Origin of the sequence: Gelidibacter sediminis, assembly GCF_004364975.1 — a bacterium.
Lineage (GTDB): Bacteria > Bacteroidota > Bacteroidia > Flavobacteriales > Flavobacteriaceae > Gelidibacter > Gelidibacter sediminis.
The window spans coordinates 57,672-288,357 of record NZ_SOBW01000008.1; the positions used below are offsets into that span (position 1 = coordinate 57,672).

General features: G+C 37.2%; 204 protein-coding genes, 1 tRNA gene, 1 other RNA gene and 1 pseudogene (2 of these 207 only partly in view). 120 read left to right on the plus strand and 87 right to left on the minus strand.

Annotation, left to right across the window (positions count from 1 at the left end):
- Positions 1-498, minus strand: partial view of an alpha/beta hydrolase family protein gene (locus BXY82_RS06895; protein WP_133757476.1) — the start only. 1,953 nt of this gene lie to the left of the window's left edge; the window shows 498 of its 2,451 coding nt (coding positions 1-498); its start codon is at positions 496-498; its stop codon lies beyond the left edge, outside the window.
- 173 nt (positions 499-671) lie between these two features.
- On the opposite strand from BXY82_RS06895, the gene BXY82_RS06900 reads away from it, so the two are divergent.
- A complete protein-coding gene (locus BXY82_RS06900) occupies positions 672-1,682 on the plus strand; it encodes a 3-oxoacyl-ACP synthase III family protein (protein ID WP_133757477.1) in 1,011 nt (336 codons plus the stop codon).
- Positions 1,683-2,009: 327 nt separating this feature from the next.
- Here BXY82_RS06900 and BXY82_RS06905 read toward each other — a convergent pair whose 3' ends face one another.
- Positions 2,010-4,469: an outer membrane beta-barrel family protein gene (locus tag BXY82_RS06905; RefSeq protein ID WP_133757478.1), complete on the minus strand. Its 2,460-nt coding sequence runs from the start codon at positions 4,467-4,469 to the stop codon at positions 2,010-2,012.
- A gap of 121 nt (positions 4,470-4,590) precedes the next feature.
- Between BXY82_RS06905 and BXY82_RS06910 the strand changes: the two genes are divergently transcribed.
- On the plus strand, positions 4,591-4,959 hold the full coding sequence (locus BXY82_RS06910; RefSeq protein WP_133757479.1) for a CoA-binding protein: 369 nt from the start codon (positions 4,591-4,593) through the stop codon (positions 4,957-4,959).
- Here the strand turns inward: BXY82_RS06910 and BXY82_RS06915 are convergent.
- Entirely contained in the window at positions 4,930-6,372 is a 1,443-nt protein-coding gene (locus BXY82_RS06915) for a sodium:solute symporter (protein ID WP_133757480.1), read from the minus strand. The genes BXY82_RS06910 and BXY82_RS06915 overlap by 30 nt on opposite strands.
- Positions 6,373-6,494: 122 nt before the next feature.
- Here BXY82_RS06915 and recR point away from each other — a divergent pair, with 122 nt between their 5' ends.
- The 13 genes from recR (at position 6,495) to rimO (ending at position 18,090) form a co-directional block, all read left to right on the plus strand.
- Positions 6,495-7,112, plus strand: coding sequence for a recombination mediator RecR (recR, locus tag BXY82_RS06920; RefSeq protein WP_133757481.1), 618 nt, complete (start codon positions 6,495-6,497; stop codon positions 7,110-7,112).
- 7 nt (positions 7,113-7,119) lie between these two features.
- On the plus strand, positions 7,120-8,214 hold the full coding sequence (locus BXY82_RS06925) for a glycosyltransferase family 2 protein (protein ID WP_133757482.1): 1,095 nt from the start codon (positions 7,120-7,122) through the stop codon (positions 8,212-8,214).
- 116 nt (positions 8,215-8,330) lie between these two features.
- Positions 8,331-9,722, plus strand: a complete 1,392-nt coding sequence (locus BXY82_RS06930; RefSeq protein WP_133757483.1) for a dihydrolipoamide acetyltransferase family protein — start codon at positions 8,331-8,333, stop codon at positions 9,720-9,722.
- Positions 9,723-9,873: 151 nt separating this feature from the next.
- The gene (locus tag BXY82_RS06935) at positions 9,874-10,650 is read left to right on the plus strand and encodes a 3'-5' exonuclease (RefSeq protein WP_133757484.1); all 777 of its coding nucleotides are present in this window, start codon (positions 9,874-9,876) and stop codon (positions 10,648-10,650) included.
- Positions 10,651-10,800: 150 nt separating this feature from the next.
- A complete protein-coding gene (locus BXY82_RS06940) occupies positions 10,801-11,412 on the plus strand; it encodes a fumarylacetoacetate hydrolase family protein (protein WP_133757485.1) in 612 nt (203 codons plus the stop codon).
- 2 nt (positions 11,413-11,414) lie between these two features.
- Entirely contained in the window at positions 11,415-11,756 is a 342-nt protein-coding gene (locus tag BXY82_RS06945) for an Hpt domain-containing protein (protein ID WP_133757486.1), read from the plus strand.
- Positions 11,756-13,003, plus strand: a complete 1,248-nt coding sequence (locus BXY82_RS06950) for a CinA family nicotinamide mononucleotide deamidase-related protein (RefSeq protein ID WP_133757487.1) — start codon at positions 11,756-11,758, stop codon at positions 13,001-13,003. The genes BXY82_RS06945 and BXY82_RS06950 overlap by 1 nt, the downstream gene beginning before the upstream one ends.
- Positions 13,004-13,081: 78 nt before the next feature.
- Positions 13,082-13,318, plus strand: coding sequence for a 50S ribosomal protein L28 (gene rpmB / locus BXY82_RS06955; protein ID WP_053977453.1), 237 nt, complete (start codon positions 13,082-13,084; stop codon positions 13,316-13,318).
- Between the two features lie 26 nt (positions 13,319-13,344).
- Positions 13,345-13,527, plus strand: coding sequence for a 50S ribosomal protein L33 (gene rpmG / locus BXY82_RS06960; RefSeq protein ID WP_007648529.1), 183 nt, complete (start codon positions 13,345-13,347; stop codon positions 13,525-13,527).
- A gap of 7 nt (positions 13,528-13,534) precedes the next feature.
- A complete protein-coding gene (locus BXY82_RS06965; RefSeq protein ID WP_133757488.1) occupies positions 13,535-13,687 on the plus strand; it encodes a DUF4295 domain-containing protein in 153 nt (50 codons plus the stop codon).
- A gap of 213 nt (positions 13,688-13,900) precedes the next feature.
- Positions 13,901-14,854, plus strand: a complete 954-nt coding sequence (gene ftsY / locus BXY82_RS06970) for a signal recognition particle-docking protein FtsY (RefSeq protein WP_133757489.1) — start codon at positions 13,901-13,903, stop codon at positions 14,852-14,854.
- 182 nt (positions 14,855-15,036) lie between these two features.
- Positions 15,037-16,677, plus strand: coding sequence for an amidase family protein (locus BXY82_RS06975; RefSeq protein WP_133757490.1), 1,641 nt, complete (start codon positions 15,037-15,039; stop codon positions 16,675-16,677).
- A 105-nt stretch (positions 16,678-16,782) separates the two neighbouring features.
- Entirely contained in the window at positions 16,783-18,090 is a 1,308-nt protein-coding gene (rimO, locus tag BXY82_RS06980; RefSeq protein ID WP_133757491.1) for a 30S ribosomal protein S12 methylthiotransferase RimO, read from the plus strand.
- Positions 18,091-18,183: 93 nt separating this feature from the next.
- Here rimO and BXY82_RS06985 read toward each other — a convergent pair whose 3' ends face one another.
- Both BXY82_RS06985 and BXY82_RS06990 read right to left on the minus strand, forming a co-directional pair.
- A complete protein-coding gene (locus BXY82_RS06985; RefSeq protein WP_243835733.1) occupies positions 18,184-19,494 on the minus strand; it encodes a carboxypeptidase-like regulatory domain-containing protein in 1,311 nt (436 codons plus the stop codon).
- 80 nt (positions 19,495-19,574) lie between these two features.
- Positions 19,575-22,061, minus strand: coding sequence for a M14 family metallopeptidase (locus BXY82_RS06990; RefSeq protein WP_133757492.1), 2,487 nt, complete (start codon positions 22,059-22,061; stop codon positions 19,575-19,577).
- Positions 22,062-22,182: 121 nt separating this feature from the next.
- Here BXY82_RS06990 and bshC point away from each other — a divergent pair, with 121 nt between their 5' ends.
- The 8 genes from bshC (at position 22,183) to era (ending at position 31,551) form a co-directional block, all read left to right on the plus strand.
- Positions 22,183-23,784: a bacillithiol biosynthesis cysteine-adding enzyme BshC gene (gene bshC / locus BXY82_RS06995; protein ID WP_133757493.1), complete on the plus strand. Its 1,602-nt coding sequence runs from the start codon at positions 22,183-22,185 to the stop codon at positions 23,782-23,784.
- 32 nt (positions 23,785-23,816) lie between these two features.
- On the plus strand, positions 23,817-25,187 hold the full coding sequence (locus BXY82_RS07000) for a pyridoxal phosphate-dependent decarboxylase family protein (RefSeq protein WP_133757494.1): 1,371 nt from the start codon (positions 23,817-23,819) through the stop codon (positions 25,185-25,187).
- A 212-nt stretch (positions 25,188-25,399) separates the two neighbouring features.
- On the plus strand, positions 25,400-26,935 hold the full coding sequence (gene guaA, locus BXY82_RS07005; protein ID WP_133757495.1) for a glutamine-hydrolyzing GMP synthase: 1,536 nt from the start codon (positions 25,400-25,402) through the stop codon (positions 26,933-26,935).
- A gap of 60 nt (positions 26,936-26,995) precedes the next feature.
- Entirely contained in the window at positions 26,996-28,903 is a 1,908-nt protein-coding gene (locus BXY82_RS07010) for a PBP1 and LysM peptidoglycan-binding domain-containing protein (protein ID WP_133757496.1), read from the plus strand.
- A complete protein-coding gene (locus BXY82_RS07015) occupies positions 28,900-29,301 on the plus strand; it encodes an OsmC family protein (RefSeq protein ID WP_133757497.1) in 402 nt (133 codons plus the stop codon). The genes BXY82_RS07010 and BXY82_RS07015 overlap by 4 nt, the downstream gene beginning before the upstream one ends.
- Positions 29,302-29,429: 128 nt before the next feature.
- Positions 29,430-29,660: a DUF3820 family protein gene (locus BXY82_RS07020; protein WP_133757498.1), complete on the plus strand. Its 231-nt coding sequence runs from the start codon at positions 29,430-29,432 to the stop codon at positions 29,658-29,660.
- Positions 29,661-29,691: 31 nt separating this feature from the next.
- Positions 29,692-30,627, plus strand: a complete 936-nt coding sequence (locus BXY82_RS07025; RefSeq protein WP_133757499.1) for a YihY/virulence factor BrkB family protein — start codon at positions 29,692-29,694, stop codon at positions 30,625-30,627.
- A 42-nt stretch (positions 30,628-30,669) separates the two neighbouring features.
- Positions 30,670-31,551, plus strand: coding sequence for a GTPase Era (gene era / locus BXY82_RS07030; protein WP_133757500.1), 882 nt, complete (start codon positions 30,670-30,672; stop codon positions 31,549-31,551).
- Between the two features lie 311 nt (positions 31,552-31,862).
- On the opposite strand, the gene BXY82_RS07035 is transcribed toward era, so the two are convergent.
- Positions 31,863-32,369, minus strand: coding sequence for a GTP-binding protein (locus BXY82_RS07035; RefSeq protein WP_133757501.1), 507 nt, complete (start codon positions 32,367-32,369; stop codon positions 31,863-31,865).
- Positions 32,370-32,446: 77 nt separating this feature from the next.
- Between BXY82_RS07035 and der the strand changes: the two genes are divergently transcribed.
- Together der and BXY82_RS07045 are read left to right on the plus strand one after the other, a co-directional pair.
- On the plus strand, positions 32,447-33,751 hold the full coding sequence (gene der, locus BXY82_RS07040) for a ribosome biogenesis GTPase Der (RefSeq protein WP_133757502.1): 1,305 nt from the start codon (positions 32,447-32,449) through the stop codon (positions 33,749-33,751).
- A 96-nt stretch (positions 33,752-33,847) separates the two neighbouring features.
- Complete coding sequence (locus tag BXY82_RS07045) at positions 33,848-36,625, plus strand: TonB-dependent receptor (protein WP_133757503.1); 2,778 nt, start codon at positions 33,848-33,850, stop codon at positions 36,623-36,625.
- A 273-nt stretch (positions 36,626-36,898) separates the two neighbouring features.
- Here BXY82_RS07045 and BXY82_RS07050 read toward each other — a convergent pair whose 3' ends face one another.
- The 5 genes from BXY82_RS07050 to BXY82_RS07070 all read right to left on the minus strand — a co-directional run bounded on the left by BXY82_RS07050 (position 36,899) and on the right by BXY82_RS07070 (position 40,267).
- The gene (locus tag BXY82_RS07050; RefSeq protein WP_208293698.1) at positions 36,899-37,690 is read right to left on the minus strand and encodes a TPM domain-containing protein; all 792 of its coding nucleotides are present in this window, start codon (positions 37,688-37,690) and stop codon (positions 36,899-36,901) included.
- Positions 37,691-37,856: 166 nt separating this feature from the next.
- Positions 37,857-38,294, minus strand: a complete 438-nt coding sequence (locus tag BXY82_RS07055; RefSeq protein WP_133757504.1) for a TPM domain-containing protein — start codon at positions 38,292-38,294, stop codon at positions 37,857-37,859.
- Between the two features lie 57 nt (positions 38,295-38,351).
- The gene (locus tag BXY82_RS07060; protein WP_133757505.1) at positions 38,352-38,951 is read right to left on the minus strand and encodes a LemA family protein; all 600 of its coding nucleotides are present in this window, start codon (positions 38,949-38,951) and stop codon (positions 38,352-38,354) included.
- 13 nt (positions 38,952-38,964) lie between these two features.
- On the minus strand, positions 38,965-39,294 hold the full coding sequence (locus BXY82_RS07065) for a MerR family transcriptional regulator (RefSeq protein WP_133757506.1): 330 nt from the start codon (positions 39,292-39,294) through the stop codon (positions 38,965-38,967).
- A gap of 1 nt (position 39,295) precedes the next feature.
- Positions 39,296-40,267, minus strand: coding sequence for a M23 family metallopeptidase (locus tag BXY82_RS07070; protein WP_133757507.1), 972 nt, complete (start codon positions 40,265-40,267; stop codon positions 39,296-39,298).
- Between the two features lie 217 nt (positions 40,268-40,484).
- Here BXY82_RS07070 and alaS point away from each other — a divergent pair, with 217 nt between their 5' ends.
- Both alaS and BXY82_RS07080 read left to right on the plus strand, forming a co-directional pair.
- Complete coding sequence (alaS, locus tag BXY82_RS07075) at positions 40,485-43,097, plus strand: alanine--tRNA ligase (protein ID WP_133757508.1); 2,613 nt, start codon at positions 40,485-40,487, stop codon at positions 43,095-43,097.
- Between the two features lie 359 nt (positions 43,098-43,456).
- Positions 43,457-44,407 (plus strand): GSCFA domain-containing protein, encoded by a 951-nt coding sequence (locus BXY82_RS07080; RefSeq protein ID WP_133757509.1) that lies wholly within the window; start codon positions 43,457-43,459, stop codon positions 44,405-44,407.
- 201 nt (positions 44,408-44,608) lie between these two features.
- Here BXY82_RS07080 and coaD read toward each other — a convergent pair whose 3' ends face one another.
- The gene (gene coaD / locus BXY82_RS07085; RefSeq protein WP_133757510.1) at positions 44,609-45,070 is read right to left on the minus strand and encodes a pantetheine-phosphate adenylyltransferase; all 462 of its coding nucleotides are present in this window, start codon (positions 45,068-45,070) and stop codon (positions 44,609-44,611) included.
- Between the two features lie 94 nt (positions 45,071-45,164).
- On the minus strand, positions 45,165-46,148 hold the full coding sequence (locus BXY82_RS07090; protein ID WP_133757511.1) for a D-alanine--D-alanine ligase: 984 nt from the start codon (positions 46,146-46,148) through the stop codon (positions 45,165-45,167).
- Positions 46,149-46,401: 253 nt separating this feature from the next.
- On the opposite strand from BXY82_RS07090, the gene BXY82_RS07095 reads away from it, so the two are divergent.
- The 3 genes from BXY82_RS07095 to yaaA all read left to right on the plus strand — a co-directional run bounded on the left by BXY82_RS07095 (position 46,402) and on the right by yaaA (position 48,895).
- Positions 46,402-46,926, plus strand: a complete 525-nt coding sequence (locus tag BXY82_RS07095) for a PASTA domain-containing protein (protein WP_317128574.1) — start codon at positions 46,402-46,404, stop codon at positions 46,924-46,926.
- On the plus strand, positions 46,926-47,978 hold the full coding sequence (locus BXY82_RS07100; RefSeq protein ID WP_133757513.1) for an RluA family pseudouridine synthase: 1,053 nt from the start codon (positions 46,926-46,928) through the stop codon (positions 47,976-47,978). The genes BXY82_RS07095 and BXY82_RS07100 overlap by 1 nt, the downstream gene beginning before the upstream one ends.
- Positions 47,979-48,136: 158 nt before the next feature.
- Positions 48,137-48,895, plus strand: coding sequence for a peroxide stress protein YaaA (gene yaaA / locus BXY82_RS07105; RefSeq protein WP_133757514.1), 759 nt, complete (start codon positions 48,137-48,139; stop codon positions 48,893-48,895).
- 90 nt (positions 48,896-48,985) lie between these two features.
- On the opposite strand, the gene BXY82_RS07110 is transcribed toward yaaA, so the two are convergent.
- Positions 48,986-49,117 (minus strand): 30S ribosomal protein THX, encoded by a 132-nt coding sequence (locus BXY82_RS07110; RefSeq protein ID WP_133757515.1) that lies wholly within the window; start codon positions 49,115-49,117, stop codon positions 48,986-48,988.
- Positions 49,118-49,331: 214 nt separating this feature from the next.
- Between BXY82_RS07110 and BXY82_RS07115 the strand changes: the two genes are divergently transcribed.
- The 3 genes from BXY82_RS07115 (at position 49,332) to BXY82_RS07125 (ending at position 51,527) form a co-directional block, all read left to right on the plus strand.
- Positions 49,332-49,937, plus strand: a complete 606-nt coding sequence (locus BXY82_RS07115; RefSeq protein WP_166643267.1) for a hypothetical protein — start codon at positions 49,332-49,334, stop codon at positions 49,935-49,937.
- The gene (locus tag BXY82_RS07120; RefSeq protein WP_133757517.1) at positions 49,938-50,627 is read left to right on the plus strand and encodes a uracil-DNA glycosylase family protein; all 690 of its coding nucleotides are present in this window, start codon (positions 49,938-49,940) and stop codon (positions 50,625-50,627) included.
- 105 nt (positions 50,628-50,732) lie between these two features.
- Positions 50,733-51,527, plus strand: coding sequence for a tryptophan-rich sensory protein (locus BXY82_RS07125; protein WP_133757518.1), 795 nt, complete (start codon positions 50,733-50,735; stop codon positions 51,525-51,527).
- 179 nt (positions 51,528-51,706) lie between these two features.
- Here the strand turns inward: BXY82_RS07125 and ggt are convergent, their stop codons facing one another.
- Positions 51,707-53,395, minus strand: coding sequence for a gamma-glutamyltransferase (gene ggt, locus BXY82_RS07130; protein ID WP_133757519.1), 1,689 nt, complete (start codon positions 53,393-53,395; stop codon positions 51,707-51,709).
- Positions 53,396-53,816: 421 nt separating this feature from the next.
- Here ggt and BXY82_RS07135 point away from each other — a divergent pair, with 421 nt between their 5' ends.
- Together BXY82_RS07135 and BXY82_RS07140 are read left to right on the plus strand one after the other, a co-directional pair.
- Positions 53,817-55,094 (plus strand): DEAD/DEAH box helicase, encoded by a 1,278-nt coding sequence (locus BXY82_RS07135; protein ID WP_133757520.1) that lies wholly within the window; start codon positions 53,817-53,819, stop codon positions 55,092-55,094.
- Between the two features lie 292 nt (positions 55,095-55,386).
- Positions 55,387-55,608 (plus strand): VF530 family protein, encoded by a 222-nt coding sequence (locus tag BXY82_RS07140; RefSeq protein WP_208293686.1) that lies wholly within the window; start codon positions 55,387-55,389, stop codon positions 55,606-55,608.
- Here BXY82_RS07140 and BXY82_RS07145 read toward each other — a convergent pair.
- The 17 genes from BXY82_RS07145 to BXY82_RS07220 all read right to left on the minus strand — a co-directional run bounded on the left by BXY82_RS07145 (position 55,605) and on the right by BXY82_RS07220 (position 69,706).
- On the minus strand, positions 55,605-56,015 hold the full coding sequence (locus BXY82_RS07145; protein WP_133757522.1) for a DUF805 domain-containing protein: 411 nt from the start codon (positions 56,013-56,015) through the stop codon (positions 55,605-55,607). The two genes, BXY82_RS07140 and BXY82_RS07145, sit on opposite strands and share 4 nt — an antisense overlap.
- Before the next feature lie 83 nt (positions 56,016-56,098).
- Positions 56,099-56,938: an alpha/beta hydrolase gene (locus BXY82_RS07150; RefSeq protein ID WP_133757523.1), complete on the minus strand. Its 840-nt coding sequence runs from the start codon at positions 56,936-56,938 to the stop codon at positions 56,099-56,101.
- Between the two features lie 324 nt (positions 56,939-57,262).
- Positions 57,263-57,922 carry a hypothetical protein gene (locus tag BXY82_RS07155; protein WP_133757524.1) on the minus strand — a complete coding sequence of 220 codons (660 nt, stop codon included), beginning with the start codon at positions 57,920-57,922 and terminating at the stop codon, positions 57,263-57,265.
- Between the two features lie 2 nt (positions 57,923-57,924).
- The gene (locus BXY82_RS07160) at positions 57,925-59,445 is read right to left on the minus strand and encodes a bifunctional GNAT family N-acetyltransferase/carbon-nitrogen hydrolase family protein (protein WP_133757525.1); all 1,521 of its coding nucleotides are present in this window, start codon (positions 59,443-59,445) and stop codon (positions 57,925-57,927) included.
- A gap of 69 nt (positions 59,446-59,514) precedes the next feature.
- The gene (locus BXY82_RS07165) at positions 59,515-59,967 is read right to left on the minus strand and encodes a tRNA (cytidine(34)-2'-O)-methyltransferase (protein ID WP_133757526.1); all 453 of its coding nucleotides are present in this window, start codon (positions 59,965-59,967) and stop codon (positions 59,515-59,517) included.
- Position 59,968: 1 nt separating this feature from the next.
- Complete coding sequence (locus BXY82_RS07170) at positions 59,969-60,415, minus strand: hypothetical protein (protein ID WP_133757527.1); 447 nt, start codon at positions 60,413-60,415, stop codon at positions 59,969-59,971.
- Between the two features lie 137 nt (positions 60,416-60,552).
- On the minus strand, positions 60,553-60,696 hold the full coding sequence (locus BXY82_RS15425; RefSeq protein WP_166643268.1) for a hypothetical protein: 144 nt from the start codon (positions 60,694-60,696) through the stop codon (positions 60,553-60,555).
- Positions 60,697-60,795: 99 nt separating this feature from the next.
- Positions 60,796-61,563, minus strand: a complete 768-nt coding sequence (trpA, locus tag BXY82_RS07175) for a tryptophan synthase subunit alpha (protein WP_133757528.1) — start codon at positions 61,561-61,563, stop codon at positions 60,796-60,798.
- Positions 61,564-61,710: 147 nt separating this feature from the next.
- Positions 61,711-62,892 carry a tryptophan synthase subunit beta gene (gene trpB, locus BXY82_RS07180; RefSeq protein WP_133757529.1) on the minus strand — a complete coding sequence of 394 codons (1,182 nt, stop codon included), beginning with the start codon at positions 62,890-62,892 and terminating at the stop codon, positions 61,711-61,713.
- A gap of 118 nt (positions 62,893-63,010) precedes the next feature.
- Positions 63,011-63,676: a phosphoribosylanthranilate isomerase gene (locus BXY82_RS07185; protein ID WP_133757530.1), complete on the minus strand. Its 666-nt coding sequence runs from the start codon at positions 63,674-63,676 to the stop codon at positions 63,011-63,013.
- Position 63,677: 1 nt separating this feature from the next.
- Positions 63,678-64,463: an indole-3-glycerol phosphate synthase TrpC gene (gene trpC / locus BXY82_RS07190; protein ID WP_133757531.1), complete on the minus strand. Its 786-nt coding sequence runs from the start codon at positions 64,461-64,463 to the stop codon at positions 63,678-63,680.
- Positions 64,464-64,614: 151 nt separating this feature from the next.
- Positions 64,615-65,610 carry an anthranilate phosphoribosyltransferase gene (gene trpD / locus BXY82_RS07195; RefSeq protein WP_133757532.1) on the minus strand — a complete coding sequence of 332 codons (996 nt, stop codon included), beginning with the start codon at positions 65,608-65,610 and terminating at the stop codon, positions 64,615-64,617.
- 160 nt (positions 65,611-65,770) lie between these two features.
- A complete protein-coding gene (locus BXY82_RS07200) occupies positions 65,771-66,337 on the minus strand; it encodes an anthranilate synthase component II (RefSeq protein WP_133757533.1) in 567 nt (188 codons plus the stop codon).
- 2 nt (positions 66,338-66,339) lie between these two features.
- Positions 66,340-67,743 carry an anthranilate synthase component I family protein gene (locus BXY82_RS07205; protein ID WP_133757534.1) on the minus strand — a complete coding sequence of 468 codons (1,404 nt, stop codon included), beginning with the start codon at positions 67,741-67,743 and terminating at the stop codon, positions 66,340-66,342.
- A 271-nt stretch (positions 67,744-68,014) separates the two neighbouring features.
- Positions 68,015-68,569, minus strand: a complete 555-nt coding sequence (locus BXY82_RS07210; protein ID WP_133757535.1) for a YceI family protein — start codon at positions 68,567-68,569, stop codon at positions 68,015-68,017.
- A gap of 32 nt (positions 68,570-68,601) precedes the next feature.
- Entirely contained in the window at positions 68,602-69,234 is a 633-nt protein-coding gene (locus tag BXY82_RS07215) for an NAD(P)H-dependent oxidoreductase (RefSeq protein ID WP_133757536.1), read from the minus strand.
- 16 nt (positions 69,235-69,250) lie between these two features.
- On the minus strand, positions 69,251-69,706 hold the full coding sequence (locus BXY82_RS07220; RefSeq protein ID WP_133757537.1) for a MarR family winged helix-turn-helix transcriptional regulator: 456 nt from the start codon (positions 69,704-69,706) through the stop codon (positions 69,251-69,253).
- A 114-nt stretch (positions 69,707-69,820) separates the two neighbouring features.
- Here BXY82_RS07220 and BXY82_RS07225 point away from each other — a divergent pair, with 114 nt between their 5' ends.
- From BXY82_RS07225 to BXY82_RS07245, 5 genes are all read left to right on the plus strand, one after another.
- Positions 69,821-70,348: a TlpA disulfide reductase family protein gene (locus BXY82_RS07225; RefSeq protein WP_133757538.1), complete on the plus strand. Its 528-nt coding sequence runs from the start codon at positions 69,821-69,823 to the stop codon at positions 70,346-70,348.
- Positions 70,349-70,407: 59 nt separating this feature from the next.
- Positions 70,408-71,013: a thioredoxin family protein gene (locus BXY82_RS07230; RefSeq protein ID WP_133757539.1), complete on the plus strand. Its 606-nt coding sequence runs from the start codon at positions 70,408-70,410 to the stop codon at positions 71,011-71,013.
- 162 nt (positions 71,014-71,175) lie between these two features.
- Positions 71,176-71,487, plus strand: coding sequence for a rhodanese-like domain-containing protein (locus BXY82_RS07235; RefSeq protein ID WP_133757540.1), 312 nt, complete (start codon positions 71,176-71,178; stop codon positions 71,485-71,487).
- Positions 71,488-71,528: 41 nt separating this feature from the next.
- Positions 71,529-71,927: a rhodanese-like domain-containing protein gene (locus BXY82_RS07240; protein WP_133757541.1), complete on the plus strand. Its 399-nt coding sequence runs from the start codon at positions 71,529-71,531 to the stop codon at positions 71,925-71,927.
- Between the two features lie 186 nt (positions 71,928-72,113).
- A complete protein-coding gene (locus BXY82_RS07245; RefSeq protein ID WP_133757542.1) occupies positions 72,114-72,950 on the plus strand; it encodes a universal stress protein in 837 nt (278 codons plus the stop codon).
- 54 nt (positions 72,951-73,004) lie between these two features.
- On the opposite strand, the gene BXY82_RS07250 is transcribed toward BXY82_RS07245, so the two are convergent.
- From BXY82_RS07250 to BXY82_RS07295, 10 genes are all read right to left on the minus strand, one after another.
- Positions 73,005-73,418 carry a hypothetical protein gene (locus tag BXY82_RS07250; RefSeq protein WP_133757543.1) on the minus strand — a complete coding sequence of 138 codons (414 nt, stop codon included), beginning with the start codon at positions 73,416-73,418 and terminating at the stop codon, positions 73,005-73,007.
- 12 nt (positions 73,419-73,430) lie between these two features.
- Positions 73,431-74,804, minus strand: coding sequence for an MBL fold metallo-hydrolase RNA specificity domain-containing protein (locus tag BXY82_RS07255; RefSeq protein WP_133757544.1), 1,374 nt, complete (start codon positions 74,802-74,804; stop codon positions 73,431-73,433).
- A gap of 6 nt (positions 74,805-74,810) precedes the next feature.
- Entirely contained in the window at positions 74,811-75,659 is an 849-nt protein-coding gene (locus BXY82_RS07260; protein WP_243835735.1) for a PDDEXK family nuclease, read from the minus strand.
- Positions 75,660-75,732: 73 nt separating this feature from the next.
- On the minus strand, positions 75,733-76,587 hold the full coding sequence (locus BXY82_RS07265; RefSeq protein ID WP_133757545.1) for a universal stress protein: 855 nt from the start codon (positions 76,585-76,587) through the stop codon (positions 75,733-75,735).
- A 54-nt stretch (positions 76,588-76,641) separates the two neighbouring features.
- Positions 76,642-77,481: a universal stress protein gene (locus tag BXY82_RS07270; protein WP_133757546.1), complete on the minus strand. Its 840-nt coding sequence runs from the start codon at positions 77,479-77,481 to the stop codon at positions 76,642-76,644.
- Entirely contained in the window at positions 77,478-78,341 is an 864-nt protein-coding gene (locus BXY82_RS07275) for a universal stress protein (protein WP_133757547.1), read from the minus strand. Before BXY82_RS07275 ends, BXY82_RS07270 begins: the two co-directional genes overlap by 4 nt.
- Before the next feature lie 18 nt (positions 78,342-78,359).
- The gene (locus tag BXY82_RS07280) at positions 78,360-79,211 is read right to left on the minus strand and encodes a universal stress protein (protein WP_133757548.1); all 852 of its coding nucleotides are present in this window, start codon (positions 79,209-79,211) and stop codon (positions 78,360-78,362) included.
- Between the two features lie 102 nt (positions 79,212-79,313).
- Positions 79,314-80,153 (minus strand): universal stress protein, encoded by an 840-nt coding sequence (locus BXY82_RS07285; RefSeq protein ID WP_133757549.1) that lies wholly within the window; start codon positions 80,151-80,153, stop codon positions 79,314-79,316.
- Positions 80,154-80,234: 81 nt separating this feature from the next.
- The gene (locus BXY82_RS07290; RefSeq protein ID WP_133757550.1) at positions 80,235-81,284 is read right to left on the minus strand and encodes a response regulator; all 1,050 of its coding nucleotides are present in this window, start codon (positions 81,282-81,284) and stop codon (positions 80,235-80,237) included.
- Positions 81,284-82,528, minus strand: coding sequence for a PAS domain-containing sensor histidine kinase (locus tag BXY82_RS07295; protein WP_133757551.1), 1,245 nt, complete (start codon positions 82,526-82,528; stop codon positions 81,284-81,286). The genes BXY82_RS07290 and BXY82_RS07295 overlap by 1 nt, the downstream gene beginning before the upstream one ends.
- 307 nt (positions 82,529-82,835) lie before the next feature.
- On the opposite strand from BXY82_RS07295, the gene BXY82_RS07300 reads away from it, so the two are divergent.
- The 3 genes from BXY82_RS07300 (at position 82,836) to BXY82_RS07310 (ending at position 85,428) form a co-directional block, all read left to right on the plus strand.
- Positions 82,836-83,729: a DUF3298 domain-containing protein gene (locus BXY82_RS07300; RefSeq protein ID WP_166643269.1), complete on the plus strand. Its 894-nt coding sequence runs from the start codon at positions 82,836-82,838 to the stop codon at positions 83,727-83,729.
- Positions 83,730-83,795: 66 nt separating this feature from the next.
- Positions 83,796-84,599, plus strand: coding sequence for a patatin-like phospholipase family protein (locus tag BXY82_RS07305; RefSeq protein ID WP_133757553.1), 804 nt, complete (start codon positions 83,796-83,798; stop codon positions 84,597-84,599).
- 184 nt (positions 84,600-84,783) lie between these two features.
- Entirely contained in the window at positions 84,784-85,428 is a 645-nt protein-coding gene (locus BXY82_RS07310) for a sugar-binding protein (RefSeq protein ID WP_133757554.1), read from the plus strand.
- Here BXY82_RS07310 and BXY82_RS07315 read toward each other — a convergent pair.
- Complete coding sequence (locus BXY82_RS07315; protein ID WP_243835737.1) at positions 85,425-86,462, minus strand: LacI family DNA-binding transcriptional regulator; 1,038 nt, start codon at positions 86,460-86,462, stop codon at positions 85,425-85,427. The genes BXY82_RS07310 and BXY82_RS07315 overlap by 4 nt on opposite strands.
- Before the next feature lie 195 nt (positions 86,463-86,657).
- Between BXY82_RS07315 and BXY82_RS07320 the strand changes: the two genes are divergently transcribed.
- From BXY82_RS07320 to BXY82_RS07350, 7 genes are all read left to right on the plus strand, one after another.
- A complete protein-coding gene (locus BXY82_RS07320) occupies positions 86,658-87,569 on the plus strand; it encodes a nucleotidyltransferase family protein (RefSeq protein WP_133757555.1) in 912 nt (303 codons plus the stop codon).
- A gap of 1 nt (position 87,570) precedes the next feature.
- Positions 87,571-88,635, plus strand: a complete 1,065-nt coding sequence (locus BXY82_RS07325; protein ID WP_133757556.1) for a phosphotransferase enzyme family protein — start codon at positions 87,571-87,573, stop codon at positions 88,633-88,635.
- 69 nt (positions 88,636-88,704) lie between these two features.
- Positions 88,705-90,015, plus strand: coding sequence for a sugar MFS transporter (locus BXY82_RS07330; protein ID WP_133757557.1), 1,311 nt, complete (start codon positions 88,705-88,707; stop codon positions 90,013-90,015).
- A 22-nt stretch (positions 90,016-90,037) separates the two neighbouring features.
- Positions 90,038-91,036 carry a Gfo/Idh/MocA family protein gene (locus tag BXY82_RS07335; RefSeq protein ID WP_133757558.1) on the plus strand — a complete coding sequence of 333 codons (999 nt, stop codon included), beginning with the start codon at positions 90,038-90,040 and terminating at the stop codon, positions 91,034-91,036.
- Between the two features lie 10 nt (positions 91,037-91,046).
- Positions 91,047-92,975, plus strand: coding sequence for a glucosamine-6-phosphate deaminase (gene nagB / locus BXY82_RS07340; RefSeq protein ID WP_133757559.1), 1,929 nt, complete (start codon positions 91,047-91,049; stop codon positions 92,973-92,975).
- Positions 92,976-92,994: 19 nt separating this feature from the next.
- Complete coding sequence (locus BXY82_RS07345; protein ID WP_133757560.1) at positions 92,995-93,555, plus strand: LacI family DNA-binding transcriptional regulator; 561 nt, start codon at positions 92,995-92,997, stop codon at positions 93,553-93,555.
- A 48-nt stretch (positions 93,556-93,603) separates the two neighbouring features.
- Complete coding sequence (locus BXY82_RS07350; RefSeq protein WP_133757561.1) at positions 93,604-93,945, plus strand: hypothetical protein; 342 nt, start codon at positions 93,604-93,606, stop codon at positions 93,943-93,945.
- Positions 93,946-94,062: 117 nt separating this feature from the next.
- Here BXY82_RS07350 and BXY82_RS07355 read toward each other — a convergent pair whose 3' ends face one another.
- Together BXY82_RS07355 and BXY82_RS07360 are read right to left on the minus strand one after the other, a co-directional pair.
- Complete coding sequence (locus tag BXY82_RS07355) at positions 94,063-95,394, minus strand: D-serine ammonia-lyase (protein WP_133757562.1); 1,332 nt, start codon at positions 95,392-95,394, stop codon at positions 94,063-94,065.
- Between the two features lie 118 nt (positions 95,395-95,512).
- Entirely contained in the window at positions 95,513-97,081 is a 1,569-nt protein-coding gene (locus BXY82_RS07360; RefSeq protein WP_133757563.1) for a serine hydrolase, read from the minus strand.
- 172 nt (positions 97,082-97,253) lie between these two features.
- Between BXY82_RS07360 and BXY82_RS07365 the strand changes: the two genes are divergently transcribed.
- From BXY82_RS07365 to BXY82_RS15690, 11 genes and pseudogenes are all read left to right on the plus strand, one after another.
- Positions 97,254-98,132 carry an AraC family transcriptional regulator gene (locus tag BXY82_RS07365; protein WP_133757564.1) on the plus strand — a complete coding sequence of 293 codons (879 nt, stop codon included), beginning with the start codon at positions 97,254-97,256 and terminating at the stop codon, positions 98,130-98,132.
- A 148-nt stretch (positions 98,133-98,280) separates the two neighbouring features.
- Positions 98,281-99,600 carry an L-fuconate dehydratase gene (locus BXY82_RS07370; protein WP_133757565.1) on the plus strand — a complete coding sequence of 440 codons (1,320 nt, stop codon included), beginning with the start codon at positions 98,281-98,283 and terminating at the stop codon, positions 99,598-99,600.
- A gap of 2 nt (positions 99,601-99,602) precedes the next feature.
- Entirely contained in the window at positions 99,603-100,379 is a 777-nt protein-coding gene (locus BXY82_RS07375) for an SDR family NAD(P)-dependent oxidoreductase (RefSeq protein ID WP_133757566.1), read from the plus strand.
- A 258-nt stretch (positions 100,380-100,637) separates the two neighbouring features.
- Positions 100,638-101,489 carry a fumarylacetoacetate hydrolase family protein gene (locus BXY82_RS07380; protein WP_133757567.1) on the plus strand — a complete coding sequence of 284 codons (852 nt, stop codon included), beginning with the start codon at positions 100,638-100,640 and terminating at the stop codon, positions 101,487-101,489.
- A gap of 88 nt (positions 101,490-101,577) precedes the next feature.
- A complete protein-coding gene (locus BXY82_RS07385; protein WP_133757568.1) occupies positions 101,578-102,408 on the plus strand; it encodes an amidohydrolase family protein in 831 nt (276 codons plus the stop codon).
- Between the two features lie 4 nt (positions 102,409-102,412).
- Positions 102,413-103,192, plus strand: a complete 780-nt coding sequence (locus BXY82_RS07390; protein WP_133757569.1) for an SDR family oxidoreductase — start codon at positions 102,413-102,415, stop codon at positions 103,190-103,192.
- Between the two features lie 2 nt (positions 103,193-103,194).
- Positions 103,195-104,523 carry an L-fucose:H+ symporter permease gene (gene fucP, locus BXY82_RS07395; RefSeq protein ID WP_133758612.1) on the plus strand — a complete coding sequence of 443 codons (1,329 nt, stop codon included), beginning with the start codon at positions 103,195-103,197 and terminating at the stop codon, positions 104,521-104,523.
- Positions 104,510-104,851 (plus strand): L-rhamnose mutarotase, encoded by a 342-nt coding sequence (locus tag BXY82_RS07400; protein WP_133757570.1) that lies wholly within the window; start codon positions 104,510-104,512, stop codon positions 104,849-104,851. The genes fucP and BXY82_RS07400 overlap by 14 nt, the downstream gene beginning before the upstream one ends.
- Before the next feature lie 6 nt (positions 104,852-104,857).
- Positions 104,858-106,006 carry an alpha-hydroxy acid oxidase gene (locus BXY82_RS07405; RefSeq protein WP_133757571.1) on the plus strand — a complete coding sequence of 383 codons (1,149 nt, stop codon included), beginning with the start codon at positions 104,858-104,860 and terminating at the stop codon, positions 106,004-106,006.
- Between the two features lie 411 nt (positions 106,007-106,417).
- The gene (locus tag BXY82_RS07410) at positions 106,418-108,769 is read left to right on the plus strand and encodes a glycoside hydrolase family 95 protein (protein ID WP_208293687.1); all 2,352 of its coding nucleotides are present in this window, start codon (positions 106,418-106,420) and stop codon (positions 108,767-108,769) included.
- A gap of 92 nt (positions 108,770-108,861) precedes the next feature.
- Positions 108,862-110,994: pseudogene (locus BXY82_RS15690) on the plus strand (alpha-N-acetylglucosaminidase).
- A gap of 82 nt (positions 110,995-111,076) precedes the next feature.
- Here BXY82_RS15690 and BXY82_RS07425 read toward each other — a convergent pair.
- The gene (locus tag BXY82_RS07425) at positions 111,077-111,703 is read right to left on the minus strand and encodes a DUF4403 family protein (protein ID WP_133757575.1); all 627 of its coding nucleotides are present in this window, start codon (positions 111,701-111,703) and stop codon (positions 111,077-111,079) included.
- 244 nt (positions 111,704-111,947) lie between these two features.
- On the opposite strand from BXY82_RS07425, the gene BXY82_RS07430 reads away from it, so the two are divergent.
- The 3 genes from BXY82_RS07430 (at position 111,948) to BXY82_RS07440 (ending at position 116,345) form a co-directional block, all read left to right on the plus strand.
- Positions 111,948-112,151 carry a hypothetical protein gene (locus BXY82_RS07430; protein WP_133757576.1) on the plus strand — a complete coding sequence of 68 codons (204 nt, stop codon included), beginning with the start codon at positions 111,948-111,950 and terminating at the stop codon, positions 112,149-112,151.
- Positions 112,152-112,807: 656 nt separating this feature from the next.
- Positions 112,808-115,192 carry a TonB-dependent receptor gene (locus BXY82_RS07435; protein WP_133757577.1) on the plus strand — a complete coding sequence of 795 codons (2,385 nt, stop codon included), beginning with the start codon at positions 112,808-112,810 and terminating at the stop codon, positions 115,190-115,192.
- Between the two features lie 67 nt (positions 115,193-115,259).
- A complete protein-coding gene (locus BXY82_RS07440) occupies positions 115,260-116,345 on the plus strand; it encodes a PepSY-associated TM helix domain-containing protein (protein ID WP_133757578.1) in 1,086 nt (361 codons plus the stop codon).
- A 430-nt stretch (positions 116,346-116,775) separates the two neighbouring features.
- Here BXY82_RS07440 and ssrA read toward each other — a convergent pair.
- Positions 116,776-117,170: a transfer-messenger RNA gene (gene ssrA, locus BXY82_RS07445) on the minus strand.
- Positions 117,171-117,518: 348 nt separating this feature from the next.
- On the opposite strand from ssrA, the gene BXY82_RS07450 reads away from it, so the two are divergent.
- A complete protein-coding gene (locus BXY82_RS07450; protein ID WP_133757579.1) occupies positions 117,519-118,385 on the plus strand; it encodes a DMT family transporter in 867 nt (288 codons plus the stop codon).
- Positions 118,386-118,579: 194 nt separating this feature from the next.
- On the plus strand, positions 118,580-119,782 hold the full coding sequence (locus tag BXY82_RS07455; protein WP_133757580.1) for an NAD(P)-dependent oxidoreductase: 1,203 nt from the start codon (positions 118,580-118,582) through the stop codon (positions 119,780-119,782).
- Positions 119,783-119,989: 207 nt separating this feature from the next.
- Here the strand turns inward: BXY82_RS07455 and BXY82_RS07460 are convergent, their stop codons facing one another.
- From BXY82_RS07460 to kdsA, 4 genes are all read right to left on the minus strand, one after another.
- Positions 119,990-120,625, minus strand: coding sequence for a SanA/YdcF family protein (locus BXY82_RS07460; RefSeq protein ID WP_133757581.1), 636 nt, complete (start codon positions 120,623-120,625; stop codon positions 119,990-119,992).
- Positions 120,626-120,708: 83 nt separating this feature from the next.
- Positions 120,709-121,173: a GNAT family N-acetyltransferase gene (locus tag BXY82_RS07465; protein ID WP_133757582.1), complete on the minus strand. Its 465-nt coding sequence runs from the start codon at positions 121,171-121,173 to the stop codon at positions 120,709-120,711.
- Positions 121,174-121,175: 2 nt separating this feature from the next.
- A complete protein-coding gene (locus tag BXY82_RS07470) occupies positions 121,176-122,027 on the minus strand; it encodes a hypothetical protein (protein WP_133757583.1) in 852 nt (283 codons plus the stop codon).
- Between the two features lie 26 nt (positions 122,028-122,053).
- Positions 122,054-122,872: a 3-deoxy-8-phosphooctulonate synthase gene (gene kdsA, locus BXY82_RS07475; RefSeq protein WP_133757584.1), complete on the minus strand. Its 819-nt coding sequence runs from the start codon at positions 122,870-122,872 to the stop codon at positions 122,054-122,056.
- 426 nt (positions 122,873-123,298) lie between these two features.
- Here kdsA and typA point away from each other — a divergent pair, with 426 nt between their 5' ends.
- The 6 genes from typA to BXY82_RS15645 all read left to right on the plus strand — a co-directional run bounded on the left by typA (position 123,299) and on the right by BXY82_RS15645 (position 130,567).
- Complete coding sequence (gene typA, locus BXY82_RS07480; RefSeq protein ID WP_133757585.1) at positions 123,299-125,098, plus strand: translational GTPase TypA; 1,800 nt, start codon at positions 123,299-123,301, stop codon at positions 125,096-125,098.
- A gap of 183 nt (positions 125,099-125,281) precedes the next feature.
- Positions 125,282-126,268, plus strand: coding sequence for a GNAT family N-acetyltransferase (locus BXY82_RS07485; RefSeq protein ID WP_243835739.1), 987 nt, complete (start codon positions 125,282-125,284; stop codon positions 126,266-126,268).
- Positions 126,265-127,371, plus strand: coding sequence for a DegT/DnrJ/EryC1/StrS family aminotransferase (locus BXY82_RS07490; protein ID WP_133757586.1), 1,107 nt, complete (start codon positions 126,265-126,267; stop codon positions 127,369-127,371). Before BXY82_RS07485 ends, BXY82_RS07490 begins: the two co-directional genes overlap by 4 nt.
- Positions 127,368-128,672 carry an O-antigen translocase gene (locus BXY82_RS07495; RefSeq protein WP_133757587.1) on the plus strand — a complete coding sequence of 435 codons (1,305 nt, stop codon included), beginning with the start codon at positions 127,368-127,370 and terminating at the stop codon, positions 128,670-128,672. The genes BXY82_RS07490 and BXY82_RS07495 overlap by 4 nt, the downstream gene beginning before the upstream one ends.
- Positions 128,673-128,696: 24 nt before the next feature.
- Entirely contained in the window at positions 128,697-129,995 is a 1,299-nt protein-coding gene (locus tag BXY82_RS07500; protein WP_133757588.1) for an O-antigen translocase, read from the plus strand.
- The gene (locus tag BXY82_RS15645; protein ID WP_133757589.1) at positions 129,992-130,567 is read left to right on the plus strand and encodes an acyltransferase; all 576 of its coding nucleotides are present in this window, start codon (positions 129,992-129,994) and stop codon (positions 130,565-130,567) included. The genes BXY82_RS07500 and BXY82_RS15645 overlap by 4 nt, the downstream gene beginning before the upstream one ends.
- Here BXY82_RS15645 and BXY82_RS07510 read toward each other — a convergent pair.
- Complete coding sequence (locus BXY82_RS07510; RefSeq protein WP_133757590.1) at positions 130,564-131,703, minus strand: glycosyltransferase; 1,140 nt, start codon at positions 131,701-131,703, stop codon at positions 130,564-130,566. The two genes, BXY82_RS15645 and BXY82_RS07510, sit on opposite strands and share 4 nt — an antisense overlap.
- Positions 131,704-131,758: 55 nt before the next feature.
- Here BXY82_RS07510 and BXY82_RS07515 point away from each other — a divergent pair, with 55 nt between their 5' ends.
- On the plus strand, positions 131,759-132,601 hold the full coding sequence (locus tag BXY82_RS07515; protein WP_133757591.1) for a glycosyltransferase family A protein: 843 nt from the start codon (positions 131,759-131,761) through the stop codon (positions 132,599-132,601).
- On the plus strand, positions 132,594-132,986 hold the full coding sequence (locus BXY82_RS07520; protein WP_133757592.1) for a sugar 3,4-ketoisomerase: 393 nt from the start codon (positions 132,594-132,596) through the stop codon (positions 132,984-132,986). The genes BXY82_RS07515 and BXY82_RS07520 overlap by 8 nt, the downstream gene beginning before the upstream one ends.
- Here the strand turns inward: BXY82_RS07520 and BXY82_RS07525 are convergent.
- Both BXY82_RS07525 and BXY82_RS07530 read right to left on the minus strand, forming a co-directional pair.
- Entirely contained in the window at positions 132,969-133,904 is a 936-nt protein-coding gene (locus tag BXY82_RS07525) for a glycosyltransferase family 2 protein (RefSeq protein ID WP_133757593.1), read from the minus strand. The two genes, BXY82_RS07520 and BXY82_RS07525, sit on opposite strands and share 18 nt — an antisense overlap.
- Entirely contained in the window at positions 133,901-134,791 is an 891-nt protein-coding gene (locus tag BXY82_RS07530; protein ID WP_133757594.1) for a glycosyltransferase family 2 protein, read from the minus strand. The genes BXY82_RS07525 and BXY82_RS07530 overlap by 4 nt, the downstream gene beginning before the upstream one ends.
- 166 nt (positions 134,792-134,957) lie before the next feature.
- Here BXY82_RS07530 and BXY82_RS07535 point away from each other — a divergent pair, with 166 nt between their 5' ends.
- Positions 134,958-136,550 carry a right-handed parallel beta-helix repeat-containing protein gene (locus tag BXY82_RS07535; RefSeq protein ID WP_133757595.1) on the plus strand — a complete coding sequence of 531 codons (1,593 nt, stop codon included), beginning with the start codon at positions 134,958-134,960 and terminating at the stop codon, positions 136,548-136,550.
- Here BXY82_RS07535 and BXY82_RS07540 read toward each other — a convergent pair.
- Positions 136,547-137,230: a cell division ATP-binding protein FtsE gene (locus BXY82_RS07540; protein ID WP_133757596.1), complete on the minus strand. Its 684-nt coding sequence runs from the start codon at positions 137,228-137,230 to the stop codon at positions 136,547-136,549. The genes BXY82_RS07535 and BXY82_RS07540 overlap by 4 nt on opposite strands.
- A gap of 216 nt (positions 137,231-137,446) precedes the next feature.
- On the opposite strand from BXY82_RS07540, the gene BXY82_RS07545 reads away from it, so the two are divergent.
- The 5 genes from BXY82_RS07545 to BXY82_RS07565 all read left to right on the plus strand — a co-directional run bounded on the left by BXY82_RS07545 (position 137,447) and on the right by BXY82_RS07565 (position 146,351).
- Positions 137,447-138,256, plus strand: coding sequence for an alpha/beta fold hydrolase (locus BXY82_RS07545; RefSeq protein WP_133757597.1), 810 nt, complete (start codon positions 137,447-137,449; stop codon positions 138,254-138,256).
- A gap of 34 nt (positions 138,257-138,290) precedes the next feature.
- Positions 138,291-139,472 carry an ATP-binding protein gene (locus BXY82_RS07550; RefSeq protein ID WP_262711375.1) on the plus strand — a complete coding sequence of 394 codons (1,182 nt, stop codon included), beginning with the start codon at positions 138,291-138,293 and terminating at the stop codon, positions 139,470-139,472.
- Between the two features lie 273 nt (positions 139,473-139,745).
- Positions 139,746-142,766, plus strand: a complete 3,021-nt coding sequence (locus BXY82_RS07555) for a tetratricopeptide repeat protein (protein ID WP_133757599.1) — start codon at positions 139,746-139,748, stop codon at positions 142,764-142,766.
- Positions 142,767-142,867: 101 nt separating this feature from the next.
- A complete protein-coding gene (locus BXY82_RS07560; RefSeq protein WP_133757600.1) occupies positions 142,868-144,592 on the plus strand; it encodes a TonB-dependent receptor in 1,725 nt (574 codons plus the stop codon).
- A gap of 142 nt (positions 144,593-144,734) precedes the next feature.
- Entirely contained in the window at positions 144,735-146,351 is a 1,617-nt protein-coding gene (locus tag BXY82_RS07565; RefSeq protein WP_133757601.1) for an amidohydrolase, read from the plus strand.
- 4 nt (positions 146,352-146,355) lie between these two features.
- On the opposite strand, the gene BXY82_RS07570 is transcribed toward BXY82_RS07565, so the two are convergent.
- Together BXY82_RS07570 and BXY82_RS07575 are read right to left on the minus strand one after the other, a co-directional pair.
- A complete protein-coding gene (locus BXY82_RS07570) occupies positions 146,356-146,730 on the minus strand; it encodes a GxxExxY protein (protein ID WP_317128575.1) in 375 nt (124 codons plus the stop codon).
- Positions 146,731-146,872: 142 nt separating this feature from the next.
- Positions 146,873-147,568 carry a class I SAM-dependent methyltransferase gene (locus BXY82_RS07575; RefSeq protein ID WP_133757602.1) on the minus strand — a complete coding sequence of 232 codons (696 nt, stop codon included), beginning with the start codon at positions 147,566-147,568 and terminating at the stop codon, positions 146,873-146,875.
- Positions 147,569-147,633: 65 nt separating this feature from the next.
- On the opposite strand from BXY82_RS07575, the gene BXY82_RS07580 reads away from it, so the two are divergent.
- From BXY82_RS07580 to BXY82_RS07590, 3 genes are read left to right on the plus strand one after another with little or no spacing between them, the layout of a single operon-like run.
- Complete coding sequence (locus tag BXY82_RS07580; protein ID WP_133757603.1) at positions 147,634-148,128, plus strand: YkgJ family cysteine cluster protein; 495 nt, start codon at positions 147,634-147,636, stop codon at positions 148,126-148,128.
- Between the two features lie 9 nt (positions 148,129-148,137).
- Positions 148,138-149,037: a hypothetical protein gene (locus tag BXY82_RS07585; RefSeq protein WP_133757604.1), complete on the plus strand. Its 900-nt coding sequence runs from the start codon at positions 148,138-148,140 to the stop codon at positions 149,035-149,037.
- Positions 149,038-149,041: 4 nt separating this feature from the next.
- On the plus strand, positions 149,042-149,875 hold the full coding sequence (locus BXY82_RS07590) for a sterol desaturase family protein (RefSeq protein WP_133757605.1): 834 nt from the start codon (positions 149,042-149,044) through the stop codon (positions 149,873-149,875).
- 28 nt (positions 149,876-149,903) lie between these two features.
- On the opposite strand, the gene BXY82_RS07595 is transcribed toward BXY82_RS07590, so the two are convergent.
- On the minus strand, positions 149,904-151,208 hold the full coding sequence (locus BXY82_RS07595; RefSeq protein WP_133757606.1) for an exo-beta-N-acetylmuramidase NamZ family protein: 1,305 nt from the start codon (positions 151,206-151,208) through the stop codon (positions 149,904-149,906).
- Positions 151,209-151,216: 8 nt separating this feature from the next.
- On the opposite strand from BXY82_RS07595, the gene BXY82_RS07600 reads away from it, so the two are divergent.
- Positions 151,217-152,452, plus strand: a complete 1,236-nt coding sequence (locus tag BXY82_RS07600) for an ABC transporter permease (RefSeq protein WP_133757607.1) — start codon at positions 151,217-151,219, stop codon at positions 152,450-152,452.
- Between the two features lie 276 nt (positions 152,453-152,728).
- On the plus strand, positions 152,729-153,709 hold the full coding sequence (locus tag BXY82_RS07605) for a PLP-dependent cysteine synthase family protein (protein WP_133757608.1): 981 nt from the start codon (positions 152,729-152,731) through the stop codon (positions 153,707-153,709).
- Between the two features lie 173 nt (positions 153,710-153,882).
- Here the strand turns inward: BXY82_RS07605 and BXY82_RS07610 are convergent, their stop codons facing one another.
- Positions 153,883-159,945, minus strand: a complete 6,063-nt coding sequence (locus tag BXY82_RS07610) for an alpha-2-macroglobulin family protein (RefSeq protein ID WP_133758615.1) — start codon at positions 159,943-159,945, stop codon at positions 153,883-153,885.
- A gap of 182 nt (positions 159,946-160,127) precedes the next feature.
- Between BXY82_RS07610 and BXY82_RS07615 the strand changes: the two genes are divergently transcribed.
- Positions 160,128-161,081 (plus strand): tetratricopeptide repeat protein, encoded by a 954-nt coding sequence (locus tag BXY82_RS07615; RefSeq protein ID WP_133757609.1) that lies wholly within the window; start codon positions 160,128-160,130, stop codon positions 161,079-161,081.
- Positions 161,082-161,202: 121 nt separating this feature from the next.
- The gene (locus BXY82_RS07620; protein ID WP_133757610.1) at positions 161,203-162,558 is read left to right on the plus strand and encodes a UDP-N-acetylmuramate--L-alanine ligase; all 1,356 of its coding nucleotides are present in this window, start codon (positions 161,203-161,205) and stop codon (positions 162,556-162,558) included.
- A 108-nt stretch (positions 162,559-162,666) separates the two neighbouring features.
- On the opposite strand, the gene BXY82_RS07625 is transcribed toward BXY82_RS07620, so the two are convergent.
- The 3 genes from BXY82_RS07625 to BXY82_RS07635 form a co-directional block, all read right to left on the minus strand.
- Entirely contained in the window at positions 162,667-163,095 is a 429-nt protein-coding gene (locus tag BXY82_RS07625; RefSeq protein ID WP_133757611.1) for an FKBP-type peptidyl-prolyl cis-trans isomerase, read from the minus strand.
- A 203-nt stretch (positions 163,096-163,298) separates the two neighbouring features.
- A complete protein-coding gene (locus BXY82_RS07630; protein WP_133757612.1) occupies positions 163,299-164,645 on the minus strand; it encodes a RagB/SusD family nutrient uptake outer membrane protein in 1,347 nt (448 codons plus the stop codon).
- Positions 164,646-164,669: 24 nt separating this feature from the next.
- Positions 164,670-167,672, minus strand: coding sequence for a SusC/RagA family TonB-linked outer membrane protein (locus BXY82_RS07635; RefSeq protein WP_166643270.1), 3,003 nt, complete (start codon positions 167,670-167,672; stop codon positions 164,670-164,672).
- Between the two features lie 217 nt (positions 167,673-167,889).
- On the opposite strand from BXY82_RS07635, the gene BXY82_RS07640 reads away from it, so the two are divergent.
- Positions 167,890-169,143 (plus strand): serine hydrolase domain-containing protein, encoded by a 1,254-nt coding sequence (locus BXY82_RS07640; RefSeq protein WP_133757614.1) that lies wholly within the window; start codon positions 167,890-167,892, stop codon positions 169,141-169,143.
- Between the two features lie 142 nt (positions 169,144-169,285).
- Here BXY82_RS07640 and BXY82_RS07645 read toward each other — a convergent pair whose 3' ends face one another.
- The 4 genes from BXY82_RS07645 to BXY82_RS07660 form a co-directional block, all read right to left on the minus strand.
- On the minus strand, positions 169,286-171,373 hold the full coding sequence (locus BXY82_RS07645) for a S9 family peptidase (protein ID WP_133757615.1): 2,088 nt from the start codon (positions 171,371-171,373) through the stop codon (positions 169,286-169,288).
- An 89-nt stretch (positions 171,374-171,462) separates the two neighbouring features.
- On the minus strand, positions 171,463-173,370 hold the full coding sequence (locus tag BXY82_RS07650) for a S9 family peptidase (RefSeq protein WP_133757616.1): 1,908 nt from the start codon (positions 173,368-173,370) through the stop codon (positions 171,463-171,465).
- A gap of 227 nt (positions 173,371-173,597) precedes the next feature.
- Positions 173,598-174,110 carry a DUF3124 domain-containing protein gene (locus tag BXY82_RS07655; RefSeq protein WP_166643271.1) on the minus strand — a complete coding sequence of 171 codons (513 nt, stop codon included), beginning with the start codon at positions 174,108-174,110 and terminating at the stop codon, positions 173,598-173,600.
- 169 nt (positions 174,111-174,279) lie between these two features.
- Positions 174,280-174,357: transfer RNA gene (locus BXY82_RS07660), tRNA-Pro, on the minus strand.
- Positions 174,358-174,464: 107 nt separating this feature from the next.
- Between BXY82_RS07660 and BXY82_RS07665 the strand changes: the two genes are divergently transcribed.
- The 7 genes from BXY82_RS07665 to BXY82_RS07695 all read left to right on the plus strand — a co-directional run bounded on the left by BXY82_RS07665 (position 174,465) and on the right by BXY82_RS07695 (position 182,189).
- Positions 174,465-175,583 carry a PQQ-dependent sugar dehydrogenase gene (locus tag BXY82_RS07665; RefSeq protein ID WP_133757618.1) on the plus strand — a complete coding sequence of 373 codons (1,119 nt, stop codon included), beginning with the start codon at positions 174,465-174,467 and terminating at the stop codon, positions 175,581-175,583.
- Entirely contained in the window at positions 175,580-175,978 is a 399-nt protein-coding gene (locus tag BXY82_RS07670) for a c-type cytochrome (RefSeq protein WP_133757619.1), read from the plus strand. Before BXY82_RS07665 ends, BXY82_RS07670 begins: the two co-directional genes overlap by 4 nt.
- 49 nt (positions 175,979-176,027) lie before the next feature.
- Entirely contained in the window at positions 176,028-176,636 is a 609-nt protein-coding gene (gene udk, locus BXY82_RS07675) for a uridine kinase (protein WP_133757620.1), read from the plus strand.
- 40 nt (positions 176,637-176,676) lie between these two features.
- Positions 176,677-176,961, plus strand: a complete 285-nt coding sequence (locus BXY82_RS07680; protein ID WP_133757621.1) for an FtsB family cell division protein — start codon at positions 176,677-176,679, stop codon at positions 176,959-176,961.
- Positions 176,954-178,324: a methylmalonyl-CoA mutase subunit beta gene (locus tag BXY82_RS07685; protein ID WP_133757622.1), complete on the plus strand. Its 1,371-nt coding sequence runs from the start codon at positions 176,954-176,956 to the stop codon at positions 178,322-178,324. The genes BXY82_RS07680 and BXY82_RS07685 overlap by 8 nt, the downstream gene beginning before the upstream one ends.
- A complete protein-coding gene (gene scpA / locus BXY82_RS07690) occupies positions 178,317-180,440 on the plus strand; it encodes a methylmalonyl-CoA mutase (protein ID WP_133758616.1) in 2,124 nt (707 codons plus the stop codon). The genes BXY82_RS07685 and scpA overlap by 8 nt, the downstream gene beginning before the upstream one ends.
- A gap of 276 nt (positions 180,441-180,716) precedes the next feature.
- Positions 180,717-182,189: a sulfatase family protein gene (locus BXY82_RS07695; protein WP_133757623.1), complete on the plus strand. Its 1,473-nt coding sequence runs from the start codon at positions 180,717-180,719 to the stop codon at positions 182,187-182,189.
- Positions 182,190-182,212: 23 nt separating this feature from the next.
- Here the strand turns inward: BXY82_RS07695 and BXY82_RS07700 are convergent, their stop codons facing one another.
- Positions 182,213-182,965: a DeoR/GlpR family DNA-binding transcription regulator gene (locus BXY82_RS07700; protein WP_133757624.1), complete on the minus strand. Its 753-nt coding sequence runs from the start codon at positions 182,963-182,965 to the stop codon at positions 182,213-182,215.
- Positions 182,966-183,145: 180 nt separating this feature from the next.
- Between BXY82_RS07700 and BXY82_RS07705 the strand changes: the two genes are divergently transcribed.
- The 9 genes from BXY82_RS07705 to bglX all read left to right on the plus strand — a co-directional run bounded on the left by BXY82_RS07705 (position 183,146) and on the right by bglX (position 199,765).
- The gene (locus tag BXY82_RS07705) at positions 183,146-184,687 is read left to right on the plus strand and encodes a glycerol-3-phosphate dehydrogenase/oxidase (protein ID WP_133757625.1); all 1,542 of its coding nucleotides are present in this window, start codon (positions 183,146-183,148) and stop codon (positions 184,685-184,687) included.
- Between the two features lie 65 nt (positions 184,688-184,752).
- The gene (gene glpK / locus BXY82_RS07710) at positions 184,753-186,249 is read left to right on the plus strand and encodes a glycerol kinase GlpK (RefSeq protein WP_133757626.1); all 1,497 of its coding nucleotides are present in this window, start codon (positions 184,753-184,755) and stop codon (positions 186,247-186,249) included.
- 24 nt (positions 186,250-186,273) lie between these two features.
- Complete coding sequence (locus tag BXY82_RS07715; RefSeq protein ID WP_133757627.1) at positions 186,274-187,002, plus strand: MIP/aquaporin family protein; 729 nt, start codon at positions 186,274-186,276, stop codon at positions 187,000-187,002.
- Positions 187,003-187,115: 113 nt separating this feature from the next.
- Positions 187,116-189,887, plus strand: a complete 2,772-nt coding sequence (locus BXY82_RS07720; protein WP_133757628.1) for a helix-turn-helix and ligand-binding sensor domain-containing protein — start codon at positions 187,116-187,118, stop codon at positions 189,885-189,887.
- Between the two features lie 307 nt (positions 189,888-190,194).
- The gene (locus BXY82_RS07725) at positions 190,195-193,269 is read left to right on the plus strand and encodes a SusC/RagA family TonB-linked outer membrane protein (protein ID WP_133757629.1); all 3,075 of its coding nucleotides are present in this window, start codon (positions 190,195-190,197) and stop codon (positions 193,267-193,269) included.
- A 17-nt stretch (positions 193,270-193,286) separates the two neighbouring features.
- Entirely contained in the window at positions 193,287-194,891 is a 1,605-nt protein-coding gene (locus tag BXY82_RS07730) for a RagB/SusD family nutrient uptake outer membrane protein (RefSeq protein WP_133757630.1), read from the plus strand.
- 90 nt (positions 194,892-194,981) lie between these two features.
- The gene (locus tag BXY82_RS07735) at positions 194,982-196,571 is read left to right on the plus strand and encodes a family 16 glycosylhydrolase (RefSeq protein ID WP_133757631.1); all 1,590 of its coding nucleotides are present in this window, start codon (positions 194,982-194,984) and stop codon (positions 196,569-196,571) included.
- On the plus strand, positions 196,572-197,426 hold the full coding sequence (locus tag BXY82_RS07740; RefSeq protein WP_133757632.1) for an endonuclease/exonuclease/phosphatase family protein: 855 nt from the start codon (positions 196,572-196,574) through the stop codon (positions 197,424-197,426). It abuts the gene before it with no gap.
- A gap of 11 nt (positions 197,427-197,437) precedes the next feature.
- Positions 197,438-199,765 (plus strand): beta-glucosidase BglX, encoded by a 2,328-nt coding sequence (bglX, locus tag BXY82_RS07745; protein ID WP_133757633.1) that lies wholly within the window; start codon positions 197,438-197,440, stop codon positions 199,763-199,765.
- 21 nt (positions 199,766-199,786) lie between these two features.
- Here the strand turns inward: bglX and BXY82_RS07750 are convergent, their stop codons facing one another.
- Positions 199,787-200,251 carry a hypothetical protein gene (locus BXY82_RS07750; protein ID WP_133757634.1) on the minus strand — a complete coding sequence of 155 codons (465 nt, stop codon included), beginning with the start codon at positions 200,249-200,251 and terminating at the stop codon, positions 199,787-199,789.
- Positions 200,252-200,624: 373 nt separating this feature from the next.
- Positions 200,625-201,989, minus strand: a complete 1,365-nt coding sequence (locus BXY82_RS07755) for an NAD-dependent succinate-semialdehyde dehydrogenase (protein WP_133757635.1) — start codon at positions 201,987-201,989, stop codon at positions 200,625-200,627.
- A 239-nt stretch (positions 201,990-202,228) separates the two neighbouring features.
- Between BXY82_RS07755 and BXY82_RS07760 the strand changes: the two genes are divergently transcribed.
- From BXY82_RS07760 to BXY82_RS07770, 3 genes are read left to right on the plus strand one after another with little or no spacing between them, the layout of a single operon-like run.
- Positions 202,229-202,597 (plus strand): YtxH domain-containing protein, encoded by a 369-nt coding sequence (locus BXY82_RS07760; RefSeq protein ID WP_133757636.1) that lies wholly within the window; start codon positions 202,229-202,231, stop codon positions 202,595-202,597.
- Positions 202,598-202,606: 9 nt separating this feature from the next.
- Complete coding sequence (locus tag BXY82_RS07765) at positions 202,607-202,954, plus strand: hypothetical protein (RefSeq protein WP_133757637.1); 348 nt, start codon at positions 202,607-202,609, stop codon at positions 202,952-202,954.
- A 3-nt stretch (positions 202,955-202,957) separates the two neighbouring features.
- Positions 202,958-203,161, plus strand: coding sequence for a DUF6327 family protein (locus BXY82_RS07770; protein WP_133757638.1), 204 nt, complete (start codon positions 202,958-202,960; stop codon positions 203,159-203,161).
- A gap of 5 nt (positions 203,162-203,166) precedes the next feature.
- Here BXY82_RS07770 and BXY82_RS07775 read toward each other — a convergent pair whose 3' ends face one another.
- Positions 203,167-204,210, minus strand: coding sequence for a helix-turn-helix domain-containing protein (locus BXY82_RS07775; RefSeq protein WP_133757639.1), 1,044 nt, complete (start codon positions 204,208-204,210; stop codon positions 203,167-203,169).
- A gap of 557 nt (positions 204,211-204,767) precedes the next feature.
- Between BXY82_RS07775 and BXY82_RS07780 the strand changes: the two genes are divergently transcribed.
- The 4 genes from BXY82_RS07780 to BXY82_RS15430 all read left to right on the plus strand — a co-directional run bounded on the left by BXY82_RS07780 (position 204,768) and on the right by BXY82_RS15430 (position 206,520).
- On the plus strand, positions 204,768-205,217 hold the full coding sequence (locus tag BXY82_RS07780) for a ferritin-like domain-containing protein (RefSeq protein ID WP_133757640.1): 450 nt from the start codon (positions 204,768-204,770) through the stop codon (positions 205,215-205,217).
- A 168-nt stretch (positions 205,218-205,385) separates the two neighbouring features.
- Positions 205,386-206,024, plus strand: a complete 639-nt coding sequence (locus BXY82_RS07785; protein WP_133757641.1) for an SOS response-associated peptidase family protein — start codon at positions 205,386-205,388, stop codon at positions 206,022-206,024.
- 132 nt (positions 206,025-206,156) lie between these two features.
- Positions 206,157-206,318: a DUF1328 family protein gene (locus tag BXY82_RS07790; RefSeq protein WP_133757642.1), complete on the plus strand. Its 162-nt coding sequence runs from the start codon at positions 206,157-206,159 to the stop codon at positions 206,316-206,318.
- Between the two features lie 34 nt (positions 206,319-206,352).
- Positions 206,353-206,520: a hypothetical protein gene (locus BXY82_RS15430; protein WP_166643272.1), complete on the plus strand. Its 168-nt coding sequence runs from the start codon at positions 206,353-206,355 to the stop codon at positions 206,518-206,520.
- A 68-nt stretch (positions 206,521-206,588) separates the two neighbouring features.
- Here BXY82_RS15430 and BXY82_RS07795 read toward each other — a convergent pair whose 3' ends face one another.
- Entirely contained in the window at positions 206,589-206,984 is a 396-nt protein-coding gene (locus BXY82_RS07795; protein ID WP_133757643.1) for an arsenate reductase family protein, read from the minus strand.
- A gap of 231 nt (positions 206,985-207,215) precedes the next feature.
- On the opposite strand from BXY82_RS07795, the gene trxB reads away from it, so the two are divergent.
- Positions 207,216-208,196: a thioredoxin-disulfide reductase gene (gene trxB / locus BXY82_RS07800; protein WP_133757644.1), complete on the plus strand. Its 981-nt coding sequence runs from the start codon at positions 207,216-207,218 to the stop codon at positions 208,194-208,196.
- Positions 208,197-208,368: 172 nt separating this feature from the next.
- Here trxB and BXY82_RS07805 read toward each other — a convergent pair whose 3' ends face one another.
- The 6 genes from BXY82_RS07805 to BXY82_RS07830 form a co-directional block, all read right to left on the minus strand.
- On the minus strand, positions 208,369-210,108 hold the full coding sequence (locus tag BXY82_RS07805; protein ID WP_133757645.1) for a thiamine pyrophosphate-dependent enzyme: 1,740 nt from the start codon (positions 210,106-210,108) through the stop codon (positions 208,369-208,371).
- A gap of 208 nt (positions 210,109-210,316) precedes the next feature.
- Positions 210,317-211,150: a GIN domain-containing protein gene (locus tag BXY82_RS07810; RefSeq protein ID WP_243835743.1), complete on the minus strand. Its 834-nt coding sequence runs from the start codon at positions 211,148-211,150 to the stop codon at positions 210,317-210,319.
- 118 nt (positions 211,151-211,268) lie between these two features.
- A complete protein-coding gene (locus tag BXY82_RS07815; protein ID WP_133757646.1) occupies positions 211,269-211,979 on the minus strand; it encodes a head GIN domain-containing protein in 711 nt (236 codons plus the stop codon).
- Positions 211,980-212,022: 43 nt separating this feature from the next.
- Positions 212,023-213,783 carry a PspC domain-containing protein gene (locus BXY82_RS07820; RefSeq protein ID WP_133757647.1) on the minus strand — a complete coding sequence of 587 codons (1,761 nt, stop codon included), beginning with the start codon at positions 213,781-213,783 and terminating at the stop codon, positions 212,023-212,025.
- Positions 213,776-214,120, minus strand: a complete 345-nt coding sequence (locus BXY82_RS07825; RefSeq protein ID WP_133757648.1) for a PadR family transcriptional regulator — start codon at positions 214,118-214,120, stop codon at positions 213,776-213,778. Before BXY82_RS07825 ends, BXY82_RS07820 begins: the two co-directional genes overlap by 8 nt.
- Positions 214,121-214,317: 197 nt before the next feature.
- Entirely contained in the window at positions 214,318-214,764 is a 447-nt protein-coding gene (locus BXY82_RS07830) for a DUF4870 domain-containing protein (RefSeq protein ID WP_133757649.1), read from the minus strand.
- Between the two features lie 144 nt (positions 214,765-214,908).
- On the opposite strand from BXY82_RS07830, the gene BXY82_RS07835 reads away from it, so the two are divergent.
- The 3 genes from BXY82_RS07835 to BXY82_RS07845 all read left to right on the plus strand — a co-directional run bounded on the left by BXY82_RS07835 (position 214,909) and on the right by BXY82_RS07845 (position 216,609).
- Entirely contained in the window at positions 214,909-215,373 is a 465-nt protein-coding gene (locus BXY82_RS07835; RefSeq protein ID WP_133757650.1) for a DUF4442 domain-containing protein, read from the plus strand.
- Between the two features lie 97 nt (positions 215,374-215,470).
- The gene (locus tag BXY82_RS07840; protein WP_133757651.1) at positions 215,471-216,271 is read left to right on the plus strand and encodes a TIGR00266 family protein; all 801 of its coding nucleotides are present in this window, start codon (positions 215,471-215,473) and stop codon (positions 216,269-216,271) included.
- Between the two features lie 137 nt (positions 216,272-216,408).
- Positions 216,409-216,609 (plus strand): hypothetical protein, encoded by a 201-nt coding sequence (locus tag BXY82_RS07845; protein ID WP_133757652.1) that lies wholly within the window; start codon positions 216,409-216,411, stop codon positions 216,607-216,609.
- 27 nt (positions 216,610-216,636) lie between these two features.
- Here BXY82_RS07845 and BXY82_RS07850 read toward each other — a convergent pair whose 3' ends face one another.
- Positions 216,637-217,575 (minus strand): LysR substrate-binding domain-containing protein, encoded by a 939-nt coding sequence (locus tag BXY82_RS07850; protein WP_133757653.1) that lies wholly within the window; start codon positions 217,573-217,575, stop codon positions 216,637-216,639.
- Between the two features lie 104 nt (positions 217,576-217,679).
- On the opposite strand from BXY82_RS07850, the gene BXY82_RS07855 reads away from it, so the two are divergent.
- Positions 217,680-218,159: a Dps family protein gene (locus BXY82_RS07855; RefSeq protein ID WP_133757654.1), complete on the plus strand. Its 480-nt coding sequence runs from the start codon at positions 217,680-217,682 to the stop codon at positions 218,157-218,159.
- A gap of 112 nt (positions 218,160-218,271) precedes the next feature.
- On the opposite strand, the gene BXY82_RS07860 is transcribed toward BXY82_RS07855, so the two are convergent.
- The 5 genes from BXY82_RS07860 to BXY82_RS07880 are packed head-to-tail and all read right to left on the minus strand — an operon-like array spanning position 218,272 to position 223,614.
- On the minus strand, positions 218,272-219,603 hold the full coding sequence (locus tag BXY82_RS07860) for a DUF58 domain-containing protein (protein ID WP_166643273.1): 1,332 nt from the start codon (positions 219,601-219,603) through the stop codon (positions 218,272-218,274).
- A gap of 45 nt (positions 219,604-219,648) precedes the next feature.
- Positions 219,649-220,701, minus strand: coding sequence for an AAA family ATPase (locus BXY82_RS07865; RefSeq protein WP_133757655.1), 1,053 nt, complete (start codon positions 220,699-220,701; stop codon positions 219,649-219,651).
- A gap of 4 nt (positions 220,702-220,705) precedes the next feature.
- Positions 220,706-221,911 (minus strand): DUF4350 domain-containing protein, encoded by a 1,206-nt coding sequence (locus BXY82_RS07870; protein ID WP_166643274.1) that lies wholly within the window; start codon positions 221,909-221,911, stop codon positions 220,706-220,708.
- Positions 221,908-222,633 (minus strand): hypothetical protein, encoded by a 726-nt coding sequence (locus BXY82_RS07875; RefSeq protein ID WP_133757657.1) that lies wholly within the window; start codon positions 222,631-222,633, stop codon positions 221,908-221,910. Before BXY82_RS07875 ends, BXY82_RS07870 begins: the two co-directional genes overlap by 4 nt.
- Positions 222,634-223,614: a stage II sporulation protein M gene (locus BXY82_RS07880; RefSeq protein ID WP_133757658.1), complete on the minus strand. Its 981-nt coding sequence runs from the start codon at positions 223,612-223,614 to the stop codon at positions 222,634-222,636.
- Positions 223,615-223,638: 24 nt separating this feature from the next.
- Between BXY82_RS07880 and BXY82_RS07885 the strand changes: the two genes are divergently transcribed.
- Positions 223,639-224,355, plus strand: coding sequence for an RDD family protein (locus BXY82_RS07885; RefSeq protein WP_133757659.1), 717 nt, complete (start codon positions 223,639-223,641; stop codon positions 224,353-224,355).
- A gap of 529 nt (positions 224,356-224,884) precedes the next feature.
- On the plus strand, positions 224,885-225,484 hold the full coding sequence (locus BXY82_RS07890; RefSeq protein ID WP_133757660.1) for a trimeric intracellular cation channel family protein: 600 nt from the start codon (positions 224,885-224,887) through the stop codon (positions 225,482-225,484).
- A 57-nt stretch (positions 225,485-225,541) separates the two neighbouring features.
- Here BXY82_RS07890 and BXY82_RS07895 read toward each other — a convergent pair whose 3' ends face one another.
- Complete coding sequence (locus tag BXY82_RS07895) at positions 225,542-227,704, minus strand: M3 family metallopeptidase (RefSeq protein WP_133757661.1); 2,163 nt, start codon at positions 227,702-227,704, stop codon at positions 225,542-225,544.
- 62 nt (positions 227,705-227,766) lie between these two features.
- On the minus strand, positions 227,767-228,474 hold the full coding sequence (locus BXY82_RS07900) for a peptidylprolyl isomerase (protein WP_133757662.1): 708 nt from the start codon (positions 228,472-228,474) through the stop codon (positions 227,767-227,769).
- A gap of 6 nt (positions 228,475-228,480) precedes the next feature.
- Here BXY82_RS07900 and BXY82_RS07905 point away from each other — a divergent pair, with 6 nt between their 5' ends.
- Together BXY82_RS07905 and BXY82_RS07910 are read left to right on the plus strand one after the other, a co-directional pair.
- Complete coding sequence (locus BXY82_RS07905) at positions 228,481-229,122, plus strand: NUDIX hydrolase (protein WP_133757663.1); 642 nt, start codon at positions 228,481-228,483, stop codon at positions 229,120-229,122.
- An 87-nt stretch (positions 229,123-229,209) separates the two neighbouring features.
- Complete coding sequence (locus tag BXY82_RS07910) at positions 229,210-230,022, plus strand: lysophospholipid acyltransferase family protein (protein WP_133757664.1); 813 nt, start codon at positions 229,210-229,212, stop codon at positions 230,020-230,022.
- A gap of 3 nt (positions 230,023-230,025) precedes the next feature.
- Here the strand turns inward: BXY82_RS07910 and BXY82_RS07915 are convergent, their stop codons facing one another.
- Positions 230,026-230,673 (minus strand): hypothetical protein, encoded by a 648-nt coding sequence (locus BXY82_RS07915; RefSeq protein ID WP_133757665.1) that lies wholly within the window; start codon positions 230,671-230,673, stop codon positions 230,026-230,028.
- A gap of 5 nt (positions 230,674-230,678) precedes the next feature.
- Positions 230,679-230,686, minus strand: partial view of an RNA polymerase sigma factor gene (locus tag BXY82_RS07920; protein WP_133757666.1) — the end only. It continues 487 nt past the right edge of the window; the window shows 8 of its 495 coding nt (coding positions 488-495); its start codon lies beyond the right edge, outside the window; the stop codon is at positions 230,679-230,681.

The window sequence follows — 230,686 nt, forward strand, 5'->3', positions numbered from 1 at the left end:
GTATGGTCTACCCATATTGGCATTAAGGTTGTCTGATGTCAATTTTTTAGCCTCGACAGTACTGACGTCTACCAACCATAATTCAACACCTTTTGAAGTAGTATTGGTAAAAGTTACATATTTTTGGTTGGGCGACCATGTCACGTATGCGAAACGGCCATTTTCAGGCATTCCTTTAATCGTTTGTGGGTTCCCGTCTCTGCCTTTTCTCATTTTAATATCAGTATAAAAGGTCGTTCTACTGCCAATATTGGTTACGGGGTTAATCCTTAATCCACCAAGACGCATTTCAGTTTCAGAAAGTTCCTCAATAGTTTTGTAATTACTTCTATATAGAAATAAAATATTTTCACCATTAGTGTCCATACTGATGCGTGGTGCTAATGGTGCCTCGGCCAAATTTAGGATATTCTGATCTGGTTTTTGATAAGATAAATTGACCTGCCCAATGCTAATCATGGACCATGTCAATAGAAAACTTAGTAATAATGCTTTCATTGTAGTTAGTTTTGGTTAAAACTCTAAAAATACTCAAAAGCATCGTGCATGCTCACTAACTAAATGTTAAAATGATGTGCTGGCATTGTAATTATTGTATAAAAAACAGGTAATTTTATGAAAACTATGAATATTGTTTAAATTGCAAGACTATTAAAACTAAAAAATGACTTATGTATAACTCCAAAATAATTGGATTGGGCCATTATGTGCCTGATAATGTGGTGACCAATGATGATCTTTCTAAAATGATGGATACAAGTGACGAATGGATACAAGAACGTACGGGCATCAAAGAACGGAGATGGGCCATTGAGAATTCAGGGGACACCACTTCAGCAATGGGGGTGAAAGCCGCTAAAGTAGCTATTGAACGTGCAGGAATAGATAAAGATGATATAGATTTTATCATATTCGCCACCTTAAGTCCGGATATGTATTTTCCAGGTCCTGGAGTTCAGGTTCAGCATGCCTTAGGTATCAAAACGGTAGGAGCATTAGATGTGAGGAACCAATGTTCAGGTTTTATCTATGCCATGTCTGTGGCCGACCAGTTTATTAAGACAGGAATGTATAAAAATATTTTGGTTATTGGAAGTGAATTGCATTCGCATGGATTGGATAAAACCACACGTGGTCGTGGGGTGACCGTTATTTTTGGTGATGGTGCAGGCGCAGCAATTTTGACTAGAGAAGAAGATAGCTCAAAAGGAATATTATCAACTCATTTACATTCAGAAGGAGAACATGCAGAAGAATTGGTGCTGGTGGCGCCAGGAATGGGCAAACGTTGGGTGAATGACATTTTAAAAGATAATGACCCTAATGATGAAAGTTACTTCCCGCATATGAACGGTCAGTTTGTATTTAAAAACGCTGTGGTCAGATTTAGTGAAGTGATTATGGAGGGCCTATTGAAGAATAATTTGCAAAAGGAGTCCATAGATATGCTGATTCCTCATCAAGCCAATTTAAGAATTGCACAGTTTATTCAAAAGAAATTTGGATTGACTGATGATCAGGTGTTTAATAATATTCAAAAATACGGCAATACCACCGCAGCTTCTATACCAATTGCGCTTACTGAAGCTTGGGAAGAAGGTAAAATTAAAGAAGGTGATGTGGTTGTATTGGCAGCTTTTGGAAGTGGATTTACTTGGGGAAGCGTGGTTATTAAGTGGTAATGGATTAAGACGCTTCAAAGCTCAAATACGCTAACATTTGCACACTAATGATAAAAACCCGAAACACTTAAGTTTCGGGTTTTCTGCTATTAATCAACATCAACTAACACTTAATTAAATTAACTGATTAACTTAAAAACTTATCACATTAACTAAGACGTAAAAACTTGTGTTTTATTTCGTTAGAGGGCAATTTTAACTAACAATTTAACACACCTATAAGTTTTTGAAAGTTTAATCTTTCAAAATTAACATTCGTGTTGTGACTACTTATATGAGCCGTATGTTTTTGAAAGCTAATTAATCCAACAGCTTATTGGTTCTTATTTACATGAAGCCACCGCCACCTGATTTTTCATTTGTATCTCTATTCTTGCGTTGTAAAGCTCTGTATTTTCCTCCGCCAAATCGGTATGATAATCCAACATTCCAGGTATTGCTTTCCCAATTGAATTCACCAACTTGTTTATAAGGTCTATTACCTTCAAATCCTCCGCGCATCGTATTAAGGATATCATTATAATTAAAACTAAATGTGGCGGCATCATCCAAAAATGTATAGCGTAATCCCGTATTGACAAAATACATTGATTTACCTGTAAATTGAATCCCCTCACGTGCTGACCTGTACAAGCCAAATAATGAAAGTGTTAGATTTTTAGTTGTTTTAAAAGTATTGTTCATTCTAAAACTATAGGCAATATTATCTACTTCAATTTTGGTAAGCGCAATATCAGCAACATTCGGGTCTTGGCCAATTGGCGTGTTCAAAACTTCAGAAATACCTGTTTGAGTCTGTGCAAAAAGATCAAAACTACTATTAAAACTCCACCATTTTGCAGGCTTGTAACTACTGGAAAGTTCTATGCCATAAGCTGAGGTGTTGTCAAAGTTATCGTAAGTTAAGATCACCTTATTCAAATCTAACCGATCTATAAAGACAGCACGGTTAATTTCATCCTCAACAATTCTATAAAAAACACCTCCGGTAATTGTGCCCTTATTTAGTTTTCTCGTGTAGTTTAATTCAATTGAATTGGTAAACTGCGGTTGTAATTCTGAATTTCCAAAAGATGATACTAATGGTGTGCTCCATTCTCTGATAGGATTTATTTGTTGCAATCCTGGTCTATCTACACGTCGGCTTATGCTGGCTTGGTATGAATTTTTTTCACTTGGTGTATAGGTTAAAAATGCCGATGGATACACCTGTAGGTAGTCATTCTTAAAGGGTGTAGTGCTTATGGAGTTGTCAGCATAACTTTTAGCTTCGGCTTCATCTGTAACCGCTTCAGCACGGGCGCCTACTTGATAACTCCATTTTTCAATTGTCTTTCCAAAAGTAATATAGGCTGAATATATAGTTCTATCATAATTGAAATCGGTACGCGGTGTATTAATGATTGATCCTGATTCATCATAAGATTGCCCGGTCGAATTATAATGGACATCCGTAGTAAATAATCGCGCTTCAAGACCTGCTTCTAATTTGGTCTTATCATTCAGCGGATTCACATAATCTATATTAATTGTAGTTTGATCACGTTCAGTGTTTACAATATCCATGTAATTAGGCGGAAATGAGATATTGTAATAACTGAAATTCGAATGTTCATGGGCTTCAAAAACATTATAATCGGCTTCCAATTCTATTTTTTCGCCTTCTTTAGCAAATAAATGCTTGTATACTAAATTGTATTGAGAAGAAAGGTTGTCTGAAATATTGTTGAACTCTTGTCTTTGTTCTTCAGTATTAACTGAGCGAATTCTGGTGAGGCCTTTTCCTTTTCCATCATAACTGTTCTGATTTGTAAATATAGAAATGGTATTATTGTCATCAGCGTAAAAATCGACTCCAAATTTGTAAAGGTGAGACTTGTTGTTATTGTCAAAATTAAATAATTGTTGAGAATTGTCATCCGTTCGTTCTATGATACCGTAATTGATACTATTGCCAATGTTGTTTCCGTAATTACCATACAGGTTGAATTTTCCGTTACGATAATTCAAATCGATGGAACTGTTGAAACGGGCATTCACTTCCTTGGTCAATCCGATGTTAAGGTTGCCATTAAAGCCAATATTTGTGTTTTTATGAAGGATGATATTGATAATCCCGCTCATGCCTTCAGGATTATATTTTGCCGAAGGATTGGTGATCAATTCTATTTGTTTGATGGAGGTTGACGGAATCTGTTTTAACAATTGGTCTACAGGAACGTTTGATAATTTACCATCTACCATGACTCTAACATTTTCATTGCCGCGTAAACTTAAGTTTCCGGTTTGCTGGTCAACGCTTACTGAAGGAATATTGTTCATGATGTCAGATGCGGTGGCTCCTGATGTTGTGAGATCTTTGCCTACGGTAATAACCTTGCGGTCAACTTTTTGTTGAATGGTAGACACTTCTGCCACCACTGTCACTTCGTCTAATGCCGCGACATCTTCTTCTAAAAAAATGTTGCCTAAATCGACCTCATAATTATCTTTTCCAATATAAAAAGGCCGTGTAATGGTTTTGTATCCCATATATTGAATCAATACAGAAAATTGGCCTTCAGGTATTTTTGAAATGGTAAAACTGCCGTCCTCTAGAGTAATGGCGCCAGTGACATTCTCGTTGCCCTTATTTTTGATGATTATGGTAACATAGGGTAACGGTTGATTTTGACTAGCATCCAAAACCTTTCCTGAAATTGTACCGTCTTTTAGAGGGGTTGTCGCTGAGGGTTGGGCATATAATGTGGTACACATTACCATGCATAATAAAACTAATGATTTCATTTGTGAGTGATTTTTTGATTTGATTGATGAATTTTGATTTGATTGTTATATAGGAGACGAGTATTTTTGCGTATTGTTACGCTCTAATAATATTATTTTTATAAAAATTAGTCTTGAAATTATGGATGTAAATAAAAAAACCTTGGTGTTTGGTGCTTCACTCAACCCTGGACGGTATTCCAATTTGGCAATTAATAGACTGCAGTCTCACGGACATGATATCGTGGCTTTCGGATTGCGGGAGGGGGAGGTTGCAGGCGTTCAAATTGATACAGAATTGAAACCTTACCCTAATATTGATACGGTTACTCTATACATGAATGCTACAAGGCAGGCGCCATTTTATGATTATCTAATCGGTTTAAAGCCCAAGCGTGTGCTGTTCAATCCTGGTACCGAAAATCCGGAGTTTTTTAAACTGCTAAAAGAGGCAGGTATCGATTTTGAAACCGCGTGTACTTTAGTGCTGCTTGGTTCTAATCAGTATTAATCCTGTAAAGGTTAAAAGACCGTTAAGGATGAGAATAAAATAGCCGAATTCGAATCCTAGCCATTTTAAACTGTTCAAACTGACTAAATAGGACAGAATTGGTGAGAGAATAGCGATAATAGGTACCCATTTATCTTTGATTTGCCATGTGGTAAATAAGCCAAAACTATAAAGCCCTAATAAGGGGCCGTAGGTGTAGCCTGCAAAAAGTAAGAGTTTTGCAATAACGCTCTCATCTTTTATAGCGTATTTAAAAGCGATGATCACCACGATTAACACAAGTGAAATTAAGATGTGAATGCGTTTTCTGATTGCAATTTGCTTGGCCGCATCATATTTTTTTTCAATGTCTAAAATGTCAATGCTAAAGGAGGTTGTCAATGCGGTTAATGTGCTGTCTGCGCTGCTATAAGCTGCAGCAATCAATCCTAATAAAAAGAAAACAAACACGCCAATGCCTAAATGATTTTTTGCCAATATAGGGAAAAGCTCATCTTTGTGTGCGTCAATGCCATTCTTTTGCGCGTAAACCGTTAGTAATAGTCCTAAACTTAAAATCACAAAGTTGACCAGAGTTAAAATAATGGTAAACCAGAACATATTTTTCTGCGCGTCCTTTAGGGTTTTACAGGTCAGGTTTTTTTGCATCATATCCTGGTCCAATCCTGTCATCACAATGGCAATAAACGCTCCGGAAATAAACTGGTTCCAGAAATAATCGCCCGATTTAAAATCCTCAAAAAAGAAGATTTTGGTGAGGTCACTTTCCAAAACAAAACCTAAAAAATTCCCGTCACTGATGCCTAAATCATCGCTTACATAATATATCGCGACCCCAACTGCTATCAACATAAATAAGGTTTGTAGCGTATCCGTCCAAATAATAGTCTTGATACCCGACTTAAAGGTGTAGAGCCATATTAAAAACACAGTAATGGTTACCGTTTGCCAAAAACTTACACCTAAATCATCAAAAAGTAGCACTTGCAGCACATTAGCTACCAAATACAACCTGAAACTGGATCCTACCAATCTAGAAATCAGAAAAAATGATGCCCCCGTCTTATAGGAAGCGTTACCAAAACGCTGCTCTAAATAGGTGTAAATGGAGGTCAAATTAAGTTTATAATAGACGGGCAGGAGCACGGTACCAATTACAAGATATCCAACAATATACCCCAACACCATTTGCATATAGCTAAATTGTGAAGACTCCACCCAACCAGGAACCGAAATAAAAGTGACCCCAGAAAGTGATGCGCCAATCATTCCAAACGCTACCACATACCAAGGTGCCTGTTGGTTTGCTTTAAAAAAGGTGCTATTGTCCGATTTTTGTCCTGTGAGCAAAGAAATTAAAACCAAAACTCCAAAATAAGAGAGGATAAGCAGGATAATGGCTGTAGAATTCATGCATTATAATTAAGGCGCAAATAACTTATTAAAAAATTCAAAATCCAAAATTATGAGAATCAATGTAAAATAAGTCTGAAGTAATGCGCTTAAAATGTGGACTAAAATTGTAATTTTGTAACATGGAATTTTCTTCAAAACTACTCGAAAAAGCAGTCTATGAAATGTCGCAACTCCCAGGTATTGGTAAACGTACCGCATTGCGATTAGTCTTGCATTTACTAAGGCAACCCAAAGAGCAAACCTTGCATTTGGCTTCAGCTTTGCAACTGATGCGAAATGACATTAAGTTTTGTAAAAGTTGCCACAATATAAGTGATACAGAGCTTTGTGAAATTTGCGCAAATCCGCGACGTGCCGAAGAAATTATTTGTGTAGTTGAAGATATCAGAGATGTAATGGCCATTGAAAATACCAGTTCATTTAAAGGTTTATACCATGTATTGGGAGGTAAAATATCGCCTATGGATGGCATTGGGCCTAATGACCTAAATATTGCTAGCTTGGTAACTAAAGTGAAAGAAGGCCGTGTAAAAGAATTAATCTTTGCCCTGAGCTCCACAATGGAGGGCGATACCACTAATTTTTACATTTTTAAGCAAATTCAGGAGTGTGAGATTGTTACTTCAACCATAGCAAGGGGAATCTCAGTAGGTAACGAGTTGGAATATACAGATGAAGTCACTCTTGGAAGAAGTATTTTAAACAGAATACCTTTTGAAGCTTCCTTAAAATCTTGAGAGGCTCGTGAAACTGTCCGTTGTCATACTAAACTATAACGTGCGCTATTTTTTGGAATTATGTCTCAAAAGTGTAGAGGTAGCAATTACTGACTTGGATGCTGAAATTATTGTAGTTGATAATAATTCATCAGATAATAGTTGTGTAATGGTGCAACAGTTATTTCCTCGAGTTAAACTTATTCAGAACAGTCAAAATCTTGGGTTTTCTAAAGCAAATAATCTGGGGGTCGCGCAGGCGAAGGGCCAATATATCTGCATCCTTAATCCGGATACGGTTGTGGCTGAGGATACGTTTATAAACTGTTTGAATTACGCTAAGAATCAATCTTATTTAGGAATTATAGGTTGTCAGCTAATTGATGGTCGCGGCAAATTCTTACCAGAGAGCAAGAGACATGTTCCCACCCCATTAGTGGCGTTGAAAAAAATTATAGGCTTTTCAAATAGTTATTATGCCAATCATTTGTCGGCTTCTGAAATTGGAAAGGTAGATGTATTGGTAGGAGCATTTATGCTTTTAAAAAAAGAGGTTTATGACGCTGTAGGCGGTTTTGATGAAGCTTATTTTATGTACGGAGAAGATATAGATTTGTCTTATAAAGTTTTAAAAGCGGGCTATTGCAACTACTATTATGGAGAATCCTCCATCATTCATTTCAAAGGGGAAAGCACTCTAAAAAATCGATTGTATGCGAAACGTTTTTATGGGGCGATGCAAATTTTTTATAATAAACATTTTAAGTCACATGCGCTCCTCAATGCCATAGTTTGGTTGGGAATAAAATTGTCTATACGTAACAGGAAGTCGCCTAAAGCAGTGCGCTTTCAAGTTGGTGAGCATATAATAGTGTCTAAAAACGCTGTTTTTAATATGCCCATGCCCTTTAAGTATACCGTTGTCAATCAGCTTAATGATGCAGCCACGCATTCCCAAATTATATTTGATGAAAGTACGCTCTCCTATAAGGATATAATATCTGCAATGTCTACATCAGATCAAAAGAAATCGTTCACGTTTAGAATTTTATCTTCAAGTGCACAATTTATAATTGGAAGTGATAGCTCACAGCAACGAGGCGACGTGCTTCAACTAAATTAATGCCAATGAATATATGCATAATGATTTCGGAAATTATAGAGGATTATGTAATGAAGTATGGCAATTTTAACTAATTTTGCAAGAGCAAATAAAAATTTTAGCATTAGAATAATAATATGGCAAAGTTTGAATTGAAACTTCCTAAGATGGGAGAAAGTGTAGCAGAAGCAACGATTACCTCATGGTTGAAGAATGTTGGCGAAACTATAGAAGCTGATGAAGCAGTGTTAGAAATCGCTACTGATAAAGTAGATAGTGAAGTGCCTAGCGAAGTGGATGGGGTCTTGACTGAGATTCTTTTTAATGTGGATGATGTTGTTAAAGTAGGTCAAACCATAGCTATTATTGAAACCGAGGCTGATGCGGCTGCAATATCTACGCCCGTACAAGAGGAGCCTGCTAAGGCGCCTGTTGCTGAATCGCCTCAGGTGGCACAAGTTGCAAAGACAGTTGAAGCGGCTAGAAACGCTGTTGCAGCTCCTGTATCTTCTACTGAAGATCGCTTTTATTCGCCTTTGGTTAAAAATATTGCAAGACAGGAAGGGATTTCCCAATCTGAATTGGATCAAATTGAAGGCACCGGAAAAGAAGGTCGTGTGACTAAATCTGATATTTTGGATTATATTGAGAATAAGGGAACAGCGACTCCTGCGTCAGCGCAAGCGTCTACCGCAGCAACGGCGCAAGACCAAACATCAGCACCTAAAGCGGCGCCTCAAGAAGAAAAGCTAGAAGCTAGTGCTGCCAAAACAGAAAAAGTAGCTGAGAAACCTAAAGCTACCCCTAGCGTCTCAGATAATGGCGATGAGATTATTGAAATGACCAGGATGGGCAAATTGATTGCACATCATATGGTAGAATCGGTTCAAAAATCGGCGCACGTTCAAAGTTTTATAGAAGCTGACGTGACTAATATTTGGAATTGGCGCAATAAAGTTAAGAACGATTTTGCGAAACGTGAAGGCGAAAGTTTGACATTTACGCCAATCTTTATGGAAGCCGTAGCAAAAGCGCTTCGCGACTTCCCAATGATGAATATTTCGCTTCAAGATGATAAAATTATCAAGAAAAAACACATTAATTTAGGAATGGCTGCGGCACTTCCTGATGGAAATTTAATTGTACCAGTAATTAAGGATGCTGATCAGTTGAATTTACTTGGGATGACCAAGCGCGTTAATGATTTGGCAAACAGAGCACGTGTTAATCAATTAAAACCTGATGATATACAAGGTGGTACCTATACAGTTACAAATGTGGGAACATTTGGAAGTATCATGGGTACACCAATTATCAATCAACCCCAGGTTGGTATTTTAGCATTAGGTGCTATTAGAAAAGTCCCGGCGGTTGTTGAGACGCCTCAAGGCGATTACATAGGCATCCGTTACCGCATGTTTTTATCGCATTCTTATGATCATCGTGTTGTAAATGGTGCGCTTGGCGGACAGTTTGTAAAAGCCGTTAAAGATTATTTGGAGGCTTGGGACATGAATAGAGAAATTTAATTTCGGAAATTGTTTCAGATATTAGTAGACTAAAATAATTTTAAGAGTTCAAAACCTAAACAAATCATAAACCCAACCATAAACTGGCTGGGTTTTTTTACTTTTGCGCCAATTATAAGGCTACTAATAAACATATAATACCAATATCGTTATGACGCTCAACCTTAACAAACCCATCTGCTTTTTCGACCTTGAAACCACAGGTGTTAACATTACTTCAGATAGGATTGTGGAAATTGCTGTTTTAAAAGTTTTTCCTGATGGTAAAGAGGAGCGTAAGAGTTGGTTGGTAAATCCGGGGGTGCCAATTCCGGCAGAGGTTACGGCAATTCACGGTATTTCTGATGCTGATGTAGCAGATAAACCAAGCTTTAGGGAGGTGGCTAAAGATATCCATGCCATGGTAAAAGATTCAGATTTGGCTGGGTTTAATTCCAATCGATTTGATATTCCACTGTTGGCTGAAGAAATGCTGCGTGCAGATGTCGATTTTGATATGAAAGGACGCGTAGCTGTGGATGTGCAAACTATTTTTCATAAAATGGAACAGCGCACACTCTCTGCCGCATATAAGTTTTATTGCGATAAGAATTTAGACGATGCCCATAGTGCCGCCGCAGATACTGAAGCCACTTACGAAGTTCTAAAGGCGCAGTTGGCAAGGTATGAGGAGTTGGAGAACGACACCAAGTTTTTGGCCGAATTCAGCTCCCGTAAAAAGTTTGCTGATTTTGCTGGGTTTATCGTCTTTAACAAATATAATGAGGAGTGTTTTTCTTTCGGAAAACACAAGTCGAAACGCGTGGAAGACGTGTTGAATGAAGAACCTGGATATTTTGGGTGGTTGCTTAATGCTGACTTTCCATTGTACACTAAAAAAGTGTTGACAGCTATTAAGTTGCGGGCGTTTAATAATAAATTGGCTTAATAGCAATACTGATGAGTTCTTTGTGAACTGTTAATGGAATGTATTGTTACACGACCGTTCCATATTAAAGGTCACGAAGGTGCTTTATTTTAATTATTTCAACATAACAAAGGATTTAATTATAATAATAAATACAAATAGAGGTAATAAGTGAAAATCATTTGCATAGGTCGTAATTACACAGAACATATTGAGGAGTTGGCCAATGAAAAGCCAACAGATCCTGTCGTGTTTTTAAAGCCAGACACGGCTGTTTTATTAAAAAATCAACCTTTCTTTATTCCAGATTTTTCTAGTGATGTGCATCATGAAGTGGAAATCTTAGTGAAAATTAATAAGGTTGGAAAATACATTGATAAAAAATTCGCCCATAAATATTATGATGAAATTGGTCTCGGAATTGATTTCACGGCGCGCGATTTACAACACCAATTAAAGGAAAAAGGATTGCCTTGGGAAAAAGCAAAAGCTTTTGACGGGGCTGCTGTGGTGGGCAAGTGGCTTCCAAAATCGAGATTTGATTCTGTAGATGCCATTAATTTCTCATTAGAGAAAAACGGATCAGTTGTGCAACATGGCAATACAAGTCACATGCTCTGGAAAATTGATGAACTTATAGAATATGTCTCAAAATATTTCACTTTGAAGATAGGAGATATTATCTTTACCGGAACTCCAGCGGGTGTTGCTAAAGTTGAGGCCAATGACGAGCTAAGGGGTATGATTGAAAGCGATGAACTATTTAAAATAACAGTGAAGTAGAAATGGAAAATAATTATAAACTTTACCGTGTTCGCGAACTTGCTGATGGCGATGAGGATTTTGTGATGGCGCTTGCTGCTGCATTTGTGGAGGAAGTGCCAGAGGATGCTGCCCGACTTAAAGAAGCAGTTGCAGAGGCTGATTATTACACCACTTATCAGGCTGCACATAAAATGAAACCGACCGTTGATTTGTTTGAGCTTGGAGTCTTAGAAGACTTGATAATTGTTCAGGATTGGGGTAAATTCGAGAAAAAAGGAGAAGACATAGCACTGCAGCTTAAAACGGTTTTGGAAGCTATTGAAAAGACAGTGGACGAAATTAAGAGCGATTTCAACCTCTAATGTTAGCAGAAATCATAACCATTGGCGATGAGATTCTAATTGGTCAAGTAGTTGATACCAATTCAGCATTTATCGCTAAACAACTCAATAAAATAGGCGTTTCCGTTTATCAGATTACCTCTGTTCAGGATGATAAGGATCATATCATTAAATCCTTACAAGAAGCAGAGGCAAACGCCAATATTATCATTATTACAGGCGGATTAGGCCCCACAAAAGACGATATTACCAAAAACACCCTTGCTGCATATTTTGATGATATTTTAGTTCGCAATGAAGATGTTACCCAAAATATTTACCGCATTTGGAAAGATCATCTCAATAATACGCCTACTCAAATTAATTTGGATCAGGCTTTAGTGCCTTCAAAAGCACAGGTATTGATGAATTATCATGGCAGTGCTCCTGGTATGTGGCTAGAAAAGGGTGGAAAAGTTTTTATTTCTTTACCAGGGGTGCCGTATGAGATGAAAGGATTGCTTGATGATGCTGTAATTCCAAAGTTGAGAGCACAATTTAAGTTTCCATATATACAACATGAAACCATCTTGACCTATGGTTTGGGCGAGAGTGCATTAGCCGAACGTATTGAAGCCTGGGAAAACCAATTACCACCATATATCAAACTTGCTTATTTACCCAGTTTAGGACGGGTGAGATTACGGCTTTCTGGGAAGTCTATGGACAAGGATTTAATTAAGAATGAAATAAAACGTCAGATTGCGCTTGTATTGCCACAAATTGAAGATATTTTTGTGGGCTTTGAACGCGATGATTCAATTGAAGCTGTTATAGGGCAACAATTGGCAGAGTCAAAAAAATCAGTAGCGACTGCTGAAAGTTGTACAGGTGGTAAGATAGCCGAATTGTTTACAGCAAATGCAGGAGCCTCACGCTATTTTAAAGGGAGTGTAGTCAGTTATGCTACCCAGTCTAAAATAGAGGTTTTAAAAGTTGATCCCCAATTGATTAAGGAGTTTTCAGTAGTTAGCGCCCAAGTGGCGGAAGCCATGGCAACATCTGCAATTAAATTGTTTGATTCAGACTATGCCATTGCCACAACCGGTAATGCAGGACCTAGTAAAGGAGATGCAGATGCTGACATAGGAAAAGTATATATTGCCATTGCAACAAGAGAAAAGGTGTTTTCTGAAGTGTTTACCTTTGGAAATCACCGACTTAAAGTTATTAATAGGGCAGCGACAAAAGCGTTAGAAATGCTTCAAAAAGAAATTTCAAAAAAGTAACAATTTTAGTTTGTTGATATTGTAAAGTTTTACTAAATTTGCAAACTGTTTTAAATAACATCATTAAAGTTAGAAAGAATGTCAAGAGTTTGTGAACTTACTGGAAAAAAAGCGATGGTTGGAAACAACGTATCTCATGCGATGAATAAAACGAAGCGTAAATTTGATGCAAATTTGATCAAAAAGCGTTTCTATATTCCTGAGGAGGATAAATGGGTAACTTTAAAGGTTTCTACATCAGCGTTAAAAACCATCAATAAAATTGGAATTTCTGCTGCAATCAAAGAAGCAAAATCTAAAGGATTTTTAAAATAATAGCCACAAGCTAAAACGTTAAGATAATGGCAAAAAAAGGTAATAGAATTCAAGTTATATTAGAGTGTACTGAGCACAAAGAGTCTGGGCAACCAGGAACTTCTCGTTACATTACTACAAAAAATAAAAAGAATACGCCAGACAGAATGGAGATTAAAAAATTTAATCCTATCCTTAAGCGTATGACAGTTCATAAAGAGATAAAATAAGTAAGTCATGGCAAAGAAATCAGTAGCATCGTTACAAACAGGATCTAAACGATTAACCAAAGCTATAAAAATGGTTAAATCACCTAAAACAGGAGCTTACCAGTTCGTTGAATCAGTTATGGCACCTGAGTTTGTGGACGAATTTTTAAACAAAAAATAAATATATTCACTATATTTTTAAAAACTGCTTTCATTTGAAAGCAGTTTTTTTATGTCTATATTTGAGCTGAATATGACAAATTAGCAGTTTGAATTTAAGGGCAAGAAATTTGTTATTAGTTTTTTGTGCGACCACTTGTAAACACACAGGTTACCGCAATCCTAGCATCAATAGTAATGAGCGCAACAACCAATTACAAATAACTTAAGGATCATGAGCTTTTTTAAAAAAATATTCTCTTCAGAAAAAAAAGAAACCCTTGATAAAGGTTTAGAAAAATCTAAAACTACATTCTTTACAAAGCTCAACAAGGCGGTTGCCGGAAAATCTAAAGTAGATGATGATGTGCTTGATAATCTAGAAGAGATTCTAGTAGCTAGCGACGTTGGTGTTAATACGACTCTTAAAATTATAGATAGAATTGAAGAGCGTGTGGCGCGCGATAAGTATTTAGGGACTGCTGAACTAAATCAAATTCTACGAGAGGAGATTGCAGGTTTATTGTCGGAGGTAGACAGTGGTAACGCAACAGAATTTACTGTTCCAAAAGACAAGAAGCCCTATGTGGTTATGGTTGTTGGTGTAAATGGGGTTGGTAAAACAACAACTATTGGTAAGCTAGCTTCCCAATTTAAAAAACAGGGGTTAAGCGTAGTTCTTGGTGCAGCTGACACTTTTAGGGCCGCAGCTATTGACCAACTTCAAATTTGGGCTGATCGTGTAGATGTGCCTATGGTGCGGCAGGAATTTGGTAGCGATCCAGCTTCTGTGGCTTTTGATACACTAAAAAGTGGCGTTAATCAAAATGCGGATGTCATCATTATTGATACTGCAGGACGTTTGCATAATAAAGTAAACTTGATGAACGAATTGACCAAAATTAAACGGGTAATGCAAAAAGTTGTTCACGACGCACCTCACGATGTACTTTTGGTTTTAGATGGCTCAACAGGTCAGAACGCTTTTGAGCAAGCAAAACAATTTACAAACGCTACAGAAGTAACTTCTTTAGCCGTTACAAAATTAGACGGGACCGCAAAAGGTGGTGTAGTCATTGGGATTTCCGATCAATTTAAAATTCCTGTCAAGTATATTGGGGTGGGTGAAGGTATAGACGATTTACAAGTGTTCAATAAGTTTGAATTTGTAGACTCTTTCTTCAAATAGTGAATTTTCTATAAGCCTATATTTTTATTGCGGCACACGCGCTAATCGTGTGCTCTTAGTGATGGGTTGTTTCCTATATTATGGCTTATAAGCGTTGCATCTGTAACTTCTAAAACCTATTAATCCTATTTTAAATTTATTGTAAGTGGTGGTTTTTGATTATTTTTAGTAAAAATAAATTCATGAAACACTTTCTTATTCTCACGTGCATACTATCAGTAATCTCCTGTAAATCTGTTGATACCACTACCACCGTTCCTAATGAGAAAACCTCTGATGTAAGTGCTATTTCGTCAAAGTCCTTTACTGATTTTAAAGTATTAGATTCAAAATACATTGACAACAATGAACTTTGGAAGCCTTTTTACAAGGAATTGGAAACATTTACAGAAGATAATTATGCGGCTTTAAAAGCCTTAATCTTAAATCAAGACATTCCAACATTACAAGACCATATCCAAGAAGGTCGTTTGTCTTATGAAAGTTTGACAAAATTTTACCTCTACCGCATTAGAAAATTTGATCGTGAGAATGCTTTTTCACTTAATTCTGTTATTTCTTTAAACCCAAATGTTATTTCTGAGGCTAAAGCAAAGGATAGGGCGTTAAACAACAAAATGATTAAACACCCTGTTTTTGGAATGCCAATACTTTTAAAAGACAATATAAATACAGCTTCTATGCCTACTACGGCAGGGGCGGTGGCCTTTAAGGACAATGCAACTTCAGATGCATTTATTGTAGAACGGTTAAAGGAAAACGGCGCTTTAATTTTAGGGAAGGCCAACTTGAGCGAATGGGCGTATTTCTTTTGTGGCGATTGTCCAAGCGGGTATAGTGCAATTGGCGGCCAGACATTAAATCCGTATGGGCGTAAAGTGATGGATACTGGCGGATCGAGCTCGGGTAGTGGAGTGGCTGTTGCCGCTAATTTTTGTGTGGCCGCTATAGGAAGTGAAACCTCGGGTTCTATACTTTCTCCATCAAGCCAAAATTCCGTTGTAGGATTAAAACCTACCATTGGTGTGTTGAGTCGTAGTGGTATTATTCCAATTTCCTCAACCTTAGATACTCCAGGTCCCATGACAAAAAATGTTACGGACAATGCAATTGTATTAGACGCCATGTTAGGTCATGATGCCAAGGATTTTAAATCTATGCAGACAAATCTTTATGCAAATGCGCTATATAAGGATTTGGAAAAGCATTCTTTGAAAGGGAAGCGGTTTGGAGCCTTCAAAGAATTTATGGAAGACTCGCTGTATAGGCGCGCTTTAAATGATTTGAAAAATTTAGGTGCTATCATCGTTCAACTTGAAGAAGAACGCATTAAACTGCCTGGGTTTATGAGGCTTTTAAATTTGGATATGCAAAAAGATTTACCTCATTATATAGCTACTGCAGGAGATCCAACTATCAATTTGAAAACTGTAGATGATATAATTGCGTTCAATAAAAAGGATTCGTTGGCTGTCATGCCCTATGGACAGAAGTTATTTGAAGGGGTCGTAGCCGATCGCGCAACAGTAGCTGAGTTTGACGAGATTAAATTGAACCTGAAAACCAACGGTCGCACTTACTTTGATGCGCCTGTCAAAACACACAATCTGGACGGGTTCTTGTCTGTAAATAATTATCATGCAGGTGCTGCTGCCGTTGCTGAATACCCAGCCATTACGGTGCCAATGGGGTATGATGACAATGGTGAGCCCAAAGGCTTAACCTTTATTACCAAACCTTTAGGCGAGAAATTACTTTTGTCATGGGCGTATGCTTATGAGTTTGCCTCTAAAAGGCGTATTGCACCAAGGAATTATAATTAAGGTATAAGTCATTTCAGTTTTTATATCAAGATGTGTAGAAATAATATTCCTATCCAATAAATCGTAAATCATTACGTATCTTTGCACACTTAATTTTTTTTGGATATGAGAACGAAATCGCTTAAAAAGAATCGCATCAATGTGGTCACACTTGGTTGTAGCAAAAATGTGTACGATAGTGAGGTCCTAATGGGCCAGCTTAAAGCGAGCGGTAAAGATGTGGTGCATGAAGAAGAAGGTAATATCGTGGTGATTAATACCTGTGGTTTCATCAATAACGCCAAAGAAGAAAGCATCAATACCATTCTCGATTTTATGCAAAAGAAGGAAGATGGTCAAGTTGATAAGGTTTTTGTGACCGGTTGTTTAAGTGAGCGTTATAAGCCTGACCTACAAAAGGAAATTCCTAATGTGGACCAGTATTTTGGAACTACTGAACTGCCAGGTTTGTTGAAGGCTTTAGGTGCTGATTATAGACATGAACTGATTGGTGAGCGTTTAACGACCACTCCTAAAAATTATGCGTATCTCAAAATTGCAGAAGGGTGTGATAGACCTTGTAGCTTTTGTGCCATCCCTTTAATGCGAGGCAAGCATAAGAGCACACCCATTGAAAACTTAGTGGTAGAAGCTGAAAAACTCGCCGTTAACGGGGTTAAGGAGCTGATTTTGATTGCTCAGGATTTGACGTATTACGGACTGGATCTTTACAAAAAACGTAATCTGGCCGAATTATTGGAAGCCTTAGTAAAAGTTGAGGGTATAGAATGGATCCGATTGCATTATGCCTTTCCAACGGGTTTTCCTATGGATGTGCTGGATGTAATGAATAGAGAGTCCAAAATTTGTAACTATTTAGATATTCCACTTCAACATATTTCTGATGCTATTTTAAAAAGCATGAGGCGCGGTACTACCAAAGAAAAGACCACTAAACTTTTGCAGGAATTCAGAAAGACGGTTCCCGGAATGACCATCAGAACAACTTTAATCGTGGGCTATCCTGGAGAAACGGAAGAGAATTTCCAAGAATTAAAACAATGGGTCTCAGACATGCGATTTGAACGTTTGGGTTGTTTCACTTATTCACATGAAGAAAACACCCATGCTTTTAATTTGGTGGATGATGTTCCTGAGGAGGTTAAGATGCAACGCGCCAACGAGATTATGGAAATTCAGTCGCAAATTTCTTGGGAATTGAATCAAGCTAAAATAGGGCAGGAATTTAAAGTGGTCATTGATCGAAAAGAGGGTAACTATTTTGTAGGTCGTACAGAGTTTGATTCGCCAGATGTAGACAATGAAGTGCTGATTGATGCTTCTAAATGTTATTTAAAAACGGGTGAGTTTACCACAGTGAAAGTGACTGAGGCGGAAGATTTTGATTTATATGCTGAAGTAGTTATTGCCTAAATTAGACGATTTTTGGTGCTCATATTACTGTTTTGGATATTACACTGGTCCATTCCACAAATTATAAAACATAGCAGTTTACAAAAAGTTGTGCTAACTGTTGTTTTGTCGTTTTTCTAAATGCTTGTTGATTTTTTCAATAGCCGATTCAATGGATTTTTCAGGCTCAATGATGTTGTATTCTCCCCAAAATCTCGGATCGGAAAACCCCGATGCTTCTTCACTTAAAATTACAGTAGGGCGCAATGTTTCTCTACGGGAAGGATCATCATTCATAACCTTTGACCAATCTGTTACTGCCATTTCACTGCTTAATGTGTAGATACTATTAAATAGGCGTCCCTTCCAATTAACTTTAAAAGTCAACTGAATATTGCTATAACCATAATGCCACTTGTTATCTTTTAACCTGTAGTCTACTCGATACGCTGCTTCAGTAGGGTATACAGTTACTCTATTAGGTTTCTTTTTTACAAAAAGTTCTGCAGCCTTTTCTTTATTTTCAACATTTAAATTATAGATGGCGCTAATAAGTGAGAATGTTTCGGCATCGATATAAAGTTTTCCGAAGTGCATGGGGTCCATAATCTCAGGCCGTTGCTTAAACTTTACAACATAAACAGATCTGTTGTTGATTTCAGTAGGCTTATCAAATGAAAATTCATAATCTTCTAAAGTGTGTTCATTAAAGATAAATTGAGGATATTTAATAATATCCGCATAAATCGCGCTATAAGGCCCACCCTGAAGTTTTACTGCCAGGGTGTCCAATCTGCTATAATCTGTGCTTTTACGTGCTTTGATCAACTTAATCTTATCGCCTTTAGATGAGGTGGAAGGCTGTCTGTAGATTTCTACTACAGCCTCAGATAACGACGCGTCTCGTCGTCTTTTTTTAATAGTTTCCCTGTAAAAGGCCGTCAACATAGTTTCTTCTGTAAAATTGTGTTCACCTTTTTTGTCGAGGGCTGCTTTGACTAAGGATTTTGCGTCCTTAGGGGCATTAATTTTGATTTCAGAAAGTTGCATGGCCGATTCTTCCAACAAAATATGAATATCCTCACCATTTAAACTTGATAAGGGTATAATTTTAGACTGATATCCTAAAAACGAAATGTGCATATCGTTATCAACAAATGCATTTGGCACTTTTAAAAGAAATTCGCCGTCTGAGTTGGTAATTGTACTGATATTAGTGTCCAAAACATTAATGGTAGCAAAAGCCAAAGTTTCTTTCGTTTTACTATCAATAACTATACCTGTAAACTCTTTGAAATTTTGATTCATTTCAGGGTTTTGAAACATGTTTTTTGCTGATAAAGAAATATCAGAACACAACATAAAAAACATAAAAAGCCAAATGGTTAGAACTTTTTGATGACTTATTTTGATGAAATTATTCATAACGCCTTATTTAATAAACATTAAATTACTAAAAATAAACATGTAAATGAGTGTTTTGGATGTTAATGTTAAAGGTTTAATTACTTATAGGCATTGTTGTTTACAAAGAAAATGGCATTAACGAAAAATAGCTTACCATTTTCCCAAAAATTGCGGAATAGGATATTATCTGTCATATAAATAATACTGCCATTCCCCAATCGTTCTTCTCCAAAAATCAGGGAGTTTTGAAGATTTTTTAATGTGTTCTTTCCAGCAAATCCCGCAACGTTCTTTGGTTGATCGTCCAAATATGCCACATTAAAACCTTCATCCAAAAGGCTGTACGTACTGGCACCTGATTTTAAGGTATAGTACTGTTTATCATACCCAAAAGCTAATGGATGTGTGGGATCTACCACTGATTTAAAAATGGCGCCAGTAATCATCTCATTAGTGCTTTCTCGTTCGCGTTCTGCGTAAGGCGTAAGGTTTGGTTTGGTTGTGGTTGAGTCTTTAGAAAATTGACGTTTCAGACCAAAATCTTTATGATCGGCAAAAATGTTGAGGGCACCATCAATTGCAATAACTTTTCCACCTTTTTTGATCCAGCTTTGTAGTTTTTCTAGATTTGATTCATTAAAAAATTGGCTATAAAAGCCATTTGGAATTACCAAAACTGAATAGTCATCAAGATTGGTTCGTGAAAAATGATCAGTATTTAAAGACGTTGCAGAGTACTTCAATTCTTGTTCGAAGAAATACCACACTTCACCATAACTTAACGATGATGTATAGTTTCCTGATAGAATTGCAATCTTCTGCCTATTAATTAATTTAACGTCTGGCGATCCGAAATCAGGACCTGATTTTGAAAATCCGCTAGATGCCGCCACTATTTTCCTTTTAAATTTATTTGCTGCAGCAATCACAACATCATCAAAGTGTTCTATTTTCTTATTATCACCCCTAACAATAATTAACGCGCCACGCTCAAAAGTATGTTCGGGACTTTTAGTGGTAAGTGGTTTTTCAGAAAAACGGACTTTTAAATTCTGCTTTAGTAATTCAGCTAAAAACTCAGCATCCTTCAGGTGGTTCCATTTGCTGATATATCCAATGGCTTTTGTATTTGCTAAATTAGGTTGAAATGGTGTCGATACAGGTGTTGTAGAGACTAAGTTAGTAGACGCAACGGCGTTTAATCCGTAAGCATAAGGTAAGCTCCAAGCTGTAATATCATAAGTTATTGAATCCGCTAAGATCGTGTTAGGTTCAAACAACACCTGTGCCATTTTCCCTTTGGGCTGATTGGTGCTCACCACTAAATCTTCAGATGTGCCATTAATAGACCCATTTTTACCATCTTGAAAGTTATAACCTGAAATCTTTCCAGCCGCTGCCGTCCCGTATGCGATATGATGTTTATCCAATAACGCTTTTAAGTCTTCAATTTTATCAAAACTGCCGCGCAAAACATAACTTTTATATTTTAAATTAGTAGTCGCGAAATACTTTTTAAATTCTGTATTTAATTTTTCAGCATTTTTAGATGCCATCTCTACTGTAGACAAGCCTGTGATGTGATGATGTTCTACACGGTCTACAAGGGTTAAAACTTCACCTTCATCATTAAGGATACCTAATCCTGACTGTCCCCCTTGCTCATAAGTCATCCCAATGGCGCCGAGATATGTTGGGTAGGTATCCCCATAACTTGGGTACAGTAAATCAAATCGTTCACGTGTAAAATATAACCACCCATTAGCGTCAAAATAGCGCGCGTGGTTTTCTCCAATTTGCGTTTGGAAATCGCGCTGCCAATCCGTAATGATCTCGTGAAAAGGTTCCGCTGCGGGTGCAAAATAATAGGGTTCATTAATGCCTTGTTCATGAAAATCGACATGAATTTGTGGTAGCCATTTGTTATAAATTTTTAGGCGTGCTTGTGTTTCTATTTGACTGGCCCAAACCCAATCTCTATTTAAGTCAAATAAATAATGATTGGCCCTTCCTCTTGGCCACGGTTCATTCTGTTCACTTGCTTGTTGATTAATATCGTATGGTGAACTTTTAGTTTGGTTGTACCAATTGACGTACCGGTCACGTCCATCAGGATTAAGACATGGATCAATAATCACCACCGTGTTTTTTAACCAATCTTGTTTTTCTGTCAACAAACTGTGAATCGTTTTCATTGAAGCTTCCGTGCTAGAGGCCTCGTTGCCGTGCACATTATAGCTTAACCAGACGATGGCAATATCATTTGAGGTAGAATTACCATCGCCAATGCCAGCATTTTTTAAATGATTTTGTCTAATATTTTCGAGGTTTCTGATGTTTTCTTCAGAAGAAATAATGGCTGTGTATAATGGACGTCTCTCGTAGGTGTTGCCATAATGTTCAAGTTTAACCTGATTGGGAAGTTGTGTCGCAACCATTTTAAAGTAATCAACCACTTGATGATGTCTTGTAAATTCTGTTCCTAAAGTATAACCTAGAAATTCTGAAGGTGATTGTATGCTTTGTGCTTTAGAGACAGAGATGCTAGTCAATAGCACAAAAATGATCACTGATAGTTTTTGCATAATAAGGTAATGTAGCGTAATTAGTAAGGTAAAGATAGCTAGTCAAAGTGAATTAACTAAAATTTAGTACTCAAAAAAAGTTAAGAGCGCTATCTTTACAATTCATTTTTTAAATTCACATATGCCAACCGATTGTATTCCGTTTAAAGAGACAAATTATTTTTCATCATTGATCACCGATTACTTAGATGAAAAAACGGATTTGAAACCCTTTTATAATCGTTTTCCATCGTTAGATAATTTTGAGGCTCAAATAGAAGAAAAGCAACAGTCTTATAACAAAAACCATCGCTCAGATTTGGTCAAAGCCTTAATGCTGCAATATGAAGGTTTAAGTATCTCATCAATGACGCTTACCAACATTGATCTCTTGAAACACGGCACTACTTTTACGGTTACAACAGGTCATCAGCTTAATTTATTTACAGGCCCGCTGTATTTTTTCTATAAGATTATTTCAACAATTAATTTGTGCAGAACATTGAAAGAGCGCTATCCGCATTACAATTTTGTACCTATTTATTGGATGGCAACGGAGGACCATGATTTTGAGGAAATCAACTTTTTTAATTTTAAAGGTAAAAAAGTGCAATGGAACAGAGAGGCTTCGGGGGTTGTAGGCGACTTTGATTTAAACGGTTTAGACCAAGTGTATGAGGTGTTTGCCTCTCAGTTGAATTCGAGCGTAAATGCAAAAGCCTTAAAACAACTTTTCCATCAGGCCTATATAGAACATGATACTTTAACATCAGCCACACGGTTTTTAGTCAATAAGTTATTCTCTATTTATGGTTTGGTTATTTTAGACGGTCATGACCCTATCTTAAAAAAGCTTTTTAGACCCTATATTGAGGAAGAATTAGTCAATCAATCATCTTTCAAAAAAGTATCAAATACGAATGAGGATATCAATGCCTTACCCTCAAATTATAAAATACAGGTCAATCCTAGAGAGATTAATTTGTTTTACATTCACAATGCTATTCGAGAGCGCATTCTTGAGACCGATGGTGTGTTTGGGGTTTTAGATACTGATATACGTTGGAATAAAGAGGAATTATTGGCTGAAGTAAATGAGCATCCTGAACGGTTCAGTCCGAATGTTATTTTACGCCCTCTTTATCAAGAAGTTATATTGCCTAACCTCTGTTATATTGGAGGTGGTGGAGAATTGGCCTATTGGTTACAGCTCAAATCTAATTTTGAAGCTCAAAAGGTGACCTTTCCTATGCTGCTGTTGCGAAATTCTGTATTGCTCATAACTAATAAACAAAAAGAAAAGCTTGAAAAGCTACATGTGTCTGTGGCTGATTTGTTTTTGAAACAGGACGCATTGATGACTAAGGTTACAAAAACGATCTCTGACATAACTATTGATTTCAGTCCTCAAAAAAAAATGCTTCAAAAACAATTTGAAGAGCTCTATAAGTTAGCAGCACTTACTGATAAATCCTTCAAAGGTGCCGTCGCTGCTCAAGAAGTGAAACAAGTAAAAGGACTCGAAAATCTTGAAAAACGATTATTGAAAGCCCAAAAAAGGAAGCTGGAGGATGAGTTGGAGCGTGTAAAAGTGTTACAGGATGAATTGTTCCCACGGCAAAGTTTACAAGAGCGCCATTTGAATATTTCAGAATTTTACTTAGAATACGGCGAGGGCATTATTCAAACACTAGTTCAAAATCTTGATCCATTACATTCTGAATTTCTAATATTAGAAGTTTAAATCCTATAAATTATAGTGAATCCATGACGAGTATGCATAAAATTGATATGGACCTCATCGAGATGACTTTAGATGTCATGAAATATGCTATTGGGCGTATTTCGGCAACTGAGCATCCTATCGGGAAGCCCAAAAAAGAAGAAGAACTCAAAGCTTTGGTAGGAGAAACCATCACACCAAAAGGAGTGGGTGGTGAATATGCGTTTAACTTATGGAAAGAGCATTTGGCAAAGGCTAATGTTCCGGTTGATCATCCGCGGAATTTAGCATTTGTGCCAGCATCGCCAACTAAGGCGGCCATTATGTTTGATCTCGTAACTTCGGCTTCGAGCATTCACGGCGCGTATTGGATGGAAGGTGCTGGCGGTATTTTTTGTGAAAATGAAGCCATGAAATGGATGGTATCCTTAACGGGGCTTCCTAAAGGTGCCTTTGGGGTTTTTACTAGTGGCGGAACTGCAGCAAATCTATCGGCTATTGTAACAGCAAGAGAACATTGGCGCGAAAATCCTGAATTTAAACGCGAGAAGGGATTAATCATAACGTCAATTGGGGCGCATTCCTCCATAAAAGCTATGGCAAAAGTAGCCGATGTTGATATTCTATTGGTCGATTCTGAAGAACGCCTAACGGGTGTAGATTTAATTGAGACCATTCAGAATTTACCTGAACAGCAACGCAAACGGCTTTTTGCGGTGGTTGCCACAGGAGGTACGACGAATGCCGGAATCATTGACGATTTGGAAAGTGTCGCTCAGGTTTGCGAACAAGAACATTTATGGTTTCATGTTGATGCTGCTTACGGTGGTGGGGCGCTGGTTGCTGATTCCGTACGGCATTTGTTTAATGGTATTGAAAAAGCTGATAGTATTACCATTGATCCACACAAATGGATGTTTTCGCCCTATGATTGTGGCGCAGTGATTTATAAAGATCCAGAATTGGCAAAAAATGCACATTCGCAACAAGGGTCGTATTTAGATATTTTTAAAGATGAAGGGGCACACGGTTTTAATCCTACAGATTATCAAATACAATTAACACGACGTGTGCGTGGCCTGCCACTATGGTTTTCATTGGCCACACATGGTACGGATCGGTATAAGGAAGCGGTAGAACGGGGTATTGAACTGGCTCAAATTGCTGGTAAAATGATACAAGCGCACCCTGATTTAGAGTTGGTGCGAGAACCCAGTTTATCTTGTGTACTCTATAGACGAAAAGGTTGGGAACCTGATGACTATACCCATTGGACCTATGAAAATCATAAGAAAGGGTTTGCGCTAGTAACACCAACTAAATGGAAAAATGGCGATAGTTTTGAAACGGTATCACGTTTTTGTTTTATAAATCCTGATACTACTGAAAAAGACATAGAAATGATTTTGAATACAATGGTATAATCTAGGCAATGGTTATTGATGATCAGATTGTAATCGTAAAATGAGATGATGTCCGTTTGTATCCATTAAATTTTTACAAGGTTCAATCGGGTTATGTTTGAGTAATTTTTTTTGCGCAACACAATTGCTTGGGACGACGTAAAACTGATTCATTTTTGTAATTTTCATTGGCCCTAAATGGTAAATCTAAAAATCTATCCTTATTTTTGCGCATGCAACACAACAAAGTCCTTATTTTAGATTTCGGATCGCAATACACACAGCTTATTGCGAGACGCGTTAGAGAACTCAATATTTACTGTGAGATCCATCCCTTCAACAAAATTCCAACTGATATAGACAGTTTTAAAGCTGTTATTTTATCGGGTAGTCCTTCTTCTGTAAGAGCGGAGAATGCGCCACATCCGGAGTTGTCAAATATCAGAGGCCATATGCCGTTGCTTGCCGTTTGTTATGGTGCGCAGTATTTGTCCCACTTCTCGGGTGGACTGGTAGAACCTTCAAATACACGTGAATATGGTAGAGCCAATTTAACGTATGTTAAAGTAAAAGAACCTCTGTTTAACCATATTGATGCTGGGAGTCAGGTATGGATGAGCCATAGCGATACCATTAAAAAATTACCAACAAACGGTACACTCATCGCAAGTACAAAAGATGTTGAAAATGCAGCTTATGTTATTGAAGGGGAGCAGACTTATGGTATTCAGTTTCATCCTGAAGTGTACCACTCTACAGATGGGAAACAATTATTGGAGAACTTTTTGGTTCATATTGCAAGAGTAGAGCAAGACTGGACCCCACAATCGTTTGTGGAAGAAACAGTCGAGGCCCTTCAAGAACAGATAGGTAATGATAAAGTTGTATTAGGTCTTTCAGGAGGTGTTGATTCTTCCGTTGCAGCTATTTTATTACACAAGGCTATCGGTAAAAACCTGTTCTGCATTTTCGTTAATAATGGCTTGCTTCGTAAAAATGAATTTGAAAGCGTCTTGTCTCAATATGAAGGAATGGGACTAAATGTGAAAGGTGTAGATGCTTCGGCACGTTTTTTGGATGCCCTTGCAGGATTGAGTGATCCAGAAATGAAGCGTAAAGCTATTGGTCGTGTATTCATTGAGGTTTTTGATGATGAAGCGCATCAAATTAAAGATGTTAAATGGTTAGCACAAGGTACAATTTATCCAGATGTGATTGAGAGTGTTTCTGCCACAGGTGGTCCAAGTGCCACTATAAAGAGTCATCACAATGTAGGAGGTCTACCAGATTTCATGAAATTAAAAGTTGTAGAACCCTTAAAAGCATTATTTAAAGATGAGGTAAGGCGCGTAGGTGCTTCTATGGGTATGGATGTTTCTATTTTAGGCCGTCACCCTTTTCCTGGTCCTGGATTGGCTATTCGTATTTTGGGTGATATCACCGCTGAAAAAGTGCGTATCCTACAAGAAGTTGATGCGGTATTTATTGACAATTTAAAATCATGGAACCTCTATGATAAAGTGTGGCAGGCAGGCGCCATTCTTTTACCTGTTAATAGTGTAGGTGTCATGGGAGATGAGCGTACTTACGAAAAATGTGTCGCCTTAAGAGCGGTAGAAAGTACTGATGGAATGACTGCAGATTGGGTGAATTTACCCTATGAATTTTTGCAAAAAACTTCAAATGAAATAATAAATAAGGTAAAAGGCGTTAATAGAGTAGTATATGACATTAGTTCAAAACCACCTGCAACAATTGAATGGGAATAGAAACTATGATATGTTCAGTTATCAGTCATTAGTTAACGATCAATTACATCAAGATAAAACATGAAAAAACTTATATTAATTTGTATCATCACCCTGTCGTGTAGTTTGTTTGTACATGCTCAAAAATTCAAGGCACATACTGTCCAGGCAGGAGATACTGTAGAATCTATTGCAAAGAAATATAAAGTTTCTGTGTCAGATATTTATGCTTTAAATCCGGATGCCAAAAGAAAGTTGAGCCCAAATGCAGTGTTAATCATACCCAATGATTCGGGTTTATCTTCTGTTGCGCAAGAAGTGACTAAAGAGTTAATTGGTTATAAAGACCATAAAGTAAAACGTAAGGAAACACTATATAGCATCTCTAAGGAGTATAATGTAGAGATTGAGGATATAAAAAAACACAACAAAAGCCTTTATTCTGAAAATTTAAGAAAAGGAGATGATATTCGCATCCCACGATATAAAACGATAGTTTCTAAAGTGACCCCTGGGGCTTCACTTAAAAAATACACAGTGCAACCTAAGGAAGGAAAATGGCGTGTGGCTTATAAATTCGGCATTACCGTAGATGAATTGGAAACTTTAAACCCAGGGATGAATGCTGTTTTGCAACCTGGAGATATTATAAATGTTCCAGGTAGTTCTGATGAAAAGGTTATTGATGATAACTACAACTATTATACCGTTCAGAAGAGTGAAGGGTATTACCGATTAAAGGTGAAATTGGGTCTCACCCAAGAACAATTGGAAAAACTTAATCCTGAATTGAAAATTGATGGTTTAAAGGAAGGGATGGTATTAAAGGTGCCGCAATCGACAAGCGTTGGAGAAGTGGTTGGAAGCGTGGAAAAAACCAATCTTAGCAGAAGTTTAAAGAATTTAAAAACAAAAAAGATTGCCGTGATGTTGCCTTTCCGTTTAAATAGAGTTGATACTGATTCTGTACAGGAGGCCAAGGCATTAATGAGAAATGATCGTCGTTTGTCTGTGTCTTTAGATTTTCATTCTGGGGTTTTAATGGCTGTAGATTCAGCAAAACAATTGGGAATATCAACAAAATTGAAAGTGTTTGATACTCAAGATCAGTTATCTGAGGTGTCAAAAATATTAAATAGCAATGATTTGTCGAGTTACGATGCTATTATTGGGCCATTAATGCCTAATAATTTAGATCGTGTGGCAAGAGCTGTACAAAAGGATGGAGTGCCAGTAATATCACCTATTACCAAGCCAGATCAGCTGTTTGAAAATGTGTTTCAAACTGTGGCTGATACTGATGTTTTAGAACGGGCGATCATCAATTTTATAAAATCAGATTCATTAAATCAAAATGTGATTATAATTGCTGACAATGCTAATACAGCGGTAAGCAACCGGTTAAAATCTGAATTTCGAAACGCCAGACAAGTATTCTCAAGAAAAAATAAAAACGGAAACGACGCCTACTATATTATGGCATCTGATTTAAGTGGTGCTTTTACTTCTGGAAAAAATTATGTGTTTTTAGAGACGGCTAATGAAGCCTTAGTGTCTACTGTAACCAGCATGCTTAACGGAATGAGTAATAGAAATCAGGAAATTATTATTGTGACAACCAAAATTAATGATGCTTTTGAAGGGCCAAATGTTTCTAATTTTCATTTGGCGAACCTGAAATTTCACTACCCATCTATTAACAGAAGTATACATCCAGACCAACCCGACAGTTTTGTAAGAGCTTACAAACAAAAGTATGGGATTGAACCTAATAAATTTGCCGTCAGAGGTTTTGATTTGACCTTAGATGTATTATTGCGTTTGGCTTCTGATGATAATTTGTACAAAGCTTCCTCCAATGGTGTTGAAACACAGTACACTGAAAATAAGTTCAGATATTCTAAAAAGATTTCAGGCGGTTACTACAATGAAGCGGTATATGTTGTGAAATATACTAGTGACCTTTCTATACAAGAAGCAAAATTATGACCTCAAAAGTAGTATACCTTGGCGATTTAAGAACTGAATGCACCCATGAGCAATCTGGAAATGCTTTTATTACGGATGCGCCATTGGATAATAATGGCAAAGGGCTGGCCTTTTCTCCAACCGATACCGTTGCTACCGGATTGGCAAGTTGTATGATAACAGTCATGGGTATTAAGGCGCGAGATATGGATGTTGATATGACTGGTACTACAGCCGATGTCATCAAAACGATGGCTAGTAATCCGCGTAGAATTTCAAAAATTGAAGTGGTAATGCGCTTGCCTTTTGAGGCCGATAAAAAGACGAAAACAATTTTAGAGCATACTGCCAATACCTGTCCTGTACTGAACAGCCTTCATCCTGATATTGATAAAGTCATAACATTTAATTGGGGTTAATGCATATAGCGCAATTGGCATTTTCGATAATTTTAAAGTCACCAATTACAAAGCACATCTTAGAACAACATTTATTTTCATTGACAGCGCCATGCGTTGTTTGATAACATCAAATCTACACCTCTACTGTGCTTCAACCCGATAAAAACTTTCTCATCAAATTGGCCCATACTAAAATGCCGTTTGGCAAATATGAAGGGAAGTTTCTCATTGATCTGCCGGAGTACTATGTGGTATGGTATCATAATAAAGGATTCCCTAGAGGCCAATTAGGTTTAATGTTAGAAACCGTTTATGAGTTAAAATTAAATGGTTTAGAGGAATTAATCAGGAACATAAAATTGAGGTATCCAAAGTAATTTTTTAATTTTAAATTAAATTGCTATCCTCATGGCTGAAACGCATATTGAAAAAAAATTCGAGCTCCAACATTTGCCGTCTTTATTTATAAAGGCGTTTAAAGCGTGGAATGATGATGATCCATGGCGATTAAGTGCCGTAGTGGCCTATTATGCTGTTCTATCGTTACCAGGACTTATCGTAATTTTAATAAATGTGGTGGGGAGTATATGGGGAACAGAGATTGTTCAAGGGCATCTCACCAATGAAATTACTGTAGTCTTGGGCCAAGATGCTGCCGAGACGATAAAAGTTATGATTAGCGAAACGCTAAATACGGAGAAAAATGTAATTTCTACCCTGATTGGTATTGCCAGCATTATTTTTGGGGCGACAGGTGTGTTTTATCAACTTCAAATATCCCTTAATAAAATTTGGAAGATTGAAGATTCAGGTAAATTTAGTTTTAAGAGATTATTGACGGATCGCGCACGAAGTTTTGCATTCATCTTAGTCATCGGGTTTTTGCTGCTGATCAGTTTTATTGTCACCGCAGTACTTGGTGCCTTAAATGATTATATTAAACAAATGTTTCCTGATATTGTATTGTATGTAGCCTATATATTGGACTTAGTAGTTTCTCTTAGCGTGGTAACGACGTTATTTGCATTGATGTTTAAATACATGCCTGATACTAAAATCAGATGGAAAACCGTATGGATAGGCGCGCTTGTAACCGCCGTTCTTTTTACGCTTGGTAAATATTTGTTGAGCTTATATTTTGGAACTGCCAATCCTGGATCCACGTATGGTGCAGCTGGGACAATAGTGCTAATTTTACTATGGGTGTCCTATTCGTGTCTTATATTTTTTTATGGGGCAGCTTTTACCCGCGCGTTTTCCTTGCGTTATGGTCATGATTCGCATACCTTATCTGAAGTACTGACAGACATCCATAATGAAAAAGGGCTTCCGAATAATCAATAAGTTTAAAATTTTAAAACTTATCTTTGTAGAAATTATTAGAATATGCATAAAGCTGGTTTTGTAAATATCATAGGAAATCCTAATGTTGGTAAATCGACATTGATGAATGCTTTTGTGGGCGAAAAATTATCAATTATTACCTCAAAAGCACAGACTACTAGACATCGAATTTTGGGGATTGTTAATGGTGAAGATTTTCAAATGATTTTATCGGACACTCCAGGAATTATCAAGCCCGCTTATGAACTTCAGGAATCCATGATGGATTTCGTAAAATCTGCTTTTGATGATGCTGATGTACTTCTTTATATGGTTGAAATTGGAGAGCAAGAGCTAAAAGATGAGGCCTTCTTTAGGAAAATCACCAATTCAAAAATACCAGTTTTGTTGTTGTTGAATAAGATTGATAAATCTGATCAGCAGCAATTGGAAGCGCAAGTGCAATTATGGACAGAAAAAGTGCCAAACGCTGAAATCTATCCGGTATCTGCTTTAGAAGGTTTTAATGTTAGGGAAATATTCAACCGGATTATAGAATTATTACCAGAATCGCCCGCTTTTTATCCAAAAGATCAATTAACTGACAAACCTGAACGCTTTTTTGTAAACGAAACCATTCGCGAGAAAATCTTGATGCACTATAAGAAGGAAATACCTTATGCTGTTGAGATTGATACGGAAGAATTTTTTGAAGAAGAACATATTATCAGAATGCGTGCGGTTATTATGGTAGAACGTGAAACCCAAAAAGGGATTATTATTGGACATAAAGGCGCTGCTTTAAAACGTGTAGGTGTAGAGGCTCGTAAGGATTTAGAGCTGTTTTTTGGTAAACAAGTCCATTTAGAGCTCTATGTAAAAGTCAACAAAAACTGGCGAAGCGACCAGAAACAGTTGAAGCGTTTTGGATATAACCAAAAGTAGAGCAGGTCAGGGCTTAGTAGGCAATCTTCAGTAAGCAGTTTTCAGTAGGCAGTTCTCATTAAGCAGTTCTCAGTAGGCAGTCTTCTGTTGACAGACTCCAGCATTCAGCATCCAGCATTCAGCATCCAATATTCAGCATTCAGCATTCCGTATTCTGGAAGTAGTTTCCTATATGCAATAGTGCTATATGCCCAGTTTATTTATGGACAAGATATACATACAGCACACTGTGGAATTTTGGCATCACTTCGAGACGCTGTGTCATAACCTGAAACCTCATACCTCAAGCCCAACCTTAAACCTCCATCACATTAAATCAAACCATTGTCAGTGAGTGTTGCATTCATGAAATTATACAGTTTATGCATTTCATCTTTACCTTTTGATCTTCCATGGCGTCCTGCAAAATAGAGCACAAACCAAGCAATTATCATCAGTAATGTTACCCCAAGTTGAATGCCATATGGGGTGTTTAACGCCCAATTGCTGTAGGTCCATATACCAAAAACGATAAAAAGTCCCGCAACAATAAAATGAAGAAACATAAACATGGTCCAAACTGTTGGGTTCGGCCCAAATAAACCATGAAGCATAGCCGTGTGCTCATCTACTTCATTAATTTCTAAATGCAATTGCGGCGACCAGAATTGCTGCTCATGGTTGGGTAACCGTATAAATACATGATCATCTACCCGAACAATTTTATAGGTGGAATTTGTAATCTTCAGATTCTCAAAAGCTTTGAGGGCTATCTCATGATTACAACTTAAAGACTTTTTAAAGCGTGGACTTAACACAATCTCATTTGTAATAGGCATAGTTTTAATTTAATGCGCTGAAAAATACCCTTTTTTTTTAATAAGGAAACACTACCTTTGCAAACAATTTAATAGACATGAGTAATATAGTAGCCATAGTAGGGCGTCCTAACGTAGGGAAGTCAACTTTATTTAATCGTTTAATTCAGCGCAGGGAAGCCATTGTTGACGCCGTAAGCGGTGTGACAAGAGATAGACACTACGGAAAATCAGAATGGAACGGACGTGAATTTTCTGTAATTGATACAGGGGGCTATGTTGTGGGCAGTGATGATGTATTTGAAGCAGAAATTGATAAACAAGTGGAGCTTGCTATTGAGGAGGCCGATGTAATTGTCTTTTTGGTTGATGTAGAAACCGGTGTTACGGGTATGGATGAGGATGTAGCTGCATTATTGAGAAAGGTAGACAAACCTGTGTTTTTGGCTGTAAACAAAGTGGATAATAACAAGCGTGCTGAAGATGCCGTAGAATTTTATGCATTAGGTTTGGGCGAATATTTTACAATTGCTAGTATTAATGGTAGCGGAACAGGAGATTTGTTGGATGCTGTTGTTAAGGCTTTGCCAGAACATGTTGAAGTTGAAGAAAGTGATTTGCCAAGGTTTGCTGTTGTTGGGAGACCAAATGCCGGAAAATCGTCATTTATAAATGCGCTTATTGGTAAGGACCGTTATATAGTTACTGATATTGCAGGCACCACAAGAGACGCTATCGATACAAAATATAATCAATTCGGATTTGAATTTAACTTAGTTGATACTGCGGGAATCCGCCGTAAATCTAAAGTAAAGGAAGATCTTGAGTTCTACTCAGTAATGCGTAGTGTGAGAGCCATAGAACATTGTGATGTGTGTATCTTAATACATGATGCCACTCGTGGATTTGACGGGCAAGTACAAAACATTTTTTGGTTGGCAGAGCGCAATAGGAAAGGAATTGTTGTGTTGGTTAACAAGTGGGATTTAGTTGATAAAGAGACCAATTCAGCGAGAGACTATGAAAAACAAATCCGTAAGGAAATGGAACCTTTTACTGATGTTCCAATTGTCTTTATTTCTGTGCTTAACAAACAACGTATTTTTAAGGCTATTGAAACTGCCGTTGAGGTATATAACAATCGTACCAAGAAAATTAAAACAAGCAAGCTTAATGAGATTATGTTGCCTATTATAGAAAACTACCCTCCACCAGCTCTAAAGGGTAAGTTTGTTAAGATAAAATATATCATGCAATTACCAACACCGCAGCCCCAGTTTGCGTTTTTCTGTAATTTACCACAGTATGTTAAGGAGCCTTACAAACGTTTCTTAGAGAATAAACTACGTGAAGAATTTGATTTTCATGGGGTTCCTATTAGCATTTACATGCGAAAAAAATAGAGTATTGATCTAAACGAGTGCATTTGTGCTAAAAATGTGAGGGTTTTCTTCAGATTTTGTGTTTCTTTGGCGGTCATTTAAGCGTCAATCAAAATCATGAATAAATATCTTTGCATTCTAGCGTGCTTATGCGCGTGCATCTCATTTTCTCAAGGCACTACCTTCAAAATTTCTGGAAAAATAATTATTGAAGACGATCAAACACCATTAGAATCGGCAACCATTTATTTGGAGACACTTAAAGATTCTACACTAATTACCTATACAATTTCTGATAAAAACGGCGAATTTGTTTTAGATAATTCAACCTATGAAGATTCACTGAACCTCACTATTTCTTATGTAGGATTCGAATCTTATTCGCGGGTTGTAAACATCTCCAAAGATCCAATTACACTAAATACCATTCAACTTAAAACAGCCAATCTTTTAGAAGAAGTGGTCATTAGGTCACGCGCTCCCATTACCATTAAAAAGGATACTCTAGAATTTAATGTGGCCTCCTTTAAAACGAAAAAGGATGCCAATGTGGAGGATTTGCTAAAGGAACTACCAGGAGTAGAAGTAGATGAGGATGGGAGTATTAAAGTTAATGGCAAGTCTGTTAGTCAGATCTATGTAAACAGCAAACCTTTTTTTGGTAACGATCCTACCATTACTACTCGGAACCTCACCAAAGAATTAATAGAGAAAGTTCAAATTACGGACACAAAATCTAAGGCAGAAGCTTTTAGTGGCGAGAAAGGAGATGGAGATACTAAAACGATAAACCTCACCATTAAGGAAGAAAATAACAAAGGTGTTTTTGGTCGTGTTTCGGCAGGGAGCGGTACAGGTAAGCGTTATGAATATGCCGGATTGGTTAATATTTTTGATAACGAAAAACGCTTTAGTGTGTTGGCTGGCGGTAACAATATCAATTCTTCGGGTTTTAGTTTTGGCGAAATTCGTAAAATGTTTGGTGGTGTCAGAAGCATGTCTATGAGTGGAAATAATTCTTTTGTTATTGACGGCCGTTCATTTGGTGGCGGACAAGGCATTACGACTTCAAAAACTGCTGGTGCCAATTATGCCGATGAATTGGGTAAAGACAACGATTTTTCAGGCGATTATTTTTATTCCGGAAGTCAATCCTCAAACGCTACAAAATCACAACGAGAGAATATTTTACCTACCTCTAGATACTTTACAAATTCGGCTTCTAATTCAGATAATTCTACAGATAGCCATAGTGCTAACATGTCATTTGATATTAAAGTTGATTCCACTTTTATGGTTAATGTTAGGCCTTCCTTCCGATTGTCAAATTCAAATACCACTTATGAAAGGCAAGAGTCGTCTAGAGATGAAAACGATGTACTTACCAATCAGTCTGAAACCGCATCTTTTGTTGAAAATGTGGGGAAAAATTTTAGCAATAATTTAAGTCTTACCAAACGTTTTGGAAGTAAAGGTGCATTTGTAAGAATGTATGCTAACGTAGATGTGAACGATGCAACTTCTGAGGATTTTTTAAATTCTGAGACTAATATCTATGGCGATAATCCCGAAGATATTATAAGAAAACAATTTACGGATGGTGATACCAAATCAAATAATCTTAATACTGGAGTGACCTATCGTTTGCCTTTAGAAGCCAAAAAATGGTTCCTTGATTTTAGATATCGATTTGGTTCTAACAACCGCAAGAATGTTAGAAGTACATTCAATTTTGATACGGACACACAGGCATATGAAGATTTCAATACGGAGTTAAGTACAGATTTTACGAATAAAAATCAAAGCCATAGTCCAAATATCCGACTTGTTTACAACGATGATAAAATGTCCTTTAGAATAGGTTCTGGCTATACCAACAGGTCCATTGAGAATTCAGATAGATTGAGACCAGAATTGAGTTTGAAACAATCATTTGATTTTTTAGACTTGGATGCGAATATGAACTACCGTTTCAATCCTAAATCATCTGTGAGGTTTAATTACGATTTTGATAATGACGCTCCGTCCATCTCTCAATTACAGCCGTTTCAAGATGTTTCTGATCCATTGAACACGGTGACGGGAAATCCAGATTTGAGACCATCCAAAGAACACAGACTCAATTTTGGATATAATAATTTTGATTTTCAAAAACGTACTGGTTTTTATATGTATGGCAATATTAACTTCGTGAATGATAAGGTAGTGTCAAAAACTACCGTAGATGAAAATTTTGTCAGAAATACCACGTATACAAATGTTGATGGAAATTATTATATGTCTCTAGGGTCTAGCATGAGCAAGGATTTTAAAATTGATTCATTGCAAACCGTGAAAGTGCGCTTTGGGCTTTCTGGTAATATGGGTGAGCAAGTTAATTTTAATAATGGCATTGAATATGCTACCAAAAGCACGAGAGTATATCCTAATTTAGACATTACATATGCTTGGAAGAAACTCTTCGAAATCAGACCAAATTACCGCTTATCCTTTACTAAAACGCGTTATGAACTAGACGATTTGGACGATCGGAATTTTGTAAGCCATAATTTAGGAATTCAAACAGCTACATTTTTTCCTGATAAATTAGAATGGCGAAATGACATCAATTATATGTATAATCCCAATGTGGCCAGAGGATTTCAAAATAGTGCATGGTTTTGGAATGCAACCTTAGCATATTCTGTGCTTAAAGACAATGGCACCATTACATTAAAAGTGTACGACTTGTTAAATCAGAATACCAATGCGCAACGTACCACTACCGAAAATTTTATTCAGGATTCTGAGAGCACCGTTTTAGAGCAGTATTTTATGCTGAGTTTTAGTTGGAAATTCAACAGTTTAGGCCCTAAAGGTGAAAGTAGAGGTGGGGATATGCATTTTATGATGTAAATTACTAAAGCTGATATTACTTTGTAATAAGCTGAGTATTGCATGCGAATCTTTGCTGTAGACTGAAGGCTGCCAACTGAAGACTGCCAACTGAACAAGTTATTAAACAGAGCTTCACAGAGGAGCACAAAGTTACACAGAGAGACGACTAAAAGTTAAATTTATTATTTTGTATAGAAAAATTTTAAACTAGATAGGTCAACAAGAAGATTTTAGGTGGCTTACTGAGAACTGCTTACTGCTTACTGCAGACTGCAAACTGAGTACTGAAACCTACCATCCTCCAGAAGCACCGCCACCGCCAAATCCACCGCCGCCAAAGCCGCCACCGAATCCGCCGCCGCCAAAGCTGCCACCACCACCAAATCCACCGCCAGAAGAACCGCCGCCGAGGCCACCCCGACCAAGACTACTTAAGATAATGGCGTCCCATATGCTGAAATCGTTTCCTCGGTTATTTCCTGGGCCATTACCGCCACCGCCTCTCTTGTTTTTCGAAATGGATATCATGATAATCATAAACACCACAAAAAGCATAAACATAAACCCGACAGGAATCCCTTCAGAAGTAGTGTTAACTTGACGTGTGCCTTGATATTCGCCGGTCATCACTTCAAAAATTGCATCGGCACCACGATGGAGTCCACCGTTGTAATCATTCCGTTTAAAATATGGAATGATGTCCTGTTCAATAATGCGTTTAGACATGGCGTCTGTAAGGAGATGCTCCAGACCATAACCAGTGTTGATAGCAATTTTACGGTCGTCCTTAGCCAATAATATTAAAATACCATTGTCTTCTTTGGCTTGTCCAATACCCCATTCATGCCCCCATTGTGCACCGAGATAGTTGATGTTTTCACCATTGGTAGAACTAATTATTGCCACTACGATTTGAGTGGATGTAGTGTCTGAATATCTAATTAATTTTTGCTCTAGGCTGTTCTTTTCACTCTCAGACAAGAGCGGTGTATATTGATAAACACTGGTTTGCTCTGTTATTTTAGAGGGTTTCTCAGGAATGGTAAATTGAGTAAAACCAGTCTGTATGCCACACATCGTCATCAATACACTAAAAAGAAAGCGTTTAATAACGCTATTCTTAATGTATAATAGTTCTTGACTTTTGAGTGCTGATTGCATACTTGTTTATGTCTTTTTAATTGCAAGTTCTTAAATTTCTGAGCTCACAGAGAAGTTTTCAGATTAGCTGAGTGGCATTAAATAGCTGTTAACCAATGGAAATATCATCAGAAATTTCATTCTGATCGTCCATTTCCCAAGGGAAATGAGTTTCCAATTGTTTTCCGGCTTTTAATATGCCATCTACTAAGCCTTGTTTAAAATGGCCTCTTTTAAAGTGCCCTTGCATGATGTTTTTGGTGCTTTCCCAAAAATCATCTTCAACCACATTGTTAATACCTTCGTCACCAAATATAACAAAGGTCTTGTCTTCTACAGCAACATAGATTAAAACGCCATTTTGAAGTTTAGTAGTGTCCATTTTTAGCATATGGAACACTTCTAAAGCACGCTCGTAGACGTCAATTTTAGAGGTTTTTTCAAGGTGTACACGAATTTCTCCTGAGGTGTTTTTCTCAGCCGTTCGGATAGCGTCAACTACTTGGCGTTCTTCTTCGGCTGTTAGAAAATCTTCTATTTTAGACATGCATTTTATTTATTGTAACCCCTCTCCAGTAAAGCAATGAGAGAGGAGGTGTTATTTTTATTTGAAATCGAAATCTACATCTGGTGCTTTTTCTGCGCCAGCATCAGCTTTATAATAGCTCATATCGTCAAAATCGAAGAGTCCTGCCAAAATACTATTTGGGAACGTTTTGATATGCTTGTTGTAAGGTTCTACAGCTTCGTTAAAACGATCTCTAGCGACGTTGATTCTATTTTCAGTGCCTTCTAGTTGCGATTGCAATTCTAAGAAATTCTGATTGGCTTTTAACTCAGGATAACGTTCTACAGAGACTAATAATCGAGATAAGGCACCACTCAATCCGTTTTGAGCTTCTTGAAATTGTGCCATGTTTGCTTCATTTAAGTTGCTGGCGTCAATAGTTGTAGACGTTGCTTTAGCTCTCGCTTCAATAACGTCAGTTAAAGTGCCACGTTCAAAATCTGCCGCCCCTTGTACTGTCTTAACCAGATTGCCAATAAGGTCATTACGGCGTTGGTAGCTGCTTTCTACATCACCCCAGCTTCTCGTAGCAGTTTCTCTCAGTTCAACGGCAGTGTTGTTGAAGTTTTTACCCCAAGAGTATAGTGCTACTATAATTAAGCCGATGATTATTACAGGAATAAGCCATTTTTTCATAATAAGTTGGTTTTTAAAGTTGAGATTTAATTTTTAAAAGTTGAGATTTTATACCTTCTAATTTACTGATAATTTCGAAAGTATTGAGTGCCTGTTTTTTATCTTCCTTTAAATGGGTTTTGGCACCTTCTAATGTAAAGCCACGCTCTTTTACCAAATGGTAAATAAATTTAAGATTTTGAATATCTTCTGGAGTAAATTTCCGATTACCTTTAGCGTTTTTTTTAGGCTTTAGAATGTCAAATTCCTTCTCCCAAAAACGGATTAATGACGTGTTGACCTTAAAGGCCTTCGCCACCTCACCTATGCCATAATATCTTTTTTCGGGTAGGTCAATGTGCATATTAGTCTAAAGATTGATTTTCCAAAGAAGCGCGTTCTAATAAATTGCTGTATTCTTCCGCAGATAAATTGCCATAATAGAAATTGATAGGATTGATGCGCTCATTGTCTTTCCACACTTCATAATGCAAATGCGGGGCTTCTGAACGACCAGTACTACCTACAAATCCAATTAAATCGCCACGCTTTACTTTTTGATTGGCGCGTACATTGTATTTGTAAAGATGTGCATATAATGACTCATATCCATAACCATGGTCAATTCTAATGTGGTTGCCATAACCTGTTGCAGTATTATCTGCTCTTGTCACCACTCCATCTCCAGCGGCATAAATAGGGCTGCCCCGCGGCGCGGTAAAATCCATACCATAGTGGAATTTTCTAACTTTCGTAAAGGGGTCCGTTCTATAGCCATAACCTGAAGCCATTCTAGTGAGATCTTCATTACTCACCGGTTGGATGGCAGGAATGGAGGATAAGAATTTTTCTTTATCTGCAGCCAATACTGCAATTTCATCTAAAGATTTGGATTGTACAACAATCTGCTTTTGCAAAATGTCCATACGTTTGTTGGTTTCAATAATGATTTTTGAATTGTCAAAGCCTTCCAAACTTTTATAGCGATTGATTCCTCCAAAACCAGCTTTTCGTTGTTCTTCTGGGATTGGATTCGCTTCAAAATATAAGCGATAAATAGCATTGTCCCTTTCTTCTACATTCGCAAGTACAGCCTGGGCTTCATCCATTTTTCTATTCAACAATCGATATTGGAGTTCCATATGCTGTAGTTCTCTAACCAAAGCACGTTCTTTGGGCGATTTTACAAACTGACTTGCAATTGAAACAAAAAGAAAAGCAAAGAGTGCTGAAGCCAAAATAAAGACAGACGCGTACTTGAGCGTATTTCTCTTTTTACGCTCAATTTTCTTATAAGAGAGGGTTTCGGAATCGTAATAATATTTTACCTTACTCATTACCTAATTTATACTATTTTTGCACAGTTAATTGACACTAAAAAGTCTTTAAACATTAACCAAACGAACAAAACTACAAAATATTTTAATTGTAAATTTAGTAAAACTAAAACGATAATTGACGAATGTGGTCGCGTGATCTACAAACTTTAAAACAAATTTGTGATTAATTGCAGGCTCTAACCATTTTGAAGATTATCAAGACACCAATATTAGCATGAAATCTCAAGACATACGTTCCAAATATTTGACCTTTTTTAAGAATAAACAACATGATATTGTCCCTTCTGCGCCTATGGTGCTAAAGGACGATCCAACTTTGATGTTTGTCAATTCAGGAATGGCACCGTTTAAAGAGTATTTCTTGGGAAATGCACAACCCAAAAACACAAGAATTGCGGACAGTCAAAAATGCCTACGGGTTTCAGGGAAGCATAATGATTTGGAAGAAGTAGGTTATGATACTTACCACCATACTTTATTTGAAATGTTGGGCAATTGGAGTTTTGGCGATTATTTTAAGAAAGAAGCAATTGCTTGGGCTTGGGAATTATTGACTGAAGAATATGGTATTGATAAAGATATTCTTTATGTCACTGTCTTTGAAGGTAGTGAAGAAGATAATCTGCCAATGGATCAGGAAGCCTATGATCTGTGGAAATCGTTTATTTCTGAAGATCGTATTTTGATGGGCAATAAAAAGGATAACTTTTGGGAAATGGGCGATCAAGGTCCGTGCGGTCCATGTAGCGAAATTCACGTCGATATCCGATCGGCTGAGGAAAAGGCGAAAGTAGATGGTAAAATCTTGGTGAATATGGACCATCCCCAAGTGGTGGAGATATGGAATCTCGTATTTATGCAATACAATAGAAAGGCGAATGGTTCTTTAGAAAATTTGCCACAAAATCATATTGATACAGGGATGGGCTTTGAACGTTTGTGTATGGTGTTGCAGGGCGTACAGTCAAATTATGATACCGACGTATTCACCCCAATCATTCGCGAGATAGAGACTATTGCAAATAAAACCTACGGAAAAGATGTAGAGGTAGATGTTGCCATTCGTGTAATTTCAGATCACGTGCGTGCCGTTGCCTTCTCTATTGCCGATGGGCAATTACCAAGCAATACAGGCGCCGGTTACGTTATTCGCCGAATTTTAAGGCGAGCTATTCGTTATAGTTTTACCTTTTTAGATCAGAAGGAACCATTTATCTACAGATTGGTAGATGTGTTGAGCAAAAAAATGGGCGATGCTTTCCCAGAATTGAAATCACAAAAACAGTTGATTGAAAATGTGATCAAGGAAGAAGAGCAATCGTTTTTAAGAACATTAGATCAAGGATTGGTCTTGTTAAATAGAATAGTTGAAGAATCGACTTCCAAAACTATTTCAGGTGAAAAAGCTTTCGAACTTTATGATACCTTCGGTTTTCCAATCGATTTGACAGCCTTGATTTTGCGCGAAAAGGGCTTGGAATTGGATGAAACTGGTTTTAAAGCCGAAATGAAAAAACAGAAAGACCGTTCTCGTGCTGCTGGCGAAATGTCTACGGAAGACTGGATTATTTTGTTGGAAGATAATGACCAGGAATTTATTGGTTATGACGTCCTTGAAGCGACTGTAAAAATCACTAAATACAGAAAAGTCATTTCTAAAAAAGACGGCGAATTGTACCAATTGGTCTTCAACTTAACGCCGTTTTATGCGGAAGGAGGCGGACAGGTAGGCGATAAGGGCTACTTGGAAGACAGTCATGGTGACGTGGTGTATATTTTGGATACCAAAAAAGAAAATAACGTCAGCATTCATGTGACAAAGACATTACCAAAAGATCTCAATGCTACTTTTAAAGCGTCTGTTGATGAAAAACAACGCAGACGGACTGAAGCAAATCATACGGCCACACACTTATTGCATCAAGCTTTGCGTGAAGTTTTAGGAGAACATGTAGAACAAAAAGGAAGTGCAGTACATTCAAAATATTTACGTTTTGACTTCTCACATTTTTCAAAAATGACTGCAGAAGAGTTGAGTGATGTTGAAGATTTTGTCAACGCACGAATTGAGGGCAAACTGCAACTGCAAGAGCAGCGCAACATCCCAATGCAAAAGGCAATTGATGAAGGGGCAATAGCGCTCTTTGGAGAAAAATACGGTGATACGGTCAGAACAGTGCGTTATGGAAAATCGTTCGAGTTGTGTGGTGGCACACACGTCAAGAATACAGCCGATATTTGGTATTTTAAAATTCTTTCAGAAGGCGCGGTAGCTTCAGGAATTCGTAGGATTGAAGCCATCACCAATGATGCGGTTAAGGATTACTACCAAGATCATAATCGGGCTTATTTTGAAATTAAAGGCCTGTTGAACAACGCCCAAGAGCCTTTAAAAGCCATTCAAAATTTACAATCTGAGAATGCAGATTTAAAGAAACAGATAGAAGTCTTGTTAAAAGATAAGACCAAAAATTTAAAGGGCGATCTTAAAACTGAATTGACAGACGTGAACGGTATTCAATTTCTAGCAAAAAAAATCGACTTGGATGCATCTGGAATCAAGGACTTAGCGTTCGAATTAGGACAACAGTACGAGAATTTATTTTTGTTGTTTGCGGCTGAGAATGATGGTAAAGCACTCTTGTCTTGTTATATCTCAAAAGAATTGGTCGCGAGTAAAGGTTTGAATGCTGGTACTATTGTGCGCGAATTGGGTAAATATATCCAAGGTGGCGGTGGTGGCCAACCTTTCTTTGCTACTGCTGGGGGTAAGAATCCTGGAGGTATTGATGAAGCTTTAGAAGCTGCCAAGGCATATTTGAAATAATTGATTTAGGTATTGCGGAATGATAATATTTATAATTGTCATTCCGAGGTACGAGGTATCACATAACACCGTATTCATTAAAAGAAGATACGGTGTCATAAAAATTGGAAGCAATTATTAATAGACAACATTATTGTTTGGCAGTCCTCAGTTGGCAGTCTTCAGTTGGCAGTCTACAGTTGGTAGTTTTCAGTTTGCGGTTTTCAATTGGCATTCTGAAGCAAGAGATCTTTTTGTCATTCCGAGGTACGAAGAATCACATAACACTGTATTCATCAAAAAACACTGGAATCCCATAATGCTTGTATCTCGCAAAAAAAAGCAGTAAAACACACCATGTAACGCTTTACCAGAAAAAAATGAAACTACAAACCCAAATCCCGCTCCAGAAAAGGACAGATCATCAGATTGATTATCAGTCTAAAGTGCTGTTGCTTGGTTCTTGCTTTGTGGAAAATATAGGGGATAAATTAGCCTACTATAAATTTCAAAGTACGCAAAATCCATTTGGCGTATTGTTTCATCCAAAGGCAATAGAAAAGCTTGTAGTGAGTGCTCTTCAAAATAAAAAGTATATAGACGACGACTTTTTTTTTTATAATGAGCAATGGCATTGTTACGATGCCCATTCTCATATGAGTAACAGTTCAAAATCTGAAATACTACAGCAATTAAATACACAACTAAAAGTCACAAAGCAACAACTAACTGCCGTAAGTCATGTGGTAATTACTTTGGGGACTGCTTGGGCTTATACCCAAAAAGCAACTAATTTGCCGGTAGCTAATTGTCATAAAGTACCACAGGCCAACTTTCAAAAATCATTATTGTCTGTGGAGGAAATTACTGTAAGTCTTCAGGCTATATGTAAAGCCATCATGTCTGTAAACCCTACAGTTACCATAATCTTTACAATCTCTCCCATACGTCACATCAAAGATGGGTATATCGAAAATACACGCAGTAAAGCGCATTTAATTGCGGCAGTTCATTACACTATTGCAGCAGCACCTAACACATGGTATTTTCCGTCATATGAAATTATGATGGACGAACTCCGCGATTACCGATTTTATGCTGAAGATATGCTACATCCAAACACTACAGCCATTACTTATATATGGGAAAAGTTTCGGATGGTGTGGATTTCTGATCAAGCTTCGGAGATCATGCAAGAAATTGACAGTATTCAAAAAGGACTTTTACATCGTCCTTTCAATATACATTCTGAAGCCCACCGTAGTTTTCTTCAAGACCTTCACCGCCGAATGAAAATTTTAAAAGCGAAATTTGAACATATCAACTTTTAAAATTAATAGTCATAATATATCAACACCTTTAGTCCTTTTATTTTGGTTTTTTAACGATAAAATGTTGATTATTATAAGTTTATGGTTAAATTATGTGTGCTATTAATCAACTTAAGAAAAGCATCAGTGATGTTCAGAATTTAAATATTTTGTTGATTTCCGATGCTTTTTTGTTGCAATTTTAGCTGGAAAGCACTAATGTTATTTTTTTATCACCCTAACGCTATCTGGTACTAATACCGTATAATCGCCATTATTCCTGATCACATCTCTTACAATAGAGGACGAGATGTAAGATGTACTCGCCGCGGTCAATAAAAAGACGGTTTCAATTCGGGATAGTTTTCTGTTGGTGTGGGCAATAGCCTTTTCAAATTCAAAATCGGCAGGATTACGCAAGCCTCTTAAGATAAATTGCGCATCAATTTCTTTACAAAAATCGATCGTTAGGCCTTGATAGGTCATTACTTTTACTTTTGGCTCATCTTTAAACGCTTCCTTAATAAATTTTTGACGCTCTTCTAATGAGAACATATAATTCTTATCGGCATTGATGCCAATAGCAACCACCACTTCATCAAATAATTTTAGTCCACGTTTAATAATATCGTAATGTCCTAATGTAAGTGGATCAAAGGACCCTGGAAAGAGTGCGCGTTTCATTGGCAAGCTTTTGTCAGTCCCTCACAAGAGGGCATCTTAGTTTGGTTTGTAAATCAAATATACAATTCTTTTCAGAATTCTTCTGGAACAAGCTCTACGTGCGAACTTTTAAGCACTCTTCAATGGCGTTGCCAAATAAATCTGACAAACTGATTCCCGCAACGGCAGCTTGTTGCGGTAAAATACTGGCCTTGGTCATCCCGGGTACAGTATTGACTTCCAACAAATGAGGTTCACCATCTTTAAATATATATTCACTTCTACTAAAACCTTTCATCTTTAGTACTTCGTATACGCGTTTGGCAATACTTCGCACTTGTTCTTCTTGCTCAGCGGTTAATCTTGCCGGTGTGATTTCTTGCGATTGGCCTAAATATTTTGCCTGATAATCAAAAAAGTCGTTATTGCTCACAATTTCTGTAATAGGAAGAACAATAACTTCACCTTTATAGGTAATGACGCCTACTGAGACTTCAACGCCGTCTAAAAACGACTCTATAATAATTTCATCATCCTCTTTAAAAGCGACTTCAAAAGCCTTTTTAAAATCTTCTTTTTGATATACTTTGCTGATGCCAAAACTGCTTCCTGCTTTATTAGCTTTTACAAAACAGGGCAAACCTACTTTTGCAATGATGGCTTCTTCATCGATAATATCACCTTGATTCACATAAAAAGATTCTGCCGTTTTAATGCCGTAAGGTTTCAGAGTGCTCAAGCAATCGCGTTTGTTAAACGTAAGGGCCGCTTGGTACATATTACAACTGGTTTGCGGAATGTTGACAAGCTCTAAGTACGCTTGTATGAAACCATCTTCTCCAGGCGTACCATGAATTGCATTGAAAACACAGTCGAAATTGATTTTTTGGCTTGCAGTGGTCACGGAAAAATCATTTTTATCAACAGGATGCTCTTCATCGTTCGCATCTACATATACCCATTTGTCTTTAAAAATGTGAATGCGGTGCGCATTATATTTTGAAGGATCAAGCGTTTCGTAGACTACTTGTCCGCTTTTAAGGGAGATTTCGAACTCGCTCGAATAGCCTCCCATGATGATGGCAATGTTTTTTTTCATCTCTTATTCCTGTAAATTTAGGAATGGTATTAATTAATGGTTATGTTCCGTTTAATGAGGACGGCGGTAGGTTATTCATCATGAAATAATTGTCAAACTCCACCGTTTGATAGTCATGAATTGAAGCCGTATCTTCACAAACAAAAATATCACAATAAAAGCAAAAGAAAAAACGGTTGTGTTTTTATATATTTGCCACTTATAACTAAGGTTCATGAGTTTCATAAAATTTTTAACGAGTAAAGTTTTTTTAATGCAAATTCTACTTGCTGTTGTGGCAATTGTAGTGTTTAGTTTTTTAATGTTAAAATGGCTGGACTATAGGACCAACCACGGAAGCTTTGTTACGGTACCAGACCTAGCAGGAAAAACTATTGAAACTGCTAAAATGGAAATCAAGGACCATGATTTGACCATGGAAATTCAAGATTCCGCTAACTTTAACCCGAATTACCCAAAATTCTCCGTCATTGAGCAATATCCTACTGCAGGTACTCAAGTTAAGGAAGATCGAAAAATATATTTAATTTTAAATCCGTCAGGATACCGCAAAGTTGAGGTGCCTAAAGTTGTTGGACGTACGTTTCGCCAAGCAAAACCTACGCTAGAAGCTATCGGGTTTGAAGTTGGAAAAATATCTTATATTGACGATATAGGTAAAGATGAGGTGCAATCCATTTCATTTGAAGGTAAATCGGTCAGCGCGGGCGATTTACTCCCAATGACCTCTAAAATTGATGTGGTTTTGGGTAATGGTAATAGAGGCATAAACGACTAATGATAGAAGATACCAACTCAGATTTAGAAGATCAGTATGATGACGATTTGTATGAGCATTACGCTTTTACGGTCGTTAAAGGTCAAACGCCACTGCGTATTGATAAATATTTAATGAATTTTATAGAAAACGCTACGCGTAATAAGATTCAAGCTGCCGCTAAAAATGGTAGTATTTACGTGAATGACCTTCCGGTAAAATCGAATTACAAGGTGAAACCTTTTGATAAGATTCGTGTTCTTTTTGAACATCCGCCTTACGAATACCTCTTGATGCCTGAAAATCTTCCGCTCGATATTGTGTATGAAGATGATGATTTGTTAGTTGTTAACAAAGAGGCGGGCATGGTGGTGCACCCTGGTCACGGAAACTATTCGGGCACTTTAATTAATGCCTTAACCTATCATTTTGAGAATTTACCAAACAATTCAAGCAACAGGCCTGGTTTAGTTCATCGTATTGATAAAGATACCAGCGGACTGTTGGTTATTGCTAAAACTGAAGAAGCGATGGCCCACCTTAGCAAGCAGTTTTTCAATAAAACTAGTGAGCGAGAATATATTGCGATTGTTTGGGGCAACGTTGATGCTGATGAAGGTACAATAGAAGGCAATATTGGTCGACATCCTAAAAACAGACTTCAAAATACGGTATATTTGGATGATGAAGCTGATAAAGGCAAACCGGCCGTGACACATTACAAAGTTTTGGAACGGTTAGGCTATGTAACCTTAGTGTCTTGCAAATTGGAAACAGGACGTACACACCAAATACGAGTGCACATGAAACATATTGGGCATACGCTATTTAACGATGCGCGTTATGGAGGCGATAAAATTTTAAAAGGAACCACCTTTACTAAGTATAAACAATTTGTAGATAATTGTTTTAAAATTCTGCCACGCCAAGCCCTGCACGCTAAAACACTTGGTTTTGAACACCCTACCACAGGTAAATTTATGAGTTTTGATTCTGAAGTGCCACAAGATATTCAAGACTGTATTGCAAAATGGCAACATTACGCAAAACATAAGGATATGGAGCTGGAGTAATTGTCAGTAATTGCTTTAAAATTTGGTGTCATATTGAAGAAGAATTTTAGCGTATTATTAAGTTTTCTTCTTTGAGTTTACTATTAAGTAGTCGTAACTTTGAATATCAAAAAAGTTATAACCTTTTAATAAAAAAACCTGCTATAGCTGGCATTACTATGAAACTTGTATTATCTCCAGCAAAATCATTAGATTTTGACACCAAATTACCCACTGAAAAACATACCCAACCTGAATTTTTAAAGCAATCCGAACGCTTAAATAAGCTGCTCAAGAAAAAATCTGTTAAAGCATTATCAGAACTAATGAGTATTTCTAAGGATTTGAGTCAGCTCAACTATGAACGCAATCAGCAGTGGCAATTGCCTTTCACAAAAGACAATGCCAGACCGGCTTTATATGCTTTCAGTGGTGATGTGTATAGAGGCTTGGATGCATATACCATACCTAAATCTAAAATAGATAAGGTTCAAGATACAGTGAGAATTCTTTCTGGTTTGTACGGTGTTTTAAAACCCTTAGATTTAATACAGCCTTACCGTTTGGAAATGGGTACCAAAATTGGTGTCGGGAAGGACAAAAATCTTTACGAGTATTGGAAAAAAGATATTACGAATGCCCTTAATAATGAATTGGACGACAACGAAGTATTTATTAATTTAGCTAGTGTTGAATATTTTAAGGCTATAGATAAGAAAGCCCTAAAAGTTCCTGTAATTGATGTCGACTTTAAGGAATTAAAGAATGGCGATTATAAGACCATTGGCATTTTTGCTAAGGTGGCACGTGGACTCATGACGCGTTATATCATTGACACTAATGCAGAGCATATTGAGGATTTAAAAGGCTTCGACTTTGAGAATTATAGATTCCACGAAAAGCTTTCAACGGAACATAAATTAGTTTTCACAAGATAGTCACGAATAATGGTTTAGGATTGCCATATGGTATCCTGTTAGTATTGAAAGTGCAATGACATCTCATACTACCTGAGCCATGGTTCTTTTTTAAGGCTTAGACTTCTTATCAATGCTTATTTTTTCAAGCGTTGTGGGTCTTTTTTTAATGCGAGGACGTCTTACACCGTAACTGCCACGTTGTATCTTTCCTCGTCTCGATTTTTTGTCTCCTTTTCCCATTTTTTATAATTTAATTGCGTTAAAATATTAAAAGATAAGATACTCACTTTTTACAACTTCAAACTGATATATTTGAACTTTAATCTTAATTTAACAGATGTACTATTATTTTATTATAGCCTTTCAAGGGTTTTGTATTTATCATCTATTCAAACATAAAAATTCATTTTATTGGATTTTTGCAATTATATTTTTACCTCTAATTGGGTGTATTGTGTATTTACTCACCCAAGTATTTACCAAACGTGATACTGAAAAAATTCAAGAGAACTTAACAACTATTATAGATCCTTCTAAAAAGCTCAGAGCGTTAGAAAAAAAATTGGAATTCACAGATACCTATGAAAATAGAGTAAATCTTGCTGATGCCTATTTGACATCCCATAATTATACCAAGGCTATTGAGCATTATGCCAAAGCTTTGGAAGATAAGACTCAAAATGGATTTTATGTAAAGACCCAAATGGTTAAGGCCTATTATTATAACAAAAATTTTGATGAAGTGATCGCTTTAGGCGAAGCTTTAGAAAACCACAAAGAATTTAACAAGTCAGAGATTCCTTTTTTCTATGGTATGGCATTGGCCGAAGAGGGCAGAACCGTGGAAGCCGAATTGCAATTAAGAAATATTGACAAGCCTTATTCCAACTATAATGAACGTTTGGCGTTTGCCAAATTTTTATTGAGTATTGACAAAATTAACGACGGGAAGGTAGTTTTGGATGAGTTGCATGAGGAAATGCAAAACATGACCAAAATGAACCAACGGATTTACAAATCGACCAGTCTTGAAGTTGAGAAAATGAGAGCCCAACTGTAAATGTTTTTACACCAACATCCATATCCACCATTTATAAATGATGATACTACAAAACTTATTGTAGGGACATTGCCACCACCACGGTTTTCAGTAGGGGAGCTGTTAGAAAAGGATGTCGATTTTTGTTATGGAAGTTATTATAATTCGCTTTGGTTATTTATTGATAAAATACATCATCTGAATTTGAGATTTGATAATTCAGAAGAAGCTGTAGATCAACGAAAAGCATTTTTAATTGCTCATAAAATTGGCATATGTGATATTGTTGCTAGCGCGGAGCGCGAAAAAATTGATGCATCTGATTTGGGGATGTCCAATATTGAATTGCGAGATATTATTGGTTATTTGAAAGACTTTCCTAATATTGACACATTACTTTTTACTGGTGGGAATAGCAAAAACGGTCCAGAATATTTTTTTAGAAAGCATCTTAAATCCTACGGTTTAAAACTTCAAGTGGTTTCTAATGAAGTACCGCGGATACATGAATTTCGACTGCCAGTTCAATCCAAAACAACAGTTAAAAATAGTTCTGAGTATAGAACCATTAAAACCGTCTCTCTCACATCGGGTTCAGGAGCTGCCAATATCTCCATTAGTAGGATGCCGTTATATCAGCATCTCAAGGCTAAGAACCCCAATTTCAACACCTTCGATTTTAGGGTGCTCCAATATCGTGAATTTATTTGAGTCAATAGCGCCATCAAAAGTGCTAAGCTATTAAAGAGCATTTTGTAATTTTAGCTCAGACTTCTAACGCAATTATACCTTTTCCTATAACGGGGAACAATTCTTATGAAAAAACTTCTTCAAATAAGTAATGGCATTGCCCTGATCTGCACCATTGTTATAAATTACCTTTCCAATACAGGTTTATTAAACAATACGACTATTGGTGAGGTCTCTAAGAATCTAAATACACTCTTTACGCCGGCGGGTTATGCATTTGCTATATGGGGGTTTATCTATTTACTATTAATTGCATTTGTGGTGTACCAAGGCAGAAGTCTGTTTGTTAAGGTTAAAAATGATGATTTTGTATTGAAAGTTGGTTGGTGGTTTGTAGTGTCCTGCATTGCAAACTCAGCGTGGGTGTTCTTGTGGATTTATGGATACACCGGGTTGTCTTGTGTTTTTATATTTCTACTATTATTTTCACTGCTTAAAATTGTGATCAATAATGCGATGGAACTTTGGGATGCACCAATACCTGTCATTGCCTTTTTATGGTGGCCATTTGTGATTTATAGCGGATGGGTAGCCGTAGCGAGTATTGTTAATGTAGCGGCATATCTCGTTAAAACAGGATGGGGCGGCTTTGGCATGTCGGCTGTAGCATGGACCATTTTTATGATTATTATAGCATTAATAATCAATCTTATTGTAACATGGATCCGCAATATGCGCGAGTTTGCAATGGTAGGCGTGTGGGCACTTGCAGCCATAGCATATGCCAATTATGATGAAGCTGTAACAATTACTTATGTTGCTAGTGTAGCAGCCTTGATCTTACTAATAAGTAGCTCGGTACACGCGTATCAAAATAGAGAAAGCAGTCCTATAGAAAAAATGAAACAGTATTTTAAATAGATTTTTTCTTCATATTAAAATGGGAGAAAACATCATTATACATTTATTTTTTATTTAGTTTTTCCTAGTGTTTTAGGTACCACGTAGTTACTTTAGTTTTATTTTTATATACTCATATCTATTTCAAAAAAATGGGTGCCAACAAATTGTCAGCACCCACTAAATTGTATTATAGTTATTTAATACCCGACGGCACCGCCATCTGGGCTTGAAGAATCAGAAGCACCAATATAAACCTTGCCGTCAGAAGGGATTAAAATACCCATTAAACGGCCTAAATTTTCTCTACCCTTAACAATGTGTCCCATGCCCTCCAATGCTTTTTTAGTATCTGGCGACATTAAATCGGTTTCAAAAATCAATTCATCAGGAAACCACTGATGATGAATCTTCAAAGTTTCAATGGCTTTTTTGATTGGCATATCATATGCAATAACGTTCAATATGGTTTGAAAAACAGTGTTAATAATAGTCCGCCCGCCCGGGCTTCCGATAATTAAATATGGTTTTCCGTCTTTGGTAACGATGGTTGGACTCATACTGCTTAACATTCGTTTTTCTGGTTGAATGATATTAGGATCGGTACCAATTAGCCACCCACTGTCAGTATAGCCAGGTTGCGGATTGAAATCGCCCATTTCATTATTTAATATAAAACCGAGTTTTGGAGACCCTAATCCAGAACCGTAAGATTGTTCTAAAGTATAGGTTAGAGATACTGCATTTCCAACTTTGTCAATCACCGATAAGTGTGTGGTGTTTTTCCCGTCATAGAGTTGTCCAAATTTTAAAGTGTCGCTCACAGAGGCTCTATGCATGTCTATATTATCGAATCGCATTTTGGCAAATTCTTTGGACGTCAAACGGTCTAATGGCATTTCCAAATTAAAATCAGGATCGCCCAAATGTTCCGCTCTATCAGCAAACGCTCTGCGCATTGCTTCTGCTACCAAATGGACATAGGCGGTGGAATTGAATGCTATAGAATCTAAATTTGCCTGTTCCATAATATTCAACATTTCAATAATCGCCACACCACCTGAGCTTGGTGGCGGCATTGAAACAATACCATAGTCTTTATAGGTTCCCATTACGGGTTCGCGTTCTACTGCCTCATATTTTTCAAGATCTTTAAGAGTTATAATACCGCCATTTGCTTTCATAAACGAAGCGATTTCTTGGGCAACAGCACCTTTGTAAAATCCGTCTTTACCTTTATCTCTAATTAGTTTTAGGGTTTCGGCTAAATTTTTCTGAACCCATATTTCGCCATGCTTTATAAGTTCTCCTTTGGAATTTTTATAATAATCCTTCAAAAATTGAGGATACGAACCTTCATCAAAATTTTTTGCATGTTCTGCTAATGTATATGATAATGCAACCCCATTTGCTGCTAACTCAACAGAAGGTTGAACTAAATCTTTCCATGGCAATGTTCCATACTTTTGATGAGCCATATATAAACCTGCGACAGTTCCGGGAACACCCACGGATTTCAATCCTTCGTGGTTACTGCCTTTAATGAGGTTGCCATCTGTATCCAAAAACATGTCTGGAGTTGCCTTTAAGGGTGCTTTTTCTCTAAAATCGATAGTAGTGGATTTTCCATTGGCGTCCATATAAACTAAAAAACCACCGCCACCAATATTTCCAGCTTGCGGATGGGTAACCGCCAGAGCAAAAGCCGTGGCAATAGAGGCGTCAATTGCGTTTCCTCCTTTTCTCAGGATATCTGTGCCTACTTGAGAAGCAACGGTATTGTCAGAAACGACCATGCCATTTTGGGCATAGGTCTGCGCAATACTGGATAGTGGGAAGGAGAGCGTTACAAAGAATGTAAGTGCAATAAAAATTTTGTGTGTTTTCATAGTAATTATATTAGGTAATGCTATAATTTGAATCAGACTCTAATTTTGCGCTATTTTAAGGTGTTTTGATTGCAAAAATGATGGGGATATTTGTTAATGATTTCACCAGTTTAAATGTGATGATGATCTAAATTTAGTCAAAAAATGTGGGTTATTATTTTTGATTGCAATTTTTGAAGATTTTTAGGATATCATGCTCTGCCACTCATCTAATTTTTACGTAAACACCAATCAACTTAATCCGTTATCGTATGCTTTTACATATAAATAGCACATAATTAATCGTATGTATATATCAATTAGCAAGAGCTTTAAGAGAAACTTACGTTACGAAAACCGATGCTTAGCAAATTAGCCGTACCTTTGCCAAAAATTAGAGGAGTGACCTAAATTAATAGTGTTTGCTTCGTAAACACATTTTATGTCATTTAACTCATTAGGATTATCTGATGCTTTACTTAAAGCAGTCAGCAAACAAGGCTATACAACGCCATCACCAATTCAACAAAAAGCAATTCCATTAGTACTAGAAGGTAAAGATGTTTTGGCATCGGCACAAACCGGTACCGGAAAGACGGCAGGTTTTACATTACCCTTACTACAATTACTATCTCAAGGGCAACCATTGCGTCAGCGCCCTGTTAGAGCATTGGTCTTAACGCCAACGCGCGAATTGGCAGCTCAGGTGTACCAAAATGTGAAACAATACAGTACATATTTAGATATAAGAAGCACCGTGATTTTTGGCGGGGTGAATCAAAATCCGCAAGTCGCAACACTTCGCAACGGAGTAGATGTGCTTGTTGCAACACCAGGTCGACTCTTAGATTTGCATAATCAACGATTAGTATCGCTAGCCAATGTCGAAATTCTCGTCTTGGATGAAGCAGATCGTATGTTGGATATGGGCTTTTTGCGCGACATCAAAAAAATTATGGCGGTCATGCCAGCGAAACGTCAAAACTTATTGTTTTCGGCTACATTTTCTAAGGACATCAAGGCTTTAGCAAATGAGATCTTAAACCATCCTGTTTTGGTAGAGGCAACACCGGAAAACACAACTGTGGATGCGATTGATCAACAAGTGTATCGTGTTGCTAAAGGGTTGAAACCTGATTTATTGGTGAAATTAATTACTGATGGCAATTGGGAACAGGTTCTGGTGTTTACACGGACCAAACATGGCGCTAATAAATTGACCAAGAAATTGATCAGTAGTCATATTACGGCTATGGCCATTCACGGTAATAAGAGTCAAGGGGCTAGGACAAAAGCGTTGGACGGTTTCAAAAAAGGAACGGTTCGGGTTTTGGTAGCCACTGATATTGCTGCCCGCGGATTGGACATCCCGTTATTGCCACACGTGATCAATTTTGAACTTCCAAATATTGCGGAAGACTATGTGCATAGAATTGGGAGAACAGGAAGAGCAGGGGCTAGCGGATTGGCGATTTCATTAGTAAGTGCTGATGAAACTTCGTTTCTTAGAGATATTGAAAAATTGATTGGCGAACGAATTCCTATGGAAATTGTGGAAGGTTTTGAATCTGATCCAAATGCGTCTACAGAACCTATAAAACAAGGTCAAGGCAAAGGGAGAAACAATAGACCACAATCCAGAAAGTCATCTGGAGGTAACACGCCATCTTCAGGTAGTAGCTCCAATAGAAATAGGAATAGAAATAGGAAACGGAATTAGAAGGTGTAATTGAGGTTGAAATAGATGGTGCATTATTGAAAATTTAAATCTCGTGGTTTTTTTGATTACGGAGTAATATTTTTTTATAACAATCAAATCCGTGCTATCAGCTTGCTCAGCGCAGCGGCATCAGTGTTCCTGTTTATGGAGGAAAACACTTCGACTGCGACCAGTGTGAGAAATGATGTTAAAATTGAAGTTGAAATTGAACTAGTTCTAAATATTAACTATACTTGATTTGTAGAACCATCAGTCTACTGCATTTAGATCTGAAACATAAATACTCATAGAGATGGAACAACCCAACAATCCCTTACATGGTATAACACTAGAACAAATCATTACAGATCTTGAGGCGCATTATGGCTGGGAATATATGGGCACAATCATTAATATTAAGTGCTTTAATGACAATCCTTCTGTAAAATCCAGTCTTAAGTTTCTAAGACGTACCCCATGGGCACGCACTAAGGTGGAGAATATGTATATGAAAATGTTAAAGAATAAACGCTAAAAATCTAGCGGTTTTCCTATCTCATTTATTTCATCAGTATGAGCAGATTTCGGATTTGGTCCCCATTTGTTTTGCCCCATTTCACTGTCCATAACGGTAAAGATAAAAATGATAATGCCTCCAATATAAGGGATAAAGGACAGCAGGTAGTACCAGCCACTTCTGCCTGTATCGTGTAGTCTTCTTATTGTTAAGGCCAATGCCGGAAGCAAGGACATTAAGACATAAACCACCAGCAAAAACATGCCTATCTGAGACATACCAACATCTTCCAAAATAGCATAAAGAAATGCTAACACAAATATGATCAAAAAGTGAAACAGCATGAACATCCAATATTCAGTGCGTCTTGCGCGCCCTGTAAAATCTAAATATTTGTATTTAAATGCGTCTAAAAACCAATTCATAACTAAAAGTGTCTTGCGTTAAAGGCTAAAATAGAAACATTATTAAATTATCCGCTCTAAAATATCACCTATTCGGTAAACGGTTATTTTTCGATATACGGAAACATCAATTTAAACGTGTCGTTTATACTTTGATGCAAGATAGTGGCATGGTTTTCTTTAGGTAAGAACTGAAACTCGACCTTCATATTTTGTTGGCCTGAATTTTTTAATAACTCAGCTAAGGATTTAGCCTCACGTTCCATTACATCACCTTCAGTGCCAACCGAGACATAGACATTTACAAGCATTTTCTTATGCGCTCCTAAAAACATTTTTGCATCTTTCAGTAAAGATTCATTATCCCACCACAGACTCGGACTCACAATAATATAATCCGTGAAAAGCGTCGGAATTTTGAATAGGATTTCCGTTGCTAATAATCCGCCAAGCGATTGTCCGATAAGCATTTTTTTGGCATTGGTGGCGTAATTCGCATTGATGAAAGGTTGTACTTCGTGTTCTAAAAAGTCGATAAATTTTCTAGAACCCCCTGTGGTTGGAAAATCTTTTTTTAATTTCCTGTCCGTTGTAGGAAAAGTGAAATCTCGCTTTCTATCGATATTGGCAATGCCAACCACAATTGTTTTTGGCATGTTCATCTGCAAATTGAAAAACTGAACTAAACCTACAATATGAATAAAATCTTCATCTAAAGAACCATCCAAGACATAGATCACCGGATATTTTAGAGTGTCTGAAACCTTATAACCTTCGGGAAGATAAATGTTTAGCATTCTAGATTCCGATAAAATTTTAGAATCGATTGTCACGATTTCACCAATAGTTAATTCTGATTTCGAACTTTGATTTACAGAGGTTTGAGCTTTTACAGCTGAGATGCAGAAAATAATTATGAGTATGCTATAGTAAAGATATTTCATTGAACAGGTCTATTTTTATTGATTAGGTTTCACTAGATGATTTTTTTTTGACGCGATGCACGAAATACACAAATTTTTAATCCAAGCCAAGACATGAATACTTCACGCAACAAGTTTTGATTCTTGATTCTAGCGGCGCAGCGGTCTATTTTCTATTTTCAACAGCGCAGCGGTCTTAATTCACTTTTGACATGAATTTCACAAATTTTTAATCCAAGCCAAGACATGAATACTTCGCGAAACAAGTCTTGATTCTTGGTTCTAGCAGCGCAGCGGTCTATGTTCTATTTTCAACAGCGCAGCGGTCTTGATTCTATAAAAAAATTAATCTTCCTCCTCAACAAACATCTCAATCTTAGCATCAAATTCTGCATCCTTAAATTCGTCGCGACTGATCCAATATTCGGAAGTTGTCATGGTGTAAGAATTGTCGCCGGTAGATTTTAAATCCCACACAATGGATTCAGCTTCATCAAATGCTTCTTTGCCTGCTAATTGGTCTGAATACAACCGTTTAATCACACTGTTATTGGCCAAAGTATGGTCTAAGACTTTTAATACGACTTCTTTCGTCACGTCCTTATTAGGCGTAATTTCAAACTCGATGATGGTTGCTTTGGCGTTAGGGAAGGTTCCGTTATAAGCTTTGAATAGCAATTGGTTAATGTTGAAAAGCTCATGGTGTAAGCTGATGTCACTATATTCTTCCGAAATTTTATCCAAAAGCATGTCGTGCGACATTTGTCCAATTTGGCCTTCGTTAAGGTATTCAGAAAGCTTGTAATCTAGTAAGATAGCAGCGGCTTCAGGTCCTTCAAAATCTGAAATGGCCATGAATAGTAGGTCTTTCAGTTCTTCCGGTTTAGAGTCTTTTGCATCGGGAAATCCAAACAATTCCAATAATTTTATGTAATCGGCATTGGTCCATGCGTCTTCAAATTCTTCAACAGTTTTAACACTATTGATAATCATATGATAGGTCATACTTATTTCTTATTAAGTTCAAATAAATCGGTTCTTCTATCTTTTAAGTTTCTAACACTTCCAAATTGGTTGAGTTCCCTTAAAAGGTCAATATCCACATCAGCAATGAGAATCATTTCTGCGTTTTGAGTGGCTTCGGCTTTAACCCCGTTGGTTGGGAATGCAAAATCGCAAGGTGTAAAGACCATGGATTGTGCATATTGAATGTCCATATTCTGAACATTAGGTAAATTACCTACACTTCCAGCAATAGCAACATAACATTCATTTTCAATGGCACGGGCTTGAGCACAATGGCGCACACGAGAAAATCCATTTTGAGTATCGGTTAGGAACGGTACAAATAGAATGTCCATACCTTCATCAGCTAAAATTCTGCTCAACTCTGGAAACTCAACATCATAACAAATGAGGATTCCAATTTTGCCACAGTCGGTGTCAAATGCTTTTAATTGATTGCCACCAACCATGCCCCAAACTTTCGCTTCATCAGGAGTAACATGTAACTTTTCAAAACGTTCAGTACTACCGTCACGCCTACATAGATAACCCACATTAAAAAGCTGGCCATTCACCACTTCTGGCATACTACCGGTTATAATATTAATGTTGTAAGAAATTGCAAGTTTTGAAAAACGCTGTACCATTTCTGGAGTGTGTTTTGCCAGTTCTCTAATTGCTTCGGGTGTAGATAAATGGTTGTTTTCAGCCATTAATGGCGCATTGAAAAACTCTGGAAACAAAGCAAAGTCACTCCGGTAACCAGAAACGGAATCAATGAAAAATTCTGCTTGTTGCATCATTTCATCCATGTCTTTATACAAGCGCATTTGCCATTGTACAAGACCTAAACGCACCACTTTTTTAATAGTCGTGGCTTTCTTAGATTTTTTCTCGTAATAGATATTATCCCATTCCAATAAGACTGCATAATCTTGAGACGACGAATCGCCCTCAAGATAATTCTTTAAGATTCGGGTAGGATGAAAATCGTTAGAAATTTGAAAATTTAATACCGGATCATGGATTTCCTTACGTCGCACCTTGTCAATATATTCTTTTGGAGTTAAGCTGTCAGAATATTTATGGTAATTAGGAATGCGGCCGCCAAAGGCTAGACCTCTCAAATTTAAACGTTCACACAATTCTTTACGGTAATCATAAAGTCGACGCCCTAATCTTAACCCTCTAAATTCCGGTTTGATAAAAACATCAATACCATAAATAACATCACCTTCATCAGTATGCGTGCTGAATGTATAATTACCTGTAATGTCTTTATACGTATGATTGTCTTCAAATTGATCATAATCAACTATAATACTTAAGGCACATCCTGCAATCTGATTATTAATTTTTATTACAACCTGACCCTCGGGGAATTTGTCAATTAATTTTTTAATCTGACTTTCCTTCCAAAATGCATCCGGCATAGTGGTATAAGATGCTATCATGGCTCGTTTTAATTCTTGGTAATCATCAAGATTTAAATATTTTAATTCGATGTTTTCAATGTCATTCATAAGGTACTGTAATGAGGGTTGTTTTTTTATGTACAAAGATAGTTCTCAAAACAACTAGTTTGTAAACTATTATTTCAGGGCCTTTATGCCCTCATAGGTGACTATGGCCACGGCATTCGCTAAATTTAAGCTTCTGATATGATCACTGAATAATGGAATTTTATACAAATGTTCAGGATAATTTGCTAGAATATCTTTGGAGAGACCTACTGATTCTTTCCCAAAAATTAAGAATAAATTATCTTCAAACGGAATGTTCCAATAGTCTTTTTTGCCGTGACTGGATAAAAATACCATTTTCTTATCTTGATGTTGTTTAAAAAAGTCAGCAACATTCTCATAATTGGTAATATTGACGTGGGGCCAATAGTCCAGTCCGGCGCGTTTGAGGCGAGCATCGGTTATTTCGAATCCGAAAGGCTTTACCAAATGTAAGTGCGCCCCAGAAGCGAGTGCAAGTCGGCCAATATTACCTGTGTTGTTAGGAATTTCAGGTTCAATTAAAACAATGTTTAGAGGCATATTATAAATCTAATGTGTCGCAGGCTACTGCGGTTAATGGGAATTTATCGTCAAAAGTAATTGTGGCATCTTTTTTAAATACCGTTCTGTTGTGAGCGTCTACTTCTAATTCGCCATAACCTTGAAGAAGTGTTTGTCCTTTTTTAAGAAAAATTATTTCTCTTTTAGACTTCGTGCCTTCGGCCTCAAAATTATAATCGGCAAACAACGTGTCACCTTTCATAACACCCTCAAAGGAGCCATGACTACCGTCCTTTTGATAAAAATTAAAGAGCAGGTACCCTGTGGCAGTTGTTTTATATTCTTTCAGAACTAATTGGATAGTATCATTATTTTTGGCGTATAAAAAACAGTGCTCATTAACATGGGTATTTTTAAATTCAGTTTTAGTTTCTGAATCCTTTGAAGTGGTGTGTTTTTTAGAATTGTCATTGCAAGAGAGATTCATTAAAACTAACATTAGGGCGATTACTCTCAAATTTATTTTCATCTTATTTCTAGTGTTTTTCGCGAATTCAGGAACTAAAAAGAAACCTATTCCATAATAATTGGAATAGGTTTCTTTGGTTTATTTTAGTAAGACAATTATTTTTTTGATTGTTGATCTTTTATCGTCTTATCATTAATGTCATATTTGTTGACATTATTATTTTTTATACCTGTCGGATTCGTAGGATTTGTTTGCTCTTTTGTCTGTTTAAATTTTTTATTATCTTTTATAATTCCCATGACTATTTAGTTTTAAATTCTTTGATAAGTTAAGAAACTATCGATGAAAATATATTAAGATTGTCTTAAATTTTATATTTCATAAGGGTTCTGCTGGTCTTAAGGCTGCAATAATGAGTTGACAAAATATTCTATTTTAGTTTTCCCTTCTAATTTTAAATGTTTGACAAATGCGCTCCCAATGATGGCACCTTTAGCATATTGTGTTGCTTGGGAAAATGTTTTATGGTCTGAAATTCCAAAGCCAATTATTTGCGGATTGTTGAGCTCCATTTGGTGTATGCGTTTAAAATAATTAGTTTGGACATCCCCAAAACCTGAACTGCTACCGGTAACACTGGCGCTACTCACCATATAAATGAACCCTTTGGATATGGAATCGATAAAACGTATGCGTTCCTCAGAGGTTTGAGGGGTAATTAAAAACACGTTGATGATGCCGTGCGTTTCAAAAATGGATTTGTAATGATCATTGTACACATCAACCGGAAGATCTGGAATGATGAGTCCGTCGATACCAACTTCTGCACATTTTTTACAGAATGCTTCTACGCCATATTGCAGCATGGGGTTGAAATAACCCATGATGATTAACGGGATGCTCACGGTTTTTCTAATGTCCTTAAGTTGATCAAATAAAACCTCGGTAGTCATGCCGTTTTTTAAAGCTTGCGTGGAGCTGGCTTGAATTGTAGGGCCGTCGGCCAAAGGATCGCTAAAAGGCAAGCCAATTTCAATCATGTCCACACCGTTTTTTTCTAAACTTTCAATAATACCAACAGTATCACTCAAATCTGGGTAGCCTGCTGTAAAGTATATGGAAAGTAACTTTTTGTCTTCTTGTAATTTTTTGTTGATTCTGTTCATGCTTACTTCCCACGAAAGTGGGAATCTTTTTAAATTAAACGTTATGCTTGCGTATCATTTTATAATCTAACCCTTCCGACTTCATCCCGTTTTCCTCGGGATGAATTTCCCTTCCCTTGAAAAAAGGGAAGGAATTAATTATTGTGGCTATAATCCAAAATGATCAATATAAGTCTCCAAATCCTTATCCCCACGTCCCGATAAACTCACCACCACAATATCGTCAGGTTTAAATTTTTTATGCTCAAAAATTGCTAGCGCGTGCGAACTTTCAATAGCAGGGATGATCCCTTCCATTTTGCACAATTCTAAACCAGCAGTCATGGCATCATCATCAGTAATGGCAACGAACTCAGCGCGACCACTTTTATACAAATGCGCATGCATTGGTCCTACGCCAGGATAATCCAACCCTGCTGAAATGCTGTAGGGTTCTGTGATTTGCCCATCTGGGGTTTGCATCAAAAGCGTTTTACTGCCGTGGATAATGCCTTCTTTCCCTAGGATTGAAGTTGCAGCACTTTCTCCGGAGTGCACGCCTTTACCTGCGGCTTCTACAGCAACAAGTTTAACCTCAGTATCCTCTAAAAAGTGATAAAATGCACCGGCTGCATTACTGCCACCACCCACACAGGCCACCACATAATCAGGTTTGGAAGTGCCTTCTTTTTCTTGCAGTTGCCACTGTATTTCTTGAGAAACAATCGCTTGAAAGCGTGCCACCATATCTGGATATGGGTGCGGGCCGACCACACTCCCGATGATGTAATGGGTATCTACAGGATTGTTAATCCAATCGCGAATGGCCTCATTGGTAGCGTCTTTTAACGTGCGACTTCCAGAAAGCGCTGGAACTACTGTAGCACCCAACATTTTCATGCGGGCAACATTGGGAGCCTGACGCGCGATGTCAATTTCTCCCATATATACGATACATTCCAAGCCCATCAGCGCGCAGACAGTCGCCGTGGCTACGCCGTGTTGTCCAGCGCCTGTTTCTGCAATAATCCGGTTTTTACCGAGGCGTTTTGCCATCAAAATCTGACCAATTGTATTGTTAATTTTATGCGCACCTGTGTGATTAAGATCTTCGCGTTTTAAGTAAATTTTGGTGTTGTACTTCGCACTCAATCGCTTGGCGAAATAGAGTGGGGAAGGACGGCCCACATAATCTTTGAGCAAGGCATGGAATTCTTCTTGAAATTCTGGTTCAGCCATGACCTTAAGATAGTTTTGACGTAATTCTTCCACATTTGGATAGAGCATCTCAGGAATGTAAGCGCCTCCAAATTCTCCGTAATACCCTTTGTTGTTAATGTTGTATGTCATAATTTATATTCCCACGCAGGTAGGAACCTCATGATTTAGTGTTCAATAAGTATATCGAACCGATTAATTTTTTTTTTCGAGCAAGACCACAGTCGCTTGTCGATAGTAATTTATAGCACTATTGCGCTGTCAAATCACCCGAAGTGATTTGGTTTTTAAATTCTTTTAATTTTTGATAGTCTTTCAATCCTGGCTCACTTTCAAATTTACTATTGACATCAAGCGCATGGCAGAATTGTGAAGCCTCACCTTGCATAAATTTATTGATGTTTTCAATTTCTTCCAAGCCGATTCCACCACTTAAAAAATATGGTTTAGTAGATGGATAGGCTTGTAAAACATCCCAATTAAAAGTATAGCCATTTCCTCCTGGAAGTTGACCTTTGGTGTCAAACAGGAAGTAATCACAAACGGGTTCAAAAGGTGTTAATTCATCAAAATTAAATTGGTCTTTGATGGAAAACACTTTGATGATTTTGATGTGCTTTTTCTCTCGACTGCGATCACCCAGATTTGATCTTAGTTTAGTACAATATTCCGGCAATTCTTCACCGTGCAATTGAATAAGATCCAAATCGTGTTGTGCTACCTTTTCTAAAATATCTTTCTCCGAAGCATTAACAAAAACGCCTACTTTTTTGATGTTTTCTGGGAGTTCTGGGATAGTTCCATTAAAATAGCGGCTTGATTTTTTATAAAATATAAAGCCAAGATAATCCGGTTGAAGTGTGGCAACTTCAGCGATATTCTCTTGATATTTCATGCCGCAGATTTTTAGTTTCATCTTATCTGTTTAAATCTTTGATAAATTGTGAGGCACTGTCGCCCGCATTATCTGTTTTCATAAAATTTTCACCAATTAAAAACCCTTTGTAACCGTAAGGTTGCAAGGCTTTGATCGCCTCAACGCTGCTAATGCCACTTTCAGATATTTTTACAAAATCATCAGGGATTAGCGTGCTCAACTGTTTACTCGTTTCTAAGCTGACCTCAAATGTTTTTAAGTTGCGATTGTTGACACCCATCATGTCTAGACTAGGCATGACCGATTTATGTAATTCTTCCTCATTATGAATTTCTAAAAGCACTTCTAAATTTAAGCTTTTTGAAAGTTCGGACAATTGCTTAATCTCTTGACGAGATAATACCGCGGCAATAAGTAAAATAACATCAGCACCATAAGCTTTGGCTTCAATAATTTGATACGGATCAATAACAAATTCCTTGCGGAGTAATGGCAACTGACAACTTGCTCTAGCTAAGAGTAAATCGTCCAATGAGCCTCCAAAATATTTGCCATCGGTTAAAACAGACATCCCACAAACGTCAGCAGCTTCATAACCTTTGGCGACGTCAAAAACATTCAGATTTTGATTGATGACAGATTTGGAAGGTGAGCGCCGCTTGTGCTCGGCAATAATTCCAGAAGTACTCGCTTTCAATCGTTCCGTAAGTGATATGGTCGATTTCTCAAAGAAAACCGAGTGCTCTAATTGAGACACAGGGATAATTGATTTTTTTAAATCAACTTCCTTGCGTTTGTCAGCGATGATATGGTCTAATATGTTCATTTATTCAGTATTCTCTTTTTTTAGTCTTCAGTCTTCAGTCCTCAGTCCTCAGTTTTCAGTATTCAGTCCTCAGTCCTCAGTCTTCAGAGTTTGGACTGCAATCTTCCCACTGCCAACTGCAGACTGACTACTGCCCACTGATCCCTGCCAACTAATCCTTGCTTATGCTCACTAATCGTTCAAATTTCTCCTTTGTTTTACCTCCCAACAACGATTCTTTGGCTAAACCGAAACTGTCTTCTAACGATTTTTTTGTCACAGTAGCAATGGCCATTGCGGCATTGGCACACACCACGTTATTTTGAGCCTCGGTACCTTGACCGTCTAGGATGTCTACAAAAATTTTAGCTGCAGATGCTACCGAATCGCCTCCATATATTTCAGTTTGGTTTAAGGTGTCAACACCGAAAAACTGAGGATTAATAATCGTTTCTGAAGCATTTCGGATCACTTTTGCCGGTCCAGTTAATGAGATTTCATCATAACCATCTAAAGCATGTAGAATGGTGTAATTGATATCTGTATTTTGATAAAGATAGCCGTACATGCGCAGTAATTCCAAATTAAAAACGCCAACAAGTTGATGTTTAGGAAACGATGGATTCACCATTGGGCCTAACATATTGAAAAAGGTTTTAACCCCCAAATCCTTACGAATGGGCGCTACATTTTTCATGGCAGGATGAAAGAGTGGTGCGTGCAATATGCATATGCCAATTTCATCTAAAGACCGCTTTAGGAAATCGATGTCCTTGGTGAACTTAATCCCTAAAAATTCCATGACGTTAGAGGATCCGCAAGCAGATGATACGCCGTAATTGCCATGTTTGGTGACATTAACACCTGCACCCGCAGTCACAAAAGAAGCTAGTGTTGAAATATTAAACGTGTCCTTACCATCGCCGCCGGTGCCGCATAAATCGATGCCATTGTAATCGGCCAGATCAACGTGTAAACATAATTCTAAAAGTGCGTCTCTAAACCCTTGCAGTTCTTCAATAGTTACGCTTCGCATCATATAAACTGTCAAGAATGATGCTATTTGACTTTGATTATATGCGCCTTTAGAGATGTTGACCAACACGTGTTTGGCTTCATCGCTTGAGATGCTTTCTTGATTGATGAGTCTGTTGAGTATATGTTTCATATTTATTCCCCACAAGAGTGGAGGTTTTATTTATTAAACTTTGATTTAAGAAAATTTTTCTGACTATTTAGTCTTTAGTACTCAGTCTTCAGTCTTCAGTCCTCAGTTCTCAATAATCTGCAGACTTTCTGCCAACTGCTTACTGCTTACTGCCTACTATTTACTGATTAACCCAATTTTCCAAAATCTTTTTACCATGTGGTGTCAACACCGATTCAGGATGAAATTGTACGCCTTTCAAGTCATATTCTTTATGACGTATGGACATTACTTGACCGTTTTCATCTAAAGAGGTGGCTTCTAAAACCTCAGGTAAATTAGGATCGACCACCCACGAATGGTAACGTCCAACTTCAAATGTGTTTTCCAATCCATTAAATAACGATTCGTCAGTAACCGATTGTGTTACATTGGTCGATACGCCATGATAAACCGTATCTAAGTTGATTAGGGAGCCACCATAAACTTCACCAATAGCTTGCTGCCCTAAACAAACTCCCAAAATACTTTTAGTTGGGGCATAGGTTTTTATAATGTCTTTTAATAATCCGGCTTCATCAGGAATTCCTGGGCCTGGAGAGAGTACGATTTTTTCAAAGGCCTCTACATCATCCAAGCTCAGTTGGTCATTTCGTTTTACAGTAACTTCACAGCCTAAGTCTTCTAGATAGTGCACCAAATTGTAGGTAAAGCTGTCGTAATTATCTATAACTAATACTTTTTTCATAATTATATCTCTTTGGCCATATCAATGGCTTTTGTTAAGGCTCCTAATTTGTTGTATACTTCCTGTAATTCGTCTTCAGGATTCGATTTGGAAACAATCCCAGCACCAGCTTGCCAATGCAGTTGGTGATTTTTGCTCAAAAACGTTCGGATCATTATCGCATGGTTAAAATTCCCATCAAAATCCATAAATCCGATAGCACCACCGTAAAAATCGCGACTTGTTTTCTCGTACTTTTCAATGAGCTGCATGGCTTTATGTTTTGGTGCGCCACTTAAAGTTCCGGCCGGAAAGGTATCTGCTACCATTTGCATCGTTGTCGTGTCTTTATGTTTTTGCCCTGTCACTTTACTCACCAAATGGATGACATGTGAAAAGAATTGGACTTCTCTGTATTTTTCGACGGTGACTTGGCTGCCATGGCGACTCAAATCATTTCGTGCTAAATCGACCAACATCACGTGTTCTGCATTTTCTTTGTCATCAAGAGCTAATTTTTTGGCGAGCTCTGCATCTTTTTCATCATTTCCTGTACGTTTAAAGGTGCCAGCAATGGGATGGATTTCTGCTTTGTCTTTATTGATGACCAACTGCGCTTCTGGCGAACTTCCAAAAATCTTAAAATCGCCATAATCGAAATAGAAGAGGTAAGGGGATGGGTTGATACTTCTTAAGGCGCGGTATACATTAAATTCGTCACCTTTAAATTGTTGCGAGAAGTTTTTGGAGAGCACCAATTGAAAAACATCGCCTCTAGCACAATGTTTTTTGGCAAGCACCACATTGTCTTTATATTCATCATCTGTCAGATTAGAAGTCGTGGCGCCATCAGTAGTAAAATTAAAAGCTGCAAAGTTCTTCGATTTGATCAGCTGCAAGATTTCATCAATATTATTATCAGTGTCATAGCAATGGGCAAATACATACGCCTCATTTTTGAAATGATTGATGGCGATAATATTTTGATACACGGCATAATAAATATCAGGAATATTTTGATGGCCTTCTTTTTTTGTGATTTCTACATCTTCAAAATAACGAACCGCATCATAAGCAATATAGCCAAACACACCATTGTTGATGAATTTAAATTGGTCTTCAGTATGGGTTTTAAATCGTTTGGTAAACTTATGGATGACGTTAGCCACATCAGTCTCTGCAGTAATGGATTGGGTCAATTGACTCTTGTCTGGAAAGATTTCCGTAATCACTTCATCTTGAACTTTAATGGACGCAATAGGATTGCAGCAGATGTATGAAAAACTGTTATCGTTGGCGTGGTAATCACTACTTTCCAACAAAATACTATTCGGAAATTTATCCCTTATTTTTAGATAGATGCTTACAGGGGTAATGGTATCTGCAAGGATTTTTTTGTGATGTGTGTATAGACTAAAGGTCTTCATAGGTTTCAAAAGTTGTTAAAAAAGAAAAAGGCTTGTCGTGAATGACAAGCCTTTTTTATATTAAATTTAAATATACAATAGCGTTACCTCACGAATGTTGTTTCGAAAAGTTCCACCACCAAGTATGATTTAAAATTTTGTACATAATTATTGTTTTGCCAAATATAGAAATGAAAAATTTAGTTTTCAAATAATTTGGCAATAAAATAAAAAAAAGGATCCCGAAAAATCGGGATCCAATCACTAAATGTTGCTATTAATCAATTCTTAGTTAGAACTTAAGATTTACATTTAGATCAAATTCATCATAGATAGCTTTGTCAGCTAATCCATCAAAGAAACTAGTTGATCTGTATTTGATGTCATATTTAGTTCTGTCTACTTTCAATTTGGCAGTAGCAGTATTATTATCTTTAACAGTCATGTTGAATGTGTTAGGGAAAGTTATGCCTTTGATTGTTAAATCTCCAGTAACTTTATACTTGCCCGCTTTACCTTCAACTTTAGTGATTACAAATTTTGAAGTTTTATGATTGTCAACTCCGAAGAAATCGTCAGATTTTAAGTGACCTTCAAGTTTTCCTTTAGATTCACCTTCAAGATCCTTAACTGTTAGAGTTGTCATGTCCATAACAAAAGTGCCGCCAGTAAGTTCATTTTTGTCATTAAATTTTAAGGCACCTTCTTTAAGTGTAATAGTACCATCGTGTTGACCAGTTACTTTATGGCCCACCCATGTGATCTCACTATTAACAACATCTACTTTTTTCTCTGTTGCTACTGAAAATGCTGCGATTGCCATTGCTAAAATTATTGTACTTTTCATAATGTTTGATTTTTGTTTTTAAAGTTTAAATATTAAATAGTTGTGAATAATTCTTTTTTTGGTTTTCTTACTTTTTTATTATGTTGAGTTTCGTCTTCTTCTGATCTGTATCCTATGGCTGCAACAACCGCTGCATTTAGATTTTGCTCGTTTAGTCCCAAGATCTCATTATACTGATCAGCATCAAAACCTTCCATTGGGCAGGCATCAATTTTAAACTCCGCTGCTGCAGATAAAAGATTACCCAAGGCTATATACGTTTGTTTTGCCGTCCAAGATGCTTTAGCGTCTTTTGGTAACGGATTTAAGGTGTTGATCATAAAATCTGCATACCCTTTAAGATTAACAGGCTCAATACTTCTGGTGATGCCTATATTCTCAATATAATCATTGATTAAAGACTCGTCAAAGTCGGTCATATTAGCAAAAACAATGACGTGAGACGCATCTGTAATTTGAGATTGTCCCCATGATGCAGCTTTCAATTGTTCCTTTATTTTTTGATCTTCAATAATTAAAACTTTATAAGGCTGGAGACCGTAAGAAGATGCAGAAAGTTGAATGGCATCCTTTAATTGATCTAAATCTTCTGCAGCAATTTTTTTGGTGCTGTCAAATTTTTTAGTCGCATATCTCCAATTTAAATTTTTAATATAATTTGTCATAATCGTTTTCTTATGTTTAATCTCTAAGTTTTGATAATAATATGTTCAGGGTAATTAATTCATCCTTGCTCAATGCTTCTGTGAGCTTTGTCTCAGCTGAAAGCACTAACGGATCAATAGTTTCTAACGCTTTTAGACCCTTTTTTGTGATAAAAATTTCTACTTTTCTACGATTGTGTTCACAGACAAAGCGTTCTACAAAACCTTTTAAAATAAGTTTATCTACCAATCGGGTCGTATTACTCATTTTACTGACCATCCTATCCTGAATGTCTTGAAGGTTGGTAGGGTTCCCGTTTTGTCCTCTTAAAATTCGAAGCACATTAAACTGTTCAATTGAAATATCAAACGGTTTCAGAACATTAGATATGCTGTCTCTAAAATCTACACTAGTTAGAGAAATGTTGATCACAGTTTTCTTAGCTAATGAAATCTCAGATGTAGTTTTTAAAATGTCTTCTAACTCTTTCATGTACAACAATTGTATATACAAAGGTATGTAATTTTAGAAATACCGCAATATTTTTTTTAAATAATTTTTTGTTAAAATTTCAATAGACATGAAATGGTTGTCTACATTTATAGTATGAGAATACTGTCTTTAATACTATTGGTTATACTTCTGTCTTGCAAAAATGATGCAAATGAAAATAGCACTGTTGCGGCTGATCTTCAAAAAGAATCCAATATAGAGCTAGACTTAACCGTCTATGATTTTGAAGGGTTAAAACCATATTTAAAAACTATGACTGATAGTGTATACGTGGTTAATTTTTGGGCTACATGGTGTGCCCCTTGTATTAAGGAAATGCCATATTTTGAAGCCATCAATAAAAAATATAAAAATAAAGGCGTCAAGGTTACCTTGGTCAGTTTAGATTTTCCGAGAAAGTATGAATCGCATTTAAAACCATTTATCAAAAAGAATAAACTAACATCTGAAGTTGTAGTTTTAAATGATCCCGACTCTAATTCTTGGATTCCGGAAATCAACCCAGATTGGTCTGGAGCCATTCCTGCCACGCTTATTTTTAGTAAAGACAATCGGGCGTTTTATGAACAACCCTTTACTTTTGAAGAACTGGAAGCGGAACTTCTAAAATTCATCAATTAGATATAGAGACCATTATAACGCTTCTCGAGAGGAATCGCATTAGAATTTAAATTCGTATTATGAACATATTAAAAGGAAGTCTCACAATTGTTGCAGTAGTTGTGCTCTCTGCATTTACTTCAGTTAGCAATGGTTATAAAGTGGGCGATATGGCAACAGACTTTAGTTTGGAAAATGTAGATGGCACTATGGTGTCTTTGTCTGATTATACAAGTGCTAAGGGCTTTATCGTCATTTTTACTTCAAATGTTTGTCCTTATGCGATATCTTACGAAGATCGAATACTTGCACTCAATAGAAAATACGCCCCACAAGGCTATCCGATCATAGCAATTATGCCTAATAATACTGCGCTACAACCGGGAGATAGTATGGAGGCCATGCAATTAAAAGCGAAGAAAAAAGCGTATACGTTTCCATATTTAATTGATCAAGGCCAAAAAATTTATCCACAGTATGGTGCTACAAAAACGCCACATGTATTTGTATTGCAGAAAACAATTGCAGGTAATCAAGTAAAGTACATTGGCGCAATTGACGACAATTATCAGGATGAGACTGCGGTTAAGACTAAGTATGTTGAAAATGCTGTTGAAGCATTACTCTCAGGAAAATCAATTGAACAAACAGAAACGAGAGCAATTGGATGTTCAATTAAATATTAATGGAGTTCAGATTCTCATTAGTATTCAACATAAATTTTACTGAGACTAAGATTTATGTTAATAGATCGAAATGTTAAAAATTGAATCTGAAGTGTAACACCTTGGATTTTTTTGTCTTTATCTTATAGAATTGTTAAATTTGTTGCCTTAAAAACAACTACAATGGCAGATTTAACTCAACAAGAATGGGCTTCTCAATTAGATAAGGATGAGAATGCAGTAATTTTAGATGTAAGAACAGAAGAGGAGGTTAATGAAGGGTATATTCCTGGAGCCATTAATTTGGATATTCATCAAGGTCAGGATTTTATTGATGCCCTTAAGGAATTGGATTCAGAAAAACACTATTACGTATATTGCCGTTCAGGTGGAAGAAGTGGTCAGGCCTGTTCCATAATGAATCAACTGGGCATTGCAAACACTTATAACCTTATGGGCGGTTTCAGTAATTGGGACGGGGCTTCAACAAAATAAAGATTATTTCATTATTTCACAAGACTACTAAATTATTACTTATGAAACGCCTTTTGCTAATTTTTACCGTTGTTACAGCTGCTTTTTTGACAAGTTGTAAGGATGATATTGACGGTGAGATACAATTGGTGACTCCTGAAGAAATGCAGGCGCTAATGGAATTGGAGGATGTGCAGCTGGTAGATGTAAGAACAGCTCAGGAACGCCTAAACGGATTTATCAAAAACTCGCAAAATATTGACTTCAATTCCCCAACTTTTGACGAAGATATTGAAAAGCTGGATAAAACCAAACCAGTTATTTTGTATTGCCATTCTGGTGGTAGGAGTAAAAAATGTGCTGAAAAACTGAAAAATGCTGGATTTATAAAAATTTATGATCTTAAAGGAGGCATTACCCAATGGCGTTTTAAAGATTATTATATTGAGATGCCTAATTAAAGAGTAATTATAATCCTATTTAAAACCTTGTAAGTTATTAATTTACAAGGTTTTTTTTATTTAATGCAATTGCTCTTGTATTTTTATTAGGTCAGGCAAGGTCTCAATTTAGATTACTCGTACGAATGACCAATATCATATGCTGCCCGTAATGATTTAAGTAATTTAGGGTATAATATATGAATCATGAAAAATATTCTGCTATTAACTGATTTTTCCGATCCATCTAAAAACGCCATTTCTTATGCGCTAAAACTCTTTGAAAAAGAAAAGTGTACCTTTCATCTGCTCTATGTTCAAGATTCCAAATCTTACATTACTGATGATGTAATAGTTCAGGCATCGTCGAGTTTGTATGAATCGCTTGTCAACAAAAATCGATTAAAGCTAATTGATTATGTAGCTAATTTAGAATCAGAATTTCAAAGTGATAATTTTAGTTTTAAGGTGTCCGTGGACTATGATTTCTTAATAACAGCGGTAAAGCAGCTTGTTAAAACGAAAAACATAACACTCATAGTTATGGGCACAAACGGCGCTACTGGAGCAAATGAAGTTGTTTTTGGTAGCAATACCATAAATGTAATCAGGAAGGTGATGTGTACCACCTTGGTTATACCTCAAAAATATGTCTACCAACAACCTCCAAAAGCAATGCTCTTGGCGTTAGACCGTTCAGATCAATTAAAGGGCACCTACATTAAAACTTTAAAAAAATTCATCGTTGCTCACCAACTTGCATTACATGTGATCAGATTAGATTCTGAAATGGGTCATAAAGACCTTAAGGTGGCGGACATTCAGGAGCTCGATTTACTTGTGAAAGACACTAATTACCACTATTACCTGATTGAACATGTCCCGATGGTATATGCTGTAAGCACTTATTTGCAAACAAATTCAATAGATATTGTAGGTCTTGTTGCACAACAGGAATCCTTTTTAGAGCGCCTATTTGTAGGTTCAGCAACCACTGAAATTACTAAGCATGCTCAATTTCCAATATTGGTCTTCCACCCTTAATATTTCCAATTTTTAAGGTGCTCGCAATGGTGTTGGCAATAAATTGGAGGTCAATTATAGAATTAATCCTTTAGTGTATTCCATCATTTCAGATTTTAATTGGCCCGCTTGGCTTAAAAACTTAACAACTTCTAATTCTGTATCATGGTATTGTTTAAGAAAATAATTGTCGCATGACAACTCGTCGCATTCTACTTTAAGTTGAACTTCCTTAAATTGTTTTTCCACCTCCGTTGTTAAAGTTAACATAACCTTTGTATGTTGATCAATTTGAGTTTTAAACTTTTCAATCGTTTCGAATAAATTAGGTGTTTTTGAATCGAATATATGAGAACTTAGGAGGTGTTTAAAAAACTCTAAATCCTGCATTAAAAGTTCCAAACGCGACTTGTAAAATGCCAGATTAAATTGGAGTTCCTCAGTGTTTTTATCGGAGTAGGCATATTTATGGATTTCATAGGTGTTCATGATTGTATTTTTTTAAACAGTTAAATTTACAACGTCAAAGAGCTTTGGTATGCTTACATTCCAATTAAAGGTGTCTGTTATCTTTACTCGTAAAGCATTTGTTGCAGACGGCTCTCCATGGATAAGATATACTTTTTCAGGAACATTTACAATAGCGCCCATCCAATTCAACAATTCTTTTTGATCAGCATGGGCTGATAAACTTTCAAGATGTTTTATGGTCGCCTTAACAGAATAATATTTTCCTCCAAATTTAATTTCATGAGCACCGTCATATAACTGTCGGCCGCGAGTGCCTTCCGCTTGGTATCCAACCAATAAAACGGTGGTAGACGTGTCGTCAATAAGTTGCTGCAAATAGGTAAGGACCCTTCCACCCGTGACCATCCCGCTGCCGGCGATAATAATTTTAGAGCGCTTATCGTCAATTGTTTCCCAGGTCTCTTTATAAGATTCTATAATGTTGGTATGGTTGTACATATGATTAAATTCAGCGTCAGAAAGTTTATGCCATTTAGGAAAGCGTTTAAACACGTCCAATACATTATTACCCATTGGACTATCTACAAAAATTGGGATGTTGGGAATTTTGTTTTTCTGATTAAGGTTATAAAGTATAAACATCAATACCTGAAGCCGCTCTACCGCGAAACTGGGAATAATCAGATTGCCTTTTTTCTCAATTGTTTCTAAGATGATATTGGTAAGCAATTGTTCTACATCTTCATTAGGATGGTTTTTATTGCCATAAGTGCTTTCTATAAAAAGATAATCTGCGCTTGAAGGTCGTTTAGGTTGCTCTAGCAAAAAATCATGGGGCCTCCCAATGTCACCAGAAAACACAAATCGCTTGGTATTGATATCCAATTCTATAAAGGTTGCCCCAAGAATATGTCCATTATATTGAAACCTATAAGCTATATGTTCAGACAATTCTATCCAGTGCGCTTCTTCTTTGGCATGAAACATAAGTAGAGTTTGCTCAACATCTTCAACGCTATAAAATGGTAGGGCAGGGTTGTGTTTAGTATAATTTTTTTCATTAGCTTTTCCGGCATCTTCTTCATGGATCTTTGCACTATCCCTTAAAATTATTTCCGCAATAGCCAAGGTTGGTCCCGTCCCAATAATTTTACCACTAAAGCCTTGTTTAACAAGTCTTGGCAGGTATCCCACATGATCTAAATGGCCGTGCGTAAGCAATACTAAATCTATATTGGCTACAGATATTGGAAGGTCTACCCAATTGAGTTGGCGGAGTTCTTTCAAACCCTGAAACACCCCACAATCAATAAGAATATTTAATTCTGGGGTTTCAATAAAAAACTTCGAACCTGTAACAACATTAGAGGCGCCTAGAAAAGTGACTTTTACATTAGAAACCATATGTCTTCAAAGTTTACAGAGAAGTTTAATCTCTTTATTAATTTTAGTCTTTCGTACTTCAGATATCCCTAAATGATCCAAGAAGAAAACGTCATCTAACAAATCGCGATAAAGTACGAGATCTCGACTTAATAAAAATTGCTTTTCCCGATTGGTTAATTGTGTAGACACTGTTATAGGATAAAGCCCTAATCTATCAATCCGGTCTTTTAAACCATCATTGTTTGGATAATCCCAACTTAGGAGATATAGACCGATACATTTTCCATACTGCAAAGCATCTTCGGTAAACCTCGTATTGGTTACTACCCAGCCTATATCCAATGTGGAATTTTGAGGCGTGGCGCTCCAATGCGTTTTAAGATCATGATAACGTGAAGCAATGTATAAAGGCACCTTTACGTTGCAATTCCTGCCTTCTTCACTATGAAATTTGCATTCTATAAATGTTGTCGTATCATTTTTAATGGCTACAACATCTATTTCATGACGCACACAATGGCCTTTAAATATTTGACTGACATGGGTGTCATATCCTGAGTACTTTAAAATAGCCGCTACAAACCGTTCAAATGGATATCCTGTTGGCCCCAGTTCATATATTGCTTTTTTTAATTTGTATTTGGAGGCCAAATGACTGCCTTTTTTTTTAAGTAAGGCAAAAGCTCTGTTATATAGTTCTTTTGTGGAAATACCATCATATAACTCATATTTTACTTTAGTAATAATTTCTTGTATGGTTTGGTCATCGGCACCTGATTTTGCAAGGGATGAACGCAAGTTGCGCAATGAAAATTTGACTTTTTCACCGGAAGTTTTAATAATGTCAAAATTAGGTTCCATAGCAATTTTCATTATGAATGGGTTTAAAACGCATGTTGTCAGGTGTATACTACATGCGGGTTTTGCATTTAGAGTATGATCATCTCTAGTTTCTCAAATCATGCATAACCAATATTGGTACTCTAGAATCATTTGCAATCCCTTTGACCAGAGGCTGATTGATGATACTTGCAAAGAAGGAATGTTTTCTATTAATGAAGGCAACCATATCACTTTCCCTACTTTCCACAAAACAATTTATGGCAGCTGGAATGGAAATGTTTCTTAAAAAATGGAATGAGTATTGAACGCCATCAAAATAGTCTTCCAATTGATTTTGTTTTATCAGTTGTTTTTCGGTCAACTCAGCACCTTCCATGATGTGCAAAATTTTAATTGAAGCATTACACCGTTTGGCAATGTCAGTTAGGTATTTTAGATTGCAACCTTTAAACTGTGTTTTGTAATTAGTAGGGAAGACAATTTCTTTTGGTAGGTTTGATTTTGCCAACTTAGGGACCACTATCACTGGACAGTTTCTAACCTTCTCCATTACACTTAAGGCTGTACTGCCATAAATTTTACTTCCGGAGTTGGATTGGCCTCGCGTTCCCATAATAATAAGATCTATATCCTTTTCTTCCACGACAGACTTAATAGCATCCAGAGGATGGTTGCAAATTGAAATGGTTTGAAAACTGTGTTTGGGATTGCCTTTAGAGCCAAAAACCAATTCATTCATTACGTTTTCCAAACCGCTTATCGATTCAGCTTTTGAAGCTTCATAGAAACCATTGCCGGGCTCCATGTTCATGAGGTCTTCAATATTATTGGAATCAATAAAAAACACATTTAAAAGATAAAAAATACAAGGCTCATCTTTATATAGCTCTATGGCGTAGTTAAGGGCTCGTGTGGCATTAACTGAAAAGTCTGTCGGAATTAATAATCGTCGTTTCATGAGTGCTCTTGTTTTATAAAATAAAATTAAAGGAGGTGGTAGTTCATCACATTATCAATTATTGGCTGGAATGATTAGAAATGGAATGATGGGGTGATAACCTATTTTTTTAATGATAGGTTCTTTGGTCATGTTTTCGATAATACTGTGTCTATAGTTAAACATGGCTAACATGTCTATATTCATTTCTTTAATAAAATCATTAATGATTTCAGATTTTGTTGAGTAGGCTGGCATCCAATGGAAGCTATGTTTGTTATCCTTCAAAAATTCCTTCAATTCATTTACGTTTTTTTGTTGGACATCGCTCAGCGTTTTTTCAACATTAATATGCACTACATTGAGATGGGCATCATGTAGATTGATGAGTGCGAGTAACTTATCTAGCACGGCTTTAACATAAGGACGGTTAAAATCTGTCGCAAATGCAATTTGTCTAGGCGCCACAAAAGCCATGTTGTCAGGCACAGCAAGTACAGGGCAGCTTTTAATATTTTGGATAGTCTTAACCGTATTGCTCCCAAAAAAGAATTTGTCTATACCAGAAGCACCTTTTGTGCCCATAACCACAGTATCAATGCTATATTTTTCGATACTATGTTTAATGGCATATGACAATTCATCACTGCTCATTATGATCTCAAAAGAATGTGCTGTGTTGGTGTTTTGTTTTTCAATTTTGTTTTTCAACGCAACCAAGTCGCGTTGCGAGGCTTCTTTTAATGTGGCAATAAAGTGGCTAGTGATAAAGGTTCGGGAGTGAGCATTTGAAAAATAATATGAGTTGAGCAGGTAGAAGGTACATTCTTCACCAGCATAAAATTTTAAGGCATAGTTTAAAGCGCTCCATGCATTTTCTGAAAAATCAGTAGGTATTAAAATAGACTTTTTCATGATGATATATTTTTAGAATTGATCTGTGAAGGGATGACTAAAAAGGGAGTTGTTAAATGGAATCCAATTTGGTTAACTGTCGAGTTGAACAATATATTTTCAAAAAATGATTTCTTGTTATTTATCATGACCAACATGTTTGCAGCAATCTCATTTTGCAAATTGGTAATGCCTTGCATCACATTTTCATCTTGAGTTTCGTGCATTGCATAGTTTATATTAGATAATAGGTGTTGCAGCTTGGCTTTATTACGTAATTGAAAATCAGATAATACAGACGTCAATACATGTAAAATATGGATTTTTGAAGCTTGTGAATTGATGATGTCAAATAGAATTTCGAGTTGCTTTTTGTGATAGGTTATGCCATAATCTGAAGGAAACAAAATTATATTAGGTTTCTTATAAATAAAACCTTCTGGTATGGCCAACACAGGACATTTTACGTTTTTAAAAACTTGGACAGTGTTGGAGCCAAAAAGGACTTCCTTTGCGCCAGTAGCTCCTTTAGTGCCCATCACAATTAGGTGTATGGCATGTAAATTCAAAAACTCTTTAATGCCGGATACCAAACCGTCAAATCTGGCCATCTGCTGAATATCGTGCTTAGGATTGTTGCCAAAGTCCTCAATGATACGGTTGCTGAGGGTATTAAGTTGTTGCTGTGCCGTGTTTCTAATAGAATCTTGCAAACCAAATTGCGCAGGATGACCTAGCACATATTCTACGTGATAAATTACAGGAGTATAGGTGTTCAGTAGATAAAAAGTACACACTTCATCTGTAAACAAATGCATTGCATAGCGGATGGCGTTCCATGAGTTTTCAGAAAAATCCGTTGGCAAAAGTATATTTTTCATAAGTGCTGATTTTATGTCTTACCCGTCTCTTTTAATATTTTGCATAGCCAAAAATGGCACATTAAGTTTTAAACTGAGTTGGTCAACTCTTGATGGATAGAGAAAAGATTCTAAAAATGATTCTCTAGTATTTACCATCACCAACATGTCTATAGGGTGTTCATTAACATACTGTTCTATAGAAGCCACCACATCTTTGCTGTCTATAGTCTTAAAATTGATTTCATTTTTACACAGTGCTTCTTTCATGAATAATTGATTGTCTTCTTGTCTTAGTGACAACTTTTTTATTTTTGAAATATAAACCACGTCTATAATTGAGCGGTACGGTGCTACCATATCGCACAATAATTTGAGTTCTCTTCTTTTATATGGAATAAGATAATTAGTAGGGAATAAAATATGTTTAGGTTGTGTGTAGCGCTGTTTTTCAGGAATTGCCAACACAGGGCATTGCACGTATTTTAACACTTGCAAGGTCTGGCTCCCAAATGTTATCTTTCTGTCATTGCTCTTTCCTCGTGTACCCATCACTATAAGATCTATATTCTTTTCGTCAACAATTTTATCCGCTTCATCGATGAGAATATTATGGGATGAAATAGTATGATACTTGTGTCGTGGGTTTGGGGAAAATGTGTTGATTTCTTTTAGGATTCGGTCCAATTCAGCGGCCGATCTATCAGCGACCTCCTTGGTAACTTTACCTATGTTTTCTCGAGTAAGATTTGTGGTTTCTTTATAAATGGTATCTTCGTAAGCATGCATGATGTAGAAGTCATACCTTTCGTATTTAAAAAGCTCGAGCGCATATCGCACCGCGTTCATGGCATTGTCTGAAAAATCTGTTGGGATTAAAATACTTCTCATGATTCTCTACGTTTATCAACTAAAGATAACGTTCATAGAGGATAAAAACTATGATAAATATCAGATCCTTAGGGCGCTATGGTAGAGAGTAGAAACGCGATCTTAATGAAGAACTAAAAACGGTACATCAGTATGGTAGCTTATTTTTTCAATCTTAGAATGAAATAGGATATGTTGAAAATAATTAAGGTTTTTTGCCACCATGGTAATCATATCAATATTACGGCTTTCAACAAAGCATTGTACCGCATTTTCAACTTTATTGTTTGTTAAGAAGTGAAAACTATGGTCAATATGGCTAAAGTAATCTTCTAGGAGTTCCTTATTTTTTATTTGATCAGTATTCAGAACCGTGTCTTTTTTACTAATATTTAATATTCTGATAGCGGCAGCGTGCTTTTCAACAACATTCACTACGGGTTGAAGAATGTCAATATTGTAAAGCATTGAGAAATCAGTAGGGAAGGCTACTTCTTTAAGGGTTGTATAGGTGGCGTTTTCAGGTACTACCAAAGCATTACAATGCACTTTGGTAATCACATCACCAGTATTGCTGCCTACAATCAATTTTTTAAGCCCAGTGGCACCTTTGGTTCCCATAACAATCATGTGTATGTTTTTCTCAGCCACTTGTTGCCTCATGGAATCGACTAGGAAATTGTGATCTATTATGGTGTAAAACTTATGCTTTTTATTTGTAGAGAGCGTTGTTGAAATATGATTTGATAAGTCCTTTAATCTAGCTTTTGCAGTTTGGGTATAGACATCACTAACCTGCGTTGCTGAAATCATATATGGGGAATCGCTAATACCGAAGCCACTTGATTTGACAACATGCAGTAAATAAAAATTACATGCCGATTCTTCAAACATATGCAATGCGTAGTTAATCGCATTCAATGCGTTCTCTGAAAAATCTGTTGGCAATAATATATTTTTCATTTGTTAATTCTTCGTCAACAAATGTAAAGGGCCTTATCACCTTAAAAAATGATAAAAGTCATGTTTGATTCTGATGTATTCCTAGCTTATGCTTTTTAATTTTTCAATATCAATAATCTTGATATTTCTGCCTTCTATCTCTAAAATGCCTTCCTTTTTAAAGCTAGACATAGTTCTTATTAGGGTTTCTGTGGCAATACCAGCTACACTTGCGAGGTCATTTCTAGAAATTCGGATGGCCTCATCGGACTTTTTGTTCAATTTCTCTGCAAACTTTAATATGGTGGTGGCTGTTTTTTTATGGACAGAACTGTATGCCATTTGTAAGAGTTGATCTTTGGTACCTTTAATATCTTCAGTGAGCAAATCAATCAATTCCATGGTTACCTGATGGTTGGTGTTGAGGATGCCTTTAAGTGTGTTTTTGGAAACCCCAACCAATTCCGTTTTCTGTATGGCAGTTGCTGTTTCTTGGTAAGAGGTGTTTTCAGAAAATGAGGTGTAGCCAAACAAATCATCCTCTTTGTGCAGTGCGGTAGTCAATTCTTTGCCTTGCTCATCTAAAATATGACATTTAACCAACCCTTTTATAATTAAATAAATAGTGTTGGCATGCTGGCCCTCTTCATAAATATGATCACCTTCTGCTACATGTATGGTGTCTCCATTGTCATCAAAAAAGTTTTTCAGATCGTTTAAGGTGCGTAATTCTGACCTATTTTCAGGAACTGTTTCACCTTTTTCATGAATTTCCTTTAAAATTGACACTTTGGCCAACCTACTTTCTATGGCGCTAATGAGTTCTTCTTCGCTAAAAGGTTTGGTAATATAATCATCAGCACCCAGGTTCATTCCTTTTCTAACATCATTGCGTTCTGTTTTTGCTGATAAATAAATGAATGGAATGTGTTTTGTACTATTCTCTTTGGCCAGTGCTTCTAAAACCTCATAACCATCCATTTCTGGCATCATAATATCACAAACAATAAGGTCAGGGAGATGCTCTTTGGCAAATTGCATCCCAATTTTTCCATTAGGAGCGGTTATCACTTCAAAATCTGAGAGTTCTAACAACTCAGCAGTGTTTTCTCTTAAAACGGTATCATCTTCTATTAAAAGTAATCTTTTCATTAGTGTGCTTTATTTGGTAATGTAATTGTAAAAGTACTCCCTTCTTTTTCTCTACTTGAAAACTCTATGGTGCCTCCTAAATGTTCTAAATGGCTTTTTACAATGTTAAGTCCAATGCCTGTACCCTGAATGTTTAACACGTTTTCAGCTCTAAAGTAACGATTGAAAATATTTTTTTGCTCAATCTCAGGGATGCCTATACCTTGGTCTTTGATAGTGAATACAGTTTGCATGTCATCTTGTAAAATTTTGATGTCAATATTTGTGTGTTCTGGCGAATATTTTATTGCATTATGAACCACATTGGATAAAGAGAGTTCTAAGATTTTTTCATCCTGATGTAATGACATGTCGTCTATATTTTCTGGATAATTGATCTTTTGTCCATCTTTTAGAAGCATGTTGGCATTGTAAATAACCTCATTTAAAACCTTACTCAATTTAAAGGTTTTAAAAGTATAATTCACCTTTCCGGTCTCCAGTCGTTCTACTGAAAGGAAATCGTTAAGAATATTGTTGAGATAATGTACCTTATTGATAATTGTGTTGAGGTGCTTGTCGCGTTTTTCTTGTTGCTCTGCCAATTTGTACTTGCCTAATAAAACTGTGGATGTCAAAATGCCGCTTAATGGAGTTTTAAATTCGTGAGACACCAATGATAAAAACTTGGTTTTCAGTTCATTGAGTTCTATTTCCTTTTGAAGGGCAATTTGGGTCTCGGTCTCCGCCTTAATCCGTCGTTTATTTTCAGTGTCCAGTTCAGAATTTACAACTTTAAGCTCCTCTACAATTTGGTGCAAGGTTTTAGTTCGTTCCTCAACTTTTTTCTCAAGTCTATTGTTAAGCTCTAAAACTTCCTGCTCTTGCTTTTTTCGATCGCTTATATCGATAATAAGCGACATCACATAAGTTTTGTCATAAATTTCAAAAGGGTTTAATCCAGCTTCGACAGGAAAAATAGAGCCATCCTTCCTTCTGCCATATATATCACGGCCTTTACCCATTTGTCTGCGTTCCTGTTTTTCCATGAACTCATTAAAATGGCCACCATGGCTGGCATGGTACCTTTGCGGAATTAAGGTATTGAGAGGCTGGCCTACAAGTTCATCTCTTGTATAGCCAAAAATAGTTTCAGCGGAAGTATTGATCTCTACAATGGTTTGGTTTTCATCTACTATGATGACGCCTTCGGATACCGCTCCTAATAGGGTTTTAAATACTTTTCTCTGATCTTGTTCAAACATAAATGGGAGCCAAAAAATACAATTGATAAAAATACAAAAATTAGGGATTATAAAAAGGATAATCCATAATATAAGACGAATATAAATAGTAGTAAATGTGCCACAATCAACATAAGTAAAGATGGTTAATTATGTAAAAGACTATTTTTATAAAAAGAAAATTTTTAGTTGGGAATAACTTACATTTAATGGTATGATGCGTGTATATAAATGATATAATTGTGTTTTTAGTGCTACCCTGATAGATGTCATGGTAAAATGTCATTATTGTAATTATTTTTATGAACAACATTTTTTAGTCCACATTATGAGATATAGCTATATAGTGCTTCTAATATTTTTATTATTAAATTGTAAAAATGATAATCCTGAGCGCGGTTTTAATCAGATTAAGGATCAAGAAGAAATTCAATTATCAATTGATAGTGTGCCAATGCCCAAGGGGGCGATGGAATTGAATGAAAAGTCTGTCTCTATCGAGATGAAGCAAAAAGATCTTATTCAAAAGAAAGACCAAAGATTAGCTTATGAGCCATTGTTAATTGAAAAAACATATATTGAAGTACGTAAAGATTATACCATCAATTTTAAATACCCGCTATTGAACGAATCGCTCAAACCTACCCATGCTAATTTTAATCAATTTATTACCAATCATTACGTAAACATCAATAAAGCTATAGCCGATATTGACGCGAGTAAACTACTGTGTGATAGTATTGCATCCTTGAAATTTAGAGAAGACCGGTTTATAGATTATAAAATCTATATTGTTAATGACCAGCTGGTCAGTGTCCTTTTTTATAAAGAAAATTTTCAATCAGGCGCAATGCATCCGAGCTATTCCTTTGATTGTTTTAACTTTGATTTGAATAAAGGTCTTTTTATGAGCTTTGAAGATTTTTTCAATCAAGGTTCTGAGGAAGAGGTTTTACACATCTTAAATCAAAAAATAATCAGTAATATTCAAAATGCGAACTTATATTACGACTGTTGGGAGGTTTCTTCATCTGACTTTTTTGCGAGTAAAAATAATTTTGTGGTCAATGATGATGTGGTCGAGTTTTATTTTGATGATTGTGTGATGTGTCCATCCTATACGGGCTCTTATTCTATCGCGTTACCCCTTGAAGAGTTGTTGCCAGTATTGAAAAAATCCAATGCTGTACCATTAAATCTCAACGCCAAAGGTGGCAAATAGGGGTGTAGACATGGCCGTAAAATACTTAGAGGTAAACTCAAGGCTAAGCTTTAAATTTTTGAAATTATGTTAACAAAAGATCTTAAAATTGGATTGGTTTTGTCTGGTGGTGGCATGAGAGGAGTTGCCCATATTGGCGTCATTAAAGCGCTAGAAGAACATCACATAGTTCCAACCCACATTGCTGCCTCTAGTGCGGGAGCTATTGTAGGGTCTTTGTATGCATATGGTTATACATGGGAAGAGATGTTAGCATTTTTTAAAGACGTTTCGTTATGGGGTTTTAGAAAATATGCAATTAAAAAGCCTGGATTGATGGATTCAGAAAAATTTTATGATGATATCAAACTGTATATTAAAGATGATGATTTTTCGTATTTGAAGAAAAAATTGTTTATTACCGGAACCAATATTCTAAATGGGAAATTAAAAATTTTTGAGAAGGGAGAGTTGATTCTACCCGTTTTGGCATCGGCATCTTTTCCTGGGCTCTATGCACCAGTCAAAATTAAAAATGCGTATTATACTGATGGTGGAGCGCTTAACAATTTTCCCATAGAACCATTACAAGACCGATGCGATATTATAATTGGGGTTTATGTTGATGGATTTGATGTGGTGTCCATCAAAGATTTAAAACACTCCCATAATGTGGTAGAGCGGGTGTTTAAAATTAAAGCGGCCATAGAAAATCAACCTAAATTTGATAGTTGTGATATTATGGTTGCCCCTAAAACATTGGATAAATATGGCACTTTTGATAAGAAAAATTGCGATGCTATCTTTAACATTGGCTATAAGGCCGCGATAGAAGCGCTTTCTAAGTTTAATATTGAAGATTTTAAGAATGCCCATAAACCTTCAAAATAGCCTCATGCTTAATTATAAAATTATTGTCTAGGTCCTTTGTTTTTAGCAAACGATATAAATAGGCGTCACCCTGGGACATATGATGTTTGTATTTGTTTTGCAGAATGAATAGAAAAGTTTAATTTTCCTTCCAAATTGAAGTCATAGTATTGACGGCATCATTGAGATTTTTCAAAAATTAAGTATGAAAACATATAAGGTCCATAAAGTAAATGTCAACACCATGAGCATAAATGGTAGAGGGGATCATCCATTATGGAATCGAGCACATATGATAAATGACTTTTCTTCGCCATGGCATTTTGAATCTGTAGGGGATATCGAATTTCGAGCGATTCATGATGGGGAGACCTTGTTTTTATTCTATAAAGTACACGATAGTCAATTGCATATTGACAGCACTGATAATTCCAAGAAAAGCGTCGACAATTCAGATAGGGTAGAACTGTTTTTAAGATCTGATGAGCATCTAAACCCTTATTATTGTTTGGAAATTGACCCATTGGCAAGAGTTCAGGATTTTATGGCAAGACCACAACGGCAATTTGATTTTTCATGGAATTGGCCAAAGGACGATATCGCTATAAAATCTTTTATTACCGAAACCTATTTTTGTGTGGAAGTAGCCCTTAGCATGAATTCTTTAAAGCAATTAGAACTAATTCAGAGTGATGGTAGCATCCAAGCTGGAATATATCGCGCAAAGTACAATCAACAGCAAAATGGTCAGTTTGAACCCACGTGGATTACCTGGGTAGATCCACAAACTGATACTCCAGAATTTCATACCGCTTCTTCCTTTGGTACATTTCTCTTAGAAGATTTTTAAGGTCGTAAAAAGGGTGTTACATTTTCTGAGTTGATAATATCTATAGGCAATAGAAATTTTTCAGGTATAGGTTTATCAAACACCAAATATTCTATAAGGTATTTTAACCCTAGGTAAGCTTGTTGCCGCGGATTTTGATGGATCAGAAAATCGATGGTGCCCGTGTTGAGATAGTTTACATTATCACATAATAAATCATAACCCACCAACTTAATATGCGTTTTATGTTCAGACTCTAAAAGCCGAGCCACGTGAAACGCTTTGGAGTTTGTTACAAACATTCCCTCTAAATTAGGATGATCATTGATAAAGTCGCGAAGTTTATCTTCAGTTTCAATGTATTTTACCTTACAGGTTAATATGGTATTTTCAAAGTTATCTAGATTCTCAAAATAATTTCTAAAGCCCTTTTCCTTCTCTTGCATATGCACCGCATTTTTATATTTTTCGTCAATATGCACAATTGCCATATCGCCTTTATCGCTTATACTATGCAACAACTTAGCGGCTATTCTTCCACTTTGATATAGATCTTGACCAATAAAACTTGCTGAAGAGGAGGTAATCTGGTTGTTAAATGTGCCTACTGGTATATTTAGAGACTGATAATGTTTTAAAACACGAGTAGCTTCTTTATAAAACAATGGTACCATAAGAATAACGTCAGGCTCGGACTTTAACAGTTGTTCATTGCGTGTTAAAAAATCAGCGGTACTTGTGGGGTCGTATAAAAAGGTATTAATACGCACATCAAAGGCGCTAAACTCAGCTAAGGCACTATTGATACCATCCGTACATACGGCCCAATAGGCATCAATCTCAGGATCAGGTATTAAAATGCCAATATTAAATATTTTGTTGTTCTTTAAATTGCGCGCAATCAGATTAGGTTGGTAATTAATTTCCGTCAGTAACGCTCTTACCTTGTCTTCTACGTCTTTCGCCACATTGCCTCTATTGTGGATGACCCTGTCCACAGTTCCTTTAGAAACCCCTGCCAACTGTGCAATATCTTTAATGGTGTATTTTTTCATGATTGACATTTGTTTTGCATTCAATAGATGTTTATATTCGCATTACTGTGTTCGAGCACAATTTATGAAAATTCCTTGGTTATTTCAAATTCATATCTTAGGTTTGTGTTCAATACAACATTTTATTTGTAAGAAAGTCAGTGTTTTAGGGTTGATGCTCAATTGATTAATTCCAAAACTAAAAAAAATAAAAACATGGTAAGAACAAACAAACCTACATTGGTCATTTTGGCTGCTGGAATGGGGAGTAGGTATGGCGGTTTAAAACAGATAGATTCGTTTACACCCGAGGGTGATACGATCATTGATTTTTCAATATATGATGCCCTACAGGCCGGGTTTGGCAAGTTTGTTTTTATCATAAGAAAGAGTTTTGAAAACGAATTTAGAAGTCTCATCGATCATAAATTAAAAGGAAAAGCAGAGGTGGCTTATGTCTATCAAGAGTTTGACAGCGTTCCTAAAAAATATATTGATCCCAATAGGACCAAACCATGGGGTACAGGTCATGCCTTGTTAATGGCAAAAGATGTGGTGCATGAAAATTTTGCAATTATCAATGCTGATGATTTTTATGGCCGTGAAGCCTTTGAGGTCATGGCTAAGTCCCTATCTGAGAAAAGTGAGGAATCGTATGATTTTAACATGATGGCATACCTCCTTAAAAACACAGTATCAGATCATGGACATGTAGCTCGTGGCGAATGTGATGTTGATGCCAATGGCTATTTAAAAGATGTGACTGAACGTACCCATATAGAAAAAATAGATGGTAAGTTGATGCGAAAGGATGCCAATGGTAAGTGGCTTCCAATTGATGGAGATACCATTGTATCAATGAATTTTTGGGGGTTTACCCCAAAATGTTTTGAATTTGGAGGACAGCTGTTTGACGCGTTTTTGAAAGTTAATAAAAACAATCCGAAAGCTGAGTTTTTTATTCCTTACGTCGTCAATGAAATATTAAGATCAGACAAGGCCAGTGTAGAAGTTCTTAAATCTGATGCACAATGGTTTGGGGTGACTTATAAAGAAGATAAGGAAATAGTGGAGGCTGCTATAGGGAAGCTGAAGGCAAAAGGGGTGTATCCAAAAAAATTATGGTAGGATGATGACAGAAAGATTAAAATTTGTTTTTGCACAATTTGAGCATGAGGCTGAATTTGATTCCTACAAAGAATTGGCATCAGGCCATATCAATGATACCTATTTGATAAAGACTAAGCATAAACCCTATTATGTGTTGCAACGCATCAATCATGGGGTGTTTAAAGATGTGCCGGGGCTTATTGAAAATAAAATGATGATCAGTAATCACATTAAAGAAAAGCTTAGTCATTTGTCGCCAAAAAAACAAAATCGACGCATTCTGAGATTTTATACCACCAAAACGGGTGACTCCTATTATAGGGGCGATGAAGGAAATTATTGGAACCTCATGCATTTTATTGATAAAAGTGTGACTCATGAGTCTGTATCCAATACTGACATTGCTTACGAAGGCGGCCGATTATTAGGGCAATTTTTGACTTTGACAAGTGATTTTGAAGCGTCTAAATTAACTGAGGTGATACCAAAATTCCACGATATGTCTTTTAGATATTGGGAGTTTGAAGAGGCCAAACGATTGGCTACAAAGGAACGTTTGGAAACGGCCAAATCTTATATAACGCTAGTAGAAAATGCTAAAGAGGAAATGCATATTCTTCAAAATTTAAAGGAATCTGGAGATATTAAAGTGCGCGTTACCCATAATGACACCAAAATCTCTAACGTTTTATTTAATAAGCATGATAAAGGATTGTGTTTGATTGATACCGATACCGTGATGCCAGGAATTGTACATTACGATTTTGGAGATGCCATCCGTACCATTTGTAATACAGCCGCGGAGGATGAAAGGAATTTGGATTTGGTGGAGTTTAATATGGAATATTACAATGCCTTTACTAAGGGGTTTCTCAAGAAAATGAAGTCGGCATTATCGCCTACAGAACTGAAATACTTACCCTTGGGCGCGAAGACCATGATATTCATTATAGGGTTACGGTTTTTAACTGATTATCTCAATAACGATATTTATTTTAAAACAAAATACCCTGAGCATAATCTTGATCGTGCAAAGAATCAATTTAAATTATTACAAAGTTTGAGTGAAAAATTAGGTGTTTAAAGCAACGTAAACACTTTGAGCATTATAAAAACCGAGATTAACTATGCAACTAACCAAAACCCTGTAAATATGAGTACTACAACTAAAAACAATCTTGTCCCTATTCTTATCATTGGAGGACTCTTCGCAATTTTCGGTTTTGTAACATGGATTAATGGTGCTTTAATTCCTTTTATGAAGACCATTAATGAGCTTACTGAAGCACAGTCATACTTGGTAGCCACAGCATCTTATATTTCTTTCGTGGTCATGGCCTTGCCTGCGTCTTACATCATCAATAAAGTAGGTTATAAAAACGGTATTTCTTTAGGATTGGCCGTCATGGCTGTAGGCGCTCTGGTCTTTATACCAGCTGCTGATGCCCGCACCTATTGGTTGTTTTTAGTAGCGATTTTTATTCAAGGTATCGGGATGACCATCTGTCAAACTGCAGCAAATCCGTACATCACCATTTTGGGACCCATTGAAAGTGGTGCTAAACGTATGGCAATGATGGGCATCGCCAATAAAGTGGCAGGCGCTTTAGGTTCGGTTATTTTTGGAGCACTATTGTTATCAGGAATTGATGAGGTAAATAAAAAACTGGGCAGTGTCTCAGCTGATGAAAAATCGGTGTTGTTAGACGCGATGGCGGATAGTGTACACACACCATATATTGTAATGGCCGTTGTGCTATTCATTTTTGCCTTCTTAATAAGAAAAGCCAACTTGCCAAATGTGGAAGCCACGGTAGAAGACGAGGTGACCACTGGAGGTGCTACTTCAAAAAGTATATTTCAATACCCACAATTGTGGTTGGGGGTGATTGCCTTATTTGTATATGTTGGAGCGGAAGTTATAGCAGGAGATACCATTATTGCCTACGGAATATCCCTAGGAATCAAAGCTGCCGAAGCTAAATTTTTTACAACCTATACGCTAATGGCCATGGTAGCAACCTACGCGTTAGGAGTGTTCTTAATCCCAAAATACCTCTCTCAAAAAACAGCGCTTATCGGAAGTGCCGTTTTAGGAATTATATTCAGTTTCTTGATTCTGTCTACTTCAGGATTTACCTCTGTACTTTTTGTGGCAGCCTTAGGAATCTCAAACGCTTTGGTTTGGCCAGCAATTTGGCCATTAACCTTAGATGGATTGGGCAAGCATACTAAAACAGCATCGGCCTTATTGATTATGGCCATATCGGGTGGGGCAATTATTCCACCATTATACGGACGTATGGTTGATGCCAATAAACACGATTTGATTGCTAGTGGACTTCAGGAAGCTGATGCCTTGTCAACCGCTTCAACTAGTAGCTATTGGATTTTGATACCGTGTTACATCATCATTCTGTTTTTTGCACTGTGGGGTCATAAAATTAAAAGCTGGAGTAAATAATTTGTAAGGTTGAATGATAGCGATGAAGGAGAATAGAACATATAAATGGGGCATGATTGGATGTGGCAGTGTGACGGAGGTTAAAAGTGCGCCTGCATACCAACACACTGAAGGCTTCGAGCTTTTTGCAGTGATGGGTCGTGACCTTTCTAAAGCCAAAGATTATGCTCACAGGCATCAAGTTCCTAATTTTTATGATGATGCGGATACCCTCATAAATCATCCAGAAATTGATGCCGTTTATATTGCCACGCCTCCAGATTCTCATGAATTCTATGCGTTGAAAGTTGCTGCAGCTGGCAAGGTTTGCTGTATTGAAAAACCTATGGCAACTAGTTATGAGGCCTGTAAAAGAATTAATGCTGCATTTAAAAATGCTGGCTTACCATTATTTGTATCCTACTATAGACGGTCTTTGCCAAGATTTCTTCAAATAAAGCAATGGATTGATGAAGGCAAAATAGGTAGTATCCGTCACATTCATTGGCAATTTTGCAAACCCGCCAATGAACTCGATATGTCCAGAACCTACAATTGGCGTACAGATATCAATATTGCTCCTGGTGGGTATTTTGATGATTTAGCCTCCCACGGACTGGATTTGTTCGTGTATCTATTAGGGTCTATAAACAGTGCGGAAGGTTTAGCTGAAAATAAGTTGGGTCTGTATTCTGCAAAAGATACCATCAAAGGCAAGTGGCAGCATGATTCCGGAGTTACGGGATTTGGTAGTTGGAATTTTGGAGCGGAGTCACGTGAGGATATTGTGAAACTTTATGGAAATAAGGGAAATATTACCTTTTCAGTGTTTGGTGAAAGTCCTATCGTTTTAGAATGCGATGATGAAACCACGCAATTGTCTATTCCAAATCCAGAACATATCCAAACACATCATGTTGAGAATATAAAATCGCATTTAAGAGAAGGCGCATTACACCCCTCAACTGGAGAGACCGCAGCCCATACCAATTGGGTTATGGAATCTATTCTAAAAAACAAAATTGAAGTCATAAATAATTAATTATATAGCCATGTTAAAAAGTACCATCGATAAAGCAACTGGTTTCGAGAAACGATTTGAAAATATTAATACCAAAGTTTTTGAAGACTCTCAAACAGCATCTAAAGCCATCGCTAAGGAAATTGCAAAACTTATAAAAGTAAAACAATCACAAAAACAACCATGTGTATTGGGCTTGGCAACAGGCTCATCTCCAAAAGGTTTGTATGCGGAACTGGTAAGGCTTCATAAGGAAGAAGGCTTGAGCTTTAAAAATGTGGTCACGTTTAATTTGGATGAATATTATCCAATGGAACCAGACTCCGTAAATAGCTATGTGCGTTTTATGAAAACCTTGCTGTTTGATCAAGTAGACATCCTAAAGGAAAATTGTCATATTCCTGATGGTACATTATCTAAGGCAGATATTGCGGACTATTGTAGCCGTTATGAAGCGAAGATAGAAGCTTTGGGTGGTATTGATTTGCAGATTTTAGGTATTGGTGGAAATGGTCATATTGGATTTAATGAATCGGGGTCTTTACAAAACTCTAAAACACGATTGGTAGCTTTAGATCATATTACGCGAGTAGCGGCAAGTAAAGATTTTGCAGGCTTAGTCAATACACCAAAAACGGCTATTACATTAGGTGTAAAGAAAATTATGGAAGCTAAACGCGTTATCCTTATGGCTTGGGGTGAAGCTAAATCTGCTATCATTAGAGCTTCTGTTGAAGGTCAGATCACTAATCAAGTGCCAGCATCGTTCTTGCAAGAGCACAATAATGCAACCTTTGTATTGGACAAGGGTGCGGCTTCAAAGTTAACTCGAATCAATACGCCATGGTTAGTTGAAAAAGTTGTTTGGACTGATAAACTTATAAGAAAAGCGGTAACCGGATTAGCTCTGCATCTAAACAAACCCATCCTTATGCTCACGGAAGCAGACTATATTGAAAATGGGATGAGCGATTTGTTGGCCGATTACGGAAATGGCTATGACATTAATATCAAAATATTTAATGATCTCCAACATACCATTACAGGCTGGCCTGGTGGAAAACCTAATGCCGACGATACTAAACGTCCTGAACGTGCCGAACCTGCTAAAAAACGTGTTATTATATTCAGTCCGCATCCAGATGATGATATCATTAGTATGGGTGGGACTTTTAAAAGACTTCACGAACAAGGGCATGACGTACATGTGGCATATCAGACCTCAGGTAATATAGCTGTAGCTGATGAAGAAGCGTTGCGCTTTGCAAATTTTGTTATTGATTACAATGAGAAATTTGGAATCAACAGTGATGCAACCCAGAAAATCTACACTAAAATGGTGAAGGCACTTAAAGAGAAAAAGCCAAGTGAAATTGATATCCCAGAAACGCGATACATCAAAGGCTTAATCAGAAAAGGAGAAGCAAGAGCGACAAGTCATTTTGTAGGCTTATCTGATAAACAAATACATTTTATGGAAATGCCTTTTTATGAAACTGGGACTATTGATAAAAAGCCTTTAGGAGAAGAAGATATTCAACTCACAGTAGATTTAATTGAAAGTATTAAACCCCATCAAATTTATGCGGCTGGAGATTTAGCTGATCCACACGGTACTCACAAAGTGTGTTTAGATGCAGTATTTGAGGCGGTGAGAAGATTAAAGGATAAACCGTTTATGAAAGATTGTCGTGTGTGGCTCTATAGAGGAGCATGGCAAGAGTGGGGTGTTGATGAAATTGAAATGGCAGTACCAATGAGCCCTGAGCAGGTACTGGAAAAACGCCATGGCATATTTAAGCACCAATCGCAAAAAGATGGTGTAGTGTTCCAAGGCTCTGATTCAAGAGAGTTTTGGCAACGTGCGGAAGATAGAAATAAAGAAACTGCTGACACATATGATCGCTTAGGCTTATCACATTATGCAGCTATGGAGGCCTTTGTAAGATGGCATTTTTAACCTTAAATGAAATTGAATTATGATGGAAGTAACAATGAAAACCTTGTCGAAAATGAGTGGATATTCTGTTTCTACGGTATCCAAGGCGTTACGCGACAAAAAGGACATTAGTCCAAAAACCAGAAGGATTATTAAAGAATTGGCAGAGAGTTGTGATTTTGTTCCAAACAATTCGGCTATCGCACTCAGGTCTCAAAAAAGCAATACCATTGCAGTAATTGTACCGCAGATTGATTCTAAAATTTATGGAAGTATGTTAAATAGCATACAGCATATTGCTTTTGAACGAGGCTATCGCGTGGTGGTGCAACAGTATTGTAATGGTGAAAATGGTGCATTTGAAAGTCTGAAAAGCTTAAGAAATGGTGGTATTGATGGCATCATCCTTATTGGGACTTCTAATGAATTGGATGCCATTAAAAAAGACGCTGCAGATCATTTTTTGCCAACAGTGGTGAATAAAATTGAAGATACTGGATTACATACAGACGATTATAAATATTTTGGAAAGAAAAACATTCAATCGTTATTGTCTAAAATTGACTCGTATAGCGCCGGAATTAAATTACACATGGTATAAGTTGAATTGAGAAGTAGTGTTTAGGTTGTATAAAATGACACTGCGCTAATGAAAGAGGGAATTAAGATGAAGCACGATCAAAATTTATGTGACCAACTCAGTCACCATGTGGTTTTTCAAATGACGTTTTCGTGTTCAAAAACCTACGATCAATTTGTTAACTGGCTGTGCGACGAATTTTATTTCTTTCAGCAAGACCATGATCCTGCATTGACAATATACTTTCCAAATGGAAAATTATGGGAAAAGCGGGTAGTTGAAAACGACAGTACGCTACTTTCGAAATTAACTATTGAAAGCAAGTGTAAAATTTTCGGATCAAAGATTGAAAAAAAACTCTCAGCATTTTTGAATCATATTGAGAGATATCATAAGCTCAGCCAAATTTAGAGTGCATTTTGTTAATCCGCAAAGTGGAAAACCTTGTAAACATCTTGTTTATGGGGTTTTTGTTTTTTTGGCATTTAGCACTTCAAATAGGTTGTAATTATAGAGGATATCTTTAAATTATACTGATTTCAATAGTCGGCTCCCTTTTTCATAAAAAGCCTCCCGTTGATATTCTGGCACCAATAAACCTCCTGTGGCCCAAACAATATGAGTGGCATTTTTCATATTGAGGTGATATGTTTTTGCGTATTCTGAAGCTTGAATCCGTTGTGGTCCGATGAATCCTGCAGTGGCCGAAGGTTCTAAAAAGATATTCTCGGCATCTTTTAATTGTACTAATAGTTTAAATAGCTCATCATCTTCAACGGTCAAAATACCACTTATCAAATGCTTGCTGATTTTTGTAGCGAAATTAGACGGTCGTCCCACCGCTAATCCATCTGCTTCTGTATGATTGTCCAAGCCAATATCTTGTACGCTTATGTTGCTCATTTCACCAGTAACCAAGCCGGTTAAAACACCAGGGCTATGGGTGGGTTCTATAAAGAAACAATGCACATCATCTCCATAGAGTTGTTTTAATCCAAAAGCGATGCCACCTGGAGAGCCACCTACGCCGCAAGGGGAGTAGACAAACAACGGATGATCCGCATCCACGGTAATATTTTGGGCTTTTAATTGCTGGGCCATCCTAAGGGCACCACTCGTGTAGCCAATAAATAAATCTTCTGAATCTTCATCATCAACAAAATGGGCGTTCGGGTCCGTCAATGTTTGTTGGCGTCCAGCTAAAATGGCTTCACTAAAATCGCCTTCAAATTCAACAACAATAACACCTTTTTCGCGCAACAACTCTTTTTTCCATTGTTTGGCATCGGCTGAAACGTAAACAGTAATTTTAAAACCTAGGGTTGCACTCATGATGCCAATTCCGAGTCCGAGGTTGCCAGTGGAAGCCACTCCAATGTTATGCCTACTAAAAAACATGCGGAACTCAGGAGATAGCAACTTACTGTAATCATCGTCCTTTTTCAAAAGTCCAGCGTCGACCGCTAATTTTTCTGCATATTTGATGATTTCAAAAAAACCACCACGGGCTTTAATTGAGCCTGCAATTGGGAGTTCGTTATCACATTTTAAGAACAATCGCCCTTCAAAGTTTCCATGACTGCTTTCCAAAACAGATTTCATATTCGGAATTTCTTTGAGAGGCGATTCTAAAATGCCGTGGCTTTCAATAGTCTCTGGAAAGGCTTTTACAAAAAACGGTGCAAAACGAACCCATAACCGTTCCGCTTCTTCCATGTCTTTAAGACTTAGGGAGAATTTAGGGGCGCTTATAAAAGGTTGTAACTCGGGATTTAACCAAGTCACAACCTGTGCATCTATAATAACCTGAAGGATGGGAGCTCTTTTAATAAAAGCAGCTATTTCTTTTTTGGAATACATGGGATCAATTATTTAAATTATTATACTTTTTATATGGCATTTTTATCCTCCGATGAGCATACTTAAGATTGATTTTTGCCGCATGAATTCCAAATTCAATAGTTTTAACTAATTAGGATTATTCCGCTCTATGAAATTCCAAATCCTGGAAATCATAACTGAAATCCGTCAGTGGCGAAATCGGACTCATCATAAAACCAACCGCTTTCCCTTGAGTGTCTAAATTAAAATTCACAAAAGCATCCGCTTTTAATGCAGCGTCATTCCAACGCACTACATAAGTTGTTCCTTTGTAAAAGGTCATCGTTCCAGTTAAATCTGACGATTTTTCAGATTTAAAATGAAGTTTGCCGTTTTGGTTCGTTATGGCAACATTGCCAAACCAATTATCCTTATACGTCCCAACATAATCTGAAAGATTCGGTTTTGGAGCTTTACTTTTAAGTTGTGCGGCAATGTCTTTTTCTAATTCAGAAACAATGCGTTCCTCATCTTTTTCGCCCGCCAATCGACGTTCATTGTATTGTTTGATGCGGTCTTGGTTTTTGATACCGAAATAACCATCCTTAATAGAATTGGTGATCGCGTTAAATGCCGCACCGCTTTGTTGGTTGGTCAGAACGATTATTCCTAAATCCAATTCAGGAATAATGGTGACTTGGCTTACGATTCCTAACAGTCCTCCCGTGTGGGTCACTTGAAAATAGCCATTCACATCGCTCAAAAACCATCCTAAACCATAGGCCGAAAAATGAGTGTTATAAGGACCTTTGCCACTTCTAATCAAGGTTTGTGGCGTCCACATTTCTCTATGAGCTTTGGTGCTAAAAAGACTGTCAGTCAATTTTTCGCCATATTTCCCATCATTCAATTGTGCTTGTACCCACGTGCTCATGTCGTTGATGGAGGCATAAATACCGGCTGCAGGCGTAGAGATTTGCGTAAACGTATCAGTTGTCAATTCTAAAGTGCCATTAACGGGCGCATGACCGTCAATTCTATTAGGATCCGCTTTTATTTCAGGAATCGACAATAAGGAACGTTCCATTTTTAACGGTTTGAAGAAGTGATCGGAGATATAATCATCAAAGGATTGTCCTGAAATTCTTGAAACAATTTCACCAGCTACTATATATAATAAGTTGTCATAATCAAACTGACTGCGGAAGGAGGATACCGGCTTTAAATAGCGAAGATTGTGAATCATCTCGTCTTTAGTAGTCGTATTTGAAGCCGGAAACACCATCAAATCGCCCGCACCAAGACCTAAGCCGCTACGGTGGGTTACAAGATCGCGCACTGTGAATTCGCGAGTTACGTAGGCATCATAAAGTTGAAACTCAGGAATAACGTCTATTACTTTGGTATCCCAAGTGAGTTCTCCACGATCAATGAGTTGTGCCAAGGCTGAGGTTGTAAACGCTTTGGTATTGGATGCCACTCCAAAAAGCGTGTGTTCATTTACTGGGGCCTTTGTTTTTACCGAACGTACGCCATAGGTGTTTTTATGATAAATTTTACCATCTTTTAAGACTGCGACAGCTATTCCGGGAACGTCAAACGTTTGCATTGTTTTTTGAACTACACTGTCAATTTGTGTCCCGCTTAATGCTTGGGCATTTATAGATACATTTATTGAAACGAATAGTGCTCCAAAAAGAAGCGATTTTAAAGTTGTTGAGGTCATGAAAAGTGTTTTAAAATGGAACTTGAAAGATATTAATTTTTTTACTTCTTCTATTGAAATTTGAGAGCCTTCATCGTTGATAAATAATATGAATTGTGCTATAAAACTTTCAATCAATACTTTTTTTGCACTTTAACATCCAATTTGAGGTAAATGTGTTATTTTCATTGCGATGAAATTACATTTAATTGATCGAAGTACTACTACGGCTACCATTTCCGTACGGAAGAATAGTTATGCTAATTTTTTAAAAATTTGGCATTACCATCCTGAACTCGAATTGGTCACCGTTCTTAAAAGTAAAGGCACCCGATTTATCGGCGATAGCATTAAGAAATTTCAACCTAAAGATGTGGTGCTGATTGGGAAGAATCTACCGCACATGTGGTTGAATGATCCCAAATATTTTCAAGACGACAAATCGTTAATTGCCGAAGCTATTTCTATTCATTTTAAGGAGGATTTTTTAGGGGAAAGGTTTCTGCAATTAACAGAAATGAAACCGATTGTGGAGTTATTTAAAAAAGCCGAGCAGGGCATTCTATTTAAAAATCTTCCCAAAGCCCTGCGGCAAGCCATCATCAACTTAAATGATGAAACTGATTTTAATAAAACCCATCAATTTATTGGCACTCTACATCAGTTGGCATTGCATGAGGATATGAAACTCTTGGCAAGTGCTGGCTATGTGGCCTCATTAAAACTTGAAGAACCAAAACTGTCCAACAAAGTCATCGCTTATATCTTTAAGAATTTTAATACCGATATGGATCTGGCGACTGTGGCGGAACTCGTCAACATGAATCCTTCAGCGTTCAGTCGATCCTTTAAACGCGTTCATCGTAAAACATTTTCAAAATATGTGAATGAAATCAGGATTGGATACGCGTGTAAACTTCTGATGGAGAACGAGCTCAATGTGGCTGCTATCGCTTACGAGTCAGGGTTTAATAATCTGTCGAATTTCAATCGCCAATTTAAAATCATAAAAAATATGTCGCCCTCCGCATATTTAAAAAAGCATAGTAATTTCACTGCTAATACTATTTAAATATACTAAGTGCAAAAAAAGTATTAGTTAGGGTTGAATAATGAGTTGAATTGATGCAATTCATACTATAGATTTGTAAGGTTATGAAATGAGTGGTCGTTATCGATGCGCCATATTCATTCCCCTCTTAAACATTATTTATTAAAAGATGAAGCAAACAATAACCATTACCGAAGTCTTAACAAAAGATGTGCGTTTCCCAACAAGTGATGAACTGGACGGTTCAGATGCTATGAACACGGATCCGGATTATTCCGCGGCCTATGTCATTTTAAAAACGGACCATCCTGAATTTGAAGGTCACGGACTGACCTTTACCATTGGTCGTGGCAACGAATTATGTGTGGCCGCAATTGAGTCGCTTTCACATTTAATTATTGGTAAAACCTTGGAGTCGTTCACTCAAAATATGGGCGATTTCTGGAAGATGATTACGGGCGACAGTCAATTGCGTTGGTTGGGTCCAGAAAAAGGCGTCATCCATTTGGCGACAGGTGCCGTGGTTAATGCGGTGTGGGATTTATACGCTAAAGTTGAAGGGAAGCCCCTTTGGAAATTGATTGCCGACATGTCACCGGAGGAGTTCGTCAAATGTGTGGACTTTACATATATCACTGATGCGATCACCCCTGAGGAAGCTTTGGAATTGCTTAAAAACAATGCGGCTACCAAGCAAGAACGCATTGATATATTAATTAAAAACGGCTACCCTGCCTATACAACGTCTGCAGGTTGGTTGGGCTATAGCGATGATAAAATGCGCAGATTATGCCAAGAAGCCAAAGCGGAGGGTTTTAAACACATGAAAATTAAAGTCGGTTCTGATTTGCAGGATGATATGCGCCGTGCACAGATTATTCGTGAGGAAATTGGAGACGATTTGCAATTGATGATGGATGCCAACCAAAAATGGGATGTAGATGAGGCGATAGAAAATATGGCATCGCTCAAAAAATTTAATCCGTATTGGATTGAGGAGCCTACAAGTCCGGACGATATTTTAGGTCACGCCAAAATTGCCAGAGCTGTAGCACCAATAAAAGTGGCGACGGGAGAACATTGCCAAAACCGCGTCATGTTTAAACAATTGATTATGGCCGATGCTTTGCAAATCTGTCAAATTGATAGCTGTCGTGTTGGTGGCGTCAATGAAATTCTAGCCATTTTATTAATGGCGGCAAAATATAAAGTCCCTGTGTGTCCTCATGCAGGCGGTGTCGGGTTGTGCGAGTATGTGCAGCACTTATCCATGATCGATTATATTTGTGTGAGTGGCACTATGGAAGACCGAATTATTGAATATGTAGACCATTTACACGAACATTTCTTCGATCCTGTGGTCATTAAAAATGGCGCTTATATGCCACCGCAACAACCAGGGTACAGTATCACCATGAAACCAGAATCATTAGAAACCTATAGTTTTCCTAACGGAGACGTTTGGGCTAAAAAATTACAAAACGCATAATTATGGTATTTATTTTAAAAGGAAAAACAGCCATCATCACCGGTGGTGGAAGTGGAATTGGGAAAGCCATTGCGACCACATTCGCAAAACAAGGCGCACATGTTTGTATTTTAGATTTTAATACAGATAATGGCAATGCTACCGTTTCAGAAATTGAAAAGGAGAAGGGGTCAGCCAATTTTTATCAATGTGATGTTTCTAATCAAGAGCAAGTCGAGGGCATTTTTAAGGAAATAGCGCAGACTAATGCCATCGATATTTTAATAAACAATGCCGGAATAGCGCATGTTGGAAATATTGAAAATACCAATCCCGATGATTTGGACCGTTTGTATAATGTGAATATCAAAGGCGTTTATAATGGAATGAAAGCGGCCATCCCATATTTCAAAAAACAGAACAAAGGGGTGATTGTCAATATGGCGTCCATCGCCTCTTCGGTTGGGATTTCTGACCGTTTTGCCTATTCTATGACTAAAGGCGCGGTGTTGACCATGACCTATTCCGTAGCAAAAGATTATGTGGCTGACGGCATCAGATGTAACTGTATTTCTCCAGCACGTGTGCATACGCCGTTTGTAGATGGATTTATAGAAAAAAATTACCCAGATAATCAGGCTGAAATGTTTGAGAAACTTTCAAAGACCCAACCTATCGGACGCATGGGGAAACCTGAAGAAATAGCCCATTTGGCATTGTATTTATGTAGTGATGAAGCATCGTTTATCACAGGAACTGATTTTCCTATTGATGGCGGATTTATTAAATTGAATGGGTAATTCCCATCCTGCCCTTTCCGAAGGGAAGGAACTCAGACGGAAGTTAAAATGAAATATCGTTTATGAATATTTAAATAAAAACGAATATTAAAAGGTAATGTGAAATGGTTTCCTCCCCTTATTTCAAGGGGAGGTGCCGATAGGCGGAGGGGTTGTTTCAGTTAGACTCAATTAAATCGAAAGACCGATATAAATAACTGCCCATCCCAATAGATGATATCAATAAAAAATAAATAATAGTATAATAACACCTCAAAAATGAAACTCATAAGATTCGGATCAGAAGGTCAAGAAAAACCAGGATTGCAATTAGAAGATAAACGTATAGATGTCAGCGCTTTTGGTGAAGATTTTAACGAAAAATTCTTCGAAACCAACGGATTGGAGCGTTTAAAGGACTGGTTGAAAACCAATGCCGAAAATTGCCCAACAGTGGATGACGCTGTACGTTTAGGATCGCCAATTGGCAGACCTTCCAAATTGGTTTGTGTCGGATTAAATTACGCACAGCACGCTGCTGAAGCGGGTATGAAAGTGCCTTCAGAGCCAGTGTTGTTTTTCAAATCGACCACGGCAATTGTCGGCCCAAATGATAATGTTATCATTCCAAAAAACAGTGAAAAAACAGATTGGGAAGTGGAATTGGCCATCGTGATTGGTAAAAAAGCATCATATGTTGAGTTAGAAGATGCCGACGATTATATCGCGGGATATGTGTTGCATAACGATGTATCTGAACGTGCTTTTCAAATTGAAAAAGAAGGCCAATGGTGTAAGGGGAAAGGTTGTGACACTTTCGCACCGTTAGGACCGTTTATGGCTACTAAAGATGAAGTTAAAGATCCAAATAATTTGAATTTGTGGTTAGAGGTAAACGGCGAGCGTTTGCAAGATTCTTCAACTTCCGATTTTATTTTTAATGTTCAGCATGTAGTGTCCTACATCAGTCAGTTTATGACCTTATTGCCTGGCGATGTGATTTCAACAGGAACGCCATTTGGTGTTGGATTAGGATTCAATCCGCAACGTTATTTAAAACCAGGAGACGTGATGCGTTTAGGGATTGATGGTTTAGGGGTTCAAGAACAAACTGCAGTAGCTTACAAATAAATTTAACGCGCCTATTCAAAATTTAATAGCGCAACAGAAATGGCTAATTTCCAACAGCAGGTGTCCAAAAAACCATAGATAAAAACTCATGAAAATAGACGCACATCAACATTTTTGGTACTTTAATCCGCAAAGAGATGCGTGGATTACTGACGACATGCGTGTGCTTAAACGTGACTTTTTACCTGAAGATTTACAGCCCTTATTGAAGCAGCATCAGTTTGATGGATGCGTTGCCGTACAAGCGGATACTTCAGAAAAGGAAACCGAATTTTTATTGAATTTAGCGGAACAACACCCATTTATAAAAGGTGTTGTGGGCTGGTTGGATTTGTGTAGTGATGCCATCGATGAGCGCTTAGCGCATTTTTCAACCTATAAAAACCTAAAAGGGTTGCGGCATATTGTACAAGCAGAACCAAATGGATATATGCTGCGGAAGGATTTTCAACGCGGGATTTCTAAGTTGGAAAAGTACAATCTCACCTATGACATTTTGATTTTTCCACATCAATTGGAAGAAGCCATCGCACTAGTCAACACTTTTCCTAACCAGAAATTTATACTCGATCATTGTGCAAAACCCTATATCAAAGACGGGAAAATAAAGACCTGGAAACGTCATATCGAAACTCTTTCAGGTTTTGAAAACGTCGCCTGTAAAGTGTCCGGATTAACAACCGAAGCCGATTGGAAGCATTGGGACAACACGACTATACAACCGTATTTGGATGTTGTTTTTAATGCCTTTGGAACCAAGAGAACACTTTTTGGAAGCGATTGGCCAGTAAGTGTATTGGCAGGAACTTATGCCGAAACGGTTGGCCTTATAGAACAATATATTGCCCATTTCACAGAAACCGAACAACAACAGATTATGGGCCTCAACGCAAAAACGTGGTACCATTTAAAAGATTGAAACTATGGATTTAAAACTAAAGGATAAAGTGATCATTGTCACGGGAGGATCAAAAGGTATCGGCAACGGTATTTGTAATTTATTGGCCCAAGAAGGCGCAATTCCTGTGATTGTAGGACGCACGGAATCGGATGTTTTAGAAGCTGTAAAGACCATAAAAGATAATGGAGGGCGAGTATTTCACGCCATTGCGGAACTGACCAATAAGGAAGAATGCAAACAAGCAGTTGAAAAGGTGATTAAAGAATTCGGGCGTATTGACGGCTTGGTGAATAACGCTGGGGTTAATGATGGCGTCGGACTCGAATTTGGGAATTACGATGACTTTATGAGGTCCATCCAGCGCAATGTGGCGCATTATTATGCGATGGCGCAATACGCGTTGCCTGAGCTTAAAAAATCTAAAGGCGCGATTATCAATATTGGTTCCAAAACATCTGTTACAGGCCAAGGTGGCACCTCAGGTTACGCTGCTGCCAATGGTGCCCGAAATGCATTGACCAGAGAATGGGCCTTAGAATTATTACCGTATAGAATCCGAGTCAACGCCGTTATTGTTGCGGAATGTGATACGCCACAATATGCCAGTTGGTTAAAAACCTTTCCAAATCCTGAAGAACGACTGGCTGAAATCACCAAAAATATTCCTTTAGAAAACCGAATGACCACCACTGCTGAAATTGCCAATACGGTCGCATTTTTAGTGTCAGAAGTATCAAGCCATACTACCGGACAATTGGTGTTTGTTGATGGTGGCTACACCCATTTAGACCGCGCTTTATAATGATGAAAAACCTAACTAAACAACCAATCGTATCCCGAAATATTCTCCTGCCATTCATATTGATTACCTCCTTGTTTGCATTGTGGGGAATCGCTAATGATTTAACCAATCCAATGGTGTCGGCATTTAAAAAAGTAATGCCTGAACTCTCCAATACACAAGCGTCTTTGGTGCAGTTCGCGTTTTATTTTGGCTACTTCTTTATGGCCTTGCCCGCAGCCTTGTTCATCAGAAAATACAGTTATAAGTCTGGAATCCTTGTTGGGTTGACCTTGTATGCCATTGGTGCCTTCTTGTTTTTTCCAGCGGCCAAATTCGAAACTTTTAATTACTTTCTAATTTCACTCTGGGTCATGACCTGCGGATTGGCATTTTTAGAAACCACTTCTAATCCGTTGATTTTAGCTTTAGGACCAAAAGAAACCGCCACACAGCGCCTCAATTTAGCCCAGGCTTTTAATCCGATAGGTTCCTTAACGGGAATGATTATCGCCCAAGTGTTTATCATTGATGCCCTTCGATCCGTAGATTTTACGGAAGACGCCTATCAAGCGTTGTCCAGTTCCGAAATGGCAGCCATCAGAGAAAATGATTTAAGCGTCATCAGTGTGCCCTACATTGCTTTAGGTGTTTTGGTCTTGATCATCATGGCCGCAATTATGGCAGTAAAATTCCCTAAGGTGGAAGCGCATTCTAAAATCGCTCTTTCCAAAACATTTAAAATCTTAGCTAAAAACAAAACTTTTATTACCGGTGTCATCGCACAAATGTTTTATGTGGGTGCGCAAATTATGTGCTGGACCTTCATTTTTCAATATGTGGACAATCTGAATGCAACATTACCTGCAGATGAACAACTTACGGCCACTTGGTATAACGTCGGGGCCATGCTATTATTTCTAGCAGGAAGATGGCTCGGAACCCTATCTATGAAGAAAATTAGTCCTGCCAAATTATTGTTCATTTTTGGAATTGGTGGCGTTATCACGACGACGATTACAGTTTTTGTTGGCGGACATTTGGGCTTATACAGCCTAGTGGCAACATCCCTTTTTATGAGTATCATGTTCCCAACTATTTACGGAATTTCGCTCAACAATATGGGCGATGAGGCTAAAATTGGTTCCGCCGGTTTGGTGATGGCCATTGTAGGCGGCGCCTTGTTGCCAGTGTTACAAGGAAGTATATTAGATATTGGAGGCCCTGGCTTTAGCGATGCAAAAATCTTGGGTTACATTCCTGAGGTTAATTTTTCGTTCATCCTACCTCTAATCTGTTTGGCCGTGGTGGCATTATTTGGATATAAAACTATGAAGCATGAAAACGTATAGACACTGTTTTGCACTCGACTTGATCAATGATGACGAATTGATTTCAGCCTACAAAAAACATCATCAAAAAGTGTGGCCCGAAATTGTTGAAAGCATTACCGATAGTGGCATTCTCAATCTAGAGATTTATTCGGTCGAGAATCGTTTGTTTATGATTATGGATGTGAATGAGTCGTTTTCGTTTGATGAAAAGACTAAAAATGATGCCAATAATCCGACAGTTCAAGAATGGGAAAGCCTGATGTGGAAGTATCAACAAGCACTTCCTACTGCCAAAGAAGACGAAAAGTGGTTGTTGATGGAAAAGATTTATCATTTAAAAGCGTAGCGGATCATGGAATTGACAATAAATCCGAAATATCCTTCCGTCACCGATTTACGAAACCGAGCGATGGTGAAAATGCCAAAGTTCGCTTTTGAATATCTTGATGGTGGCTGTAATGAAGATATCAACTTAGATAAAAATCGCACCGACTTGCAAAAAGTGGAATTAATGCCACAGTATTTGTCCAAGTTTGATAAGTCAGATACCCGAACGGAATTGTTTGGGCATACTTACGATTCTCCTTTCGGAATTGCGCCTGTAGGACTTCAAGGTCTGATGTGGCCTAACGCGCCAGAAATTCTGGCCAAAGCCGCCTTTGCGCATAATATTCCGTTTATTCTGAGTACCGTGACGACCTCCAGCATTGAGCGCATTGCGGAACTGACGGAAGGGACTTCTTGGTTTCAACTCTACCATCCTGCGGATGAAAAAGTGAAACGCGACTTATTGGATAGAGCAGCAAACGCCGGCACTGATGTGCTTGTAATTTTAGCCGATGTACCAACCTTTGGATACCGACCGCGAGATATTAGAAATGGCTTGGCCATGCCGCCAACCATGAACCTTAAAAATATTCTTGAAGTATTTACAAAGCCTGATTGGGCGCTTCAAACCTTAATTCACGGGCAACCATCATTCAAAACCATGGAAGCCTATATGCCCAAAGGCCTAAATTTGAAAGGCTTGGGTGAATTTATGGATGCGACATTTTCTGGTCGTTTAAATGAAGACAGAATCGCTTCAATCAGAGATCAGTGGAAAGGAAAACTGGTGATTAAAGGCGTGGTGAGTGAAGAAGATGCGCAGAAAGCGATCAATTTAGGTGTGGATGGATTAATTGTGTCCAATCACGGCGGACGCCAATTGGATGCCGGGCAATCTACCATTGTGCCAATGACACATCTTGCAGAAAAATTTAAGGGCCAAATCAAAATTATGGTCGACTCAGGATTACGTGGTGGCCCGGATATCGCTAGAGCCATGGCAAGCGGTGCCGAATTTACCTTTATGGGCCGTAGTTTTATGTATGGCGTTGGCGCTTTAGGAAAAGAAGGTGGCAATCATACCATTTCGTTGATGAAGCGCGAATTTCAGCAAGTGATGGAGCAGGTGTGTTGTGAAAAGGTTGAGGATTTACCTAGGTTTTTGGTGAAGTGATGCAGATTATAGAGAAGAGAACATAGAAAAGAGAAAAGAGAAATAGAACAAAGAATAGAGAGAAGAGAGAAGAGAGAAGAGAAAATTGTCGATTTACAATTCGCGATTTTCAAATTAAAGCTCACACTTTAATTCTCCTCCTTTTAAAGGAGGAGTGGATTCTGCTTCCGGAGAGAAACAGAAGACGAGGTGGTTTTTTGGATGGTGATGATTAGAATTGAAGATTGAATAAAGAAAAGAGAAAAGAGAATATCGAATACTGAATAAGGAACAAAGAATCAAGAACAAAGAATCAAGAATCAAGACTTGTTTTGAACTAACTCATAATCTTTCGTGAATCTGAATTATGATTGTTCATATTTTACGTGTTTAATGGGACTCAGATTAGATAAATATAAAATTAAAAACAACTTGAAAAATTTAAAATTAGCCTTTAGTGCCTGCTTCGTTTTGTTGACACTAACAACGGTTGCCCAAAAAAGTAATCCTTTAGAATTGTGGTATGAGGAGCCCGCGACAGTGTGGATGACCCAAGCCTTGCCGATTGGGAACGGTTATGTTGGTGCGATGTTTTTTGGAGGCGTTCAGGAAGAACAGATTCAATTTTCAGAAGGTACACTTTGGTCTGGGGGGCCTGAGTCAAATCCGGAGTACAACTTCGGGATCCGCGATGGTGCCCATAAACATTTACCAGAGGTTAGAGCATTATTAGAAGAAGGCAAAAAAGCTGAGGCTCATAAATTAGCACAGTCAAAATTTACAGGAATCATTGATACCGGTAAACAGTATAATGCTGAATTTGGCGATTATGGAGCCCAACAAACCATGGGCGATATTTTTGTAAAAGTGAGGCATTCTGGAGACGTTACTAACTACAAGCGCAGTTTGGATATTAGCAACGCCTTAGGGAAAGTGGAATACACTATTGGTAAAACGACCTATAACCGTACCTATTTTGGAAATTACCCAAGCAATACAATGGTGTACCGTTTTGAAAGCTCCAAAAAGACGGATTATGAAATCCGATTTGAAACCCCGCATGTCCTCGTGTCCCAAAATTTTAAGGACGGCGTCTATACGTTTGAAGGCAAGGTTGCCGATAACAATATGCCGTTTGAAACGAAATTATCCGTGAAAATGTCCGATGGTAAAATAAGTTTCAAGGATGGTGTCATTTATATCAAAAAGGCCAAAGATGTCGTTATTTTAAACACGTCGGCAACAGGATATACTTTAGAGTTTCCTACATATAAGGGCAATGATTATAAGGCAGCAAATAACGCAGTAGTTCAGAAATGGCACAACACCACATTTGAAAAACTAAAGAAAGAACATAGTGCAGATTACACTCATTTATTTGATCGTGTCAGTTTGAATCTGGGCGAGCGCAATGCGCTAAATATGCCTACCAATAAACGTTTACAGGCCTATGCTGAAGGCGCCAATGATAATGCTTTAGAAAGTCTGTACTTTCAATATGCCCGTTATTTAATGATCGCAGGAAGCCGTCCAAACACCATGTCCATGCACTTACAGGGCAAGTGGAACAATTCCACCAACCCGCCGTGGGCTGCTGACTACCACAGTAATATTAACTTGGAAATGATTTATTGGCCTGCTGAAATGACCAATCTTTCTGAATGTCATGAACCGTTTTTAGACTTGATTGAGAGTTTGGTGGAGCCAGGGAAATTGGCCGCCAAAGAATTTTTTAATATCCGTGGTTGGATGGCCAATACCATGATTAATGCTTTTGGGTATACCTCACCAGGATGGGGTGTGGACTGGGGATTCTTTCCAACCGGCGCAGCGTGGTTTTCGCAACATTTATGGGACCATTATGATTTTACCCAAGACAAAACCTATTTGAAAGAAAAGGCCTATCCTATCATGAAGGAATCGGCGCTTTTTTGGATCGATTATTTGACTAAAGATGAAAATGGCAAGTTAGTCTCTACGCCTTCGTATTCGCCAGAACACGGTGGGATTTCGCAAGGTGCTTCTATGGACCATCAAATTGCCTGGGATATTTTAAACAATTCACTCAAAGCGGCTGAGGTGTTAGGAATCAATGATGACTTTACCAATACCGCAAAATTGACTAGAGATGCTATTTTACTTCCAAAAATTGGCTCTTGGGGACAATTACAAGAGTGGACCGAAGATGTTGATGATCCAAAAAGCGACCACCGTCACGTTTCTCATTTATTCGCTTTACATCCAGGAAATCAAATTTCCACCGCGAAAACTCCAGAATTGGCGGAAGCATCACGTGTTACACTAAACGCTCGTGGTGATAGTGGAACAGGTTGGTCTCGTGGATGGAAAATGAACTTTTGGGCACGTCTAAATGACGGAAACCGGACCCATAAAATGTTGAAAAGCTTACTAAAACCTGTAGCCGATAACAATACCGGGACATCCACGGCTGGAGGTACTTATTCCAATTTATTGTGTGCACATCCACCATTTCAACTCGATGGAAATATGGGAGGCGCTTCCGGAATGGTAGAAATGCTGTTACAATCGCACTCCGGAATCATCGAATTGTTGCCAGCCTTACCGGACGCCTGGAGCTCAGGAGAAGTGACGGGACTAAAGGCTCGTGGCGGATTTGAAATAGATATGCGTTGGGAAAATGGACGTGTCAAAGAAGCCAAGATTGTAGGAGCACCTAACCAATCAGGCGAAGTTAAAGTATATGATGAGGTGTTAACATTCAGCTTAAATGCTGACGGTATTTATACTTATAAAGTGCAATAGTTCCATCTCTAAAACAGCGTGTTTACGTGATTAAAAAGCTCCAATTCACAATAACGGTACGAACAATCTTAGTTGGTGCACTCTCCAGCACAATGCTGTTGAGTTGCGCTGGCCAACGCCATTCCCACGCCGTCGTCGAAAATTTAGCGGAGCGAATACTGCCTGTAACAACTTCAAAACAATTTGCTTTTGAAAAACTAGACAATGGTGGACTTGATAAATTTGAGTTACGTACTAAAAACGGCAAAGTATTGGTTAAAGGAAACACGCCCGTAGCCATGGCTTCAGGGCTGAATTGGTATCTCAAATATCATACGAATAGCAGTGTGTCGTGGAGTGGAAATCAAATTGACCTTCCTAAGTCGTTACCCCAAATTGAGGGGTCAATAATTAAAGAATCGGCATTTGAGCACGCCTACTATCTCAACTATTGCACGTTTAATTATACCATGTCTTTTTGGGATTGGGACCGCTGGGAGCAGGAAATTGACTGGATGGCTTTAAATGGCATCAATCTACCGCTCGCTATTACCGGTACTGAAGCGGTTTGGTACAACGTACTTAAAAGATTGAATTATTCAGAAACGGAAATTCTGGAATTTATTCCTGGTCCTGCATTTACCAGTTGATGGCTGATGACCAATTTGGAAGGGTGGGGCGGTCCTGTTTCAAAAGAGTATATCGACCAGCAAGTAGCCTTGCAAAAAAAGATTCTCAAACGCATGCGCGAGTATGGGATGAAGCCTGTGCTCCCCGGGTTTTACGGTATGGTACCGAATAATCTCAAAGAAAAATATCCTGATGCCGATATTCGCGATCAAGGGCTTTGGGCTGGCGGATTTAAAAGACCGGCATTTTTGTTGCCTACCGATCCGCTGTTCTTGGAAATCGCTAAAATTTTTTATGAAGAACAAAAAAAGCTGTTTGGCGAAACGGAGTATTTCTCCGGAGATCCTTTTCACGAAGGTGGGAGTACCGATGGCATTGACTTGTCTGCCGCGGGAGAGAATTTAATCGGTAGCGTCAAACAGGTGTATCCTAATGCGAAGTGGGTGTTTCAAGCTTGGCATGCCAATCCGAGGTTGGAACTGTTATCCCGAATTAAAGCGGAAGATATCTTAATTCTGGATTTGGATGCCGATAACAACCCACAGTGGTCACAGAAGAACGCATGGGGAGATAAAAACTGGATCTGGTCCACCATTACTAATTACGGCGGAAATGTTGGGATGTTTGGGAGGCTTGATGTCATTAATCGTGAAATTTTTAAAGCCGAGGAAAAGCATCCGCAGAGTTTAAAAGGCATTGGCGTGATGCCCGAAGGGATTGAAAATAATCCTGTGGTTTATGAGCTGTTGTACGAGTTTAGATGGAGAGATGGGGCTGTAGATATGGATACCTGGTTAGCAGATTATGCCCACAGACGGTATGGTATTGCTAACCCTAACTTAAACAAGGCTTGGCAGGTCCTAAATAACACAGTGTATGGCAAGAAAATTGGTCCGCCATACCAACAAGGCACCAACGAATCCATTTTTTGTGCCCGTCCGTCGCTAAATATCACAAGTGTTTCCAGTTGGGCAACCACCGAGTTACACTATAATCCTGTAGAGTTGTTGGAAGCTTGGCAATTGTTCATTCAAGAATCTGATGGTTTAGCGGACCGTACCAATTTTCAATATGATTTGGTAGACCTAACCCGACAAGTATTGGCCAACTACGCACAGGTGATCTATGCTGATATGGTGCGCCACTATAAAAATGGCGACTTAAGCGGTTTTAATAGGGCCAGCGAAAAATTCACCACCTTATTAAAAGATCAAGACCGCTTATTAAATTCCAGAAAAGAGTTCATGTTAGGGCTTTGGTTAGAAGCTGCAAAATCTAGAGCGACTAATCCTGCCGAAAAAGACTTATTTGAATACAATGCGCGGACTCAAATTACCACCTGGAGTTTTCAAGATTCCAATTTACACGATTATGCCCATAGAGAATGGGGCGGGATGCTGTCTGATTTCTATCTGCCACGATGGGAATTGTTCATTGCCAAACTTAAGGCTGAATTGAACGGCGAACACTCTAAAGATATCGATTATTATGCTTTTGAAGAGGGTTGGAATAATGAGCACAAGCTGTTTCCCACCACAGAACAAGGTGATGGCGTGGCCATTGCTAAAGCCTTATACGCCACCTATATTCAAGACATAAAAGCAGCCTATCAATAATATGCGTTTTTTAACAAACTTATAAAAATTATCAGGTATAATAGCGCTCCACTAAAGATGAAGTTCTAATTTTTTGCTATCCCTAGAGTTCCAAATCGTCGATGCTGATCACGCCCCAGCCTTGGGTATGGATGAGTACCCAGATCACATCTTTTTTGATTTCAAAATGACTAATAGTGAAACTAGCGACATTCCCCATAATGGAAATCCCTTTTGTCGTTTTTAATTTCGACGCCAATTGCGCATTGATGAGAGCGATTTTTTCGTTGACGATGGGCATTAGATCAATGCTCAACGTGTTGATGACTTTTTTATAGATAAAGGTGTTCAAAACAGTTTTCAGCAGTGTGTTGGTCACCCAGTTCTTTCCGCTACTGTCCATATCGTAGGCTTCCACGTATAATTTTTGGGTGGCCACATCCAATTTTAAATCGGCCAGGACCGATACATCAACCGTATTATTGTTAAATAACAGCGTGAGCGGTTGTAGGTGTAGCTTTAGACTGAGATTATATTCTGGATGATCACTTTCTTCCAGCTTCAAATCGAGGATTTTAAAGTAGTTGGAAGTGTTGCCTTTATCATCTTTATGACTGATGTTGGTATCCTTAAATTTTTTCTTCAGGAAGGCATCCAAGACTTTAAAACCCATTTGAACGGGCAAGGTTAATGAAATATCCTGATCTGACGGGGTTGGATTGGTATTCATAGCAATAACATTGAGAAGTAGAAAATTAAGATAAATTTTGAAAGCAGGTTGTCTTCTTGCGATGTTATCTTATCTCAAATGAATGATGCATATAATATTTTACTAGAATCATTTGAGACAGTAGGAAGATTATAAATAGAGTTAACAATAATTATTTATATAACAGTTTGAATTTTGATTTGTCAATTACTGTTCTCTTTTCCTTATATTCATTATCTTTTACCACTAACTAAACTTGATTATAATGAATAACACCGTCAAAACAATTTTAATGGTCGCCGGAATTGTGCTATTAATTTATGGTATTTACACATTGATTGCTCCAGAAGCCTCAATAAGTGTTGGGCCGCTAAATGTTGAAGCACAAGATAATACCAATTCTTATATCACTATAGGATTAGGGATTGTCGCACTAGTGGCTAGCTTTTTAGGTGGTAAAAAGGCGTGATGTGTCTAGCACTTTAATATATTGAGCTTATATATGCGATCAATTTGAATGTCTTAGACAATTCAATTGTAGTGAGTCTTCGTTAATCATAAACTATAAATGAGCTGCATCATTTGCTTGTTTTCTTGATAAAAGTCCATTCATTATGAAAGATCGATTGTTAAAAAACTCCATGGTTTTTTCACTTCAATACTTTTCTAAACTCCACTTCCGTTACCAAGGTTTTCTAAGATTTAAATGAGTTCCCACGTTCCTATTAATTCTGGAGTGATACTTGCAATTTTCTCATTATTATTTGAACACGATAAAAAACACATTGATAATATTAAAATATATTTTTCTTATAGGTTATTGGTTCGTTATAATTGAGGTTAAAAATATCTAAACATACTTAAATTGTTTACAACTTATTTGTGTCTTAACGAATTTAATCTTTTTCTATTAAAGCATTAGGTCTATTTTACACAAACCATTTAAATTGAATGTGGTGACACATGACGTTAAAAATATAAGGGTTCACCTTCTTTTAGCCCGACCTATTTGATGATTTCCAATGACTCAAATTAGAGATATTAAAAAAGCCAAATTTTTTCTTGTCAAGGTAATTTTCAGTATTTATATTTGCTCACTATTTTTAACTAATCTAAATAAGAATAATGAAATACTATTTATTGACTGCCCTTCTCTTAATTTCTTTAAAAACATTTTGCCAGTCTACCCTAAATGGACAAATTACAAGCGAAGCAACGGAACCAGTACCTGGTGCAACGATATATGTTGAAGAATTACAAAAATGGACTACATCAGATTTTGATGGATTCTACACCTTATCGGACATTCCAGAAGGAACCTGGACAGTAACGATAAGAATGATGGGTTACAAAACAAAAAAGGAAAAATTAAATTTCTCCTCCAATGGTTCGGTAACCTTCAACTCTATCTTAAAAGAGGATTTTGGTAGTCTGGACGAAGTTATCGTTTCAGCCAGTAGGCAAACAGAATATCTCTCGGAAATTCCAGCATCTGTCACCGTTGTAAATTCGGTCAAACTCCAAGAATTCACGCAGCTTACATCTAATATCAATGACATCCTCGCATTTACCGTTCCTGGATTGGCCGTGAGTACAGGCACTTTTTCCAATTGGGGACAAACCTTAAGAGGTCGATCTTTATTGGTAATGGTAGATGGAATTCCTCAATCTACTCCTCTGAGAAATGGACAATTGGGAATTAAGAGTATTAACCCCAATGATATAAGTCGGGTTGAAGTAATAAAAGGTGCAACTTCAATATTCGGTAACGGCGGAAATGGTGGCTTTATCAACTATATTACCAAAAACCCCAATACTGCTGAAAAAATAAGCGGAATTACCAATATTTGGGGCACCTCTCAACTTTCTAAATCAGATAACGCACTGGGTTATGGAGTATATCAATCCCTTACGGGTCAAATAGATAAATTTAATTACTACGTTAGTGGAAGTATAGAACAAACCGGAAACAAATATAATGCAAAAGGAGTTCCACTTCTTCCAACTTACGGTTTTGACAATACAGATATTTATAGTGTTTATGGCAAACTAGAATATGTACTTGCTGAAAATCAAAAATTGACTCTCAATGGCAACTTTTATAAATCGCTTCAAGATTCACCTTTTATCCCAGTATTTGCAGAAGTTTCGGTATTAAATAAGGATGGAGACTTCCAATTAACTCCCGGATATGGTGTGGAAGGATCCATTCCTGGAGAAGAACCTACAGGTTCACAATTGATAAACGGAAGGTTAAAATATAATTTAAATTCTATATTTTCTGGTACTACAGATTTTGAGACCGATCTCTATTATTCAAAAGCCAAAAGTATTTTCTTTTATTCTGATAAATTTGAGAATGGAGGTCAATCTGTAATCAATTCAGAAAAATATGGACTGAGGCCAAATTTTAATACCAGATTCAATTTTAACAATGTTATGGATCTATCATTTATCTATGGTCTTGATTTATTAAGGGATAAAACTAATCAAGGACTATTAGATGGCAGGCTGTGGGTACCAAATATAGAACTTACGGGCGTGGCTCCTTATTTACAAACCACCTTCAAGATGGATCAAAAATGGGTATTTAAGGCAGGAGTACGGTATGACGATTTAAAAATGGATATTGTAGATTACAGCACGTTACCCTATTCTCCAAAAGGCGACGGAAACTTTAATCCTTCCATAGCCGTTCAAGGTGGCGAGCTGGCGTTTAATAATATAGCTTTTAATTTGGGGGTCCGGTTTATAGAACACCAGGAGTTTATTCCATACATCAGTTATTCCCAAGGCTTCTCCATTGCCGATTTGGGATCTATTTTAAGATCTGCGGTAGCTGAAAACATTAACGATATTCAATTGGAACCAGCTGTTACCAATAATTATGAATTCGGGTTTATTTCTAAATTCAATAATTTCCGCCTAGAAGCGGTGGGGTACTATAGCACTTCAAATTTGGGTACCGGTGTTTCATTCAGTGATGAGTTAAATTCTTTTATACCTTCGGAGCAGCCTCAAAAGATATTCGGAGGGGAATTGTCACTCGATTATAAGTTTCCAAATAATAAATTGATCATAGGGACATCCTATTCCTATGTGGAAGGACTAAAGAATTCTAAAGGAGATGAAAACAACTTGAGCTATGTTGGTGGAGATGTTATTTCTGCGCCTAAGTTAACCGCCTATGCTACATGGAAGCCAATCAGCAAGTTAAGTGCTACTTTGAATGTGATCAACTTAAGTGATCGAAAAAGATTTGATCCATTTCAGGATGCAGCCGGGAATTATGCTTTTAGACATACTGAATTTCCTGTAAATGGCTACACCTTGGTCAATCTCTCTGCGCGTTACGAAATAATGGATAATTTAGATATTTCGTTAGGTGTAAACAATCTGTTTAATGAGTATTATTTACCAGCGAGATCGCAATGGGCTGCACCATTAAGATCTTTTACAGCAGTAGGGGAAGGCGCGAATGCCAAAATAGGAATCACATATAATTTTTAAATAAGGCAGGCAATTACTATATCTCATTGTATAAGCAACAACTCCCTAATACAACTAAACTTAACTCGTGAAGCTTTTCCCTAAAATAGCCAAGAAAATACATCTTTATCTAGGGTTGTCATGTGGTCTTATAGCATCTATATCAGGACTCACCGGTGCTTTATACGTATGGCAGCCAGAGATAACGGCCGCTTTAAATCCAAAATTACTCCAGGTAGATGCTTTTGATACTATTTCGGAAGCATCAATCTTAAAAACTTCACTGGCACTTTATGAAAACCAAAAGGACTCTGTAGCTAAAATATTTCTTCCTTATCGGGAACAGCAAACAATTTCCATTGTCTATACCACTGGAGAAACCCTGTATTATCATCCTGAAAATGGAATAGTTTTAGGTCAAAAGTCTGTTTCTATATCATTTTTCGAAGATTTGATACATATCCATCGAACCCTAGGCATTCCTGAAATAGGTAAATATATTGTGGGTGGAAGTGCTCTTTTGTTTTTCGTTTTCCTTCTCACCTCTGGAATGTTTATATGGTGGAAAAAATATAAAGAAAATATAAAAAAAGGGATTAAGATTAAATGGAAACGAAATAAGAAGCGGGTTAATTATGACCTACATAAAACCTTCGGGTTTTTCTTTTTTATGCCTTTGATGCTCATGGCTTTTTCTGGTGGTTATTTTACCTATAACACTTATTATAAAGAGGGTTTTAAACTGACAGATGGCTTTATGGAAAACACCAAACCTGAAAAAGATATGAAAACCGACAATGTCTTAGACTTGCAAGATTTATTGGAGAATCCGGATAAAAATTATGCACTCCGTGCCATCTACGTTCCACACGATGCAAATGGAACATATCAATTTAGGTATATCAAGGATCGTTTTATTGTTCCCGGACTTAGAAGAACCAAGGAATTAAAAGTAGATCAAAATGGTAAAGTCATTAATGTTGCCTCATTTGACAGTGATCCGGTTAGCGAACAAATAGCAGCACAAATGTATCCTGTTCATATTGGAGAAATCGCTGGATTGCTGGGGAGAATATTGGTTTTTATTTCAGGATTTGTTCCAGCGCTTTTATTTGTAACTGGATTTAAATATTTTTATTTTCGAACGTTTAAAAAGACCATAAATAAAAATTAGCTTTTTCACGACCAAAGCAAAGGTTCTTATAGTTTCAGGCCAATTGTAATGACTTAAAAACATGAATATAGTATCTATAAGTATAAGATTTTAAATTTTGTAAAGCGTTGATAAGTATTGGAATGATAGGTTTAACGAGAGTTATTTTGAAACGTCATATAGCTATGCAAATTGGTCTTAAGATGAAATGAGTTGCATTTACATGAAAAAAAAATTTAAAACCCTGTAAGGCATAGTTTTACAGGGTTTTTAGTGAGTTTTGGCACCCCAAAACTGGAGTCGGAGAGATTAACTACGTTGTTCTCAATCACTCCAATTCTGCAATTACAACTGGCTGTCCTTTCAGTCCAGGTACTTTAAAACAACAAAATCCGCTCAAGCAAGCTTGGCGGATTTCTTATGTTTCAAATCACGTTCCAGTTGTGATTGATTGTGGAGTCGGAGAGAATCGAACTCTCGTCCAAACAAGTTACTAAAGGGCCTTCTACACGCTTATTCTTTTCTTGGGTTTTCGATTGCAAGCTGGTTAAAGACAACCCACTTACAACTTATCTTCTTAGTTTCAAGAGCAAATCGAAGCGCTTCACTCTCTATGTCAACATTTACGATGTCTCTGAGCTGACCGCCGCTGACCAGGGCTTTCAAGAGACATTTAGCTTCCCTACCTAGTAGAGATTAGCAAATCTTACTGTGATTCAGATTATGCAGCTAAAGCGTAGTTATTCTCGCCGTTTAAAAGTGTGAAATAGTCTTTTACGTGTTTCAATTTCATTACACGACGTGCTTACCGTTCAATAAATCTCGCTGTCAAAACCAGTCGACCCCAAATATTGTAATAGTAATTTTTTATTTTTGTCAAGGTATAAGTTCCGATAACTCGGAGCTTATAATCTAACGCAGTTGCAAAGTTATCAAAAAACTTCTTCTAATCTTGCAACCATCTTCTTTATTTCAAAAAGTATGCCATGTCAAAAGAATTTTCAATAGATGTCAAACTGACTGCCATACCCAGGAAAAGTTTTAGAATAAATTATTGTAATATCATTTTTTCCTATGACAATGCATATTTGTAAAAATTGGGATAATATAGTATCAATAATAGACTATTTAATATAATAGGATATAAGACATAAATCATACTTTTGCGGTCTTAAAAATTTAAGTAGTTCTCCTATGACAAAACCAAGAATTGCCCTCGCTGTTGGAATCATATGTATTTCAATTTTTCCAATTTTGGTGAAGTTGAATTTAACACCTGGATTGGTATCTGCTTTTTATAGAATGGCCATTGCGTCTGCAATCTTGGTGCCTTATGTTTTCATCACAAAACAATTTAAAGTTACCTCACGTAAAGCATTCTGGTTAGCGGTTATTTGTGGTGTCGTTTTTGGTTTGGATGTGGGGGTGTGGAATATAGCTATTCAAGAGTCTACTGCTACACAGGCAACGCTGTTAACCAATTTGTCACCGGTATGGGTAGGCATTGGTGCATTTTTGTTTTTAAAGGATAAGCCAAAGCAGAATTTTTGGATTGGTACCGTTGTCGCAATTGCAGGCATGGTGCTGTTGGTGGGCTTTGATTTGTTTCTGAACCTCGATTTTAATCTGGCCTTTATGTTTGGTATCCTTTCAGGAATGCTCTATGCAGTCTATATGTTAACCAGTAAGCGCATTTTGGGAGAATTGGAGGTCATGACATTTATGACCGTCAGCCTCGTTTCTTCAGTGGTTGCACTTGGGATTTTAAGTTATGTCTTGGATGAGCCCTTCAGCGGATTTTCTTATAACGGTTGGTTGGTGTTGGCTATTCAGGGGATTGTATGTCAGCTTCTGGCGTGGTTACTAATTAGTTTTGCCACAAAACACATGCGAGCTACAAGAGTGTCTGTAAGTTTGTTGGGGCAGGCGGTATTGGCGTCCATTTTGGCGTGGTGGTTGTTAGATGAACAAATTTCATTGCAAATGGTCATTGGCGGAATAGTATTACTTCTCGGTATCCGACTTACATTTTATGAAAAACCTCTCTTAAAAAAGAAGTAAAAATTGCCTCTCATTTTGCTAAATTACCTCGTGTCTTGAGAGCTAAGGTTAGTTTAGTAGGTATTTTTTTGTTAAATGTTTCAAATCCACTTATTTTCGTGGCAAATGGTTTGTAGATTTTAAATTGACTCATAATTTTTAATCTATAACTACTGGAGTTTCTGTTTAAAACACATTCATAATCATCATTGTCAATGAAATTTGCCATCATCAAAGAACGTAAAAACCCACCAGACAGACGTGTTGTATTTTCACCTGAAAAATTAGCGGAAGCCAGGATGCAATTTCCCGATGCAGAGTTTATAGTAGAGGCGAGTGAGGTCCGGATTTTTCCGGATGCTGCTTATAGAGCGCTGGGTTTTGAAGTGACTGATGATGTGTCTAGTGCTGATGTGATGCTTGGAGTTAAGGAGGTCCCAATCGAGGCATTAATCCCAAATAAAAAATACTTTTTCTTTTCACACACCATAAAAAAACAACCTTATAATAGGGGGCTCCTTCAGGCCATTATCGAAAATAATATTGAGCTTTTTGATCATGAAACCATTGTAAAAAAGAGTGGGGCACGACTGATAGGTTTTGGACGTTATGCAGGGCTAGTTGGTGCATACAACGGATTTAGAGGGTTAGGCCTTCGAGATCATCTATATAAACTACCTAAAGTAGAAGCGCTCTCTGATTTAAATGCTGTTAAGGCTGAGCTTGATAAAATAAAGGTGCCAAACATTAAAATTTTACTTTCAGGAACTGGAAAAGTAGCTTATGGCGCAAAAGAAATACTAGATCACCTTCAAATTAAGGAAGTCAGTGATGCCCTGTATCTCACTTCAGAATTTACAGAACCGGTGTACTGTATGGTAGATGTTATGGAGTATAACAAGCGAAAAGACGGCAAGGTGGGCAACAAGCAGCAGTTTTATAAAGACCCTACAGGTTACGAAAGTAACTTTATGGCCTATGCTAAAGCCACGGACCTGTTTATTGCGGGGCACTTTTATGGCAATAATGCACCTTACTTATATACACGAGAAGACGCAAAATCACCTGAGTTCAGGATTAATTTTGTTGCTGATATCAGTTGCGATATTGATGGACCTATAGCTTCAACCATAAGACCCTCTACAATTGCCAATCCATTTTACGGCTATGATGCAAAAAATGAGAACGAGGTTGCATTTGATGCAACAGGTGCTATAAGTGTAATGGCTGTTGATAATTTACCATGCGAGTTGCCAAAAGATGCAAGCGAAGGTTTCGGAGATATGTTTTTGGACAATGTCATTCCGGCATTTTTCAACGGGGATGAACGCGGTATACTGAAACGAGCTAAGGTGACTTCAAATAGGCGTTTAACAGAGCGGTTTAGTTATTTACAAAGTTATCTGGATGGACACTGAATTAAGATTTTAAAATGTCAATCAAGACTTTAATAGCATCAACCAATGATGTATTCTCCGGTTATTACCAGCTATTTAAACAGTAATATAACCTCTGGGAGATTAATTTAAGTGGTTTAAAATTTATCAATCTCCTATATTGTCAAGTGTATCAATAGCCTTCGGTTATCTTACTGACTAAGGTGGAGTTGGTTAGATATTGCTGCCTTATTCAATGTTTATTTTTTCACCTAAATATTTAGGTTGTACATTAAATATGGCATCGGCAGCAGCTTTGGTCCGGGCTAAATATTCCCTGATTTTTGTTTTAAAACCGTAACTATTACTTACATCTTTGGCATTATAGGCAATGGCGTCAATGTTGAAATGTTTAGCCAAGAAGATGGCACGTTCATTATGGAACTGCTGCGAAATGATCGTAAATGTAGAGAGTCCGAAAACTTCATTAGCCCTGACCACAGAATCTAATGTTCTGAAGCCGGCAAAATCTAAGAAAATTCGCTCTTCTGGTATGCCTCTCGCCACAAGATCGTCTTTAAAGGTTGTAGGTTCGTCATAATTAATGCTCCCATTATCGCCACTTACCAGAATGTAATCTATCTTTTCAGCTTCAAAAAGTGCTACAGCTGCATTTATACGGTATGCATAATACAGATTGACAGATCCGGAACTTAAATATTTGCTAGTGCCTAAAAGCAGGCCTACCTTATTTTTGGGGATTTGGGAACTTTTGTCATAAAGCTGATCTTGCGTCTTATAGGTTATCCAATAATTAATGGCCATAACCCCAATAATTAATAGTGAAATACAAAAGAGTAGCGCTCTAGTTAATTTTCTGATCATAGCGTTGGTATGGAGTTACTTTTTAAGGATAGAACTATAACAGCAATGAGGGTATAGAAACACTCATTACCCTAAACATTGACTTATAGTTCTCGAGAAACAGAATAGACTTGGAACGCCAAACCTTTAATATTTTTTTTCTGTTTTTTATCAACTTCATAATAATGACTGTCAAAAAAGTCTAAGGCATTGGTACTAATATCCGCTTTTATAACCTCAAATCCATTAATGGATACCCTAGATTCCATTATGCGTAATAATTTGGACCCAACGGTGCGTCGTAGATAATTTTTACTTACATAAAGACCATCCAAATAATAGCCGTTTTTCAAATATGAAAAGCCTACAATTTCATTTTTGACTTCGGCCACAATAAAATAAAGGTTTTCAATGCGCTCCTTCCACACATCAATATCATCAGCCCCTGAAGACCAAACTTGAATGTGTTTGTCAGAATAATGTTTGCTGTTGATGTGGCGTATGGTATCTCTGAAAATTGTGGTAATTTCAGGTAAATCGTCCAGGGTTGCTTGTCTTATTTGTATCATAATTATACTCTAAAAAGTCCGCCGATGCTAAAAATGCTTTCAGCAAAGAAAAATTGTTGTGATGCGCTTTCGCCAGTGTTGGGTGTTGTTCTGATATCACCCATATTTATATATCCGCCTTTAATATCACATTGAATATAAAAGTGTTTAAAAAACGTTAGGTTTAAACCTGCACTCGCCGAAATCCCAAAGCCGGATAAATGAAAAGCATCATGGCGTTCGCGATTAAAGAGTGTGCTATTTGTTTTTGGATATAATATGCCGGCGCCAAATGCTTCTATTATATTCAATTGAAACTTATCAGTATTTTGGATGTGAAATAGTGAAGAGATGTCATCATATCTAGCAATTTCTGAAAAGATAAAATTAAGTCCGTCAGTATGTTCAAATCGTAAAAATGGTTTGGAAACAATAAGCTCTTCATGATTATAAGCACCATTAAAAACGGCACCAGCATCTTCAGAAGGCAATTTAATAAAACCATCAATTACTCGGCTTTTATTATTAGTCATCACATATTTCATATGATCCACACCAATTGAGACGGCATAATGGTCTGAAATAAAATAGCCCAATTTAAGATTGGTTTGTGGAATAGTCATTCGCGATGGATTTACATAATCAATATGCCATCCTTTAGGTTTGTCGCCCGCGGTAGCATTTTGAATGGTAAACTTATAACCGCGACCTTTAAAAGTAATATTAGATTTTGAATAAACGGCTCTATTGCCACCCCAACTTACTAAAAATTTTCGTTTATGAGATTTTGTATATTTTTTTGTTGCCAAATTGTCTTGTGAATAACAGTTCAATATAAGCAAAAAAAAGATTGCACCAACTAGTGGTGTCTTCATATGATCAAACATTAAGTTTGGGGATTTTAAAGGCTATTAACTACTTTTCGAATGGCAACTAAATTAGTCAGTAGTTTTTCTAGATTATCGAGATGAAGCATATTGGCGCCATCACTTTTGGCATTTGCCGGATCAAAATGGGTTTCTATAAAAAGCCCATCTACATTATTGACAATACCAGCTCTTGCAATGGTTTCAATCATATCAGGTCGGCCACCCGTTACACCAATAGATTGATTAGGCTGTTGCAAAGAATGTGTAACGTCTAAAACTGTTGGTGCATATTGACGCATAGTAGGGATGCCTCTAAAATCGACAATCATATCTTGGTAACCAAACATGGTACCTCTATCTGTAATCCAAGCCTTATCATTCCCAGCATCCTTCACTTTCTGTACGGCATGCTTCATAGCTTCTGGACTCATAAATTGTCCTTTTTTAAGGTTGACTACTTTTCCGGTTTCTGCTGCAGCAACCACCAAATCTGTCTGTCTTACTAAAAACGCAGGAATTTGCAATACATCAACATATTCAGCTGCCATTGCTGCGTCAGATATTTCATGGATATCCGTAACCGTAGGTACATCAAAAGTTTCAGAAACTTTGCGTAATATTCTAAGCGCCTTGTCGTCACCAATTCCTGTAAAACTATCAATTCGGCTACGATTTGCTTTTTTAAAACTCCCTTTAAAAATATATGGTATTTCTAGGTCATTGGTAATACGCACTACTTTTTCTGCAATACGTAGCGCCATTTCTTCACCTTCAATAGCACACGGGCCACAGAGTAAAAAGAAATTATCAGAAGTTATATGTTTTAATTTAGGAACGTCGTTAAGAGTCATCTGCTATATATTATAAAAATGCAAAGTTACGGAAAATAATGTGTGAAGCCATTGCAATGCTATAGGGTTTTTATAATGGAGTTATGAGCTTAGATGACCAAATGTGACAAGAAAAACGCTATACATCGCTTAAAAGCATATTGTCAAAAAGGCTTAAAATTGAATTATATTAGGTGTTATCGCGCTTTGGCAATAAACGCTAAAACGCTCAGTCGTGAAGCTTCTAAAGTCCAGCAGCCTTAAGTGGTACGTAATAAATATAAAGCGGATAAAAGTTAAAATTATGTACATCAATAAATTAGGACGGCAATTTTAGAGGTTCAAAAATTTATTTTCTCTAAAAAAAAATTAAAATCACCTCTCTTGGTAACAACTAGTAAAAAAAAATTAGCGTACATTTGCACGCTGAAAAATGGCACCATATATATGGCAAAGATAAAAAATATTGCAATTATTGCACACGTTGACCACGGTAAGACTACGTTGGTTGACAAAATTATGTACCACTGTAAAACGTTTCGTGAAAACGAAAATACAGGTGATTTAATTCTTGATAATAACGACTTGGAGCGTGAAAGAGGTATTACCATTACATCTAAAAACATCTCCGTTATTTATAAGGATACAAAAATTAATGTTATTGATACCCCTGGTCACGCCGATTTTGGCGGTGAAGTTGAACGTGTATTGAACATGGCTGATGGCGTGTTGTTATTGGTTGATGCATTTGAAGGCCCCATGCCACAAACGCGATTTGTACTTCAAAAAGCTCTTGATTTAGGATTGAAACCTTGTGTTGTTGTTAATAAGGTAGATAAAGAGAACTGTACCCCAGAAGAAGTTCATGAATCCGTTTTTGATTTAATGTTCGAATTGGGTGCAGAAGAATGGCAGTTAGATTTCCCTACGGTATACGGTTCTGCAAAGAACAATTGGATGAGTACGGATTGGAAAAATCCAACCGATTCTCTTGAACCATTATTAGATATGGTGATTGAACATATTCCTTCTCCAAAAATTGAAGAGGGGACTACACAAATGTTAATTACTTCCTTAGATTTTTCTTCTTTTACAGGTAGAATTGCTATTGGTAGATTAACTCGTGGTGAATTAAGAACAGGAATGAACATCTCTTTGGTAAAGCGCGACGGAAAAGTCGTGAAATCTAAAATTAAAGAGCTTCACGTTTTTGAAGGCGTTGGCCGTAGAAAAGTTGAAGAAGTTCAAACTGGCGATATTTGTGCCATCGTTGGATTGGAAGGTTTCGAAATTGGCGATACTGTTGCTGATTTTGAAAACCCTGAAGGATTGAAAACAATCGCTATAGATGAGCCCACAATGAGTATGTTATTTACCATTAACGATTCACCGTTTTTTGGTAAAGATGGAAAGTTTGTAACGTCACGTCATATTAAGGATCGTTTGACTAAAGAGCTTGAGAAAAACTTGGCATTACGTGTTCAAGAAACGGACAGTGCTGATAAGTTTATGGTGTTTGGTCGTGGGGTATTGCATTTATCTGTATTGATTGAAACCATGCGTCGTGAAGGGTATGAGTTGCAAATTGGTCAACCACAAGTTATCATTAAAGAAATTGATGGCGTTAAATGTGAGCCTGTAGAGGAAATGACTATTGATTTGCCAGAAGCTGTTTCTGGAAAAGCGATAGAGATGGTAACTATACGTAAAGGTGAAATGATCAGTATGGAAGCTAAAGGTGAACGTATGGTGTGTAAATTCATTATTCCTTCTCGAGGAATTATTGGTTTGCGTAATCAATTACTAACAGCAACAGCTGGTGAAGCAATCATGTCTCACCGTTTTACAGAATATCAACCACTAAAAGGGGGTATTCCAGAACGTCAAAATGGATCTTTAGTGTCTATGGAAAAAGGTCAAGCAATTCCTTATTCTATTGACAAATTACAAGATAGAGGTAAATTTTTCGTTGATCCTGGTGAAGATATTTACGAAGGTCAGGTTATTGGTGAAAATTCACGCGGTGATGATATGGCTGTTAACGTAACTAAAACTAAAAAATTGAGTAACGTCCGTTCTTCAGGTGCTGATGATAAAGCGCGTATTATTCCAGCTATTAAATTCTCATTGGAAGAAGCGTTGGAATATATCCAAAAAGATGAGTACGTTGAGGTAACTCCTAATCATATTCGTTTGCGTAAAATATATTTGACTGAAGTTGAACGTAAGAGAAATAAGAATATCTAAAATATTGTTTTTGGGTACATTATATAAAAGGAATTCCATTTGGAGTTCCTTTTTTTTTATGAAACGTGTTGGTATGGCTCTCAAAAACTTATCCTGTATTGTCAATAAATGTAATCAAATTTAAGACCCTCACTAAAAATATTGTAATTTGGATGCGCATTTAAATATCTTAATTAATATTTCGTGTCAGCCCTGAAAGAGTTTACTGTTACTTTATACCAGCCTGAATTTAAATCAGATTGGGATACCTTTATAATTAATAGTAAAAACGGTACCTTTTTATTTCAACGTGATTTTATGGAGTACCATAACAATCGGTTTGATGATTTTTCATTACTTCTTTTTAAAGGCCATATATTGATTGGGGTAGTACCAGCACACCGGGTAGAAGACACACTGTATTCGCATCAAGGCTTAACTTACGGCGGTTTAATTTTATCGGCTGATGTTCCATTTAAATCGGTTTTGAATAGTTTTAGGACACTATTGAAGTTTCTGTCAGACCAGAAGATTAGATATTTATATATAAAGGAAGTTCCAACAATTTATCATCAAGGCCCGTCTGACGAAATTCGTTATTTGAGCGCTATATTACAGGCACAACTAGAACGGAGAGACGTGCTGTCAGTTGTGGAAAACACAAATAGGTTGCGCTTTTCCAAAAGTAGACGGGAAGGCATTAAACGCGGTAAGTTAAATGACTTACAAATTGTTAATGACGATGATTTTGAGACCTTCTGGAACCTAATTTTACAACCTAATTTGAATCTAAAACATAACACCCATCCGGTACATTCGCTCGAAGACATATTATTTTTGAAATCGAAATTCCCTGACAGTATCAAGCAATTCAATGTGTATGATGATGGTAAGATTGTTGCAGGCGCAACCATTTTTGAAACGGTGCATGTGGCCCATTGTCAATACATTTCAGGAAATGCTGATAAAAACACATTGGGAAGCCTTGATGCGCTGCATAACGTTTTAATTAATGAAGTGTATGTTGACAAGCCTTATTTTGATTTTGGCACTTCTAACCTTAACAATGGGCAACAGATTAATTACGGACTCCAATTTTGGAAGGAAGGATTTGGCGCCCGTACCATAACACAAGATTTTTATACTATTGAAACACGAAATTATAAAAAACTGGATGCTGTATTGGTATGATTAAATTTCTAGATTTACATAAAATAAATACCCGTTTTGAATCTGAATTTCAAAAAGGTTTTAAGCGTTTTTTAGATTCTGGGCAGTATATTTTGGGGTCGGAAGTGGCGCGTTTTGAATCAGATTTTGCCACTTATTGTGGGACTGATCATTGTGTGGGTACCGCAAACGGTCTGGATGCACTCACATTAATCTTTAAGTCCTACTTGCACCTAGGTAAGCTAAGGCCTAATGATGAAGTGATAGTGCCTGCCAACACGTATATAGCCTCCATTCTGGCTATTATCAATGCGGGTTTAAAGCCAGTTTTAGTAGAACCTGATCTTCAAACCTATAATCTTTCTTCTCAACACATTGAAAAACATATCACATCCAAAACAAAAGCCATTTTGGTAGTGCATTTGTATGGTCAATTAAATGCGATGACTCTTATAAACACACTTGCTGAGTCTAGAGGTTTACTTGTGGTAGAAGATGCGGCACAAGCACATGGTGCGGTGGACGCAATAAATTCTAGGAAAGCCGGCAATTTATCCCATGCAGCAGCCTTTAGTTTTTATCCCAGCAAAAATTTGGGGGCCTTGGGAGATGGTGGTGCCGTCACAACCAACGATATACAATTGGCTGAAACGCTCAAACTTATGCGCAATTATGGGAGTTCAAAGAAATACTGTAATGAAATTGTGGGTGTCAATAGCAGGCTAGATGAATTACAAGCAGCTTTTTTAAATATTAAGTTAAAATTTCTCGATGCTGACAATACCAGACGTCAGAACATTGCGAAACGCTATCTTAGTGAGATTAAGAATAAAAAAATAACACTGCCGTTCTATAATGGGTCTAAAGATCATGTGTTTCATGTGTTTGTGATTCGAATTACTGATCGTGCCAACTTCATGGCGTATCTCAGAGCAAATAATGTAGAATTTGTAATGCACTATCCAATTGCGCCGCATCATCAACAGGCCTTAAAAGATTTTAGAGGTCAGCATTTGCCCATAACAGAACTTATTCATAACACTATAATTAGTATTCCTATCAGCCCGGTAATGACAGATAAAGAGGTTTCTAAAGTTGTTGAAATAATAAATACCTACCAATGAGTAAAATTAACCGTTATATTAATGATCAAGTGTTATTTAAGGTGGCCAATCTTAATTCGATAACTATCTTAACTAAAATAGTTGCTGGAATTTTAACTTCTAAAGCGATTGCTGTTTTTATTGGGGTGGAAGGTATGGCACTTATAGGAAACATGCGTAATTTTTTAAGCGCTATCCATACATTTTCAATTCTTGGATTTTATAATGGCTTTGTAAAGGCTATAGCAGAGTATAAAAACGACGCATTAAAATTAAGTCAAACCTTGTCTACAGCGTATTATTTAGGATTTAGTGCTACAATATTTATATCTTTTTTGACATATTATAATGCTGAATCTATTAATGATTTCCTGTTTTCTGCGCATTACAATTACGCTTATGTAATTAAAATTATGGCAGTCGCACTGCCTTTTTATGCGTTGAATATGTTCAGCTTTGCCATAATGAATGGCTTTTCCAAATATAAAATTTTACTCATTATTAATATTATTGGTCAGGTTTTAGGGCTATTGGTGACCTTGCTGTTAATCTATCAGAATAATATAGATGGGGCCTTGCTTGCTGCAGTAATAGCACCATCACTTATATTGCTAATCACTTTTGTAGGTTTTGTCAATCAGCGCAGTTTGGCGCCGTCCATTAAGCTGACTAATGTCAACATAGGCATTTTAAAAAAATTGGGACCTTTTGCCATAATGGGTCTTATTACCGCCATTGCCATTCCATTGGTTTCAATTCTCATCAGGAACTATATTATTGATCAGGTCGGGATTAAACAAGCAGGACATTGGGAGGCCATGCAACGTATTTCAGATTATTATTTAATGTTTATCAATTCTTTAATGACTTTGTATTTCTTGCCCAGATTTAGTGAAATTGACAGTAAACAAGAGTTTAGAAAAGAAGTGTTCAGCTTTTATAAATCTACAATTCCTATTTTCGCCGTAGGCTTGGTTGTGATTTATGTTTTGCGATCGGTGTTGGTATCTTTAATCTTTTCTGAGGCTTTTCAACCTACAGTAGATTTGTTTTTATGGCAACTTTTAGGTGATTTTGTGAAAGTGCTTTCCATTGTAATTGCCTACCAATTTATTGCTAAAAAGATGTTTACACATTTTATCATCATTGAAATTTTTCTAGTAGTTGTGATGTATCTCTCTAGCATCTATTTGATTGATATTTTTGGTGTTGAAGGGGCAGTTATCGGTCATTTTGTAAGCTATGTGATGCATTATGGAATTATATTGTTAATTTTTAGTAGTTCACTTTTTGGGGTATTACCTAGTACTCAAGATGAATAGTCTCAACCAAAAAAGCAAAGGCTTTTGAAAAGAATTTTACATCATCTCAATAGTAACTTGCTTCTCAAAATAGCCTCATTTAATTCTGTAGCTGTTTTAATAAGAGTGCTAGCAGGTTTTATGACTTCTAAAGCCATAGCTGTCTTTATTGGGGCGGAAGGGTTGGCACTAATTGGGAATTTAAGAAATTTTGCGGCTACTACGGAGTCTTTTGCCACTCTAGGCTTTTCCAATGGGGTTGTAAAATATGTTGCCGAATTCAAAAAAGATGATGCCAAACTCAAGCAAGCTATTGGTACTGTTTTAATAACGGTATTCATGAAGTCAATACTAGGGTCTTTGCTGTTTTACTTGTTTGCAGAACCAATTAGTCTATGGATTTTTAACAGTGCGCAGTCCTATGTGTATGTTATAAAATTTCTCGCTTTGGCACTACCTTTTACGGCTCTAAATTTGGTGCTGATTGCAATCATCAACGGATTGTCAAAATATAATACTGTGGTTAAAATTAATATTTACAGTCAACTATTTGGGCTTGCCATTACTTTATTATTAATCTGGAAATCTCAGCTGGATGGGGCTTTGGTAGCATCAGTTGTAATTCCTGGACTCTTATTTTTTGTGACCTTATTCAGTTTTTTTGACAGCATTGATTTTTTTAAAACCGTCAGACTCTCTAGTGTAAATCTGAAGATTCTTAAGAATTTGAGTTCGTATTCTGTAATGGCTTTATTTACCGCCACGGTTATGCCGCTTGTTTTTGTGCTTATCAGGAATTATTTAATAGATCATGTCGGTCTAAAGGATGCTGGATTCTGGGAAGCCATTAGGCGAATTTCAAATTATTATTTAATGTTTGTGAGTTCTTTGCTCGCGCTGTATATATTGCCACGCTTTTCAGAAATTAAAACTTCAGTGGCGTTTAGGAAGGAAGTCGTTCACTTTTATAAAACGGTGATTCCAATTTTTGCAGTGGCCTTGATTGTTATTTATTTCTTTCGATCATTTATTATTCAGGTGCTATTTACGGAGGAGTTCCAACCTGTAGCACATCTCTTTAAATGGCAACTTTTGGGCGATTTCCTGAAAGTCATCTCTTCCGTAATAGCCTTTCAATTGATTGCAAAAAAGATGGTGCTTTATTATTTAGGCATCGAACTGTTTTCTATTGTCACGCTGTATCTCGCCAGTATTTACTTTATTGATCTATATGGTGTTGAAGGTGCGGTTATAGCTCATTTTGTTAACTTCGCCCTTCATACGATTGTGATTGCAATCGTCTTTAAAAAACTGTTATTTGGTCGTCAAAATTATGACATATGATGAAGGCATTTAAATTAAAACTTGTGGCGGCTGTGCACTATTTCAGAAAACTGTTCTACAGATGGGCGTCTACAAATGAACGTATCAGCGGAACGTTTAGGGATATTCAGCCAGTCATTTGCAAAGGTAATGGCAGCATCAGGTTTGGGACTAATGTAAAATTTGGAGTGGCCAATTCGCCTATGTTTTACAATACCTACGCCTATATTGAAGCGCGTACGGAACAGTCGGCTATAACTTTTGGTAACAACGTGAGCATCAATAATCAATTTACGGTGGTTTCAGAAGATGCGATAACTATTGGTGACGATGTGCTTATCGGATTGAACTGTACCATTTATGACAGTAATTTCCATGATTTGGGCATCGCAAATCGCAATCAACCTGATCCAACTCCAAGAAGCGTAAACATCGCAAACAATGTGTTCATTGGGAATAATGTCACCATTTTAAAAGGCGTTTCTATTGGAGAAAATAGTATAGTGGCAGCAGGATCGATTGTGACGGAAAGTTTTCCTGCCAATGTGGTTATTGGTGGAAATCCGGCAAAACTTCTTAGGACATTAGCTTAGAATTTTGTCCAGGTTTTCAGATAGTGTTGTGCAATGGTTTTGTAATGATGCTCTTTTTCAATAAAAGCTCTCGCTTGCAAAGAAATTGCGCTTATTTTTTCGGGATGTTCAATTAGCCAACTCAGTTTTTCAACTAAATAGGCAACGTCAGGTAATGCATTTATGGCCACAGAATCTTCCTCTAAATTATAATGGTTTAACCATTCCTGTTCGGCTCCTGTAAATACCACTTTGCCTTTCGCCATAGCCTCTAAGGCATTATATCCTTGGTCATACGCATAGACCATATCCAACAGAATATGGCAGTTGTTATAACGTTGGATATAGTCCTTATATGGAACATTGGTGGTGGCTATTATGGCTATTTTGTCGGCATAGCGCTCCTCGATAATTTTTAAAGCTTCAGTAAAATAAGCATTCCCTTTTGTAAGTGCTGCGTGCGAATTAATCCCGTGAAAGATTTTTATTTTACCATCCAGGTCCATCGGTAAATAGTCGATTTTATCGGTATTGATAGGGTTTGGAATGAGTCCGCGGTACTTAGAATTTCCCACCAAAGGCAAATGGTAATCCATGTCTGTGGCAATGATACCATTGGTATGATCTAAAATGTAATGGTGTAAGGTTGTAAAGTCTTTATTTAAATATTGAAGCTTGAATTTATAATGGTCCTTTAAAGACCTATCATTTAAATAAGGCGTCATGGCGCTGTAAGTAAAGCCATTGTTGAGCATGTGTTTTACACTCGAATGATCATAACTACACGAAAGAACAAACAGTTTGTTAGTATTCGTTTTTAAAAACTGCAATAGCTTTAGTTCTGCTTTAGGTTGAATGCTAAATGATGATTCATTGATAAGTTGCACCACATCAAACCGTGGTAAGGATGTTAGTTTCTTTTTTACCTTGTAGGCGATTTCGAGGCTGCCTAAATCGATACCAAAAAGTTTATAAATACCAACTTTAAATTTATGTAAGAACTTGTTTTGAAACGACTGGTTGATGTAAATATCGACCGGATAATCTTTAAAACCGTCTTTATTGCCCATCAACACGACCTCATGACCTAAGGCCGTCAAACCTTCCTTTAAGGAGTTATGAAGTCGGCTGTATTCGCCCACCAATAGAATCCGCATAAAACAATTACATTTGTTTCAAAAATAATTAATACTAACTGTTTTAAGGTTAATAATGAACATTAAGTTGCAAAGAATAGAAATCCTTGTGTCCACCATGAATCGGGAGTCCTTAGATTTTTTATGGGACATGTTCAAACACAATAACCATACAGACTTTAGGATTTTAATTATCAACCAAACAACACCTGACAAACAATTGGTTTCCGATTTTGAGCATATAAATGTGATTAATTGCTTTGAGTTTGGTGTTCCAAAAAGTAGAAATCTCGCCATTAAAAATGCTTCTGCAGATATTTGTGTGATGGCTGATGATGATATTGTGTATCAGCCAAATTTAAAAACCACAGTGTTGGATGCACATTTAAAACATCCGGATGCTGCAATGGTGTCTTTTGAAGCTGTAGATGAGCACAGAAAACCTTATACCGATTATGGTCCGGAAGGACGACATTCAAAAACAACGCTCCAGAAAATCTATACCTGGGTTATTTCATTTAAAAGAGAGGTTTATCATCACCATCACATGTATTATAATACGCATTTCGGATTTGGCGCAACATTTAAAGGAGGTGAAGAATATGTGTTTCTTCGTAATGCTTTTGATAAAGGTCTCCCTATGGTGCACGTGTCTCAAAGCATTGTACAGCATCCTAATGAAAGTTCTGGGCGATTAATGGGAAGTGATGATGCCGTATTTTCGAAAGCCGCCTTACAACAACGGTTTCATGGGAATTTGAGTTATTTTTGGTTGCCAAAATATATTTTTTTTATTTGGCGACATAATTACATTGTTACCAATGAGGTTTTCAATAAATTCCAAATCGGACTAAAAGGCATTCAAGCATATAAAAGATTGAAGCAAACCGGTGAAATAGATCACATACAAGATGTTTAAACTTATAGATATACCCAAAATAGAAGACAGGCGTGGCAACTTATCGGTCATCGAGCACGATTGTATCCCTTTTGATATTAAGCGCGTTTATTATTTATATGATGTGCCCAGCGATTCGTATCGCGGTGGACATGCGCATAAAGAGCAATCAGAGTTTTTAGTGGCCTTGAGTGGTAGTTTTGATGTGATTTTGGATGATGGTGTTGAAAAACATACAGTCATGTTGAATAAGCCTAATAAAGGACTGTTAATTCCGACGAAAATTTGGCGTGAACTCGAAAATTTCTCTTCCGGTGCCGTGTGTTTGGTTTTGGCTTCGGGGGCGTTTGAGGAAGCTGATTATATCAGAGATTACGATCAGTTTAAATCATTTAAAAGCACTTAAGTGAATGCCTAAGTATTGCAAAAGCCCTTTAAATTTATGGAATAGTTTTATGCTGAATGCAGGCTGCTTTAACAGAAATTGCTGTTTCTTATTCAAGTTTGCGTAATCAATAGCTTTTTCAAAGTACTCAAAACTCAAAGAGTCGTTTTCAAGCTTTGCCAGCATGGCCATTGAAAACCGATTTAGATCCAAGAATTTTTTTAAACCCCGATTGGTGGTTTCCAACTGTGCATAGTTGTCAAGTGCAGGTTTGTCTATTAATCGCGTTGCGTTGTTTGAAAGACTTTGTTCCTGAAAGCGGTAAGTTACCAATGCTTGGTTTTTGAACACAATTTGATAGTGAATACCTATCCTAATCCATAAATCGGTATCCTCTCCATTTTTTATAGACGTATTATAAATGCCGATCTTTTCAAATACACTTTTATGCAAAACCACACTGGAACTTGTCAGCAGCGAATTGATAGTGCTCGATTCAAAATAGTCCAGCACACAAACGTCATTATCCTTTAAATTATCAATGGAATATATTGACGGAATCACATCGTTTGGCGTTTCTATCAGCACAGACGTGGCAAAAACATAGTATTCAGGAAATGATTGGATGAGTTGATAAATGGTTTCCAAATACGTAGGTTCCCACAGATCATCAGCATCCAACAGTGCAATATAGTTTGACTTTGCCTTAGAAATAGCCAGATTTCTAGAGGCAGAAACTCCTTGGTTTTCTTGCTCATAATAGTAGATTTTATCGTCAGAAAATGAAGCTAAAACGCTTTTGCTGCCATCTCTTGAACCGTCATTGACAACAATCACTTCAAAATCCTGAAACGTTTGATCCAAAACACTTTGTATGGTGGATTTAATGTGTGTTTCTTTATTGTATAGCGGAATGATGATGGAAAAATAGGGCGTCATTTTTGAAGGTCTTTAGAGCACATATACCCCAATTTGTAAAATTGCAAACGCGTAACGGATGGGCTTGAACTTAGGAGATTAGTGGTTAATTGCGGCTTTAGTCGTTTGAAGAGAATGGCTATTGTATAATTCAATTTGAAGCTTTTCAGTAATTTAAAGGTTTTCAGAAGGTCATTCTCGCTTTTTGTGATTTGTTTGTTTTTAAATAGTGTTAATAATGTGTCAACTGCGTGTTCCGTCTTTTTCAAATAGTCTGCATTGGTATCAAGTCCTAAATGATAGACTTCATTGTTAATGTGTTTGACTATATAACTCTGTTCTTTCAGCAAGGCTCCAAAATAATTATCATACCCATAATTTTGGCCTTTTATTTGAGAATTTAAGGCTACGAACACTTCTTTTTTTATCAGGAAATTTCCTGAGATGACAATTTTATACGGTTTCTGTTTTCTTATGGTGGCATCAACCTGTTCTTTCGCTGTTCCGTAAGTCCATCTTAAAATATAATCGCGTGGTGGTGTTTTCTCTTCATAGGCAAATCCACCGTAAATTGCATCCTGATTTCCGTTGATGAACTCTATGTAGCTTTCTATGAAATCAGAATTTTTAGGGATGACGTCAGCATCTAAAAACAATAACCAATCATAATTGGCCTTTTCGCTTAAAAGTTGTCGGGTTTGAATTCTGCCGCGATTGACAGTCGACTTTTTAAAAGATGTAAAGGCTAAGGTCGCAATTTGTGAATTTTCTGCAGTAAATTGACTTTTAGAGCAATCGTCCCAGGCAATAATCTCAAACGGCAACTTTGCAGCACTCAATTGCTGGTGAAGTGTATTCACAAGCGATACAATAGTGCAGTTGTATACTGGGATTAAAACCGAAATCATTCCTTTAAATTAAATTTAAAAATACATTTTTTATAGAGAATGCTTTCGTGAAACTTCTTTTAAAAAATGAATATTTAAGAAGGAGCGCTGATTGAATGTGCTCATGTGATTACGTATCCTGTAATTGGTTAAATCAAAACGGTACAGTAATTGTATTTTTAAAATTATGAGAACACTTTACGTATTACTTTTCGGACTTTTATTTAGTTTTTGTGCCACGGCACAACAAGAATTCCATGTGTTTCCTGATGGGAAATCTTCAGGAGATGGTAGTCTTTCAATGCCATGGGATTTACAAACTGCCTTGAGTCAAAAATCGGAAGTTGTTAATGGCGGGGACACTATTTGGTTGCATGAAGGTATTTATACGGGTCGATTTGTGAGCACCATCAAAAGCACTAAACCGAACCAATATATTACGGTCATGCCATATAATGGTGAAAGAGTAGTTCTGAACGGGAATGTAGAATCCACAAGTAACGGCGTGCTTCAAGTAAAAGGAGGACAGGTGGTTTTTAGGGATTTTGAAATTACATGGTTGGGAGAGTTTTCAAGAGATGAACGGGACGCTGATTTTCAGGCTTGTGAAGGCATTTCGCATACTACGGGTGAAAACTGTAAATTCATTAATTTAAAAATTTATAATAATCCGGGATTAGGTTTTGGCTCATGGAAACATACGGCCGGAACAATTATAGAGGATTGTTTTATTTATTTTAACGGCTATGTCGCCAAAACGGGTAAAGGCGCAGGAGAAGGCATGTATGTTCAGAATCAGAGTGATCAGACTAGGATAATTCGCAACAATATCATCTATAATAATTACTACAAAGGCATCGAAGTATGGTCCGCTGGGAAACGGAAGGATTTTGAGTTTGTTAAAAATATCACCTTAATAAATAATATCATTTTTAATAGTGGTGCCATTTCTGGAAACTCTCGAGATAATCTAATAATCGCCACTGATGATCGGAATGGGATTAACATCGCTAAAAACATAAAAGTACTTGATAATGTATTTTACCATAACACTGATTTTGTAAATAATGAAATCAATGGCGATGCGGCTTCTTTAACTTTAGGCTTTAGAAGTAGCGCTCCAATAGAAGATGTTTTAGTTCAGAACAATGTAATTATCGGTAGGAATAATGCCTTAAGATTGCTTCACGTAAAATCTTTAACCTTTAAAAATAACATTGTGTATTCCGGATATGTCGCTTTAAATAAAGAGGAAATGGCATACACTTCAAATTGGAATTTTGATAACAACCGTTTTTACACCAAAAAATCAAAGGCATTCCGTATAGATAATAACACATTGTATACACTTCAAGAGTGGCAAGCTGGTCAGAAACTGGATAAAAATAGCCAATGGGAGCACAACAGTAAATTTGATTTAGAGCCTGTGTTGGCTGTTACGCCAAGTGCTGATCGGAAGAATCGCTTTACGGTAGTGCTTTTTGACAAACAAGCAAAGAATGTCGCCGTCGATTTTTCAAAGTATAATGTAGATAAGAAGAAAGCTTATAAAATATATGATGCGGAAAATAGATCGAAAATTATCGCATCAGGAACTATAAATCCGAATCAGATTATAGAATTCCCAATGGATTTAACGGCATACGAAAGTCCATTGAATGCCACGGCACAAAAAACATCAGCGAATTTTGGTGTATTTATTGTCGAATTTCAAAATGAAGAATCTAATGAAGCGACAAAACCATTATTGGAGCGCTTATTAGATTGGATAGGGATTTAACCTTTACGCTGTACCACTTCAAACACCTTGTTTTCGTCACATTTTAAGGTCTTGCTTGGGTAACGTAAAAGAAGGGCATAATCATGCGTAGCCATCAAAATTGAATTGCCGTTTTTGTTGATTTCACGTAACACTTCCATAACTTCAATACTCGTCTGCGGATCTAAATTACCCGTTGGCTCATCGGCCAAAATAAGTTCAGGATCGTTTAAAAGTGCTCTTGCAATTGCAATACGTTGCTGCTCACCACCAGATAATTCGTGAGGGTATTTAAAGCCTTTGGTTTTCATTGCCACCTTATCTAATACTTTTTCAATCCGCTCTTTAATTTCGTTTTTGTCCTTCCAGCCCGTAGCTTTTAAAACAAATTCCAAATTACCATTCACCGTTCTGTCTGGTAACAATTTAAAATCTTGGAAAACAACGCCCAATTTGCGTCGTAAAAATGGAATGTCTTTCTCTTTTAAGGTTCTCAAATCGAAATCTACAATATGGCCTTCGCCTTCTGTTAATTGTAAATCGCCATAAAGCGTTTTCATAAAACTACTTTTTCCGCTTCCTGTTTTTCCAATAAGGTATACAAAATCACCCTTTTGCATTTCCACGTTTACTTCAGACAACACCATGCTGTCTCCTTGATATATGGAGACATCCTTTAATTCTAAAACTGTTTGAGACATTTTTTTACCTTGGATTTTTAAGAGTTGTAAATGTATTATTAAAATAATCAAATATCAAATTTTTACAAACTGCTTAACTCACGCATTAAAAGACGCCAAAAGCTTCAAATAAACATCACTTAAGATAACTTAATTTAAAATCTTGATCCAAATGCTATATATTATATCGTTATAAGACATATTTAAATACTTTAATTAACTTTGAAAAAAAAAGTAATGACACAAGATATTGTTTCACGTAATAACGTTACAATAATTGGAAAAGGTAGTCAAACTATAATGTTTGCTCACGGATTTGGATGTGATCAAAATATGTGGCGTTATGTAACTCCTGCATTTTTGAATGATTACAGGGTTGTGTTGTTTGATTATGTGGGGTGTGGAAAATCAGATCTCTCTGCATACAATGTAGAACGATATTCGAAATTGGAGGGCTATGCTCAAGATGTATTAGAGGTTTGCCAAGCCCTGAATTTGGAAGATGTTATTTTTGTGGGGCATAGCGTTAGTTCTATGATAGGCGTTTTGGCAGCAATAGAACAACCACGTATGTTTTCGAGTATGATTTTGATAGGGCCTTCAGCCAAGTATGTAAATGATGAGAAGTATTTAGGCGGATTCTCACAAGAAGATTTGGAAGGGCTGTTGGATGTTATGGATAGTAACTATATAGGATGGGCTAATTTTTTGGCACCTGTAGTGATGAAAAATGGCGATAGACCAGAGCTAACGGAAGAGCTTGAAGAAAGTTTTTGTTCTACAGATCCTGTTATCACTCGTAAATTTGCTGAAGTAACCTTCTTTTCAGACAACCGTGAAGACCTTGCCAATTTAACTTTACCTTGCCTGGTTTTACAATGTTCAGAAGATGCCATTGCGCCCGACGAAGTTGGACTTTACGTACACCAACAAATTAAAGGGAGTACCTTTATAAAAATGGAGGCTACAGGGCATTGCCCACATATGAGTCACCCAGATGAAACCATACAACTAATTCAAAAATTCTTAAAGCGACAACCTTATTAAACCCGACAACACCAACCTAAATCCTTGGGAGGTCATATATGACCATATTCCGTGCATTTTGTTTTCCCTTTCTGAAAGTGGCAAGATAACGAAGATGAATGCGGAAATGCGCCAAAAATTAGGATTACAGCATGATGAAGTACATGGGCGTCAGTTAGAGGAATTGTTGACCATAGGAAGTAAGATCTTCTATCAGACACATTTCTATCCGCTGATAAAAATGCAAAATTCCGTTCGCGAAATTTATCTTGTGTTTAAAGGTGTTACCGGTGCTTCAGTTCCTGTATTGCTAAATGTAGAAGTAAAAAAGACTGCAAATGCTACAGAAATAGTGTGTGGTGGGATGGAGATATCCAATCGTAACCGCTATGAAAAAGAATTGTTGGAAGCAAAGAAAGTTGCTGAAAATACCTTAAACGAAAATGCAGAACTCACTAAAGCAAAGAACGCTTTGGTAGCACATCAAAAAAAATTAGAATCGCAATACAGAAAAGTAAAACTGTTAAAAGAACAGCAACAAGAGGTGTTTAAGCTTATTGCGCACGATCTGCAAGAACCCTTGCGTAAATCAATTTTTTCTAGCAATTATATATTGACAAAAGGAAAAGGGCTCACGAAAGCTGTTGTGGAGCAGTTGCATAAAATAATCAGCTTCAATAGTAAAATGAGCGACATGTTGCTCACTTTGCTTCACTTTAAGGAGCTGGACCAATTTAAACTCAATTACACTACATTAAATTTGACTGAGGTCATTAAGGACGCATTACGTACATCTCCTTTGCAAAATAATGCGCAATTGGAGATTATATATCCTAATAATAATCTACAATTTAAAGGGGATAAACGTTTAATGACACGGCTTTTTGAAGAATTGCTGAAAAATTCTTGGAGTGATAGAAACACTGTAAATCAAAAATTAACTGTTGAAATCTCTGCAATTGAAATTACGAAGAATACATTTTTAGAACTTTCAGATCAATACCTTTATGATAAATTCATAAAAATTACCTATTCAGACAATGGGGTAGGTGTGCGAAACAAATTTTCTGAGATTATTCATAAATCCGTACAGTTTAATTCTAGCAATATCGGGCTAGCTTATAGTAAACAAATTGTGGAAAAACATTTTGGCGTTATTAGTGCAGATGCCACAAAAGAAGAAGGCGTTTGTTATATAATCACCTTGCCTGTAGACAAACCCTCCATAAAAACTTAAACTTTAGATTGTCTTCGTAGTTCCAATTCGCAAGGCAGTGTGCAATAATCTGTTCTAGAGCGCTTTAGTTCTATGCAAATGCGAACTTGTCGTCTTCAATAATCGCTTTAGCGTTAGCGTTAAAATCTATCATTTACTCTTGCAATTATTTAAAAATTTCACTTTAGGTCGTTCCTTGGCTTTTTAATAAGTCCGTTTATAATTAAACGAATTTTCCTTCGTTATAGATTTAAGATTCAAGTATCTTTGATCGTCTTAATAAAAACGCATTTAATGGTTAACAGAACAATAACATTTTTAGTAAGTTTCCTATTGCTAATAGGATCGTCTTACGCACAACAGTCGGCAACATATACCAATGATCTGGTCGATTATCAAAAAGCACTAACACTTTATAATAACAAGCAATATCAAGCAGCCCAAAGCATGTTTGATAAGGTGAGAGATGAGACTGACAGCGAGCAATTGGAAGCAGATTGTACCTATTACTATGCAAATTGTGCAGTGCGACTGAATCAACTTAATGCTGACGCGCTAATTGAGGAATTTGTTGAAAAATATCCTACAAGTATCAAACGTAATAGCGCCTTTCTAGACGTTGCAGATTATTATTTTGATAATGGAAAATATGCCTATGCCAGAAAATGGTATGAAAAAGTTGATGAAGGCAGTATGAGTAGGGCAGAACGCGATCGTTTTTCTTTTAATTATGGTTATAGTTTATACACAACAAAAGATGAGGTAAACGCCCAAAAATACTTAAGTCGTGTCGTAAATTCAAAAGAGTATGGCTCTCAGGCTAAATATTATATTGGATTTATGGCTTATGAAGGTGATGATTATGACAGAGCTAATGAATACTTTGAACAAGTAAGTGACAATGAAAAGTACCAAGAGAAGTTGTCTTATTATCAGGCAGATTTAAATTTTAAGCTAGGTAAATTTGAAAAGGCCATAGAACTTGCTGAGGCTCAAATGAAAAAAAGCAATCCAGCTGAAAAATCAGAACTGTCTAAGATTATAGGAGAGAGCTATTTTAATATGCAAAAATACAAGGAGGCCATTCCGTACTTAACCGCCTACAAGGGTAAAAAAGGAAAATGGAACAATACGGATTATTACCAATTGGGCTATGCGTATTATAAACAAAACGATTTTGATAAAGCCATTTCTGAATTTAATAAGATTATTGGTGGCAACAACAGTGTGGCACAAAATGCCTATTACCATTTGGGTGAAAGCTATGTTAATTTAGATAAGAAACAAGAAGCATTAAACGCGTTTCGAAATGCTTCACAAATGGATTTTGATCTTAAAATTCAGGAAGATGCCTGGTTGAATTATGCAAAATTGAGTTATGAAATTGGTAATCCGTACCAATCTGTACCTCAAGTATTGACCAGCTATTTACAGAAATATCCTCAAACCGCTAGAAAAACAGAAATTGAAACACTTTTGATCGACTCTTATATTACCTCAAAAAATTATGAGGAAGCCTTAAGATTATTAGAAGGTAAAACAAGCTTCGAAAATAAGGTTGCTTATCAAAAAGTAGCGTTTTACAGAGGGATTGAGATCTACAATGAAGGCAATTATAAAGAAGCTAAAGCCCTTTTTGAAAAAGCAATTAGAGAGGCGCGCGATGCAAAGTTTACGGCAAGGGCTACCTTTTGGAAAGCAGAAACCGATTATAATATTGGAAATTATGACGAAGCCTTGATTGGTTTCAGACAGTTTAGACAGCAAAATGAGGCCTCAGGAACACCTGAAATGACCAATATTGACTATAATTTAGGGTATACCTATTTTAAGCAGAAAAACTATTCAAAATCTACTGAGCATTTCAAAAGTTTTGTAACTAACCGTCAGGAAGATAAATTACGATTGAATGATGCCTATTTAAGATTGGGAGACGGTTACTTTGTGTCGTCAGACTATCAATCTGCTATTTCAGCGTATGATAAGGCCATTGCTCTAAAACAAATTGAACCTGATTATGCCGATTTTCAAAAGGCAATGAGCTATGGGTACATTGGCCAGGGAAGTACAAAAATTCAGGAGTTAAATAATTTCATTAATAAATACAGCCGTTCGTCTTTAAGAGATGATGCCATGTATGAGTTGGCTAATTCTTATGTTAAAGCAAATCAGAATGAGAGAGCCATAGCCATGTATGACCGATTGAATTCAGAGTATAAAAACTCAGTGTTCAATTCTAAATCAGTGTTGAGGCAAGGTCTTATTTACTACAACGCAAGTCAGAATGAGCAAGCTCTAGCGAAATTTAAAAGTGTCGCAAGAAATTACCCAAGCACTGAAGAAGCTATTCAAGCTGTATCTACAGCACGGTTAATTTATATTGATTTGGGTAGGGTTGATGAATACGCGGCATGGGTAAAAACCTTAGATTATATGGAGGTATCCGATTCAGATTTGGATAATACCACCTACTTGGCTGCAGAAAAACAATATTTAGAAAACAAAACAGACAACGCTATTAAACAGTTTAATGGGTATCTGAATCAGTTTCCAAATGGCATCCATGCTTTGAAATCGCATTTCTATTTGGGGGAATTGTATTCTAAAAAATCTTTACCTGAGAATGCACGTCCTCATTATGAGTTTGTTGTTAATAAGCCAAAAAGCGAATTTACAGAGCAAGCAATCGTAAAGCTTTCAGAAACCTATTTGAACAGTTCACAATGGAACAAGGCGATTCCGCTTTTAAAACAGTTAGAAATTGAAGCAGATTATCCTCAAAATATCATCTACGCACAATCCAATTTGATGAATGCGTATTACCAATTGGAAAAATATAGCGATGCTGAAAATTATGCTGAAAAAGTATTGTCAAATTCCAAGTTGGATATTAAAGTGAAGAGTGATGCACAGATCATTATTGCCCGTTCAGCAATTAAAACTGGCAATCAGTCTAAAGCTAAAGCTGCATACGCCACTGTAGAAAAAATAGCTTCAGGTGCTTTAGCAGCGGAGGCACTGTATTATAACGCTTACTTTAAGAACAAGGAAGGTAGTTATGAGGCGTCTAATACCACGGCACAACGTTTGGCAAAGGATTTTAGCAGCTATAGATATTATAGTGCTAAAGGTCTAGTGCTTATGGCTAAAAATTTCTATGCGTTAAAAGATGCATTCCAGGCTACCTATATTTTGGAAAGTGTTATTTCAAACTTCCCCGAGTTTAAAGATGTAGTACAGGAAGCCAAAACACAATTAAGCATCATAAAATCAGAAGAAGCTAAAACAAACTCATCAATCAATACTGATAATTAATTTCTAAGAAAATTTAAAATTGACCAAACACGTTTTGGTAACCCAACACCTTATAGTGTTGGATTTAGGAACATTAAATTAGGAATTTAATACTTATAAAAATGCTAAAAAACATCACATATATTTTTACCATCGCAGTTGTTACAAGTGCTGCAACTTTTGCGCAAGAGCGTACTAAAGATACTTTGGATCCTGAAGTAGTTACTGTGGTAAAGGCGTATACGCCAACGGTTGCAGACGCTTTTAAAATAAAGGAAACACCAGTTCTGGATGATGATACCAACACGACCAAAAAGGAGATTAAGTATAATATATTTTCCATTCCGGTGGCGTCAACCTTTACCCCAGCTAAAGGCAAGGCCGCAACTGTCAATAAGCCTAAAGCGATTAAATTGTATGATAACTATACCTCGTTGGGCTTAGGGACTTATACCACTATTTTAGGTGAAGTTTATTTAAATCATGAGTTGGGTAGAGGCGAACATCTTGGAGGGTATTTAACACACCATTCCTCCAGTGGCGGCATTGAAGAAGCCTTGATGGATGATGATTTTATTGACACCAAACTGAACGTCAATTACAGCCAAAAACTCCGCGATTTATCGTGGACAGTAGATGCCGGTGGACTCTATCAAAAATTTAATTGGTACGGACTTCCACAGCCCTATTTTAATGCAACTACTGCGGATGAACTTGACGGCAGTCACTCTTTTTATGGAGGCAATGTAGGGGCAAAGGTAAAATTATATGATTATTTGTTTAAGGATGCGAGTGCCCGTTACAGAAGGTTCGGAGATAACCAAGGCTCTGGAGAAAACCGATTTGTGTTAAAAGCTTCTGCCGATTTGCCTATTCAGGATGAATTGATTTCTACTGAAGTTAAGGTGGATTATGTTGGTGGAGCCTTTGAGAGGAATTATTATAACGATACAGAGTTGCGATATGGCAATGTAGCATTCGGCTTCGCACCTAGTTATCAATTGACGCAAGACGATTTGACACTTAATTTAGGAGTTAATTTGGTCTATATGAGAGATACAGAATTGAGTGACGGTGGGTTTTTTATCTATCCAAATATTACAGCCACCTACAGATTGGTTGACGAATTAATGATTGCCTTTGCAGGGTTGGAAGGGGACCTGAATCAAAATTCATATTATGATTTTGCGCAGGCCAATCCGTATTTGTCGCCGACACTTACCATCACTCCAACAGATCAAAAGTATAAAGGGCATGTGGGTTTAAAAGGTAAATTATCTAACAGTATTGGGTACAGCGTGAGTGGGCATTATATGAATGAAGCCAACAAAGCGTTGTACAAGGCAAATCCTGTTTTACCTAATGCAACTAAAGATTATCAATATGGCAACTCCTTTGAGATGGTTTATGATGATGTTAAAACAGTATCCTTTGCGGGTGAGGTAAACGTAGACGTTAATAGAAATTTTAAATTAGGAATTAAGGCTGAATATTTTTCATATACTACAGATACACAATCAGAAGCGTGGAACATGCCAGACCTTAAAGGGTCCTTATTTTTAGATTACCAAATTGACGAGAATTGGTTTGCAGGTGCGGGCTTATTCTATGTTGGAGAACGAAAAGACCAATTCTATGTGGCCGATTTGACAGCACCAATGCTGCAAACAATGTCGTTAGATAGTTATTTTGATGCCAATGCACATGTGGGCTACAGACTTAATGATCAACTTTCGTTTTACATAAAGGCCAATAATATTGCCAATCAAGAATATAAACGTTGGCTACACACGCCAGTACAAGGCATTCAAGCCTTAGCAGGCGCAACCTACCAATTTGATTTTTAATACATCCCCGCGAAAGCGGGGATCCCATCTGATTAGAATAATTCAATATCAGACAGACATTATAGCAAAAAAGCATCCAACATCTTGGATGCTTTTCTTATTTTTACTTTACAAATTTTGCTAACTGAAACCATCCTGTCAAATGAAAAAACTAATCACCTTTCTACTTATAGTCACCGTATTGTCCTGTGAAAAAGACAAAATTGAAGTCGACACTATTGTTATTAACGGCAATGTATATACAGTGGATGAGGGTTTTGGAAAAGCCGAAGCTTTTGCAATCAAGGACGGAAAATTCTTGGAAATAGGAAGTACTAACTCGATACAAGAGACCTATGCTTCAACTAATGTTGTCGATGCCAAGGGGCAAACCATAGTGCCTGGTTTAATTGATGCCCACTGCCACTTCTTGGGCCTGGGTTTAAATCAGCAATCGGTGAATTTGGTTGGGACTAAAAGTTTCGAGGAAATCATTCAACGTATCAGCGATTTTCAAAATGAGAAAAATCTTGATTTTATAATAGGTCGTGGTTGGGATCAAAATGATTGGGAAACAAAGGAATTTCCAAATAAAGCCTTATTAGACGAATTATATCCTAATACACCAATTGCGCTAACGCGTATCGACGGGCACGCTATTTTAGCCAATCAAGCGGCTTTAGATTTAGGTAAGGTTACCGTTAATAGTAAAGTTGAAGGTGGCGAAGTAGTGGTAGAAAACGGGCAACTTACAGGTATTTTGGTTGATAACGCTGAAAACTTGGTGATGGATTATTGGCCACAGTCCTCCAAGCAGGAACTGGTCAATGCACTTTTAGACGCACAAAAAATATGTTTTGATTATGGATTGACTACTGTGGATGATGCCGGTTTGTCGCGACAAGCTATTGAGCTTATTGACAGTTTGCAACAGACAGGAGATTTGAACATTCGCGTGTATGCCATGGTCTCAGGATCAAAAGAAAACGTGGATTATTACTTAAAAAAAGGAACGCGTAAAACAGATAAGCTTAATGTTAGTAGTTTTAAATTCTATGCTGATGGGGCTTTAGGATCGCGAGGAGCCATGTTAAGAAAGCCTTATACTGACAAGCCTAACCATTATGGATTGATGGTGACTGATTTGGAAACGTTTAATAAGGCAGCACAACGCATTGCCAATTCTGATTTCCAAATGAACACACATGCCATTGGAGATTCTGCCAATCATGCCGTATTAAATACCTATACCAAAGTTTTGAAAGACAAAGCAGATAGACGCTGGCGTGTGGAACACGCACAAATAATCTCTCCTAAAGATTTTGATTTGTATAAAAACATTATGCCATCAGTACAGCCCACCCACGCTACATCTGATATGTATTGGGCAGAAGACAGATTAGGGGCAGAACGTGTAAAAGGTGCCTATGCCTTTAAACAATTGTTGGATGCTTATGGTAAAGTGGCGTTAGGAACTGATTTCCCTGTGGAGCAAGTGAGTCCGTTTTTAACCTTTTATGCCGCCGTTGCGCGTCAGGATTTGGACAAGTATCCAAAGGATGGCTATCAAATGGAGAACGCGTTAACAAGAGAAGAAACGTTAAGAGGGATGACCATTTGGGCGGCTTACTCTAATTTCGAAGAAAAAGAAAAAGGCAGTATCGAAAAAGGAAAATTTGCAGATTTTATCATTTTAGATAAAGATATCATGACGGTTGAAGTACACGATATTCCAAATATTAAAGTGCAGAAGACTTTTGTAGGCGGAGTGAAGCAATAAATTATTAAAGTACAACGCGTTTGATACCATTTGGTAACGTCGTCACGTGAAAATATAGAAATAGCCCTAACTTGTAATTTCCATGTTTTAAGTAAGTTATAACTTGAGCGAGATGGACATCTGTAAAACCTTCAACGGTTTTAATTTCTATGACGACTTTATTCTCAACTAATAAATCAACCCTATAGCCGTGGTCTAGTTTTACATCCTTGTAAATAATTGGCATCGGTTTTTCTTTTTGAATGTTAAGCCCGTGTAGTAAAAGCTCGTGCAGTAAACATTCTTTATAGGCTGATTCTAATAAACCTGGGCCAAGTTGTTTATGAACTTCAATTGCACAACCGATTATTTTATTAGACAGTTCATTTTCTATAATCACGATTTTTAGTATTGACCATTTGTAACACTAAGTTACTCAAAGAAGTCACAAAATTTCACAAAGATTACATATAAAGAATTTTTTGTGGTTGTTGTGACTACTTAGTGTTTTTTGTGGTACAGCAATCTCACCAAAGTATTCATTAAAATATTCGAGCTAAATAATCATAATAGTCACCCTCCATCACCAACTCACAGGTTAGCCCTACAGATTCACAGGCTGTTGCTAGAGTTTCAAAATCTAAATACAACCAAGTGATTAAGGGTTCAGATTCACCTTTATAGCTCAACAAATAATCAAGTTCACCATAATAGTTGGCATGTAGGTCTTGCCAATAGCCGCCATCGTCATCTTCATACATATATTTAATATCTGTAGAATCAATTAAAATTTGCCCTCCTGGGTTTAAAAGCGTTTTAAGATGCGTCAAATAAATTGAAACCTTAGCGACTTCCTGAAAAATACCGGTGCCATTCATCATCAATAAAATAGTGTCAAACTTTTCGGTTTCGTCTAAAATGGAGATTAGTTCCGCATTTTTCACACCGCGCTTTTGTGTCACTTCAATAGCGCCTTTAGAAACATCAATCGCTTTTATTTCAAGACCTTTGTTCTGAAGATATAAACTATGGCTTCCTGCACCACAGCCAACATCCAGTACTCGTCCTTTGGCAAGTTGCAACGCTTGTTGTTCCAATTTGGACATGTCTTGATAATCCCTAAACAAGTAGGAAAGCGGCAACTCATCGTCTTCAGAGATATTTGTAGAAGTAACAATGTCCTCTGAAAAATTTCCATTGAAATAATCTAATAATGCGGTTCCGAAAAGGTCTTTCATCGATAAAGTGGTTACATTTCCGCACTCACGGAAATCTTAAGATTTAAAAGTATTATTTTTACACCATGCAAGACCTTATTAATAATCTTCCAAAGCTCGCCAAAGATAAGCATAAGGAAAATAAAACCTTCTTTACCAAGCTTAAAAAGAAACCACCTAAGCAGCTCGATTATATTATGCAAGACCTGCATGAGGAAGAATTTAAACGCACTGATTGTCTAACTTGCGCCAACTGTTGTAAAACCACAGGACCATTATTTACAGATAAAGATGTGGATAGAATTGCCAAGCACTTTAGGTTAAAACCTTCTCAGTTTATTGAGCAGTATCTCAGAGTTGACGAGGAGAATGATTATGTATTACAAAGTGTCCCTTGTACATTTCTCGGTGCTGATAATTATTGTTCAATCTACGATGTGAGACCAAAAGCATGCCGTGAGTTTCCACATACGGATCGAAAAAAGTTTCAGCAAATTTCATATCTTACCCTTAAAAATGTCGCTATTTGTCCCGCCGCATTTAATATTGTGGAGGATATGAAACGCCGTATCAAACTTTAAAATTAGTCCATGAAAAAGTACATACTGTTTTTTGTTTTAAGTATAGTGCCGTTAAGTTTTTGCGTTGCCCAAGAGTGGTTGACATCGTTGGATGCGGCTAAGCGTATTGCTCTAGTTCAGGATAAGATGTTGTTTATGGTTTGGGAAGATGCTGCAGAAATTCCATATCCGGTTATTATTCTTGATGACAAAGGACGTGAAGTTGTATTTGATAACTTATTTGAACATCCCGAAATCAACAGGGTGATTTGGGAATATTTTGTGCCCGTTAAAGTAAGTGAAGATCTTTATCCAAAGTTGTATGATGACATTAAAGACATTAGAAGCGCAAGTTATATAAAGCAATTTGAGGATGACAATATAAAGGTAATAGATAGTAATGGTATGATTGTGAATACGTCCCATTCTCCAGAAGCTTATTTTAATTTAACAGAATTTATTACCCACTATGCCATAAACACAGCCTATTTAAAAGCCGAATTAGACAACTATTCCCAGCATCAAGATTTTAATACGGCCTTTAGATTAGCTTCAAAATATTTGGATTACGCTATTTTGGTCAATAAGCACGCTAGGGCAGACATTATTCAGGTGGCTACATTGTACTTGGATGATGCTGATAGGTACTTGTCAGAACATAGTCAAGAAGATAAAGACCATTTAGCCCGGAAAATAGAATTGTTGCGATTGTCAGAACATCTCATTGAAGATCGGCCGAGAAAGGTGCTTCGTGCCTTAAAAAAAATGGGTCTCTCTGATGTTGATACATCGAACAAGGATTTACTGGCGTTTCTATATTACACAGCTTATGTATTGAATAACGACAAAAAAGATGCTGAAGAGTGGGAAAGCCAAGTTTCTTCAGTAAATTTGAAAAGAGCGCAATTAATCATCAATAGCCACCTATAAGATTATGGAAAGTATCATCAATTATTTCGAAACCATTCCAACGCTCCACAGAAGTCTGATTCTTGTTGGGGGCATTACCTTGTTTTGGCTTTTGGAAGGTGTTTTGCCACTATTCAAGTTTACCTATAAGAAATGGAACCATGCAGTGCCAAATATATTTTTCACCTTGACCACGGTGGCGGTCAATTTCGGATTGGCGTTTTTATTGTTGCAAACCTCCGATTGGGTCAAAGTGAATGATTTTGGAATTATCAATTGGTTGCCTGACATGCCCTTATGGTTATATGCTTTGTTGGGTGTTTTGCTACTCGATTTTGTAGGCGCGTATTTGCCGCATTATGTAGAGCATAGAGTTAAGGTCTTATGGATGGTGCATTTGGTGCATCATACAGATCATAATGTGGATACCACAACTGCTAATAGACATCATCCGTTAGAGAGTGTGATCCGTTTTGCGTTTACACTTTTTGGCGTATTTATCATTGGTACCCCAATCGCTTTGGTTTTTTTATACCAATCCATGTCTTTAATCGCCACACAATTCACCCATGCCAATATTAAATTGCCACGAACACTAGATAAGCTGATAAGCTATGTGTTAGTGTCGCCAGACATGCATAAGGTGCACCATCACTATGTTCTACCGTACACTGATAGCAACTACGGAAATATCTTTTCAATATGGGACCGTATGTTTGGTACATTCATGGTGCTAGACAGAGAAAAAATTGTCTACGGGGTAGACACCTTTCCTGATGAAGTTGCCAATGGAAACATCGGCGAACTCTTAAAACAGCCGTTCCATAAGTATAGAAAGCCTACCACTAGTAATATGTAAACGGTGGAATAACTCTTCCTTCTACCTCTTACGGGTATAATGTATAACGTTTTCTAATTTCCTTAAACTTTTCAAGCCCGTTGGCCCAAGTCGCTTTTATTTCCTTTTCAGAAAGTCCCTGTTCAATTTGTTTTTGAAGTTGTGATGTGCCCGCTAATTTCACAAAAAACGAATTGAAAAACGTCTTCTTGTTTGAAGTATGTCTATAAGTTTCAATTACATATTCTAAATTAATTCCTGGCGCGACTTCAGATTGGGCCAAATTTCTCCCATAACACAATTTTCCTAACTGTGGCGGTGCTGTTGCCCCAGGTTTAGACTGTGGTGTGAAGCGATAATCAAAATGATTTTTATCCAATTCTGGACTTCCAAATACTTGAAATTGGGTATCGGTGCCACGACCAACGCTCACATTGGTGCCTTCAAAAAAACACAAGCTTGGGTACAAAGCAATGGACTGGTCATTTGGTAAGTTTGGCGAAGGTTTTATAGGTAAACTATAAGGCAGGTCATACGTGTAGTTTTCCATTGAGATAATTGTCAAGTCACACTGAATGCCGTTTTTCAACCATTTTTCGCCGTTGATCATTTGAGCGTATTCCGCAATAGTCATTCCGTGCGCAATCGGGATAGGATGCATGCCCACAAAACTGGTATGTGCTTTTTCTAAAATTGGGCCGTCAATATAATGGCCGTTGGGGTTTGGTCTGTCTAAAATTAGTAATGGAATGTTGGCTTCGGCACAGGCTTCCATCACATAATGCAGGGTGGAAATATACGTGTAGAAGCGCACGCCGACATCTTGAATATCAAAAACCATAATATCTAAACCTTCAAGTTGTGCTGGCTTCGGTTTTTTATTATCGCCATATAAAGAGATGATTGGCAACCTCGTTTTTGGATCTAAGCCGTCCTTGATTTCTTCGCCTGCATCTGCCGTGCCTCTAAACCCATGCTCTGGAGAAAAAACTTTTTTCACATTGATTTTTAAGCTTAACAATGAATCTACAAGGTGCGTATAAGCAGCGCCTTTATCGTTCTTACGCTTGCCATCTTTAAAAATAACGCTCGATTGATTGCCCACAAAGCCCACACGTTTGCCTTTTAACACTTTCAAATAATTCTCTGTTCGGTTGGCGCCAACTTTTATGGGCTGCTGGCTCAAGTCTGCGGTTGGCGATTCGTTTTTTGCAATCCTCGCTCCGTGGTCAGCAGTCTTAATACTTCGTTCTTGAGACTTAGTACCACGCACCCCATTCCCACAGGAAATCAATATCAAAACAAGTCCCATTATTATCGGGAAAAACGTATTTTTGAACATCTTTAATCGCATTTTAAATTTTGAATTACGAGTTTTTTATAGCTAAACGTATTATAGGCAGTAAAGCGTATAAAAGTAGTGTATCAGCCCCGATAATAAAAATTGGTATTACTGCCATTGCTATCGGTATTGTGGTGATGTTGATTGCGATTGCAACAGGTATCGGACTTCAGCAAAAGATACGGGATAAGGTGGTGGCTTTTAATGGCCATGTAACCATTACAAATTTTGATAGTAACGCATCAGACGAATCTGAAATTCCAATCAGTAAAAATCAAGAATTCTATCCGGAGTTTAAAGATGTTAAAGGCATCAGCCATGTGCAAGCTACAGCAACAAAATTTGGGGTGGTTCGTACAGAAACGGATTTTGAAGGCGTCGTGCTTAAAGGTGTAGGTTCTGATTATGATTGGCGCTATTTTCAAGAGTTTTTGACCGAAGGCCGATTGCCGGATTATTCAGGTGAAATGAGCAATGAGGTGCTTATTTCGCAATACTTGGCCAACCGTTTGCAATTCAAGTTGGGCGATAGTTTTCAGACGGTATTTAAAAAAGAGCGCATTGATCAGATGCCGTTTTTAAGAGCTTTTGAAATTGTAGGGATTTACAATTCGGGTTTTAAAGAATTGGACGAAAAATTTGTGATGGGCGATATTCGTCACGTACAGCGACTCAATAAATGGGATGAAAACCTAGTAGGGAATTTTGAAGTGTTTATTGACGATTTCAATCAAATCGAATTAAAAGGCATGGAAATCTACGATACGATTCCCTCAGATCTTGATGCCGTTACCGTACAACAAAAATATGTGTCTATTTTTGAATGGATCAGCATTTTTGATAACAATACTTATGGAATTATTGGGATTATGATTCTGGTAGCGGGAATTAATATGATTACGGCCTTATTGGTATTAATTTTGGAGCGTACCCAAATGATTGGGATTCTCAAAGCCTTAGGAAGTAATAATTGGAGCATCAGAAAAGTATTCCTCTACAACGCCACCTATTTAATTGGATTGGGATTGTTTTGGGGGAATTTAATCGGGTTAGGACTGTTGTTCGCTCAAAAATATTTTGGATTGGTTCCGCTAAATCCTGAAGTGTATTATGTATCAGAAGCTCCGGTGTATCTTAGCCTTGATTACATACTATTGCTCAATTTAGGAACTTTTATCGTGTGTTTGTTGATGCTCTTAATTCCTTCAGTGATTATTACCAAAATATCTCCGGTTAAGGCGATGCGGTTTGATTAGTCTTCAGTAGGCAGTTTTCAGTAATCAGTCTTCAGTTGGCAGTAGCTTATTAAGTGGATAATTATTTCTCCCGCTGTCAGAACAACTTTGTGAAACTTTGTGCGCCTTCGTGAAACTTTGTGCAATAGGTTTTTAGATCTGATTATAATCATACGGCATGTTTCAAAATTCAAATTTTTTCCGTGTAACTCTGTGACTTCTCTGTGGATCTCTGTGCAATTCCCAATTCAATAAATCAAAAAATCCCCTTACCTTTGCAGTCTTAAATTGAAACAGATGCAATACGCAGAAAATATACTTGAAACCATTGGGAACACCCCACTGGTAAAACTGAATAAATTGACCAAGGACTTACCGTGTTTGGTGTTGGCTAAATACGAAACCTTCAATCCGGGGAATTCTGTAAAAGACAGAATGGCCGTAAAAATGATTGAAGATGCCGAAGCACAAGGTCTCTTAAAACCAGGAGGAACCATCATTGAAGGGACTTCAGGAAACACGGGAATGGGCTTGGCTTTAGCCGCCATCGTAAAAGGCTACAAATGTATTTTTGTGCTTTCTGACAAACAATCTAAAGAAAAAATGGATATCCTTCGTGCTGTCGGTGCTGAGGTTATCGTTTGTCCGACAGATGTAGAGCCAACAGATCCGAGAAGTTATTATTCGGTTTCTAAGCGTTTGGGAGAGGAAACTCCAAATTCATGGTACGTTAATCAGTACGATAATTTAAGCAATACCAAGGCACATTACGAAAGTACAGGTCCTGAAATCTGGAAACAAACTGGTGGAAAGATTACGAATTTTGTGGTTGGTGTTGGAACTGGAGGCACCATTTCTGGTGTTGGAAAATATTTGAAGGAACAAAATCCCGACATTAAGATATGGGGAATTGACACGTATGGTAGCGTGTTCAAAAAATACCACGAAACGGGAATTTTTGACGAGAATGAAATCTATCCTTATGTAACCGAAGGTATTGGCGAGGATATTCTTCCTAAAAATGTCAATTTTGATATTATCGACGGATTTGAGAAAGTAACGGATAAAGATGCCGCCGTTTACACGCAATTATTGGCAAAGGAGGAAGGCATGTTTTTAGGGAATTCTGCTGGAGCTGCAATTAAAGGGTTGTTGCAATTGAAAGATCATTTCACAAAAGACGATGTTGTGGTGGTGTTATTCCATGATCACGGCAGTCGGTATGTAGGAAAGATGTTCAACAATGAGTGGATGAAGAAGATGGGGTATATCGATTAGGTGTAATTAGTTTTACACTATAATTGGGAAATAATAATAGACCGCTTCGCTGTTAGAATCGAGAATAGAGACATTGTTTTCGATGTTTAGAGCAAGTAGAAATATTTAATAAATTTAAAAAGCGTCATGAAAATTAATTTCATGACGCTTTTTTTATAAAGTTTAATGTGTGATTATTTCACATGTACTCGAACACCTTCGCTATGACTGGTGAATTCAGGAGCATACATACTTTGGATGGTGGTAATCCCATTGCTCATATTTCCTTTGTTATTCACACGTAAGTCATATTCAAAAACATAGATGCCTTTTGGTAAATAATCGAAGAAGAAATTTGTTGCGGCGTCTTTAGTGCTTTCATAATAACCTAATCCGTCTTGATATTTATAAGTTGACATCACATTGATTGGTTCAAATCCTGCTGCTCGCATATCTTTCATATGAATAAATTCCATATCTCTATCGCTTCTTAATTCGATGCGTACGCACACCAAATCGCCAACTTTTAATACTGTTTCAGAGGTGATTTCAGAAATCTGTTCGCCTGTATCGGTGTTGGTTTTTAAGAATAATTTCTTTTGTAATTGCAAAGGCGTTTCAGCAAAGGTAATCTTGTCCAAATTCTCAAAATACTGCCAGTACAATCCGCCCCAAGCAATGCCGTCACCTTTTTTGGTCAGCGTAACGTCTGCCATTTCTGGTTGAATTTCAGATCCGCTCCAAAAAGTTTTGTAATATCCCGTTCCAGCTTCAACTTTTACATTCTCCAATTTTGATGGCGCAATCGTTTTACCACCTAATGTCACATCTACTTGTTCTGTGACGCTTAACCAATCGCTACCTTGTAATAGTAAAGCATACACGGCTTCATTAGTTGCTTTGGTGGTGTTCCAACTATTGGTCTGTTTGTTTTTAAGTAACCAAATTTTTAAATTATCGACTGTTTTAATGTCCTTTCGAATCTCTGAAAACGCTTCAATCATAAGCGCTTGGGTCTCCACGGGCGCTTGGTACCAGAACCAAGACGGTTGATTTTCTTTCCAATACATTCCTAATTCGTCCGAAGTAATACTGTTTTCTCTTAACGACTTTAAAATGCTTTCAGCAGTTTTAGAATCTTTGGAGCGGTGCGACACCAACGCCATCAACCCTTTGGCGTATAAGGATTGTTTCAACCAATACTTCTGAATTTGAGTCTGGTAATATTTTGTAATGGTTTCTACTTCTTTAGATTTTGGAATGTCCGTAAAAAAGCTGCGCATATATAAATAATGCAATTGGGTGTAGCTCAAATGATCTTTCGTTAAGTCAACCTTTTTATCGTATTTACGAAGGTCTTTATATTCCTGAACAAATTCAGCATCTAAATAGGCGATTGCTTTTTTAATCATGGCATCATTAGACCCTTCGGCTGCGCTCAGGGAAACATCCAACTGTTTTAAATGTCCAAATCCAGTAATAATCTGCTGGGTAATAAATCGATTCGGGCGTCCGCCTTCAAACCAAGCCCAAGCCCCATTATTCATTTGACTGTTTTGAAGTTTGCGTTGCGCAGCTTGCAATTCATTACTCATTTTATTCATATCGAACAATAGCGCAATACGCTTTTTTTGTTCGGTTTCCGATTGTGCATCTCGAAGCCAAGGTGTTTCCGAAATCAAGATACTTTTCAGATCGGCATTCTTTTCCAAATTGCTTAGCAAGGCATCCGTTGAAGCCCACTGATCAAACACTTCCTTGATTCTCGGATTGCTGTTGGCAATATGGCTCGCTAAGGCATTGGCGTAATATCTGCTGAACGTTTGCTCATTATTATCATATGGATATTCCATCAAATAAGGTAATGCCTGAACGGCATACCACGCCGGATTGGAAGTCATCTCCAAAGTCAGTTTATGGTTTTTAAGTGTAGAAGAGGTGTTGGACTTTAACTTATCTAAAGTGAAGGTTCGCGTTTCATTGGAGCGAATCCACATTGGTAAAGTTTCAGTCACTAACATTCTGTTCGATAGGACAGGAAGTACATTTTGCTCGCCATCATTAAAATTACCAGACTTAGCAATGATTTTATATTGCACCGCATCTACATCGTCAGGAATGGTCAAACTCCAAGTTAAATCGGTATTGCCTTTTGCATCCACAGAAAAGGATTTGCGATTATCGGCATTATTGAGTTTTGCATCAATTGCTTGTCCAGTAATGGCATCAAATAGCTGTAAAACCGCTTCGCCAGATAACTGTTGTTCCGTCAGATTCGCAATTTTAGTGCTGATTGAAATGTCGTCCCCATGACGTAAAAAACGCGGGGCATTAGGAATGACCATCAATTCTTTTTGGGTAACTGTTTCTAAAGTGGTGGTTGCACTCTCTAAACCTTTGGTATGCGCCAACAACTGCAATTTCCATTTGGTCAATGCCTCAGGAGTTGTAAAGCTAAACGTCACATGGCCTTCAGCATCCGTTTGTAATTGTGGATAGAAAAACACGGTTTCTTGCAGATTTCTACGGATGGCAACGGTTTCTAGATTCTCTTTATGTGGTGAGGCTGATTCCTCATTTTTAGAGGTTGCAGAACCAACGGTATTGCTTTTAGGTTGCTTGCCAAATCCAACAACCACTTCTTCTAATTCTGCATCGGCTTGTTCATTGACTATATTAGATTCAAGCATTTGAACACCACTAACTTTTCCTCTTATCATTATTGACATATTCCTGTCATTCCCAAAATTGAATCCAAACCAATTCCATTGGTCATAATTTTGATGAGGGAAATTGAAATTGCTGTTTGGTAGATACACGTAAAAATTAGTGTTCCCAAAACTTTTCAGGGCTTGTCTTTTAGAGTTGCTATAATAAATAGGTTGGTGCAGCGGACTAAATTGCCATTGGTGCGGCGTAAATTGGTCTAAAGACATGTCATACATGCTCGCCAACAATTCAGCACTTACTTTATCACCTTGAGGACCTTTGATGTTAAAACTCCACGTTTCATCAGTTCCTGGTTTCAATTTGTCTCTAAAGGTCTTGGTTTCAATGGTCAATTCTGATTTTGGATACGGCACAGTAATGGTTTTTGTGCCCGATTCAAAACTATTAAAAGCAGCAAAACTGTAATGAATCGCGAATCCGCCCAAATCTGCTTCAGTTACCGGAATAGCAATCGTTTTTTTGTTATTGCTTAACGGAATCAAATAGGTTTTGATGATGTTCTGATTTTTTTCAACATCAACCGTAACCATCACGTCGTCAGCCGCGCTACCAAACGTCATAATCACATTTTGACCTTTTTTGTAGGATGATTGGTCAGTGGATACACTAAATAATTGATGATCAGGCAGTGTTTTGTCATTTGGACTGAATACAAACGTCTGCGCTTCATCTTTAACCAACTGGCCAAATCTATCTTTGCTTTCTAAAACAACCACATAATTTCCAGAATCCCATTTTTTTATAGTGCCTAAGTCGATGATTTTCGACTTGGACGTATCAAAATGAGCTTCAAAAACAAGGGCGCCTTTCTCCCAAGTATTCGGGTTATGTTCGTCTTGATACGCTTCATGCGGAAATAGTTTTTTAAATTCTTCACGAGTTAATGCTGGATAATCTGGTGCTGCCCATGGACGAGGTCTTAAAACTTCATTTGGGGCCTTGAGTTTGTAAATTTTGACAGTCCCTGTAGCGGGCACAAATTCACCATTTAAATTTTTTGAGGTTAAGGTCAATTGATGATTTTTTTTGGTTTTATCCAATTGATCATCAATGGTGACAGTAGCCAAAAGCGAATGATAACCGACGTTTACGATGGTGGTAGCGCTTCGTGTTTCGCCATTGAGATCTGTAACGTCAGCGGTGATTTCATAATTGAAGACCGGCAGATTGGCTTTATCTACGCTTTCATCAGGAATGGCTTTAAAGTTGATCTTAAAATTCCCATCTTTATCAGTGCTGGCTTCACCGTGGGCAACTTCTTGTGGTTGACTGTTAAAATAAGGTCTGGACCAATAATACCAACGCGGATATTGCACTTTTCTATGCACGCGATACACCACTTTAGCATCTGTGATGGAGCTTCCGGCATAAGCCAACGCTTTGCCCTTTATTGAAATAGAATCATTGACTTTAAAGGTTTCTGTGATTGGATTAAACGTCGTTTCAAATTTTGGACGCTTGTACTCTTCAACCAAAAAATTGGTAGCGCTCGTACTGCCAGCCAACATAATTATTGAATAATTACCGTTTAGGCCGTCGTTTGGCAAGATAAATTCGCCAGAAACAGATCCAAAATCATTGGTTTTGAGGTTCATTTCCTTCACCAATTCGCCATTTACATTCTTTAAACTAAGTTTCCCCTCTTGATTGGCATAAACCACCGTTTTTCCATTTTCACTTTTCGTTGCAATCCCTTTAAAATAGACGGTTTGCCCTGGTCTATAAATGCTCCTATCTGTGAATACAAAAGGCTTGAATGTTATCTTTGCCTCGTCGTCATTTTCGTTATAATACCCGTTAGTGTAATGATCCTTAAAATATGCAACGTCTCCATTATAATTGACGGTGATATCCATATTATAATAACGATTATTGGCAGTCTTCAAGGTGAATTCACCATTTGAATTCGTTACAAAGTCCGCCGTTTTAAAGCTGTTATTATAATTTTCCTGATACTTAATTGATACTTTTGCGCCAACCAAAGGGCTGCCGTTGGTTCTATTTATGATTTGAAATAATTCTTTCTCCGCATCCGATCTGGTTACAAAGGCACTATTGGTGACTTGTATGACGTCAAACCCGTAAAATGACTCATCAGATTTTTCAGGGGATGCTACAATTAAATAGTGGCCATTTGGTAATTTTGGAATGACGACTTCTGTGCTGTGCTGTTGATAATCCTGCTCGTTTTTTAGTTGACTTTGCCATTCTTCCGTGCTTTTTAGCGAATTAATAAAGGCAAGACGCTCTTCTTTTCTGTAGGTTTTGTTAAAGCGCTCTAATTCAGTTTTTGTGAGTTTAATGGCTTTGAATGCTAATCTTTTCAAATTAGAATAACGCACCAACATCAAACTGTGGGTTTGGACAGGAATATTCTTTTCAACGGTTAGTTGGAGTGTAGGCTTAAGAATGCGTTGTTTTAAAACTTCACATTTTTCAGCCCCTTTACTTTTAGGGAATTGTTTCAGTACCGCATCACATAAAGCCAATGCTTCCTTAAGTTTCCATCGATTTTTATCTATTTCGGTTTGAGAACGATCGTCCTGATGTGATGCAATTGTATTGTTATAATACCCCAGTGATGCAATTTCAAAATTATAAAGTGCTGACACCTCATGGGTTTTATAGGTTTCAGCAGCTTTTTTGAGTGTGTTTAAGTAAATAGCATCCTTATCAGTTAAAGTACTGTTGGTTTTCACGAACTGCAGACGCTTGATGTCTACATCAGCTAAGGCTTGTGGATCTTTATCTTTCAGATGGAAACTAATCAAATCTTGATAGATGTGGAGCGCTTTTAATTGTAAAGAAGTAGAATCTTGATGTGTGATTTTTAATTCAGAAAAGGTTTTGGCATCCGCTAAAAATTCAGGGGCATCAATGGTGAATTTATAGGCGGGTTGGGTGATGCTATTTTCATCGGTTTGGTAAAATTCCAAAGCATTATGACTTAAAAAATCAAAAAGTGTAGGTCGGAAAACTTTTGATTCGTTCTCTAATTGTAACAAGTCGTCAAAATTTGATAACGGAGTTTTTTGAAGCTGTGGCTCATTTTGAAGTGAATTTCCATAATGACAATCAATTTCTTCAAAAAGGGTTTTTAAATCCCAAGTTCTGAAATCGTCTGCATTGACCTTCTCTTCTGTTTGGGTCCGATTATAGAATCGGTAGCGATTATTTTGAAAATACTGCCAGTAAAGATTGGCGAGCATATTTTCTAAAATATTCTTAGTTGGGGCTTCACTTTTTGCAATTTGTGATTTAAAATCGTTAACCACTTTAAGTTGTGCGTCTTCTTCTAAAACAAGCGCATACTTACTTTTATAAAGCAAACTCTTGATGTTTTGTGTTGGGTTTTTCTCCGCTAACGCTAATTTGGAAATTTGATCCACAACTTCCAAGGCTGATTTTGGCAATCCGTCGTTCTCAAATTTCTCAACTTTTTTCCATAAGTTTTCGTAAGAATTGGATTGCGCTTGCGTAGCATTAGAAAAAACAAGGATTATGAAGATTGTTATAAGATGTTTCATCATAGTATTAAAATTAATTCTTGTAATGAGGATTAGCTTTTCACTTAATCACAGTTAAAAACTGATAAATGAGCTTAATTTGAGTGAAGTTAACATATTTTGAAGTTAACTTTTCTTACTTTTTTATAATTTGCAAAAACAATACCACAAGTATGCGTATTTTTGAATTCATCTACTTCCCTATGAAAATAACGTTCTATATCTTCTTTTTATCTTTCGCGGTTGTTGGGCAAAACGACTTTAAAAAAGCGGATCAATTTTTCGCATCTAAACAATTTAGTCAGGCCGAAACTTTGATGGTTTCTTATGTGAAAGCGCATCCAAAGGATGAAAAAGGCATTGAATTATTAGGTGATGCATACGGGCATCAAAAGAAGTGGGATCAAGCCATTGATTGTTATAAAAAATTGGTACAGTTGCGTCCAACAGCCGCTAATTATCATTACAAGTATGGAGGAGCTCTGGGTATGAAAGCCTTGTCTGTAAGTAAATTACAAGCTCTAGGAATTATTGGTGATGTTAAGAAGGCTTTTACCACGGCTGCTAATTTAGATCCAAAACATATTGAAACACGATGGGCATTGGTGGAATTATATATGCAACTACCCACAATTATCGGAGGAAGCAAAAGCAAATCGATGAAATATGCAGAGGAGCTACATAAAATTTCTAAAGTAGATGGGTTTTTAGCAAAAGGCTATATTTATGAATACGATAAGGACTATGACGCTGCTGAAAAGTATTATAAACTTGCGGTTACAGAAGGCGGCTCGTTGCATTGTTATGATAAATTGACCAGTATATATAAGGCTAAAAATCAACCGGAAAACATGATAGCCACTATGGAAGCGGCTTACGACAAACACAAATCGAATGTGCTCAATTATGACATAGGGAAAGTTTCAGCAGATTATCAAGTTGATTTTGACAAAGGTGAGAAACATCTTCAATTGTATATCAAAAACTATCAATCGGTTGATAGTGTTTCAAAAGCTTGGGCACATTACCGTTTAGCACAAATTTACAAACATCAAAACCATATAACCGAAGCCTTAACATCTATTGAATTATCTCTATCGGAATCGCCAACTATTGAGGCGTTTAAGAAGGAAAAGGCCGCGATTTTAAAATTATAAATCGGTTTATGTGCGGAGGGCTCCGCTGTAAATTTCTAGCCGATAATGCTGCATATCCCCTACAAAATCATGCGGCTTTTCGTCTCAAAAAAACTATCTTTGAACCTTTCAAAATTAAACTATGAACGTACATTTTATAGCTATTGGTGGCAGTGCCATGCACAACCTTGCCATTGCATTACACAATAAAGGGGAGCAGGTTACTGGAAGTGATGATGAGATTTATGAACCTTCAAAATCGAGATTAAAAGCCAAGGGTTTATTGCCAGAGTATTTTGGTTGGTTTCCAGAAAAAATCACTACATCTTTGGATGCTATAGTTTTAGGGATGCATGCAAAAGCAGACAATCCAGAACTTTTGAAAGCGCAGGAATTAGGTTTGAAAATCTACAGTTATCCTGAGTTTTTATACGAGCAATCAAAACATAAAACTCGAGTGGTCATTGGTGGAAGCCATGGAAAAACCACTATTACATCCATGATTTTGCATGTGATGCATTACCATGACAGAGATGTGGATTATATGGTGGGAGCGCAGTTGGAAGGATTTGATGTGATGGTAAAATTGACAAATGATAATGATTTTATCGTATTAGAAGGCGATGAATATTTAAGTTCCCCAATCGATAGACGACCTAAATTTCATTTGTATCAGCCAAATATTGCCTTATTGAGCGGCATTGCTTGGGATCATATTAACGTGTTTCCAACGTATGAAAATTATGTGGAGCAATTTAAAATATTTGTAGACAGCATTGTCAATGGTGGCAGTATCACTTACAATGAAGAGGATGCAGAGGTGAAACGCGTGGTGGAGGCCTCAGAAAACACTATTAGAAAACTGCCATATCACACTCCGGAATATACAGTTGGAAACGGCGAAACGCTTTTGGAAACCCCTGAAGGACCATTGCCAATAGAGGTTTTTGGAAAGCATAATTTAAATAATCTTGCTGGCGCCAAATGGATTTGTCAGCATATGGGCGTAGATGAGGATGATTTCTATGAAGCTATTGCCAGTTTTAAAGGGGCGAGCAAACGTTTGGAAAAAATAGGAGAGGGCGGTAATAGTATCGCCTTTAAAGATTTCGCACATTCGCCCAGTAAAGTACAGGCGACCACAAATGCAGTAAAGGAGCAATTTCCTGACCGAACAGTGGTGGCGTGTTTGGAATTGCACACCTATAGCAGTTTGAATGCGGAATTTTTGAAGGAATATAAAGGCACGCTAGATGCTGCCGATGTTGCCGTCGTGTTCTATTCGCCGCACGCAGTAGAAATTAAAAAGCTGAAAGCGGTCACACATGAGCAAATTGCTACAGCTTTTGAACGTGATGATTTAATAATTTATACCAATCCGGACGATTTTAAAAACTTCTTGTTTTCGCAGAATTTTGATAACAAAGTGTTGTTGTTGATGAGTTCAGGGACGTATGGTGGATTAAATTTTGATGACGTTAAAAAGATGATGGTTTAAGTCCATTTCAATTGCGTACCTATAAATTTTAAACATAAAAAAAGCCATTTACAAGTGTAAATGGCTTTTTAATTAAATATCGTTTAATCTTATTTAATCTCAACTATCTTATTTAATCTCAACTAATTCTAGTTCGAAAACTAAATCTTGACCAGCTAATGGATGATTTCCATCAACCACAATATGATCATCTTTTACATCTACTACTCTAAATTGGTGCTCTGTTCCGTCAGGGCCTTTAGATGCTAATCCCATTCCAACTTCTGGTTGAATATCTTGAGGTAATTGTTCCTTTTGTACTTGATGAAATAATTCTTGTTGAACATCGCCGTAAGCTTCTTCTTTAGCAATTTCCACAGTTTTCTTTTCGTTTACCTTCATATCAAGAATGGCATTTTCAAAACCAGGAATCAATTTGCCTTCACCAATAGTAACTTCCAATGGCTCACGCTCCAAAGACGTGTCAAAAACTTGTCCGTTGGTTAATTTTCCTGTGTAATGTACTTTTACCGTATCATTCTTCTTTACTTGACTCATAAATCCTTTTTAATATTAATATGTTCTGCAAAATTATGATTTATAAGCCGATAGCCAAGATAATATCGTCTTAATCCGATTTAATTAAGAAAAGCTTAACGTAGTGGACTCTAATACTGGACTATACGAACCAAAATGGGAGAGGGTGCGCTTTAGCACACCCTCTATGGTTTAATTTCTCTTAATCAATTAAATCGATTGATTTAAATAGATGGATCTGCAGGAGTATTAGGATTATTTTCCCTTTCGATCGATGGGTATGGATAATAATTTCTATTTCTTTCATTGGTGGTGTTAGATTCCCTAGGTACTATAAAATCAGGATGAAATCGTTTACTGTCTTCAAATCTTAATCCTGTCAGAAACAATTCAATACTTCTGTTTTTATATATTTCTTCTAAAATTGCATTTTGGTTGGATGCATCTCCTGACCAAGCAGGTAAGTTCGCATTAACACCTAATGGATCATTATCTTTTTGTCTAACCAAATTTAATTGGATAACCGCTTTATCCAATTCATTTTTTCGAGCATACGCTTCTGCTTTTATCAGTAGCATTTCACCTGGGAGATATATAGGGATGGATGAAGTATTGGTTGCGAAAAACCCAAGCATTTCACTTATTGCCTGACCACCAGCATCAGCATTGGCAAAACCAAGATCAGCTCCTAAATAAAAGTCCACACGACCGTCTCCTGCTTCCGGTTGATAACTTCCGAGCAATCCAAAATTTGTTTGTGGTTTTAAATCGGTTGAGTTTACGGTTCTATTCCATATAGGATTTTGGTTGTTGGCATCATAAATCCACATTGAATTGGTAGCATCAGTATGGTTTATCACTGCATTAGCCGCTGTGATGGCGCCATCATAATTTCCTGCCATCAATTCATATCTTGCAAGATAGGCATTAATCGTTTTTTCCATGTTAAATTCTGACCAAAGCACTCTCGATTTAAATTCGTCAGACATTGGCGTTGTAGCCAACATATCCCTTGCTTCCTTTAATAAGGAAATAGATGTGGCCAAGACAGTTGACCTGTCACTAAATGGAGCTGCACCGTCAGGAGAGTTGTTGATTGGCACTTGTTCAAACATTTCAATTAAAGAACCAAGAGTCATTGCCTTAAATAAATTGCCATATGCTAAAAGTCCGCTTTTGGTTCCAGCTGAAAGTTCTACAGTATTTGCACCTTCAATCAGAGATTCAGCCATTCCTTTGGCACGTAACAATACTATCCACGGATTTGTGATTCCGCCACTTTCACTTGGTAGTTCAGCGCCGCCTCTTGCCAATTCATTAATATTTAAAAAGGTATTGGTTACGCCCAACTCTCTAGTTGTAATGCCTGGGGCTTCAATAATCTGTCGCAATGCGAAAACTGAATAGTATTGTCTAACGCCAGTGGCAAGGGCAAAAAGACCTCCCTTAGTACCTAGAACAACATCCTCAGTTGGATTATTTGGGTTCTCAAACTCGGTGTCGCAAGCAGTAAATAAACTACTACCAATAAGCAAAGCACCTATAATTGTATAAAATTTTATATGTTTCATTTTTATAATATTTTTTTATGATAGTTAAAACGTAGCTACAACGCCAAGCTTAATTACTCTAGGTATAGGTACTAATCCCATTACACCTCCTCTAGAACCATTGCTTTGACCATCCATATTAACTTCTGGATCATATCCTGAAAAATCGTCAATGGAGAATAAGTTACGCCCTGATAAGGTAAACTTAATACTGCTTACACCTTTTAAAGGTTTCTTTAAGAGATAGGATGTAGATAATTCTCTGAGTTTAATATGTGATCCATCTTCAATGTAGGACTCTGCAATTCCAAATTTGGCAGCGCCTGTTCCTCTTACGCTCTCACCTCTTAATTCCTTTGCTGTTTCAGGACCTCCTCCAAAGCGATAGAACATACGTGTATCCCAACTTAAAACGTCTCCACCCTGCACTGCATCAAACTGCATTCTAAAAGAAAAGTTTTTGTATTTCAATTCATTTGTCAAGGTTGCAGTATAATCAGGGTTTGGATCTCCAATTACCTTGCTTAAATTAGCGCCAGTTGGCTGACCTGCTGCATTTCGTTCTGGCACAGGGTTGCCATTTGCATCCACTGATCCTTTTTCTCTTTGAGGTAAGCCTCCTGGAGTTAAAAGTAGGGAACCATCAGGGTTTCTAGCATAAAACCCTTGATAAAAGACCCCAAGGGGCTGTCCGTTTTTAGCTACTGAAAAACCGAAATTGCCTATACCAAATTGTTCACCCTCAATATTATTGACAACATTCTTATTGGTAGAGTATGTACCAGTAACTGTCCAACTGAAGTCAGTGGTCTGAACTGGTGTAGCAGTAATTAAGGCTTCAAAACCTCTATTTGTCATAATCCCAATATTTTCTACTCGTGATCCAAAACCTGTAGATGGAGACAAGGTTCTGGCCAACAATAGATCTTCAATATCTTGTTTGTAGTAAGTCAATTCCAACCCAACTCTATTGTCAAACAATCCCATGTCTATCCCAAATTCCAACTCAGTTTGTCGTTCCGGTTTAAGATTGGCATTCCCCAATTGTGTAGGCGCAATTAACCCAGAGTTACCATCAATACTAATGGCGGCATAATTGGATAGCCTATCAAATGGACCAATGGCTGTAAGGTTTCCTGCTTGACCCCACGCAGCCCTGATTTTAAAACTATTAATGGAAGGCCCTAAATTGTCCTTCCAAAAATTCTCTTCAGAAACTAAGTAAGACATACTTGCTTTTGGATAAAATTGATTTCTTTCATCTTTACCAAATACAGAAGAACCATCTAATCTAATGGCGCCCGTAAGAAACAGTTTGTCGCTTATTCCGAAAGTTTGCTGTAAAAAACCTCCCCAAAAAGAGCGCTCGCTTCTACTTTCATTAGTGGAAATTGATGCCGCACCATTAGTGGTTTTAACTCCTAATGCCAAGCCGCTTCCTGAAATAGAGCGATAAATAGATTGATCAGATTGCCATGAAAATCCTGCGGTAGTGGTAGAATTAATGACATCACTAATATCCTTGTCAAATGATCCATTTAAATCACTGTTAAATTGTTTGGTACTCACGGTTGTGGTTCTTGCATTTCCAATAGTCATTGTAGTAGTGCCAATTGGAACATAAGAATTACCTATGGATTCTGAATTGTCATAACCTAAAATATAAGTTAGTTTTAGCCCGTCTACAGGTTTTAAGTTAAGCTGTAAATCACTAATAGTTCTATTATTTTTCTGATTGAAATCGAAAGTGTTGATGTATTCGAGAATATTTGGATAGAACGTCATCGTTGGATAATTCCCGTCTGCATCAGGCTGAGGATCTATAGTGTTATTTGTAAACAAAATTGTTGGTAATATCCCAGCAACATACCCGCCATTAGGTTGGTCTTGGCTATTGCTTGTAGAGAAATACGTTCCAAATGAGGCCGATATCCAATCATTAAGTACCTGATTTACCCGAATACGCCCTCCTTGTCTTTCGTAATTGGTGCTTTTAAGAATACCATCGTTGTTTAAATATGAAAATGAGGCGAAATAATTCGTATTATCACCTCCTCCTGATAAAGAAACATAGTTATCAGTACCAATTGAACTTTGAAATACCATGTCTTGATAGTCATATCTGGTTGCAGGAACTGTAGATAGGTTGGTAATGTCACTAGACGCCCAATCCAGCGGTACCTCATTAAAATCGCGTTTCTTTCTGAGCGAGTTGAAATTCATACTTGTAGAAAAAGTAATCACCGGTTTTCCAGATTTCCCTTTTTTGGTAAAAATTTGTACTACCCCATTACTAGCTCGTGAACCATAAATTGCGGCTGCTGCTGCTCCTTTTATAACCTCAATCCTGTCAATATCCTGTGGACTAATATCAGAAAGCCTATTTTGAACCACACTTGTTGTGCCCAAAACATCTGTGGAATTGTTATTGACAATAACTCCATCAATAATATATAAAGGATCTGAACTACCATTAACAGTACTGGCACTTCTTAATCGAACACTGATGCCGGCAGCAGGATCACCTGAATTTTGGGTTACCTGAATTCCAGCAAGCTTTCCTGAAAGTCCACCTGTAATATCTGTAGCGCCAGATTCTGATATTTCTGAACCTTTAATGCTTGAAATGGTATTACCAAGTTGTTTTTTTGCCGTTAACGCTCCTGCACCCGTGATGACCACTTGATCTAGGCCCAAAATGTCATCAGCCATAACAACATCATTAACTATTTCTTGTTGTTGTCCTAAAGTAATTTTAACTTCTTTAGTGGCTAGTCCTAAAGATCTGAAAACTAGGGTGTAGTTTCCTGCGTCTACTGTTGCTTTTAGTTCATAATTCCCAGAAAAGTCTGTAATGGCGCCAAAGTTTGTGCCCTTAACTTGCACCGTTACACCCATTGCCGGACCCCCTAAATTATCTTGTACATTACCTCGTAAGGTGTACGTTGTTTGGCTTATTGATGTAAAGCCGAACATGAACAACATCAAAAAGCTGCTCAAAAATCGAAATCTCTTAACTTGTAAGAGTGTTTCATTAGTTATTTTCATTGGAATAGAGTATTTGTTAGTTAGCATAAAAATATAAAAACTATACAAGTATTTATGCTTTTTTAATGCGTTATTATGTTAATTTATTTTGATTTGCGGAATGAAATGTGCAACAAAATGCATATTTTAAGAAGTATACAGGTATGAATGTGATAATGTATTATTTTTGATAAGTGCAATTGAATGTTTAATACTTGCTTATTTAAGTACATGTAATATGGCTAAACAATTTTTTATATATCTGATATCTGTTGTCTTAAGTTCTCAAATGTCGCTTGGGCAAAATAGAGGCAAGCAAGACTTACTTTCTGCAAAAATCGATAGCATTTTGCAGGCTTCTGTTGATGTTTCCGAAATTCCGGGTGCAGTAGTCTTAATAAAGCAGGGCGATCAGGAAATACATAAAGCAGCCTATGGTTACGCCTCCCTAAAAAATTATAACCACCATGTTCTCGCTCATCCTGAAAGAACAAGCATTGATCATCTTTATGACATTGCGTCTCTTACAAAGGTAGTTGGTACCACTACGGCCATTATGTTGTTGATTGATGATGGCCTTATAAAAATTGACGATCCAGTATCATTATATATAAAAGCATTTGACACTCCTGAAAAGAGTAAAATAACAATTAGGCACTTGTTAACGCATACCGCTGGACTCTATGAGTGGTATCCCTTATACTATTTTGCCAATACTAAGAAAGAGGTTTACAATCTCATAGACAATTTACCCTTAAAGTATCCTGTAGGTTCTGATAGACATTATAGTGATTTAGGATTTATATTGTTAGGTGAAATTATAGAAAGAGTTTCCAAACTCCCCTTAGATCAATTTATGAAACAACGTATTTTTAAACCACTCGGCATGAACCATACAATGTTTAATCCACTACATCATGACACTGAGCTAAAAATGGCTGCAACTTCCCACGGGAACCCTTATGAAAGAAGAATGATTTCTGATGCTGTTCTAGGGTTCAGCATTGACAGTATCAATCCTAACCAGTGGGATGGATGGCGTAAATATACTTTAAAGGGTGAGGTTAATGATGGTAATGCTTGGTATGCCAATAATGGTTTTTCAGGACACGCTGGTCTTTTTTCTACAGTTTCTGACTTACAGAAAGTAGTTGACATGTTAAGGTATGATGGTAAGGTAGGAAATCAGCAATTTGTTTCTAAACAAACCGTTCGTTTATTTCTAACTCAAGATAAATTTATGAATGGATTAGGATGGGTGATGGACACTTCCAATGCGTTCATGAAGAACGCCCCAAACGGTAGTTTTGGACATACCGGTTTTACAGGAACAAGCATTGCTGTAGTTCCACAATGTGATATCTCAATTGTATTATTGATAAACCGTCAGAATATGGGATTATTACCAAGCCAAAAGTATATAAACCTCAATAAGATTAGAGCGCAGGTGTTTAGAGCAGTGATGGATTATTGTACTCCTTTAAAGAATTAATAAAGTTTTTAATTGAACTCTAATGGTAACACATAGATACTATACAGTGCATAGCTTGTGAGAAATAAGAGAAATAGAAAAGCTTAACGTCAACCTCTAAGTGGAGAGTAGCGTTAAGCTTTTTGTTATAATTTAGCAAATTCTATTTCAAAATTAAATGTTGAATAAAAAACTCCATCATTCTGTGGAAATTTACGGCAGTATGCCCCTTGTCAGGACCTACTTGCACTTCAAAACTCTTTTCAGCCTTTTGTAACGCTTGTATCAGTTGCAAAGAATTTGACGGATGCACGTTATTATCGTTAGTACCGTAAAAAATCATTAATTCTCCTTTAAGATTGTTTGCGTAATTCATCAAATTAGAAGCTTCGTAGCCTTTTGGATTATTCTCAATAAGGTTCATGTAGCGCTCTGTATAGATGTTGTCGTAGTTTCTCCAGTCGGTTACTGCGGAATTTGCAACCGCTGCATGATAGACATCAGGGAATCTTAACAAACTCATCGCTGCAACAGTGCCACCGTAAGACGTGCCGTATACGCCAACTCTAGTGGTGTCAAAATACGGGCGATTGTATAAAGATTTGACGCCAGCTGCAAAATCGTCCATTTCAACAATGCCCAAATTGCCGTATAATTTGTCGAGCATTTTTTTGCCTCGTCCTCCAACATTTCTACCATCAATATTCACTACTAAGAAGCCAAATTCGGTGATAGCGTTTGGAAACTGAAAGGTTTCTCTAAAAGCGTTTACTCCAGGTCCTCCATAGTTGCTTAATATTAGCGGATATTTTTTTGAAGGGTCAAAGTTTGATGGAAAATGGATCATTCCATGCAATTGAGTTTCGCCATCTGCAGATGTGAATTCGAACACTTCAACCGTTTTGAACCCTAATTCCTTAAATTTGGTCAAGTCGGTTTTTAAGAGTTCTTTCTTAATAGTTCCCTTGTCGTCCACAAGACGCATCACCGGAGGGATGTTATGGGTTTGGGCAATATCAATAAAATGTTTCCCGGTTGGAGATAGTATAACGTTATGATTGTAAGCCGGATCTGTTAAGCGCACATCGTTTGTCCCGTCAAAATTAACACGGTGCAACTGTGATTTCATGTGATTATCGCCACTTGCAGCCATGTAGTACACTAGCTTTTTAGCTTCGTCAACCTCAACAATACGCTGAACTTCATAATTGTGATTGGTCAGTTGGTTGACCAAAGTGCCATCGAAATTATAGAGATAATAGTTTTTAAATCCGCTTCTTTCCGATGCCCAAATAAATTGTTTCTTGTCTTTTAGCTCATAAATTTCAGGCGAATTTTCTGTAAAACTTGGAAGCCATTCTTCTCTAACAATCACTCGAGTTTTGCCAGTTTCAGGGTTGGCGGCTTTAAACTCCATGATGTCTTGCTTTCTATTGGTACTGTGAAAAAGCAGTTCCTTCCCATCTGGAGACCATCCGATGTCATATAAATAAGTACCAAGTTCGCCATCGTTAAACGGCTTGCCGTTACGCGTATCGAGCGTGATGGTTTTTTTGGTTTCTAAATCATACACCATTAAGTCGACCGGGAGGTTTTTAGCGCCTACTTTTGGATAGGCTTCCACTTCCAATGAATCTTGGATTTTAGTTTGATGGTACAGCACATAATACATCTGCGCATCCTTTTCATCAAATTTGTAAAAGGCCACTTTTTTACTGTCTGGAGACCACCACATGGCTGTGTTTTGACCAAGCTCTTCACCATACACCCATGTCGCTATTCCGTATTTTATCAGGTTTTCAGGAGTACCATCTTCGGTAATGGCGATAACATTGGAACCATCAGGATTGCTGAGGTACATGTTTCTATCCTTTGTAAACGCTTTTAAGGTAGAATCTGGCGAGATTGCTGACGCATATTGCCTTCCTCTATCTGGTCGTTGTTGTCTTCTATTTGATGTTCTTGGTGAAGGTTTATACGCTTCTGATTTGATGACTTTATTTTTTTTGACATCAAAAGTATGAACGATATCGCCCTCCTGATATGAGAAACGTTTTCCATCGTCACTCCACACCACATTCGACGAGATTCTTGGAACTGAACTGTATAATTGTGGCGCCATTTTTTGATACTGATCGTATCCTGGCATGTTCTTTATTTTCCCTTGGGCGTAACCTGTATTGACCGACACCATTGCTGATAATGTCAGTATGCACAAAGGAATGCATGTTTTAAATAGATTAAATTTCATGTATTTTATTTTAAAAGTTTAAATGAATTAAGACCCTAGCGCATTTGGAATGAACAAAGAGCCAAGAGTCAAAATGTGTTGTTTGTCTCTTATAATGTTTCCTTCAACCATTTGAAGAATTCATTTTGCCATACCAACGCATTTTGTGGTTTTAGCACCCAATGGTTTTCCTCAGGGAAATACAACAGTTTGCTCTTGATGCCTAATAATTGTGCGGCTTGGTAAGCGCTTAAACTTTGCTCAATAGGCACGCGGTAATCTTTTCCACCTTGAATAATCAACATAGGCGTGTCCCATTTAGAAACATTAGTAATCGGATTAAATTCGTTGTACACCTTTTGTGCGGTCATATTATCTTTATCCCAATACGGGCCACCAAAATCGTGGTTCACAAAAAACAGCTCTTCTGTGGTGCCATACATGGTTCTGGTATCAAAAACACCATCATGTGAAATGAACGTTTTAAAACGTTTGTTGTGAATACCCGCTAAATAAAATACAGAGTAACCGCCATAGCTTGCACCAACAGCACCCAGTCGATCTTTATCCACATACGGCTCTTTGGCAACATCATCAATTGCGGAAAGGTAATCGTCCATCACTTGGCCGCCCCAATCTTTACTAATCGCCTCATTCCATTCCACACCATGACCAGGCATCCCGCGACGGTTAGGCGCCACGATGATATAGCCTTGAGAAGCCATCAATTGGAAATTCCAACGGTAAGAATAAAACTGTGACAGGGCTGATTGCGGTCCGCCTTGCGCATATAACAAGGTTGGATATTTCTTGGAAGCATCAAAGTTTGGAGGTAAAATCACCCAAACTAACATTTGCTTTCCATCGGTAGTCGTTACATAGCGCTTTTCAACTTTAGGCAAATCAATACCGTTGTATAAATCTTGATTAATGTTGGTTAAGGCTTTAAAGTTTTTGCTCTTTAAGTTAAAGCTGAAAATTTCAGCGGCATGATTCATATCGGTTCGTGTCACTAGCAACATATCATCTTTTTGGGCAATAATACTCGTCACATCAAATTGACCTTCTGAAAGTTGTTCTACCACAGGAGCGATACGTTTTTTGCCCGGATAATTCACTTTAAAAAGTTGAACAGTGCCGTCAACCGGCGCCGTGAAATAGATGTCGTTTCCATCCTTACTCCATAAAAAACTGTTCACGGTACCATCCCATCGTTCGGTTAAATTTTGTTTAACGCCATTATGCAGTACTACAATATCGTTTTTGTCTGCTTCGTAACCATCAGTTTTCATTTGTAACCAAGCCAATGCGCCATTCCCAGAAAATGTAGGATGGGTATCATAGCCTTTGTTGTCTTTAGTAATATTTGTAGTCGACTTAGACTCAAGATTGTATTTGTAGATATCCGTATTGGTACTGGTAGCGTAGGCTTTGCCTTTTAATTTCTTACTGACATAATAGATGTCCTTGCTATCTGGAGACCAAATATAGTCTTCATCGCCACCAAATGGACGCTGTGGCGTGTGGTGTGGTTCATTTGGCATAAGATCAGTACCCTCCAAATTTTCTGCGCCTACTTTTTTGTAGAACACGTGGTTATACTTGCCATCTTGCCAAGTGTCCCAATGACGAATATCGAGATCTGAATAAATATAAACATCAGATTTTTCTAATTCCTTATAAACGTCGCTGCCTTTAATGTTCTCAATGGCCACCTCTTCATGGAATAAAACGTAGTTGCCATCAGGAGATACGTTTTTATCCTTTGCTTTAAGTTCATCTTTATGTATTTCCACTAAGTCGCCGCCAAGGACGGGTAGTTTATAAAATTTAGAATCGAAGTTGTTTTCCTGAATGTTTGGCGTTTTTACCTCTAGATAGATGGTCGAACCTGCTTTGTCGAGGCCCTTAACGCTGAGACGTTCTACCTTCCACAATAATTCAGGGGTCATTGTTTGTTGCGCATGCACTGCGCTACCACTTACTATTAAGCTCATAATTAGGAGTACCTTTTTCATAATTGATTTGTTTATAATTGGAATGTATGTCTGAATAAATTCATTATTTTCTGTTTGAAATAATGAGCGTATCATAAAGATGCTAAATTTATAAAATTCCTTTGAGATGGGGGAGTGAACCGATGTTTATTACTCTGACAAATGCCTTTTGAGAGCATAACAGTGTGCAATTGGGAGATTCACAACATTATGATCGTAAATTATCTTGAATAAGAGTGTTGAAGGCGTTATTCAATTTCAACACCATCAGTTGTAAATGAAAAGGATTTATTTCCTAATCCACCAACCATGACGGCCTGAAATATTGGATTAAGTTTTTCGCTGCCATACCATTCAATAATAAAATTGGCTCCAGAACCACCAGTTTCGTCATCTTGATCAACTACATATTCTATGGTTTCAAAGGTGTTTAAAAAAATAGGCGAATCGATATAGCCCCTCACCAACTTTCCTTCAGTGTTGTAATAATCCAGCCGACTGATATATAGGGTGTCCGTTTCACTGGTATTGTGAATGCTCAAAGTGGAGGTCAGTAAAGTTCTTTCATTGCGGGTGCGTTGGTAAATGTCAGAATAGACAGGCACATAGACCTTTTTGGTTTTGGTGCCAATGTCGTGAACCTGTGTGCTGTTGAGATGATGTTCTGTAGAAATGGATTCGCTTTTTTCGTAAGGTTTCTTGGTGTCACAACTCGCTATGACGCTTAATAAGAGTGTCATAAAAATTAGAGTGTATTTCATGGAATAGAGGTTTCTTGGCAGTAGCATACCGTTCTCTAACAAATATAAAAAGATTTATGCAGTGTTAACAAAAAGATATTTGATATATTATTGTCGGACTTTAAAATTTGATGAATGCGTGGAACATAAAAAAAAGCCTAACATATCAAATGATTTATTAGGCTTTTAGTGGTCGGGGTGGCAGGATTCGAACCTGCGACCTCCGCGTCCCAAACGCGGCGCGATAACCGGGCTACGCTACACCCCGAGTGGTTATCTTTGTCTCGACTCCTGGAAATCGAGGTGCAAATATATGGCTTTTCTTTAAATTGTAACAAATTTTATTTCTAAATTTATAGATTAATCTCTAACAGTATGAAAATCAAAAATTACGTTCTAGTATTAATGGCATTTGTGGGCATCAGTTCATGTGCTCAAGATAAAAACCCTGTCAATACCAATCACGACTTTGAAATGGTGGTGCCCGAGTTAACCAATCCTTGGGGGTTTGTATTTTTACCTGATAATTCAATGTTGATTAATGAAAAAGAAGGTAAAATCATTCATTTTAAAGAGGGTAAAAAAACAGGTGTTGAAGGTGTCCCTGAAGTTTACAATAGAGGGCAAGGCGGTTTACTTGATATAGTCCTTCACCCCAATTACAAAGAGAACGGATGGATATATCTAACCTACGCCTCATCAGATGGTGAGGATGAAGGTGGAAATACGGCCTTGATGCGGGCTAAATTAGAAAATAATGTACTCGTAAATAAGGAAGTCCTTTATAAAGCCACTCCTAATACGACTAAAGGGCAGCACTTTGGTTCTCGAATTGTTTTTGACAACAATGGGTATCTTTATTTTACAATTGGAGATAGGGGTGATCGTGATATCAATCCGCAAGACATTACCCGAGACGGCGGTAAGGTATATCGATTACATGATGATGGCTCCATTCCTGAGGACAACCCTTTTATAAATGATCCCAAAGCGAAAAAGGCAATCTATTCTTATGGACATCGGAATCCACAAGGCATGGTACTGCATCCAATTACTGGAGAAGTGTGGACGCATGAGCATGGGCCAAGAGGGGGTGATGAAATCAATATCATTAAAAAAGCAGCCAATTATGGGTGGCCAGTAATTAGTTATGGCATCAATTATGTGGGTACCAAATTCACTGATATTACTGAAAAGGAAGGAATGGAACAGCCTCTTCATTATTGGGACCCATCCATAGCGCCTAGTGGTATGGCTTTTATCACCAGCGATAATTATCCGGGGTGGAAAGGCGATTTATTGGTAGGTTCGTTAAAATTTCTATATGTAGATAAGGTGGTGTTAAAAGAGGGTAAAGTGGTTAAAGAAGAACGTCTTTTAGATGGCTTGGGTCGTGTCAGATCTATAAACCAAGGGCCTGATGGCTTCATCTACGTTGGTATTGAAAACAAAGGCATTGTTAAAATACTTCCTAAAAACAAAGGAAAAAAATGATTGCAGTAGTTGCGTTTTTAAGTCTGTTGTTGTCCTGTAAGACGACACCACAACAAACACTCGAATTAAAAGAAAGCATCGCTAGAGGTGCCGGAGTTTATGAAAATTTTTGCATGAATTGCCATATGCCAAATGGTGAGGGCATCACCAATGCCTTTCCGCCCTTAGCAAAAGCTGATTATTTAATGAACAAGCGTCGTGAAAGTATTAAAGCAGTAAAATATGGATTGTCTGGAGAAATCACCGTTAATGGGGTTACTTATAACAGCAGTATGGCGGCTTTAGGGCTTTCTGATCATGAAGTTGCTGACGTTATGAATTATGTATTAAATTCGTGGGGAAATGACGATGGGAAAATTGTAACACCTGCCGAAGTTTCTAAAATTGAGCCCTAGTAGTTCTCAATAAATGGTTAAATTTGCCCGGAAATCTAAAAAATAAAGGATGCTGATTATAGGAATAGCTGGGGGAACAGGATGTGGAAAAACGACCGTTGTTAATCAAATTTTAAAAGAATTGCCAGAAGGTGAAGTGGGGGTGATTTCTCAAGATTCTTATTATAAAGACACGACGCATTTAAGTTTTGATGAGCGTGTAAAGATCAATTTTGACCATCCACGTTCTATCGATTTTGAATTGTTGGAACGTCATCTGAAAGATTTGAAAGAAGGCAAGGATATTCACCAACCCGTATACTCCTTTATCAAACATAATAGAACAGGAGATACCATCCTGACGCATCCAAGAAAAGTGATGATTGTTGAAGGTATTTTGATATTGACCAATCCTGAATTACGCGATATGATGGACATTAAAATCTTTGTTCATGCTGATAGTGATGAGCGCTTAATCAGACGCCTAAAACGTGATATTTCTGAGCGTGGACGCGACTTAGATGAAGTGTTGGCACGTTATCAAAACACGCTCAAACCAATGCATCAACAGTTTATTGAGCCGATGAAAGAGTATGCAGACATTATCATCCCCAACAATAAGTACAACACCGTAGCAGTTGATATTGTAAAGACCATCATTAACCAACGCTTAATATAAGTTGAAAACTAAAAACAAATATCTAAAGTTCTTTAAGAACATGTACGTGCTCATATTTATCGTGTTCGGTGTGTGGATGCTGTTTTTTGATGCCAACTCGTATCTGATTCATCATGAGTTGAATTCAGAAATGAACGATTTGGAAGATGAGCGTGATTATTATAAAAAAGAGATTTTAAAAGATAAAAAAGCCATCAAAGCCTTAAGTACAGAGGAGGGGCTGGAACGTTTAGCGCGCGAAAAATACTACATGAAAAGAGAGAATGAAGAAATTTATATTATTGAATATGAAGATAGTATAAAAAGCCAAGAAGACTATGAGTAAGACGCTATTTGATGAATTTTCTGAGGCTACTTCCAAGCAGTGGAAACAGCTAATTCAATATGACTTAAAAGGGGCTGATTATAATGAAACCTTAATCTGGAAAACGGATGAAGGGATTCATGTGAAACCTTTTTACCACGCCGATGAGTTTGAAAAGCGTCCAGAAGTATCTAATACCAAGGCCACGGAATGGCAGATATGTCAAGCCATCTATGTGGCTAATGTTGAAAAATCCAATTTTAAGGCTGTCAATGCCATTGCGCGAGGGGCGGAAAGTATTACATTTATTTTACCATCAGAAGCGATTGTCATTAAAGATCTTTTAGTTAACATCAATCTGACAAAAGTCACCGTATTTTTTGAGTGTCAGTTCTTGTCTGAAGATTTTGTTAAGCAGTTCGATTATATTCCAAGTAAGGAAAATATCCATATCCACACTGATATTATTGGCAATCTGGCCAAAACTGGAAATTGGTTTAATAATCTAAGTTCAGACCAATCTCAGTTTATAGATATCGTAAAATATACAAACTCGTTTTCAATCAACCTCAATTTATATCAAAATGCTGGTGCTAATATGGTGCAGCAGTTGGCTTATGCCTTAGCCCATGCTAACGAGTATTTGAATCATTTGGATGCCGTTCTCACTCCTGAGGCAAAAGAATCTTTTAAAGTGATTTTTAATGTGTCCGTAGGCACGAATTATTTCTTTGAGATTGCAAAACTCCGTGCCCTAAGGAAACTCTGGAGTTTTTTAGCTGAGACTTACGGATGGAATACTGAATGTCTGATTTTTGTTAAGCCTACAAGGCGCAATAAAACTTTGTACGATTATAACACCAATATGTTGCGTACCACTACGGAATGTATGAGCGCCATCTTTGGTGGTGCAAATACCATATGTAATGCCCCTTACGATGCTATTTATCATAAGGATAACGAATTCTCTGAGCGCATCGCAAGAAACCAATTGTTAGTGCTAAAGCACGAAAGCTACCTTGATAAAGTTAATAATCCTGCAGATGGGGCTTATTATATAGAAAGTCTGACCGATCAATTGGCAGAGAAATCTTTAGCCTTGTTTAAAGATATTGAAGCTAATGGTGGATTTCTTCATCAGTTAAAGGAAGGCATTATTCAAAATAAAATTAAGGAAAGTGCCGTAAAAGAACAGGAACAATTTGATAAAGGTGAATTGATTTTATTGGGTACCAACAAGCATCCTAATGTCAGTGATAAAATGGCGCATGAATTGGAACTGTATCCTTTTGTAAAGAAAAATCCTGTAAAAACCTTAATAGAGCCTATTATTGAAAAACGTTTGGCAGAAGCTGTTGAACAAAAACGATTGGATGATGAGTAGAAAGAATGTGCAACATATCGTTTTAAAGCATAAAGATCAAATCGTTAAACATCAAGATGCAGAACCTTTTAGAACGGCCGAAGATATTGATATTCAGTCTACCTATTCGAAAGCGGATTTAGACCAATTAGAACATCTTAATTTTATTGCCGGTTTGGCACCAAACCTTCGCGGGCCTTATTCTACCATGTATGTGCGTAGACCATGGACGATCAGGCAATATGCTGGATTTTCTACAGCTGAAGAAAGTAACGCCTTTTACAGGCGAAATTTGGCGGCAGGCCAAAAAGGACTGTCTGTAGCTTTTGATTTGGCAACCCATCGCGGTTATGATTCTGATCACCCGCGTGTGGTGGGCGATGTTGGTAAGGCAGGAGTAGCCATCGATTCTGTAGAGGATATGAAGTTGCTTTTTGATCAAATTCCACTAGATAAAATGTCCGTTTCCATGACCATGAATGGTGCGGTATTGCCCATTATGGCATTTTATATTGTAGCCGCTGAAGAACAAGGCGTGCAGCCTGAGCAATTGGCAGGTACCATTCAGAATGATATTTTAAAGGAGTTTATGGTGCGGAATACCTATATCTATCCGCCAACACCGTCCATGAAAATCATCTCAGATATTTTTGAATATTCGAGTAAAAACATGCCTAAATTCAACAGTATTAGCATTTCTGGGTATCATATGCAAGAAGCTGGTGCTACAGCTGATATTGAATTGGCATATACCCTTGCTGACGGTCTTGAATACATTAGAAAAGGACTCGATGCAGGGATGGATATTGACACATTTGCGCCGCGTTTATCTTTTTTCTGGGCGATAGGCATGAATCACTTTATGGAAATTGCTAAAATGCGTGCCGCTCGTATGTTATGGGCAAAATTAGTGAAGCAATTCAACCCGAAAAACGATAAATCACTGTCATTACGTACCCATTGTCAAACCTCCGGATGGAGTTTGACGGAACAAGATCCGTTTAATAACGTTGCCAGAACCACTATTGAAGCCGCTGCAGCAGCCTTTGGCGGGACTCAGAGTTTACACACCAATGCTTTGGATGAGGCGATTGCCTTACCAACCGATTTTTCAGCAAGAATAGCGAGAAATACACAACTGTTCCTACAACAGGAAACCCACATCACCAAAACCGTCGATCCGTGGGCAGGAAGTTATTATGTGGAAAAATTAACCCACGACATCGCCCAAAAAGCCTGGGAATTGATTGAAGAGGTTGAGGAGCTTGGAGGAATGACCAAAGCGATTGAAGCAGGGATTCCTAAATTGCGTATTGAGGAAGCGGCAGCGCGCAAACAAGCACGTATTGATTCCTCACAAGACATCATTGTTGGCGTGAACAAATACCGCTTGGATAAAGAAGATCCAATCTCAACCTTAGAAGTCGATAATCAAACCGTAAGACTTTCACAAATAGAACGTTTGAACCGTATTAAATCGGAACGCAACGCTGCCAAAGTGACCGCAGCATTGTCAAAATTAACTGTAAATGCACGCACGGGTAAGGGTAATTTATTAGCTTTAGCTGTAGAAGCTGCTCGAGAACGCGCTACTTTAGGTGAAATTAGCGATGCGTTAGAGGACGTTTTCGGGAGATATAAAGCTCAGATAAAATCATTTTCAGGCGTGTATAGCAAAGAAATAAAAGACGACAGCTCCTTTAAAAGAGCACGGGAACTGGCCGATAAATTTGCGGAACAAGACGGGCGTAGACCCCGAATTATGATCGCAAAAATGGGGCAGGATGGTCACGATAGAGGCGCTAAGGTTGTCGCTACAGGCTATGCTGATGTTGGATTTGATGTGGATATCGGTCCCTTATTCCAAACACCTAAAGAAGCCGCAAAACAGGCTGTAGAAAATGATGTGCATATTTTAGGCGTGTCATCTTTGGCAGCAGGTCATAAAACTCTGGTGCCGCGAGTTATTGAGGAACTCAAAAATTATGGTCGGGAGGATATTATGGTCATCGTTGGTGGCGTCATACCGAAACAAGATTATCAATATTTATTTGATGCAGGAGCGATAGCTGTTTTCGGTCCAGGAACACGCATTAGCGATGCCGCGATCCAGATCTTGGAAATTTTAATCGATTGATTATCCTAAGGGAATGCTAAACTCAGTACTATAAATAAGTATAACGTAATGAACTAAATGATGGCTTTATTTGTAGTTGTTTCTTTCAATTATGAAATCGATATTTTTGGAGTGTACCATCGAAGCAAAGACTTAAGAGGAAGTAATGCAAGTTTACACTCCACTAGTTTTTTCTGATGTGCTGCTAATTACAGCACTGAAACATAAAGCGATCAGTGTTACACATAATCCTCATTTTGCCGGTGTACTATTTTTTAAAATAAACTCATCAAAATCATGAAAAATCTATTCGCAATGTTACTGCTTAGCATTTTGTTCTCTTGTAAAACAGGGATGCAACAAAAAGAAACCAAGCCAAATATTTTATTGATTGTGATTGATGATTTGGGTTATGCTGACTTTTCGTCATTTAGGAATCATGATCAGCAAATTTCAACGCCAAATATTACCCGATTAGGAAAATCGGGAACCGTTTACACTCAGGCTTATGTAACCGCACCAGTTTGCAGTCCGTCTCGGGCGGGAATCCTTACCGGACAGAATCAATTTAGATGGGATAAACCCGCAAGTTGGGGCCCACGACTTCCGGACAATGTCAAAACCATTGCTGAATATCTGAAAGAAGCAGGTTATGCCACAGCCCGCATAGGCAAAAATGATTTAGGGAGAAATTTTCATAAAAATGATGTACGCGAATATCCTTTACAACATGGCTACGACGAATTTCTAGGGTTTAGCGCACATGCACATGATTATTGGCTAAATTCACAGGAAATAAAGGACAGAACACCAGATCCGTATGGAACGAGTGCGCTATTGGGGCCGTTGATGCATAATATGGGTGAAAAAAGTTATAAGGAGGGTTATTTAACCGATATTTTGACGGATGAATCTATTGACTATATCAAACAGAAAAGGGACCAGCCATTTTTTCTCACCTTATCCTATAGCGCCGTACACCATCTGATACATGAAGTGCCAAAGAAGTATTTAGACAAATATAATGTGAAGGAAATTCCTAATTATGATCCTGATGCTATGGAAGCTTTTGGAAAACACAAGCCAGGGTCCTACGCTGCGTATTACGACAAGTATTCTCGTGTTGGCGCCATTCAGCATAAGGACCTAAGAAATTATTACTTAGCGAATTTGAACTGTTTGGATGATAATATTGGTCGCGTCTTGGATGCTATAAAACAACAGGGATTAGAAAAAGAAACCTTAATTGTATTTGTTTCTGACAATGGAGGCTCACCACTTACAGGTGCCAATAATAGCCCATTAACGGGAGGTAAATATTCGTTATGGGAAGGTGGTATCCGTGTGCCTATGGCTATGAGTTGGCCGGGTAAAGTAGAAGCAGGAGCCATTCGAAATGAAAATGTGTCTGCACTTGATATTCTGCCAACATTGGTGGAAATTGCTGGCATAAAGATAACCGATTCTAAGGTGGATGGAATCAGTCTATTCAATCCAGACCCTAACCGTTTATTGGTATGGAAATGGCAAAAAACTTGGGCGGTAAGAAAAGGCGATTGGAAATTGACCAATACTAATGAAAATCACTGGAAAAGTGAACCTTCCGCACAATATATCAAGCCAATCCGGGATGATTTTACACTTAAATTATTCGATCTTTCTAATGACCCAGGAGAACGTAAAGATTTAGCAATCATGCATCCTGAGAAGGTAAAAGAATTAGAGGCTGCTTATAAGGCGTGGATGGAGGCAAATGTCATAAGTAACTGAATAGTAGTGTTGTTATTTAAGTGTTATGCAATGGTGACTTTAATGCCTTTTTCTTCAAATTTTCTTATTAACCCAGTTGAAATACCTTTATCGGTAATCAGTTCGTGAATCTGATCTATATCGCAAATTCTGGCAAAACTCTTTTTGCCAAATTTGGAAGAATCCGCTAAAACAATAATTTTTTGTGCAGCTGCTAACATTTGTCTATTGAGTTGTGCCTCTTCTAAATTAGTGGTGGAAAGTCCATAATCTAAATCAAGTCCGTCTACACCCAAAAAAAGCTTGCTACATGAAACATTGGCTAAAATGTGCTCTGCATAGGACCCAATAACGGAGCCTGATGAGTGGCGAATATAGCCTCCAAGTTGGAGAATTTCAATGCTTTTATCATGAATCAAATGCAGGACAACATGCAATGAGGAGGTGATTACCGTTAATTTGTTTTTGGGTTTGATAAATTTTGACAAGGCTTGTACCGTAGTACCTGAAGCAATAAGGATGGAATCATTTTCATCTATCAATCGGGCAGCGCACTCTGCAATCCCATTTTTTTCTTCTACAGAAATTTTTTCCTTTTCGCCAATTGCCTTTTCATTGATATAGGGATTGTCCAATGAGGCACCTCCATGGGTGCGATAAAGGAGCCCCTTTTCCTCCAGCAATCTTAAATCTTTTCGAATAGTAACTGCAGAAACATCTAGTAGTTCACATAAATCCGAAACTTCAAGATGTTCCTCCTTCGCTAGTTTTTCTAATATAATTTGATGTCTTCTCATAAGTGTGCTTCACAAATATAAGCAAATGAAAGCTATCGACCTATAAATTATGTTTTAAGGTTTCGTTTAACATAAAAAAGTTTCGTTTTGTTTCATTTAGAAAAAATAATATTTATATTTGAAACCATATAAAACAAATAGTACTAATATTTACAGACTTTGTTCGATAGAAAAACATTAATGAAACCCTTAGAAAACAATCCTGACTGGGATGTTATTATTGTTGGGGGAGGGGCTACCGGACTGGGCATGGCTTTAGATAGCGTTACAAGAGGTTATAAAACCTTGTTGTTAGAACAATCTGATTTTGCCAAAGGCACTTCTAGTAGGAGCACTAAACTGGTGCATGGTGGTGTACGCTATCTTGCTCAAGGGAATATTGATTTGGTTCAGGAAGCGCTTTATGAAAGAGGCTTGATGCTTAAAAATGCATCCCATTTGGTTAGAAATCAATCGTTCATCATTCCCAATTATAAATGGTGGGATTCGTTGGTATATACCGTAGGGTTAAAAGTCTACGATATTCTGGCTGGCAAATTAAGTTTTGGTAAATCGACCAGAATATCTAAAAAGAACACTTCTTTACGACTTTCAACCATTAAAACAGAACATCTTAAAGGTGGGGTGGTTTACCATGACGGGCAATTTGATGATGCGCGATTGGCGGTTAATATTGCACAAACTGCTATTGAACAGGGGGCAACGCTTTTAAATCATTTTAAAGTGAGCTGTTTACAAAAGGATGCGAACGGAAAAGTTAACGGTGTTACAGCCGTAGATAACGAGACTCATAAAACGCATACTTTTAATGCCAAAGTAGTCATTAATGCTACGGGCGTATTTACTGACGAAATTCTGCAGATGGACACTGCGGGAGCTAAAAATACGGTGAGGCCAAGTCAGGGCATTCATTTGGTGTTAGACCGTTCTTTTTTGCCCGGTGATGATGCTGTCATGATTCCTAAAACGGCTGATGGAAGAGTGCTTTTTTTGGTGCCATGGCATCACAGGGTGGTTGTTGGCACTACAGACACCTTATTGGATAGTCACAGTTTGGAGCCCAAACCACTTGATAAAGAAGTCGATTTTATTTTGGAAACTGCTAATGCCTATTTAAATAAGCAGGTAACCAGGGCTGATGTGTTGAGTATTTTTGCTGGCCTGCGTCCGCTGGCGGCCCCTAAGGATGCTTCAGAGAAAACGAAGGAAATTTCAAGAAGTCATAAAATTATCGTGTCGGCATCTGGTTTGATCACTATTACAGGCGGAAAATGGACCACTTATAGAAAGATGGCTCAAGACACCATAAACAAGATCATCTTTTTAGGCAAATTACCGCATCGGGAATGTCAAACAAAACATTTAGCCATTCATGGTGCTGATGGGTCGGCTGATGACACTGATCACCTGTATATTTATGGAACAGATCAAAAAGCTATTGAACAGTTAATCCAGGAGTCTCCAGAACTCGGAGCTAAATTGCATCCAAGATTGGAGTTTTTAAAAGCTGAGGTGTTTTGGGCTGTGAAGAATGAAATGGCACTTACAGTAGAAGACGTTTTGGCAAGGCGTGTCCGTATCTTGTTTTTGGATGCTAGGGCAGCAAAAGAATGTGCACCTATAGTTGCTGACATATTAGCAGCATATTTAGGCAAGAATGAGGATTGGAAACAATCACAAATCAAAGAATTTACGCACTTAGCAAATCAATATATCTTATAAATACTAGCGTGCTCAAGATTTTAAGAGCTGTTTTTGTTTTATTTTTAAATGTAAAAAATTATACTATGGCAAAATATATTCTCGCATTAGATCAGGGTACAACGAGTTCTAGAGCTATCGTTTTTGATAAGCAAGGCAATATTATTTCTATTGCTCAAAAGGAATTTGCCCAACATTTTCCAAAGCCAGGTTGGGTTGAGCACGATCCTTTAGAAATATGGTCCACCCAAACTGGTGTTGCCGCTGAAGCTATTGCTAAAAAAGGTTTGGATGTAGGGAATATTGCGGCTATAGGGATTACAAATCAGCGAGAAACCGTCGTAGTTTGGGATAAAAAAACAGGACAACCAGTGTATAATGCCATTGTTTGGCAGGACAAAAGAACATCTGACTTTTGCGATGCGTTGAAAAAGCAAGGAAAAAACGATGTTATTAAAAAGAAGACGGGGCTTGTTATCGATTCTTATTTTTCAGGAACCAAAGTGAAATGGATTCTTGATAATGTGGAAGGCGCCAGAGCAAGAGCTGAAGCTGGAGACCTTATTTTAGGGACCATCGACACCTGGTTGGTATGGAATTTTACCAAAGGCGAGCAGCACATTACCGATGTGACAAATGCCTCCAGAACGATGCTTTTTAACATTAACACCATGGATTGGGATGATGAATTATTGGATTTATTGACCATCCCTAAAAGTATGTTGCCGCAAGTGAAAGCCTCAAGTGAAATTTATGGGCATACCAAATCTACATTTTATGATTCTAAAATTCCAATTGCAGGAATAGCTGGAGATCAACAAGCTGCTCTATTTGGCCAAATGTGTACTAAGCCAGGAATGGTGAAGAATACCTATGGGACAGGGTGTTTTATGTTGATGAACATAGGGGACAAGCCCGTTGTGTCTAAGCATAATTTGTTAACTACCGTGGCTTGGAAGATCAATGGTAAAACGACCTATGCTTTTGAAGGTAGTGTGTTTATTGCAGGTGCAGTGGTACAGTGGTTAAGGGATAGTTTAAAAATTATTAGAACGTCCACACAGGTGGAGTCTTTAGCAGGTTCAGTAGAAAGTTCTGAAGGGGTTTATTTTGTGCCTGCTTTCGCAGGACTTGGTGCGCCTTATTGGAATCAGCATGCCCAAGGGGTTATTTTCGGACTCACTAGAGGGAGTACAGATGCTCATATTGCACGTGCCGCTGTGGAGTCGATTGCCTACCAAACTATGGATATTCTTAAAGCCATGGAAGCTGATGCTGGCATTTCAATTAAAGAACTGCGTGTAGATGGAGGTGCCACCATCAATAGTATGTTGATGCAGTTTCAGGCAGACGTATTAAATACCGAGACTGTACGACCTAAGATAGTAGAAACAACGGCAATGGGTGCCGCATTTTTAGCTGGTTTAGCTGTTGGATATTGGGAAAATCCGGAAGAAATTCAACAAATTTGGCAAACAGACAAACGTTTTTCCCCTAAACAGGATAGGACGGCCATAGAAGAGGATATCAAAGGTTGGTATAGAGCCATTGATGCTTTAGAATACTGGACTAAAGACGATTAATAAACATAATATAGGTAACAAGAGATGACACCATTTATTTCAGAAATTATAGGAACAGCATTGTTAATCCTGTTAGGGGGCGGTGTTGTGGCAAATGTTGTATTGAGCAAAACTATTGGTAATAACAGTGGTTGGATTGTCATAACTACTGGTTGGGCACTGGCTGTTTATGTGGCGGTGGTTGTGGCATCTCCTCATAGCGGTGCGCATTTAAATCCGGCCGTTAGTATTGGCTTGGCTGTTGCCGGTAAATTCCCATGGCAGGATGTTATGATCTATGTTTTGGCGCAAATGTTAGGTGCCATGATGGGCGCAGGAACCGTCTGGTTAGTATATAAAAATCACTTTAAAGCCACTGAAGATGCCAACGCAAAAAAAGCAGTATTCTGTACTGCTCCGGCTATTCGGAATTTTTTCAGCAATTTTATGAGTGAAGTTGTGGGCACCTTCGTGCTCATTTTTTCAGTGCTGTATTTTACGGATGCAACTCTAGCGGAACCTGAAACGGTCATAGGTTTGGGGTCTTTAGGTGCATTGCCAGTAGCGTTGGTGGTGTGGTCTATTGGATTGTCTTTAGGTGGAACTACCGGATATGCCATTAATCCTGCCCGTGACTTAGGGCCGAGAATTATGCATGCATTATTACCAATAAAAAATAAAGCCTCCAATGATTGGAGTTACGCTTGGATTCCCGTAATAGGACCTATTGTTGGGGCTTGTTTAGCCGCGGTTTTGATGTTGGCATTATCTTAGGATATAGAATGTAATGTCTTGTTTTATGACAACCTTCCATTTTGTATTATCAATTTCAACAACTATCTTTATAAATGCCCATGAGTAAGTCTTTTTGCTGACCATAGTATTTCATGAAAATCTTTCTACTTCTTTTTTTTCTTATTGTAAACTTGACGGTCTATGGTCAAGAAATGCCACCAATAGCACAGTTTTCCTCTGAAGATTATGGAGGCGACAACCAGAATTGGATGCTTTCGCAGGCTCCAAATAATTTTATATATGTGGCTAACAATCGTGGTCTTTTAGAGTTTAATGGTGCAAGTTGGACATTGTATGATTCTCCTAATAATACCATTATGCGTGCGGTTCACGTGGTTGAAGACAGGATTTACACGGGGTGTTATGCAGAATTTGGCTATTGGATGACCAACCAATTTGGAGTCTTGGAATATACTTCTCTCCTGCCACAACTTAAATCTAGGAAAGTAGAGGATGAACAGGTATGGAATATTATTAATTATGATGTATGGGTTCTTTTTCAGACCAACGATCATATTTACTTTTACAATACTGAGACTGAGAAGTTCAAAACTATAGAGGTTCAAAACATTATTTATAAATTATTTAAGGTTAACAATCGCATATATTTTCATGTGGCCAATGAAGGTTTGTATCGTATTGATGCTGGCCAACCCAAACTAATAGCTGCTGGAGATATCGTTGAGAAGGGCAGAATTGTAAATGTATTTGAAGAGGATAATCAATTATCAATTATTACCAGAAATCAAGGTTTTTTTTCTATTAATAATGGAAAACTAAAAAAATGGAATATTGAAGCTGATCAAATATTGAATGGTACCAGTGTCTTTACCGGAATAAAACTGAAGGATGGGTCCTATATGGTAGGTACTATTTCTAATGGTTTGTTACATGTTACAAAAGAAGGTGCACTTGATTATCAAATTACTCAAAAAAGAGGGTTGAGCAACAACACCGTGTTGTCACTTTTTGAAGACAATGCTCAAAATGTCTGGGCTGGACTTGATAATGGAATCGATTGCGTCAATGCAAAATCAGCTATCAAAACCTTGTACGATTATGAAGGGGTGATGGGAACCGTCTATGCTTCGCAGGTATTTAAAGATGTGCTTTATATTGGAACTAATCAAGGTCTATTTTATAGGAAACTTGAAGATCGTAATGCCGATTTTAAGCCGATAGAAGGTACAGAAGGTCAAGTATGGAGTCTCTATAAATACAATGATAGCACCTTATTTTGCGGCCATCATTTAGGGACATTTGTAATTGAGGGTGCAAAAGCACAACAAATAAGTACCGTTTTAGGAACTTGGGATTTTAAGACCATACCTAATGACCCTCGATTAATACTTCAGGGCAACTATAGTGGATTGAACATTCTACAAAATATAGATGGAAAGTGGCAGTTGAGGAACAAAATTGAGGGATTTAAAAATTCATCACGCTATTTTACAATTGATACAGCCAATCAAGCATGGGTAAACCATGAATATAAGGGTGTGTTTCGATTAAAACTTAATCAACAATTTACTGAAGTCACAGAACTAAATATGGAGAAGGCACTCCCTGTTGGTAAAAATTCTAGTTTAGTTGCCTATAACAATAAAATTGTTTTTGCTTCTGAAGATGGCGTTTTTAAATCTGATGACAAAAGTGCCAGTTTTGAAAGAGATAGTATTCTGAGCACATTATTTACAGGAGATAATTATATTTCAGGCAAGCTTATAGTAGATGAAACGAATAAATTATGGGCATTTACAAAAGCTAATATCATCTATATAACTACCGATGATGTGTCAAATAAACCTAAAGTAAATACCATTTCTATTCCATCATACTTAAGAAAAGGTCCACTTGGATATGAAAACATCTCTTTAATCAAAGAGGACAGATACCTCTTAGGTACAGCTAATGGATATATCACCATTGATCTTTCACAAATAGCATCCACAGAGCTCTATCAAATTTATTTAAATTCTATAACCCTTTTAGGACAAGATGAACAGAATCAATTGTTAGATGTTAATGCTGAAGTGGAACTAGCTTATAAAAAAGGAATCATCAATTTTGAATATTCAGTTCCTGAATTCGATAAATTTCTTGAAGTTAAATATCAATATCGCTTAATTGGACTTACCGAAAAATGGAGTAAATGGTCCAATGAGCACCGAGCTAGCTTTGAAAATCTTTCTTATGGAAATTATACATTTGAAGTGCGCGCCCTGATTGGTAATGAGCCCTCTCAAAATTTAGAATCTTATAGCTTTACTATAAATAGACCTTGGTATCTCAGTAATATGGCCGTAGTTTTTTATGTTTTAATTCTCGTGTTTCTTGGGGTTATCACACACAAAACCTATAAGCGTTATTATCACAAAAAAATGAAACATGAGCAGCTGGAGAATGAACAAACGATAATGAAAATTAAGAATGAAAAATTAAATCAGGATATTGAAAGTAAAAATAGAGAGTTGGCCATTTCAACAATGAGTATTATAAAGAAAAATGAAGTGTTGAATAGTATTAAAAAAGAACTAAAGAAGAGTAGAGCCACTTCAGAAATTAGTTCAGCTGTAGAACTGATTGATAAAAACTTAAATACTACGAAGGATTGGCAGTTTTTTGAGCAGGCTTTTAATAATGCTGATAAAGACTTTTTAGATAAATTAAAACAGGCGCATCCCAACCTAACGCCTAACGATTTACGCTTTTGTGCTTACCTCAGATTAAACTTATCTTCCAAAGAAATTGCACCTTTACTAAACATCTCTACCAAAAGTGTCGAAACCAAACGCTATCGTCTCCGAAAACGATTGCAATTAGAGCATGACGAAGGTCTCGTTGAGTACATCTTAAATTTTTGACACCACTACAGGTGATATATTTACCACGACAAAACCACTACATCACCTCTAAATCAGTGCTTTGTGTTAAAAAAGTTTACATTTAGAAAAACAATAGACCCCTTAATGTTTATGCGAACTTCCACGCCTCTCTTGTTAATGTTTTCTTAAATAAAATACCATGTTCGTTTTTTATCGAGGTGCTATTTACCAGCTTAAGTTTTTTTGGGCTTAACTTTACATAGGTCACGCATCTAAAATTCACTTTTTTGTGAGTCAATTAAAAAATGCCAAAAGCCAACTGTAATTTTAACAAAAACCAATTTTTATGAAATTAAAATTATTTAATCAAAAATTAAAGCTGTTTGTCGCGCTAGTTTTTATGTCGGGTATGACATTAGTAAATGCGCAAACAGTTACTCAAGTAAACGGTACTGTGATATCTTCAGAAGATAACATGTCATTACCGGGTGCTTCAGTAATAGAAAAAGGAACTAATAATGGTACATCCACTGATTTTGACGGAAAATTCATGTTAGATGTGGCCAGTGCCAATTCAATTTTAGTTATTTCATACGTTGGTTTTAAATCGCAGGAAGTTAAGGCATCAACAAGTATGACTATTTCATTGGTGCCTGACGCCAGTGCTTTAGATGAGGTAGTTGTAGTTGGGTATGGTACCCAGAAAAAAAGTGATATCGTCAATTCTGTTGCGACTGTAGATTTGGAGGACGCTACCTTAACTCCAACGTCAGACGTCAATGAGATGTTAAGGGGTAGAATAGCCGGATTACAAGTTAATGTTGGTAGTGGTACCTTGAGGCCAGGTGGAACGTCTGATATTATTTTTAGAGGACAAGGTTCTATTGAAGGAAACGTGAGTGCAATTTATGTTGTAGATGGAATTATTAGAGATGGCGGAATTGAAGATATCGATTCTGACGATATTCAATCCATCGAATTTTTAAAGGATGCATCTGCCCAAGCCATCTATGGTTCAAGAGGTGCCAATGGTGTTGTTTTAATTACTACCAAACGTGGTAATGCAAATAAACTAAGTGTAAGTTACCATGGTTTTGTAACCGCTAAAACGATTGAAAGAAATTTTGATGTCTACAGTGGTCAAGAATTTGCTCAGTTGAGAAGAGAAGCTGTACGGGCTAATAATGATGGCGATGTATACTCTGATGACGCCGATATTTTTTCAGATATAGAATTACAATCCATTGCAAATAATGAGTTTGTGAATTGGGAGGACGAACTGGTTAAAAACGGGTTTGTCAATAGTCAAGCCATCAGCATTAGCGGTGGTACGGATATGACTAAGGTTTTTGGAAGCATCAACTATTTTAAGGAAGATGGACTCATCCCTACTTCTAGTTATACAAGAAAAACTTTCCGATTAAATGTTGATCAGAAATTGAGTAAAAAAATCTCTGTGAACTTTGATGTAAACTTACTGAATGATGATGTAAAGAGGCCTGCAAACGTAAATGTAATCACTTTTTCTCCACTTGGTAGGGCTTATGATGATAATGGAAATCTTACCCGCTATCCAAGTGGTGAAGAATCCTCTCCGGTCAATCCAATTTTTAATTTACGTGAACAGAAAAATGAAGAAAGAGGAAATGACTTCGTAATCAATATTACACCTATTTGGCAAATTACTGAGGACTTACAATACCAATTAAAAACTAATATGACTAGAAGAACGTCTGAGAGAGGTCAGTATCAATCTTCATTGAGTTCGGCAGGAGATGATGTAAATGGTATTGCCAGAATTGACAATCGCCTAAGGGAGTCTTATTTAATAGAGAACATATTAACTTACGACAAGGCAATAAATGATAACAATCAATTAAATGTAACTTTAGTACAGTCTGCTCAAGAAAATAAATTTAGTAGAACATTTACTGAAGGTCAGGGATTTACTAATGAAAGTTTAGGTTATGATGGCATAACAAACGCTATAGGAAATGTAAGCGTTGAACGTGATAAAAATCAGCAAAGGTTAGCTTCTTTTATGGCCAGAGCGCGCTACAGTTTAATGAATAGATACTTATTTGAGGTTACAGGTAGGGCAGATGGTGCTTCTGTTAATTCTGAAGATAATAAGTGGAGTTTTAATCCCGCAGCTTCATTTGCATGGCAGCTTCATAAAGAGGACTTTTTTAAGGATGTCAATTCCATTCAGGAACTTAAGTTTAGAGCCAGTTACGGATCATTAGTAAATGATTTGGGTCATGCCTACACGTCTTTATTTACTGCTGAAGGGCAAAATTATATTTTTGATGAGCAATCTGCTTCAGGCTATTCCCCTTCTGTAATTTTACCCAATACAAACTTAAAATTCGAACGGATTACCACGGCTAATTTAGGGTTGGACTTCTCTGTTTTTAACCGTGTGTTGGTAGGTAATTTCAACTGGTATGATGCTAGAACTACCGATTTATTATTAAAACGAGGCGTCCCTTCCATTACAGGCTATCAGTATACTTTTTTCAATGCTGGCGAATTACAAAACACTGGTATAGAACTTAGTTTAACTGCTAATATTGTCAATACTGACGACCTTAAATGGTCAGTGTCTACCAATTGGTCCAACAATAAAAATAAATTGAAAAAATTATATGATGATGGTGATGGTAATCCTATTACGGTAGATGATACTTACAACTATTTTGTAGGACAACCAGTGGGTGTTATTTACCAATATCAATTTGATGGGATATGGCAAGAAGGTGATGATTTTGCCAATGCACCTCAGGCAAATCCTGAGTCATCATTAACCCAAAACAATTTAAGACCTGGAGATATCAGAATTGCTGATACCAATGGTGTAGATGCAGCTGGGAATTTGACAGGTGTACCAGATGGAAAGATTACTCCAGAAGATAGAGTTTTTACAGATCCGAGTCCAGATTGGTTTGGTTCTGTGTCATCTACCTTGGCTTATAGAGGTTTTGATTTATTTGTAGATTTCTACTTTGTTGAAGGCGCTACCAAAGTGAATCCATTTTTATCAGATTTTAATAATGGAGGAACCATATCAGGTAAGTTGAATGGTGTAAAAGTTGATTATTACACTCCAGAAAATCCTTCAACTAGCTTCCCAAGACCAAATTTTGATTCAACGCCGTTATATTTAAATGCTTTAGCAGTAAGAGACGCTTCCTACGTGAGACTTAGAACATTGAGTTTAGGGTATAGTTTATCTGATGCGGTCAATTCGCAATTAGGATTAGATCAAATCCGATTCTATGTAACGGGTACTAACTTATTTACAAATACAGACTATATAGGATACAGTCCAGAGGTTAATATTAGAAGTACGTTTTCTAATGCAGATACCGGCTATCCAGACGCGAGAAGTTTCACCTTTGGCGTAAGAGTTAAATTTTAATTATAAAAAATAATATTATGAAAATGAAGTTTTTTAATTTGGAACTCAAGAGTATTGCATTACTCTCCATGTCGCTATTCTTTTTCTTAACCTCATGCCAGGATTATCTAGAAGAACAACCAAGCACACTTATTGATTCAGATTACATTTTCACCACTGAAGATGGATTGAAATCAGGTGTGGTGAGCTTATATAAATTTAATAGAGATAGATATGACAATGGTACAGAAGATTTTATGGGTGCTGTGCTAATGTCTTCAAGAAGCGACTTGGCATTCAGTAGGACAGGTTATACCGGTTTGATGGGAAGGTACCAAAGAGGCGTTTCTCCAGTAGATCAGGGCGCTAACTTTGTGTCTTCACTGTTTTGGAAACATTATTATAACCTGGCCAATAAAGCAACCGCTATAATAAATGCCGCAGAAGTAGTTCAAGGCGTTGATGCCGCCACTAAAAATCAAATATTAGCAGAGGCCAAGTTTTTTAGAGCCGAAGCTTACTTTTATCTTTACAGAATGTTTAACAACATTTATATCACTACTGAAACAATTACCGTAGACAATGCCTTCAATGTGATTAATGACAAATCATCAAAAGAAGAGATCTTCGCGTTGTTAAATAGCGATTTGAGTTTTGCAGTAGAGCATTTAAAATGGAACGATACATTTGGTCGTGTCACCAAAGGCACCGCTAAGCATGTAAAAGCAAAAGTGGCCATGTGGCAGGGTGATTGGGAAGAGGCTAAAAATCAAGCTATTTCGTTAATAGAAGAAGGTCCTCATAGTTTAGTGCCTACAACCGCTGATGTCTTTGCTGGCGATAGAAATAACTCTGAGGCCCTATTTGTGATCCAATCAAAGGACGATTTACTTGGAGGCGGTGGCAACACCATGATGAATGCCAATTATGTTACCCAATATTTTCAAATTCCTGGTATTGAATCCAATGTAGAACAAGGAGGAAGAGGATTTTCTCGAGTGCTACCAAATTTATACTTATTGAATTTATTGGCTGAAGACCCAAACGATACTAGAGATGACAACACCTATTTTAGATTAAAATATTATTATACGTCAGGAGATAAGGTGGGTCAGGAAATTACCATTTACAAACCAATAACTGACTTAGATAATCCAAGTCCTACTTACCAAAGTTATTATCAAAGACTACATCCATCGTGTATCAAATTTGCTCAGGAAGATGACAATCCGAATTCCTATTTAAATAGAAGTAATATAATGGTGTACAGGTTGGCAGAAACCTACTTAATAGCTGCTGAAGCTATAATGAGATCATCCGGAGACCCGTTGCCTTATATCAATGCTGTGAGAACCAGAGCTGGAGCTGCGCCATTAGAAAGTGTAGATCAACAGGCTATTCTAGATGAGCGTGCCAGAGAATTGGCTTTTGAAGGACACCGTTGGTTTACTTTAAAACGCATGGGGCAAGAGGTCATCAATTCCCAAATAACAAAATATGCCGGAGATGGTGAATACTTTCCTGTAAATTTAGGTGATAAGGATCCAAGAGAAAATTGGCAACCGCATTACATTAATTTCCCGATTGCTCAAATTGATCTCGATTTATTAGGTTCATCATATCCACAAAATGACGGATATTAATTTTAATTAAAACTCAGGCAACAACCCAGAATTAATAGCAGGGATTCTTCTTTAAGTGTCATGTTCTGCAAAGCCTATAAAGATTACATTATGCGATTCATATTTATTGCTTTAGCTTTTATAGCATTTAATGCTTGTAAACCCTCTAAGGCTGAGCGAACATTTGCATTTATTAAGAATCCAGTGGTTGCCCACAGAGGTGCTTGGAAGGCTCAAAACCTCCCCCAAAACTCTATTGCGTCCCTGAAAAAAGCAATAGAGTTAGGGTGCACCGGTTCTGAGTTTGATGTCAGAATGACTTCTGATAACGTGTTAATTGTGACACATGATCCGCATTACAACGGTCTGTTTATAGAAAACCACACTTATGCTGAATTATCACAGCACAAATTGTCGAATGGCGAAAAACTGCCCACTTTAAAAGATTATCTGCTTGCAGGCATGCGCAATAACCCTGGTACCGGATTGGTATGTGAAATAAAACCTTCTAAAACTAGGGGGCGTAATGTGCTCATGGCAGAAAAAGTTGTGGAATTGGTTGACCAGTTGAATGCTGAAAATCATATTTCTTATTACATTAGTTTTAGTTATGAACTTTTAAAAAAGATTATAGAGCTCAATCCAAATGCCAGAACATTATACCTGGATGGCTCAAAATCACCAGAAAGCTTAAAGGAGGCTGATATTACAGGGCTGGACTATGCTGCCTATATTTACAAAAGAAAGCCTGAATGGATTACATCAGCTAAAAAACACAACTTGGTCTTGAATGCTTGGACTGTTAATGATGCAGAAGATATTGATCTATTTTTGTCTCATGATTTTAATTATATCACAACTGATGAGCCTGAATTAGTATTTGAACGCATTCAGCAGAGTGCCACTTATAACACAGACTATAAATTGGTGTGGAATGATGAGTTTAATTACAAAGGACCACCAGATAGCTCAAAATGGACCTATAGCTATGGGTTTATTGCCAATCAGGAAAAGCAATATTATACTGACAGTTTGAAGAATGCGCGTGTTGAAAATGGGCATTTGATTCTTGAGGCACATAAGGAGAAGCTGGCCAATAAAGATTTTAACAACCCTAACCTTAAAGAATGGGCCAATTATAAGAAAGACATTGATTCCGCGCAATATTCTTCTGCCAGAATTTCTACTGAAGGCTTAGCGGCGTGGAAGTATGGACGTATTGAAGTGCGCGCAAAACTGCCCAAAGGCCGTGGTATGTGGCCCGCAATATGGATGTTAAGTGAAGATCGACAGGCTATCGGTTGGCCTGAAAGTGGTGAAATTGATATCATGGAACATGTGGGTTATGTCAATGATACCATTCATGGCACTATTCATACCAAAGCATATAATCATTTAAAGGGAACCCAAAAGGGCAAAACAATATTTATTGATGACCCCAATGAAAGCTTTCATGTTTTTGCATTGGAATGGACTCCAGAGAAAATGGAATTTTTATTGGATGGCCAGGTGTATAACCAGATTATTAATGAACATAAATCTACGGCCGAATGGCCTTTTGATAAAAAATACCATCTGATTCTAAATGTCGCCGTGGGAGGTATGTGGGGTGGTTTGAAAGGCATTGATGATTCTATTTTTCCTCAACGGATGACTGTAGATTATGTCAGAGTCTTTCAGAAGAACCCAAAGGATATATAAATGAAAAAGCGGATTGGAGTAATACTGGCAGTAACGTTGATACTGACAGGTTGTAAAAGTTTTGATCATGGTCAATTACAAGAAAATGGTCTTAGAGTGATGACCTATAATTTACGTTTGGACACTGCATCAGATAACGAAAATGCGTGGTCCAATAGAAAGGCATTCGTGAGTTCTCAAATTATGTTTTTAGAACCAGATATTCTTGGAGTGCAGGAAGCTCGGCCTAATCAAGTAACTGATCTAAAAGAAGCCTTAACAGATTATATGTTTATAGGGCAAGGTCGTGATGGCGGACAGGAAGGTGAGCACGCGGGCATATATTATAACAGTAAAAAAGTTTCAGTGGAGCAGGATCAAACCTTTTGGCTATCTACAACTCCAGACACCGTTTCTAAAGGTTGGGATGCGGCCTACCCACGGGTGTGTACATTTGGGTTGTTCAGATTAAAGCAGAGCAAGCAAAAATTTTGGGTTTTTAATACACACTTAGATCATGATGGGCAGGTTGCTCAAAAAGAGGGCTTGTTACTCATTTTAGAAAAGATTAAAAATGTCAATCGAAACAATTATCCTGTAATCTTGATGGGCGATTTTAATATAGAGCCTGATTCTGAGATTTTTTCAAGATTAAAGCCGTATTATAAGGATTCCAGGCTTGAAGCCGCCGTGGTTTTCGGACCTGAAGGGACATTTAATGCCTTTAAATACCATGAGCCAGTAACCAGAAGAATAGATTATATTTTGGTGTCAAATGATATTAGTGTTCAAAAATACGGCACCTTATCAAGTGCTATCGATTTCCGGTTTCCATCAGATCATTTCCCGGTTTTTGTTCAAATTATGCTCAAATAAACTATAAACACATGAAATTTACCACTTCAATTTTCTATACAACCGTAGTAACTCTAAAGCTTTCATTTATAGCATTATTGTTATCCTCATCTACAAGTGTTCAAAATTTAAAACCTTCACCAAAAATTGCGCCTATAGAGCAAAAAGTAGATTCGGTATTATCACTAATGCGCCTCAATGAAAAGATTGGCCAATTGGTGCAATATAGTGGCAGTTGGGATGCAACAGGCCCAACATCATCACAAGGCGATCAACATAAACTGGAAAAACTTAAGCGAGGAGAAGTGGGGTCTATGTTAAATGTAACATCGGTAGCAAGTATTAGGGAAACACAAAAAATCATTATGGAGCATAGTCGTTTAAAGATTCCATTGATTTTTGCCTACGATGTCATTCATGGCTACAAAACAATTTTTCCAATCCCCTTAGGAGAAAGTGCCAGTTGGGATTTAGACCTGATGCAGAAATCGGCAGAAATAGCCGCTCGGGAATCTGCTGCATCTGGCCTGCAATGGACTTTTGCACCAATGATTGATGTGTCTAGAGATGCGCGTTGGGGACGTGTTATGGAAGGTGCAGGTGAAGATCCTTTTTTAAATTCGAAAATAGGTGTGGCACGGATTAAGGGTTTTCAAGGCGATGATCTCTCCTCTAAATTTACCATAGCAGCCTGTGCAAAACATTTTGCTGGTTACGGATTTGGTGAAGCAGGACGCGACTACAACACGGTAAATATAGGAATTCATGAATTGCACAATACAATTCTACCTCCATTTAAAGCCGCTGCAGAGGCAGGTGTGGCTACATTTATGAATGCCTTTAATGACATTGATGGTATTCCTGCTACTGGGCACAAAGCTTTACAACGCGACCTATTAAAGGGCGAATGGCAGTGGGAAGGACTAATGGTGTCAGATTGGGGGTCTATTGGAGAAATGATTGCGCATGGTTATGCAAAAGATAAAAGACACGCTGCAGAAATTGCCTTAAATGCTGGTAGCGATATGGACATGGAGTCTTATGCCTATGAAGCACATTTGGGGGCATTGCTAGAGGAGCAAAAGATTACCATGAACCAACTTGATGATGCCGTTAGGCGCGTACTCAGATTAAAATTTGAGTTGGGTTTGTTTGATGATCCGTATAAATACTGCGATGAAGAGCGAGAAAAGAATGAAGTGTATACGCCTATAAATTTAGCCTTCGCTAGAGAAGTTGCAAAAAAATCTATTGTACTTCTTAAAAATGACAAAAAGATGCTGCCGCTTTCCAAAGATCTCAAAAGTTTAGCAGTCATAGGTCCATTGGCAAATGACAAGGATTCACCATTAGGCAATTGGAGAGGTAAAGGAACGTATAACTCCGCAGTGTCTCTATTAGAGGGTATAAAAGGTATGGTTGGTAAAAACACCAAAATCTATTATGAAAAAGGCGTAGCTTTAACTGTACCATCTGTAGAACTAGGAACCAATCAGTTTTTACATCCCTTAAAATTTAATACTACCGATGCTTCTGGTATTCCGGCTGCTGTTGCCGCCGCAAAAAAAGCAGAGGTGGTAGTGTTGGCCATAGGCGAGAACGCCTATCAAACTGGAGAGGGCAGAAGTCAAGTAGATATAGGTTTTGCTGGGTTGCAGAACGAGCTTTTGGAAGCTGTCTACAAGGTCAATAAAAATATAGTGATTGTGTTAATGAATGGCAGGCCAATGGATCTCAGTCGTGTTTCTCAAATTGCACCTTCCATCTTAGAATGTTGGCATTTGGGTTCAGAGTCTGGAAATGCTATTGCCGATGTAGTGTTTGGAGATTATAATCCTTCAGGTAAATTGCCGGTGTCCTTTCCGCATCACGTAGGGCAAGAGCCGTTGTATTACAATCAAAAAAACACTGGTAGGCCTAATAGTCTCAATCATGTTACATTTTCGGGATATAGAGATGCTCCAAAAAGTGCATTATATCCTTTCGGATTCGGTTTAAGTTATACGACTTTTGAGTATGGCGAAATCACGTTAAATAAAAATGTAATGACATTGAATGGTGAAATAATAGCATCCGTAGAGGTTAAAAATACAGGTGATGTAGCAGGCGAAGAAGTTGTGCAGTTATATGTCAGGGATATGGTAGGTAGCTTAGTGCGTCCAGTTAAAGAATTGAAAGGTTTCGAAAAAATCCATCTCAAGGCAGGCGCTTCAACTACCGTTAATTTCATCATTAGTGCTGATCTCCTTCAATTTTATACGGCAAATAATAAATGGGAAGTAGAGCCAGGAACCTTTAATGTTTGGATAGGCGGCGACTCTACTACTGAACCAATGAAGAGTTTTAGTGTGGTGGAATGAGAATAAGTAATTAACAAGCTCTTATTCTATCCGTTGATAATTTTCGGAATAAATACGATTGCCTTGATCATCCACTTCAATTTGACTAAACCTGTCTTTTTCTAACTGAAGCTCATACTTAAATTCTTTTTTCTCTTCAATTATTTTACGCATCATTTCTGAGCCGTATTCCAATGTTTCTTTAAGCTCATTATCACTATGGTTATAATTACCATAACCAAACCATTCATTTGAATCTGCTGGCATATTTTTGCTCCACATCACCTTATTGTCGGTGTACATTTTAACTTGTCTAATCCCGTTATTGGTTCTAAATGAATCTGCAATTTTGTTGTCAACATAATTATAGTAGCCAACCATCTCCCAAGTGCCATTAAGTGTCATGGCTTTTTCTTCCATAGTTGGCTCAGCATTGGTAACGGATTTTTCATGGTCATTGCATGCAGTGAAAGTGACAAGTAATAGAATAAAATATAGAATTTTCATAACGCTAAGTTTTTGATTATTAAGGAAAAGTTATCCTAATTTACAAAAAAAGAAGCACTTATTCTCAATTTTTTTTCTTAACTCAGAAATGAAATTTTAACATACGCTTTCTATGTCCTATGTGCCATAATATTTAAAAGGTTTTTTGGAAACTACGACAAACTTTGGAAATTCAGCAACATTGTGTTTTTGGTTTATACAAAATATGTGTTAAAACCATTTAAAATATAAACCTGATAATATCACACCTACAATCAATACAAGTAATATTATAACTATAAATAATGTAGTGGATTTGGTTGTGGTATCCTTTTGTAAGATATAATCTTCGGTTTTTTCGTCTTCTTCTTTTATAAAACTCATAGGTATCTATTTAATGATTAATATATACTGTTTTTTTATTTACAAATTCTTGAATGCCTTCTTTGGAAAGTTCTCTCCCGTAGCCAGATGCCTTAGTGCCACCAAAAGGTAAACGTGGGTCAGATTTGACCAGCTCATTAATAAAATACGCGCCGTCATCTATAGTGGCAATATGCCGTTGTGCTAATTCTATAGATTGAGTAAACACCATAGTCCCCAATCCGAATCTGCTATTTGAAGCTATTTCAAAAGCATTATCGGCGTTTTTTGCCTTCATAATAGGGGCCACAGGACCAAATACTTCTTCCTTAAAAACGGGCATAGCTTCGGTAATCTCTGTAAGTATTGTAGGTTCAAAATATGCATTTTGCTGAGTGTTGCCAACCACAATTTTTGCTCCAAGTGCAACAGATTCGTCAACTTGTTTTTTAATAGTATCGGCAAACTTCTTCTGTGCCAAAGGTCCAAGCGTGGTTTCTGCATGAGTTGGATCTCCATAGTTTAATTGTGCAACTTTTTCTTTAAATCGGTCAAGAAATTCGTCATAAATAGCCTCGGTTACAATAAAACGTTTAGCGGCAATACAGCTTTGACCTGCATTTTGCATTCTGGCATTAACTATCGTATCCATGTACGTGTCCAAATCAGCATCATCAAGAATAATACAGGCATTATTCCCGCCCAATTCCAAAACAGTTTTTTTCAGATGTTTGCCTGCAGTGGCAGCAATACTCTTTCCTGCATTCTCGCTTCCTGTTAAAGTGACTGCTTTAATAAGTTCATTACCTATCAGTTTTTCTATAGCATCATGATCAGCTAAAATGGCTGTAAAACATCCTTTAGGATAGCCCGCCTTTTCAAAAAGCTTTTCAATGGCTATAGCACATCCTGTTACATTTGCGGCATGCTTTAGTATGGCTGTATTGCCCGCTGTTATTGTTGGCAATGCAAACCTCATGACTTGCCAGAAAGGGTAGTTCCACGGCATAATGGCCAAAATAACGCCTAAGGGGTCATAACTTATAAAACTTTCTGAAGCTTCAGTTTCAATAAGTTCATCTGCTAAAAAGTCATCAGCATTTACAGCATAAAAATCGCACAAGCTCTGACATTTTTCAATTTCGGAAATACTCTGAAGGATTGGTTTTCCCATTTCCTGCGAAATAAGTTCTGCCAACTCCTGCTTGTCGTCTTCCATTATTTGTGCCAGATGGGACAATAACCTACAGCGCTCCTTAATGCTTGTGTGGCGCCATTCCCGAAACTGTGCATGGGCCGAATTTAGAATGGAATCAATTGTGTTGGCATCATACAATTGATATGTTTTTATAGCGTGATTGGTATAGGGATTTACAGTTTTAATTGAATTTTTCATAATTCGTTTTTTAATGTTAAATTCATCGTAAAAGCGCGTAGTAATTAGGTTATCATAGGTAATTTTACTATACTATAATTTGAGACTTTACCGAAGTTATAGTAATTTATCAAGGCTAGCAAAAACCATAGTGTAATAGTTAAAATTTTATCTTTTTGAGATAACATAACCTTGTTTGACTATCTACTTTTGTTAAAGTTACATGAATCATTATTAACAATTTAAAATAATATAATATTATGGGAAATAACAGTAGTAATAATACGCTTATCGGTATTTTAGCTGGTACAGCAATTGGAGCAACATTAGGAATCTTATTCGCACCAGATAAAGGTGTAAATATTAGGCAGAAAATTTCAGATGAAGCGATTTCTGCAAAGGATAGATTAGCAGAAAGTGCCTTGGCTGCAAAAGACAATCTTGCCACAAGAGCATCACACCTAAGAGATAATATTGTTGACACCGTTAGTACAAAGAAATTGACTTTAGATGAACAGGTAGAATCTATTGTATCTGATGCAAGCCACAAAACTGAAGATGTCATTACAACCTTGGAAAAAAAATTGGCAGCGTTAAAAGATAAAAATAAGAAATTACAAAAATTCTAAATCGATCTTATGAATGTTTTTGAATCTATAAATAATACATCCAATAGAGCGTCTGATATTGGAGAACAATTTCTTGATAAAACGCAAGAATATTATAAATTAAAAATTTTCCAACAAGTTTCCTATACTATAACTATGCTAGGGAAGGCGTTAGCTATTGGTGGTGTATTATTTATAGGTTTAATTTTCATTGCATTCGCTTCGGCTATTGCTATTGGTGATTTGTTAGGACATGTGGCCTATGGGTATCTTATTGTGGGGGCTGTTTTTATTATCTCTGCATTTATTATTTACAAAGTCCGACATTTGATAGACAGCGCCGTGATTAAAAAGTTTCAATCCAAAATTTTTAAATAGTCTATGAAAACTTACCAATCTTTTGACGAAATTGAGTACGACTTGAACAAACTTAAATTGGAACGCCAAATTGCGTGGGAAGAATTGAAAGGTGTAAAGCATCAATTTCAAGAAGATATTCAGCCCCTTAACTGGGTGAGTAGCGGACTAAAGTTTGCCGGTAAATATGGCATTTTTGTCATATTGAAAAAGCTCTTTAGAAAGTAAGATTTCTAGTTCCATTTTGTTGGGTCGTCATCCATAACCCATATTTGTTTTTTAAATTCATTGGGCGTTATGTTATATTTTTCTTTAAATATTTTAGAAAAATAACTTCTACTTGTAAAACCAATGGTATAGACAATTTGAGAAATATTCAAATCTGTCGTGTTCATCAAATCTCTTGCTGCTTCCAGTCGGACATGTCTTATGTATTCTGTAACTGTTCTAGCGTATAAATATTTAAACCCTTCTTGTAGTTTGGCCTGGGATAGTCCAGAATCTTTTGAAATATACTCCAAACTATAATTTATTGAGGGTTCCTTCAATATTTTCTCGGCAATAGTCTTGACCATTTGCAATTCTTTCTGTAGTAATGTAATTGGAGAGGGTTGACCTTTTTCATACCAATCATGACGTGCAATATGCATAGCCAACAATTGATATACTTCACCTTCTATTTGCAAAATTCTGATGATGCCTTTAGAATTTACTGTGCGCAAAGATTTAACCTGTTCTTCCATTCTAATATGGAGAGGACTGTAGTAAGCATATGTTGCTGTACCTTTTTTATCCACAAATACCCGATAAAGCGTTCCATTTAATGCTGAAAGTTGGTTGTTGCGTTTTTTTATGTATTTTTTCCTTATAATCTGTATATTGTTAAATGTTACATGGGTATCTTTTTCTAATAGCGTGTAATGCTTAACATTTTCCTTAGCTACAAGAATAGAGGCGTGATATTGGTTGATGGTACGATAATCTTTTTGATGCTCAAAACGGTGTTTAAAATAACCATGCGAACAAAATGTGAAATGAAGTGGATTGATCTTTGTGTGTGAATCTATAAACAGAACATCCTCAAAACATATGGCGTCAAATTCAAATAAGCTAACGCCCCAATCAAAACTGATACATCTTATGGAACCTTTTGCAATTTTATTGTCAAAATTTAAGGTGTATTCTCCCCATCGTTCTGATATCTCCCCACCCAAATAATCTTTTATCTGAGTTAAGACAGCTGCAATACACTCAGCATTTGTGGTAATTTGTATCATGGTTTCAGAGTTTAAAAACCGATAATAATTGTATCATGAATATAACAAACTAAAAGCAGAAATTTATTTGTAAAATGGCATATATTCCTACCAAATATAATCATTCTTTGACCGATTGCACAGTGTTTATTGTGATGTGATGACAAAATAGTTTTAAAACATTTAAATACACTAATTTTAATACAGTTAATGATAGCTCTATATGAGAACCTCAATAAGATAAAACAATATTAATTTAGCTGTATACAAAAAGAGTTTCGTGCTCTTTACACTGGTTGGTTAGTTAGGAAGAATGACCTCAGCATTACTACAAACAGCTGAGGTTTTCTTTTGTCATATTGCCAAGGTTTTCTAATTCATTGTACCCATAGAATCTCTCAAAGTTTACCTGTCCATAGTGGAGTTTTTAGATGCAAATCTACCAATGTAGTCTTATAATTTATTTAAAAAATGTTAATTTATTGTTAGCAAAGTGATTGGGTCAATTTTCATAGGAATTGGAACAATTGAGCGTATAAATGATCTGTAGATTTATAAAAACAAAAAAAACATATATTATGAGTGAATACACAGATAAATTAGGAAACCGGCTAAATGATTTATTAGAAAAAAATTATGATGCTGAAAAAGGTTTTAAAAAAGCTGCAGAAAACGCCAAGCATGCAGGTTTAAAATCTTATTTCTCAAATAAAGCACAGGAACGCTACAATTTTGGTCATCAAATTAAATCAGAATTGCGCAATTTTGGACAAGAGCCAGAAAAAGGTGGAAGTGTCGCTGGTGCTGCCCACCGTACTTGGATGGAGGTCAAATCTTGGTTCTCAGCTGATGACGACGAATCAATGCTAGAAGAAGCTATCAGAGGAGAAAAAGCTTCTGTTGATGAATATCGTGAAGTTCTTGCAGAAACCACAATCCCGGGATCTACCAAACAATTGTTAGAATCTCAAAAAACAACTATTGAGCAAGGATTGAATAATATCAAAAGATTAGAAGATCTGAGATAATAGCACAGGGTTATATTGAAAAGGACACCAGAAAGAGGTGTCCTTTTTTTTTAAAAACTTGTATGCCTCTTTTCGGATTATTTAGTCAATGTTATTGCGTTAGGAATTGCATCATACAAGTCAAAACTTTTAAACATTTTTAAGTTACTTAACCACATATTTGTTATAATGTTTTACAAAATCTCCAACATCGCCCAGAAGGATGTTATTGAACGGAAATTTCAGGTAACATTTCAATTTCCTAATCTTTACGAACCTCAAAAACTCATTGAAGGTTTAAAGGAATCTACTGTTGCCGTAATTACCAATGCTCAACCTGATAAAATTTCATACGCTATATGGGGACTGCTTCCTGAAACTTTTGAAGATAACTGGAGTGTTTTTCAAGATGTGTTCAATACATTGAATGTGCGCATGGAAACCCTGCAAAGTAAAAATGAACTTTATAATAATACACTGAAATGCAGAAGATGTGTGGTCATATGTACCGGTTTTTATACCACTTATTTGTCTCAAGGTTCTGTAGAACGTTGTTTGGTACATTTGCCAAATTACCAACCTTTCCCCATTGCTGCTATTTATAATGAACTTAGTGATGGTTTTTTAACATGTTCTTTGATACTGATCAAAGCCAATACATCCTTTAAAAATATTCCAAATATTTCTGAACTTAAACCCTTTGTTTTAAATGATGATGAATTAAAATATTGGTTGGACAGTGACACATCAATAGATCAAATTATTGAAATGTGTGAAAACCACAGTTCTTTAGATTTTGTATTTGAATTGGAGCATAGTGTCGTTTAACAAGTTAAATAGTGCCCTAGGGCCTATAAACATGTTAAATGTTATGAGTTAAAGTCTCTTTTGATACGGTTAAGCCCTAAGTCCTAATTAGTTGTACCTTTATTTTAAATTAACTTTTAAAACAAAAAAACTATGTTACGTTGGACTATTATTTTTATTGTAATTGCTATAATCGCCGCAATTTTAGGATTTGGAGGCATTGCAGGAGCATCAGCTGGTATAGCTAAAATAATCTTTTTTATTTTTATAGTCCTGTTCATTTTATCTCTATTAAGAGGTGGATTAAAAAAATAAAGTATCTTTAATAACTAAAACCAAAATTTAAATTATGAAAAAACTAATGATGACTTTCGCAGTTCTGTTTTCTTTAGGAACTGCAATGACAACCTTTACAAGCTGTAGAGAAACAAATAAAACGGATGTTGAAAGAGCAGCGGATGACGTTGGAGATGCGGTAGAAGATGCTGTTGACGATGTTGGAGATGCTATTGATTAACATATGTAAATTTATACATTAACATTTCTAAAAAAAAAAAGGCTATCATTTTATGATAGCCTTTTTTTTTAGTGTATATCCTTACTGTCTGGCTCAATGTATTTCACGAAGTCGGAAGGAGAGGTCAGTTGCACAAACTTTTTGCCAATAATCGCAACAGGTGTTGTGAGAACTTCTGGTTGCTTGTCCAAAATTTTCAACCAATCTTCTGGTTCTAGATCGACCAAATCGCCATAATTTTTTATGAAATTAGGATGTTCCTTATTGATGAGATCGGAAATAGGAATGCCTAAGCCTGCTGCCAACTCCGTCCATTGTGTGCCGGTTACATTAGTTTTAGAAATGTCTATTGCCAGCAATTTTTTCTCTGAAGCTGAAACGTATGCTTGAATTTGCTTCCCAATTGAGTTTTCGGAATGAAAGAATAATTTAATTTCATTGTTATCTGTTGAAATCACGCCCATTTAATTTTATAATTATAATTAATAATTCGTAGTTAGTTATCTTTTTAGCAAACTTAAAATATGGTATTCTCAGTTATGTCTGACAGGATTTGAGAAGAATTAAATATATAAAAAAAAGCCGAGAAAAGCCATTGCCTGAGCCAATTGTTAAATAATAAGTTTTGATCATATTAGACCGTCTTTTGCTTCAAAATATCTATTTTTGTCAAGTTCAATATTTTAATTTTAATTATGTCAGATCAAATCGAAAAAGTAAAATGCCTTATCATAGGTTCGGGACCAGCAGGGTATACAGCTGCAATTTATGCCGCTAGAGCAAACATGTTTCCTGTGCTATATCAGGGAGCACAGCCAGGAGGACAATTAACAACAACTAATGATGTTGAAAATTTCCCTGGATATCCAGATGGAATAACCGGACCGGAAATGATGATAGAGCTCCAAAAACAAGCTGAACGTTTTGGAACCGATGTCAGAGACGGCTGGATTACCAAAGTCGATTTTTCTGGTGATGTACACAAAGTTTGGGTACAAGACACACAAGAAATTCATTGTGAAACTGTAATCATTTCTACAGGAGCTTCAGCTAAATATTTAGGATTGCCTTCAGAACAAAAATACCTCCAGCTTGGAGGCGGAGTTTCGGCATGTGCTGTATGTGATGGGTTCTTTTATAGAAATCAAGAGGTTGTAATTGTAGGTGCAGGCGATTCAGCTTGTGAAGAGGCACATTATTTGTCTAAACTTTGTAAAAAAGTTACCATGTTGGTAAGACGTGATGAATTTAGAGCATCACAAATTATGCAAGCCAGAGTTAAAAACACAAAGAACATTGAAATACGCTATAATACTGACACTGAAGAAGTGCTTGGAGACGGCCAAGTAGTTACTGGGGTTAGAGTGCGAAACAATGTAAGTGGTGAGGTGAGTGAAATTCCAGCTACAGGCTTTTTTGTGGCCATTGGTCATAAACCAAATACAGATATCTTTAAAGACTTTTTAGAATTGGACGAGACGGGATACATAATTAATGTTCCTGGTACTGCAAAAACAAATGTAGACGGTGTATTCGTTTCAGGAGATGCTGCTGATCATGTTTATAGACAGGCTATTACAGCTGCTGGTACCGGATGTATGGCGGCGTTAGATGCGGAACGTTATTTAGCAGCAATAGATTCTAATTTTGAGGTGAACACAGCAACTAATTATTAGTTCTGGGAGCAAGTTCTATAATAAAAAAAAGCCTAGACTTTAGTAGTAGACTAATGGATAGGCTTTTTTATTTTTTTAAATCCAGTTAAAAATAAACGTGTCGTTTAATTTTAATGTAGCTCAGTAAATTCTAACAAAATTAGGGCAACATCCCCAATAAACGATAAGCTAATTAAAATAATTCTTTTAAATATTTCATATTGGATTTTGCCGTATCTATAACATCAGCAGTTTGACCGTTTAGCATTAATTTACCCATCGTTGTGGCAAACCCTTTTACCTGATCGAATTCTACTTTAGGTGGCATTGCCAAAGCATCCGGATCTGTAAATATATTTACCAATGCAGGACCATCGTGCGCTAAAGCTTGTTGTATAGTGGTCCTTACATTTTCGCAAGCATCCACGTTCCAGGCTTTAATGTCCATTGCTTCTGCTACCTTGGCAAAATCTGGATTTTTCATTTCAGTTTGCCATTCTGGATATCCAGCAACTTGCATTTCCAATTTGACCATTCCTAATGAACGGTTGTTGAAAATAATGATTTTTACGGGAATATTATATTGACTTATAGTCATCAAATCGCCTAAGAGCATACTTATGCCACCGTCCCCACACAAAGCAATTATTTGACGGTCAGGTTTGGAAAGCCCTGCACCGATTGCCATTGGCATGGCATTTGCCATTGACCCATGGTTAAACGACCCGGTAAGGTATCGGTTGTGTTTGCCTTTGATATAGCGGGCAGCCCATACTGCCGACATCCCAGTATCTACAGTAAAAATTGCGTCTTCAGAAGCAATGTCATCAATAACTGAAGCTACAAATTCAGGGTGTATAAACTTATCCTTAGATTTTTCTTCCACATAAGATGCATATGTATCTTCCTGCTCATCGTGCAATTTTCGCATAGTCTTTAAAAATGCATCATCAGATTTTGGTTCTAATAAAGGCATTAAAACTTCTATAGTGTCTTTTATGCTTCCTGCATATCCATAATCTACTTTGGCCCGACGCCCTATACGCTCTGGTTTACGATCTATTTGAATAATTGTATTTTTTTCTGGAAGAAATGCAGTATATGGAAAGTCAGTACCCAATAAAATTACTAAATCAGCTTCGTGCATGGCCTTAAATCCTGATTTGCTACCTAATAAGCCGTTAAGGCCAATGGCGTAAGGATTACTAATTTTATCGAAAAATATTTTTCCTCTAAAACTATAACCCATAGGCGCATTAAGTTTTTTGGAAAGCTGCATCGCTTCTTCTTGAGCATCCTTACAGCCATAACCACAAAATAACATAACTTTATCGTGGGAATTAATCACCTGCGCTAAAGTATTCAAATCTTCATTTCTAGGAATGAGCTTAGATTTTGTAAAATAATTAATATGCGATGTGGTAATCTCCTCTGCATTTGCCTCTGAAACATCACCTGGCAAACCTACAACGGCAACACCTTTTTTCTCTATAGCATGTTGTATTGCGGTTTGAAATGCTTGTGCAGCTTGTTGGGGAGTGCTTGCCATAACGCAGTATTTACTACAGTCATCAAATAATTTCACGACATTGGTTTCTTGGAAATTATCCAAGCCCATTTTGTCGGTATTTATTGTGGTGGCAATTGCAATTACAGGGTTTCCTGATTTATTGGCGTCATACAATCCATTGATTAAGTGTACATGGCCAGGGCCACTACTGCCCATACAACAACCAATGCCGTCAAGTTCAGCATCCATCGAAGCAGCATACGCGCCAGCCTCCTCATGCCGCACGTGTATCCATTCCAACCTTCCGTCTAGTCTTACGGCATCATTTATAGGGTTCAAACTGTCGCCTGTAACGGCATATAAACGTTTAACACCCGCATTCACTAAATTCTCTACTAGTAAGTCTGCAATAGTTTTGGCCATATCTTTATTTTCTTTTAAAGATACTAGTGCGAGAATTGTTTTTTGTTAAATGAGCGTTAATTATTTGTGAATTAAAGGATTACAGGTCTTGTTGGTAGTTTGAATAGAGCACTTGATCGGTGTCGAAGTGAAAGTATGAATCAGTAAGGCACTACGATGTTTGCCAATGTTTAAAACTATTGCTCTCTAAAATAAAATTAAGATAGACCTATTCTTTCATTTGTAGTTTAACAGTCCCAACAAATTTAGGAAGTGTAATTTTAGGAGCATTGTATAAATAAACCTCACTGTTTCCCGTAGCTTCAATAGTAACAGTATCGTTAACACGTATTGTGGCAGCGCTATTCATGTCTGCAATAATAGTACAAGTAGTTGTTAAAAACTCTTTTCCATTAAATGTAGACGAATTATCCAGATGAAGTTCTGTAGTTGTGAGCGTGCCTTCAACATTTGCTGTAGCACGCTGGTATAGATCAAATTTTGCTGTTTTGGCGTTTAATAATGCCTCCATCTTAACATTATCATTTAATGTAATCACAGCATTATTGGCATTCACATTCAACTTTACCTTTGCCTTATCTAAAGCGGTATAGTTAAAATCATTGGTTTTGATGTTTAAATATGCTCGTGAAGATCCGGATGTTACCAACGTCGTATTTTTTAGTTCTAAGGATGTTAAAGACCTAATTTCCCCATCTTCCTTTACTTCAATAGATTCCAGGCCTTCAGCGTAATTGACTTTAATATTCATACGTCGGCTAGAGGTAATCCGTTTAGTGGTTTTGAAAGTTAGAGTACCGTTTATGACTTCAAACAAAATGTATTCATGCAGATTGCTATCTGCTTCAATTTCAACGGAAGGTCTGCTGTTATAAATAATTTCTACAGAAAAATCTTCGCCCACAATGATTTTTTTGAACGGGTCGATATAGGTTTGTTTAATGGTTACATTTCTATCACCCTTAATTTTCTCGTCTTCTTGAGCAGCGCTAAAGGCAGTAAAACTTAGTACCATTATAAGTGTAAAAATGAATTTATTCATTCTAACTATTTAAAAGGTTATGTAAACAAATATAAACAAAAACCATCCCAAACTTTTATCAAGCTTTGAAATGGTTTTAAAATTTGGTATTTGGCAAGGCTTATATGACCTGTTTGTTCTACTTTGTTTGAGCGGAAACACCTTTGGTTTTATTAATTTTATTTGGAGTGCCAAAGTAGGAAATATGGCCGCCACTAGAGGTTTTGGCAACTAACTTGTCTGACGCTTCAACCCGTATATTAGCACCAGACGCTGCTTGTGCGTTAGCATTAGAGCAATGGAGATTTTTGGCATCTATAGAGCTTCCACTTGCAGCCTTTGCGATAAATTTTGTGGTTGTACCCTGAAGTTGCAGGTCGCTTCCGCTTGATGTCGAACAATCAAGTTCCATAAGCTCCAAATCTAAATGCATGGAGCTCCCACTGGCTGCTTGAAGTATTAATGCGTTTTGTCTTATTTTATTGGTGCTGAACACATCGCTACCACTTGCAGATTTTATTTTTTCCAAATTTTTAAAGTTGATAAAAATTTTCTTAACCGCGCTGCTACTAATGTTTTTGCTAGGATAAATCTTTAAAATGTTATTTGTTACCTCAGTAATAATTACATCATGCAAATTTTCATCGGCCTCAACCAAAATACTTTCAATGCTAGATTGTGTGAGGTAAATTTCTAGGCCACTACTAACTTCTATCTGATTAAAACTTTGTTCAAGAGCGCGTGTTGTGGTCGTAATGTTACCATTACCCTTAACACCTGTATTAATGTTGCAGGAAAATAAACTGACACTTAAGATTGACGTTATAATTATTTTGATTAATGTACTCATGATGGTTGGCTTTTGATTGATGATTGATGAAAATTGTAATCTGTTATTCGTTATCTGTAGTAATATTAATACCGTTACTGTCAATATTGACTTTTACGCGATTACTCGAAGATTTTATGCCGTCCTGATTAATTTCTAAGGTGTCCGTATCATTTTTAATACTAATGCCATTTTCGTTAATTCGTATGCCGGGAGTGTCATTGTCAATATTTAAATCAAATTCTTCCGGACAATCTAAACATTTCATCTCCTCGTTAACCATTTGTAGGTAATGTCCCTTCAATTTACTGTCAGAAGATGTTGAATGGGAATAGCGATTTCTATGGAATGAATGCGTATTTTGATCGGCAAATAGAACGGTGCCTTCTGGTAGATACAAAGTGATTTCAACTTCTTGATCTCTAAATTTGTTCTTGAATGCAGTAGTCAAATAGCCGTCAAGTTCAAGTCTATTGCCAACGATTTTGTAGTTATAATTTATTTTCTCCGCTCTAATTTTGGCATTTTGATAAGTGTTTCCTCTAGAGTTTTTATCAATTCGGATGGAGGCCACTGTATCTTTAGTTGGTTTCAAAATGAGCTCAACATCGGTCAGATACAACAGCTTTCTATCATTCTCATCATATATTGGACGCCATTGACTACTGTTTCGGCCAAATTGCTTACTAAATGTATTATTATGCACCATACTTACGTAAAGCGTGTCTTTTGCTGTGATGTTCATGGTTTCAGTACGTTGCACTATGGCATCTTCAGCATACTCACTTGCTTGTTTAACGCCAATCACAATCAATCCGATGAGCGCCATTAGCCATAATCCGAATAATGAGAATTTTGCGATGGACCCTATAGATTTTAAGTTGTTGACCAAAATTTTTAAACCAAGATAGAACAGGAAAAAAAATGGAATGCCAATAGCAAACAACAGCATCAGCGACATAAGCCATATAGGCACATTAGCGGCATTTGTAGCTTCCAAAAAATCAATTCCAGGTATTTCAATAACATCTGCAACACCTACAGAGAAGAAGGCTATGATCAAGCCAATTAATGTGCTCGCGCCAATTAAAATAAGCATGATCCCAATAAATTTTGCAAATATTTTAAATATAAACATGATGAGATCACCGAGGGTGTCAAAAAAAGTTTTTGAACTCGATTTTATCTTACTGCTGTGTTTGGGCAAATCAATACTTTTTACCGCCTCAGAGACATTGTCAAAACCGTCTTTAATTTTTTTTTCGATGTTACTGATGTTTACCGGCTCTCCTGTCATAGTCAGTTTCTCGGCGGTGGTGCGCGCCTCAGGTACTAGAATCCAAAACAATATATAAATAAAAATAAAAGTGCCTCCTGTGCCTAAGGCTAGCAAAATCCATAGCAGACGCATCCAAATAGCATCTACCCCTAAATAATGCCCCAAACCTGAAGAAACGCCACCTATATAGGAATTGTCAGTATCTCTAAAAAGTTTTTTTGAAGTGGTACTTTGACGATGGGATTGATAGGCTTTTTGTGGTTCATCCTCAAAGATTTCATCATCAACAAGATAATCTTCTGGTTGCCCCATGATGGAAATCACTTCGTCAACCTCCTGAATCCTGATGACCTGTTTGTCATTTTTGACGCGTTCATTAAAAAGTTCGGCGATACGCGCTTCAATGTCGGCAACAATTTCTGAGCGACCTTGTGAGTCCGTAAATGAACGTTTGATGGCCTCCAAATAGCGTTGCAGTTTTAAATAGGCATCTTCATCAATATGAAAAAATATACCCGCTAAATTTATGTTGACTGTCTTATTCATCTTTTGATTTTTTTGTATTGGTTACTAGGTTAACGGCGTTTTGTAATTCACTCCAAGTCGTATTCAATTCGTTTAAAAATAATTTTCCGGTCTCTGTTAAACCGTAATATTTACGAGGTGGTCCAGAGGTTGATTCTTCCCATCTATAATTTAGAAGCCCAGCATTCTTTAGCCTAGTCAGGAGCGGATAGATGGTGCCTTCCACTACAAGCATTTTTGCATCTTTAAGTGTTTCCAGAATTTCAGCCACATAGGCGTCTTCGTCCTTTAAAACGGAGAGTATGCAGTATTCTAAGACACCTTTACGCATTTGTGCTTTTGTATTTTCAATTTTCATAGGTCTCTTCTGTTTTTTTATTCTGATGCTCCATAATCCATGGCTGCGCAACAAGATGTGATTGATTAATGAGGGTTGACAAAGTTTGTGTCATGTTCATTGTTGATTTAAGATTAAACTGTTCGTTTTTTGATTGTGCCCTAATAAGGCAATTGATGATTTGATTGATGACCACGTGTGTCGTGGGTGATGATATTTTATTTTAAAAAATTTATGGTTAATGGATATTTATAAAACTCGCCATCTCTAGCTTTTAAACTCGCTACAACTATAAATACCAACTCCAGGATGAAAACAATTATAGCCAATAGACCAAGGCTAATTGCGGTGATGAGCAAAGGACTAAGATTTATGATATCTAGAGGTACAGAATCATACGCGTAAAAGTCTAAAATATTGACAGATCCCAAAACACTAAATAAAAAAATGGGAATCGCGATTGCTGTTAGCGTTACGGCATAAAGTAAAATGCTAATTTGAAAATTAATGGCCTGCTTGCCATGTGCATCTACAAATTCCGATTTTTCCTTATTGGTCATCCATAAGACGATAGGACCAATAAAATTTCCAAACGGAATAATGAACCCCGTAAAGGTAGATAAGTGGATAAAAGTGGCGATGTTCTTTTGGTGGTTGCTAATCATTTTTAAAAGTATATAATAGTGTCTTATGCAAATATATGTCTAAAGAAAGGTATTGTGCAAAGCATAGTAGTATAATTTAACATTAATTTAACAAATTGGTATTTGGGATAAAAATGATAATTTAGCCATAATAAAAACCTGATAATGACTATATCTCCAAGAAAACTGAATGCCGTTTTAAGCTTTAAACTCCCCTCTGCCTATTTGTGTGGCGTGAGAACCACCTACATTGATGATGTAAAATGTGAGGTAAGTGTAAAGCATAGATGGATTAATCAAAACCCATTTAATTCCATGTTTTGGGCTGTACAAGGTATGGCGGCGGAATTAACAACAGGAGCCTTAGTAATGTCTAAAATTAAAGCCAGTGGCCAACCAATTTCTATGTTGGTAGCCCAAAATAATTGTTCATTTACGAAGAAAGCAACCGGACGCATTCGTTTTATATGTACAGATGGCGCCAAAATTGATGATGCCATTGCGGCAGCCATCACAACAGGAGAAGGTCAGACCATATGGATGAATTCAGTTGGAACTAATGAAGCTGGCGCTGAAGTCTCTAACTTTAATTTTGAATGGACATTAAAGTTGAAAAGTAAAAAAGTCTGATGCATTAGGTGTTCATGGAGTTCTTCATATGTAACAATTCTGATGAATTTTCTACCTATATGCTATATAAAATTTCTAATATTTAAATAATAACCTCATGAAAGCACACGAAATTGATTACAGAATTTATGGCGAAGAAATGCAGTATGTAGAAATTGAACTAGATCCGCAGGAAGGTGTCATTGCTGAAGCGGGAAGTTTTATGATGATGGATGATGGCATTAAAATGGAAACTATTTTTGGCGATGGATCTGAACAAAACAAAGGATTTTTAGGTTCTATTTTAGGTGCAGGAAAACGAATACTTACGGGTGAAAGTCTGTTTATGACAGCTTTCTATAACGTGTTGTCTGGTAAACGTAATGTATCTTTTGCTTCTCCATACCCTGGAAAAATTATCCCAATTGATCTCACAGAATTTAGAGGTAAATTTATCTGTCAGAAGGATGCATTTCTATGTGCAGCCAAAGGGGTGAGTGTTGGTATTGAATTTTCAAAAAAAATTGGTCGTGGTTTCTTTGGAGGAGAGGGTTTTATAATGCAAAAGTTGGAAGGAGACGGAATGGCGTTTGTGCATGCTGGTGGTACAATGGCTAAAAAAGTGTTAGGTGCAGGGGAAACTTTACGTGTGGATACCGGGTGTTTGGTAGGCTTTACTCAAGATGTAGACTATGACGTGGAATTTATTGGAGGCATCAAAAATAAACTATTTGGCGGAGAAGGCTTATTTTATGCAAAGCTTCAAGGCCCTGGTACCGTTTTTATTCAGTCATTACCATTTAGTCGATTGGCAGCACGTGTTTGGGCCAGTGCACCACAGGCTGGCGGGAAAGATAGAGGCGAAGGGAGTGTGCTTGGTGGCTTAGGAAATTTATTGGATGGCGATAATCGTTTTTAACAAAAAAAGTATATAATTTGTTAAAGTCAGAAGACGCGTTCGCAAATGTCAATTATTTTTATTAAATTTAGGCAACATAAAATAAGTGTGCCTATTATTCAAATCTACTTATAAATTATAACCTAAACTAAATAATAATGGCAAGAGCAATGTTTGAGTACACTAAAACTGTACTAAGCAAAGTCAGTTTTGACGCTGCGTTGTTCTGTAGAGAAGTGCAAAAAGCAATTCATCGTTTATTACCCTATGAACTTGAAGAGCTAAAGGTTTTTATTAAATCTTTAATACTACAGAACCCAGATTTAAACCAATGTTTAATTTATCTAAAAAAAGAATAATAAAAAAGCGACCAATAGGTCGCTTTTTTATTTTGCTAATGGACTGATTATTTTTACATTTTGAAAGGCTATCGCACCTCTAATAATACCAGATATCACGGTATGTAGCGCATCAATAATTTGCATTTTTAATTCACTTTTATGGTAAATAATACTCACCTCTCGGGCTGGAGATGGTGCATTAAAGTGATGCAAATTGCCCACTAGTTTATCACTTAATTCCAGAGTGTGTAGGTATGGGAGTAAGGTCATGCCTAAACCTTCATTACTAAGTTTGATTAGTGTTTCTATACTGCCACTTTCCAATTGAAAACTCTCATTCGTTTGATCTTTAAATGCTTTGCATAAATTGATGACACCATCCCTAAAACAGTGGCCGTCCTCTAACAAAAGCATGTCATCTATCTCGAGGTCAGAAACATCTATGGTTTTCTTTTTATATAACCGATGGTGTTCAGGAATGTAACCTACAAATGGCTCGTAATATAGAACTCGTTCCTTAATGTTTTCACTTTCTAAAGGTGTGGCGGCAATGGCAGCATCTAAGTGACCGTCTTTTATACGTTCAATGATATCTTCAGTGGTCAACTCTTCTATTTTAAGCTTCACTTTAGGATATTTCTTAATAAAAGCTTTTAAAAACATAGGCAATAAAGTAGGCATGACGGTAGGAATAATACCGATTCTAAATTCGCCCCCAATAAATCCTTTTTGCTGATCGACGATATCTTGAATGCGCTCAGATTCATTGACGATATTTCGGGCTTGGTGAACTATTTTACGACCAACTTCTGTTAATTCAATAGGTTTTTTGCTTCGGTCAAAAATGAGTACACTCAGTTCTTCTTCCAGCTTTTGTATTTGCGTACTTAATGTAGGTTGTGTCACAAAACACTTTTCTGCCGCTTTGGTGAAATTCTTATGTTCAGCAATCGCTAAAACATAAGTTAATTGCGTTATTGTCATGGATATTCATTTAAACTATAAAAATATAAAAACTATCTATAAAAACTATAGTGAAGTCAGTTAATTAAAGCTTAAATTTGAATTAACCCTTAAAATATAAACAGATGACATTAAATACAATTGGTTTGGATGCCAAAAAAGCCAAAGATTTAGCAAATGACTTAAACGAATTACTGGCTGATTTTCAGGTGTATTACCAAAATCTCAGAGGAATTCATTGGAATATTAAAGGAAAGCGTTTTTTTGATTTGCACATTAAATTTGAAGAGCTTTATACCGATGCCAACATAAAGGTGGATGAAATAGCGGAGCGCATCTTAACTCTAGGTGAAACACCGTTACATACGTTTGAAGATTATAATAAAGTAGCAAAGGTTAAGGTTGGTAAGAACGTTTCTCAAGATGAGAAAGCTGTGGAATTAATTGTGGATTCCTTATCTGAATTGCTTAAAATTGAACGTATGATTTTGGATAAAGCAGCCGAAACAGGAGATGAAGGAACAAATTCTATGATGAGCGATTTTATTACGGAACAAGAGAAAACAGTTTGGATGATGAAAGCTTGGTTGGGAGAAACGGTTTAAATAGAATTTCACATTAAAAAATAGAAAAAGAGGACTAGTTGTCCTCTTTTTATTTGCACTTAATCACAGATTGCCTTATCCCTATTTTTGATGACATTTTCCTAAATTTCAGCTAAAGCAAACCTCTCGATTTAATTTCTAGATATTTATTAATAGTATCGATAGTTAAGTTTTCTGGCGTAGTCAGTATCGAATAAATGCCATACTTTTTTAATTCTTGCACGATGAGCCGCTTTTCAAAAGCGAATTTTTCAGCAATCACTTTATCATAAACCTGTTGAATGGTAGTGGCCTTATGGTCAACAATCGCAGTCAGTTCTGTGTTTTTAAAAAAGATAACTACCATCAGATGATTCTTGGCAATTGCTTTTAAATAGGGCAACTGACGATTAAGACCATCTAAGGTTTCAAAATTGGTGTAGAGTAGGATGAGGCTGCGTTGAGTGATGTGCCGCTTCATGTTGGCGTACAATCGGCTGAAATCACTTTCAAAATAATCTGTTTTGACATTATAAAGTGATTCTAAAATCAATCGCATTTGCGAACTACGGCGTTGGGCCACGACTATGTTTTCTACAGTTTTGGAAAACGAAAGCATGCCCGCCTTGTCGTGTTTTTTCAAAGCCACATTACTGATTACCAAAGTCGCATTGATGGCATAATCCAACAGACTCAAGCCTTCAAAAGGCATTTTCATCATTCGCCCTTTATCAATAATGGAATAAATGGGTTGCGACTTTTCGTCCTGAAATTGATTCACCATTAAACTATTCTTCTTAGCCGTCGCCTTCCAATTAATGGTGCGTAAATCATCACCCAATACATAGTCCTTAATTTGCTCGAACTCCATGGTATGGCCAATTCTACGGATTTTCTTGACGCCATAATCCTGTAAATTATGATTGATGTTTAGCAATTCAAATTTTCGCAACTGCTTAAAACTAGGGTAGGTGGGCACCATGGCTTCCCCATCAAATTGAAAACGTTTTGCTACCAGCCCGATTTTTGACGACGCGTAAATATTCAGGTGACCAAAATGGTATTCGCCGCGTTGCGTAGGCTTTAGTTGATAAGTTAACGACTTTTCCTTTTTTGGTGGAATGCTCAGTTTTATGTTAAAGTCACGCATCTGGAATTGTACAGGTACTTCATCAATAACGGTTGCGTCAATTGCAAATGGGTAATGGTTGTTTATTGTCATGTCCACTTGGTTGGCATCGCCGTTTGAGAACTTATCTGGTAACACGCGTTTCCCGCTAATCTTGCTTTTTCCTGAGAATACCATTACCACATCTACTATAAATAAAATCAACATCACTAAAATTAAAAGTTGCGCCACTCCAAACAGTACAGGCACAAAATAGCTGAATATGAATAGTGCTATAATGCACAATCCACTATAAAAAAACCTAGGCTGTATGTAGAAGGATTTAAAGACGTTCAAGGTGATGATGGTTATTGGCTATAAATTCAGAAACTAAGGAGGTGATTATCTAGGAATTTCGACGTTTTCAATAATCTGTTTAATAACGTCGGTACTGGTAATGCCTTCCATTTCGCGCTCAGGCGTCACGATAACACGATGGTGTAACACCGGAATCGCCGCCCGTTTAATGTCTTCAGGTGTTACAAAATCACGACCTTCCATCGCTGCAAAGGCTTTACTGGCTTTTAAAATAGCAATCGATGCTCTTGGTGAAGCGCCTAAATATAAAAATGGGTTGTTCCGGGTAGCGACAATCAAATCGGCTATATATTTTAATAGATGTTTTTCTACCAACACTTCGGTCACCAGGGATTGATAAGACACGATTTGCGCAGTTGTCAAAAACGGTGTAATAGCATCTGTTTTAATGCGGTTTTGGAGTTGTTGCTCACGCACTAAAATCTCTACTTCGTCTTCATGATTAGGGTAATCCACCACGATTTTAAATAGAAAACGATCCAATTGCGCTTCAGGCAATCGGTATGTACCTTCTTGCTCAATAGGATTTTGGGTGGCCAATACCATAAAAGGCGACTCTAATTTATAAAAGTGCCCATCAATGGTGATTTGCTGTTCTTCCATCACCTCAAAGAGTGCAGCTTGTGTTTTTGCAGGAGCTCGGTTTATTTCGTCAATCAAAATCATTTGACTGAAAATAGGTCCTTTTTTGAATTCAAATTCGGTTGTTTTTAGGTTGAACACCGAGGTTCCTAAAATATCGCTCGGCATTAAATCTGGCGTAAATTGAATTCTGCTAAACCCGACACTTAAAGATTTGGCCATTAATTTTGCGGTAATGGTTTTAGCAACACCCGGAACGCCTTCAATTAAGGAATGGCCTTTGGCGAGTAAGGATGCTAAAAGCATGTCAACCATGTCCGTTTGCCCAACAATCACTTTGCCTATTTCCTGCTTAATGTTTTGAACGTTCTGTTGCAATTCCGAAAGATCCAAACGGTTGGTAAAGGTTAAATCTTGGGTGTTTTCTTCTTGAGTTATATTTGAACTTGACGTATGTGGCGTTTGTCCTTCTAAATTTTGTTCGTGTGCTTCCATATAATTATGAATAAAATTCTTCAATATGTTTATTGAGCTTTAAGAGGTTTTCCTCAAAAAACTCATTTTTAGTCCGTAACCAGTTGATGAAAGTAATGGTTTTTTGAACGGATTCTTTTTTCTTTCCTGATTTTTGAGAGAGTTTCGTAATAAACTCATCATTTAATGTGGTGGTGTCCAAATTATAATCCGATCGTATTTTCTCTAAAAAATAGGTGATTTTCTTTTCAATTAGATTCTTATGATCTTCAGTTTCATAATACAAATTGGAAATTGTCTTTACAAAGCCAACGGTAGTATTCTCTAACGGTTTCACAATAGGGATGATGCGTTGTCGCCTTTTCGCATTAAAAACCATAAAAAGCAACGTCAAGATAATCGTTAAATACCATGCCCATTTAAACGATGGCTGTTCTAAAAACCAACTCAATTGCGATTTTTTCTCTGCATCGCCATATTGAGAATTAAGGTATTTGGTATACGAATCGAAATAAATGGTAGCATTTGGTAGATAAGAGAGGGCGCCCTCTGTGTAACGGTACCGGTTATCTTTTAAAATATTATAATTTGTGAAAATTTTTGGCTCTAAATGTAAATAGATGTTGCCCTCTTCAAATGGAACATTTAAAAAATTGATGGAGTTAGGATCGTCATTAGTGTATCCTAAAACCGTGAAGTTTTCAATATCTATTTTAGAAAAATAAGCAGTGCTATCACTTTTGTCAATGTTGGAATTTTTAGCTTTTAAAGTGGCATCTGTAAAGCTTAATTTACTGATACTGTCCTTATTTTTAATAACATCTACCATCAGCTGTAACGTGTCCAAAAGCTTTTTAGGAAAGGTGTAATCAGACATGAATAAGGTGTTGCCCTGACCTGCAAATATCAGTAGTTCCTCAATGTCAGCGTCGTCTAGATAATCTGAGTTGCCAATCAATAGATAATTACCTTCAGCAATATGATCGCCATAACCATCCTCTGAATTCGCATAAAAATAATTATAGGGCGTATAATAAATGGTTTTTACTTTTTGCTCCTTAAAGAGTTTGGGCAATTCCTTGTAAAGCACACTGACACCATAAGGTTTGTTGCTTTTTTCATTAAAGCTCTCTGTCCAATCTACGGTACGGTTGCTATTATAATCAATAGTGATGGCAATGCTGATGATTGCAATGACGATAACTACTATGGTGATGACATTTTTATTCACGAGTTCACCTTTTTTATAAGTTGAACAAAACTCTCTTTTGCCAATTGGTATTGCTCAGCATTTAGCGCAAACTCACCGTACCAGGTGTAATTATAAATATAGGAGGTGTAGGCAAAATCTTTGCTGAATTTTTGGGAAGCAATGGCCTGCATATAATCTGCATTGGTTTTGTCTTCCTCGAAGGTAATGAAGTTTTTTAGTGTCAAATGTTTCAGCACTAATAGATAATAATATCTGATGGCTAAACGGTAATCATTTGTGTTTTCAGCATTCTTGATGAGTGTTTTAATGTCGACATGCGCTATGTTTTCAGCAGAAATGTCCGTGAATGAGTTGATCTGCGTGTTTTTTCGTGATGAAAACAGCTTGCTACTCCCATCATTTAAAAGTGTGTAGGCTAAATAGCCGACAGCAAGAAACAGAATGACTACAAACACCCAATTTAAACCATTCAAGTTGAATGAAAATCCGTCAGCGCTTTCTTCTGGAATGTAAGGCTGGTCCTCAGAATATTCGGCGTTATGTTGTTGGTGAGCAGAAGTTGAACGCGCTTTTGGAGCGCCTTTATAATTGTATTTCCTACCGGAATACGACTCTTTAAAGCCATCGTTAAACTGACGTTCAGTTGGTGGTTGTTGCAAAGTGGTTTCTGCCCATAACGATGTGTTCGCATTGTGCAAAAAGGTGCAGACCAGAAAAATAAGCGTCAGGTTGAGTTTCATTTAATTGAAGGGCGTGAGTTCAGCTTTCAATCTCTTCTGTACCCTAAAAGGGTAAACAAGATAATAATAGCTAATAATTCCTAAAGTGACTAAGATAATCCCCACGGATATCATTTTGGGCATCTCTTGTGAATATCTGGTGATAAATCCTTCTAAAAATCCTGCGAAAAAAGTAAATGGGAAGGTGCTGATGACGATCTTTATCCCTGTTTTGGCACCTTCTTTAAATGATGTGAATCTAGAATAGGTTCCCGGAAATAGAATGCTTGCGCCCAGAATCAGTCCTGCTGCCGCTTCAATTACAATGGCGAATATTTCCATTGATCCGTGTATCCAAATGCCTCTAACGCTTTCCCAAAACACATTCTTTTCATAAAAAAAATATTGAAAAGAACCCAGCATGATGCAGTTTTTGAACAGGATATACACGGTGCCGAGTCCGCCAAAAACACCCATAACAAAGGCAATAATGCCTACACGCAAATTATTTACCGTAATGCCAATAAAACTTCCCCAGTTACTTCCGCTTTTATAGACCGCTACAGGATTTCCCGCTTCGATGTTCTCTAAAGTCATATTGACGTATTCATCGCCTAAAATAGACCTTACAAACTCCCCATCATTAGCAGCAGAAATAACGCCAATTGCGGTAAATACGGTAAAGATGGTAAAGGCGATATACACAAATTTCCGATATTGGAACATGATTAAAGGCACTTCGGTTTTCCAGAAAGTGACAATTCTGTTGCTGTCCTCGCGTTTGGTTTTATAAATTTTTTGAAAAGCCTTGGCGGCTAATTGATTTAAGTAGGTAATTATTTTACTTTTGGGGTAGTAGGTTTGCGCGTAAGATAAATCGTTGATCAATTGAATGTATTGAGAGGCGAGTTCGTCAGGATTTTTAAAATCATTATTGAAAATAGCGGTTTCAAAGCTTAGCCATTTTTCCTTATTTTGCTTGATAAACGCTACTTCTCTCATACAGTTGTTAAATTAAAATATAAAATGACAGAGTTACAAATTAACACCACTCAAAATGTAAAAATAAATTTTACGGCAGCCGGAGCTGGTGAGCGTTTGTTAGCATTCATTATTGACAGCATTATTAAAATCGGCTATCTGACCATTTTAAACATGACTGTTGGTGCGTTTCAGGATATGGATCAATGGTCTCAAATTGGAATAAATACGGTGTTAGGGCTTCCTGTGGTGTTTTATACGCTGGCATTGGAATCTTTAATGGAAGGACAAACCATTGGGAAGCGAATCATGAATATAAAAGTGGTAAAAATAGATGGCTATCAAGCTTCCCTAGCAGATTATGTGGTGCGATGGTTTTTTAGGATTGTCGATATATACATTCTGGGTTTAGGTTTTTTTGTGATCATATTCAGTAAAAGATCACAGCGATTGGGCGATATGGCCGCAGGTACTTCGGTGATTTTACTAAAAGACAAAGTTAATATCAACCATACCATTTTAGAAGAATTGCACGACAATTACAAACCGACCTATCCAACGGTCATCAAACTTTCAGATAATGACGCGCGGATTATAAAGGAAACATTTACCATGGCAAAATCTACCAACGATTACCAAACCTTAATTAAGTTGCGAAATAAGATTACGGAAGTGATAGGGGTAAAGGCTATTAATGGCAACGACATTCAGTTTATCGACACCATTTTAAAGGATTATAATTATTACACTCAAGGGATGTAAGCAGAGAGCCAAGTTTTGTTTTTACAAAACTTGTGCGAATCGCTTATCCTGCCTTTTTTGCGGGATCTTAAGATTATAATCTGAATTATTTTATTAGATGGTCACAAAAACTTGTGCGAATCGCTTATCCCGCCTTTTCGCGGGATCTCAAGAATGTAACCTATATTTTGTTAAGAAGGTCTAACTTGTGCGAATCGCTTACCCCGCCCTTTTGCGGAATCTAAACAATACAATCGTAATTTCATTAGAAAGTCGTAATTGAGCCAACAGCTTATCCTCCAACAATCAGCATCTTAAAAAAAACAAATATTGTATCAAGCGCAATTCACCAAACCCATTAATCCAGTTTGTCCTGAGTGCAGTCGAAGGACCAAGCGGGGATTTTAGGACAATTATCAATATAAATTCTGTCATTTCAAATCAATCTAATTCACCCTCAATTGGCAACAAAAACACATTTCTCTCATTAAAGTTTAAATTCACTCTAAGCCTTCCTATCTTTGGACGCTGAACTTTTTACAATAAATCTATGTTTCTACTTACCATTGATGTTCTTGGAACCATTGCTTTCGCAATTTCTGGCGTATCTATAGCGATGGATAAAAGAATGGACGCCTTTGGTGTTTTGATTATTGCTTTTGTAACCTCGGTAGGAGGGGGTACTATGCGAGATGTCTTAATTGGTATCACGCCAGTAACGTGGATGACGAACATGACCTATGTTTATGTGATTTTTGGTGCGACTATATTTACAGTCCTCTTTCGTCAAAAAATCAATTATTTACGTACATCTTTATTCTTATTTGATACTATCGGGATAGCGCTCTACACTGTGGTAGGCATACAAAAAGGGTTGGCCATTGGTCTACACCCCATAATTTGCATTTCCTTAGGGACCATGACCGCATGTTTTGGAGGTGTACTAAGAGATATGTTGTGTAATGAAATTCCTATCATATTTAGAAAGGAAATTTATGCAACCGCATGTATTTTAGGAGGTATAACTTATTTTGTATTAAGTCAATTTCCTATTGAAGAGAATGTAATCTTTTTGGTGGCCGGCTCAGTTGTTATGACCGTGCGACTGATAGCTGTAAAGTTCAAAATTAGTTTACCAAGCTTATATTAAGCATAAAAAAATGCCACGCTTTAAATCGTGGCATTTTTATTAAAAATGAGATGTTCATTATTTTTTAGGAACAGGGAAACCTCTGTCTCTCATTAAGGCTTCAATCTTAGCATCACGTCCTCTAAACAAACGATATGCTTCTGCTGGATCCATAGAATTTCTTGGTGCAAATAGATAGTCTACCAATTTCTTGGCTACTTCAGCATCGTAGAAGCCTCCCGGAGCTTCCTTAAAAGCTTCCGAAGCATCACTAGTTAATACATCAGCCCACATATAGCCATAGTATGCAGTGGCATAACCTTCGCCAGAAAAGACGTGTCCAAAGTGTGGTGTTCTGTGACGCATTACCAATTCTTTTGGCATATTAAGTTCTTTTAAGGTTTCACGCTCAAATTTTTCTATATCAATATTCTCAGGATCAGCTAAATGCAATTTCATGTCTATCAATGCTGAAGCTAAGTATTCTGTAGTGCCAAAGCCTTGGTTAAACGTGGATGCCTTCTTGATTTTTTCAACCAATGATGCTGGGATAGGCTCGCCAGTTTTGTGGTGTACCAAGAATTGATTGATCACTTCATCCGTAGATAACCAACGCTCTAATAATTGCGATTGGAATTCTGTGTAATCTCTTACGCCACCGTTTAAGGTTGGGTATTTCACGTTAGAAGAGAAGAAGTGGAGTGCATGTCCAAATTCATGGAAAAATGTAGTAGCATCATCCCATGACACTAAAACAGGCTCGCCCGGAGCTGGTTTTACGAAGTTGGAATTGTTAGAGGCTAAAACGGTTTCATCTCCATCAAAAGTTGTGTGGCTTCTGTACGTAGTTGCCCAAGCTCCAGAACGTTTTCCTTCACGTGCAAACGGGTCTAAATACCATAATCCGATATGTTTTCCTGAATCCTTATCAGTTACTTCCCAAACTTTCACATCGTCATGAAATACAGGAACTGATCCTTCAGCAACTGGCGTAAACTCATAGTTGAACAAGCGTCCGGCTGTATAAAATAACGCTTGGGTTAATTTATCAAGTTGAAGGTATTGCTTTACTTCTTCACTATCTAAATCATATTTTTTCTGACGCACTTTTTCAGCGTAGTAGCGGTAATCCCAAGGTTCAATAGTAATGTTGTCGCCATTGGCATTAGCCACAGCTTGCATGTCAGCTACCTCTTCCTTGACTCTTGCAATGGCCGCTGGCCAAACAGCCATCATTAAATCCATTGCATTTTCTGGAGTTTTAGCCATTCTGTCCTGTAAGCGCCACTCTGCATAATTATCATAGCCCATTAAGCCCACACGTTCTTTGCGGAGTTTTAGGATTTGCGCGATTAGCTCTTTGTTGTCATATTCGTCACCATTATCACCACGAGAGTAGTAGTTGTTCCATACTTGTTTACGTAACTCACGTTCTGTTGAGTAGGTTAAAAATGGATCCATTGAAGAACGCGTGTTAGTAATTGCGTATTTTCCATCTTGACCTTTATCTGACGCTATCTTAGCGGCAGATCTCGTAAAAGATTCAGATAAGCCTCCTAATTGTTCTTTAGTCAGATATGTTACATAGTTCTCTTCGTCGTGCAATACGTTATTTGAAAACTTAGTGTATAGCGAAGATAATTCCTTGTTGATTTCAGCATAGCGCTTTTTTTTCTCAGCATCCAAGTTGGCGCCGTTCATTTCGAAGCTTTTGTAGGTTAATTCCACTACACGTTGTTGGTCGTCTTCTAAAGGCGTGGTTTGGGATGCCTCATAAACAGTTTTAATCCTATTAAATAGTTTCTCGTTTTGAGAAATCTTAGAGTTATATTCAGATAATTTAGGGGCCAATTCTGTTTGAATATCCCTAAATTCAGGAGATGACATATTGCTGCTTAAAATACCGTAGTAGGTAAACACGCGGTCCAACTCTTTTCCAGAGCGTTCCATGGCAGCAATAGTGTTTTCAAAAGTTGGAGGTTCTGGGTTGTTGGCAATTTTTTCAATGTCCTTTAAACCAAGTTCCATGCCTTTTTCTACAGCATCCTTAACGTCTTCAACATTCATTTTGTCAAACGCAGGTACACCGTCAAATGGCCCTGTCCATTCCTGTAAGAGAATGTTTTCATTTTTAGTCATGGTGGTGTCTTCTTTTTTGTCGTCGTCTTTACAACTGGTGGTAAAGGCAATGAGTGCACATAAACTCAAGGTTTTAATGTGTCTGAGATTGTGTTTTGTCATTTGTTATAGTGTTGATTTTTTAAAGATTCCAAGATATTGATTTAAAGCCTCAATTTTCTTAATTAATTTATAATTTCCACTTTACGAATGTAAATGTTTTTTAAAGGCCATTCCGAACCATCGGTCTCTTGTGAGGCAATTTTATCGACGACGTCCATTCCATCAGTTACTCTTCCAAACACGGTATAGTCACCATCCAAATGGTGGGCACCACCTTGTTGTTGCACAATGAAAAACTGATATGGTGACGCTAACTTGTATGGGTTCTCAATGGCGCTACTAGGCATGCTAATGGCGCCTCTATTATGTACAAAACCACGATTGGTATCTGTTGGCAGTAAATACTGTCCTATCTTTCGTCGTTTTTCTGCTATTGCAATATCGTCGCTACTGCCTCCTTGGATGATGAAATTGTTTACAATACGGTAGAATTGTGTGTTGTCAAAATAACCTTGTTTGGTCAAAAAAATAAAATTAGCACGATGAAACTTGGTTTCGTCGTATAATAAAATATCGATAGTGCCGAAATCGGTGGTTATACGTACTTTGTTTTCTTTGTGTTTTTTATCGTATTGCAGAAAAAATTCCATCGCATTTTTATCATTGAGTTTTGGATATTCACGCTGGTTTTTTTTGGGTTCCTTTTTCCGCTCCACAAGGGTTGAAGTGGTTAATGAATCTGCTGATGAATTGTTTTCTTTTTGGCGAGATTGTTTATCTTCACAATTAAGAAAAACGAAAAACACGCCAATGAACACTAAAATTCTCATGACTAAATGAATTTTGAAATATTTTTAAAATCTATCTCAAAAATAGAACATATTCCCCTACCGGGGCAAGATTCGCAATTTAAAATGTCGCCCCCATATCGTAATGAATTGATCTTGCAGCAGCGGGAAGCTATGAAAAACTCAAAAAAAGCTGGGGTTATGGCCTTGTTTTATCCAGATGTTGAAAAAAACACCAAGTTGATATTAATTTTGAGAAAAACTTACAAAGGCGTCCATTCCGCACAAGTTGGGTTTCCTGGCGGGAAGTTAGAAGCTGAAGATCCGTCATTGGAATATGCCGCGCTGAGGGAAACTTTTGAAGAAGTAGGTGTACCATTGGGGAATATAACAGTTATAAAACAAATGACTGAACTGTATATTCCCCCAAGTAATTTTACGGTATATCCTTTCATAGGAATCACAAAAAACACCCCAAAATTCCTTAAACAAGATGATGAAGTAGAAGACTTAATTGAGGTGAATTTCAACGACTTTGTTGATGATAATATTGTGTCCTCACAAAAAATTATGACTTCATTACAGCGGGAAGTTGAGGTGCCGGTTTTTAAATTGAATGGGCATACGGTATGGGGTGCTACGGCCATGATGTTGAGTGAAATAAAAGACTTGTTAAAAACAACGATCTAAGTGGTGGTTTTTATTAAATTTGTTTTTTGGAATATGCTGTGAAAGCCTTAAAATAGGTTAGTATATTATAATTTGTAATAAAAAATAATGGGATTATTTAAGAAAAACCCTTTTGGTCATATACTTATCGTTAAAAAATGGCTTATACGCATATTGGGAGCCATGACACATAGGCGATTTAGAGGTTTTAACGAACTTCAAATTGACGGCTCTGAAGTGATTAAAAACTTGCCGGACACCAATGTGCTCTTTATATCCAATCACCAAACCTATTTTGCTGATGTTGTGGCAATGTTTCATGTGTTCAACGCAAGTTTGAGCAATCGTGATGACAATATCAAGAATATTGGCTATTTGTGGAATCCTAAATTGAACATTTATTACGTGGCCGCTAAGGAAACCATGAAATCTGGATTGTTGCCTAAAATATTGGCCTACGTGGGCTCTATCAGTATTGAACGTACTTGGAGAGCTGAAGGCAAAGAGGTAAATAGACAGGTTAAGATGAGTGATATTACGGCTATTTCTAAAGCTCTAGATGATGGTTGGGTCATTACCTTTCCGCAAGGCACTACAACACCGTTTAAACCTATTAGAAAGGGCACTGCTCATATTATAAAGCGCTATAAGCCCATTGTGGTCCCTATTGTTATTGATGGTTTTAGACGTTCTTTTGATAAAAAAGGAATTCGGATCAAGAAAAAAAACATTCTTCAGTCTATGGAAATTAAGGCACCATTGGACATAGATTATGAAAACGAAACCATAGAGCAGATTGTTGAGAAAATTGAATATGCCATTGAGCAACATCCTTCTTTTTTAAAGGTGATTCCGCAAGAAGAAATTATGGCACAACAGGAATTGAACAAACTGCGTAAATGGAAAGTAGAAGAAGACTAAAAGCTATTCTAATAGCTCTAGTTTTTTTAGCTCTTTATAGTTTTTGTTTAACTTTCTCAGTAGCAAGCCATAAATTAACCAATAGAAGAGTAGTAGTACCCCTGCAAATATGGCAATTATACCTGCAACAAGCAAGATAATCTTCGCATAAAACATAAAGGCTTCGCCGTTTGCCGCGGCTCTGTGTGCCTTATTTATTAACGCTTGATCTTGGTCAAATTCAATATATAATACGGCAGCGAAAGATGCTACCATAAAAAGCAGGTTGAAAAGCACATAATTTTTTACGGTTTTTCGAGTTCTTAAAATATTTTCCATTAATACTTTGGCGCTATCTGTGGCTGAGATACGTCTGTAATTGCGGTAAAACAAATAGAAAAAATAGGCTAAAATGATATACCCTAAGACGCTTAAGGGTATCAAAAGGTAGTCAGAATCCAATTTGTCAAAATTCTGTGTGCTTTTGGAACCTTTAAAGAAAAGCGCTAAGCTCGTCCATAGCCCAAACTCCAGCAAACTTATGATAAGTACCCATTTAACAATTGATGATGATTTTTTGAGAATCATTTTATAAATGGCGTTGGCAGAAACGTGAGGGTACTGAGTGTCCTCTTTCTTCCAGTGTTTTTTTAATAGTTCTAATTCATCCATAAGGGTTACGGAT

Bases quoted from the DNA above. Each gene is read 5' to 3' on its own strand.
- guaA (WP_133757495.1), top strand. From the start codon at position 25,400: ATGCAACACAACAAAGTCCTTATTTTAGATTTCGGATCGCAATACACA.
- BXY82_RS07060 (WP_133757505.1), bottom strand. From the start codon at position 38,951: ATGAAAAAATGGCTTATTCCTGTAATAATCATCGGCTTAATTATAGTA.
- BXY82_RS07740 (WP_133757632.1), top strand. From the start codon at position 196,572: ATGAAAAAGCGGATTGGAGTAATACTGGCAGTAACGTTGATACTGACA.
- BXY82_RS07795 (WP_133757643.1), bottom strand. From the start codon at position 206,984: ATGGGCGTGATTTCAACAGATAACAATGAAATTAAATTATTCTTTCAT.
- bglX (WP_133757633.1), top strand. From the start codon at position 197,438: ATGAAATTTACCACTTCAATTTTCTATACAACCGTAGTAACTCTAAAG.
- BXY82_RS07545 (WP_133757597.1), top strand. From the start codon at position 137,447: ATGACACAAGATATTGTTTCACGTAATAACGTTACAATAATTGGAAAA.
- BXY82_RS07295 (WP_133757551.1), bottom strand. From the start codon at position 82,528: ATGTTTGAACAAGATCAGAGAAAAGTATTTAAAACCCTATTAGGAGCG.
- BXY82_RS06935 (WP_133757484.1), top strand. From the start codon at position 9,874: ATGACGCTCAACCTTAACAAACCCATCTGCTTTTTCGACCTTGAAACC.
- BXY82_RS07580 (WP_133757603.1), top strand. From the start codon at position 147,634: ATGCAAGACCTTATTAATAATCTTCCAAAGCTCGCCAAAGATAAGCAT.
- der (WP_133757502.1), top strand. From the start codon at position 32,447: ATGAGTAATATAGTAGCCATAGTAGGGCGTCCTAACGTAGGGAAGTCA.
- BXY82_RS07235 (WP_133757540.1), top strand. From the start codon at position 71,176: ATGGCAGATTTAACTCAACAAGAATGGGCTTCTCAATTAGATAAGGAT.
- BXY82_RS07095 (WP_317128574.1), top strand. From the start codon at position 46,402: ATGCAAATTCTACTTGCTGTTGTGGCAATTGTAGTGTTTAGTTTTTTA.
- BXY82_RS07370 (WP_133757565.1), top strand. From the start codon at position 98,281: ATGAAGCAAACAATAACCATTACCGAAGTCTTAACAAAAGATGTGCGT.
- BXY82_RS07865 (WP_133757655.1), bottom strand. From the start codon at position 220,701: ATGGAAGCACACGAACAAAATTTAGAAGGACAAACGCCACATACGTCA.
- BXY82_RS07080 (WP_133757509.1), top strand. From the start codon at position 43,457: ATGAAACTACAAACCCAAATCCCGCTCCAGAAAAGGACAGATCATCAG.
- BXY82_RS07255 (WP_133757544.1), bottom strand. From the start codon at position 74,804: ATGGTTTCTAATGTAAAAGTCACTTTTCTAGGCGCCTCTAATGTTGTT.
- BXY82_RS07695 (WP_133757623.1), top strand. From the start codon at position 180,717: ATGAAAAATCTATTCGCAATGTTACTGCTTAGCATTTTGTTCTCTTGT.
- BXY82_RS07590 (WP_133757605.1), top strand. From the start codon at position 149,042: ATGGAAAGTATCATCAATTATTTCGAAACCATTCCAACGCTCCACAGA.
- BXY82_RS07810 (WP_243835743.1), bottom strand. From the start codon at position 211,150: ATGAATAAATTCATTTTTACACTTATAATGGTACTAAGTTTTACTGCC.
- udk (WP_133757620.1), top strand. From the start codon at position 176,028: ATGCTGATTATAGGAATAGCTGGGGGAACAGGATGTGGAAAAACGACC.
- BXY82_RS07160 (WP_133757525.1), bottom strand. From the start codon at position 59,445: ATGAATGACATTGAAAACATCGAATTAAAATATTTAAATCTTGATGAT.
- BXY82_RS07335 (WP_133757558.1), top strand. From the start codon at position 90,038: ATGAAGGAGAATAGAACATATAAATGGGGCATGATTGGATGTGGCAGT.
- BXY82_RS07045 (WP_133757503.1), top strand. From the start codon at position 33,848: ATGAATAAATATCTTTGCATTCTAGCGTGCTTATGCGCGTGCATCTCA.
- BXY82_RS06965 (WP_133757488.1), top strand. From the start codon at position 13,535: ATGGCAAAGAAATCAGTAGCATCGTTACAAACAGGATCTAAACGATTA.
- BXY82_RS07720 (WP_133757628.1), top strand. From the start codon at position 187,116: ATGAAAATCTTTCTACTTCTTTTTTTTCTTATTGTAAACTTGACGGTC.
- BXY82_RS07670 (WP_133757619.1), top strand. From the start codon at position 175,580: ATGATTGCAGTAGTTGCGTTTTTAAGTCTGTTGTTGTCCTGTAAGACG.
- BXY82_RS07090 (WP_133757511.1), bottom strand. From the start codon at position 46,148: ATGAAAAAAAACATTGCCATCATCATGGGAGGCTATTCGAGCGAGTTC.
- BXY82_RS07780 (WP_133757640.1), top strand. From the start codon at position 204,768: ATGAGTGAATACACAGATAAATTAGGAAACCGGCTAAATGATTTATTA.
- BXY82_RS07050 (WP_208293698.1), bottom strand. From the start codon at position 37,690: ATGACGATGTGTGGCATACAGACTGGTTTTACTCAATTTACCATTCCT.
- BXY82_RS07430 (WP_133757576.1), top strand. From the start codon at position 111,948: ATGAATAACACCGTCAAAACAATTTTAATGGTCGCCGGAATTGTGCTA.
- BXY82_RS06990 (WP_133757492.1), bottom strand. From the start codon at position 22,061: ATGCAAAAACTATCAGTGATCATTTTTGTGCTATTGACTAGCATCTCT.
- BXY82_RS07155 (WP_133757524.1), bottom strand. From the start codon at position 57,922: ATGACCTATCATATGATTATCAATAGTGTTAAAACTGTTGAAGAATTT.
- BXY82_RS07915 (WP_133757665.1), bottom strand. From the start codon at position 230,673: ATGGATGAATTAGAACTATTAAAAAAACACTGGAAGAAAGAGGACACT.
- BXY82_RS07345 (WP_133757560.1), top strand. From the start codon at position 92,995: ATGATGGAAGTAACAATGAAAACCTTGTCGAAAATGAGTGGATATTCT.
- BXY82_RS07640 (WP_133757614.1), top strand. From the start codon at position 167,890: ATGGCTAAACAATTTTTTATATATCTGATATCTGTTGTCTTAAGTTCT.
- BXY82_RS07705 (WP_133757625.1), top strand. From the start codon at position 183,146: ATGAAACCCTTAGAAAACAATCCTGACTGGGATGTTATTATTGTTGGG.
- BXY82_RS07880 (WP_133757658.1), bottom strand. From the start codon at position 223,614: ATGAGAGAAGTAGCGTTTATCAAGCAAAATAAGGAAAAATGGCTAAGC.
- BXY82_RS07015 (WP_133757497.1), top strand. From the start codon at position 28,900: ATGACCTCAAAAGTAGTATACCTTGGCGATTTAAGAACTGAATGCACC.
- BXY82_RS07010 (WP_133757496.1), top strand. From the start codon at position 26,996: ATGAAAAAACTTATATTAATTTGTATCATCACCCTGTCGTGTAGTTTG.
- alaS (WP_133757508.1), top strand. From the start codon at position 40,485: ATGAAATCTCAAGACATACGTTCCAAATATTTGACCTTTTTTAAGAAT.
- BXY82_RS07150 (WP_133757523.1), bottom strand. From the start codon at position 56,938: ATGAAATATCTTTACTATAGCATACTCATAATTATTTTCTGCATCTCA.
- BXY82_RS06905 (WP_133757478.1), bottom strand. From the start codon at position 4,469: ATGAAATCATTAGTTTTATTATGCATGGTAATGTGTACCACATTATAT.
- BXY82_RS07140 (WP_208293686.1), top strand. From the start codon at position 55,387: ATGGAACAACCCAACAATCCCTTACATGGTATAACACTAGAACAAATC.
- BXY82_RS07360 (WP_133757563.1), bottom strand. From the start codon at position 97,081: ATGACCTCAACAACTTTAAAATCGCTTCTTTTTGGAGCACTATTCGTT.
- trpD (WP_133757532.1), bottom strand. From the start codon at position 65,610: ATGAAACATATACTCAACAGACTCATCAATCAAGAAAGCATCTCAAGC.
- BXY82_RS07205 (WP_133757534.1), bottom strand. From the start codon at position 67,743: ATGAAGACCTTTAGTCTATACACACATCACAAAAAAATCCTTGCAGAT.
- BXY82_RS07450 (WP_133757579.1), top strand. From the start codon at position 117,519: ATGACAAAACCAAGAATTGCCCTCGCTGTTGGAATCATATGTATTTCA.
- BXY82_RS07790 (WP_133757642.1), top strand. From the start codon at position 206,157: ATGTTACGTTGGACTATTATTTTTATTGTAATTGCTATAATCGCCGCA.
- BXY82_RS06950 (WP_133757487.1), top strand. From the start codon at position 11,756: ATGTTAGCAGAAATCATAACCATTGGCGATGAGATTCTAATTGGTCAA.
- BXY82_RS07365 (WP_133757564.1), top strand. From the start codon at position 97,254: ATGAAATTACATTTAATTGATCGAAGTACTACTACGGCTACCATTTCC.
- BXY82_RS07300 (WP_166643269.1), top strand. From the start codon at position 82,836: ATGAGATATAGCTATATAGTGCTTCTAATATTTTTATTATTAAATTGT.
- BXY82_RS06975 (WP_133757490.1), top strand. From the start codon at position 15,037: ATGAAACACTTTCTTATTCTCACGTGCATACTATCAGTAATCTCCTGT.
- BXY82_RS07070 (WP_133757507.1), bottom strand. From the start codon at position 40,267: ATGAGTAAGGTAAAATATTATTACGATTCCGAAACCCTCTCTTATAAG.
- BXY82_RS07680 (WP_133757621.1), top strand. From the start codon at position 176,677: ATGTACGTGCTCATATTTATCGTGTTCGGTGTGTGGATGCTGTTTTTT.
- BXY82_RS07840 (WP_133757651.1), top strand. From the start codon at position 215,471: ATGAAAGCACACGAAATTGATTACAGAATTTATGGCGAAGAAATGCAG.
- BXY82_RS07725 (WP_133757629.1), top strand. From the start codon at position 190,195: ATGAAATTAAAATTATTTAATCAAAAATTAAAGCTGTTTGTCGCGCTA.
- BXY82_RS07035 (WP_133757501.1), bottom strand. From the start codon at position 32,369: ATGCCTATTACAAATGAGATTGTGTTAAGTCCACGCTTTAAAAAGTCT.
- BXY82_RS07435 (WP_133757577.1), top strand. From the start codon at position 112,808: ATGAAATACTATTTATTGACTGCCCTTCTCTTAATTTCTTTAAAAACA.
- BXY82_RS07815 (WP_133757646.1), bottom strand. From the start codon at position 211,979: ATGAGTACATTAATCAAAATAATTATAACGTCAATCTTAAGTGTCAGT.
- BXY82_RS07490 (WP_133757586.1), top strand. From the start codon at position 126,265: ATGATTAAATTTCTAGATTTACATAAAATAAATACCCGTTTTGAATCT.
- BXY82_RS07380 (WP_133757567.1), top strand. From the start codon at position 100,638: ATGAAACTCATAAGATTCGGATCAGAAGGTCAAGAAAAACCAGGATTG.
- BXY82_RS07875 (WP_133757657.1), bottom strand. From the start codon at position 222,633: ATGAAACTCAACCTGACGCTTATTTTTCTGGTCTGCACCTTTTTGCAC.
- BXY82_RS07225 (WP_133757538.1), top strand. From the start codon at position 69,821: ATGAGAATACTGTCTTTAATACTATTGGTTATACTTCTGTCTTGCAAA.
- BXY82_RS07495 (WP_133757587.1), top strand. From the start codon at position 127,368: ATGAGTAAAATTAACCGTTATATTAATGATCAAGTGTTATTTAAGGTG.
- BXY82_RS07825 (WP_133757648.1), bottom strand. From the start codon at position 214,120: ATGAAAATTGAAAATACAAAAGCACAAATGCGTAAAGGTGTCTTAGAA.
- rimO (WP_133757491.1), top strand. From the start codon at position 16,783: ATGAGAACGAAATCGCTTAAAAAGAATCGCATCAATGTGGTCACACTT.
- BXY82_RS07470 (WP_133757583.1), bottom strand. From the start codon at position 122,027: ATGAAGACACCACTAGTTGGTGCAATCTTTTTTTTGCTTATATTGAAC.
- BXY82_RS07245 (WP_133757542.1), top strand. From the start codon at position 72,114: ATGAAAAATATTCTGCTATTAACTGATTTTTCCGATCCATCTAAAAAC.
- BXY82_RS07770 (WP_133757638.1), top strand. From the start codon at position 202,958: ATGAAAACTTACCAATCTTTTGACGAAATTGAGTACGACTTGAACAAA.
- BXY82_RS07645 (WP_133757615.1), bottom strand. From the start codon at position 171,373: ATGAAATTTAATCTATTTAAAACATGCATTCCTTTGTGCATACTGACA.
- BXY82_RS07400 (WP_133757570.1), top strand. From the start codon at position 104,510: ATGAAAACGTATAGACACTGTTTTGCACTCGACTTGATCAATGATGAC.
- BXY82_RS07785 (WP_133757641.1), top strand. From the start codon at position 205,386: ATGTTTTACAAAATCTCCAACATCGCCCAGAAGGATGTTATTGAACGG.
- BXY82_RS07260 (WP_243835735.1), bottom strand. From the start codon at position 75,659: ATGAAAATTGCTATGGAACCTAATTTTGACATTATTAAAACTTCCGGT.
- BXY82_RS07625 (WP_133757611.1), bottom strand. From the start codon at position 163,095: ATGAGTCAAGTAAAGAAGAATGATACGGTAAAAGTACATTACACAGGA.
- BXY82_RS07715 (WP_133757627.1), top strand. From the start codon at position 186,274: ATGACACCATTTATTTCAGAAATTATAGGAACAGCATTGTTAATCCTG.
- BXY82_RS07805 (WP_133757645.1), bottom strand. From the start codon at position 210,108: ATGGCCAAAACTATTGCAGACTTACTAGTAGAGAATTTAGTGAATGCG.
- BXY82_RS07315 (WP_243835737.1), bottom strand. From the start codon at position 86,462: ATGAAAAAATACACCATTAAAGATATTGCACAGTTGGCAGGGGTTTCT.
- BXY82_RS07905 (WP_133757663.1), top strand. From the start codon at position 228,481: ATGAATTTTGAAATATTTTTAAAATCTATCTCAAAAATAGAACATATT.
- BXY82_RS07585 (WP_133757604.1), top strand. From the start codon at position 148,138: ATGAAAAAGTACATACTGTTTTTTGTTTTAAGTATAGTGCCGTTAAGT.
- BXY82_RS07855 (WP_133757654.1), top strand. From the start codon at position 217,680: ATGACATTAAATACAATTGGTTTGGATGCCAAAAAAGCCAAAGATTTA.
- BXY82_RS07895 (WP_133757661.1), bottom strand. From the start codon at position 227,704: ATGACAAAACACAATCTCAGACACATTAAAACCTTGAGTTTATGTGCA.
- nagB (WP_133757559.1), top strand. From the start codon at position 91,047: ATGTTAAAAAGTACCATCGATAAAGCAACTGGTTTCGAGAAACGATTT.
- BXY82_RS06985 (WP_243835733.1), bottom strand. From the start codon at position 19,494: ATGAATAATTTCATCAAAATAAGTCATCAAAAAGTTCTAACCATTTGG.
- BXY82_RS07385 (WP_133757568.1), top strand. From the start codon at position 101,578: ATGAAAATAGACGCACATCAACATTTTTGGTACTTTAATCCGCAAAGA.
- BXY82_RS06910 (WP_133757479.1), top strand. From the start codon at position 4,591: ATGGATGTAAATAAAAAAACCTTGGTGTTTGGTGCTTCACTCAACCCT.
- BXY82_RS07700 (WP_133757624.1), bottom strand. From the start codon at position 182,965: ATGAGAAGACATCAAATTATATTAGAAAAACTAGCGAAGGAGGAACAT.
- BXY82_RS07830 (WP_133757649.1), bottom strand. From the start codon at position 214,764: ATGATTAGCAACCACCAAAAGAACATCGCCACTTTTATCCACTTATCT.
- BXY82_RS07530 (WP_133757594.1), bottom strand. From the start codon at position 134,791: ATGATTTCGGTTTTAATCCCAGTATACAACTGCACTATTGTATCGCTT.
- BXY82_RS07375 (WP_133757566.1), top strand. From the start codon at position 99,603: ATGGTATTTATTTTAAAAGGAAAAACAGCCATCATCACCGGTGGTGGA.
- BXY82_RS07565 (WP_133757601.1), top strand. From the start codon at position 144,735: ATGAAAAAACTAATCACCTTTCTACTTATAGTCACCGTATTGTCCTGT.
- era (WP_133757500.1), top strand. From the start codon at position 30,670: ATGCATAAAGCTGGTTTTGTAAATATCATAGGAAATCCTAATGTTGGT.
- BXY82_RS07100 (WP_133757513.1), top strand. From the start codon at position 46,926: ATGATAGAAGATACCAACTCAGATTTAGAAGATCAGTATGATGACGAT.
- BXY82_RS07265 (WP_133757545.1), bottom strand. From the start codon at position 76,587: ATGAAACGACGATTATTAATTCCGACAGACTTTTCAGTTAATGCCACA.
- BXY82_RS07750 (WP_133757634.1), bottom strand. From the start codon at position 200,251: ATGAAAATTCTATATTTTATTCTATTACTTGTCACTTTCACTGCATGC.
- BXY82_RS07685 (WP_133757622.1), top strand. From the start codon at position 176,954: ATGAGTAAGACGCTATTTGATGAATTTTCTGAGGCTACTTCCAAGCAG.
- fucP (WP_133758612.1), top strand. From the start codon at position 103,195: ATGAAAAACCTAACTAAACAACCAATCGTATCCCGAAATATTCTCCTG.
- BXY82_RS07835 (WP_133757650.1), top strand. From the start codon at position 214,909: ATGACTATATCTCCAAGAAAACTGAATGCCGTTTTAAGCTTTAAACTC.
- BXY82_RS07765 (WP_133757637.1), top strand. From the start codon at position 202,607: ATGAATGTTTTTGAATCTATAAATAATACATCCAATAGAGCGTCTGAT.
- BXY82_RS07890 (WP_133757660.1), top strand. From the start codon at position 224,885: ATGTTTCTACTTACCATTGATGTTCTTGGAACCATTGCTTTCGCAATT.
- BXY82_RS07275 (WP_133757547.1), bottom strand. From the start codon at position 78,341: ATGAAAAATATACTTTTGCCAACGGATTTTTCTGAAAACTCATGGAAC.
- BXY82_RS07350 (WP_133757561.1), top strand. From the start codon at position 93,604: ATGAAAGAGGGAATTAAGATGAAGCACGATCAAAATTTATGTGACCAA.
- BXY82_RS07465 (WP_133757582.1), bottom strand. From the start codon at position 121,173: ATGATACAAATAAGACAAGCAACCCTGGACGATTTACCTGAAATTACC.
- rpmG (WP_007648529.1), top strand. From the start codon at position 13,345: ATGGCAAAAAAAGGTAATAGAATTCAAGTTATATTAGAGTGTACTGAG.
- BXY82_RS07595 (WP_133757606.1), bottom strand. From the start codon at position 151,208: ATGCGATTAAAGATGTTCAAAAATACGTTTTTCCCGATAATAATGGGA.
- BXY82_RS07555 (WP_133757599.1), top strand. From the start codon at position 139,746: ATGGTTAACAGAACAATAACATTTTTAGTAAGTTTCCTATTGCTAATA.
- BXY82_RS07885 (WP_133757659.1), top strand. From the start codon at position 223,639: ATGACAGAGTTACAAATTAACACCACTCAAAATGTAAAAATAAATTTT.
- BXY82_RS07120 (WP_133757517.1), top strand. From the start codon at position 49,938: ATGTTTTTACACCAACATCCATATCCACCATTTATAAATGATGATACT.
- BXY82_RS07650 (WP_133757616.1), bottom strand. From the start codon at position 173,370: ATGAAAAAGGTACTCCTAATTATGAGCTTAATAGTAAGTGGTAGCGCA.
- BXY82_RS07535 (WP_133757595.1), top strand. From the start codon at position 134,958: ATGAGAACACTTTACGTATTACTTTTCGGACTTTTATTTAGTTTTTGT.
- BXY82_RS07455 (WP_133757580.1), top strand. From the start codon at position 118,580: ATGAAATTTGCCATCATCAAAGAACGTAAAAACCCACCAGACAGACGT.
- BXY82_RS07215 (WP_133757536.1), bottom strand. From the start codon at position 69,234: ATGACAAATTATATTAAAAATTTAAATTGGAGATATGCGACTAAAAAA.
- BXY82_RS07460 (WP_133757581.1), bottom strand. From the start codon at position 120,625: ATGATCAGAAAATTAACTAGAGCGCTACTCTTTTGTATTTCACTATTA.
- scpA (WP_133758616.1), top strand. From the start codon at position 178,317: ATGAGTAGAAAGAATGTGCAACATATCGTTTTAAAGCATAAAGATCAA.
- recR (WP_133757481.1), top strand. From the start codon at position 6,495: ATGGAATTTTCTTCAAAACTACTCGAAAAAGCAGTCTATGAAATGTCG.
- BXY82_RS15645 (WP_133757589.1), top strand. From the start codon at position 129,992: ATGATGAAGGCATTTAAATTAAAACTTGTGGCGGCTGTGCACTATTTC.
- BXY82_RS07405 (WP_133757571.1), top strand. From the start codon at position 104,858: ATGGAATTGACAATAAATCCGAAATATCCTTCCGTCACCGATTTACGA.
- BXY82_RS07165 (WP_133757526.1), bottom strand. From the start codon at position 59,967: ATGCCTCTAAACATTGTTTTAATTGAACCTGAAATTCCTAACAACACA.
- BXY82_RS07845 (WP_133757652.1), top strand. From the start codon at position 216,409: ATGGCAAGAGCAATGTTTGAGTACACTAAAACTGTACTAAGCAAAGTC.
- BXY82_RS07655 (WP_166643271.1), bottom strand. From the start codon at position 174,110: ATGAAATACACTCTAATTTTTATGACACTCTTATTAAGCGTCATAGCG.
- BXY82_RS07280 (WP_133757548.1), bottom strand. From the start codon at position 79,211: ATGAGAAGTATTTTAATCCCAACAGATTTTTCAGACAATGCCATGAAC.
- BXY82_RS07305 (WP_133757553.1), top strand. From the start codon at position 83,796: ATGTTAACAAAAGATCTTAAAATTGGATTGGTTTTGTCTGGTGGTGGC.
- BXY82_RS07110 (WP_133757515.1), bottom strand. From the start codon at position 49,117: ATGGGAAAAGGAGACAAAAAATCGAGACGAGGAAAGATACAACGTGGC.
- BXY82_RS07390 (WP_133757569.1), top strand. From the start codon at position 102,413: ATGGATTTAAAACTAAAGGATAAAGTGATCATTGTCACGGGAGGATCA.
- BXY82_RS07730 (WP_133757630.1), top strand. From the start codon at position 193,287: ATGAAAATGAAGTTTTTTAATTTGGAACTCAAGAGTATTGCATTACTC.
- BXY82_RS07000 (WP_133757494.1), top strand. From the start codon at position 23,817: ATGCATAAAATTGATATGGACCTCATCGAGATGACTTTAGATGTCATG.
- BXY82_RS07185 (WP_133757530.1), bottom strand. From the start codon at position 63,676: ATGAAACTAAAAATCTGCGGCATGAAATATCAAGAGAATATCGCTGAA.
- trpA (WP_133757528.1), bottom strand. From the start codon at position 61,563: ATGAACAGAATCAACAAAAAATTACAAGAAGACAAAAAGTTACTTTCC.
- BXY82_RS07735 (WP_133757631.1), top strand. From the start codon at position 194,982: ATGCGATTCATATTTATTGCTTTAGCTTTTATAGCATTTAATGCTTGT.
- BXY82_RS07320 (WP_133757555.1), top strand. From the start codon at position 86,658: ATGGTAAGAACAAACAAACCTACATTGGTCATTTTGGCTGCTGGAATG.
- BXY82_RS06900 (WP_133757477.1), top strand. From the start codon at position 672: ATGTATAACTCCAAAATAATTGGATTGGGCCATTATGTGCCTGATAAT.
- BXY82_RS07170 (WP_133757527.1), bottom strand. From the start codon at position 60,415: ATGAATCTCTCTTGCAATGACAATTCTAAAAAACACACCACTTCAAAG.
- BXY82_RS07525 (WP_133757593.1), bottom strand. From the start codon at position 133,904: ATGACGCCCTATTTTTCCATCATCATTCCGCTATACAATAAAGAAACA.
- kdsA (WP_133757584.1), bottom strand. From the start codon at position 122,872: ATGACTCTTAACGACGTTCCTAAATTAAAACATATAACTTCTGATAAT.
- BXY82_RS07055 (WP_133757504.1), bottom strand. From the start codon at position 38,294: ATGTCTAAAATAGAAGATTTTCTAACAGCCGAAGAAGAACGCCAAGTA.
- typA (WP_133757585.1), top strand. From the start codon at position 123,299: ATGGCAAAGATAAAAAATATTGCAATTATTGCACACGTTGACCACGGT.
- BXY82_RS07610 (WP_133758615.1), bottom strand. From the start codon at position 159,945: ATGAAACATCTTATAACAATCTTCATAATCCTTGTTTTTTCTAATGCT.
- BXY82_RS07325 (WP_133757556.1), top strand. From the start codon at position 87,571: ATGATGACAGAAAGATTAAAATTTGTTTTTGCACAATTTGAGCATGAG.
- BXY82_RS07310 (WP_133757554.1), top strand. From the start codon at position 84,784: ATGAAAACATATAAGGTCCATAAAGTAAATGTCAACACCATGAGCATA.
- BXY82_RS07210 (WP_133757535.1), bottom strand. From the start codon at position 68,569: ATGAAAAGTACAATAATTTTAGCAATGGCAATCGCAGCATTTTCAGTA.
- BXY82_RS06915 (WP_133757480.1), bottom strand. From the start codon at position 6,372: ATGAATTCTACAGCCATTATCCTGCTTATCCTCTCTTATTTTGGAGTT.
- BXY82_RS07760 (WP_133757636.1), top strand. From the start codon at position 202,229: ATGGGAAATAACAGTAGTAATAATACGCTTATCGGTATTTTAGCTGGT.
- BXY82_RS07665 (WP_133757618.1), top strand. From the start codon at position 174,465: ATGAAAATCAAAAATTACGTTCTAGTATTAATGGCATTTGTGGGCATC.
- BXY82_RS07285 (WP_133757549.1), bottom strand. From the start codon at position 80,153: ATGAAAAATATATTATTGCCAACAGATTTTTCAGAGAACGCATTGAAT.
- BXY82_RS07630 (WP_133757612.1), bottom strand. From the start codon at position 164,645: ATGAAACATATAAAATTTTATACAATTATAGGTGCTTTGCTTATTGGT.
- BXY82_RS07605 (WP_133757608.1), top strand. From the start codon at position 152,729: ATGCAATACGCAGAAAATATACTTGAAACCATTGGGAACACCCCACTG.
- BXY82_RS07755 (WP_133757635.1), bottom strand. From the start codon at position 201,989: ATGAAAAATTCAATTAAAACTGTAAATCCCTATACCAATCACGCTATA.
- BXY82_RS07270 (WP_133757546.1), bottom strand. From the start codon at position 77,481: ATGAAAAAGTCTATTTTAATACCTACTGATTTTTCAGAAAATGCATGG.
- BXY82_RS07775 (WP_133757639.1), bottom strand. From the start codon at position 204,210: ATGATACAAATTACCACAAATGCTGAGTGTATTGCAGCTGTCTTAACT.
- BXY82_RS07575 (WP_133757602.1), bottom strand. From the start codon at position 147,568: ATGAAAGACCTTTTCGGAACCGCATTATTAGATTATTTCAATGGAAAT.
- BXY82_RS07510 (WP_133757590.1), bottom strand. From the start codon at position 131,703: ATGCGGATTCTATTGGTGGGCGAATACAGCCGACTTCATAACTCCTTA.
- BXY82_RS07065 (WP_133757506.1), bottom strand. From the start codon at position 39,294: ATGCACATTGACCTACCCGAAAAAAGATATTATGGCATAGGTGAGGTG.
- BXY82_RS15425 (WP_166643268.1), bottom strand. From the start codon at position 60,696: ATGGGAATTATAAAAGATAATAAAAAATTTAAACAGACAAAAGAGCAA.
- trpC (WP_133757531.1), bottom strand. From the start codon at position 64,463: ATGAACATATTAGACCATATCATCGCTGACAAACGCAAGGAAGTTGAT.
- BXY82_RS07025 (WP_133757499.1), top strand. From the start codon at position 29,692: ATGGCTGAAACGCATATTGAAAAAAAATTCGAGCTCCAACATTTGCCG.
- BXY82_RS07330 (WP_133757557.1), top strand. From the start codon at position 88,705: ATGAGTACTACAACTAAAAACAATCTTGTCCCTATTCTTATCATTGGA.
- BXY82_RS07425 (WP_133757575.1), bottom strand. From the start codon at position 111,703: ATGAATACCAATCCAACCCCGTCAGATCAGGATATTTCATTAACCTTG.
- BXY82_RS07290 (WP_133757550.1), bottom strand. From the start codon at position 81,284: ATGAAAAGATTACTTTTAATAGAAGATGATACCGTTTTAAGAGAAAAC.
- BXY82_RS07240 (WP_133757541.1), top strand. From the start codon at position 71,529: ATGAAACGCCTTTTGCTAATTTTTACCGTTGTTACAGCTGCTTTTTTG.
- BXY82_RS07900 (WP_133757662.1), bottom strand. From the start codon at position 228,474: ATGAGAATTTTAGTGTTCATTGGCGTGTTTTTCGTTTTTCTTAATTGT.
- BXY82_RS07135 (WP_133757520.1), top strand. From the start codon at position 53,817: ATGTCATTTAACTCATTAGGATTATCTGATGCTTTACTTAAAGCAGTC.
- bshC (WP_133757493.1), top strand. From the start codon at position 22,183: ATGCCAACCGATTGTATTCCGTTTAAAGAGACAAATTATTTTTCATCA.
- coaD (WP_133757510.1), bottom strand. From the start codon at position 45,070: ATGAAACGCGCACTCTTTCCAGGGTCCTTTGATCCACTTACATTAGGA.
- BXY82_RS07820 (WP_133757647.1), bottom strand. From the start codon at position 213,783: ATGAATAAGACAGTCAACATAAATTTAGCGGGTATATTTTTTCATATT.
- BXY82_RS07560 (WP_133757600.1), top strand. From the start codon at position 142,868: ATGCTAAAAAACATCACATATATTTTTACCATCGCAGTTGTTACAAGT.
- BXY82_RS07520 (WP_133757592.1), top strand. From the start codon at position 132,594: ATGTTTAAACTTATAGATATACCCAAAATAGAAGACAGGCGTGGCAAC.
- BXY82_RS07635 (WP_166643270.1), bottom strand. From the start codon at position 167,672: ATGAAAATAACTAATGAAACACTCTTACAAGTTAAGAGATTTCGATTT.
- BXY82_RS07615 (WP_133757609.1), top strand. From the start codon at position 160,128: ATGAAAATAACGTTCTATATCTTCTTTTTATCTTTCGCGGTTGTTGGG.
- BXY82_RS15430 (WP_166643272.1), top strand. From the start codon at position 206,353: ATGAAAAAACTAATGATGACTTTCGCAGTTCTGTTTTCTTTAGGAACT.
- BXY82_RS07230 (WP_133757539.1), top strand. From the start codon at position 70,408: ATGAACATATTAAAAGGAAGTCTCACAATTGTTGCAGTAGTTGTGCTC.
- yaaA (WP_133757514.1), top strand. From the start codon at position 48,137: ATGAAACTTGTATTATCTCCAGCAAAATCATTAGATTTTGACACCAAA.
- trxB (WP_133757644.1), top strand. From the start codon at position 207,216: ATGTCAGATCAAATCGAAAAAGTAAAATGCCTTATCATAGGTTCGGGA.
- BXY82_RS07145 (WP_133757522.1), bottom strand. From the start codon at position 56,015: ATGAATTGGTTTTTAGACGCATTTAAATACAAATATTTAGATTTTACA.
- trpB (WP_133757529.1), bottom strand. From the start codon at position 62,892: ATGACATACAACATTAACAACAAAGGGTATTACGGAGAATTTGGAGGC.
- BXY82_RS06930 (WP_133757483.1), top strand. From the start codon at position 8,331: ATGGCAAAGTTTGAATTGAAACTTCCTAAGATGGGAGAAAGTGTAGCA.
- BXY82_RS07200 (WP_133757533.1), bottom strand. From the start codon at position 66,337: ATGAAAAAAGTATTAGTTATAGATAATTACGACAGCTTTACCTACAAT.
- ggt (WP_133757519.1), bottom strand. From the start codon at position 53,395: ATGAAAACACACAAAATTTTTATTGCACTTACATTCTTTGTAACGCTC.
- ftsY (WP_133757489.1), top strand. From the start codon at position 13,901: ATGAGCTTTTTTAAAAAAATATTCTCTTCAGAAAAAAAAGAAACCCTT.
- BXY82_RS07540 (WP_133757596.1), bottom strand. From the start codon at position 137,230: ATGTCTCAAACAGTTTTAGAATTAAAGGATGTCTCCATATATCAAGGA.
- BXY82_RS06945 (WP_133757486.1), top strand. From the start codon at position 11,415: ATGGAAAATAATTATAAACTTTACCGTGTTCGCGAACTTGCTGATGGC.
- BXY82_RS07125 (WP_133757518.1), top strand. From the start codon at position 50,733: ATGAAAAAACTTCTTCAAATAAGTAATGGCATTGCCCTGATCTGCACC.
- BXY82_RS07220 (WP_133757537.1), bottom strand. From the start codon at position 69,706: ATGAAAGAGTTAGAAGACATTTTAAAAACTACATCTGAGATTTCATTA.
- BXY82_RS07250 (WP_133757543.1), bottom strand. From the start codon at position 73,418: ATGAACACCTATGAAATCCATAAATATGCCTACTCCGATAAAAACACT.
- BXY82_RS07910 (WP_133757664.1), top strand. From the start codon at position 229,210: ATGGGATTATTTAAGAAAAACCCTTTTGGTCATATACTTATCGTTAAA.
- BXY82_RS07620 (WP_133757610.1), top strand. From the start codon at position 161,203: ATGAACGTACATTTTATAGCTATTGGTGGCAGTGCCATGCACAACCTT.
- BXY82_RS07355 (WP_133757562.1), bottom strand. From the start codon at position 95,394: ATGTATTCCAAAAAAGAAATAGCTGCTTTTATTAAAAGAGCTCCCATC.
- BXY82_RS07850 (WP_133757653.1), bottom strand. From the start codon at position 217,575: ATGACAATAACGCAATTAACTTATGTTTTAGCGATTGCTGAACATAAG.
- rpmB (WP_053977453.1), top strand. From the start codon at position 13,082: ATGTCAAGAGTTTGTGAACTTACTGGAAAAAAAGCGATGGTTGGAAAC.
- BXY82_RS07515 (WP_133757591.1), top strand. From the start codon at position 131,759: ATGAACATTAAGTTGCAAAGAATAGAAATCCTTGTGTCCACCATGAAT.
- glpK (WP_133757626.1), top strand. From the start codon at position 184,753: ATGGCAAAATATATTCTCGCATTAGATCAGGGTACAACGAGTTCTAGA.